The 230,686-nt window shown below is 53.9% G+C and carries 200 protein-coding genes, 3 tRNA genes, 2 other RNA genes, 2 pseudogenes, 1 CRISPR repeat array, 1 riboswitch and 2 other annotated features (1 of these 211 cut by a window edge); of the genes and pseudogenes, 138 read left to right on the forward strand and 69 right to left on the reverse strand.

What is annotated here, in order from left to right; all coding sequences use genetic code 11:
• Positions 1-168: 168 nt before the first annotated feature.
• The 14 genes from WMO26_RS00005 to WMO26_RS00070 all read left to right on the forward strand — a co-directional run bounded on the left by WMO26_RS00005 (position 169) and on the right by WMO26_RS00070 (position 12,231).
• Positions 169-612: a YwiB family protein gene (locus tag WMO26_RS00005; protein ID WP_349217432.1), complete on the forward strand. Its 444-nt coding sequence runs from the start codon at positions 169-171 to the stop codon at positions 610-612.
• A complete protein-coding gene (gene argS, locus WMO26_RS00010; RefSeq protein WP_349217433.1) occupies positions 600-2,294 on the forward strand; it encodes an arginine--tRNA ligase in 1,695 nt (564 codons plus the stop codon). Before WMO26_RS00005 ends, argS begins: the two co-directional genes overlap by 13 nt.
• A 74-nt stretch (positions 2,295-2,368) precedes the next feature.
• Positions 2,369-3,637 carry a homocysteine S-methyltransferase family protein gene (locus tag WMO26_RS00015; RefSeq protein WP_349217435.1) on the forward strand — a complete coding sequence of 423 codons (1,269 nt, stop codon included), beginning with the start codon at positions 2,369-2,371 and terminating at the stop codon, positions 3,635-3,637.
• A gap of 377 nt (positions 3,638-4,014) precedes the next feature.
• Positions 4,015-4,164, forward strand: a complete 150-nt coding sequence (gene rpmG / locus WMO26_RS00020; protein ID WP_349217436.1) for a 50S ribosomal protein L33 — start codon at positions 4,015-4,017, stop codon at positions 4,162-4,164.
• Positions 4,165-4,185: 21 nt separating this feature from the next.
• Positions 4,186-4,431 (forward strand): preprotein translocase subunit SecE, encoded by a 246-nt coding sequence (gene secE / locus WMO26_RS00025; protein WP_349217437.1) that lies wholly within the window; start codon positions 4,186-4,188, stop codon positions 4,429-4,431.
• Positions 4,432-4,449: 18 nt separating this feature from the next.
• A complete protein-coding gene (nusG, locus tag WMO26_RS00030; RefSeq protein ID WP_349217438.1) occupies positions 4,450-4,971 on the forward strand; it encodes a transcription termination/antitermination protein NusG in 522 nt (173 codons plus the stop codon).
• A gap of 142 nt (positions 4,972-5,113) precedes the next feature.
• Positions 5,114-5,539, forward strand: coding sequence for a 50S ribosomal protein L11 (gene rplK, locus WMO26_RS00035; RefSeq protein WP_349217440.1), 426 nt, complete (start codon positions 5,114-5,116; stop codon positions 5,537-5,539).
• A 56-nt stretch (positions 5,540-5,595) separates the two neighbouring features.
• Positions 5,596-6,291, forward strand: coding sequence for a 50S ribosomal protein L1 (rplA, locus tag WMO26_RS00040; protein WP_349217441.1), 696 nt, complete (start codon positions 5,596-5,598; stop codon positions 6,289-6,291).
• Positions 6,292-6,337: 46 nt separating this feature from the next.
• Positions 6,338-6,504: a sequence feature (ribosomal protein L10 leader region), on the forward strand.
• Between the two features lie 25 nt (positions 6,505-6,529).
• The gene (gene rplJ, locus WMO26_RS00045) at positions 6,530-7,060 is read left to right on the forward strand and encodes a 50S ribosomal protein L10 (RefSeq protein ID WP_349217442.1); all 531 of its coding nucleotides are present in this window, start codon (positions 6,530-6,532) and stop codon (positions 7,058-7,060) included.
• Positions 7,061-7,109: 49 nt separating this feature from the next.
• On the forward strand, positions 7,110-7,490 hold the full coding sequence (gene rplL / locus WMO26_RS00050; RefSeq protein WP_349217443.1) for a 50S ribosomal protein L7/L12: 381 nt from the start codon (positions 7,110-7,112) through the stop codon (positions 7,488-7,490).
• Between the two features lie 163 nt (positions 7,491-7,653).
• Positions 7,654-8,127 carry a MarR family winged helix-turn-helix transcriptional regulator gene (locus WMO26_RS00055; protein ID WP_349217444.1) on the forward strand — a complete coding sequence of 158 codons (474 nt, stop codon included), beginning with the start codon at positions 7,654-7,656 and terminating at the stop codon, positions 8,125-8,127.
• Entirely contained in the window at positions 8,124-9,944 is a 1,821-nt protein-coding gene (ftsH, locus tag WMO26_RS00060; RefSeq protein WP_349217446.1) for an ATP-dependent zinc metalloprotease FtsH, read from the forward strand. Before WMO26_RS00055 ends, ftsH begins: the two co-directional genes overlap by 4 nt.
• 57 nt (positions 9,945-10,001) lie before the next feature.
• Positions 10,002-11,387, forward strand: a complete 1,386-nt coding sequence (locus WMO26_RS00065; RefSeq protein WP_349217448.1) for an MATE family efflux transporter — start codon at positions 10,002-10,004, stop codon at positions 11,385-11,387.
• A gap of 16 nt (positions 11,388-11,403) precedes the next feature.
• The gene (locus tag WMO26_RS00070) at positions 11,404-12,231 is read left to right on the forward strand and encodes a putative ABC transporter permease (protein WP_349217450.1); all 828 of its coding nucleotides are present in this window, start codon (positions 11,404-11,406) and stop codon (positions 12,229-12,231) included.
• A 125-nt stretch (positions 12,232-12,356) separates the two neighbouring features.
• Here WMO26_RS00070 and WMO26_RS00075 read toward each other — a convergent pair whose 3' ends face one another.
• The 3 genes from WMO26_RS00075 to WMO26_RS00085 all read right to left on the reverse strand — a co-directional run bounded on the left by WMO26_RS00075 (position 12,357) and on the right by WMO26_RS00085 (position 14,186).
• Positions 12,357-13,208, reverse strand: coding sequence for an MSCRAMM family protein (locus tag WMO26_RS00075; protein ID WP_349217452.1), 852 nt, complete (start codon positions 13,206-13,208; stop codon positions 12,357-12,359).
• 168 nt (positions 13,209-13,376) lie between these two features.
• On the reverse strand, positions 13,377-13,727 hold the full coding sequence (locus WMO26_RS00080; RefSeq protein ID WP_349217454.1) for a hypothetical protein: 351 nt from the start codon (positions 13,725-13,727) through the stop codon (positions 13,377-13,379).
• An 18-nt stretch (positions 13,728-13,745) separates the two neighbouring features.
• The gene (locus tag WMO26_RS00085) at positions 13,746-14,186 is read right to left on the reverse strand and encodes a cell wall hydrolase (protein WP_349217456.1); all 441 of its coding nucleotides are present in this window, start codon (positions 14,184-14,186) and stop codon (positions 13,746-13,748) included.
• Positions 14,187-14,412: 226 nt separating this feature from the next.
• Here WMO26_RS00085 and WMO26_RS00090 point away from each other — a divergent pair, with 226 nt between their 5' ends.
• A complete protein-coding gene (locus WMO26_RS00090) occupies positions 14,413-14,649 on the forward strand; it encodes a hypothetical protein (protein WP_349217458.1) in 237 nt (78 codons plus the stop codon).
• 100 nt (positions 14,650-14,749) lie between these two features.
• Here the strand turns inward: WMO26_RS00090 and WMO26_RS00095 are convergent, their stop codons facing one another.
• On the reverse strand, positions 14,750-16,003 hold the full coding sequence (locus tag WMO26_RS00095) for a [Fe-Fe] hydrogenase large subunit C-terminal domain-containing protein (protein ID WP_349217460.1): 1,254 nt from the start codon (positions 16,001-16,003) through the stop codon (positions 14,750-14,752).
• A 297-nt stretch (positions 16,004-16,300) separates the two neighbouring features.
• Here WMO26_RS00095 and WMO26_RS00100 point away from each other — a divergent pair, with 297 nt between their 5' ends.
• The 7 genes from WMO26_RS00100 (at position 16,301) to WMO26_RS00130 (ending at position 28,225) form a co-directional block, all read left to right on the forward strand.
• On the forward strand, positions 16,301-19,642 hold the full coding sequence (locus WMO26_RS00100) for a PD-(D/E)XK nuclease family protein (RefSeq protein ID WP_349217462.1): 3,342 nt from the start codon (positions 16,301-16,303) through the stop codon (positions 19,640-19,642).
• Positions 19,639-23,196 (forward strand): helicase-exonuclease AddAB subunit AddA, encoded by a 3,558-nt coding sequence (gene addA, locus WMO26_RS00105; protein ID WP_349217463.1) that lies wholly within the window; start codon positions 19,639-19,641, stop codon positions 23,194-23,196. Before WMO26_RS00100 ends, addA begins: the two co-directional genes overlap by 4 nt.
• Positions 23,197-23,327: 131 nt before the next feature.
• Positions 23,328-24,371 carry a CPBP family intramembrane glutamic endopeptidase gene (locus tag WMO26_RS00110; RefSeq protein ID WP_349217465.1) on the forward strand — a complete coding sequence of 348 codons (1,044 nt, stop codon included), beginning with the start codon at positions 23,328-23,330 and terminating at the stop codon, positions 24,369-24,371.
• Positions 24,371-24,862: a tRNA adenosine(34) deaminase TadA gene (tadA, locus tag WMO26_RS00115; RefSeq protein WP_349217881.1), complete on the forward strand. Its 492-nt coding sequence runs from the start codon at positions 24,371-24,373 to the stop codon at positions 24,860-24,862. The genes WMO26_RS00110 and tadA overlap by 1 nt, the downstream gene beginning before the upstream one ends.
• A 155-nt stretch (positions 24,863-25,017) precedes the next feature.
• Positions 25,018-25,094 (forward strand) — tRNA-Arg (locus WMO26_RS00120).
• A 352-nt stretch (positions 25,095-25,446) separates the two neighbouring features.
• Entirely contained in the window at positions 25,447-25,986 is a 540-nt protein-coding gene (locus WMO26_RS00125; protein WP_349217466.1) for a methylated-DNA--[protein]-cysteine S-methyltransferase, read from the forward strand.
• Between the two features lie 1,096 nt (positions 25,987-27,082).
• Positions 27,083-28,225, forward strand: coding sequence for a GGDEF domain-containing protein (locus WMO26_RS00130; protein WP_349217468.1), 1,143 nt, complete (start codon positions 27,083-27,085; stop codon positions 28,223-28,225).
• A 96-nt stretch (positions 28,226-28,321) separates the two neighbouring features.
• Here the strand turns inward: WMO26_RS00130 and WMO26_RS00135 are convergent, their stop codons facing one another.
• The 6 genes and pseudogenes from WMO26_RS00135 to WMO26_RS00160 form a co-directional block, all read right to left on the reverse strand.
• Positions 28,322-29,641 (reverse strand): MATE family efflux transporter, encoded by a 1,320-nt coding sequence (locus WMO26_RS00135; protein ID WP_349217470.1) that lies wholly within the window; start codon positions 29,639-29,641, stop codon positions 28,322-28,324.
• 78 nt (positions 29,642-29,719) lie between these two features.
• Positions 29,720-30,220 carry a pyridoxamine 5'-phosphate oxidase family protein gene (locus tag WMO26_RS00140; RefSeq protein ID WP_349217471.1) on the reverse strand — a complete coding sequence of 167 codons (501 nt, stop codon included), beginning with the start codon at positions 30,218-30,220 and terminating at the stop codon, positions 29,720-29,722.
• A 253-nt stretch (positions 30,221-30,473) separates the two neighbouring features.
• Positions 30,474-31,934, reverse strand: a complete 1,461-nt coding sequence (locus tag WMO26_RS00145) for an NADP-dependent glyceraldehyde-3-phosphate dehydrogenase (protein WP_349217472.1) — start codon at positions 31,932-31,934, stop codon at positions 30,474-30,476.
• A 362-nt stretch (positions 31,935-32,296) separates the two neighbouring features.
• Positions 32,297-33,545, reverse strand: a pseudogene (locus WMO26_RS00150) (sodium ion-translocating decarboxylase subunit beta).
• Between the two features lie 111 nt (positions 33,546-33,656).
• Positions 33,657-34,046, reverse strand: coding sequence for an OadG family protein (locus WMO26_RS00155; protein ID WP_349217473.1), 390 nt, complete (start codon positions 34,044-34,046; stop codon positions 33,657-33,659).
• Between the two features lie 171 nt (positions 34,047-34,217).
• On the reverse strand, positions 34,218-35,519 hold the full coding sequence (locus WMO26_RS00160; RefSeq protein WP_349217474.1) for a galactokinase: 1,302 nt from the start codon (positions 35,517-35,519) through the stop codon (positions 34,218-34,220).
• Positions 35,520-35,820: 301 nt separating this feature from the next.
• Here WMO26_RS00160 and WMO26_RS00165 point away from each other — a divergent pair, with 301 nt between their 5' ends.
• Together WMO26_RS00165 and gltA are read left to right on the forward strand one after the other, a co-directional pair.
• On the forward strand, positions 35,821-36,669 hold the full coding sequence (locus WMO26_RS00165) for a sulfide/dihydroorotate dehydrogenase-like FAD/NAD-binding protein (RefSeq protein WP_349217476.1): 849 nt from the start codon (positions 35,821-35,823) through the stop codon (positions 36,667-36,669).
• The gene (gene gltA, locus WMO26_RS00170) at positions 36,662-38,059 is read left to right on the forward strand and encodes an NADPH-dependent glutamate synthase (protein WP_349217477.1); all 1,398 of its coding nucleotides are present in this window, start codon (positions 36,662-36,664) and stop codon (positions 38,057-38,059) included. Before WMO26_RS00165 ends, gltA begins: the two co-directional genes overlap by 8 nt.
• Positions 38,060-38,137: 78 nt before the next feature.
• On the opposite strand, the gene WMO26_RS00175 is transcribed toward gltA, so the two are convergent.
• A complete protein-coding gene (locus WMO26_RS00175) occupies positions 38,138-38,536 on the reverse strand; it encodes an SRPBCC family protein (RefSeq protein ID WP_349217478.1) in 399 nt (132 codons plus the stop codon).
• Between the two features lie 336 nt (positions 38,537-38,872).
• On the opposite strand from WMO26_RS00175, the gene WMO26_RS00180 reads away from it, so the two are divergent.
• From WMO26_RS00180 to thrC, 14 genes are all read left to right on the forward strand, one after another.
• Positions 38,873-39,361, forward strand: coding sequence for a GNAT family N-acetyltransferase (locus WMO26_RS00180; RefSeq protein WP_349217480.1), 489 nt, complete (start codon positions 38,873-38,875; stop codon positions 39,359-39,361).
• 94 nt (positions 39,362-39,455) lie between these two features.
• Positions 39,456-40,463, forward strand: a complete 1,008-nt coding sequence (locus WMO26_RS00185; RefSeq protein ID WP_349217481.1) for a M23 family metallopeptidase — start codon at positions 39,456-39,458, stop codon at positions 40,461-40,463.
• Positions 40,450-41,055 carry a metalloprotease gene (locus WMO26_RS00190; RefSeq protein WP_349217482.1) on the forward strand — a complete coding sequence of 202 codons (606 nt, stop codon included), beginning with the start codon at positions 40,450-40,452 and terminating at the stop codon, positions 41,053-41,055. Before WMO26_RS00185 ends, WMO26_RS00190 begins: the two co-directional genes overlap by 14 nt.
• A 331-nt stretch (positions 41,056-41,386) precedes the next feature.
• Positions 41,387-43,243, forward strand: a complete 1,857-nt coding sequence (locus tag WMO26_RS00195; protein WP_349217484.1) for a TIGR03960 family B12-binding radical SAM protein — start codon at positions 41,387-41,389, stop codon at positions 43,241-43,243.
• Complete coding sequence (locus tag WMO26_RS00200) at positions 43,215-43,868, forward strand: TIGR03936 family radical SAM-associated protein (protein ID WP_349217486.1); 654 nt, start codon at positions 43,215-43,217, stop codon at positions 43,866-43,868. Before WMO26_RS00195 ends, WMO26_RS00200 begins: the two co-directional genes overlap by 29 nt.
• A gap of 33 nt (positions 43,869-43,901) precedes the next feature.
• Positions 43,902-44,993 carry a Gfo/Idh/MocA family protein gene (locus WMO26_RS00205; RefSeq protein ID WP_349217488.1) on the forward strand — a complete coding sequence of 364 codons (1,092 nt, stop codon included), beginning with the start codon at positions 43,902-43,904 and terminating at the stop codon, positions 44,991-44,993.
• A gap of 82 nt (positions 44,994-45,075) precedes the next feature.
• Positions 45,076-45,603: a hypothetical protein gene (locus tag WMO26_RS00210; RefSeq protein ID WP_349217490.1), complete on the forward strand. Its 528-nt coding sequence runs from the start codon at positions 45,076-45,078 to the stop codon at positions 45,601-45,603.
• A 202-nt stretch (positions 45,604-45,805) separates the two neighbouring features.
• A complete protein-coding gene (gene rplS, locus WMO26_RS00215; protein ID WP_349217492.1) occupies positions 45,806-46,150 on the forward strand; it encodes a 50S ribosomal protein L19 in 345 nt (114 codons plus the stop codon).
• Between the two features lie 215 nt (positions 46,151-46,365).
• On the forward strand, positions 46,366-46,968 hold the full coding sequence (gene lepB, locus WMO26_RS00220; RefSeq protein ID WP_349217494.1) for a signal peptidase I: 603 nt from the start codon (positions 46,366-46,368) through the stop codon (positions 46,966-46,968).
• Between the two features lie 65 nt (positions 46,969-47,033).
• The gene (gene ylqF / locus WMO26_RS00225; RefSeq protein ID WP_349217496.1) at positions 47,034-47,903 is read left to right on the forward strand and encodes a ribosome biogenesis GTPase YlqF; all 870 of its coding nucleotides are present in this window, start codon (positions 47,034-47,036) and stop codon (positions 47,901-47,903) included.
• A complete protein-coding gene (rnhB, locus tag WMO26_RS00230; protein WP_349217498.1) occupies positions 47,900-48,538 on the forward strand; it encodes a ribonuclease HII in 639 nt (212 codons plus the stop codon). Before ylqF ends, rnhB begins: the two co-directional genes overlap by 4 nt.
• Positions 48,535-48,912 (forward strand): YraN family protein, encoded by a 378-nt coding sequence (locus tag WMO26_RS00235; protein ID WP_349217500.1) that lies wholly within the window; start codon positions 48,535-48,537, stop codon positions 48,910-48,912. Before rnhB ends, WMO26_RS00235 begins: the two co-directional genes overlap by 4 nt.
• Before the next feature lie 131 nt (positions 48,913-49,043).
• Positions 49,044-49,976, forward strand: coding sequence for a dipeptidase (locus tag WMO26_RS00240; protein WP_349217502.1), 933 nt, complete (start codon positions 49,044-49,046; stop codon positions 49,974-49,976).
• A 90-nt stretch (positions 49,977-50,066) separates the two neighbouring features.
• On the forward strand, positions 50,067-51,566 hold the full coding sequence (gene thrC / locus WMO26_RS00245) for a threonine synthase (protein WP_349217504.1): 1,500 nt from the start codon (positions 50,067-50,069) through the stop codon (positions 51,564-51,566).
• Positions 51,567-51,626: 60 nt separating this feature from the next.
• Here thrC and WMO26_RS00250 read toward each other — a convergent pair whose 3' ends face one another.
• Positions 51,627-51,803, reverse strand: a complete 177-nt coding sequence (locus WMO26_RS00250) for a DUF1540 domain-containing protein (protein ID WP_349217505.1) — start codon at positions 51,801-51,803, stop codon at positions 51,627-51,629.
• A 119-nt stretch (positions 51,804-51,922) separates the two neighbouring features.
• On the opposite strand from WMO26_RS00250, the gene WMO26_RS00255 reads away from it, so the two are divergent.
• The 9 genes from WMO26_RS00255 (at position 51,923) to WMO26_RS00295 (ending at position 63,139) form a co-directional block, all read left to right on the forward strand.
• The gene (locus WMO26_RS00255; RefSeq protein ID WP_349217506.1) at positions 51,923-52,624 is read left to right on the forward strand and encodes a metallophosphoesterase; all 702 of its coding nucleotides are present in this window, start codon (positions 51,923-51,925) and stop codon (positions 52,622-52,624) included.
• A 142-nt stretch (positions 52,625-52,766) separates the two neighbouring features.
• The gene (gene tig, locus WMO26_RS00260; RefSeq protein WP_349217507.1) at positions 52,767-54,107 is read left to right on the forward strand and encodes a trigger factor; all 1,341 of its coding nucleotides are present in this window, start codon (positions 52,767-52,769) and stop codon (positions 54,105-54,107) included.
• 152 nt (positions 54,108-54,259) lie between these two features.
• Positions 54,260-54,841, forward strand: coding sequence for an ATP-dependent Clp endopeptidase proteolytic subunit ClpP (clpP, locus tag WMO26_RS00265; RefSeq protein ID WP_349217509.1), 582 nt, complete (start codon positions 54,260-54,262; stop codon positions 54,839-54,841).
• A 37-nt stretch (positions 54,842-54,878) separates the two neighbouring features.
• A complete protein-coding gene (clpX, locus tag WMO26_RS00270; RefSeq protein WP_349217510.1) occupies positions 54,879-56,183 on the forward strand; it encodes an ATP-dependent Clp protease ATP-binding subunit ClpX in 1,305 nt (434 codons plus the stop codon).
• Between the two features lie 325 nt (positions 56,184-56,508).
• The gene (gene lon, locus WMO26_RS00275) at positions 56,509-58,950 is read left to right on the forward strand and encodes an endopeptidase La (RefSeq protein ID WP_349217512.1); all 2,442 of its coding nucleotides are present in this window, start codon (positions 56,509-56,511) and stop codon (positions 58,948-58,950) included.
• A gap of 4 nt (positions 58,951-58,954) precedes the next feature.
• Positions 58,955-59,545, forward strand: a complete 591-nt coding sequence (gene yihA / locus WMO26_RS00280; RefSeq protein ID WP_349217514.1) for a ribosome biogenesis GTP-binding protein YihA/YsxC — start codon at positions 58,955-58,957, stop codon at positions 59,543-59,545.
• 35 nt (positions 59,546-59,580) lie between these two features.
• A complete protein-coding gene (gene lysA / locus WMO26_RS00285) occupies positions 59,581-60,879 on the forward strand; it encodes a diaminopimelate decarboxylase (protein WP_349217516.1) in 1,299 nt (432 codons plus the stop codon).
• Positions 60,880-61,248: 369 nt separating this feature from the next.
• Positions 61,249-62,478, forward strand: a complete 1,230-nt coding sequence (tyrS, locus tag WMO26_RS00290) for a tyrosine--tRNA ligase (protein ID WP_349217518.1) — start codon at positions 61,249-61,251, stop codon at positions 62,476-62,478.
• 13 nt (positions 62,479-62,491) lie between these two features.
• On the forward strand, positions 62,492-63,139 hold the full coding sequence (locus tag WMO26_RS00295; RefSeq protein ID WP_349217520.1) for a hypothetical protein: 648 nt from the start codon (positions 62,492-62,494) through the stop codon (positions 63,137-63,139).
• 90 nt (positions 63,140-63,229) lie between these two features.
• Here WMO26_RS00295 and pdaA read toward each other — a convergent pair whose 3' ends face one another.
• The 18 genes and pseudogenes from pdaA to WMO26_RS00385 form a co-directional block, all read right to left on the reverse strand.
• The gene (gene pdaA, locus WMO26_RS00300) at positions 63,230-64,036 is read right to left on the reverse strand and encodes a delta-lactam-biosynthetic de-N-acetylase (RefSeq protein WP_349217523.1); all 807 of its coding nucleotides are present in this window, start codon (positions 64,034-64,036) and stop codon (positions 63,230-63,232) included.
• Between the two features lie 188 nt (positions 64,037-64,224).
• The gene (locus tag WMO26_RS00305) at positions 64,225-65,865 is read right to left on the reverse strand and encodes a recombinase family protein (RefSeq protein WP_349217525.1); all 1,641 of its coding nucleotides are present in this window, start codon (positions 65,863-65,865) and stop codon (positions 64,225-64,227) included.
• Between the two features lie 68 nt (positions 65,866-65,933).
• Complete coding sequence (locus tag WMO26_RS00310) at positions 65,934-66,197, reverse strand: hypothetical protein (protein WP_349217527.1); 264 nt, start codon at positions 66,195-66,197, stop codon at positions 65,934-65,936.
• Complete coding sequence (locus WMO26_RS00315) at positions 66,187-66,537, reverse strand: replication initiator protein A (protein WP_349217529.1); 351 nt, start codon at positions 66,535-66,537, stop codon at positions 66,187-66,189. The genes WMO26_RS00310 and WMO26_RS00315 overlap by 11 nt, the downstream gene beginning before the upstream one ends.
• A 280-nt stretch (positions 66,538-66,817) precedes the next feature.
• Entirely contained in the window at positions 66,818-67,126 is a 309-nt protein-coding gene (locus tag WMO26_RS00320; protein ID WP_349217882.1) for a cysteine-rich VLP protein, read from the reverse strand.
• Positions 67,127-67,186: 60 nt separating this feature from the next.
• Positions 67,187-67,310 (reverse strand): annotated as a pseudogene (locus tag WMO26_RS00325) (cysteine-rich VLP protein); the annotation flags it as partial.
• Between the two features lie 314 nt (positions 67,311-67,624).
• Complete coding sequence (locus WMO26_RS00330; protein ID WP_349217531.1) at positions 67,625-69,358, reverse strand: ABC transporter ATP-binding protein; 1,734 nt, start codon at positions 69,356-69,358, stop codon at positions 67,625-67,627.
• Between the two features lies 1 nt (position 69,359).
• Complete coding sequence (locus WMO26_RS00335) at positions 69,360-71,132, reverse strand: ABC transporter ATP-binding protein (protein ID WP_349217532.1); 1,773 nt, start codon at positions 71,130-71,132, stop codon at positions 69,360-69,362.
• A gap of 109 nt (positions 71,133-71,241) precedes the next feature.
• The gene (locus WMO26_RS00340; protein WP_349217883.1) at positions 71,242-71,856 is read right to left on the reverse strand and encodes a TetR/AcrR family transcriptional regulator; all 615 of its coding nucleotides are present in this window, start codon (positions 71,854-71,856) and stop codon (positions 71,242-71,244) included.
• 155 nt (positions 71,857-72,011) lie between these two features.
• Positions 72,012-72,467 carry a winged helix-turn-helix domain-containing protein gene (locus tag WMO26_RS00345; protein ID WP_349217534.1) on the reverse strand — a complete coding sequence of 152 codons (456 nt, stop codon included), beginning with the start codon at positions 72,465-72,467 and terminating at the stop codon, positions 72,012-72,014.
• 67 nt (positions 72,468-72,534) lie between these two features.
• On the reverse strand, positions 72,535-72,900 hold the full coding sequence (locus WMO26_RS00350) for a metal-dependent transcriptional regulator (RefSeq protein WP_349217536.1): 366 nt from the start codon (positions 72,898-72,900) through the stop codon (positions 72,535-72,537).
• 46 nt (positions 72,901-72,946) lie between these two features.
• The gene (locus WMO26_RS00355; protein ID WP_349217538.1) at positions 72,947-74,578 is read right to left on the reverse strand and encodes an ABC transporter substrate-binding protein; all 1,632 of its coding nucleotides are present in this window, start codon (positions 74,576-74,578) and stop codon (positions 72,947-72,949) included.
• Between the two features lie 61 nt (positions 74,579-74,639).
• Positions 74,640-75,398, reverse strand: coding sequence for an ABC transporter ATP-binding protein (locus WMO26_RS00360; protein WP_349217540.1), 759 nt, complete (start codon positions 75,396-75,398; stop codon positions 74,640-74,642).
• A 4-nt stretch (positions 75,399-75,402) separates the two neighbouring features.
• Positions 75,403-76,188, reverse strand: a complete 786-nt coding sequence (locus WMO26_RS00365; protein ID WP_349217542.1) for an ATP-binding cassette domain-containing protein — start codon at positions 76,186-76,188, stop codon at positions 75,403-75,405.
• Positions 76,185-77,009 (reverse strand): ABC transporter permease, encoded by an 825-nt coding sequence (locus WMO26_RS00370; protein WP_349217543.1) that lies wholly within the window; start codon positions 77,007-77,009, stop codon positions 76,185-76,187. Before WMO26_RS00370 ends, WMO26_RS00365 begins: the two co-directional genes overlap by 4 nt.
• Positions 76,999-77,943 (reverse strand): ABC transporter permease, encoded by a 945-nt coding sequence (locus WMO26_RS00375; RefSeq protein WP_349217545.1) that lies wholly within the window; start codon positions 77,941-77,943, stop codon positions 76,999-77,001. The genes WMO26_RS00370 and WMO26_RS00375 overlap by 11 nt, the downstream gene beginning before the upstream one ends.
• A gap of 89 nt (positions 77,944-78,032) precedes the next feature.
• Complete coding sequence (locus WMO26_RS00380; RefSeq protein WP_349217546.1) at positions 78,033-79,775, reverse strand: ABC transporter ATP-binding protein; 1,743 nt, start codon at positions 79,773-79,775, stop codon at positions 78,033-78,035.
• Positions 79,769-81,544 (reverse strand): ABC transporter ATP-binding protein, encoded by a 1,776-nt coding sequence (locus WMO26_RS00385; RefSeq protein WP_349217548.1) that lies wholly within the window; start codon positions 81,542-81,544, stop codon positions 79,769-79,771. Before WMO26_RS00385 ends, WMO26_RS00380 begins: the two co-directional genes overlap by 7 nt.
• Positions 81,545-81,746: 202 nt before the next feature.
• On the opposite strand from WMO26_RS00385, the gene WMO26_RS00390 reads away from it, so the two are divergent.
• Together WMO26_RS00390 and WMO26_RS00395 are read left to right on the forward strand one after the other, a co-directional pair.
• Complete coding sequence (locus WMO26_RS00390; RefSeq protein ID WP_349217550.1) at positions 81,747-82,706, forward strand: helix-turn-helix domain-containing protein; 960 nt, start codon at positions 81,747-81,749, stop codon at positions 82,704-82,706.
• A gap of 77 nt (positions 82,707-82,783) precedes the next feature.
• Entirely contained in the window at positions 82,784-83,398 is a 615-nt protein-coding gene (locus WMO26_RS00395; RefSeq protein ID WP_349217551.1) for a class I SAM-dependent methyltransferase, read from the forward strand.
• 287 nt (positions 83,399-83,685) lie between these two features.
• Here WMO26_RS00395 and WMO26_RS00400 read toward each other — a convergent pair whose 3' ends face one another.
• Positions 83,686-83,904: a hypothetical protein gene (locus WMO26_RS00400; protein WP_349217553.1), complete on the reverse strand. Its 219-nt coding sequence runs from the start codon at positions 83,902-83,904 to the stop codon at positions 83,686-83,688.
• A 238-nt stretch (positions 83,905-84,142) separates the two neighbouring features.
• Between WMO26_RS00400 and WMO26_RS00405 the strand changes: the two genes are divergently transcribed.
• On the forward strand, positions 84,143-88,771 hold the full coding sequence (locus WMO26_RS00405; protein WP_349217555.1) for a hypothetical protein: 4,629 nt from the start codon (positions 84,143-84,145) through the stop codon (positions 88,769-88,771).
• Between the two features lie 321 nt (positions 88,772-89,092).
• Here the strand turns inward: WMO26_RS00405 and WMO26_RS00410 are convergent, their stop codons facing one another.
• Positions 89,093-90,358, reverse strand: coding sequence for an MFS transporter (locus tag WMO26_RS00410; protein ID WP_349217557.1), 1,266 nt, complete (start codon positions 90,356-90,358; stop codon positions 89,093-89,095).
• 350 nt (positions 90,359-90,708) lie between these two features.
• Here WMO26_RS00410 and yunB point away from each other — a divergent pair, with 350 nt between their 5' ends.
• The gene (yunB, locus tag WMO26_RS00415; RefSeq protein WP_349217559.1) at positions 90,709-91,401 is read left to right on the forward strand and encodes a sporulation protein YunB; all 693 of its coding nucleotides are present in this window, start codon (positions 90,709-90,711) and stop codon (positions 91,399-91,401) included.
• Positions 91,402-91,576: 175 nt separating this feature from the next.
• Positions 91,577-93,553 carry an NAD-dependent DNA ligase LigA gene (ligA, locus tag WMO26_RS00420; RefSeq protein WP_349217561.1) on the forward strand — a complete coding sequence of 659 codons (1,977 nt, stop codon included), beginning with the start codon at positions 91,577-91,579 and terminating at the stop codon, positions 93,551-93,553.
• A gap of 81 nt (positions 93,554-93,634) precedes the next feature.
• Here ligA and WMO26_RS00425 read toward each other — a convergent pair whose 3' ends face one another.
• From WMO26_RS00425 to pheS, 5 genes are all read right to left on the reverse strand, one after another.
• Positions 93,635-93,934, reverse strand: coding sequence for a hypothetical protein (locus tag WMO26_RS00425; protein WP_349217563.1), 300 nt, complete (start codon positions 93,932-93,934; stop codon positions 93,635-93,637).
• A 139-nt stretch (positions 93,935-94,073) separates the two neighbouring features.
• Positions 94,074-95,450: a TrpB-like pyridoxal phosphate-dependent enzyme gene (locus WMO26_RS00430; protein WP_349217565.1), complete on the reverse strand. Its 1,377-nt coding sequence runs from the start codon at positions 95,448-95,450 to the stop codon at positions 94,074-94,076.
• Between the two features lie 386 nt (positions 95,451-95,836).
• The gene (locus WMO26_RS00435) at positions 95,837-96,082 is read right to left on the reverse strand and encodes an IreB family regulatory phosphoprotein (RefSeq protein WP_349217566.1); all 246 of its coding nucleotides are present in this window, start codon (positions 96,080-96,082) and stop codon (positions 95,837-95,839) included.
• Between the two features lie 108 nt (positions 96,083-96,190).
• Positions 96,191-98,572, reverse strand: coding sequence for a phenylalanine--tRNA ligase subunit beta (gene pheT, locus WMO26_RS00440; RefSeq protein WP_349217567.1), 2,382 nt, complete (start codon positions 98,570-98,572; stop codon positions 96,191-96,193).
• 13 nt (positions 98,573-98,585) lie between these two features.
• Positions 98,586-99,605, reverse strand: coding sequence for a phenylalanine--tRNA ligase subunit alpha (gene pheS, locus WMO26_RS00445; RefSeq protein WP_349217568.1), 1,020 nt, complete (start codon positions 99,603-99,605; stop codon positions 98,586-98,588).
• 54 nt (positions 99,606-99,659) lie between these two features.
• Positions 99,660-99,894 (reverse strand) — a binding site (T-box leader).
• 162 nt (positions 99,895-100,056) lie between these two features.
• On the opposite strand from pheS, the gene WMO26_RS00450 reads away from it, so the two are divergent.
• The 3 genes from WMO26_RS00450 (at position 100,057) to WMO26_RS00460 (ending at position 102,807) form a co-directional block, all read left to right on the forward strand.
• Positions 100,057-100,578, forward strand: coding sequence for a DUF6106 family protein (locus WMO26_RS00450; RefSeq protein WP_349217569.1), 522 nt, complete (start codon positions 100,057-100,059; stop codon positions 100,576-100,578).
• A 160-nt stretch (positions 100,579-100,738) separates the two neighbouring features.
• Positions 100,739-102,271 (forward strand): NAD(P)H-hydrate dehydratase, encoded by a 1,533-nt coding sequence (locus tag WMO26_RS00455; protein ID WP_349217570.1) that lies wholly within the window; start codon positions 100,739-100,741, stop codon positions 102,269-102,271.
• A gap of 8 nt (positions 102,272-102,279) precedes the next feature.
• Positions 102,280-102,807 (forward strand): hypothetical protein, encoded by a 528-nt coding sequence (locus tag WMO26_RS00460; RefSeq protein ID WP_349217571.1) that lies wholly within the window; start codon positions 102,280-102,282, stop codon positions 102,805-102,807.
• 416 nt (positions 102,808-103,223) lie between these two features.
• Here the strand turns inward: WMO26_RS00460 and WMO26_RS00465 are convergent, their stop codons facing one another.
• Entirely contained in the window at positions 103,224-104,723 is a 1,500-nt protein-coding gene (locus tag WMO26_RS00465) for a sodium:solute symporter family protein (RefSeq protein ID WP_349217572.1), read from the reverse strand.
• A 204-nt stretch (positions 104,724-104,927) separates the two neighbouring features.
• On the opposite strand from WMO26_RS00465, the gene WMO26_RS00470 reads away from it, so the two are divergent.
• The 3 genes from WMO26_RS00470 to WMO26_RS00480 all read left to right on the forward strand — a co-directional run bounded on the left by WMO26_RS00470 (position 104,928) and on the right by WMO26_RS00480 (position 107,244).
• Positions 104,928-105,431, forward strand: coding sequence for a GNAT family N-acetyltransferase (locus WMO26_RS00470; protein WP_349217573.1), 504 nt, complete (start codon positions 104,928-104,930; stop codon positions 105,429-105,431).
• Positions 105,432-105,602: 171 nt separating this feature from the next.
• Positions 105,603-106,334: an ABC transporter ATP-binding protein gene (locus tag WMO26_RS00475; RefSeq protein ID WP_349217574.1), complete on the forward strand. Its 732-nt coding sequence runs from the start codon at positions 105,603-105,605 to the stop codon at positions 106,332-106,334.
• The gene (locus WMO26_RS00480; protein WP_349217575.1) at positions 106,327-107,244 is read left to right on the forward strand and encodes a SufB/SufD family protein; all 918 of its coding nucleotides are present in this window, start codon (positions 106,327-106,329) and stop codon (positions 107,242-107,244) included. The genes WMO26_RS00475 and WMO26_RS00480 overlap by 8 nt, the downstream gene beginning before the upstream one ends.
• 240 nt (positions 107,245-107,484) lie before the next feature.
• On the opposite strand, the gene WMO26_RS00485 is transcribed toward WMO26_RS00480, so the two are convergent.
• The gene (locus tag WMO26_RS00485) at positions 107,485-108,066 is read right to left on the reverse strand and encodes a hypothetical protein (protein ID WP_349217576.1); all 582 of its coding nucleotides are present in this window, start codon (positions 108,064-108,066) and stop codon (positions 107,485-107,487) included.
• Positions 108,067-108,410: 344 nt separating this feature from the next.
• Between WMO26_RS00485 and WMO26_RS00490 the strand changes: the two genes are divergently transcribed.
• The 20 genes from WMO26_RS00490 (at position 108,411) to WMO26_RS00580 (ending at position 130,816) form a co-directional block, all read left to right on the forward strand.
• Positions 108,411-109,766, forward strand: coding sequence for a sodium-dependent transporter (locus WMO26_RS00490; protein WP_349217577.1), 1,356 nt, complete (start codon positions 108,411-108,413; stop codon positions 109,764-109,766).
• Positions 109,767-110,403: 637 nt separating this feature from the next.
• Positions 110,404-112,152 (forward strand): non-ribosomal peptide synthetase, encoded by a 1,749-nt coding sequence (locus tag WMO26_RS00495; protein ID WP_349217578.1) that lies wholly within the window; start codon positions 110,404-110,406, stop codon positions 112,150-112,152.
• 32 nt (positions 112,153-112,184) lie between these two features.
• The gene (locus tag WMO26_RS00500; RefSeq protein ID WP_349217579.1) at positions 112,185-112,448 is read left to right on the forward strand and encodes an acyl carrier protein; all 264 of its coding nucleotides are present in this window, start codon (positions 112,185-112,187) and stop codon (positions 112,446-112,448) included.
• A 5-nt stretch (positions 112,449-112,453) separates the two neighbouring features.
• Positions 112,454-113,722, forward strand: a complete 1,269-nt coding sequence (locus tag WMO26_RS00505; RefSeq protein ID WP_349217580.1) for a phenylacetate--CoA ligase family protein — start codon at positions 112,454-112,456, stop codon at positions 113,720-113,722.
• A 4-nt stretch (positions 113,723-113,726) separates the two neighbouring features.
• Complete coding sequence (gene ccpM, locus WMO26_RS00510) at positions 113,727-115,205, forward strand: Cys-rich peptide radical SAM maturase CcpM (RefSeq protein ID WP_349217581.1); 1,479 nt, start codon at positions 113,727-113,729, stop codon at positions 115,203-115,205.
• Positions 115,168-116,328 (forward strand): TIGR04066 family peptide maturation system protein, encoded by a 1,161-nt coding sequence (locus tag WMO26_RS00515; RefSeq protein WP_349217582.1) that lies wholly within the window; start codon positions 115,168-115,170, stop codon positions 116,326-116,328. Before ccpM ends, WMO26_RS00515 begins: the two co-directional genes overlap by 38 nt.
• A gap of 29 nt (positions 116,329-116,357) precedes the next feature.
• Complete coding sequence (locus WMO26_RS00520; protein WP_349217583.1) at positions 116,358-116,648, forward strand: hypothetical protein; 291 nt, start codon at positions 116,358-116,360, stop codon at positions 116,646-116,648.
• 264 nt (positions 116,649-116,912) lie between these two features.
• Positions 116,913-117,068 carry a CLI_3235 family bacteriocin precursor gene (locus WMO26_RS00525; protein WP_349217584.1) on the forward strand — a complete coding sequence of 52 codons (156 nt, stop codon included), beginning with the start codon at positions 116,913-116,915 and terminating at the stop codon, positions 117,066-117,068.
• A gap of 214 nt (positions 117,069-117,282) precedes the next feature.
• Positions 117,283-117,438, forward strand: a complete 156-nt coding sequence (locus WMO26_RS13685; protein ID WP_494338183.1) for a hypothetical protein — start codon at positions 117,283-117,285, stop codon at positions 117,436-117,438.
• Positions 117,439-117,832: 394 nt separating this feature from the next.
• The gene (locus WMO26_RS00530; protein WP_349217585.1) at positions 117,833-119,194 is read left to right on the forward strand and encodes an ABC transporter substrate-binding protein; all 1,362 of its coding nucleotides are present in this window, start codon (positions 117,833-117,835) and stop codon (positions 119,192-119,194) included.
• Positions 119,195-119,210: 16 nt separating this feature from the next.
• Entirely contained in the window at positions 119,211-120,083 is an 873-nt protein-coding gene (locus WMO26_RS00535) for a carbohydrate ABC transporter permease (RefSeq protein WP_349217586.1), read from the forward strand.
• Positions 120,080-120,952 (forward strand): carbohydrate ABC transporter permease, encoded by an 873-nt coding sequence (locus WMO26_RS00540; protein ID WP_349217587.1) that lies wholly within the window; start codon positions 120,080-120,082, stop codon positions 120,950-120,952. The genes WMO26_RS00535 and WMO26_RS00540 overlap by 4 nt, the downstream gene beginning before the upstream one ends.
• Positions 120,953-120,967: 15 nt before the next feature.
• Positions 120,968-122,062: an efflux RND transporter periplasmic adaptor subunit gene (locus WMO26_RS00545; RefSeq protein ID WP_349217588.1), complete on the forward strand. Its 1,095-nt coding sequence runs from the start codon at positions 120,968-120,970 to the stop codon at positions 122,060-122,062.
• Positions 122,059-123,255, forward strand: coding sequence for an ABC transporter permease (locus tag WMO26_RS00550; protein ID WP_349217589.1), 1,197 nt, complete (start codon positions 122,059-122,061; stop codon positions 123,253-123,255). Before WMO26_RS00545 ends, WMO26_RS00550 begins: the two co-directional genes overlap by 4 nt.
• The gene (locus tag WMO26_RS00555; RefSeq protein ID WP_349217590.1) at positions 123,252-125,078 is read left to right on the forward strand and encodes an ABC transporter ATP-binding protein; all 1,827 of its coding nucleotides are present in this window, start codon (positions 123,252-123,254) and stop codon (positions 125,076-125,078) included. The genes WMO26_RS00550 and WMO26_RS00555 overlap by 4 nt, the downstream gene beginning before the upstream one ends.
• A complete protein-coding gene (locus WMO26_RS00560; RefSeq protein WP_349217591.1) occupies positions 125,075-126,583 on the forward strand; it encodes a S8 family serine peptidase in 1,509 nt (502 codons plus the stop codon). Before WMO26_RS00555 ends, WMO26_RS00560 begins: the two co-directional genes overlap by 4 nt.
• 220 nt (positions 126,584-126,803) lie before the next feature.
• The gene (locus tag WMO26_RS00565) at positions 126,804-127,574 is read left to right on the forward strand and encodes a hypothetical protein (protein ID WP_494338184.1); all 771 of its coding nucleotides are present in this window, start codon (positions 126,804-126,806) and stop codon (positions 127,572-127,574) included.
• Positions 127,561-128,553, forward strand: coding sequence for a BtrH N-terminal domain-containing protein (locus tag WMO26_RS00570; RefSeq protein WP_349217592.1), 993 nt, complete (start codon positions 127,561-127,563; stop codon positions 128,551-128,553). Before WMO26_RS00565 ends, WMO26_RS00570 begins: the two co-directional genes overlap by 14 nt.
• A gap of 13 nt (positions 128,554-128,566) precedes the next feature.
• Positions 128,567-130,051 (forward strand): class I adenylate-forming enzyme family protein, encoded by a 1,485-nt coding sequence (locus tag WMO26_RS00575; RefSeq protein WP_349217593.1) that lies wholly within the window; start codon positions 128,567-128,569, stop codon positions 130,049-130,051.
• A 27-nt stretch (positions 130,052-130,078) separates the two neighbouring features.
• Positions 130,079-130,816 (forward strand): SDR family NAD(P)-dependent oxidoreductase, encoded by a 738-nt coding sequence (locus tag WMO26_RS00580; protein WP_349217885.1) that lies wholly within the window; start codon positions 130,079-130,081, stop codon positions 130,814-130,816.
• Between the two features lie 100 nt (positions 130,817-130,916).
• On the opposite strand, the gene WMO26_RS00585 is transcribed toward WMO26_RS00580, so the two are convergent.
• Both WMO26_RS00585 and WMO26_RS00590 read right to left on the reverse strand, forming a co-directional pair.
• Positions 130,917-132,731 carry an ABC transporter ATP-binding protein gene (locus WMO26_RS00585; protein WP_349217594.1) on the reverse strand — a complete coding sequence of 605 codons (1,815 nt, stop codon included), beginning with the start codon at positions 132,729-132,731 and terminating at the stop codon, positions 130,917-130,919.
• A 3-nt stretch (positions 132,732-132,734) separates the two neighbouring features.
• Positions 132,735-134,465, reverse strand: a complete 1,731-nt coding sequence (locus WMO26_RS00590) for an ABC transporter ATP-binding protein (RefSeq protein ID WP_349217595.1) — start codon at positions 134,463-134,465, stop codon at positions 132,735-132,737.
• A gap of 107 nt (positions 134,466-134,572) precedes the next feature.
• Between WMO26_RS00590 and WMO26_RS00595 the strand changes: the two genes are divergently transcribed.
• A complete protein-coding gene (locus WMO26_RS00595; protein WP_349217596.1) occupies positions 134,573-135,376 on the forward strand; it encodes a MerR family transcriptional regulator in 804 nt (267 codons plus the stop codon).
• Positions 135,377-135,935: 559 nt separating this feature from the next.
• On the opposite strand, the gene WMO26_RS00600 is transcribed toward WMO26_RS00595, so the two are convergent.
• The 7 genes from WMO26_RS00600 to ffs all read right to left on the reverse strand — a co-directional run bounded on the left by WMO26_RS00600 (position 135,936) and on the right by ffs (position 140,472).
• Positions 135,936-136,577, reverse strand: a complete 642-nt coding sequence (locus WMO26_RS00600; protein WP_349217597.1) for a hypothetical protein — start codon at positions 136,575-136,577, stop codon at positions 135,936-135,938.
• A gap of 125 nt (positions 136,578-136,702) precedes the next feature.
• Positions 136,703-137,050, reverse strand: a transfer-messenger RNA (tmRNA) gene (ssrA, locus tag WMO26_RS00605).
• Positions 137,051-137,076: 26 nt separating this feature from the next.
• Positions 137,077-137,550: an SsrA-binding protein SmpB gene (smpB, locus tag WMO26_RS00610; protein WP_349217598.1), complete on the reverse strand. Its 474-nt coding sequence runs from the start codon at positions 137,548-137,550 to the stop codon at positions 137,077-137,079.
• 90 nt (positions 137,551-137,640) lie between these two features.
• Entirely contained in the window at positions 137,641-138,240 is a 600-nt protein-coding gene (gene recR / locus WMO26_RS00615; protein ID WP_349217599.1) for a recombination mediator RecR, read from the reverse strand.
• Positions 138,241-138,243: 3 nt separating this feature from the next.
• Positions 138,244-138,591, reverse strand: coding sequence for a YbaB/EbfC family nucleoid-associated protein (locus WMO26_RS00620; protein ID WP_349217600.1), 348 nt, complete (start codon positions 138,589-138,591; stop codon positions 138,244-138,246).
• A gap of 67 nt (positions 138,592-138,658) precedes the next feature.
• Complete coding sequence (gene dnaX / locus WMO26_RS00625; protein WP_349217601.1) at positions 138,659-140,293, reverse strand: DNA polymerase III subunit gamma/tau; 1,635 nt, start codon at positions 140,291-140,293, stop codon at positions 138,659-138,661.
• A 79-nt stretch (positions 140,294-140,372) separates the two neighbouring features.
• Positions 140,373-140,472, reverse strand: an RNA gene (gene ffs / locus WMO26_RS00630) — signal recognition particle sRNA small type.
• Positions 140,473-140,671: 199 nt separating this feature from the next.
• On the opposite strand from ffs, the gene WMO26_RS00635 reads away from it, so the two are divergent.
• A complete protein-coding gene (locus tag WMO26_RS00635; protein ID WP_349217602.1) occupies positions 140,672-140,836 on the forward strand; it encodes a hypothetical protein in 165 nt (54 codons plus the stop codon).
• Between the two features lie 66 nt (positions 140,837-140,902).
• On the opposite strand, the gene ytaF is transcribed toward WMO26_RS00635, so the two are convergent.
• Complete coding sequence (gene ytaF, locus WMO26_RS00640) at positions 140,903-141,541, reverse strand: sporulation membrane protein YtaF (protein ID WP_349217603.1); 639 nt, start codon at positions 141,539-141,541, stop codon at positions 140,903-140,905.
• A 134-nt stretch (positions 141,542-141,675) separates the two neighbouring features.
• On the opposite strand from ytaF, the gene WMO26_RS00645 reads away from it, so the two are divergent.
• The 3 genes from WMO26_RS00645 to WMO26_RS00655 all read left to right on the forward strand — a co-directional run bounded on the left by WMO26_RS00645 (position 141,676) and on the right by WMO26_RS00655 (position 142,725).
• Positions 141,676-141,831, forward strand: coding sequence for a hypothetical protein (locus WMO26_RS00645; RefSeq protein ID WP_349217604.1), 156 nt, complete (start codon positions 141,676-141,678; stop codon positions 141,829-141,831).
• Between the two features lie 177 nt (positions 141,832-142,008).
• Complete coding sequence (locus tag WMO26_RS00650) at positions 142,009-142,500, forward strand: amidase domain-containing protein (protein WP_349217605.1); 492 nt, start codon at positions 142,009-142,011, stop codon at positions 142,498-142,500.
• 69 nt (positions 142,501-142,569) lie between these two features.
• Positions 142,570-142,725, forward strand: coding sequence for a hypothetical protein (locus tag WMO26_RS00655; RefSeq protein WP_349217606.1), 156 nt, complete (start codon positions 142,570-142,572; stop codon positions 142,723-142,725).
• 334 nt (positions 142,726-143,059) lie between these two features.
• Here the strand turns inward: WMO26_RS00655 and WMO26_RS00660 are convergent, their stop codons facing one another.
• Both WMO26_RS00660 and WMO26_RS00665 read right to left on the reverse strand, forming a co-directional pair.
• Positions 143,060-143,572, reverse strand: a complete 513-nt coding sequence (locus WMO26_RS00660) for a ferritin (RefSeq protein ID WP_349217607.1) — start codon at positions 143,570-143,572, stop codon at positions 143,060-143,062.
• A gap of 87 nt (positions 143,573-143,659) precedes the next feature.
• Positions 143,660-145,117 carry an FAD-dependent oxidoreductase gene (locus WMO26_RS00665; RefSeq protein ID WP_349217608.1) on the reverse strand — a complete coding sequence of 486 codons (1,458 nt, stop codon included), beginning with the start codon at positions 145,115-145,117 and terminating at the stop codon, positions 143,660-143,662.
• Between the two features lie 176 nt (positions 145,118-145,293).
• Between WMO26_RS00665 and WMO26_RS00670 the strand changes: the two genes are divergently transcribed.
• On the forward strand, positions 145,294-146,229 hold the full coding sequence (locus tag WMO26_RS00670) for a hypothetical protein (RefSeq protein ID WP_349217609.1): 936 nt from the start codon (positions 145,294-145,296) through the stop codon (positions 146,227-146,229).
• A 6-nt stretch (positions 146,230-146,235) separates the two neighbouring features.
• Here the strand turns inward: WMO26_RS00670 and WMO26_RS00675 are convergent, their stop codons facing one another.
• The 3 genes from WMO26_RS00675 to WMO26_RS00685 all read right to left on the reverse strand — a co-directional run bounded on the left by WMO26_RS00675 (position 146,236) and on the right by WMO26_RS00685 (position 151,116).
• Positions 146,236-147,618: an MATE family efflux transporter gene (locus WMO26_RS00675; protein ID WP_349217610.1), complete on the reverse strand. Its 1,383-nt coding sequence runs from the start codon at positions 147,616-147,618 to the stop codon at positions 146,236-146,238.
• Between the two features lie 97 nt (positions 147,619-147,715).
• Positions 147,716-149,188 carry an APC family permease gene (locus WMO26_RS00680; protein ID WP_349217611.1) on the reverse strand — a complete coding sequence of 491 codons (1,473 nt, stop codon included), beginning with the start codon at positions 149,186-149,188 and terminating at the stop codon, positions 147,716-147,718.
• Positions 149,189-149,451: 263 nt separating this feature from the next.
• Positions 149,452-151,116, reverse strand: coding sequence for an O-antigen ligase family protein (locus WMO26_RS00685; RefSeq protein WP_349217612.1), 1,665 nt, complete (start codon positions 151,114-151,116; stop codon positions 149,452-149,454).
• Between the two features lie 393 nt (positions 151,117-151,509).
• On the opposite strand from WMO26_RS00685, the gene WMO26_RS00690 reads away from it, so the two are divergent.
• Positions 151,510-151,941 (forward strand): flavodoxin family protein, encoded by a 432-nt coding sequence (locus tag WMO26_RS00690; RefSeq protein WP_349217613.1) that lies wholly within the window; start codon positions 151,510-151,512, stop codon positions 151,939-151,941.
• 102 nt (positions 151,942-152,043) lie between these two features.
• Here WMO26_RS00690 and WMO26_RS00695 read toward each other — a convergent pair whose 3' ends face one another.
• Positions 152,044-152,214, reverse strand: a complete 171-nt coding sequence (locus WMO26_RS00695; RefSeq protein ID WP_349217614.1) for a DUF1540 domain-containing protein — start codon at positions 152,212-152,214, stop codon at positions 152,044-152,046.
• Between the two features lie 178 nt (positions 152,215-152,392).
• On the opposite strand from WMO26_RS00695, the gene WMO26_RS00700 reads away from it, so the two are divergent.
• The 4 genes from WMO26_RS00700 (at position 152,393) to WMO26_RS00715 (ending at position 157,225) form a co-directional block, all read left to right on the forward strand.
• On the forward strand, positions 152,393-153,763 hold the full coding sequence (locus WMO26_RS00700) for an aldehyde dehydrogenase (RefSeq protein WP_349217615.1): 1,371 nt from the start codon (positions 152,393-152,395) through the stop codon (positions 153,761-153,763).
• A gap of 210 nt (positions 153,764-153,973) precedes the next feature.
• Positions 153,974-154,792, forward strand: coding sequence for an undecaprenyl-diphosphate phosphatase (locus WMO26_RS00705; RefSeq protein WP_349217616.1), 819 nt, complete (start codon positions 153,974-153,976; stop codon positions 154,790-154,792).
• 115 nt (positions 154,793-154,907) lie between these two features.
• Entirely contained in the window at positions 154,908-156,626 is a 1,719-nt protein-coding gene (locus WMO26_RS00710) for a B12-binding domain-containing radical SAM protein (protein WP_349217617.1), read from the forward strand.
• 62 nt (positions 156,627-156,688) lie between these two features.
• A complete protein-coding gene (locus WMO26_RS00715) occupies positions 156,689-157,225 on the forward strand; it encodes a hypothetical protein (RefSeq protein ID WP_349217618.1) in 537 nt (178 codons plus the stop codon).
• Positions 157,226-157,352: 127 nt separating this feature from the next.
• Here WMO26_RS00715 and WMO26_RS00720 read toward each other — a convergent pair whose 3' ends face one another.
• The 5 genes from WMO26_RS00720 to WMO26_RS00740 are packed head-to-tail and all read right to left on the reverse strand — an operon-like array spanning position 157,353 to position 162,783.
• On the reverse strand, positions 157,353-157,784 hold the full coding sequence (locus WMO26_RS00720) for an ACT domain-containing protein (RefSeq protein WP_349217619.1): 432 nt from the start codon (positions 157,782-157,784) through the stop codon (positions 157,353-157,355).
• A 12-nt stretch (positions 157,785-157,796) separates the two neighbouring features.
• Positions 157,797-159,107 (reverse strand): phenylacetate--CoA ligase family protein, encoded by a 1,311-nt coding sequence (locus WMO26_RS00725; protein WP_349217620.1) that lies wholly within the window; start codon positions 159,105-159,107, stop codon positions 157,797-157,799.
• Positions 159,108-159,127: 20 nt separating this feature from the next.
• Positions 159,128-159,700, reverse strand: a complete 573-nt coding sequence (locus WMO26_RS00730) for an indolepyruvate oxidoreductase subunit beta (protein ID WP_349217621.1) — start codon at positions 159,698-159,700, stop codon at positions 159,128-159,130.
• Entirely contained in the window at positions 159,697-161,439 is a 1,743-nt protein-coding gene (iorA, locus tag WMO26_RS00735; RefSeq protein ID WP_349217622.1) for an indolepyruvate ferredoxin oxidoreductase subunit alpha, read from the reverse strand. Before iorA ends, WMO26_RS00730 begins: the two co-directional genes overlap by 4 nt.
• Before the next feature lie 33 nt (positions 161,440-161,472).
• Positions 161,473-162,783: a phenylacetate--CoA ligase family protein gene (locus WMO26_RS00740; protein ID WP_349217623.1), complete on the reverse strand. Its 1,311-nt coding sequence runs from the start codon at positions 162,781-162,783 to the stop codon at positions 161,473-161,475.
• A gap of 252 nt (positions 162,784-163,035) precedes the next feature.
• Between WMO26_RS00740 and WMO26_RS00745 the strand changes: the two genes are divergently transcribed.
• A complete protein-coding gene (locus tag WMO26_RS00745; protein ID WP_349217624.1) occupies positions 163,036-163,992 on the forward strand; it encodes a DMT family transporter in 957 nt (318 codons plus the stop codon).
• A 316-nt stretch (positions 163,993-164,308) separates the two neighbouring features.
• Entirely contained in the window at positions 164,309-165,121 is an 813-nt protein-coding gene (locus WMO26_RS00750) for a PHP domain-containing protein (protein WP_349217625.1), read from the forward strand.
• Between the two features lie 218 nt (positions 165,122-165,339).
• On the opposite strand, the gene WMO26_RS00755 is transcribed toward WMO26_RS00750, so the two are convergent.
• The 5 genes from WMO26_RS00755 to asd form a co-directional block, all read right to left on the reverse strand.
• Positions 165,340-165,999 (reverse strand): nucleotidyltransferase family protein, encoded by a 660-nt coding sequence (locus WMO26_RS00755; RefSeq protein ID WP_349217626.1) that lies wholly within the window; start codon positions 165,997-165,999, stop codon positions 165,340-165,342.
• Positions 166,000-166,085: 86 nt separating this feature from the next.
• Positions 166,086-166,547: an ACT domain-containing protein gene (locus tag WMO26_RS00760; RefSeq protein WP_349217627.1), complete on the reverse strand. Its 462-nt coding sequence runs from the start codon at positions 166,545-166,547 to the stop codon at positions 166,086-166,088.
• A gap of 12 nt (positions 166,548-166,559) precedes the next feature.
• Positions 166,560-167,318: a 4-hydroxy-tetrahydrodipicolinate reductase gene (gene dapB / locus WMO26_RS00765; protein WP_349217628.1), complete on the reverse strand. Its 759-nt coding sequence runs from the start codon at positions 167,316-167,318 to the stop codon at positions 166,560-166,562.
• Between the two features lie 35 nt (positions 167,319-167,353).
• Positions 167,354-168,241: a 4-hydroxy-tetrahydrodipicolinate synthase gene (dapA, locus tag WMO26_RS00770; RefSeq protein ID WP_349217629.1), complete on the reverse strand. Its 888-nt coding sequence runs from the start codon at positions 168,239-168,241 to the stop codon at positions 167,354-167,356.
• Between the two features lie 18 nt (positions 168,242-168,259).
• Complete coding sequence (gene asd, locus WMO26_RS00775) at positions 168,260-169,345, reverse strand: aspartate-semialdehyde dehydrogenase (protein WP_349217631.1); 1,086 nt, start codon at positions 169,343-169,345, stop codon at positions 168,260-168,262.
• Between the two features lie 208 nt (positions 169,346-169,553).
• Positions 169,554-169,726: riboswitch (Lysine riboswitch) on the reverse strand.
• Positions 169,727-169,917: 191 nt separating this feature from the next.
• On the opposite strand from asd, the gene queA reads away from it, so the two are divergent.
• The 7 genes from queA (at position 169,918) to nspC (ending at position 178,648) form a co-directional block, all read left to right on the forward strand.
• A complete protein-coding gene (queA, locus tag WMO26_RS00780; protein WP_349217632.1) occupies positions 169,918-170,943 on the forward strand; it encodes a tRNA preQ1(34) S-adenosylmethionine ribosyltransferase-isomerase QueA in 1,026 nt (341 codons plus the stop codon).
• Between the two features lie 1,012 nt (positions 170,944-171,955).
• Positions 171,956-172,717 carry an adenosylmethionine decarboxylase gene (gene speD / locus WMO26_RS00785; RefSeq protein WP_435431539.1) on the forward strand — a complete coding sequence of 254 codons (762 nt, stop codon included), beginning with the start codon at positions 171,956-171,958 and terminating at the stop codon, positions 172,715-172,717.
• 14 nt (positions 172,718-172,731) lie between these two features.
• Positions 172,732-174,186, forward strand: coding sequence for an aminotransferase class I/II-fold pyridoxal phosphate-dependent enzyme (locus WMO26_RS00790; RefSeq protein ID WP_349217634.1), 1,455 nt, complete (start codon positions 172,732-172,734; stop codon positions 174,184-174,186).
• 3 nt (positions 174,187-174,189) lie between these two features.
• Positions 174,190-175,044: a polyamine aminopropyltransferase gene (gene speE / locus WMO26_RS00795; RefSeq protein WP_349217635.1), complete on the forward strand. Its 855-nt coding sequence runs from the start codon at positions 174,190-174,192 to the stop codon at positions 175,042-175,044.
• Entirely contained in the window at positions 175,031-175,885 is an 855-nt protein-coding gene (gene speB, locus WMO26_RS00800) for an agmatinase (protein ID WP_349217636.1), read from the forward strand. The genes speE and speB overlap by 14 nt, the downstream gene beginning before the upstream one ends.
• A gap of 431 nt (positions 175,886-176,316) precedes the next feature.
• Entirely contained in the window at positions 176,317-177,516 is a 1,200-nt protein-coding gene (locus WMO26_RS00805; protein ID WP_349217637.1) for a saccharopine dehydrogenase family protein, read from the forward strand.
• A 1-nt stretch (position 177,517) separates the two neighbouring features.
• Positions 177,518-178,648 (forward strand): carboxynorspermidine decarboxylase, encoded by a 1,131-nt coding sequence (nspC, locus tag WMO26_RS00810; RefSeq protein WP_349217638.1) that lies wholly within the window; start codon positions 177,518-177,520, stop codon positions 178,646-178,648.
• Between the two features lie 119 nt (positions 178,649-178,767).
• Here the strand turns inward: nspC and pyk are convergent, their stop codons facing one another.
• Entirely contained in the window at positions 178,768-180,522 is a 1,755-nt protein-coding gene (gene pyk / locus WMO26_RS00815) for a pyruvate kinase (protein ID WP_349217639.1), read from the reverse strand.
• 236 nt (positions 180,523-180,758) lie between these two features.
• Between pyk and WMO26_RS00820 the strand changes: the two genes are divergently transcribed.
• From WMO26_RS00820 to WMO26_RS01000, 37 genes are all read left to right on the forward strand, one after another.
• Complete coding sequence (locus tag WMO26_RS00820) at positions 180,759-181,640, forward strand: M15 family metallopeptidase (RefSeq protein WP_349217640.1); 882 nt, start codon at positions 180,759-180,761, stop codon at positions 181,638-181,640.
• A 208-nt stretch (positions 181,641-181,848) separates the two neighbouring features.
• Positions 181,849-181,937: transfer RNA gene (locus tag WMO26_RS00825), tRNA-Ser, on the forward strand.
• Between the two features lie 33 nt (positions 181,938-181,970).
• Positions 181,971-182,060: transfer RNA gene (locus WMO26_RS00830), tRNA-Ser, on the forward strand.
• 347 nt (positions 182,061-182,407) lie between these two features.
• Positions 182,408-183,235: direct repeats of the CRISPR family, unit length 32 nt; unit sequence GTCGCTCCCCGTGCGGGAGCGTGGATTGAAAT.
• A gap of 233 nt (positions 183,236-183,468) precedes the next feature.
• Positions 183,469-183,813, forward strand: coding sequence for an antibiotic biosynthesis monooxygenase family protein (locus tag WMO26_RS00835; protein WP_349217641.1), 345 nt, complete (start codon positions 183,469-183,471; stop codon positions 183,811-183,813).
• A 19-nt stretch (positions 183,814-183,832) separates the two neighbouring features.
• Complete coding sequence (locus WMO26_RS00840) at positions 183,833-184,033, forward strand: hypothetical protein (protein ID WP_349217642.1); 201 nt, start codon at positions 183,833-183,835, stop codon at positions 184,031-184,033.
• A 315-nt stretch (positions 184,034-184,348) separates the two neighbouring features.
• Positions 184,349-185,476, forward strand: coding sequence for a DUF4317 domain-containing protein (locus WMO26_RS00845; RefSeq protein ID WP_349217643.1), 1,128 nt, complete (start codon positions 184,349-184,351; stop codon positions 185,474-185,476).
• Between the two features lie 142 nt (positions 185,477-185,618).
• Entirely contained in the window at positions 185,619-185,873 is a 255-nt protein-coding gene (locus WMO26_RS00850; RefSeq protein WP_349217644.1) for a hypothetical protein, read from the forward strand.
• Positions 185,874-185,988: 115 nt separating this feature from the next.
• A complete protein-coding gene (locus WMO26_RS00855) occupies positions 185,989-186,603 on the forward strand; it encodes a glycerol-3-phosphate acyltransferase (RefSeq protein ID WP_349217645.1) in 615 nt (204 codons plus the stop codon).
• Positions 186,591-187,739, forward strand: coding sequence for an MGDG synthase family glycosyltransferase (locus tag WMO26_RS00860; protein WP_349217646.1), 1,149 nt, complete (start codon positions 186,591-186,593; stop codon positions 187,737-187,739). The genes WMO26_RS00855 and WMO26_RS00860 overlap by 13 nt, the downstream gene beginning before the upstream one ends.
• A 284-nt stretch (positions 187,740-188,023) precedes the next feature.
• The gene (locus tag WMO26_RS00865; protein WP_349217647.1) at positions 188,024-188,593 is read left to right on the forward strand and encodes a DUF3795 domain-containing protein; all 570 of its coding nucleotides are present in this window, start codon (positions 188,024-188,026) and stop codon (positions 188,591-188,593) included.
• A 445-nt stretch (positions 188,594-189,038) separates the two neighbouring features.
• Positions 189,039-191,627, forward strand: a complete 2,589-nt coding sequence (locus WMO26_RS00870; RefSeq protein WP_349217648.1) for an EAL domain-containing protein — start codon at positions 189,039-189,041, stop codon at positions 191,625-191,627.
• A gap of 5 nt (positions 191,628-191,632) precedes the next feature.
• Positions 191,633-195,220 carry a response regulator gene (locus WMO26_RS00875; protein WP_353963361.1) on the forward strand — a complete coding sequence of 1,196 codons (3,588 nt, stop codon included), beginning with the start codon at positions 191,633-191,635 and terminating at the stop codon, positions 195,218-195,220.
• A gap of 2 nt (positions 195,221-195,222) precedes the next feature.
• The gene (locus tag WMO26_RS00880) at positions 195,223-195,594 is read left to right on the forward strand and encodes an Hpt domain-containing protein (protein WP_349217650.1); all 372 of its coding nucleotides are present in this window, start codon (positions 195,223-195,225) and stop codon (positions 195,592-195,594) included.
• Complete coding sequence (locus WMO26_RS00885) at positions 195,591-200,246, forward strand: hybrid sensor histidine kinase/response regulator (protein WP_349217651.1); 4,656 nt, start codon at positions 195,591-195,593, stop codon at positions 200,244-200,246. The genes WMO26_RS00880 and WMO26_RS00885 overlap by 4 nt, the downstream gene beginning before the upstream one ends.
• Before the next feature lie 521 nt (positions 200,247-200,767).
• Complete coding sequence (gene eno / locus WMO26_RS00890; protein WP_349217652.1) at positions 200,768-202,066, forward strand: phosphopyruvate hydratase; 1,299 nt, start codon at positions 200,768-200,770, stop codon at positions 202,064-202,066.
• Positions 202,067-202,114: 48 nt separating this feature from the next.
• Complete coding sequence (locus WMO26_RS00895; RefSeq protein WP_349217653.1) at positions 202,115-202,906, forward strand: ZIP family metal transporter; 792 nt, start codon at positions 202,115-202,117, stop codon at positions 202,904-202,906.
• A 150-nt stretch (positions 202,907-203,056) separates the two neighbouring features.
• Positions 203,057-203,836: an SDR family NAD(P)-dependent oxidoreductase gene (locus WMO26_RS00900; RefSeq protein WP_349217654.1), complete on the forward strand. Its 780-nt coding sequence runs from the start codon at positions 203,057-203,059 to the stop codon at positions 203,834-203,836.
• 143 nt (positions 203,837-203,979) lie between these two features.
• Positions 203,980-204,219 (forward strand): AbrB/MazE/SpoVT family DNA-binding domain-containing protein, encoded by a 240-nt coding sequence (locus WMO26_RS00905; RefSeq protein WP_349217655.1) that lies wholly within the window; start codon positions 203,980-203,982, stop codon positions 204,217-204,219.
• Positions 204,209-204,826, forward strand: coding sequence for a DUF998 domain-containing protein (locus WMO26_RS00910; protein ID WP_349217656.1), 618 nt, complete (start codon positions 204,209-204,211; stop codon positions 204,824-204,826). Before WMO26_RS00905 ends, WMO26_RS00910 begins: the two co-directional genes overlap by 11 nt.
• 244 nt (positions 204,827-205,070) lie before the next feature.
• Positions 205,071-205,325, forward strand: coding sequence for a heavy-metal-associated domain-containing protein (locus tag WMO26_RS00915; RefSeq protein ID WP_349217657.1), 255 nt, complete (start codon positions 205,071-205,073; stop codon positions 205,323-205,325).
• Between the two features lie 223 nt (positions 205,326-205,548).
• Positions 205,549-205,923 carry a hypothetical protein gene (locus WMO26_RS00920; protein ID WP_349217658.1) on the forward strand — a complete coding sequence of 125 codons (375 nt, stop codon included), beginning with the start codon at positions 205,549-205,551 and terminating at the stop codon, positions 205,921-205,923.
• Positions 205,924-206,110: 187 nt separating this feature from the next.
• On the forward strand, positions 206,111-206,455 hold the full coding sequence (locus WMO26_RS00925) for a nitrous oxide-stimulated promoter family protein (protein WP_349217659.1): 345 nt from the start codon (positions 206,111-206,113) through the stop codon (positions 206,453-206,455).
• Positions 206,452-207,015 carry an MptD family putative ECF transporter S component gene (locus WMO26_RS00930; protein WP_349217660.1) on the forward strand — a complete coding sequence of 188 codons (564 nt, stop codon included), beginning with the start codon at positions 206,452-206,454 and terminating at the stop codon, positions 207,013-207,015. The genes WMO26_RS00925 and WMO26_RS00930 overlap by 4 nt, the downstream gene beginning before the upstream one ends.
• Positions 207,012-207,689: an energy-coupling factor transporter transmembrane component T gene (locus WMO26_RS00935; protein WP_349217661.1), complete on the forward strand. Its 678-nt coding sequence runs from the start codon at positions 207,012-207,014 to the stop codon at positions 207,687-207,689. Before WMO26_RS00930 ends, WMO26_RS00935 begins: the two co-directional genes overlap by 4 nt.
• Positions 207,686-209,131: an ABC transporter ATP-binding protein gene (locus tag WMO26_RS00940; protein ID WP_349217662.1), complete on the forward strand. Its 1,446-nt coding sequence runs from the start codon at positions 207,686-207,688 to the stop codon at positions 209,129-209,131. The genes WMO26_RS00935 and WMO26_RS00940 overlap by 4 nt, the downstream gene beginning before the upstream one ends.
• A 194-nt stretch (positions 209,132-209,325) precedes the next feature.
• Positions 209,326-209,778 carry a SufBD protein gene (locus tag WMO26_RS00945; RefSeq protein WP_349217663.1) on the forward strand — a complete coding sequence of 151 codons (453 nt, stop codon included), beginning with the start codon at positions 209,326-209,328 and terminating at the stop codon, positions 209,776-209,778.
• A 205-nt stretch (positions 209,779-209,983) separates the two neighbouring features.
• A complete protein-coding gene (locus tag WMO26_RS00950) occupies positions 209,984-210,187 on the forward strand; it encodes a helix-turn-helix transcriptional regulator (protein WP_349217664.1) in 204 nt (67 codons plus the stop codon).
• Positions 210,184-210,615, forward strand: coding sequence for a hypothetical protein (locus WMO26_RS00955; protein WP_349217665.1), 432 nt, complete (start codon positions 210,184-210,186; stop codon positions 210,613-210,615). The genes WMO26_RS00950 and WMO26_RS00955 overlap by 4 nt, the downstream gene beginning before the upstream one ends.
• Positions 210,616-210,707: 92 nt before the next feature.
• A complete protein-coding gene (locus WMO26_RS00960) occupies positions 210,708-211,415 on the forward strand; it encodes an ABC transporter ATP-binding protein (RefSeq protein WP_349217666.1) in 708 nt (235 codons plus the stop codon).
• On the forward strand, positions 211,408-212,979 hold the full coding sequence (locus WMO26_RS00965; protein ID WP_349217667.1) for a hypothetical protein: 1,572 nt from the start codon (positions 211,408-211,410) through the stop codon (positions 212,977-212,979). The genes WMO26_RS00960 and WMO26_RS00965 overlap by 8 nt, the downstream gene beginning before the upstream one ends.
• Before the next feature lie 119 nt (positions 212,980-213,098).
• The gene (locus tag WMO26_RS00970) at positions 213,099-214,586 is read left to right on the forward strand and encodes a tetratricopeptide repeat protein (RefSeq protein ID WP_349217668.1); all 1,488 of its coding nucleotides are present in this window, start codon (positions 213,099-213,101) and stop codon (positions 214,584-214,586) included.
• 149 nt (positions 214,587-214,735) lie between these two features.
• Positions 214,736-215,632: a DUF4261 domain-containing protein gene (locus WMO26_RS00975; RefSeq protein ID WP_349217669.1), complete on the forward strand. Its 897-nt coding sequence runs from the start codon at positions 214,736-214,738 to the stop codon at positions 215,630-215,632.
• 326 nt (positions 215,633-215,958) lie between these two features.
• Complete coding sequence (locus tag WMO26_RS00980; protein WP_349217670.1) at positions 215,959-216,798, forward strand: aldo/keto reductase; 840 nt, start codon at positions 215,959-215,961, stop codon at positions 216,796-216,798.
• Between the two features lie 112 nt (positions 216,799-216,910).
• A complete protein-coding gene (locus WMO26_RS00985) occupies positions 216,911-217,288 on the forward strand; it encodes a MerR family transcriptional regulator (protein ID WP_349217671.1) in 378 nt (125 codons plus the stop codon).
• A gap of 32 nt (positions 217,289-217,320) precedes the next feature.
• The gene (locus WMO26_RS00990) at positions 217,321-218,499 is read left to right on the forward strand and encodes an iron-containing alcohol dehydrogenase (RefSeq protein ID WP_349217672.1); all 1,179 of its coding nucleotides are present in this window, start codon (positions 217,321-217,323) and stop codon (positions 218,497-218,499) included.
• Positions 218,496-218,822, forward strand: a complete 327-nt coding sequence (locus WMO26_RS00995) for a carboxymuconolactone decarboxylase family protein (protein WP_349217673.1) — start codon at positions 218,496-218,498, stop codon at positions 218,820-218,822. The genes WMO26_RS00990 and WMO26_RS00995 overlap by 4 nt, the downstream gene beginning before the upstream one ends.
• Before the next feature lie 265 nt (positions 218,823-219,087).
• The gene (locus tag WMO26_RS01000) at positions 219,088-221,904 is read left to right on the forward strand and encodes an ATP-binding protein (RefSeq protein WP_349217674.1); all 2,817 of its coding nucleotides are present in this window, start codon (positions 219,088-219,090) and stop codon (positions 221,902-221,904) included.
• A gap of 72 nt (positions 221,905-221,976) precedes the next feature.
• Here the strand turns inward: WMO26_RS01000 and WMO26_RS01005 are convergent, their stop codons facing one another.
• Positions 221,977-223,977, reverse strand: a complete 2,001-nt coding sequence (locus tag WMO26_RS01005) for a thioredoxin domain-containing protein (RefSeq protein ID WP_349217675.1) — start codon at positions 223,975-223,977, stop codon at positions 221,977-221,979.
• Between the two features lie 317 nt (positions 223,978-224,294).
• On the opposite strand from WMO26_RS01005, the gene uvrB reads away from it, so the two are divergent.
• From uvrB to WMO26_RS01020, 3 genes are all read left to right on the forward strand, one after another.
• Positions 224,295-226,271, forward strand: a complete 1,977-nt coding sequence (gene uvrB / locus WMO26_RS01010; RefSeq protein ID WP_349217676.1) for an excinuclease ABC subunit UvrB — start codon at positions 224,295-224,297, stop codon at positions 226,269-226,271.
• Positions 226,272-226,295: 24 nt separating this feature from the next.
• Positions 226,296-229,118: an excinuclease ABC subunit UvrA gene (uvrA, locus tag WMO26_RS01015; protein ID WP_349217677.1), complete on the forward strand. Its 2,823-nt coding sequence runs from the start codon at positions 226,296-226,298 to the stop codon at positions 229,116-229,118.
• 117 nt (positions 229,119-229,235) lie between these two features.
• Positions 229,236-229,394, forward strand: a complete 159-nt coding sequence (locus WMO26_RS01020) for a rubredoxin (RefSeq protein WP_349217678.1) — start codon at positions 229,236-229,238, stop codon at positions 229,392-229,394.
• A 46-nt stretch (positions 229,395-229,440) separates the two neighbouring features.
• Here the strand turns inward: WMO26_RS01020 and WMO26_RS01025 are convergent, their stop codons facing one another.
• Together WMO26_RS01025 and WMO26_RS01030 are read right to left on the reverse strand one after the other, a co-directional pair.
• Complete coding sequence (locus WMO26_RS01025) at positions 229,441-229,611, reverse strand: hypothetical protein (protein WP_349217679.1); 171 nt, start codon at positions 229,609-229,611, stop codon at positions 229,441-229,443.
• A 132-nt stretch (positions 229,612-229,743) separates the two neighbouring features.
• Positions 229,744-230,686: the 3' portion of an NAD(P)/FAD-dependent oxidoreductase gene (locus WMO26_RS01030; RefSeq protein WP_349217680.1), read on the reverse strand. The gene runs 617 nt beyond the window's last position; only the last 943 of its 1,560 coding nucleotides appear in the window; its start codon lies beyond the right edge, outside the window; its stop codon occupies positions 229,744-229,746.

The following is a 230,686-nucleotide window of genomic DNA, read 5'->3' on the forward strand; positions in this document are numbered from 1 at the left end:
GGGGGGGCCGCGCGCCCGGCGCCGGGCGCTTGCCGGTTCTTCGTAAGCGACTCCATCGACGGGTTCCAGCGGCTGGCGGGGATTCTGCTGGGCAGCGAGGAAAGCCTGGATGTGCGGCAGGTGGACATTGATTCCACCGCCTGTTAACCAATTGAAGGAGATTTTTCATTGAAAAAGGACGTACTCATCGACATCAAAAGCCTTCACCAGGTGGACGATGCTTCTGATACCATGGAGCTGACCACCATCGGGTCCTTTACCCGAATGAACGGCAATTACTATATCACCTACCGGGAATCGGAAGCCACGGGGCTCGACGGCGTGGTGACCACCTTGAAGGTGGAGGGGGACCGGAAGGTCACCCTCATCCGCGGCGGCGCCCAGCATTCCAGGCTGGTTCTGGAAAAGGGCCAGCGCCATCACTGCGCGTACGACACCGGATTCGGCGCCATGATGGTGGGAATTTTCGCCGAGCAGATCGACGTGGAGCTGAAGGAAACCGGCGGGAAGCTGCATTTTCGCTATAACCTGGACATTAACGCGGACTTAGCCAGCCGCAACGACGTACAAATTACCATCAGAGAGGCAGGAAACAACGCATGTCAGATGTAGTCACAAAAGCAACTGGCCAGCTGCGCGCCGCCATTGAGGACGCGGCGAAAAAGGCCATCGCGGCTTCTACCCTTCCCCAGGGGGAGCTTGCCCCCTTTACCATCGAGGTCCCGGCGGACCGGTCCCACGGGGACTTTGCCGCAAACGCGGCCATGGTCTCCGCCCGCACCCTGCGCACGGCGCCCCGGAAAATCGCCGAGGCCATCGGGGAGCATCTGGACCTGACGGGCACTTACTTTGACCGGGCGGAAATCGCAGGCCCCGGATTTCTCAATTTCTTCTTAAACCCGGGCTATTATGCGGACATTGTCAAGGACGTGCTCGACAAGGGCGACCAATACGGCCGGTCGGACTATGGCAAGGGCGAGCGTGTGGTGGTGGAGTTTGTCTCCGCAAACCCCACCGGCCCCATGCACATCGGCAACGCCCGGGGCGGCGCTTTGGGCGACGGCATCGCATCGGTGCTGGACGCCGCGGGCTACCAGGTATGGCGGGAATTCTATGTAAACGATGCGGGTAACCAGATCGAAAAGTTCGCGCTTTCGTTGGAGGCCCGGTATTTGCAGCATTTTCAGGGGGAGGACGCGGTTCCTTTCCCGGAGGACGGGTACCACGGGGCGGACATCACCGAGCGGGCTAGGGAATTTGCCGAAGCGTTCGGCGACCGGTATGTAAACGCGGATACGGACGAACGCAAAAAGGCGCTGGTGGATTACGTCCTGCCCCGCAACATCGAAGCGCTGCGCCGGGATCTGTCCCGTTACCGCATTGATTACGACGAATGGTTCCGGGAAAGCGTGCTCCACAACGACGGGGAGCTGAAAGACACCATGGAACTCATGAAGCAGAAAGGCCTTACCTACGAAAAGGACGGGGCTCTTTGGTACAAGGCCACCGAACACGGCGGCGAAAAGGACGAGGTGCTCATCCGGCAAAACGGCAATCCCACCTATTTTGCGGCGGACATCGCCTATCACCGCAATAAGCTAGAGAAGCGGGGATTTGACCGGGCGGTCAACGTCTGGGGCGCGGACCACCACGGCCATGTGGCCCGGTTAAAGGGCGCTCTGGACGCCATCGGCCTGGACGGCTCCAAGCTGGACATTGTGCTCATGCAGCTGGTGCGGCTGTTCCAGAACGGGGAACCGGTGAAGGTTTCCAAGCGCACGGGCAAGTCCATCACCCTGGCGACCCTGCTCGACGAAATCCCGCTGGACGCGGCCCGGTTCTTTTTTAACCTGCGGGAATCCACCAGCCAGCTGGACTTTGATTTAGGGCTAGCGGTGGAGCAGTCCTCCCAGAATCCGGTGTATTACGTGCAGTACGCCCACGCGCGCATCTGCTCGATTCTCAAAAATCTCAAGGAGGAAGGAGTGACTCCCCGGGCCTGCACCCGCGAGGAGCTCATCGCCCTGCAAGCGCCCGAGGAGCGCGAGCTCATCCGTCACCTTTCCGCTTATACCGGTGAAATCATTGAAGCAGCCAAGGCCTACGACCCGGCCCGCATCACCCGGTACGCCATCGACCTTGCCACTTTGTTCCACAAGTTCTATAACGCCTGCCACGTCAAAGGCGAAAACGAGCCGCTGATGCAGGCGCGCCTGAATCTGTGCATGGCGGTGCGCGGGGTGCTGCACAATGTGCTGGCGCTTCTGAAAATCACTGCGCCGGAAAGCATGTAATTCGTTCCTTCCCTTCCTCAGAGGTTTGCAGAAAACAAAACCTATGCTAAAATAGGAAAAGAGACGGGGCCTGGATGCCAGACCCAAAGGTTTTGACTCATACAAAGGAGCTGAACATCAACCAAATGGACGTTCCATTTAAGCTGCCCCTTCTGCTGGACGGGGCCACCGGAACCAACCTCATCGCCGCTGGAATGCCCCGGGGCGTCTGCCCGGAGCAATGGATTTTAGAAAATCCCAAGCCGCTGCAGGACTTGCAGCGCAGCTTTATCGAAGCGGGGTCGGACGCGGTCTTAGCCCCTACCTTCGGCGCCAACCGGGCCCGGCTCTCCTTTTATAAGCTGGCCGACCAGGTGGAGGAAATGAACGCCCGCCTGGTGGCGCTTTCCAAAGAGGCGGCGGCCGGCCGTGCGCTGGTGGGCGCGGACCTGTCTCCCACGGGGCTGTTCATCGAGCCCTTCGGCGAGGCGAGCTTCGAGGAGATTGTGGAGATTTATAAGGAACAGGTGGAGGTTCTCAAGGAGGCGGGGGCAGACTTCGTCTTTTGCGAGACGATGATGAACCTGTCCGATATCCGGGCCGCCCTGCTGGCGGCCAAGGAAACAGGCCTGCCGGTCTTTTGCAGCATCACGGTGGACAAAACGGGGCACACCCTGTCGGGCGCGTCCTTGCTGCCTACCCTCATCACGCTGCAGAGCATGGGGGCCAGCGCCGTGGGGCTCAACTGCTCCACCGGCCCTGCGGACATGCTTCCTTTCCTGGCGGAAGCCGCCTCTCATGCCACTGTTCCCCTCATCGCCAAGCCCAACGCCGGTCTGCCCGATTCCGACGACGGGGATTACCTGCCTCCCGAGGCGTTCGCCAAGGAGCTATCCGCCCTGCTCGACGCTGGGGTTACCATCATTGGCGGCTGCTGCGGTTCTACGCCCGCACACATCGCGGCGCTGCGCGAGCTGCTCGACCGGAAGGTTCTGCCGGCAAAGGCAGAGGAGCCGGACGCCTATGCCGCCGCCAGAGAGGGCGAAGCCTTCTTTTTGGGGGACGACATCACGTTGAGCGATCCGGTGGAATGCGACCTGGACCTGGCGGACAACCTCATTGACATGGAGGACGAACAGGTAAGCGCCGTCTTGGTGCATATCCGCAACCGGGAAGATGCCCTGCTGTTTGCGGAAAACGCGCACATGTCCCGCCTGCCCGTGTGCTTCTCCGCCGACGGCCCCGAAGGTCTGGATACCGCCCTGCGGCTTTACCAAGGCCGGGCGCTGGTGGATTCGGACAGCGAGATGGACCCGGACGCTCTGCATACCATCGCCGCTAAATACGGCGCCATCGTGTTCTAGTGAAAAATGGATTGCAGCGAAAGGAGAAGGGCTCTTTTAAGAGCCCTTCTCCTTTCTTTCGATCTCCGCCCTCTGCCACAGCATGTACGTCTTTAGTATTTCCCCGGATGCATTTCATCCGCGCCGCTGCTCCCAGGCGGCATCCGGCCTTCTCCTTCTCATCCTTTCCTGTGCTACGGAAAGGGATCCCGCATTTTTCGTCCCGGTCCCTTTCGTTTGGAATGCTCCAAGCGTGGCATGTAAGGCAAAATTATCAGATTCAGGGCTTGACGGGGGATGGGACATGTGTTAAAATAATTACACCTCTGAATGGGCTTATTTTTTTTGCCCGATTGAGGGAGGCCAAAATTATTCCGTCACACGGGAGGTGCCGAACAATGAGAGTCAAAATTACCCTTTCTTGCAGCGAGTGCAAGCAGCGCAACTACAACACCATGAAGAACAAGAAGAACGATCCCGATCGGCTTCAGATGAACAAGTACTGCCGCTTCTGCAAGAAGCACACGCTCCACAAGGAAACCAAATAAGACCAGACGGGAGGAAGAAAGATGTCTGACGTTACCACTGAGGTCAAAAAGCCGGAAAAGGAAAAAAAGAGCTTCTTTTCGAAAGTGGGCAAATTTTTCCGCGGCTATGTCAGCGAATTCAAAAAGATCGTCTGGCCGACCTGGAAACAGGTCAGAAAGAACACCCTTGTTACCATCGTCATGGTAATTGCCGTGGGCATTTTCATCTGGCTGCTGGACTTTGCGTTTGGCTGGCTTCTGGATTTTGTTCTGGGCTTGATCGGCTGATGAGAGGAAGTAGGGTACATGGCTGAAACAGCGAAATGGTACGTGGTGCACACCTTTTCCGGATATGAGAACAAGGTGGCGACCAATTTGCAGACCATGGTGGAGAATCGAAAGCTCCACGACCTGATTCAGGAAATCCGGGTCCCGACTGAAACCGTCGTCGAGCTGACGGACAATAAGAAGCGCGAGGTGGAGCGCAAGCTCTTCCCGGGCTATGTCCTGGTAAAAATGGTGATGACAGACGATAGCTGGTATGTGGTGCGCAACACGCGCGGCTGCACCGGCTTTGTCGGGCCTGAGTCGAAACCGGTTCCCCTGACGGAGGAAGAAGTTTTGGCTTTGGGCGTCGAAAAGAAGAACTTTGTCGTCAATTACGCGGTGGGCGACAACGTCCGCATTGTGGACGGTCCGCTGGAAGGCTTCATCGGCATCGTCGAGGAGCTGGACACGGAGAAGAACAGCGTACGGGTCCGTATTTCCATGTTCGGACGGGAAACGCCGGTCGAGCTGGAGCTGGATCAAGCGGAGCCGGTGGAATAACCGGTTGTCCGCATTGCTTTGAAACGAACGGCTGCCGCCGTTTGCTTGGAGCGTTTCGCTCCTCGGGGCCTAAGGGCTCCGGTGGGAGGAGGATGCATCGGAATCCTCCGCCAATTACCACGTTATTTTGGAGGTGCAAACAATGGCACAAAAGGTTACGGGTTACATCAAATTGCAGATCCCGGCCGGAAAGGCCACCCCTGCGCCGCCTGTCGGCCCTGCACTGGGTCAGCACGGCGTCAACATCATGGCATTTACCAAGGAATTCAACGAGCGCACCAAGAACGATGCGGGTCTCATCATCCCGGTGATCATCACCGTGTATGCGGACCGCTCCTTCACATTCGTCACCAAGACCCCGCCGGCTGCGGTCCTCATCAAGAAGGCCTGCGGCATTGAGAGTGGTTCTGGTGTCCCCAACAAGACGAAGGTTGCGCAGATTACCAAGGAACAAATCCGTAAAATCGCGGAGCAGAAAATGCCCGACCTCAACGCTGCAAATGTAGAGGCTGCCATGTCCATGGTCGCCGGTACTGCCCGCAGCATGGGCGTCACGGTCGCTGATTAGTCACGCCCGGGTGGGAGGAAATCATCCGTTATACCACTCAACAGGAGGAAAAGCTAATGAAACACGGTAAAAAATATAACGATTCCGTCAAGTTGGTGGATTCCACCAAGCAGTACGACCGGGACGAGGCCCTCGACCTGGTGGTAAAGACGGCAAAAGCCAAGTTCGATGAGACCGTCGAAGTGCACATCAAGCTGGGTGTTGACGGCCGTCATGCCGACCAGCAGGTCCGCGGCGCGGTGGTTCTTCCCAACGGCACCGGCAAGAAGGTCCGTGTGCTGGTTTTCTGCAAGGGCGACAATGTGCAGCTCGCTAAGGACGCCGGTGCGGAATATGTGGGCGATGCCGACTTGGTTGCTAAGATCCAGGGCGAAGGTTGGATGGATTTCGACGTGGTCATCGCCACTCCCGACATGATGGGTGTGGTAGGTCGTCTCGGTAAGGTGCTCGGCCCCCGCGGCCTGATGCCTAATCCCAAGGCTGGTACCGTTACGCCGGACGTGGCCCGTGCGGTCAAAGAGGCGAAGGCTGGTAAGATCGAGTACCGTCTCGACAAGACCAACATCATCCACTGCCCCATCGGCAAGGCCTCTTTTGGTCCCGAGAAGCTGGGCGAGAACTTCGACACCCTGGTGGGTGCCGTTCTCAAGGCGAAGCCGGCGGCGGCCAAGGGCCAGTACATCCGCTCTCTGGTGGTTTCCGCCACTATGGGCCCCGGTGTCCGTCTCAACCCGGCCAAGTATGTTGGCTAAACTTTGCTGAATGGATTGACATGGAAGAAATTCTGTGTTATTCTAAAAGAAACGCTGTTCTTACCCTAAGACAGCAGGTGCTTTGTGCGTAATGGTTTAACCGCCTGCCGAGGAGAAAGAGCGCAGAAGATCCGAGCGCGGAGATTTCCGCTTTCGTATGTGTCTGTATGCCCTTCCCATCGGCCTGACGGGAAGGGCTTTTTTCGTGCAAAATCTTTGATACCGGAGGTGAAAGAATTTGCCAAGCGAAAAGATTTTGGAGCAAAAGAAGCAGTTGGTCAGTGACCTTTCTGAAAAGCTTAAGAACTCGGTAGCCGGCGTCCTGGTCAGCTACAAGGGTATTTCCGTGGCGGACGACACCAAGCTGCGCAGCGATCTGCGTGCGGCTGGCGTGGAATACGGCGTTGTGAAGAACACGATGCTGCATCTGGCAGCCGAAAAGGCGGACTTAAGCGAACTCGACAGCGTCCTCACCGGTACGACTGCTCTTGCTATCAGCGCGGAAGATCATGTGGCGGCGGCAAAGGTGCTCAAGAAGTTTGCCGAAACCCACAAGACCTTTGAAATCAAGGCGGGCTTTGTCGAGGGCAAGGTCATCGACAAGGCTGGCGTGGAAGAACTCGCGGAACTGCCCTCCAAGGAGCAGCTCGTTGCCCAGGTCCTCGGCGGCTTGAATGCCCCGATTACCGGTCTTGTGTACGTTCTCAACGCGAACATTACCGGTCTGGCGCGTGTCCTCAATGCTATTGCGGAGAAAAAGGGCGCGTAAGGTTTTCCTACAAACTTAAATTTGCTATGATATGATGGAGGTAACAAAAATGTCTGATAAGGTTTTAAAGCTCATTGAAGATGTCAAGACTCTTTCCGTTCTGGAGCTCTCCGAGCTCGTTAAGGCTCTCGAAGAAGAATTCGGCGTTTCTGCTGCGGCTCCGGTTGCGGTTGCTGCTGCGGCTCCGGCTGCTGGCGGTGCTGCTGCTGCGGAAGAGAAGACTGAGTTTGACGTTGTCCTGAAGGAAGTCGGCGCCAACAAGATCGCGGTCATCAAGGTTGTCCGTGAGATCACCGGCCTGGGTCTGAAGGAAGCTAAGGAAGTCGTTGACAACGCTCCGAAGGCTCTCAAGGAAGGCGTTTCCAAGGATGATGCCGATGCGATCGCTGCTAAGCTTAAGGAAGCCGGCGCGACTGCGGAAATCAAATAAGTTTCCTTTGGTCAATCAGAAAAGGGCCCTGGCTGATAGCCAGGGCCCTTTTTGCGTATAAAAGGACGAAACCTGTCCGTTTGTGTATTGACAGGAAATCTGATATTGATTATATTATATATATAATATATTTATTATATTGAATAGCGGAGGGGGGAACGGTTTGGAGGTCAATCGATTCAAAGATCAGGTCTGGGACCTGCTCAGGAGTATCTCGGAAAATATGGACCGGGCTTTCCGTCCTTTTACGGAAAAGGAAAAGCTTACTATGATCCAGGCCCGGGTGCTGATCGAGGTGGGGCAGTGTGGCACCCATACGATTGGGAGCCTGGGAAAACGACTTGGGATCGCCAGCGCCAATGCTTCTGCCCTGTGTAAGCGTCTGGAAAAGGAAGGCTTTCTTTTTCGCAGCCGGGACGGGCAGGATGAGAGACTTGTCCATCTTACATTAACCCCCTTCGGCCGCAGTGCACTCGAGCGTATTCATACGGCCATGAAAGAACGCTATCACGATGTTTTTCAGGAAAAAGATCAAGAAAAGCTCGATACCATTCTCAATGGGCTTTATACGCTCAACGACCTGCTTAAGCGGATGGGAAACAATCAGCCGGACCAGAACAAGGAGGCATCCATATGACTGAGCAAAAGCAGACTCCCAAAAAACCCCTTATATTTTATTACATCGTTGCCATGCTGGTGCTCCTTTTGCTCAATGCGCTTCTCTTTCCGACTCTGCTTGGAAATCAGGTCAAACAGGTGGACTACGGCACCTTTCTTGCGAAAATCGAAGCGGATCAGGTCAAGGAGGTGGAGGTCCAGGAAAACGAGATTGTCTTTGTGACGACGGGGGACGACGGAAAGGAAGAAGTTTGCGTCACCGGCAAAATGGATGATCCGGATCTGGTCAGCCGCCTGCAAAATTCCAGTGCCCAGTTTTCCAAGGACATTCCCAAAGAAAATTCCCCCTTGCTCAGCTTTTTGCTGACCTGGGTGCTGCCGATTCTCTTTTTTGTAGCCATCGGACAGCTTCTCATGCGCTCCATGCAAAAGCGCATGGGCGGTGCCAACGCTATGACCTTCGGCAAGAGCAACGCCAAGGTATATGTGGAAGCCCAAACCGGAAAAACCTTTGCTGATGTGGCCGGGGAGGACGAAGCCAAGGAAGCATTAAAGGAAATCGTGGATTTCCTTCATAACCCGAAAAAATACGCCGAGATCGGCGCAACCCTTCCCAAGGGCGCCCTGTTGGTAGGCCCTCCCGGTACCGGCAAAACCCTGCTTGCCAAGGCAGTAGCAGGAGAAGCGAAGGTCCCCTTTTTCTCTATCTCGGGGTCGGAGTTTGTGGAAATGTTTGTGGGCATGGGCGCTGCAAAGGTGCGCGATCTTTTTGAACAGGCTCAGAAAAAAGCCCCCTGCATTGTCTTTATCGATGAGATCGACACCATCGGCAAAAAGCGGGACACCGGCGGTTTTGGTTCCAACGACGAGCGTGAGCAGACCCTAAACCAGTTGCTCACCGAAATGGACGGCTTTGACGGCAAAAAGGGCGTGGTCATTCTAGCTGCCACCAACCGGCCGGAAACGCTGGACAAGGCACTTTTGCGCCCAGGCCGGTTTGACCGCCGTATCCCGGTGGAGCTGCCGGATCTGGCGGGACGAGAGGCCATCCTTAAGGTGCACGCCAAAAACATCAAGACGGACGGCCACATTGATTATACCGACATCGCCCGCGCCACCTCCGGCGCGTCCGGCGCCGAGCTTGCCAACATTGTCAACGAGGCGGCGCTGCGCGCGGTCAAATGCGGACGGGACCGGGTCATCCAAGAGGACCTGGAAGAATCGGTGGAAGTGGTTATTGCCGGATACCAGCGCAAGAGCGCAGTCATTTCTCCCAAAGAAAAGCAAATCGTGGCCTATCATGAGATCGGTCACGCGTTGGTGGCCGCAAAGCAGAGCAATTCCGCTCCAGTGCATAAAATCACCATCGTGCCCCGTACCTCCGGGGCCCTAGGCTACACCATGCAGGTGGCGCAGGAGGACAGCGTACTAATGAGCCGGGAGGAAGCATATAACAAAATTGCGACCTTAACCGGCGGCCGCGCAGCAGAGGAACTGATCTTCTCTTCTTGCACCTCCGGCGCTTCCAACGACATTGAGCAGGCCACCAAGCTGGCCCGCGCCATGGTCACCCGTCTGGGAATGAGCAAGGATTTCGACATGATGGCGCTGGAGACCGTCCATAACCAGTATTTAGGCGGGGATACTTCCCTTGCCTGCTCTGAGCAGACTGCGGCGAAGATCGACGCCGAAGTGCTTTCCATCATCAAACAGGCCCATGAAAAGGCCGCCGGTATTTTGAAGGATCATGTAGATAAGCTGCACGAACTGGCTGCTTATCTGCTTGAGAAGGAAACCATCACCGGAGAGGAATTCATGGAAATTCTCAACCGATAACGAGTACGGACGCCGAAAAAGCGGCGTACTGGATTGATAGGGAACGGAGCGATACAATTGCGTACAGAACAAGAAAATCCTTTGGGAACCGAGCGGGTGGGACGGCTGCTTTTGCGGCTGGCCTTGCCCGCTGTCACCGCACAGCTGGTCAACATGCTCTATAACATTGTCGACCGCATTTATATCGGGCATATTCCCGATGTGGGGGCAGCCGCGCTGACCGGGGTAGGAGTGACCTTCCCGATCATCATGGTTATTGCCGCCTTCAGCGCCTTGATCGGCATGGGAGGCGCGCCCCGTGCCTCCATCAAAATGGGGCAGAACGACGATGCCGGCGCGGAGGAAATCATGGGAAACTGCCTGACTGTGCTCGTCGGGATTTCCGTGGTGCTCACCGCCGTATTCCTGTTTTTCGGCCGGGACCTGCTGCTGCTTTTCGGAGCAAGCGGGGATACCATCGGCTATGCCAGCAGTTATATGAACATCTATGTCTGCGGTACCCTCTTTGTACAATTGGCACTGGGCATGAATTCCTTCATTTCCTCCCAGGGGTTTGCCAAGACCAGTATGATCACCGTGGTCATCGGCGCCGCCATCAACATAGCGCTGGATCCATTGTTTATTTTCACATTCGGTTTAGGAGTTCAGGGCGCAGCCTTGGCCACCGTCCTTTCCCAGGCGGTGTCGGCCGTTTGGGTTATGAGCTTTCTTAGGGGCAAAAAGACCCACCTGCGTATCCGCCGGCGTTATCTGCGCCCGAAGGCGTCGGTGATGCTGCCGGTGCTGGCGCTGGGCGTGTCCCCTTTTATCATGCAGAGCACCGAGAGCCTGGTGAACATCGCGCTCAATTCTTCGCTGCAAGCTTACGGTGGAGATCTGGCGGTGGGGGCCATGACCATTCTCGCAAGCCTGATGCAGGTGCTGTCCCTGCCGATTATGGGAATTGCCCAGGGTGCCCAGCCCATCGCCGGGTTTAACTTCGGCGCGGGCAAAAACGACCGGGTCAGAAAGACCTTTAAACTGTTGCTGATCTCATCGGTAACTTTTTCCGTCTCGCTGTGGCTTGCAATGATGCTCATTCCCCAGGTCTTTATTTCTCTGTTCAACAACGACCCGGAGCTGATGAAGGTCACCGTTTGGGCGGTGCGCATCTACATGGGCGGCGCTTTTGCGCTGGGCGCCCAGTTTGCCTGTCAGCAGACCTTTATCGCAGTGGGCCAGGCGAAGGTGTCGCTGCTGCTGGCCTTGCTTCGCAAAATCGTGCTGCTCATCCCACTTATTTACATTCTGCCGAATTTTTTTGCCGACAAGGTGTTTGCCGTTTTCCTGGCCGAGCCGGTGTCCGACCTGCTGGCCGCCACCATTACGGTCATTACCTTCGCGCTGCAGTTCGGCAAGATTCTCGCCCGCAACAAACCGCTGGCGAAAGAACCGGCGGCCTGACGAAACGAGGAACAGCATGGATCGGGTTTGTCTTTTGTTTTTGTATTTTTTTATTTACAGCGTTTTGGGATGGATCTGCGAGACGGCCTATTGCTCCATCGGAAAGCGGCAATTTGTCAACCGCGGCTTTTTAAACGGCCCTTTGTGTCCGGTCTACGGCTTTGGGGCGCTGGCGGTGATCTGGCTGCTGCGTCCGGTTTACGAATATCCGATTTTGGTGTTTGTAGCCGGCGCAGTGGTGACCAGCGTGCTCGAATACCTGACCGGTTACCTGCTGGAAAAGCTCTTCGGGCTCAAACTCTGGGACTATTCCAAACGCCCCTTCCACATCCGCGGACGGATCTGCCTGCGAAACTCCTTGCTATTCGGTTTGTTGTCCTTGTTGTTGGTGGAGTTTTTGCACCCGGTTTTGCACGCGCTTTTGCAAAAGATTCCTCCGTGGCTTTTGGACGCTGCGGCGGTTGTGCTCTTTGTTTTGCTGCTCGTCGACCTGGCGGTCACCGTATGCACCGTGCTGCAAATCAGCGGCAAGCTTGGGCAGATTGGGCAGGTGCTTGAGGAACTCAACGAACGCAACGCTGCCAGCCTGCAGCAGATCGGCAAACGGTTCAATGAAAGCATGGATGCGCTCAAGGAACACCAGAAGGAACGTCAGGCCGAAGCGAAGGAGCGGATCGACCAATTAAACGCCCGTCTGAGCGAGCTGTTTACCCAAAAGCGGATGCAGCGCCGCATCTTCAAAGCTTTCCCCAACATGCAGTCAAAAAAGCACCAGGAGACTCTCGACCGGTTCAAGGAGCTTGCCAACCAGAAACGGGAAAAGAAGAGAAAAAAGAAATCGTAAGGATTGGCGGAGGTATCTCACAACCTCTTTCGAAGAGCGGATGGCATAAAAGAAAAAGAGAAGGTCCTGACAGGGAAATTCGCTGTCAGGCCTTCTCTTTTTTATGTTGCAGGGAATGCGCGGGATTATTGGGGAAGCGCCTGGGCCTTGACGACGTATTCCCCGTCGGGCAGGGAGGGAAATACATAATAGCCGTCCGCGCTGGACATGGTGACCGCAACCAGACGGTTTATGCCTTCTTCCGCCGTATAGAGCCCCACCCAGGCGAGGGGGATGGGAGCTCCGTCCGGGCTTTTGAGAAAGCCGCTGAGGAAGGAAACGGCAGCCGGCGATTCCTTCGCGCAAAGGGTGAAGTTGATCATCACAGACGGCTGATCCGAAGACAGGGTAACTGCCGCGCTGTCACAGGAATAGGAGCCTGCCGCCGCGATGGCGGTATAGCGGTCAAACGCAAGGCCGTAGAGGGCGTACTCCCCGGTTTCGCTGGACAAGGCGCAGCCGGCCACGTTTCCCGAAGAATCAATCAGATCGATACGGGCGCCTGGTACCGGCGTCTGATCCTTTTCCTCCTGTACCGTGCCGTAGACGGTACCCTTGCCGCCTGTAACCGGCTGCAGGACCAGTTCCTGGAGCAGCGCCCTATCCCCGGACAGGGAAACCGGCAAAAGGGAAGCGGCATGGTAGCCTTCCTTTGCCGCGCTGACCAGATAGGCAGCCGGCGACAGCGAATCGAAGGCGAAATATCCTTTTTCATCGGTATACACGTGGGAAACAAAGCGGCCGTTTTCCTCATACAGGCAGACAAGAGCATCCTTAACCGGTTCGCCGCCGGGGGAAATGCGGTAGACGAAGCCGGAAAGCTGAAGAGGAAGAGGACTCGTTGGCTGCATGGTCAGCGTGGCGATGGCAGGCTGTTTGTCAACGATGGAAACCGCGTTTGTGAGGGTTTGCGGTGTATCAGTAGCAGTAGGTTGCATAGATTCATCCCTCCAAGATCCGGATAGCATTGAATTGGTTGCAAGCGTCCGCCTTCTCAAAAGAGAGACGGGGCAAGAATAAGGGCATGACCGGGGTCATCTGCCATTCTCTGTGGTTATGACAGAAAAAAGCGCCCGCATTTGAGAGCATGCGGGCGCTTTTCTGCCCTACGGCTGCATCCGCGTGGGAACATTGCGCAGATTTTTGGGTTTGGTGCGCGCATCATAGAAATTGATGAACTTGATGGCGTACAGGTCGCACAACACATACCGGTTCAGATCTTCCTGGTAAAGGGTGATGTAATTGATGCCGGAGGCGTAAAGAATGCCGTCTTTGATGACAATGTTATTGGTGCCGATGAGAAACTCGACGATAACGTACACGCCTAGGTTTCTGGAAATAACGCCGCGCAGGGAGCCTTGGTACACTTCTTCGTTGTTTTGAGGATTTTCGATTTCCGAGATGGGTTCGCTTGAAGACATATCCAGGTTGCTGGTTTGATTGATGTCGCCGTTCATACTGTGCATCATCCTCACTTATGTTTGATAGTAAGCATCGGTGGGATTGTAAAAACAGTGATCGCCGATGCGCACGACAAAGGTACCGATGGAACTGGGAAAATTGGAGCGGCAATTGGTAGAAAATGGATTGAAAAACCAGAGAGCCTGCCCTAAATTCCACAAACGTCCGCCTGCAATTGCCCAGTCCGCAATGTCGTAATGAATTTGTTCAGGCCTCATATTATAGATGTTTTGCGGATTATAGGCGCCGCGCTCTGTTTCTGAGGCACACACAAACTGCCCGGGCTGGAAAATAATCCGCCGGATGCTTTGCTGGCCTACCCTTGCGTATTCGCCTCCAGGCGCATTGACACGATTCATGACTACGCTTGCCACTGCCCGCATGCCGTTGTCTCCTTCGCCTCCCGCCTCGCACTGTATGAGCCTGGCGAGCAATTCCCTGTCTGAATAGGCCATACACACCACTCCTTCAACAGTCTCAATATATGTGGTAGATGGAGGTATTTATGTCGGATTCGCGGATTACGGACGAGGAAAGGCGCAAAATCCGGGTGACGCTTTGCGTGTACGCCCGACTTTCGCAGTGCTGTTTGGAGCGAACCAGGGAGATTCTCCCGGTTTGACGGTATAAGACAGGTTTTTCCCCGCATACAGTACCAATAGAAGAAAGCGGGGGATCAACATGGATGAGCGCAAACCCTTTGCAGACGGCCGTTCACCGCAGGAAAACCAAAGCCCATGGGACAGCGTGTGGATGGATCAGCTGTATGATTACCGGTTTGAGGATGCAAACGCTCCACAGGCATCGGTCCTGTTTTTAAAGGTGGACTGGAAGGAATGGGACGCGTCCAAAAGCATTCTGGAAGAGGTCGGGCAGGAACAGCCGTGCAGCTCTAATGCCCGTAAGCCAAAGCCGTGAAGCAAGGTGCAACCGCAGAAAAGCCCCTGGATACGAATGCATTCGTATCCAGGGGCTTTTTGATTGCCGCAGGAAACCGGCAAATCGGCAGAAAAAGTTCTCAGTCGAACCGGCGGGTAAACAGGTCGCTTTTTTCCAGCAGGCTTTCCACGGTATCAAAACCCAGCCGGTGCAGCAGCTCAATGACATAGGGGTTGTCAATGGGAGTCGGGTATGGAGCCTCGTCTCCGTAAACATTGACGTGTTCCCGGCCAAGCTCCCGGTCCAAGATGGCCTTGGGACCGCCCACACAGCCGCCCACACAGCCCATTCCCTCCAGGAAATTGGCCTTGACCTTGCCCTCCTTCAAATCGTTTAACATGGCCTTGCAGGAGGGAACGCCGTTTGCCTGCTGGGCTTTTACCGGAATGGGACGGCCGGGATTTAAGCGTTTGACGGTGGACTGCACCGCTTCGCTGACCCCGCCGGTACGCGCGTAAATACGCCCGGCCCTGGAGGAATGCTCCCGGTCGTCGTCGGGCAATGCTTCCGGACGGATGCCGGCGAAATCGAAAATCTGCCGGACCTCTTCAAAGGTGAGGACATAATCCACCGCGTCCTTCACGTCCGGCTCCCTGGCCTCCGCCTTTTTCGCCAGGCACGGGCCGATGAAAATGACCTTCGCTTCCGGTTCCAGCTGCTTGATGGTGCGCCCGCATGCCACCATGGGGGATACCGCCCCCGGAACATGGGGAAGCAGATTATGGTACACTTTGCGGATCATAGCAATCCAGATGGGGCAGCAGCAGCTGGTCAGCTGATAGTCTTCGTCGGTAAGAATATTCCGGTCGAACTCCAGCGCTTCCTTGAGGGTGAGAATGTCCGCAAACAGGGCGACCTCCACCATTCCGGCAAATCCCAGCTGTTTAAAGGCGGAGCGCAACTTTCCGGGCGTGACTTTCTCGGAGAATTGGCTGATAAAGGCGGGGGCGATGATGGCGTAAACCGGGGCCTCTCCGCTGTTCACCATGGCCAGAGCGGGCAGCACATCCTTGCTGGCGATCAGGTGCTTGGCCTTGCATCGGTCCACACAGGCGGCGCAGCCCACGCACAGGTCGGGCGTGGGAGTGGCGTTGCCGTGTTCATCGAGCTTTAGTGCGTCGAACAGGCATTTTCCCGCGCAGTTGGCCTTTTCCTCGTCCGAACAGCTGCATTCCCCGATCCGCCAGACCGGAGCATACTGATCCGGATGAAGCAGGCAGTCCAGCGGACGGGCGTCAAAGTCGCTTTTGCGGATTTTCTCCAGCTCTTCCTTGGTGGCGTTGTGAACCGCAGCGTTCATCAATCGCAGATAAATTTCGTTAAACGTCGGCATGGCAGACCGTCCTTTCCTGGGGCCGGCAAACACGGTTGCCCGTTTTGCCGCCTTTTCATTAGCATCACCAATTTTTCACTGTTTACTTATCTTAGCAGGACAAAGAGAAAAGCGCAAGGGCATTTTCCACTCCATTTCCGGAAAAAAGAAACACTGGAAACCATCCCGGTTTCCGCCCAAGCGAACCTGCGCCGCAATGGTTCGGCTGCCCCAGGTCTGCTTAGGATTTTAAAATTTCCTGAGATATGCTACAATATATAGGTTCTATTGGAAACACCGAGACAGCGGAGGAAAGCGATGCTTCAATTGATTTTAGGCCGCGCCGGCAGCGGGAAAACCGGCTGGCTGCGGGATACTATCGCCGCAAAAGCCCGCAGCGGCGAAGAATCCCTTATTTTACTTGTACCCGAGCAGGTTTCCTTTGAAAACGAGCGGGCGCTTTTGGGGCTTTTAGGTCCCGCCCTTGCCCGCCGGGTGGAGGTGCTCAGCTTTACCCGCCTGACCGACCGCATTCAGAGAGAAGCGGGAGGCGGCGCCGGCCGGCGGCTGCAGGACAGCGGCCGGTGCATGCTCATGACTGCGGCCCTCGAGCAGGTGAAGGACGAGCTGTCCTTTTACCGGCGCAGCATGGGAAGCCCGGACTTTATCAAGGCGGTGCTGCATCTGTCCGGCGAGTGCAAGCAAAACGCCATTTTGCCCACCGCCCTTAAAGCAATGGCCGATGAGATGGAGGAAAACTCGTTAAAGGAGAAAACCCGGGAGCTTTCCCTGATTCTCGGGTCCTACGAGGCGTTGGTGGCCTCCTCCTTTGTGGACCCTTTGGACGACTTAACCCGCCTTGCCTCCCTGCTGGCGGACTATCCTTTTTTTGCACAAAAGAAGGTGTTCTTGGATGGCTTTACCGGCTTTACCGGCCAGGAATGGGCCATTCTAAAGCGAATGCTCGCCCAGGCGGAGCAGGTAACCGTGACCCTTTGCGCCGATTCCCTGGACGAGAAGGGCGGGCCGGGGCTTTTCGCCCCGGTGGTAGAGACTGGACGGCGTCTCATAGGCCTTGCCAAGGAGCAGGGAAGCCGGGTGGCGGTCCCTGTCACGCTTACAAAGCCCCTGCGCTATCAAAGCGGGGCTCTGGCCAAGGTGGAACGGGAGCTTTTCCGCTTTACCCCGGGCGAAGAGGCGGAAGAGGAAGATGCCCTGTGGCTGTTTGAGGCGGCAAATCCCCAGGAGGAGGCCCAGTTCGTAGCCCGTACTGCCCGGTATTTAGCCCGGGTCAGAGGGTACCGATACCGGCAGATGGCGGTCATCGCGCGCACGGCCCAGCCCTATGTGGACGTGCTGGAAGCGGCCTTTTCGCAAAACGAGGTGCCGCTGTTTTTAGACCGACGAGAGCAAATCGACGCGAAGCCACTGACCGCCGCCGTGCTGACGGCGCTGGAAGCGGTCAGCAGGAACTTTGAGACCGACGCCCTCCTTCGCTACGCAAAGACCGGATTTGCAGGACTGTCTCTGGATGAAATCTCCCAGCTGGAAAACTATGTGCTTTTGTGGGGCATTGACCGGCGCCGCTGGCTCTCTGACTGGCAGGGAAACCCCCAGGGCTTTGCCGAGCAGTTTTCCGATGGGGCAAGGGAAGCCCTGTCTCAGATCAACCGCTCCCGTGCCCGTCTTATGGAACCGCTTCTTCATTTGGAGCAGGCGGCGCAGGACGCGGACGGGGAAGGCATGGCCAAAGCAGTCTACGGACTTTTGGAGGAAACGGGAGCCGCCTACCAGCTCAAAAGCCTGGTTACCCTCCTGCGGGAAGAGGGAAGAAACCAGCTGGCCGACGAACAGGCGGCCTTGTGGGAGCTTTTGATGGATATTCTCGACCAGGCAGCCCTGACCCTCAAGGGGACCCGCCTTTCGCTGCGGCGCTTCCTCGATACCCTGCGCCTGGTTTTTTCCACCTGTGACCTGGGGCTCATTCCCCAAGGGCTCGACGAGGTGCAGTTCGGTGCGGCTGACCGGGTCCGGCCCAATGAGCCCAAGGTGACTTTCCTTATGGGGGCAAACGACGGGGAATTCCCTCAAAACCGTTCCCCAGGCGGGCTTTTGACCGACTTTGACCGCAGCCGCCTGATTGCCATGGGGCTGCCTTTGTCCCAATCGGTGGAGCAGCAAGCCCAGGAGGAGCGGCTATTAGTGTACACGGCGGCAGCCAGCCCCTCCGAGCTGCTCATTGTCAGCTACAAGCGGCAAAACGCCGTGGGGGACGCCCTGCTCCCTTCCGTGCTGGTGGGAGAGCTTCGCCGCATGTTCCCCACGCTTGCCACCCAGGTATCCGAGCTGTCGCCGTCTTTGGCCCAGGCCGTGAGGCCGGCCTTTGAGCTGATGGCTTTGACCTTCCGGGAGCCCACCGTGCTCTCCGCATCTTTAAAGGCCCTCTTTGCAAACCGTCCCGGCTACCGCCGGCGGCTTTCCGCCTTAGAACGGGCCGCCGACCGCCGTCCCTTCGCCTTTGCCGGCCGGGACGCGGCCGCCCGGCTTTTCGGGAACAAAATGATCCTGTCCGCTACCAAAATCGAGAAATACCACCTGTGCCGGTTTGCCTATTTCTGCCGGTACGGGCTGCATGCGAAGCCGCGCAGGAAAGCGGAGTTCAACGCCCTCGAATACGGCACGGCCATTCACTTTTTGCTGGAGCGGCTGCTGCGCACCCATTCCCCGGCCGAGCTGGGCGAACAGCCTCCCGCCTCTCTGCAGCGGGAGATTGATGAGCTGCTGGAGGAATATGTGACCACCCGTCTGGGCGGCTGGGAGGACAAAACCCCACGCTTTCGCTATCTGTTCTCCCGCTTGTCCGCAACCGCCCGTGCCTTGGTGCTTCAATTGGCGGCGGAGCTTTGCCAGAGCGAGTTCGTCCCCACGGACTTTGAGCTTGCCATCGGGGAAGGAGGGGACCTCGCCCCCATGACCCTGCGCCTGCCCGGCGGCGGGGAGGTGCTGGTGGAAGGAAAGATCGACCGGCTTGACGTGATGCACAAAAACGGAAAAAGCTACGTGCGGGTGGTGGATTATAAGACCGGAACCAAGGTGTTTCAGCTTTCCGACGTGCTTTTTGGCCTGAATATGCAGATGCTTTTGTACCTCATCACCGTCTGGCAAAACGGGAAGGACCGGTATGGGGACGTGATTCCCGCGGGAATCCTTTACATGCCTTCGCAGGATGGCCCGGTGGAGGCCGGCCGGCACGCAAACGAAGCGGCGGTCAAAAAGGAGAAAGGCAAGCAGTTTAAGATGAACGGTCTGCTTTTGGACGATAAGCAGGTCATCGTGGGAATGGAGCCAGGGGCGGCGGGCCTCTTCATTCCCGCGAAGCTCAGTAAAAACGGGGAACTGGACAGCCGCTCGTCGGTGGCGTCCTTGTCCCAGTTTGGCCGGCTGGCCGCTAGGATGGAGGAGCTGCTCACCCGCATGGCTCAAACCCTGCGGGAGGGGGACGTGGCCGCCGTTCCCGCCGCCGGAGAGTACGACGCCTGCGCTTGGTGCGATTACAAGACCGTATGCGGCCACGAGAGGGGAGACCCGGTGCGCTGGATTGAGAAGATCGACCGGATACAAGTTCTCGAAGCGCTTGCGGAAAAGGAGGTGCAGCCATGAGCGAAGGGCGTACATGGACCAAGGAACAGGAACAGGCCATCAAGGCCCGGGACGGGACGCTGCTGGTGTCGGCGGCGGCCGGTTCGGGCAAGACGGCGGTACTGGTGCAGCGGGTTATCGAACGCATCACCGACCCGGGAAACCCTTGCGACATGGACCGGCTGCTCATTGTCACCTTTACCCGGGCCGCCGCCGCCGAAATGCGTGAGCGCATCGGGGCCCGGCTTTCCGAGCTTTTGCTGCAAAACCCCGCCGACCGCTATTTGCAGCGTCAGCAGCTTTTGCTGAGCCAGGCCCACATCAGCACCATCCACAGCTTCTGCGCGGACCTGGCCCGGGAAAACTTCAACCGTTTGGGCCTGTCCCCGGACTTTAAGATTGCCGAAGAAAGCGAGGTAGCCGTTCTTTCCGACCAGGCTATGGACGAGACGCTGGAGGAGCGCTACGAGGAGGGGAGCGACGGGTTTCTTCGCCTTGTGGAGCTGCTAAGCCCCAAGCGGGATGACCGGCCTTTGTGCGACATGGTGCGACGGCTTTACGAATTCGTCCGCTCCCATCCTTTCCCCGACCGGTGGATGAAAGAAAAGCTGGCGCTTTACCGCCCCGACGGCCCGGTGGGGCGTACCCCCTGGGGTGAAATTGTCGCTTCTTACACGAGAAGCGCCCTTGCCCACGGGGAACGGCGGCTTGCCTACGGCCTTGGACTTATGCAAAGCGAGCCGGAAAGCGAGGAACTGTACGCCCCCGTCTTTTCCGCCGCCAGGGAACGCCTGTGCGTCATCCAAGCGTTGCTGGAAAGCCGGGATCTGGACAAGATAGGGGAAGCCCTGCATTCCTTCGCCTTTGCCCGGCGCAAGCCGGTAAAAAAGGGGACGGTGCTCACCCTGGGGCCTCAGCTCGACGCAGTGAAAAAAGAGGTGCAGGAGCTTGTAAAACGCCTATGCGGGCTTTATGAGGCGGGGGAAGCGGAATGCCGGGAGGACTTGGATGCTCTCTACCCGCTGGTGGAAGCGCTGTTTGACACCGTCCGCCTTTTTTCCAGGCACCTCGATGAGAAGAAGGCGCAAAAGCACATGGTGGACTTCGGCGACCTGGAGCACCTGGCCATCCGTCTGCTGGTAAAAGAAGAAGAGACCGGCTTTGTCCGTACCCGGGAAGCAAAAGAGCTGGCCGCCCGGTTCGAAGAAGTGCTGGTAGACGAATACCAGGACACCAACGAAGCCCAGGACCTGATTTTCCGGGCGGTGTCCCAGGAGGAAGGAAACCTGTTCTTTGTCGGGGATGTGAAGCAAAGCATCTACCGGTTCCGCCAGGCCATGCCGGAGATTTTTCTGCGCCGGCGCAATTCCTTGCCCAGTTATCAGGACGGCAATTATCCCGCTAAAATTACCCTGGGCCGTAATTTCCGCAGCCGGGAAGGGGTGACCGACGCGGTCAACTTTGTCTTTCGCCAGCTTATGAGCGAGGAGCTGGGGGAGATGGCGTATGACGAAGCCGAGGAACTTCGCTGCGGCGCGGTTTATCCCCAAAGCGAAGAGCCGGATGCCGAGCTGATGGTGCTCGACCTGTCCGATCTTTCTAAGGAGGACGACCGGGGCGCCGCCCAGGCCCGGGCCATTGGGACGCGCATCCGGGAGCTGATGGACGGCGGGGCCACCGTGTTCGAGCACGGGCGGCTGCGGCCCATGCGCTACCGGGACATCTGCATTCTCCTGCGCAGCAAGGAAGGGCGTGCCGCCCGGTACGTCCAGGAGCTTTCCCTGCTGGGCATTCCTGCCTATACCGACGTGTCCGGCGGCTTTTTCGGCACGGTGGAAATCTCCTGTATGCTTTCCCTATTGCGGGTTCTCGATAACCCCGTGCAGGACGTGCCTCTTTTGTCGGTGATGCTTTCTCCGCTTTTCGGCTTTACCCCCGACGAGCTGGCGGACATCCGCATGGCTTCCAAGGGCGGCGCTCTTTACCACGCGGTGGTCGCCAAAGCCAGGGAGGACGGAAAATGCCGGGAATTCTTAGAATCCCTTTCCAGGCTGCGGCTGTCTGCAGCGGTGCTACCCGCCGCGCGTCTCTTAAACGAAATCTATGAGCAGACCGGGTACGCCGCTATGGTCCAGGCCATGCCGGGCGGGTCCCAGCGCAAGGCGAACCTGCTGCTTTTGACCGAGTACGCGAGAAAATACGAAAGTGTCGGCTATGGAGGATTGTCTGGCTTTCTTCGGTTCATCGACCGGCTCGAGCAGCGCAAGGACGACCTGGCTCCCGCGGCCACGTTGTCCGGTGCGGCGGATGTGGTGCGGATCATGAGCATCCACAGCTCCAAGGGGCTGGAATTCCCGGTGTGCATCGTGGCAGGCTTGGGCGGCCAGTTTAACAAAAGCGACGTGCGCGCTCCCGCTCTACTCCACCCCCAGCTGGGAGTGGGCCTCAAGCGGCGGGATGCGCTTGGCCGCCAGTTTACCACTCTGCCCCGGGAGGCGGTGGCGTTGGAGCTGGAACGGGCCACCCTGTCGGAGGAAATGCGGGTGCTGTATGTCGCCATGACCCGAGCCAAAGAGCGGCTCATTCTGGTGACGGAGCTGAAGGACCCTGCGGCTACGCTTCAGGCGGTGGCGGCGAACCTGCCCCCGTCCGGGCGGCTGGAGTCCTTTTTTCTGCGCCGTGCCAAGGGCTTTTTCGAATGGGTTCTGGCCTGCGCTTTACGTCACCCAGATGGAGGAGCGCTTCGCGCGCTTGCCGGGCGGGAGGACATCGAACCTCTGCCCGCTTCCTCGTCCTGGGCCATGTCCGTGGTTACTCCGCCGCCCTTAATCGGCGGAGAAGCGGGAGACGCCCAGCTTGACCTGCCCGTCCCCGACCCGGCGCTCATGGACCGCATCCAAACCCAGATCGACTGGGTGTATCCTTTCGAAGCGGTCAACCGCATTCCCGCCAAGGTAGCCGCGTCTGAGCTGGCGAAATCCGAGCAGACGGGAGCGTTTGTGGCCGTTTCCCGCCCGGCTTTCCTCAGCGGCGGCGGGCTTACCCCCACCGAGAAGGGCATTGCCCTGCACAGCTTCATGCAGTTTGCGGAATTTGACCGGGCGGCGGAGCACCCGGAAGAGGAACTGAGCCGGCTGCTTTTAAAAGGGTTTCTGACGAAGGAGCAGGCGGATTCCATCTGCATGGAGAAGGTGCGCCGCTTCTTTAAAAGCGGACTGTACAGGAGGGTGAAGGCCGCCCGGCAGGTTTATCGGGAAATCCGCTTTCACGTGGGCATCCCGGCCGGCCGGTTTGCCGGGGAAAATGTGGACGTGCGCGGGGAACTGGTGGTGCTTCAGGGAGTAGCAGACCTGGTGATTGAAGAGGAAAACGGGCTTGTGGTAGTCGATTACAAGACCGACGCCGCCCGGGATGGGGAACAGCTTTTGTTCCGCTATGCAAACCAGCTTCGCCTCTATGCCTACGCCATGGAACAGGTTTTCCATAAGCCGGTGAAAGAATGCGCTGTGTATGCATTTTCCTTGGATCATTCCTTTTCCCTGAAAGAGGAAAAAGCGAAACCGGGCCCTTTGTAAAAAGAAGTCCAATCGGTAAATATTGCAATTTATTCGGAGTATGCTATACTTGGGTATAACTAAAATTTGGGCAAACGCAGCGCCATGGCTCTCCAAACACAACGGGCTGTGGACGGAATAGGAGTGTCAGCATGAATCCATATGCAAAGCAGGGGCAGATCTACCATCCTTCCCAGCCGCCCTATGGAAGGGCGCCGGACCATTCGCTTTGGGCCACGGCGGAAAAGAAAAACTTATGGCACATGGGGAATGGAATCGGCCTGGCCATTCTGGGTATGCTGGCGGTGTCCGCCCTCATCGGGTTTGGTCTAGGCTTTTTCGGAAGTCTTTTTGGGTTTTATAACGCAAAAGGGGAATTTGTGGGCCCGGACGTGGCCGAGCAGCTGGTGACTCTGATCGGCTATATTCCTATGCTGATCGTTCCCTTTGTCATCTACGCCAAGGCCAAGCGGATCCGCCTGTCCGATGTGGCGGTTTTGTCGAAACCGCGCAAGGGGCTGATGGCCCCTGGCATCTTTGTGGGTCTGGGCTGCTGTATTCTGGGTAATATTTTGGTCATGATCCTGTCCATGCTGATGGCGATGCTGGGCATTGAGATCACCACGCCTGCCATGTCGGTTCCCACCACTTTGGCGGGCCAGGGAATTTATCTGCTGACGGTGGGGATTCTGCCTGCTTTTATTGAGGAGTTCGTTTTCCGCGGCATCGTCATGCAGCCTCTGCGCCGGTATGGGGACGGGTTTGCTGTCGTCATGTCCGCCATTGTTTTCGGCCTTGTGCATGGAAACCTGGTGCAGATTCCGTTTGCGATGGTGGTGGGTCTCATCATCGGCTTCTTTGTGGTAAAGTCCAACTCCTTGTGGGTGGGCATCGTCATCCATCTGATCAACAATACCGCCAGCGTAGTGCTGACCATGCTGCTTTCCGGCGTCAACGACGTGCTGGGGAATCTGGTGGTGCTGGCGTATTACGGCGTTCTGATTCTGCTTGCGATCGTATTTTTAGCCGTGCTTATCGACCGGCAGCGCTGGGTATTTCGGAAAAACCCGGTTCCATCTCCGCTGTCCCTGGGCAAGCGGGTGAGCGCCTTCCTATTTAACCCCGGCATGATTCTCGCCTTTCTGGCCATGGTGTATATGACCAGCTTTTACGTGAAGTTTGTGGGCCGATGGTAATGGAACAGGACATCCGGTTTATGAAGGAGGCCCTGCGCCAGGCGGCTCTGGCGGCCGGGGAAGGGGAGGTACCGGTTGGGGCTGTGATTACCAAGGGAGACGAAATCGTCGCTGTAGGGCGAAACCGGAGGGAAACCGGCAAGTCCGCCCTTGCCCATGCGGAGCTGGAAGCGATTGCAGAAGCCTGCCGCAGGCTAGGCGGCTGGCGGCTGTGGGAATGCACCTTGTACGTAACCTTAGAGCCCTGCCCCATGTGCGCGGGCGCCATCATCAACGCGCGCATCCCCCGGCTGGTATTCGGAGCGAAGGACGGGAAAGCGGGATCCGCCGGGTCGGTGGTGGATCTGTTTTCCCTGCCCTATAACCACCGTCCCGAGGTCGTTACCGGGGTGCTGGAAGAGGAATGCGCCGGGCTTCTGCAGGCGTTCTTTGCCGCCTTGCGGGAAAAAAGAAAGACGCAGCCCAAACGATGGAAAAAGCCGCAGGCATAAGACCGGCGGCTTTTTTGCAAATTCTGCTTCAAAACAAGGTCAAAAAGCCCGCGCGTATGATAAGGCAACAAGGGCAGAACCCCTTTTGCCTTGACAAAATCGGGATCATGGAGTAAGATGGAAAACAGTTGTAAAATAAGATATTCCGTATATCCGTCTCCGTAGCTCAGTTGGATAGAGCGTTCGCCTCCTAAGCGAAAGGCCGCGCGTTCGAATCGCGCCGGGGACGCCAGGCTGAGCCTGGACGCAATTCGCGTACCGGGCTCAGTTTTTAATTTTTCCTATTCATGCGCGTTTATGGCAGGGTATCTTTTTCTACTAAAAAGAACAAAGGTCGAAATTTGGAACTCGAAAATGAGACAATCCAGATTTCGACCTTTGTTCAGACATTGTCGCTGTCCGCTTCCGCCCTGTCTATGCCTTGGCTCAGGGCTCGGTTCACGGAGAACTCCCGTTGGACTCTTGCACCAATCCGGAAGAAAAAAGAAAGTGCTGCTGCGCGTATACGGGAAATACGGATCATGGCGGCCGCAGAGGACTGTATACCGTCAGCCAGTGGAATTTAGCGTAAGGGAGTGCGTTTTATGTACTATTCTACCACTTACCCATCCTTGCTGGGATTGCTCACCCTCGCTAGTGACGGAATGAACCTGGTGGGCCTTTGGGTGGAAGGCCAGAAATACTTCGGCGATCCCATCAAAGAGGCCATGGCCCAACGGGACGACCTGCCGGTGTTTTTTGCTGCAAAGAGCTGGCTGGACCGGTATTTTGCAGGGGAAAGACCTGCCGTCTCTGCGCTTCCTCTGCGTCCCATCGGCAGCGAGTTCCGCCGGGAAGTATGGAACATCCTATGCCAGATTCCCTATGGAGAGGTGACTACTTATGGTTTTATCGCCGAACGAATGGCGGCAAAGCGGGGCAGAAAAACCATGTCCAGCCAAGCGGTAGGCGGCGCCGTGGGACACAATCCCATTTCCATCCTCATTCCTTGTCACCGGGTGGTTGGCACCAATGGAAACCTGACTGGCTATGCCGGGGGAATCGGGAAAAAGATTATGCTGTTAAACCTGGAGGGTGTGGATACGTCACGGCTGTTTGTACCGACGAAGGGGACGGCCCTATAGGCAATCAGACCGAATTCAGGCAGGATGAGCGGTATCAATCGTACGCCGGAGAAGCGTTTCGGTATATGGTGCGTAAACGCCAGCCTTTCGTTTACGTATTTATGATCCGCGTTTGATTGCATTACCGGCAGATTTTTGCTATACTATTTTATTAAGTACAGTGGTGGTCCCTTTTGAGCTGGGGAACCGCTCGTTGTGCCTGAACGGTATGCATCAAAATCGGTAGAAAGAAAGTGGTACAAATAAAAAGAAAGCTTCCGTTTCCTCTTTTGCTTTCCGGCGTGCTCCAAAGTTTCCTTTTCAACATAGTGGTGGGGATTGTAGGGCTTTGTTTTCTTGTTTTCGGCTTTGTAGCAGATTGGATTGTCTTAACGATTGTTGGAGCGCTTGCCATTGCATTTTATATTCTAATCAGTGTCCGTAACCCCATCCGAACGCTTTCCAAGCTTTCGGAAGAAGCCGGTGAAACGGAGTTTGACAAGACTGTGGACGCTGTGCTTCACGGCGAAAAGAAGCCCGGCCTTTCTCTTTACAAAAGAGCCGTGTTTGCTTTGGAGGACACAATTCGGCAGAGAGATCCGGATTGGAAAGAGTAGAGCATGAGATATGTAAACAGGTCTCATATATGGTCAATATGAATAAGCAAAGACGCTTTCGATCCGGTCGAAAGCGTCTTTCTGTTCTGAATCGGAAAGGGAAAATCTTTATGAAAAACCGATGATAATCCCTGACTCTCTGATCAGACTGGGAAACCATGCGTATGCGGCGACCGGGATTCCCCATTGCATGATGTTCTGCGGGTAACCATTTGGCCGTCAGCAGCCGCCCTCATTATCAGGCCGTCAAAAAGCTTTTTCAAAGCCGTATACTGAAGGCGGTTTGGCGGAAGCCGGCAGTCAGATAGAAAGAAGGCGACACAGCTATTTTGGTGCATTTGTCCGTACCGCCCGGGCTAATGGAAAATCCGCCGATTATGCACAGCCGATTCGCTGCTGTAATTTCGGGAGGAATATGATATAATGCAACTATATGAAGTCTGAGGGCAGGAACCAGCACGGAAAGGGAACCCGCCGCGTCCGGCAAGGGAGTGAGAGAAATGAATATCCAAGCGAGTATTGCGCTGGACGTCCTGTCCATGGTATATGTGTTGATTCTGTTTCTCAATCTGGGTCACAAAACCAAAAAGGCCCGGCTTGATTATCAATATTTCTGGATTATGGGCACTGTGTGCGTGTTTTTGGCTTTGGATGCCGCCTATTTTCTCTTTTACGGGAAAGAGGGAATGGTTTGCCAGGTTCTTTTGATGATCATCAAGAGCCTTTATCTGATCGTCAACTGCCTTGTCATCTGGCTTTGGGCACGATACATCGACTACACCGTCTTCGGCGATGGATTCGGGCGGAAAAAACACTGTATTTTCTATGACTGCGTTCTCCTCCTGAATTCGGGGGCGGTGCTCGTCAATTTGTTCACCGGGTTTCTGTTTTCGATTTCGCTGCAAGGCACCTTTGTGGTAGGCTTTGCCGCCATGTGGACCTTCACCATTCTCAATTACCTCACGATGATAATGATAACCGTGATTGTCCTGAAACACAAAAAAGAAATCCAGAGGAACATTTTTCTCCCGTTGCTCCTGTTCCCGCTGCCGCCCGCCTGCGCGGAGCTGATCCAAATTTTCTTCCGGCCTCTTTCCCTGATTTGCAGCTATTCCATCTCTGCCCTGCTGATCTTTCAGATTTCGCAGAACAACGCCATCTATACCGATGAGCTTTCGGGCTTAGCCAACCGCAGAATGCTCAATGAGCATTTGAGCAAATGGTTTTCGGAGTCCAAAGACGCGGTCATCTGCGGGATTATGATGGATTTGGACGGTTTAAAGGCGGTCAACGACACCTATGGGCATTTGGCAGGAGACCGCGCGATTGTCCATATGGCGCAGATCATCAAAAGCGTAGAACGCAAAGATATCCTCGGCGCTCGTTACGGAGGCGACGAGTTTGTTCTAATCTGGCTTTCCGAAGACGGGCGGGAGATGTATAACGTCGAAGAGCAGCTGGAAGAGAACAAAGCAAAGCTCAACCGGTTGTGGCCGCCCCACGAGCAGATTGATTTCAGCGTCGGAATTTTTTGCTGCCGGGATCGGGACCAGTTCACAGCCGAAGAATTTTTAAAGCAGATGGACGAAAGCATGTACCAAGCAAAAAAAGAAAAGAAAAGCTGCAGCGCGACGGCTCTTTGACTGTTCTGCTTGTTAGAGAAAAGCTGTCCGGCCGGACAGCTTTTCTTCGTATCCAGAGCCGCGGGTATGTGATCTTGCAGGCCGCCGCACTTGGGGCTATGGTACAAGCTTGCGCCTTCTATGAAGCAGAACATAGGCGGTACCCAGGCAAGCAACTGAAAGTTCTGTCGCCGGAAACGCGCACCATACGCCGGTGGTTCCAAACGCAGCCGAAAGAAGAAACGCGGCAGGCAGGATTACCGCGAATCCACGCAGAAGGGACAGAATCTGAGCGGGCCTTGGCAGTTCGGTGGAGGTGAAAAAAACCGACAAGATGATATTGAATCCAGCAAAGGGACAAGCGAGAAAATAAAGGCGCAGCCCTTCTACGGCGATGTTTTGCAGCAGTGCGTCGTGTTCGCTGTTGAAGGCCGCGGCAATCGGAGAAGCGCCGAAAAAGACAGCGCCAACCAGTATAGCGGAGAGAATCAGCATAGCGCCCAGCGCCCAACGCAAAACGGCATGCACACCTGTGCGGTTGCCTTCGCCGTAATTACGGCTGAGAAGGGGCTGAATGCCCTGGGCAACGCCCGTATAGACGGCGATCACCACCAGAGACAGATTGGCGATCACGCCGTAGGCCGCGACCCCCACATTCCCCTGCAAACGCAAGAGAATCGTATTAAACGCGATCATGACTACGCCGGAGGACATTTCTGTGACCAAAGAGGGAACGCCGCAGGAACAAATTTGCATTGCAAGTTTTCCTTCCGGCTTCCCTTTCCTTACATGAAAGCCGTTTTTCTTTTTTAGGAAATGGGGCGACAGGATCAGCATGCTGATGACCGGAGCCAGACCGGTGGCCAATACGGCGCCGAAAATCCCCATATTGAGCGGAAAAAGAAACACATAGTCCAAAACGATGTTGGACAGGCTTCCTCCGATCATCGCCGCCATGGAACGATGGGGCGCTCCATCGTTGCGGACAAAGCAGAGAAGAACGTTGTTGAGCAAAAAAGCCGGGGCGAAGAGCAAAATGACCTGCACATAGGTTTTTGTCATTTCGAAGACGTTTTCGTCCGCTCCAAACAAGGTTACAATCGGGCCGGAGAGGACCCCGCCCGCCAGCATGAAAAAGAGGGCAAAGCCCGCCGCCAGAAGTATCGCATGGGTAAACATGCGGTCAGCGCCCTGGGAATTCTTCTGGCTTTTTAAAATGGCATATCGGGTCGCGCCGCCCATGCCGATCATCAGGCCGCTTCCGTGGAGAAAGCTGTAAACCGGGATGGCGAGGTTTAAGGCGGCGAGCCCGTTTGCGCCCAGGCTCTTTGCCACAAAAAAGGTATCGGCCAAGATGTAGCAGGACAGCCCGATCATCCCCAGCACATTGAGTGAGGAATACTTGGCGAATTCCCGAAAGCAAGCGGTATGTTTCATCCCAAACCTCCCTGAAAGAAATAGGCCTGCGCTGCAACATGCAGGCCGACCAGCCAGACAGAAGAACGCTCCGGCGGATTATCCGTTCGCTTCTTTGTCTTTCATTAATTCAATTGCTTCTTTTCCTGTCAAGTGTTCCACCGTCATCTTCAGCATGCACAAGGAAACCCATTCCCGGTTGATTGTCTCCTGGCGGTGGAGCGCATCGTCGTTTGGGGCGTATTTGAGGGCCAGCATCTGGATGGCGGCGCGTTTTTCCTCGTCTTTTTCTATGACTTGTATCTTCCCGAACGCGATGACGCTTCGGAAATAGGAGGTGTATTCCTCCGGCACAATTTGATCCTGGTCAATCACGCAAAATGACGCCTTGGGGCATCTCGCAAGGGCGTCCAGCTTGTGGCCGTGTTTGGCGCAGTGAAAATAAAGGGCGCCCTCGTCGTATGCATAGTTCAGAGGGACCGCGTAGGGATAACCGCTGTCCCCCGAAAGGGCCAGCACCCCGCAGGTGCCTCTCTTTAAAACAGCACCGCATTCTTCGGCGGACAGTGCCTGCCGTTTTCTTCTCATCTCGCGAAACATATAGAGCCTCCTTTGAAGTTTTTAAGAAACAAAAAAAGCGTTTCCTTTCGTATCTTCTATGGCCTAACGATACGAAATCAACGCTTTCAGCTCCCCGGCGGTGAGCGCAATATTTTTTTGTATCCTATCACAAAAAGCTTTCGGTTGTCAAGCCAAACGATAGAAACGTTGCGCAGGTGGAGGGGAGGAGGCGAAAAAGCCGGAAAGAGAGAGCGGCCCGTAAAGAACTGCGGGCCGCTCTCTCTTTGGATGATTATTGTTCCTGTAAATTCAGCGTAATCGCCTTGGGCCGGGTCATGGCCAGGATGGAATATTTGACGCCCTGGGTCCCCATGCCGGAGGCTTTGACCCCTAAGAACGGGAAATGGTCGGGACCTCGTTCGGTTTTGTTGTTGATCTGCACTGTGCCCACTTCCAGACGGTTGGCCACATAAAAAGCATTGTTAACATCATTGGTAAAGACGGAGGATTGCAGGCCGTATTCCGACTGATTGGCAAGCGCGATGGCGTCGTCCAGATCCTTGACCCGCAGCACCGGCAGCACCGGCGCAAAAGGCTCGATCCAGGCCACCTTCATTTCCGGCGTTACCTGGTCGAGAAGGGTGGGGTAGAGCAGATTCTTTTCACGCCGGTTTCCCGTCACCAGCGTTGCTCCCAGCTTCAGCGCGTCGTCAATGAGGGATTGGGCAAAATCCGCCGCTTTTTCGTCGATGAGCGGTGTGATCATGTTTCCTTTCCTAGGATCTCCCACCGTCAGCTGTTCCACCCGCTTTTTCAGCTTGGGCACCAATCGGTTGGCCACCGTGTCCGTCGCTAGAATCCGCTTGACCGCCGTACACCGCTGGCCGGAATAGGAATACGCGCCGTCCACGATGGTGTTGGCCACGAAGTCCAAGTCCGCGTCGTCGAGCACGATGGCGGCGTCCTTTCCGCCCAGCTCCAGAAGAAGCGGGGTCATGCAGGAAATCTGGGAGATGTGACGCCCAACCTCAGTGGAACCGGTAAAATTGATGAAATCGATCCCAGGCTGGGTGACCACATAATCTCCGATTTGGCTGCCGCGGCCGGTGACGGTGTTTAAGATCCCCTTGGGGAATCCCGCTTGGTTGAGAACCTCGACCATATGCAGCGCGCTGATAGCGCCCTGGGTGGCGGGCTTGAGCACCACAGCATTGCCCCCGATCAGCGCGGGCGCAATTTTGGAGATGGACAGGTTGACCGGGTAGTTAAACGGAGAAATGGCCAGGATGGTCCCCAGGGGGACCCGCTCCACATAGGAAATCTTGCTGCGCGAGCCGCCCGGAAAGCTCTCGCCGGAGATGGCTTGGCCTTCCAGGCTTTTGCCGATATCCGCCGTATAGCGCAGAAGATCCGCCGAGCGGGTGACCTCGGAAAGGGCAGATTTTTTCTCCTTGGCCACTTCCATCACGAGAAGGTCCGCGATTTCCTGGGCGGCCTGTTCCAATAAATCGGCGGCCTGATAGAAGATTTCCGCCCGTTCGTACACCGGCAGGGCGGACCAGGCGGGAATGCAGTCCTTGGTGGAGGCGATGGCTTGGTCCACTTCTTCGCGGGTCATGGCCTGTACGCTTCCAAGCAGGCTGCCATCTACAGGGGAATGAATTCCGATGGTTTCGCCGGAAGCCGACGCCACCCATTCTCCATTGAGCAGGTTCCCATAGACCTTTTGTCCTTTTTCCATTTGTTCAAACATCGGTTGCACCCTTTCTTGTTACGCGTGTCATACATCTAGTGTTCGCAGAAAAGCCGTGATCATGCCAGCGCCGGGGAACAATCTTCGAAAGCGGCATCGCTGGCAAAAGCCTGATTAAGAATCGAACGGCGGGTGGAACAGGCGTAAATCTTGCCCCGGAAAGGCCAAACGCTTTGGAAGAATGCATCCATACCTATGTACAACGCGGGCAAGGTATGCCTGAGAAAACCGAATTGGCGCCGGTCGCAGCAAAAGGCGGGGAAACCGATGAAACACAATGGCGCGGTACCATTCGAGCAAAAAAAGGGCGGCAAACCAATTTCTGGTTTGCCGCCCTTTATGACAATCAGAGAAGTGCCGTATCAGCCGAAGATGGCGATCAGAACACCCGCCGCGACTGCGGAACCGATGACACCCGCCACGTTCGGACCCATGGCGTGCATCAATAGGAAGTTGCCGGGGTTCTCTTTTTGGCCCACCTTCTGAGAAACACGCGCCGCCATCGGAACAGCGGAAACGCCGGCCGAACCGATGAGGGGATTGACCTTGCCCTTGGTGGCCACATACATGATCTTGCCGAAGAGCACGCCGCCGGCGGTACCGATGGCAAATGCACACAGACCAAGAAGAATAATTTTGATGGTATTCCAGCTGGAAGGTCTGACCGTTGGCGGTGGCGCCAACCGTCACGCCCAGGAAGATGGTAACGATGTTGATCAGCTCGTTTTGCACCGTCTTGCTCAGACGGTCCACCACGCCGCTCTCCCTGAAGAGGTTGCCCAGCATCAGCATACCGACCAGAGGCGCCGCGGAGGGAAGAATCAGGGAGACCACGATGGCAACCAGGATCGGGAAAATGATCTTTTCCGTCTTGGAAACCGGACGCAGCTGCGTCATCACGACGCTGCGTTCCTTCTTGGTGGTCAGCAGCTTCATAATCGGCGGCTGGATAATGGGAACCAGCGCCATATAGGAATAAGCCGCCACGGCAATCGGGCCGAGCATATGAGGTGCGAGCTTCGAGGTCACATAGATGGCGGTCGGGCCGTCCGCGCCGCCGATGATGGCGATGGAAGCCGCTTCGTTGTTCGGGAACGCAAGAAGAACCGCACCGAGGAAGGTGATAAAGATACCAAGCTGCGCGGCCGCGCCCAGCAGGAAGCTCTTGGGATTGGCGATCAGAGGACCAAAGTCGGTCATAGCGCCGATGCCCAGGAAGATCAGCGGCGGGTAGATGCCCAGTTTGACGCCTTGATAGAGATAGTACAGCAAACCGCCGTTTTGGGCAGGCTTGTTCCAGAAGGGAAGCATCTGATCCTGCACCGCCTGCCACACAATCGGGTAACTGTGCGTGTTCTCGGGATGCAAGGCGTTGAGTACGTCGTTGATTTGGTCTGCCGAGAAGGTCTGCCGTATTTCATCCAGCGTTTTCCCGGTTGCTTGGATTAGTTCATCGACCGGTATGGCGATCATCTCGTTGGTGGGCATACCCATCATGCCTGCAAGCGGCAGGTTTGCGAGAATCATACCGAACGCGATAGGAAGCAAAAGCAAGGGTTCGTACTTTTTTGCGATTGCCAAAAACAGCAAAAAGCAGGCAATCAGGATCATCAGATAGTTCTGCCAGTATTGCAGGCCGAACCCGGACCCATTGATTAGATTCTGAATGGAGTCAAAGATTCCGTCAAGCACCTGTTATCATCTCCTTCATTTAAGTACCTCCTAAAAGGGCCTCGTGTTTTCGAGAACGCCGGCCGTTGCCCAGGAGGGCCGTCCGGAATTCGCGCGGCGGATGCTCTTAATGCCGTAAGAGACGCCGGTACTTTCCGAAAGAGACGCTACCGCCGCGGCGATCACCGCAACGATTTCATCGGATAAGCCGTCTTCCGCCTGGGGAGACAGGACCGCCTGCTTGACGGAGGGGGAAACCGCCTTGACCTCTGCTTTTTCCTGTGCTTTTGGCGGCGTTTTTTCCTGCTTCGGACGGTTGGTAAACGACGTCACAATCTTACCAAAAGCCCAAATCAAGAAAATCAGAACGATCAGAACCGCAAATACGACCACCAAGCCGGTCACAATTACAATTCCAGCTGTCATCAAAGCGTCATCCATGTGTTCACTTCCCCTTTATACAAAAATGATTACCTGTTAAATTATGAACAAATTCAATTATATCCAAAAGTGTTCACAAATGCAATTGAAAAAGTTCATATTGTGTTAATATTCCACTTTTTTGACTAAATACACAAAAAGTCAGTCGATAGGGAAATAAAACCAGAAAAATTAGTGAAAATCTGCGTTTTCCTGCGTGACCTCCACGCCGCCTACCGGGCGGATCCAAATGGGATGGCAGGCGCCTTTGCCCATCACCGCCTCAATGCCGTTTTGGTAGGCGTCAAGCTGGGCAAGCGGCACGAATACCTGAATGGTGCCGGCGAATCCGCCGCCGTGTACCCGGTAAGCGCCTTCGTTGCCAAGGAGCAGCGCCGTGGCCGCCAGGGCCACCACGATTCCCTGTTCTCTAGGAGAAGCGCAGGAATAAGCGTTTTGCAGCCACTGGAAGGAGGAACGCCCGGAAGCCAGGACCAATTGTTTGTATTCCTCAAAATCGCCCTGCCTGAGCGCTTGTACTTCCTTTTTGACCCGTTCGTTTTCCGTAAAGAAATGCACCGCCCGCAGCCAGGCCCGGTCGCCGCAGACACGGCGGATTTCCTTTGCCTGCGCCATGACGTCCTTAAGCGAAGCTTCCCGCAGCGCCTCCTTGCCGAAGAACGCTGCCACCGCCTTCATCTCCGCGGGAACCGCCGCATATTCGTTCGTCAGATCTGCGTGGCTGCCGCCGGTCGCTACTATGCACAAAGCGTGCCCGAAGGAGGAAACCTGGAAAGGGACGCGTTCTACTAGCGGGTCCTGGGGCCTTTCAAAGTCCAGAGAAATGCACCCGCCCACCGAGCAGGCCATCTGGTCCATCAGGCCGCAGGGTTTGCCGAAATAGGTATTTTCCGCGAACTGGGAGATCTTTGCCGCGGTGACGGGATCGGTGTTACCTTTATTATATAATCCGTTTAAAATGGCGACGATGAGGATTTCGAAGGCCGCGGAGCTGGAAAGCCCGGCGCCCTGGGGGACTTGGGAAGTGATATACCCGTCGAACCCGCCCACCGAAAACCCCAGCGCAGTCATACGCGCGGCAATGCCCCGGATGAGGGCGCAGGAACGCTCCCGTTCTTCCTCGCGGGGGGTAAGATCGGTCAGGTCCACCACGTCCATCCCTTCAAAGCCTTCGGACTGGATGCGGATGACCGGCTCCTTTGTGGGACGTACCGCCGCGATCAGGTCTAGGTCCACGCTGGCGGCTAGGCACAGGCCGTGGTTGTGGTCGGTGTGGTTGCCGCCAAGCTCCGTGCGCCCCGGGGCGCTGAACAGGCGGACCTCTCCGCGACCGAACCGGGCTTCAAAGCAGTCCAGCAGAGCGAAGTAACGGGCCCGTTGTTCGTTCAACTTATGGGGTGGATAGAGGGTACAAAGGCATTCGTCGAAACCGCCCTGCTCCAATTTCTGCTGATATTCATCCAATGATGCCATGTTTCATCCATCCCTTTTCTAAATTGAAAGACCGGCCAATGCCAGCGCCGTGGCGGTTGATTTTACCAGAGGTACGGTGTGTTAGGCCGGAAATCTCCTTTACTATAGCCTGTTTTTTTGCCCATTGCAACGGGTATTTTTGTTGTATGTACAAGCAGGTTTGGCGCATTTGGCTATTGAAATGTCGTTCATCAGGCTTTATAATAGGACGGATACAAAAAATGTCGATTTGACGGAAGACACGCGTCTCGTCGAATCCATCGCGTTACGCGTTGTTTTTATCTTTACAGGGGGTAAGCGCATGTATAAAATCGTGGAAAAGCGCCGCTTGAATCCGTCCGTTACTTGGATGACCATTGAAGCGCCGCTGATTGCAAGGAAAGCGAAGGCGGGTCAGTTCATCATCCTTCGCGTGGATGAGACCGGTGAGCGGATTCCGCTGACCGTGGCCGGGTACGATCCGGACAAGGGTACGGTCACGATCATTTTCCAGAAGGTCGGCAAGACGACCATGCATCTCGATGAGCTGGAGGTGGGCGATTTTATTCAGGATTTTGTCGGGCCTCTCGGCCGTCCCACCGAGCTGGAAGGCTATCAGAAGGTAGCGGTAGTCGGCGGCGGCGTGGGCTGCGCCATCGCCTATCCCCAGGCAAAGGCCCTTCACCAGATGGGTGTCAAGGTGGACGTGATCGCGGGCTTTCGCAACAAGGACATTTTGATTTTGGAAAAGGAAATGGGTGAAGTGGCCGATCATCTTTATGTAATGACTGACGACGGCTCCAATGGAAACAAAGGCTTCGTCACCGTCAAGCTCCAGGAGCTCATCGACGCGGGAGAGAACTATGACCTGGTCATCGCCATCGGTCCCCTTCCCATGATGCGGGCGGTATGTAACCTGACCAAGGAAGCGGGCATCAAGACCATTATCTCCATGAACCCCATCATGATCGACGGTACCGGCATGTGCGGCGGCTGCCGCATCAAGGTGGGCGGCGAAACCAAGTTTGCCTGTGTGGACGGGCCTGATTTTGACGGCCATCAGGTGGACTTTGAGGATGCCATGCGCCGCCTGTCCATCTATAAGCCCCAGGAAAAACGGGCTATGGAGGATCATATCTGCAAGTTGGGAGGCATTGTGAACAATGGCTAACATGTCTTTGAAAAAGGTTCCGATGCCTGAGCAGGAGCCGAATGTGCGCAATCACAATTTTGAGGAGGTCGCCTGCGGGTATACCGAGGAAATGGCCATTGAGGAAGCGGGCCGGTGCCTCAACTGCAAGCATAAGCCCTGCGTGTCCGGCTGCCCGGTCAACGTGCGCATTCCGGAATTTATTCAGAAGGTAAGCGAGGGTGATTTCGCGGCCGCTTATGAGATTATTACGTCGACAAATTCCCTGCCCGCCGTCTGCGGCCGGGTGTGTCCCCAGGAGACCCAGTGCGAGTCCAAGTGCGTGCGGGGCATTAAGGGAGAACCGGTAGCCATCGGCCGCCTGGAGCGGTTCGTGGCCGACTGGTACGCAAAGAACCGGGAAGCAAAGGTGCAGAAAGCCGCGCCCAACGGCCATAAGGTGGCGGTTGTGGGCTCGGGCCCTGCGGGCTTGACCTGTGCGGGCGACTTGGTGCGCATGGGCTATGATGTGACGGTGTTTGAAGCGTTTCACACCGCCGGCGGCGTGCTCATGTACGGCATTCCGGAGTTCCGCCTGCCCAAAGCGGTGGTGCAGAAGGAAATCGACCAGCTGCGCAAGCTGGGGGTCAAAATCGAGACCAACATGGTCATCGGCAAGGTCCTTTCCATCGACGAGCTGATGGAGGACGGGGGCTTTGAAGCGGTCTTCGTGGGTTCCGGCGCCGGCCTGCCCAATTTTATGAACATCGAAGGGGAAGAGCTGCTGGGCGTATATTCGGCCAATGAGTTCCTCACCCGCATCAATCTGATGAAAGCCTATAAAGAAGGGTACGACACTCCGATTTTAAACGTCCATTCGGTTGCGGTGGTGGGCGGCGGCAACGTGGCCATGGACGCGGCTCGGTGCGCCAAGCGCCTGGGCGCCGAGAAGGTGACCATTGTCTACCGCCGGTCGGAAAAGGAAATGCCCGCCCGTTTGGAGGAAATCCACCACGCCAAGGAGGAAGGCATCGAATTCCGCCTTCTGACAAACCCGGTGAAGATTCTCGGCGACGAGAAGGGCTTCGTCACGGGAATGGAATGCGTGGAAATGGAGCTGGGCGAGCCGGACGCGTCCGGACGCCGCCGCCCTGTGGAGAAAAAGGGCTCGAACTTTGTGCTGGACGTGGACTGTGCGGTCATTGCCATCGGCAATTCCCCCAATCCTCTTATCCGCACCACCACCAAGGGCTTGGAGGCCAATCGCAAGGGCTGCCTGGTGGTGGATGAAGACAGCCTGCAGACCTCCCGCGAGGGCATCTATGCGGGCGGCGATACGGTGACGGGAGCCGCCACCGTCATTCTGGCCATGGGCGCCGGAAAGCAGGCGGCGAAATCCATCGACGCATACCTTCAGGGCAAACAGCAATAAAAGGGCGGGAGCCTACTGCAAAGAAAGCAGCCGGACGAGACATCTGTCCGGCTGCTTTCTGCTATTGCCTTGCAGGCTTTACCCTTCCAGCCGTTTGGTTAAGTCGGCCAGGTAAGCCGCCTGCTGCTTTTTCAGATAGCCTTTGACAAAAGGCTTCAAAAGGGCTTTCTTGGCGGTGACGTTCTCGGTAAAATTCACCGTGGTTTTCCCGCCTTCGCTGGAGAAGAGCCCCACCCAATGCCCTTTCATATTGGCGTTTTCCATGTCGAATTCGTACCGGCGGCAGGGTTCGAAGGCAGTGATGGTAAAGATGGTGGAAAAGCCGTCTTTCGTGTGCTCCACAAACTGTTTGCCGGGCTCTACCATCTCAATGTTCTCCACGTCCCTGCGCCAGGAATATTCCGTTAAGGAAACCACCACGTCCCACACCTCTTTGACGTCTGCTGCAAAGGTCGCTTTCCGGTTGGAGACTGCCATTTTTCCACGCCCTTCCTATGATTAAACCCGATTTGTCCGCCGTGCTTTCCTTCGGTGCAGAAAGGCTGGCTTGCCTACCCGCGGCCAATTGCCAAGGCCGATGCAAGCGGACTATTCTAGTCTCTGCCAGTATAGCATGGATGGCAAGCTTTGCAAAACCGGCGTTTTCTTATAACCACAGGGGATGACCGATTCGAACAGAGGACGGCATTCCTGAAAAACGGAAAGGGCTGCACCGGCCTTTTTGAATCGGTGCCGGCCAGTTCGGGCGGTTTGCTTCCGGATTAGACGGCGCCAACCATTATTATAGATGAACAAAAAAGGAGCGTTTTTTCTATGAAGCTGACTATGGAACCCTTTTGCGAAGAAAATTTGCCCGAAATCACCCGCATCTGGAACAGCGTGGTGGAGCAGGGGGACAGCTTTCCCGGCGATCAGATTCTTTCTCTTGAGGAAGCCAGGGAAATGTTCGCCGCCCAGACCGAGACGGTCTGCGTCCGGCTGGACGGGGAGGTGGTGGGGGTGTATATCCTTCATCCCAACCACATCGGCCGGTGCTCCCATGTGGCAAACGCTTCCTATGGGGTCAAACCGGGCTGCCGCGGCGCCGGAATCGGCCGGGCGATGGTGCTCGATTCCCTCCACCGCGCCGGGAAGTATGGATTTCGCGGGCTGCAGTTTAACGCGGTGGTACGCACAAACGCCGCCGCCATCCATCTTTATGAGCAGCTGGGCTTTACCAGAGTGGGCGTCATCCCCGGCGGATACCGCCTCAAAGACGGCTCTTATGAGGATATCCTGATTTTCTACCATCCCACGGTGTGATTTTTTTCGCATAACCCGTCCGCCTTTCTCATACCCATAAAACAGACGCGTGTGTTACGCCCCACGGGGCTTTTATGGAAGGCGGGATGACAATATGTATCCGGAAGACAGACCCAGACGTTCGGTGCGCAGGGAATCGGCCGGCGTCACAGAGGAGCCCAAGAAGAAAAGCGGAATTACGCTGCTCGCCCAGGTCGGCGTCTGTGCGGTGCTAGTGCTGGCGGCGTTTTTGTTCAAGCTGTCGGGAAACGGGGCATTTTTCGAGCTGCAGGAGCAGTATATGGACGCCATGTCTAAACAGGTGACGTTTGAGGAGGCGTGGGCCCAGGTGGAGGAGATGGCCGACCGGTACGCGGTGCTGGCCTTCTTTGTGGAACCCATCCACTCTATTCAGGAAGCCTTCTCCTTCCAGCCGTCGCAGGGCGGTTCCTCCGCTCCCTCGGACGTATCCGGCCCAGATGGAACTTCCGGTACCTCTTCGGGTGCTTCCTCCGCTCCCTCCAATTCTTCCCCCTCGCAGGCCCCCGCCTCCTCCGCATCGAGCGGAGATGACGGGGAGGTAAGCGCGCCCGGCGACCTGACGCCCACCGGTGTGCACCTGGGTGCCGGCGGGGAGGACATTCTGACCGGGCTATTTGGAAATGGGGCGAAGCTGCCGCCGGAGAAGACCTCCTTTGCCCCATATTTTCTGACCGCCCCTTTGTCGCCGCCCTTGCAGACGGCGACCATCACTTCCACCTTCGACTACCGCACCCATCCCATCACCGGTGAGGAGGGCTTTCATACCGGTTTGGACCTAGCGACGGCGGAAGGAACTCCCATCGCAAGCGTATTGCCGGGCATTGTCGCAAAGCAGGGCTATAACGACAAGTCCGGCAATTTTGTGATCGTCAGCCACGGCAGCGGCGTGGAAACCCTTTACGCCCATTGCAGCAAAATTACCGCCGCAGACGGCGCCTATGTCCGGGCGGGGGAGACCATCGCGCTGGTAGGCTCCACCGGCGACTCCACCGGCCCCCATCTGCACATCGAGCTAGCCATCGACGGGGTAAAGATGGATCCGCTTTACGCCCTTAGCCGGTTCGGGTATGATGTCGCTTAGGCTTCTGGGCGTGCGGGTGGAGGTCAGCGTGCTGTTTTTAGCGTCGGTGACGGTGATGCTCCTGCTCGATTCGAGCGGCGTGGCGGCCTGGGCGATGGCAGCGGCCTGCGTGCACGAGCTCGGGCACGTGGCGGCCCTTTTTGCCCTCAAAGACCCACCCGAAGCCATCGCCCTGACCCCTTTCGGGATGCGGATGACCTGGGTGCGCAAGGGGCGGCAGAGCTACTTGAAGGATATGCTGGTGGCGGCCGCAGGTCCCTTGGTCAACCTGGGCTGTTTTTTCCTGTGCTGGCTTTTGCTGCTGTGGACCCAGAATCCCGGCTTTCTGCTTCCCGCCTGTTCCTCGCTTGCCATCGGGATTTATAACCTGCTCCCGGTTCTGCCTCTGGATGGGGGGCAGATTCTCTTTGACCTTTTCAGCCTGCCCCTGGGGGAGGAACGGGCCAGACGGCTTTTGCATGTCATCTCCTTTACCGTGCTGACGATGACCGCCCTGTTCGGCTTTGTCCTGCTTCTTCGCAGTCGGTATAATTTCACCCTGCTTTTTACCAGCCTGTATCTGATTGCCATGCTGCTGACCAACGCGGAATAAAAGCAGAGCGGACGGGATCATTCCCGTCCGCTCTTTGCTTTTTATGCCGCCGCAGAGGCCCGGCAGGGAAAGGCGGTACACATCCACACCGGGAGGGCCGGACGCGTTGCAGCGGGCCGAGGCCATGTGCGAAAACCGGAAATCGGAGGTCGGACGCACTAGGAGCCAGGCACATTTTGCCGCTTACGGCCCGCAAGCGAGGGCGGCTTTTTTTTGCGGTGATTGCCCGGAGCGAACCTGTACAATTGCGTTGCATTGTGGAGGAAAGTACAGTATAATAAAACTTCAAGGCGAAAAAGCCAGAAATGCAACGAAACGGGAGAAAAGTGGAATGAATCCTGTGCTTCAATCAATACTTATGGAGGTTCAGAAGCCCGGAAGATACACCGGAGGGGAATTAGGCAGCGTCGTCAAGGACAAAGATGCCGTGGACGTGCGGTTCGCCTTCTGTTTTCCGGACACCTATGAGGTGGGCATGTCCCACTTGGGAATGAAAATCCTATATGGGCTTTATAACGCCCAGGAGAATATCTGGTGCGAGCGGGTGTTCGCCCCGTGGACGGACATGGAGGCGAAGATGCGGGAAAACGGGGTCCTGCTCTATGGCCTGGAAAGCGGCGACCCCATCCGGGAATTTGACTTTATTGGGTTTACCCTGCAGTACGAGCTGAGCTTTACCAACGTGCTCAACATGCTCGACCTGGCGGGCCTGCCGGTGCTGGCGGCCGATCGGGAGGGGCTTTCGCCCATCGTCGTCGCGGGGGGGCCCTGCGCCTGCAATCCGGAGCCCTTGGCCGAGTTTGTAGACCTGTTCATCCTAGGCGAAGGGGAAGAGGTCAACTTAGAGCTTTCTGAGCTTTACCGGGACTATAAGAAAAAGGGCGGCTCCAAAAGAGACTTTCTCAAGGCGGCGGCCCGGATTCCCGGGGTGTACGTGCCTTCCCTTTACGAGGTCTGTTATCAGTCCGACGGGACCATCGAAGCGGTGACGCCGAAGGAAGGTGCGCCCGAAAGGGTAACCAAACGCATCGTTAAGGACTTGGACAAGGCATATTATCCGGATACCTTTGTGGTGCCTTTTCTGGACATTGTCCATGACCGGGCGATGACCGAGGTGTTTCGCGGCTGCATCCGGGGCTGCCGGTTCTGTCAGGCGGGCTTTTTATACCGCCCGGTGCGGGAAAAATCCCCTGATACCGTCTGTAAGGAGAGCCGGGCGCTGTGCGAAAGCACCGGCTACGACGAAATTTCGCTTACTTCTCTTTCCACCAGCGACTATACCGGTTTGCCCGAGTTGCTCGACAACCTGCTCGATTATACCGAGCAGGAGAAGATCAGCCTTTCCCTTCCCTCCTTGCGGGTGGACAATTTTTCCCCCGCGCTCATGGAAAAGATCAGCCGGGTGCGCAAAACCGGCCTGACCTTCGCCCCCGAGGCGGGGACCCAGCGGCTGCGCGACGCCATCAATAAGAACGTGTCGGAGGAGGAGATCCTGCGCACCTGCAACACCGCCTTTGACGGGGGGTATACGGCGGTCAAGCTTTATTTTATGATCGGCCTGCCCACGGAAACCATGGAGGACATCGAGGGCATCGCCAAGCTCGGGCAGCAGATTGTGAACCTTTACTACCGCAACCCCAATAAGCCCAAGGGCAAATCGGTGGCGGTGAACATTTCCCTTTCTTCCTTTGTTCCAAAGCCCTTCACCCCTTTTCAGTGGGAGCCGCAGGACACTATGGAGATACTCCGCCAAAAGCAGCAGCACCTGCGTGATTCGCTGACTACCCGCAAGGTGCAGTGCAAATGGCACGAGTCCATGACCAGCTTCTTAGAGGCGGTGTTCGCCAGGGGAGACCGAAAGCTTTGCAAGGTGATGAAGCTTGCCTGGGAGAAGGGCTGCAAGTTTGATGGCTGGGATGACCAGTTTTTGTTTGACAAGTGGATGGAGGCCTTCCGGGAATGCGGGATTGACCCCGCCTTCTATGCAAACCGCCGCCGTGCTCTCGACGAGGTGCTTCCCTGGGACCACCTGGACTTTGGGGTGGACAAGGCGTTTCTCATCCGGGAATGGAAGAAGGCTCAGGAAAGTACCGTCACGCCTCATTGCCGCGACCATTGCGGCGGCTGCGGGGCCAACCGTCTGATAGGAGGTGCCTGCTTTGCAAAAGCCGATTCGGGTGTGGTTTGAGAAGACCGGCGCCGCCATCTACATTTCCCATCTGGATTTAAACCGGTGCATGGCCCGGGCGGTCCGGCGGGCGAAGCTTCCCATCTGGTACACGGAAGGATTTCATCCCCATCCCTACCTGACCTTTCCGCTCCCCCTTTCTCTGGGAGTGCACGGCCTGCGGGAAGCGATGGATCTGCGTCTGGTGGAGGAGATGCCGTTAGACGAGGTAAAGGAGCGGTTAAACTGCTGCCTGCCCCAGGGCCTATTGGTGACCGGCGTGACGGAGCCTGCAGAAAAAGCCAAGGAAATCGCCTTTGCCGATTACGAGCTGACGATGGAAGCCCCGGGCGCCGATACGGCCGCTCTGGTTCGGGAGGCCCTCGGAAAGGATGCCCTGCCGGTGGAGAAAAAGACCAAGTCGGGCGTCAAGGAAGTGGACATCCGGCCCCATCTGCAAGGACTGTCGGTGGAAACACAGGGAGAGCGGTGCCTTGTGAAAGCAACGTTGCCTTGCGGCTCGTCTTTGAGCATTAACCCGTCCTTGCTTGCTCAGGCGGTGACGGCGGCCTGCGGGCAGCCGGTGAAGATCGTCAAGACAGTGCGCCTGCGCTTTTGTAACGCGCAGATGCAGCTCTTTGCATAGAAACTAAAAAACCATTATAGGAGACGTGAAAAAATGGATCCGATTAAGTATGTGCTCATCGGATGCGGGCGCATTGCCCCGACCCATCTCAGGGCGGCTCTGTGCTACAAGGAGGACATAAAGGTTGCCGCTGTCTGCGAGGTGGTGCCTGGCAAGGCGGAGAACCTGCTCAAGTCTCTGGGCAAGGAGGCCGAAGGCATCCGGTGCTACTCCGATTATAAGGAAATGCTCCGGGTGGAGCGCCCGGACGTGGCGGCCGTCACCACCGAAAGCGGGTATCACGCGGCTGTCGCTCTCGATTGCATTGAGGCGGGGGTTCACGTGTTCATCGAAAAGCCCATCGCCCTGTCCTTGCAGGACGCCGACCGGATCATCGAAGCGGCTGAGCGAAAAGGGGTCACTGTCTGCTGCTGCCATCAGAACCGGTTTAACAAGGCGATTGCAAGGACCCGTCAGGCCCTGGAAGAAGGCCGGTTCGGCAAGCTTTTGTACGGCGCCATCCAAGTGCGCTGGCACCGGGGGGAGGCCTATTACAAGGAAGGCGACTGGCGGGGTACCTGGGAGCTCGACGGAGGCGCTTTGATGAACCAGTGCATCCACGGCATTGATTTGCTGCGCTGGATGATGGGGGACGAGGTGGATGAAGTGTTCGCTTACACCGATAATCTGGTTCACAGCTACATTCAGGCGGAGGACCTGGGGGTGGCGGTCGTCAAGTTCAAAAACGGCGCCTACGGCATCATCGAGGGGACTACGGATATCTGTGAGCAAGACTTTGAGGAAACGTTGAGCGTCTTTGGGGAAAAGGGAACGGTCAAGGCGGGCGGAATCTGTGTCAACCGCCTGGAGCAGTGGCGGTTTGCCGACAAGGACGAGGACGCGGAGAGAATCTGCGAGGAAAGCGTGGAAGATCCCGGCAACGTCTATGGCTTTGGCCACGTGTCTTTGTACGCGGACATGATCCGGGCGCTTAAGACCCATACGCAGCCCTATGTGGACGCATACGCCGGCCGGCGGGCGCTGGAAATGGTGCTGGCCGTCTATCTGTCGGCCGCCAGGCATCAGCCTGTAAAGCTGCCGCTCGGCGCTGTGGCCACCGTGGATTTTACCGGCCGGTTCGGCTGATGACGAACCATTGGAAAGAAGAGGATAGGGAGCAAAGGGCGGTCGCCCTGCGCTCCAAATAGAAAGAAACGAGGGGAATTCCATGAACAAGACCAAACGAATCACCGCGGTGGCGCTGATGCTGATGCTGCTGACCGCTGTGCTGTGCGGCTGCTCCGAAGGGGAAAAGACCATCAAAAGCAGTGACGGCAAGTACCAGATGACGGTGCCCGATTCCTGGAGTGACCGGATAGAGGAAGCGGGGAAAGAGGTCCTCCTTTCCACGGGGAACAAGTCGGACAACCGGTTTGTTATGGTTTCAGAGGTTTCCGCCGAATCCATGGGCGAGCTTTCCCTGGAAGAGTACCTGGAGACCTTCACCTCTTATTTTGCCAACCAGGTTTCCAACTTTACGCTTGGAGGCCCGGAGGCGGTAACCGTCAACGGCTACAGCGGCTATCAGACCCGGGTCAGCGGCCAGACGGGCGGGGAGGACACCACCTATTGGATCACCATCCTGGACTATGGCGAATCGGTGCCGTGCCTGGTCAGCTGGGGCTTTACCGACAACGCAGAGAAAGCCAAGGCCGACCTGGACAAGGTGGTCAACACCTTCGGTCCGGCCGCCTAAGCGCGGCAAAGTCTCGATAAAATCGGAAAAAAGACTTGCAGACAGGCAGGAATTGTGCTACTATATTCTAGTATCTGGTTTACCGTCGACGTTCGTCGATTGGGGTTCATGCCCGGTAATCCCGTGACATTGAAGCGGACAGTCCTCTGCTTTTTCACAAAGAAAGGGTACGAATGTCTGAAATTTAAGGAGGATTTGATCCATGGATGCTTTGAAAGCCATCGCAGCAGAGAGCCTGAAGGAAACCCCGCCGGTCATCGCCATCGGCGACACCGTGCGCGTTCACGTGAAGATTCGTGAAGGCGAGCGGGAACGTATTCAGAACTTTGAGGGAACCGTCATCGCCAAGAAAGGCAGCGGTGTTTCCGAAACCTTTACCGTGCGCCGCGTTTCTTACGGCGTCGGCGTGGAGCGCGTTTTCCCGCTTCACTCGCCCAACGTAGAAGGGGTGGACGTGATCCGTCACGGCCGCGTGCGCAGAAGCAAGCTCTACTACCTGCGTGACCGCGTGGGTAAGGCTGCAAAGGTCAAAGAACGTCTCGGCTAATGGAGCAAAGAATGGGACGGTTTGGGGGATTTCCTCCCAGCCGTCCCTTTTTCCTGTTTATTCCTTTGCGGATTTCCTATTTTGTTCACAAAATTCTCCAATTTTTTTGGTATTATGAAGAGTAACGGAGAGTGCGCTCTCCTTGCAGCGCAGGAGTACGGCGCCGGCTTGCCTTTTGGCAGAACCTGATGCGCCGTAAATGGAGGGAAACAATCATGACCGATGGACTGGAACTCAATTATGACGAGGTGCTTGACGACGGTTCGATTTCGACCGTTCCGAAAAAACGCGACCGCTATGCGGACGTAAACGAATGGCTGGAAGCCATTGTATTTTCCGTCACCCTTGTCATCGTGGTATTCAGCTTTATTTTCAAGCTGGTTTTGGTGGACGGCACCTCCATGGTCCCGACTTTGCACAACGGCGACCGGGTCATGATCCAAAGCCTGTTTTACCAGCCGTCCCAGGGGGACGTGGTGGTCATCACCAAGCCAACCATCCACCATAAGCCGCTGATCAAGCGGGTCATTGCCACCGAGGGGCAGACGGTGTTCATCGACTTTGATAAGGGAACGGTGTCGGTGGACGGGGTGGAACTGGACGAACCGTACATCAATGAGCTGATTAAAAAGAGCAAAAAGGGAACCTACGGATTTGAGTACCCGGTTGAGGTACCTGAGGACTGCGTCTTTGTTTTGGGCGACAACCGCAACAACTCTTCCGACAGCCGGGACATCGGCTTTGTAGAGAACAAGTATCTGCTTGGAAAGGCCATCTTCCGCTTTTATCCCTTTGACGCCATCGGCCCCATCGGATAACCTCCCCCAAATGGGGCATCATTTACCCGGTACAGGCAAACAACGCAGAGAAAAGGAAGGGAAAGATGGAAGAGATCACATCGGTTCAGTGGTTTCCTGGCCACATGGCCAAAACCAGGCGAAAAATCAAGGAAGCCCTGCCGCTTGTGGATTTGGTGGCAGAGCTTCTTGACGCGCGCGTACCCATGGCCAGCCGCAATCCGGAGCTTCGCTCCATTGTGGGGCAGAAGCCACGCATTGTGCTGCTCAACAAGAGCGACACGGCGGACGAGGCGGTGACCCGCCAATGGATCGCGGCCTTCGCAAAGGAAGGGGTTCCCGCCATTGCGGTGGACTGCAAGAGCGGCAAGGGGCTGAATGGCGTGCTTCCTTTGGCCCGGCAGGTGCTCAAAGACAAGATTGCCGCCTGGGAACGAAAAGGCATGGGTTCGCGGCCCATCCGGATTATGGTAGTGGGTATTCCCAACGTGGGAAAGTCCTCCTTCATCAACCGTCTGGCCAAGGGCGGCAAGGCCAAGGTGGCAGACCGCCCGGGCGTGACGCGGGGAAACCAGTGGTTTTCCATCGGCAAAGGTGGCGAGCTGCTGGATACCCCGGGCGTGCTGTGGCCGAAGTTTGACGACCCGGCGGTGGGAGAACGGCTGGCCTTTACGGGCGCGGTCAAGGACGACGTGGTGGACACCGAAGGCCTTGCCTGCCGGCTGCTTCTTTGGCTGCGGGATCAGTACCCTGGCCGGCTGGCCGAGCGGTATTCGCTTACCGGCTTTGAAGACATGGCGGGGCACGAGCTGTTGTACGCGGTGGCAAAGAAGCGAGGCATGCTCATTTCCGGCGGCGAGCTGGATACCGAGCGGGCCGCGGCCACGGTGCTCGACGAGTTTCGCGGCGGAAAGCTGGGGCGCATCAGCTTAGAGCGCCCGGAGGGCAGTCTATGAAAAAAGCAACTGAGCCCATAGACTGGCTCATATATGAAAGAAGTCTGCGTGAGGAAGGCTACCGCCTCATCGGCGGGGTGGACGAGGCCGGCCGGGGTCCGCTGGCGGGCCCAGTGTTCGCGGCCTGCGTGGTTTTTGAGGAAGGCGTCGTGATCGAGGGGGTCAACGATTCCAAAAAGCTCTCCGAGAAAAAAAGAGAGCAGCTGTTCGACGTGATCTGTGAAAAGGCGAAGGCCTTTGGCATCGGGTCGGCCAGCGTCCAGGAGATCGACGAGCTCAATATTCTAAACGCCACCTTCCTTGCCATGAAACGGGCGGTAGAGCAGCTCCCGGAAAAGCCGGACGTGCTGCTGGTGGACGGAAACCAGGCCCCGAAAGGGATGAATCTGCCGGTACGCACCCTGGAAAAGGGGGACACCCTCTCCTTGTCGATTGCCGCGGCCTCCATTCTAGCAAAGGTCAGCCGGGACCGGCTGATGAAGGCGCTCTCGAAGGATTATCCTCTATACCGGTTCGAAAAGCACAAGGGTTATGGCACCGCGCTTCACCGGGAGCGGATTCTTGCCTACGGCCCGAGTGATATGCACCGCAAAACCTTCCTAACGAAAATCCTGGCCAAAGGTACGGTACGATGACCGCTTTGGAAACCGGGCGGTTGGGGGAAGATTACGCGGCCGGCTGGCTTCAGGGAAGAGGCTACTGCCTGCGGGGACGCAATTATCATAGCCGGTACGGGGAAATTGACCTGATTGCCCAAAAGGACCAGGTTTTGGCTTTTGTAGAGGTCAAGACCCGCAATAAGGACGCCATCGCCGCCCCCTGCGAGTGGGTTACGCCCGCCAAGCGGCGTCGTCTTATCAAAACCGCTCTGCTGTATCTCCAGGAAAATCCCAGTCGTCTCCAGCCGCGGTTCGATGTGGTGGAAATTATCACGGAAAACAGGAATGAATTCGCCGTTTTCTCCATACATCATATAGAGAACGCTTTTTGGCTGGAGGGGGCGGTATAAATCGGCGCAAGGGCATTCGATTGGCAGTACCGTATTTGGTTTTGCCGGCCGAATGCCTTTGTCGGTTTCCCAGGATTCGGCCGGCGCGTTCCATCAAACGCCGGGTTTCATGGCAAAGGAGACGAGAATCTATGAAGCTATTTGACCTTCATTGCGATACCCTCTATGAATGCGAAAAACAGGGAAAGGACCTGCTGGAAAACGATCTGCAACTGTCTTTAAACAAGGGCGGGGAATTGGAATGCTGGCGGCAGTTCCTCGCCGTGTGGATGCCGGACGAGCTGCGGGGCAGGGCGGCGGTGGAGCATTTTCGACGGTGCCGGACCTATCTGGACGAGCAGCTTGCAAAACACGCGGACAAAATCGCCCTGTGCCGCACGGCGAAGGACGTGTATGAGGCGGAAAAACAGGGCAAATGTGCGGCCATCCTGTCGGTGGAAGGGAGTGCGGCGGCCGGCGGCCGGGTGGACGGCATCGACGCCCTTTATAAAACCGGGGTGCGGATGATGACCCTGACCTGGAACGGCAAAACCGAGTTTGCCGACGGGGTGCAGGTCCCCTACGCGGGAGGCCTGACGGCGCTGGGCCGCCGGGCGGTGCGCCGTTGCGAAAGCTTAGGGATGGTGGTGGACGTTTCCCATATCGCCGAGCACGGGTTCTGGGACGTGGAGGAAGTCAGCCATAAACCCTATGTGGCCTCCCATTCCAATTCCAAGGCGGTTTTCGACCATCCCCGCAACCTGACCGACCGCCAGTTTCTGGCCATTGCCGGCCGGGGCGGCCTGGTGGGCATCAACCTGTATCCCTTATTTCTCAATGGGGAAAAGGACGCAAGCCTGGATATCATCGTGCGCCACATCGACCATTTTCTTTCCTTAGGCGGGGAAGAGGTCGTGTGTATCGGCACCGATTTCGATGGGGCCGAAACGCCGTCCTGTCTCAAAGACATCAGCGCCCTGCCCCGGCTTTACGAACGGCTGTTGTTCCACCGGTATCCGGAGACGCTGGTAAACCGGATTTTTTATCAGAACGCCGCACATTTTTTCGACAGGGCTTTGACATAACGGCGGATGTGTACTAGAATAATGGCATTGGTTTTGCCGGGAGGATGTGACGGCCCGGCGCCGCAATCGGATGATTTGGAGTGATTTTCATTGATGTATCAAAGCACGCGTGACAGCGGCGTAGCGGTATCCTCGGCCCAGGCCATTACCCAGGGCATCTCGGCGGACGGCGGTCTGTTCGTTCCCCAGAGCATCCCGGAGCTGACAAACGAAGAAATAAAGGCCCTGCTTCCCCTTTCTTATGTGGAGCGGGCAAAGGCAGTGCTTGCCAAGTTTTTGACCGATTTTACGAAGGAAGAGCTGGACGCTTGCGTATCGGGCGCCTATGCGCCGGGCAAGTTTGACGACGAAAGCGTCGCCCCTCTGGCGGAAATCGCTCCCGGCGTTTATATGCTCGAGCTGTGGCATGGCCCTACCTGCGCGTTTAAGGACATGGCTCTGCAAATGCTGCCCTTCTTGCTGACCACCGCTTCCAGGAAGACGGTGGGGGATAAGACCATCGTCATTCTGGTCGCCACCTCCGGCGACACGGGCAAGGCCGCCCTGGAAGGCTTCAAGGATGTAGATGGGACGAAAATCCTGGTGTTTTACCCCCAGGACGGGGTCAGCCCCATGCAGAAACTGCAGATGACCACCCAGGAGGGCGGCAATGTGGGCGTGTGCGCCATCAAGGGGAATTTTGACGACGCCCAGACCGGCGTAAAAGCCATCTTTACCGACGAGGCGGTGGCAAAGAAGCTAAAACAACACGGCATGCTCTTTTCCAGCGCCAATTCCATCAACTGGGGCCGTCTGGCGCCCCAGATCGTCTATTATATTTCTGCCTACTGCGATCTTGTCAAGGAAGGCAAGGTAACGTTAGGCGACCCCATCAACATTGTGGTCCCCACTGGAAACTTCGGCAATATCCTGGCGGCTTATTACGCCAAATCCATGGGCCTGCCGGTGGCAAAGCTTATCTGCGCGTCCAATTCCAACAATGTGCTCACCGATTTTCTGAAAACCGGCGTGTACGACCGCAACCGCCCCTTCTTTACCACCGTGTCTCCGTCTATGGACATTCTTATTTCCAGCAACCTGGAACGGCTGCTTTACGATCTGTCCGGCCGGGACGATAAGAAAATCCGCGGCTACATGGAGAGCCTTGCGAAAACCGGGCGGTACGAGGTGGACGACGCCATTAAAGCAAAGCTCAACGCCCTTTTCTGCGCGGGCTTCTGCGACGATACGGCCACCAAGGAAACCATCGGGGAGACCTTCCAAAGCCGCGGGTACCTGTGCGACACCCACACGGCGGTGGCGCTGCATGTCTACGAGCAGTATGTAGCGGATACCGGGGACAAGACCCCAACGGTCATCGCGTCCACGGCCAGCCCCTTCAAGTTCTCCGCCAGCGTCTTAGACGCGGTGGCGAAGGAGGACGTGACGGGAATGGACGAGTTTTCCAAGGTAGCGGAGCTTTCGAGATGCACGAAGCTGGAGGCCCCCCAGGCCCTCGCGTCTCTCAAAGACAAGGCCGTGCGGTTTGAAGATGTGTGCACCAAGGATACCATGGAGCGGGTGGTCCTCTCCATGTTGGGCATTTCCTAATATAGCGTTAGCTGCGGGAGCGGCGGTGGAATTTGTCCGCCGCTCCCGCTTTCCGGCTGCCTATTTGCGCTTGAAGGTGGCGCAGATGGTGTCGTTGGAGCTGACCGCGAAGGAAGGGCCGACGTTGATGTGGTCGGCGCAGCAGTACTTCTTCCCGTCGTGGTAGGCGCAGTTTTTCACGCTGCATTCAATGCCTTTGATGCAGTTGGCGGGCTGGATGGGTCTTTGTTCGCTCATGGAAAGCGCCTCCCTTGGCTTTTGTTGTGGTTGCGGGCTCTTTTTGGCTGCCCGTATTTATTTTTGCGGGAATGCGCCACATTATGCACAGGGGAGACATTTGAGATAAGGATGCGTTTATGTCATTGTTTGCGATTGCCGATTTGCACCTGTCCTTCGGAACTGATAAGCCCATGGATGTCTTCAAGGGCTGGGACAATTATGTGGAGCGGCTGGAAGAAAATTGGAGAAGGCTCATCGGCCCCGAGGATACGGTGGTCATTCCCGGGGATATTTCCTGGGCAATGAGTTTGGAGGAGGCAAAGGAAGACTTTGCCTTCCTGCACGCCCTGCCCGGAAAAAAGCTTGTAGGCAAGGGAAACCACGATTACTGGTGGTGCACCAAGCGGAAAATGGACACGTTCCTGGCCGACTGCGGGTTTGACTCCATTGAAATTTTGTTTAACAACGCCTTTGCCGTGGACAGCATTGCCGTCTGCGGGACGAGAGGCTGGTTTTTCGACGCCGCCAAAACCGAGGACCGCAAAATCCTTCTGCGGGAGGCGGGACGGCTGCGCCTGTCCATAGAAGAAGCGAAAAAGACCGGCCTTACGCCGGTGGTGTTTCTCCACTATCCGCCCCTTTACGGGGACGAGGTGTGCGAAGAGATCATGGAGGTTTTGCGGGAACATGAGATTCGCCGGGTATATTACGGGCATATTCACGGCCCCGGTTCCCGTCGGGCGGTGACAGGGCTGTACGGCGGGATGGATTTTCGCCTGATATCCTGCGACTACCTGGGCTTTCGCCCGGTGCTGGTGGAGAGAACACCGGCATTTTGACGCAAAATCACCGGAGGAACCGGGACAAAAGGGACCAATTTTCAGCCTTTTGCAGAAAGTGAAGAAAAGCGATGGCAATGTAAAAGACAGTGTGCTATAATAAGGGGAAAAATTGACGTATTAAAAAGTAGGAGGAAATAAAATGAGTCTGAAAGCAGTCAACAAGGTGGATACCAACCGCTATGAGCTGGAAATCGAGGTCAGCCCCGAGAGCTTTGAGGAAGCTGTTTCGAAGGCGTTTCGCAAGAACGCGTCGAAGATTTCCATTCCGGGCTTCCGCAAGGGCAAGGCTCCCCGCGCCTTCATTGAGAAGGTGTACGGCGAGAATTTCTTCTATGAGGATGCGGTAAACGACCTGTATCCCCAGGCTCTTGAGGCGGCGGTAGAGGAATCCGGCCTTGACCTGGTGGAGGATAAAATTGACACGGAAGTGGTCAGCGTCGGCAAGGAAGGCGTTGTATTTAAGTCGAAGGTTACCACCAAGCCCGAGGTGGAGATTTCCGAATATAAGGGCCTCAAGGCCACCCGTGCGGTCAAGCCGGTGACCGATGCGGATGTGGACGCGGAGCTGACCCGTTTGCAGGAGAGAAACGGCCGCATCGTTACCGTGGAGGACCGTCCCGCCCAGGAGGGCGACACGGCGGTCATTGACTTTGAAGGCTTTGTGGACGGCGTCGCGTTTGAAGGCGGCAAGGGAGAGGACCACGCGCTGGTGCTGGGTTCGGGCCAGTTCATCCCCGGCTTTGAGGAGCAGGTAATGGGCCACAGTGCGAACGATGCATTCGATGTGGACGTGACCTTCCCGGAGGACTACCATGCCAAGGACCTGGCCGGCAAGGAAGCCATCTTTAAGGTAAAGGTCCATGAGGTGAAGACCCGTGAGCTGCCCGAGCTGGACGATGAGTTCGCAAAGGACGTCAGCGAGTACGATACCCTCGACGAGCTCAAGGCCGATGTGAAGACCAAGCTGGAAGAGAAGGCCAACAAGTCCGCTGATGACCTGGTGGAAAACCAGCTCATCGACCAGCTTATTGAACGCATGACGGCGGAGGTTCCCGAGGCCATGTACGAGCGCCGCATCGACCAGGATGTAAACGATTTCGCCTACCGCCTGCAGAGCAGCGGCCTGGATTTGAACACCTACCTGCAGTATACCGGCATGGACATGGAAAGCTTCCGCAAGACCTTCCGCGACGTGGCCGAGCGTCAGGTAAAGGTGCGTCTGGCCCTGGAGAAGATCGCAGCGATGGAGAACCTGCAGCCCACCGAAGAGGAGCTGGAGGCCGAGTACAAGAAGATGGCGGAGAATTACCACATCGACTTTGACAAGGTGAAGAACGCCATCCCGGAAAAAGACCTGAAGATGGACCTGGCGGTGGAAAAAGCGGTGCAGCTTGTCAAGGACAACGCCGAGATCACCGAGGGCGAGTACAAGGAAGAAGAGCCTGACGAGGACGAAGAAACCGAGGAAGCGGCGGAATAATTTTTTGATTAAACCCGATTGCAGGCGTGAATACTACAAAAAGTCCGCCTGCTGTCTGGTAGGATAAAGGAAAGTATTTCAGGCGCAGCAGTATGCCACACCCGGCATACTGCTGTGCGTTCGTATTCCAATACAGAATGGGAGGATTCATCATGAGTTTAGTGCCATATGTGGTCGAGCAGACCAGCCGGGGCGAGCGCAGCTACGACATTTTTTCCCGCCTGCTCAACGACCGCATCATCATGCTCTCCGACGAAGTCAACGACGTGACCGCAAGCCTTGTGGTCGCCCAGCTCCTCTACCTGGAGGGCCAGGACCCGGATAAGGACATTGATCTGTATATCAACAGCCCCGGCGGTTCCATTACCTCCGGCATGGCCATTTACGATACCATGCAGTACATCAAGTGCGACGTTTCCACCATCTGCATTGGTATGGCGGCCAGCATGGGCGCGTTTTTGTTGGCGGCGGGCGCCAAGGGCAAGCGCTATGCCCTTCCCAACAGCGAGATCATGATTCACCAGCCTCTGGGCGGCGCCCAGGGCCAGGCCACCGACGTGCAGATCCACGCCGAACACATCATCCGCATCAAGGACCGGATGAACCGGATGCTTGCGGAGATGACCGGCCAGCCCCTGGAAACCATCAAGCTGGACACCGAGCGCGACAACTTCATGACCGCCGAGCAGGCGGCCGCCTACGGCTTGGTGGATAAGGTCATTTCCAAACGATAACATCCCTGGATCTTTATGAGGGGAGAAAGGTGTTCGGATGCCTAAGAACGACGAGAGAATCCTGCGCTGCTCCTTTTGCGGCAAGTCGCAGGACGAGGTAAAAAGGCTGATCGCCGGTCCCGGCGTTTACATCTGCAACGAGTGTGTGGACCTGTGCCAGGACATTCTGGAGGACGGGGATCTTCCGTCCCGCAGAAGCACAGCGGTGGAAAACCCACCGGTGCTGTTAAAGCCGCGGGAAATCAAGCACCTGCTCGACGAATACGTCATCGGACAGGACGAGGCGAAGGTGACGCTGTCGGTGGCGGTGTATAACCACTATAAGCGCATCTTCTTCAATAACGGCGGCACGGACGAAGTGGAGCTGCAAAAATCCAACGTACTGCTGCTGGGCCCCACCGGCGTGGGCAAGACCCTGCTGGCCCAGACTCTGGCAAATATTTTAAACGTCCCCTTCGCCATTGCCGACGCCACCACCTTAACGGAGGCCGGCTACGTGGGCGAGGACGTGGAGAATATCCTTCTGCGCCTGATTCAGGCGGCGGATTACGACATTGACAAGGCCGAGCGGGGCATCATCTACATTGATGAGTTTGATAAGATCGCCCGCAAGTCGGAGAACCCCTCCATCACCCGGGACGTGTCCGGCGAAGGGGTGCAGCAGGCGCTTTTGAAAATCCTGGAGGGCACGGTGTCCAACGTTCCTCCCATGGGCGGACGCAAGCATCCCCAGCAGGAGTTCATCCAGATCGACACGAAGAACATCCTCTTTATCTGCGGCGGTGCGTTCGACGGCCTGGAGAAGGTCATTGAAAAGCGGGTGCATTCGGCGGCTATGGGCTTCGGCGCGAACGTGGTGAGCAAGAAGGAAGTAAGCTCAGCGGCGCTTTTAAAGAGCGTCATTCCGCAGGACCTGGTGAAATTCGGCGTTATTCCGGAGCTGGTGGGCCGTGTGCCGGTCATCACCGCTCTCGACGCGCTGGATAAGGAAACCATCGTGCGCATCCTTTCCGAACCGCGAAACGCCATCTTAAAGCAGTATACCCGGATGCTCGAGTACGACGGAGTGACGCTTCAGTTCGAGAAAGACGCGATGGAAGCGGTGGCGGAAAAGGCCATGGAACTCAAAACCGGCGTGCGCGCTCTGCGTTCCATTATGGAAGGGGTGCTGTCCGACGTGATGTTCAACGTCCCCTCCGACCCGACGGTAGAGAAGGTCATCATCACGGCCGACTGCGTCAGAGGCAAGGCGGAGCCGACGCTGCTGCGCGATCCCAACAAAAAGCCCATGCGGTTGAAAATCCCGGCGAAAACCAAGCCCCGCAAGGATTCCGCTTCTTAAACGAAACTCAAAATCGCCCGCGCCCGGCGTGCTGCCCGGCGCGGGCTTTTTGCATACATACGGGAAATTGCGGCGTGTTTGGAAGAAAAAGTCGCCCAGGGCCGATTGAAAAAGTAATACAAATATGGTATAGTATTCTGACAGACAAGCGCCGGGCAATAGAAATAAGGCGAATCGACCAAATTGAATGGTGTTTTTCTGGTTATTCATACATTTTTCAAGAACCGGGGCGAAGCCTGTGCTATGATAGCAAGGAACCTGACGCACGTTTTTTCGCATACGACGCGGCGCGTACACGCGCCGGTTTGACTAGGGAGGTAACAATATGAGAGCCACGCAAAACGACGAGCTCCTTTTCCAATTGCCCATGCTGGCCCTCAGAGGACTTGTCCTTTTCCCGGATATGATGCTGCATTTTGATGTGGGGCGCAAAAAGTCCATTGAGGCGCTCAACGCCGCCATGGCGGACGAGCAGAAAATCTTTCTCGTGTCCCAGCAGGATATCAGGGTCGATGACCCTTCTGAGAACCAGTTATACAAGGTGGGCGTGGTGGCGAAAATCCGCCAGATCCTGCGCATGCCCAACGACAACGTGCGGGTGCTGGTGGAAGGCCTGTTTCGCGCCAGATGGGACCGGGTGGTCCGTGACCGTCCTTTCTTCTTGGCTGACGTGGAGGAGCTGCCCGACCGCAGAGCTCAGGACGAGGTCTATGCCTCCGCTCTGATCGCCGAGGTGCAGGACGCCTTCGACGTCTACGCAAACCTGACCAACAAACTGCCGCCGGACGTGATCATGAATGTGATCGCCGCACAGGATCCCGGCTATACCGCGGACTTCATCGCGTCGAACATCATGCTGCGCTTGGAGGACAAGCAGAGCATCCTGGAGGAGCGCCATCCCTTCAAGCGGCTGGAAAAGCTGATCGTGCTGCTTCGGAGGGAAAACGAGGTGCTGGGCGTCGAGCGGCAGATCCACGAAAAGGTGCACGAACAGATCGACAAAAACCAGCGGGAATATTACCTGCGCGAGCAACTGCGCGCCATTTCCAGCGAGCTTTCCGAGGGGGAGAACCCCCAGGAGGAGGCCGAGCAGTATAAAGAGAAGATCAAAGCACTGCATTTGAACGACGAGGTGGCCGATAAGCTCCTCAAAGAGGCCGACCGGCTTTACAAAATGCCCTTCGGCTCCCATGAAGCTACCGTGGTGCGCACCTATCTGGACACCTGCCTGGAGCTTCCGTGGAACAAGGCGACCAAAGAGAACTTCGACCTGGACGCGGCCCGCAAGGTACTCGACCGCGACCATTACGGCCTCGAAAAGGTCAAAGAGCGCATTCTGGAGCTGCTGGCGGTGCGCAAGCTCACCCAAGGGGTAGGGGGGCAGATTCTCTGCCTGGTCGGCCCGCCCGGCGTGGGCAAGACCTCCATCGCCCGGTCCATCGCCAAGGCCACCGGCCGCAAATATGCCCGGGTGTCCCTGGGCGGCGTGCGCGACGAGTCGGACATCCGGGGTCACCGGAAAACCTACATCGGCGCCATGCCCGGCCGGATCATCGACGCGGTGCGCCAGGCCGGGTCCAGCAACGCTATGATCCTCTTAGACGAGGTGGATAAGCTTGGAAGCGATTACCGGGGCGACCCCACCTCTGCTCTGCTGGAGGTGCTCGACGGGGAGCAGAACTACGCCTTCCGGGATCACTACATAGAGGTTCCCTTTGACCTGAGCAACGTCCTTTTTCTCACCACCGCCAACGATGCCCAGGCCATCCCTGCCCCTCTTTACGACCGTATGGAGGTCATTCCTTTAGGAAGCTATACCCACGAGGAAAAGTTCGCCATCGCCAAGAAGTATCTGATTCCCAAGCAGCTCAAAAAGCACGGGTTAAACAGCCGCCTTTGCCGGATGCAGGACGCCGCCATCCACCTGATGATCGACGGATATACCAGGGAAGCGGGCGTGCGTACCTTGGAGCGGACCATCGCCTCCATCTGCCGCAAATGCGCCAAGCGCATCGCGTCGGGAGAGGTCAAGTCCGTGTCCGTCACGAAGGCCGCGGCGGCCGAGCTGCTGGGCCCGCAGAAGTTTAAGACCGAGGACGTGCGCCATAAGGACGAGGTGGGCGTGGTTAACGGCCTTGCCTGGACCTCCGTGGGCGGCGAAACCATGCCGGTGGAGGTCGCCGTTTTGGACGGCAGCGGCAGGCTGGAGCTCACCGGTTCCCTGGGCGATGTGATGAAGGAATCCGCCCGGGCCGCCGTCAGCTACATCCGGGCTCATTGGTCCGAGCTGCAGGTGGACCATGAGTTTTATAAGAATAAGGACATTCACATCCATGTCCCCGAAGGCGCTATCCCCAAAGACGGGCCTTCCGCCGGCATCACCATCGCCACGGCGCTGGTTTCCGCTCTGACGGATACGCCGGTAAAGGGGGATCTGGCTATGACCGGGGAAATCACCCTGCGCGGCCGCGTCCTTCCCATTGGGGGGCTTAAGGAAAAAACCATGGCCGCTTTCACCCATGGGATGAAGACCGTTATTATTCCGGCGGAGAATGAGCCGGATCTGGAAGAGGTGTCCGAGCAGGTGAAAAGCGCCATCCGCTTTATCCCGGCCGAGACGCTGGATACGGTGCTTAAAAACGCACTGATTTCCCGCCCGGCGATTCATCCAACCAAGTCAAAACCGGCCGATGGTCCGGCAACTGCAGAAGTTATCCCGGACCTGCCCCATTCCAGGGCGGGCCTGGTAACCGAGAGAGGAATGTAGACGCATGTTACCCTTTCATGCCGCCGCCTTTGAGTCAGCCGCAGGCCGGCTCGACCAATTGCCCCAACCGAACGCGCCGGAGATCGCCTTTTCCGGCCGTTCCAACGTGGGCAAATCTTCCTTGATTAACAAGGTGCTCAACCGCAAATCCCTGGCACGGATCAGCGCCACACCGGGTAAAACCGTGACCATCAATTTCTATTCCCTGCCTGGCGCCCGGCTTGTGGACCTGCCTGGTTACGGCTACGCCAAGTCCTCCCAGAGTGAGAAAGCCCGCTGGTCGGGGCTGGTGGAAGGGTACTTTAACGCCGGCCGTCCTTTGCGGCTGGTGGTGCAGCTCATCGACATGCGCCATCCGCCCACGGCGGACGATCTAGGAATGCTCGACTATCTGCTGCAGACGGGAGCGCCTTTCCTGGTGGCGCTCACCAAGTGCGACAAGCTCAACAAAACCCAGCGGGCCCAGCGCCGGGCCTCGCTGGAAGAGGACCTGGCCTTTTGCGGCTCGGTCCCCATTGTGGAATTTTCCGCCGTCAAAGGGGACGGCGTGGAGGAACTGCGCGGGCTTTTCAGCGAAGCGGCCCAAGCGGTTTAAAGATTCGTGTTCCAAATGTTTAGGAGGGGTTATTCATGTTTGTTTCCGATTGCTTAGGGGTCAGCCCGGAGGGACATTTGACCATCGGCGGGTGCGATACGGTGGCTTTGGCCGCCAAATACGGCACGCCTGCGTACGTTATGGACGAGGGGAATATCCGTCAGAACTGCCGGCAGTTCAAAGCGTCCATCGACGAGTATTACGATGGCAACGGTCTGGTCCTTTACGCCAGCAAGGCCTTTTCCTGCAAGGAAATCTACCGGGTGGTGGCGTCCGAGGGCCTGGGGGCGGACGTGGTGTCCGGCGGTGAGCTGTACACGGCGCTCAAAGCCGGGTTCCCGGCAGACCGGATTTATTTCCACGGAAATAATAAGACTCGCGAAGAGCTCATCATGGCGCTGGACGCAGGGGTGCACCGCATCGTGGTGGATAACCTGACCGAGCTTGCCGTGCTCGACAAGCTTGCAAAGGAAAAGGGCAAGGTGGTGGACATTCTTTTCCGCATCAAGCCCGGCATTGACGCGCACACCCATGCGTTTATCCGCACCGGGCAGATCGACTCCAAGTTCGGCCTTGCGTTGGAAAACGGCGAGGCCATGGAAGCGGTCAGGGAAGCCCTTTCTTTTCAAAACGTGAATTTAGCCGGGCTTCACTGCCATATTGGTTCGCAGATTCATGAGATTGAACCCTTCGAGCTGGCGGCGGAAGTGATGCTCACCTTTATCAAGAAGATTTTCGATGAAACCGGATTCTTAGTCAAAGAACTAAACCTGGGCGGCGGCTTCGGCATCAAGTACACCGACGAGGACCGGCCTCAGAAATATACCGCCTACATGCAGCGGGTTTCGACGGTTGTGAAAAAGAAGGCGGCCCAGTTTGGCCTGCCGGTGCCCTTTGTGCTCATTGAGCCGGGCCGCTCCATTGTGGCGCCTGCGGGTATTACCCTGTATACGGTGGGGGCGGTCAAGGAAATCGCCGGGGTGCGCAACTATGTTTCCATTGACGGCGGCATGGTGGACAATCCACGGTACGCTCTGTATAAGTCCAGCTACGAGGTTCTGGTGGCCAACCGGGCGGCTGACCCGAAGGATTACATGGCTACCATCGCCGGGCGTTGCTGCGAAAGCGGGGACCTGATTCAGGAAAATGCCCGGATTCAAAAGCCCGCCCCGGGGGACATTGTGGCGGTGCTGGCCACCGGCGCTTACAACTATTCCATGGCGTCCAATTATAACCGCATCCCCCGTCCGCCGGTGGTGTTCGTCAAGGACGGGGAATCCCGGGTGGTCGTCAAGCGGGAAAGCTTTGAGGACCTGGTACAAAACGATCTTTAAGCGGTTGACAAACGGGATAAAGTGTGTTTAAATGAGTGACAATGGCGATGACGGGAAGAAGTAGCGTTTCCAGCGCGGTCAGAGCAGAGAGGTCCCCGGTTGGTGCGAGGGGGCCCCGCGGAACGTGAAGATACCTCCCAGCAGCCGCGGCGCGGAAGCGGGACGGGATTTGTCTCGTGGGTAGGCGCTGCCGCGTGGCGCGCGTTACCGCGCCGGGAGTTATTGTAAAGAAATGACTCCGTGAGGCCGTTTGCCGTGAGGCGGCGGCAAATAGAGGTGGTACCGCGAAAGATCTTTCGCCCTCTGTTTTGGGAAAAGCCCAAAACAGAGGGCTTTTTTCGTTTCAAATTATAATTGGAGGGAACGAACATGGGAGTTTTTGAAGAGCTCAAAGCCAGAGGTATGATTGCCCAGATGACCAACGAGGAGAAAATCCGCGATTTGCTGGAGAACCAGCAGGTGACGTTCTACATCGGGTTCGACCCCACGGCGGACAGCCTGCACGTAGGCCATTTTCTGCAGATGATGGTCATGGCGCACATGCAGCGGGCAGGGCACCGGCCCATCGCCATTCTCGGGGGCGGCACCGCTATGGTAGGGGACCCCACCGGCAAGACCGACATGCGCAAGATGATGACCCCCGAAACCATCCAGCACAATGCCGACTGTTTCAAGGCCCAAATGCGCCGCTTGATCGACTTTTCCGAAGGCAAGGCCATGATGCTCAACAATGCCGATTGGCTTCTGCCGCTTCACTACATTGATTTTCTGCGGGAAATCGGGGTGCATTTCTCGGTCAATAAGATGCTCACCTACGAGTGCTTCAAAACCCGGCTGGAGCGGGGCCTGTCCTTCATTGAGTTTAACTATATGCTCATGCAGAGCTATGATTTCTTAAAGCTCTACCAGGATCAGCACTGTGTTTTGGAGCTGGGCGGGGACGACCAGTGGGCCAATATCCTGGGCGGTATCGACCTGGTGCGCCGGGTCACCGGCAAAGAGGTCTACGGCATGACCTTTACCCTCCTGACCACCAGCGACGGGCGCAAAATGGGCAAAACCGAGTCGGGCGCTGTTTGGCTCGATCCGCAGAAGACCTCGCCTTATGAGTTCTTCCAGTACTGGCGCAACGTAGACGACGCGGATGTGATCAAGTGCTTAAAGCTCCTGACCTTCCTGCCCCTCTCCCAGATCGAGGAGATGGCCAAGTGGGAGGGAAGCCAGCTCAACGCCGCTAAAGAAGTTTTGGCCTATGAGGTGACCAAGATCATCCACGGGGAAGAAGAGGCCGCCAAAGCCAGAGACGCGGCCCGGGCCCTCTTCGGCGCGAAAGCGGACGCGGCGGACATGCCCTCCACCACCCTGACCCCGGCCGACTTTACCGACGGCGCCATCCTGGTGCCGGACCTGCTGCGAAAAGCGGGGCTCGTATCCTCCAAAGGGGAAGCCCGCCGGCTCATCGACCAGGGCGGCGTTTCCATCGACGACGAAAAGGTTACCTCGGTGACGGCGGCGGTCCTGGCCGCTCGGTTTGAAAAAGGCCACGTGATCGTTAAAAAAGGAAAGAAGGTCTTCCATAAGGTGCTTCTTTCCAAATAAACAGGAGGAGAACATGAAACAAAGAGGATGCAAACGATGCCTTGCGGCATTTCTTTCCCTCGTTCTGATCTTTGCCTTATCCGGCTGCGGCTTGTTTGGGATGAGCGCTTCCGAATACGTAAAGACCGCGTTGGAGCTGCAGTGTTTGGGCAAGGTCAAAGACTATGCAGAATATCTGGATATCACCGAGGAGCAAGCACAGAAACTCTATGAGGATGGCATCAAAGCGGAGGTCGATTATTTTACCGCTATTGTGGAAATTGAGGAGCTTTCGGATGCGGCAAAGGATCAATTTGTGGAGCTTTTCAAGGAAATTTACCGCCACTGTGAATTTGAAGTGGGATCCGAAACCCTCCTGAAAAAGAGCACGAAGACCTATCAGGTGGAGGTTACCGTCAAGCCCGTCAATTTGTTTACCCTTGCCGCCGAAGATCTGCGTACTTTATATACCAACACGACCGATACAAACGACGATGCCTATGTGGAAGGCGTTTTAAAAATTCTGCTGAAGCATCTGCCGAATATCAATAACGAGGAAGCGCAGGTGGTCGAAGCACAGGTACAGACGAACGTAGGCGGCTTGTTCTATCTGGACAACGAAAATGCCGAGAAAATCATCAGCGCATTGATTGATTACTCCTCTCTCGTCTCCGTCGAATAAAAAAAGAGCCTGGATATTTCCCAGGCTCTTTTTCTGTCTTAGCCGGGCCGTCCGGCAGCGAAATGGCCCTTCCGGGCCGTATCGTTTTCATTAGGTGCACAGCTCGTCGAGAGTGCCAAAGGTATATCCCTCTTCCTCCCATTTGGTCAGCAGCTCATCAAGAATTTCGCTGTTGGTTTTGGAAGTGCTGTGCAGCAGTACCACCGCGCCGGGATGGATTCGCGGCAGCAGCTTGGAAAACGCTTCTTCCTTAGTGGGCTGCTTATCTACGTACCAGTCCACATACGCCAGACTCCAAAAGACGGTCTTGTACCCAAGCTCGTTTGCCATCTTCAGGTTGTTTTCGCTGTATTTTCCCTGGGGCGGCCGGTAATACTTCTTCATTTCCTGGCCGGTGGTCTCCTGATAGAGAGCCTCCAGAGAACGGATTTCTTCTTGGAAGGATGCCGCATCGGAAATCTTGGACATATCCGGGTGATGGAAGGTATGATTGCCGACAATGTGCCCTTCCTCCACCATCCGTTTGACCAGATCCGGGCTTGTCTGAATGTAATTGCCCACCACGAAGAAAGTGGCTTTTACGTTGTGCTTTTTCAGGGTATCCAAAATCGCGGGCGTATAGCCGTTTTCATAGCCCGCGTCGAAGGTCAGATAGATTACCTTACTGTCCGGGCTGCCGCAGTAATAAGCGTTGTTGGCCTTAAGCGCCTCGGCGCTTGCATTGCCCACCGGCGTCTTGCCGTTTTCCTGAAAGCTCAGGCCCCAGTTTGTGTTGGCCGCAGCGGTAGCGGTGACGCTCTGGCTCTGCGCGAATCCCCAAATCACCGGCACTGCGATGAGAACCAGACAGCAGGCCAAGGCGATGAACAATTGTTTTTTGCGAATGACCAGTACCATACGGATTTTCACCCTTTCCCTTCTTCTCGTTTTGCATTCGAAAACACTCTATTCCTATGGCAGGCGGCGGCGGAATATGTCGTAGCACAGGGAAGAAGGACAAGAAACCATGAAAAAAGAGCGGCCGGTTATTAGACGGAGGCCCATAAGGAAGTAAAAAGAATTTTGGTCAGAACCGGCGTGTCAAGTCACGCCGGTTCCGATTCGTTTAAGGAGTCCCTTCCAATCTTCAAAGGGATGCGGATTTGTCCCACATAGGTGAAGTACAAATCGATCTGTACCTGCTTCCTTCCGTTCTCCCTTACCGGGCTGTGTACCACAATTTTGCTCACAAGCTCATTGAGAATGGCGGCGTCAAGTTCTGGAATATCCAGGTACTTGTCCACCAGCTTCAGAAACTCGTTCACATCGGAAACCTGCCCGGCCTGTGTCTCAATTTCCCGTTCCAATACGGCGACAAGCTGTTCCATCTCCATCTGTTCCTTCTCGTATTGCCGGGATAGTTTTAAGTACCGGCTGTCGGACAGCTTGCCCAGCACATTGTCTTCATAGATGTGCTGGATAATCCTATCCAAATCCTCCATCCGCTTCTTCGCCCCGGAGAGGACTTTCTGTTTTTCCGTCAGTTCTGTCTTCCGGCTTTCCTCGTCTTGCGCCAGCATCTCCAGCTTGAAATCCTTCCGGAACATACGGACGTAAATCAATGTCCGCTGGATAGTTTCCAGCACAATCCGGTAAAGCACCTGTTCCCGGATATAATGGATTTTGCAGGAGCCGGTGTTGCTCTTGTAATTGGAGCAGACAAAATGGTTTTGGCTGTCGTCCTTGTAGGTGTTGCAGGTGCAGAAGTACAGCTTGGCCCCGCAGTCGGCGCAGTAGAGAAGGCCGGAGAACATGCTGGTCCTTCCTGTTTTTGTCGGCCTGCGTTTATTCTTCCGCAGCTCCTGCACCCGTTCCCACTGGCCTTTCTCAATGATGGCAGGCTGGGTGTTCTCAAAAACTCGCTGATTCTCAACCGGGTTTTCCATCCGCTTTTTGAATTTCAAAGACTTGGTATAGGTCTTGAAGTTCACGGTACAGCCGGTATATTCCCGCCGTTCCAATATCCCGGCGACGGATTTAGCGCACCACTGATAGAGGTTGTCCGGCATGGCCCAGCCTTTTTGCCTTGCGTGATAGGCGGTAACGGTCAGCACCTTGTCTGCTGTGAGGATTTTTGCGATCTGCATGGGGCCTTTTCCGGCAATGCAGAGGTTGAAGATACGCCGCACCACCCTTGCCGCTTCTTCATCCACAATCCATTTCTTTTTGTCCTGCGGGTCTTTTATGTACCCATAGGGCGGATTGCTGGCGAGATGTTCCCCGGATTCGCCCCGCATTTTTACCACTGCCCGGATTTTCTTGCTGGTATCCTTGGCGTAGTAATCGTTGAACACATTTTTGAACACCGCAAAATCATTTTCCCCTTTGGCGCTGTCCACATCGTCGTTGATGGCGATAAAGCGGACGTCATAAGCAGGAAAGATGAAATCCTGAAGCCGCCCCATGTAGGAATACTCCCTGCCCAGCCGGGACAGGTCTTTGACAATCAGGGTGGATACGCTGTAATCCTCCACATATTTCATCATCTCCTGAAACCCCGGCCTCTGGAAGCTGGTTCCCGAATATCCGTCGTCTACAAAAAATTGGATATTCCGAAACCCGTGTTCGGCGGCATATTTGCTTAATAGGGTTTTCTGGTTGGTAATGGAATTGCTTTCCCCGTCCAGAGCGTCGTCCTGGCTCAAGCGGCAGTATAAAGCGGTGATTTTCTCTGGCTGCTGGTTCATTTGCTTCTCCTTTCTGTTCAGGCAGCCAAGTAAACGGTTGCCCTTATTATAACGCTCCGAATCGCTTTTTACAGCTCCGTTGTTTCAATTTCAGAATCTTTTTCCTGTAAGGCCTTCTCCATCAGCCGTTTCAGTTTCTTTACGATTCCCTCTGAGCCTTTTTCCGCAAAATGGGGAATGACCGTGTAGACGGAGGCGCCTTCAAAGTATGTATATCTGCTGCTTCCCAAATCAAAGTGATACGCACCGTCTTTGAAATGTTTTTCCATTCGTTCCCCCACAGCGGGGTCAAAGTCTTTCAGCAATTCATATAGCTTTTGCTCATCGGTCATTGGAACTTCTCCTTTCATCAACCGGCAGATTCAATGTGATAATAGCTGGCCTGCCAAGGCCCTGTTTCCGGCGGAAGATCAGGCCGCAGGATTCCAGCTCGTGAAACGCCCGTGTCGTTACCTTTCTGCTTCGGCGGAGCTTTGTTTTGGCATCCTCCACGGTAAAGTATAAACGGACAGTTCCATCCGTTTCGATGAAACCTTTCTTTTTGGAAATGCCCGCCCGGTCTAAAAGCAGGGCATACAGCACTTTGGCATCATTGGATAAGTCCAGGGGGATCAGGAACCGGGGGAAAATGAGATAGGATGAAATCTCCGTATCTGTTTTGAATGGAATCATAAATTCTCCTTCCTATCCATCCATCGCTATGATAGATAGATTGATATTGACTGTCTTAACATTAACTCTTTCTTATTAACTACCGTCTAAATCCGGGCCGTCAGAGAGACAGGACAGCCACGGGCTGAAATACAGGATATGGACGCTCCAGAGCGTCCGCTTTTCCGTGTCCTGAAATCCCGAATACGGAGAGTCCCAATACGGACAATTAGAAGCTCAATTTGGGTGGGTAAAAGGGGATGTTCTATCCCGTTGACCGGCGCTTACAAAGCCCGCAGAATCAAGGTTTTTTCGCCTCTAATTGTCCGCAGGCAGCCCGCTTTTTCCGGTCGCCCAAAGTTTTTTGCCTGCGGTGGACGATGGCGGCGCAGGACTTGCAGTATTTCGCCCGGTTGGAACCGGGAAGGAAGGGCTGGCCGCAGACAGCGCACCGCTTTTGTTCCTTTTGATGAAGCAAAGCAGTCTCCAACGATTCATCCAAAGGCAGGACAGCAACGCGGAACCACCTGCACAGCAGGGAGCAGGAAATGCTCTGCACGCAAACTCGTCCTCGCAAGCTCCATATCACTCGCTTTCCTATAAATAGCAAAGCTCGTTTACTTCGCTGCTCGTCCTCTCCCCACAAAGTCATTAAACTTTGTGGGGACCCCGTGAACTCCATCGTCAAGGACAAGGCAGTTCCCTCCGTCATAGTTGCAGCATTGATGAACCGGCTTTCTTGCCCGGCGGTACTGGGAATAGGTCATGATAGGGATTTTCTCTCTGATTTTTATCGTCTCCTTTCAGACTGTCAAAAAACTCTCCCTATCTATCCGTACATTTTGAAAGCAAAATGACACCCCCTTTTGAAAATAAATTTGCGGCAGTCAAAAACACCTTTCATATATCCGTACATTTTTCGAGAGATTGTTGCATGGGTAAACACAAAAATATGCTTCTAATAGTCACTTCATTTCTCAGAGATTTTTACAGTGGGTGTAAAAATTAAAAAAATACCACCACGACTGTTTCAAGCCATGATGGTATTTTTCAAATCTCAAATTTATAGCCGATGCGGCGGATAATAAAACCGAAGGAAACAAAATTTTTACGCCAATTTCCAGTTCTGGCTCTCTGTCTGCAACTTCACCATGCGGGCGTAAAGGCCGTTTTGTTCCAGCAATGTTTTCGGTGCGCCATCTTCTGCCACAGTCCCTTCTGAAAGCACCACGATCTTATCGGCTCCGGCCACAGTGCGCATCCGGTGGGCGATCACCAGCACCGTCTTATCCGCAATCAGGCGGGAAAGCGCCGTTTGAATCAAGGTTTCATTCTCCACATCGAGGGAAGCAGTTGCTTCATCCAAAAGGATAATCGGCGCGTTTTTCAGGAAAGCCCGGGCGATGGAAATCCGCTGCCGTTCCCCACCGGAAAGCTCGCAGCCGTTTTCCCCGATGTTGGTATGCCAGCCCTCCGGCAGCTTTTCGGCAAATTCATCCACATTGGCAAGTTTTGCAGCAGCCAAAACCTGTTCGTCGGTTGCATCCTTATTCCCAATCCGTATATTTTCCAGAATGGTATTGTCGAACAGGGTGACATCCTGAAACACGATAGAGAACAGGGAAAGCAGCGCCTCCGGGTCGATTTTGGAAATATCCATGCCGCCCACGGTGATTTTTCCTCGGCTCACATCCCAGAACCTTGCCGCCAGACGGGAAACAGTAGTTTTTCCCCCGCCAGAGGGTCCTACCAAAGCTGTGACTTCGCCCTGTTTTGCGGTAAAGGAAACATCTTTCAGTACGGTTTCCCCTGTGTTGTAAGCAAAACCTACATGGTCGAAGGTAATGTCATAGCCTTTGTTGGTGAGCGTGCTTTCTCCTTGCTGAATCGGATGGTCGAGGATTTCATTCATACGGGCGATATTGGTACGGGTACTGATAACCGCCGCCAGATTTTGCAGCGCCCCTTGCAGCGGGTCATAGAGCCGTGAAACAACCAACAGGAACATAAAGAAGGTCAGCACATCGAGGCTGCCGCCTATCAGCAGGACAGAGCCTACCAACGCAACCGTGGCAATTCCCAGCTTTAATATGAGTGACGCGGACACCACAAAGGCAGCTAACCCAAACTCATTGAGAATGGAGCGGTGTTCTACGGCACGGATTTTCTTTTCCAAGCCTTTCAGGTATTCTGCTTCGGCGTTGTTGGCCTTGAGGTCGCGCACGGTTTCAATGCACTCCTGAATCCCGTCTGCGCAGGCCATCTTTACATCCATCGCTTTCTGATTGAGCCGTTCCTGCACCTTTGCGGAGAACCCCACAATGGCAAAGGCCACCGGGAGCACCCACAGCGCCGCCAATGCCATGCGCCAGTCGAACACCAAAAGGCTGATGGAAATTAAAACGGTGGAGATGATGGAGCCTGCCAGTTCGGGAATGAAATGGGAAAAGCTCTGTTCCAAAAAGGTGCAGTCGGCCATGATGGTGCTGGTGAGATCCGCCAGATCCTTTTTCCCGAAGAAGGACAGCGGAATCTTCCGCAGCCGTTCGGCCAGCGTAATCCTTCGCACACCGCTTTCCGTATAGGTGGCAAAGTAGGTGGCGTTGTACTGAAAGTAAGTGGTAAGCAAGATCAAGCCAATGCACACCACGCAGCCCACGATGTAAAAAGCGATTTTTTCACCAGGAACACCGCCGGCCATCAAATCGCCTACCAAAAAATACAGCAGGCCCACCGGGAACATAAAGGAAAGGTTTTGCAGCACGCAGGCCAAGCAGCCCTTCACCAAGTCTTTCGCCCCCTGCTCAGAAAGGGCATACCGTTTTTGCAGCCGTTTTATCATATCATTGTACCTCCTTTGCAACCTTCCACTGTACGGAAGTTTGATAATCCTGCCACATGCGGCTGAATACGCCGCCTTTTTCCAGCAGATCACGGCTTTTGCCGCTCTCTGTGATCTGTCCGTCCTCGATGACATAGATTTTGTCTACGCCAGCCACGGTGGAGAGCCGATGGGCGATCATAATCACCGTTTTCCCCTGTGACAGCTTGGAAAAGGCTGCCTGTACGCGGGATTCATTATCCGGGTCGGCAAAGGCGGTGGCCTCGTCTAAGATTACGATAGGCGCATTTTTCAGCATCACGCGGGCGATGGCAATCCGCTGCTGTTCGCCGCCGGAAAGGTACACACCCTTTGTCCCGATCACAGTGTCCACTCCTTTCGGCAGCTTTTCCAGAATGTCATCGCACTGGGCGTTGTGGAGAGCAGCCATGATTTCTTCCCGGGTCGCGTCCGGTTTGCCCATGCGCACATTTTCTAAAATCGAGGCTTTGATGAGGCGGCTGTTCTGAAATACAAAAGAAACGGTATTCATCAGTTCCTCCTTGGCGATGTTCTTTACATCCACGCCGCCAATCTTCACCTGCCCGTCCTGCGGGTCAAAGAACCGGCAGATCAAATTGGCAAGCGTAGTTTTGCCACCGCCGGACGGTCCCACAAAAGCTACCGTCTGCCCTGCGGGAATTGAAAGCGAAATATCCTTGATAACCTCGTTTTTTCCATCATAACTGAAACGAACATGGTTAAGCTGTACCGAAGCGCCGTTTGGGTGTTCCGGCTGCGCTGCTTCTGCAAGAGGGTTCAAATTCAATACGCTGTCGATTCTGTGCAAAGCGTCGTCCACGATCATGGCATTTTCGCTCTGGAACATGATGCGGGTAAGGGTGACGGAGATAATGGGCGTAATGATGATATAGAACATCAGATCCAGCAGAAACTCCGGCGTTACGCCGCCCCGGGTAAAAATCAGCGCACCGGCAATCAGCGCGGCAAACACGCCGTTGATCGCCGCTGTGTAGAACATCATTGGAGCGCGAAGTTCCTTGGTATAGGCAATCACCCACACTTTATACCGGTCAATGGAATCCTTGAACTTCTTGAAAGAAAAGATGGTCTGCCCGAAGGTTTTCACAACGGGAATCCCCCGCACATACTCTACTGCTTCATTGGACATGTCATCGAGGGCATTTTGGTATTCCTTCATTTTTTCCTGCATACGCTGTCCAGTCATCGTCATCATAATCAGGAAGCCTAACACAACTGGAACGAGGCTCAAAAGTCCCAGCCGCCAGTCAAACACCAGCAGCAGGACCAAAAGGCCGCAGGGTGTGGCGATGGCGTTGGCACGGTCGGGAAGCTGATGCGCCAGATAGGTTTCGGTGGCGGCACTGGATTCGTTGACGATTTTGCGCAGCCTGCCACTGCCAAACTGCTCTGCAAACCCCAGCGGCAGCTTTACAATATGCTCCATCGTTTGCAGGCGCAGGTTGGTGGCAATGCGGAACGCCCCTTTGTGGGAGCACATCAGAGCGCCTATGTAAATGAGCACCGCGATCACCGCAAACAGCACCGCCATCCAACCGTTATGGGTTAAATTCTGCGCCCGGCTAAAGTCTGGCGCAACCGCCAACACTTCCTGCATGACCTTCCAAATATAGTAGAAAGGCACTAACGCAACAAGGGCGCTGATAGCGGAAAGCACCCAGGAAGCGTAAGTCAGGTATTTGTGGCTGCCTGCAATCTGTAGCAGGCGTGACAGATTGGATTGTTTTTTCAAAGAAGATTCCTCCTTTTCACTTGATTTATGATAAAGAGAACACAAGCGCGTTCTTCTTATATCCGCGTAAGTTAGTTATTGCTAACCGACGGGCAAAAATTACAGGGCGTTACTGCCCCATAATTTTCATCCATCCGGCTGTATAGAAGGCTCGCATTTCCTTCACATAATTTTCTGCGTCCCCCAGCGGCATCTCGTGAATCACCAATTCAAAAAAGGTGTGGAACATGCCGGTAATCAGAATATGCTCCAGCGCGGGGTCGATCTGCGGGGAAGGTCGGCCAAGCTCCTGCAAGACCTCCTGATAGGCGTGGGTCGCCGCTGCCTCAATTTCCACCATTTCATCAATGAGTCCGGAAAATTTCGTCCCCTCTGAACAGCAGAGGATCAGTTTACATTCCTCGAGATGTTCATAGGCGTAGTGGAGCATATCAAACATGCAAGCGCCGGAAATATCTCCCATAACCTCCGGCTGCTGCTCGTGGGGGAGATCGGCAAATTCCTTCTGCGCTTTTTGAAAGCAGTTCAGCAGATACGCATAATGCTCGCCCACCAAAGCCTCGAACAGTTCTTCTTTGCTTTTGTAATAGCCATAAAAGGCTCCCGTAGTCATGCCGACAGATTTAACGATATTCCGCAGGGAAGCGTCTTTGTAGCCTTTTTCTAAAAACTCTGTTTTTGCCGCTTGATGGATGCGTTCTAAGGTTGTCAGATTTTTGTCTATTTCCCTCGCCTCCTTATAACGCTGTTATATATCACTGTTATATTTTATACCAAGAAGCGGGTTCTGTCAAGAGGGGAATTGTCCATAGAGGCATTTCAAACATTGGAGATAGAACAAGGTGGGAGAGCATACAACGCTGTCCCACCTTTTCTTTGTTATTGTTCTTCAAATTTATAGCCGATACCGTAGACGCTTTTCACATAGTCCGGGAGATCGGGAGCAATCTTTAACTTCTTCCGCAGGTTGCTTACATGGTTATTGACCGCCTTGCGGGAGTAGTAGGTATAGTCCTCATGCCATACCAAATCTATAAGCATCTCATAGGTGAACACCCGTTTGGGATTTAGGATAAGCAGGGAGAAGATTTCAAATTCTTTGACGGTTAGCTCGATTATCTGCTCACGAACCGTAACAAGTCTTTGCTCTAAGCAGAAGTATAAATCATCTTTTTGGATTTCCGTAAAAGGGTGCTTGGCCTGCTGTGGAATGGTATATTTGCCTCGAAAGATGTTTTGATATGGTGTATCAGCCGGATCGACGAAACTTGTTTCGTTCTCGAGGACAAATCGCGTCAGTTCCTTCTTTTGATCTGCGGTAAGCAGGACAAACAATTTTTCTCCTATTTGCCTGCCGGATTCAGCTAAATCAAGTACAGCTAATTTCCCATATCATCACCACCTAACCATCATCCAATGCTTCCTTTAATTTTTGAAAAGACTCCGCGCTGATCGCGTGTTCTATACTACAGGCATCATGCTCTGCGATTTCGGGATCCACACCGGCTGCGATAAGCCGTTCTGTGAAAAAGCGATGCTTTTCGTAAATCTGCTCGGCAAGCTGTAAGCCCTGTTCTGTCAGGGAGAGTGTGCCGTTTGCCGTTTTCATGATATGGCCGGATTTAGACAGTTCCTTGACCGCCCGACTTACCGAAGGTTTTTTCACCCCTAATTGCTCTGCGACATCCACACACCGGACATAGCCTTTTTGTTTCTGGAGCATAAGAACAGCTTCCAGATAATCCTCCATCGCTGATGATAAGGCCATTGGCACACCTCCTTTCCAGAACATCTTCCCTTAGTATTTGCAGCCGTTATTTCGCCTTTACATTGGCGATTTCAATGAACAACTGATCGCTGCCAAAGCTGAATGAATCAATCTTCTCACTATTGAAGGCGGCATATTGGTGAGCCGAAGTAAAGGGAACCAACACAGCTTCATTTGCCGCAAAATCAAGCACTTGGTTGTAGATTTCCTGCACGCGGTTCAAATCGGCTGTGCTGTCCAGTTCTTTAATAGTGTTTGTACCATTTTCCATAGTAAGGGCAACCTGCCACAGAACCGGATCGGACATCGTTTCGGGGTTCATATTTGTCATGGTGAGGAACGGGTCATAGTAGCCGCCGTAGGTTGTGTGGAGCGAAAAATCAAAATCGGTAGAAACCTGTGTGAACCAAGTCAGGTTATCCGAACCGCGAGGCGTTACCTCAAAGCCTACTTCACCCAATTCCTGCGCGATTACAAGCGCCGCATCGTCCATCGTTCCCTGATTGGTGATATAGTCCAGCGTAACGCTTAATTTTGTACCATCCTTTTCACGGATGCCATCGCCATCACTGTCTACCCAACCGGCATTTTCCAGCAATTCCTTTGCCTTGTCTGCATCATAGCTGTAGGTCGTTGTCTCTACATCGCAGTAGGGCAGCGAAGGATCAAGCAACTGCTCTGAAGGTGTTTCAAGGCCAGAGAATACGCTTTCACTGATTGTATCTTTATCAATGGCATAAGCCACCGCCTGCCGGACAGCGGCATCGTTAAACGGCGCTTGCTGTGTGTTAAAGCCAATGAAACGGCTGTTGGAAATGCTGTCATCTAAGGCAGTACCAATTCCATCGACAGAGGAAAGCTCGGCATAGCCTGCGAAGCTCAAACGGGATGTACCTGCCAGCAGGTCTACTTCGCCATTGCGCAGCGCAAGAACCGCAGCATCGGGATCTGCAATGATCTCTACCGTAAATTCGTCTACATCCGGCTTTTCGCCCCAATAGTTAGGATTGCGAACGAAAGTATAAGAGGCTCCATCGCCATCTCCTGCATACATATAGGGGCCGGTTCCCATTGTCTGGGTCATCAGTTCTTCTTTGGTTGTCAAATCCTCATTGAACGCATTGGGCGATACGATTCCCATCGGGTTGCACATGGCAAGGTCGTTCAAAACGCCATAATAGGGTGTAGTGAGGTGAATCGCCACCGTATGTTCGTCCACCACTTCAATCGACTCCGTGAGTATTCCAATCTTACCAAAAGATGCAACATAGTCTCCCAAGTTGGAGAACGCCGCCTCCAAGCTGGTTTTTACTGACTCCGCATTGAGATCAGCTCCATCCGAAAACTTCACGCCTTCTTTCAGGTGGAAGGTATAGGTCAGGCCATCGTCGCTGATGTCCCATGTTTCGGCCAGCCCAGCCTTAAATTCACCGCCGTCCCGGTTGACGAGCGTATCATAGCAGTTACGGGCATAGTAGGTGAATCCGTAAATACCGTTAGAGGTGGCGGGGGACATCGCCGGATAGAAGCCGGTGGAAAAATCCCAGCTTTCTGTTGTCGTAATGCTTACCGGATCCGTATTGGCATCGGAAGCATCGGGAGTTGTACTGTTGCAGGCGCACAGGCCAAGCGTCATAACGCCTGCCATCATAAGCGCAGCAAGTGATTTTAGTTTCATAAAATAAACCGTCCTTTCGTTTTTTTGTATATATCACGCCTGAAAAGCGCATATACCTGTTTCAAATCAAGTGGGAGGCCTGTAAAAGCTGTTTGGTATAGGGATTTTGGAACACATCCAGATTTCCATTCCACCGGCAGCTTTCAATCAGTTTCCCGTTTTGCATTACATGAATCTCGTCCGCGAGGTAAAGCGCCGCGTCAATCTCATGGGTAATGAAAAGATAGCTGCACCTTTCTTCCTCTTGAACGCTTTTTAATAATTCCAGAATCTTTTTGCGAAGGATGACATCCAAACCGCTGATGGATTCATCAAAAACGATATATCGTGGGGAAATCGCCAGCGCACGGGCAATCCCCACGCGCTTTTGCTGCCCGCCGGATAATTCGTCTGTTTTCTTGTTTGCTGTTTCCTTCGGCAGCCCCATACGGTCAAGCAATTCAAAAATTCTCGTCCGTTCTTTCTCTTTGGGTACATGCAGCAGATTTCGGATTGGCTCGGCAATCGCCTGATAAACCGTAAAGTGAGGGTCAAGGGCGCTTTTTCCGTCCTGTAAAACAAGCTGGATCGCTTTGGCTGTTTCTTTTCGCCGTTTTGCCCCTTTACGGGAAATGGCTTTCCCATCCAGCAGGATTTGACCGGAGGATGGGGACTCCAATCCTAAAATCAACCGCGACAGGGTACTCTTTCCACAGCCGCTTTCTCCCACCAAAGCATAGATGCGGTGATCTTCCATAGACAGGCTCACATCCGAAACGGCATCACAGAGCAGCTTATCTTCACCCCGATACTGTTTGCTTACATTTTTAATCTCCAGCACTCGATCACCCCCATCCCAAATGAATTGCCTCAATCAGTTCTTTTGTATAACCGGCCTTTGGGTTCTGCAAAACTTCTTTGGCTCTGCCGCGCTCTACCATCCGGCCTTCCTTCATAATCAGGACATGGCCGCCGATATGCCGGACAACATCAAAATCGTGGGTCACGATCAGAATGGCGCAGCCTTGCTCCCGCAATTTCAAAAGCTGTTCTACCGCCCTGTCCCGGTGAATCGCATCTAATGCGGTGGTCGGTTCGTCCGCAATCACCAGTTTTGCTTTCCCAGCGATGGCAAGGGCGATCAATACCCGCTGGAGCATACCGCCGGAAAGCTGATAGGGTCTGCTGTTCAGGAATCTTTTTGTGTCTGTCAGTCCCGCCCGAGCCATCGCCTGTTCGCAAAGAGAAAGCGCGTCTTTTCTACTAAGCTCCTGATGAAGCCGGAGAAATTCAGCCATTTGAACGCCGATTTTTCGAGACGGATCCAGCGCAGTCATGGGATTTTGCGGTACAAAGGCAATCTGGCTGCCATAGTACAGCGCCCGTTCTTTTTCCTTTAGCTGCAAAAGCGATTTTTCTTCAAAAAGTATCTCACCGCCTACTTGAAAGGCGCTGCGGTTTAGCAGTCCTAAGATTGCCCGGCAGGTCAGGGTTTTTCCGCTTCCCGACTGGCCCAAAAGGGTAATGGTCCCCCCTTCCTCCAGTGAAAAGCTGATGTCCCGCACCAATTCCTGATTCTGATTTTTCAATTTGATGGTAAGGTGCTCCACCTGCAATAGCGTTTCGTTCATAGCACATCCTCCTGTGGCTGGAGAATATCCCGAAGTGCCTCGCCAAACAGGTTAAAGCCTGCTGCTGCAATGAAAATGCAGATGCCCGGATAGATTAACAGTTCCGGGTGAGAATACAGCGCCACCTGCGCTTCCTCCAGCATTGCGCCCCATTCCGCTGTACCGCTGGGCAGGCCAAGGCCAAGGAAAGAAAAGCTGGAAACGGTAAGGATGGCAGAAGCCACGCCGGTTGAAAAATACACCAAAAACTGCGGCAGGATATTAGGGATCAAATGATGGAGCATAAGCTGCCACATCCCACAGCCGGACACCCTTGCGGCCACAATATAATCCCGCCCAAGCTCCGTTTTCGCGTAGGTGCGTATCATCTGCATAAACCGCGCCCACATGGAGATGACAACCGCCCAAATGATATTTTGCAGTCCGTCCCCAAGCACACCAATAATGGCCACCGCAATAATGAGCGTGGGAAAAGCGATAAATACCTGGCTGATTCCTGTTACAATGCGGTCAAACCACCCGCCAATACACGCTGTCATCATACCGAGAATTAACCCGATCCCTCCCAGCAGAATCAGAATGGGAAGCGCCAGACCGAGAGACGCTCTCGCACCATACAGCAGGCGGGATAATTCACACCGGCCAAGCTGGTCGGTCCCGAGTGGATAGTCTGCGCTCGGCGGTTGATATTTCAGTAGTGGATTTACCGTGTCGGGAGAATTGGGAGCCAAAAGCGGTGCAACGATTGCGACAACGCAAATCAGCACGATCAGGGCAAGTCCAATGACCGCCTGCGGATTTTTCAATATTTTACGCAGCATCGCTTTCCTCCTTTCTCCACGGGCACAGCACATGGTTTAATATCTCGCCAAATAGTTCGGCTAACAGATACAGCGCCGCGATAATCAGCATACAAGCGCCAATCGCATTGGCATCGGCTGCCATAATGCAGTTCATCAGATAATTGCCTACGCCCTTGATGGAAAAAACTTTTTCAATCACGGCGCTCCCTGCAATCAAATAACTTACATATTGACAAAACAAAGTAATAACGGGCGGCAGCGCATTGCGAAACGCCTTTTTCCAGAGAATCCTTTTTACTGTCATACCGCTCGCACGGGCGAAACTCACATAGTCTTGGTGCATTTCTTCCAGCAGAGAAGCGCGGAATACACGCACGGTTGAACAAATCACAGGGAAGGACAATGTGATAGATGGCAATATCAATCCCATAATCCCCGGTGCGGGTGTTACGCTGAAAATGGGGATTCCTACAGCAAATCCAAGTAACAGCAAAAAGCCGAGCCAAAACGGTGGGACGCAAATCCCGAACATCGAAACAACCCGCATGATGTGGTCGGTCAGCTTGTTCTTTTTTGCGGCGCACAAAACACCCAGCAAGATCGAAAATACGATAATTTCAGCCAGCGACAAGGCCACTAATTGCAGCGTTTGCGGGAAATATCTCGCCAAATCCGCAGCGACTTCATTGTTTGAAAAAATCGACTCGCCAAAGTCGCCGTGTAAAACTCCGCCAATCCAGTTGATATACCGGACCGGCAAAGGCTGGTCTAAGCCAAGCTCCCCCCGTACCTGTTCAATCGCTTCCGGCGTAGGAGAGAGATTTCCCCGGCGCACAATATAGGTGGCCGGATCCGTGCTGGATAGTGCGGTTAATACAAAGCACAAAACACTTACGCCAAATAGCAGAACCAGCAGCCGCACAATCCGTTTTACCCAATGAGATTTCATCATCGTCACCCTCCTTTCCGGTTAAGCGAAGCTAACCATTATCTCGAAATATCTGCGGCAGGCGGCATAACGCCCGCCGCAGTCTATCAAAGCTATTTTGCAAGTTTCCAGTCCCGCGCCCGCTGCCGGATATTCCAGAAATTTTGATAGATTCCCTTTTGCTGTATCAATTCAGCGTGAACGCCTTTTTCTACGATTTTTCCGTTGTCCACCACTAAAATCTGATCGGCATCCCGAATGGTAGACAAGCGGTGCGCAATGACAATCAGCGTTTTATTTTTTACCAAGGCGCTGATGGCCTGCTGCAAATGCACTTCGTTTTCCGGGTCAACGCTGGCGGTCGCCTCGTCAAGCAGGATAATCGGCGCGTCTTTGAGCATGGCACGGGCGATGGAGATCCGCTGCTTTTCCCCGCCGGACAGAGTAGAGCCGCCCTCGCCAATCACCGTGTCATACCCTTGCGGCAGAGCGGAGATAAAATCATGGCAGCAGGCTTTCTTTGCCGCTTCTACAACCTGTTCATGGGTTGCGTCCGGGCAGCCAAATTTGATATTGTTCTCAATGGTATCGCGGAACAGGTAGACATTCTGGAATACCATGCTCATGTTTTCCAAGAGGCTGTCGCAGGTAAACTCTTTGACATTATGGCCGCCTACGGTAATGCTGCCCTCCTGCACATCCCAAAACCGGGCAATCAGCCGTGTAATGGTGGTTTTGCCGCCGCCGGAGGGGCCAACAATCGCAGTCATGCTGCCCTGCGGAATGGAAAAACTCACATCTTTCAAAATCGGGTTCCCGTTTTCATAGGCAAAAGAAACATGCTGAAAAGCAATATCAAAGGAATCCAAAACAATGTTTTTGCCATCTTCATCAATCTTTTTTGCCTTCTTAATGCGCTCTACCCGGTCAAGGGCAGCGTCCATCGTCCGAATCATGGTTGTCATCTGCCCCATCACTTCAATCGGATTGAAGATAGTAAAGGAGGCGATCAGGATAACGGCAAGATTGGCAAAGGATAAGTCGCCGTGGGCCGCCAGAATCCCAGCGAACAGCATAATCACACAGGCTGCGATACGGAATACCAGCGAATAGGTCATGTTCAGCGGTGTGAAAACCCGTTCTACGTCATAGGCGGCATCCGCATTTTTTTCGTAGGCATCCTCAATATCGCTCAAATTTTTGTCGCACATATTAAAAGACTTTACAACGGAAATCCCCTGCACATATTCCAATGTGGCCGCAACCGCTTCGGACTGGATTTTCTGCCGCTTTGCCGATAAATCTTTTCCTTTCCTCTGCATAAAGCTGTAAATGGGGAAGGAAAGGAGGATTCCCGCTACAAAAATCAAACCAATGCGCCAGTCAAAGGTCAGAATACAGGCGGCCATGACAATCATACTCAAAACGCCGGTTGTAACCTTGTCGAGAATGTGCATGGAATAGTTCTCGAGAAAATTCAAATCCGTTGTCACAGTAGCCGTGATGTCACCCATACTGTTATCGTGGAAAAATCCCATCGGTACATTCCGCAGCCGGTCGCCCAAAGCAATTCGCTCTCTGGCTACAAACTCAAATCCTGCTGTGCTTTGCAGCCGGTAAACCAAGTATTTGAAAAGGATGCGAAGAAGCAAGCCACCGGCAATCAGGCAAATGACGATACCCCATGTTTGGCCTGTGATCGGATGACCGGCCTGAAGCTCCGTTAAAACGATAAACACGGCGGCAATGGGCAATAGGCCAAACATAGATTCCAGAAAGCCGCAGACAAAGCTGCCCCAAATCCGTTTCGATAAATCTCCGCTTAAACGCAGTACGCGCCGGATAATTTTCAGCATGATTCGCTCACCTCCTGATTCATACTCCAATCCATTGCGCTGATGTGAGCTTTCCACATATCCAGATAGGTTTCTGAACGGGATAATAGCTGCTCATGGGTTCCCTGTGCGGAAATCTGCCCGTCCTCCAGCACCAAAATCTGATCGGCATACATAATGGTGGAGAGCCGGTGGGCAATGACAATCAGCGTCTTTCCTTTCGTCAGCTTATCAATCGAACGCTGCAATTTATCCTCATTCTCCGGGTCTGTAAAGGCGGTGGCCTCGTCTAAGATTACGATAGGCGCATTTTTGAGGATTGCCCGCGCGATGGCAAGACGCTGGCGTTCCCCGCCGGAAAGCCTTGCACCGGCGTCGCCTGCATTGGTGTCATACCCTTTAGGGAATCTCGCAATAAATTCATCGCATCCAGCCTGTGCAGCCGCCCATTCTACTTCCTTGTCGGTGGCATCCGGTTTACCGATGCGGATATTATCACGCAGACTCATATGGAACAGAAAGTTGTCCTGCGAGACATAGCTGATCTTCTCCGTTAAATCAGTAAGGGACATTTCACGAATGTCAACGCCGCCCACGAAAACCGCACCCGCGTTTACATCCCAAAATCGGGCAAGCAGCTTGGCAAGGGTCGATTTGCCCGAGCCGGAAGGTCCGACAAAGGCAGTTACAGTTCCCGCCTTCGCAGAGAAGGAAATGCCGTGAATGATCTCACTGTCGCCGTAACCAAAATGGACATCCTTCATCTGCACGTCGGCGCTGTCCGTATGCTTTGGCTGCGCCGGTTCCGGCAGTTCTTCCATATCCAGAAGCGTCTGAATACGTGGCTGCACTTCGGAAATGACAGCAAAACTTTCCCAAAACTCGGTAAAGTTCTGCAAGGAGCCGACGATTGCCATAGAGAGCAGGATGCACACAATGAGTTCGGCAAGGCTAACCGCACCGCCTGAAATAAGAGCCATTCCAACAGGTAAAACAAAGGCAATCGAGGATGGTAGAATCGCTTGGCTGATGCTCATAAACGGCCAGCAATGCTTATACCACTTTGTCGTGATGTCTCTTACCTTTATGACTGCTGATTGGAACCGCCCCATTGAGGAAGCAGTCTGATTAAATGCTTTAATAACCTCCATGCCATTGACATACTCCACAATGGTCGAGTTCATATTGACATTGGACATCATATATTCCTTCATTACTTCACTGCGTCCAAACATCATGCTGTAATAGATCAGGTTTCCCAAAATGGCCGAAACCAAAGCTGCCAGCGCCATACGCCAGTCGATCACCAGCAAATACAAGATGACAAAGATCGGGACAAGTATGCTGGCGGTCATCTCAGGAATGGCGTGGGCAAGCGGCCCTTCCAGCCTTTCCGCATCGTCGATGACAAGCTGCTTAAACTCGCCGGAAGATTTGCTCTGAATCGTTCCCATAGATACCTTGGACATCTTTTTCATAATCGAAGTACGAATATTTTTAATAATTTCGTAAGCTACCTTGTGGGAGCAAAGCGTCGATTTTGCGTAAAGGATATGCTTCAAAAGATACCCGCACAGCGCGATAACCGGCAAAAGGATTGCCCAAGTCGTTGTCAGACTGTTTGCCAATGCCTTTTGCAGCAAGATTGCAACCGCGATATATGGAACAATACCAAAAGCAGAGGACAAAACAGATAGGACAACGGCAAATGATAGCTGCGGTTTCTTTTCGTCGGCAAATTTGAGGATTCCTTTATAGGGGGACTCTCTCTTGCCATTTTCTTTTTGCATATACATTTACCCGCCTTTCCGTGTTATTTTCCAAACACAGTTTAGCATAGCAAAACTGCCTGCGCTTTTGTGACCGAATCCGGCGCTTTTATACCCCAATCCGGCAAATCTGCTTTTACAGTGGGTTGCTTTTTGCATGTAAATGTGCTATTATATAGTTAGTTATTGCTAACCAAGATTTTTATGAAAGGAGTTTGGCATTATGCTTTTACAATGGTCCTCGCCCGAATATGTGCCGCACTCTTTTCAGATTTCCGGCCTTTCGGGTACCATAGGACATAAACAAACCGGCAACTGCTTTGATCTCACAAAACAGGTTGCCGATGGTTTGGTGAACATGCAGGAGCTATCTAAGGGATTGTTTTTGGTGCAGTCCGAGATGGCTTTCAAAAAAGAAACGGAACTGTGTGAAGAATATCCAGAGCGCAAGGTGTTTCAGCTTTCCTTTTGCATGAACGGGATTTGTGAATGGAATTATCGGGAATCAGGCAGCGAGTGCTATCAGCTTTCCCCAACACAGTGCAGCTTGCAGTGCGGAACTCTTTCGCGGTGCGTGAGCCATTTCAGTGCGGAAAATCCTTACCGTACATTGAGTATTTCGCTGGAGCAGGAGCGGTTTGCCCCGCTGATGGAAGATTTAGAAGCCATGCATTTAGTCCGGCAGGATAATAAAATCTGTACCCATGTGTTTTCCACCACACCGGAGATACGACTTGTCTTGCAACAGTTATTGGACTGCCCGCCCGAACGAAAGCTGCGCAGGCTGTACCTTGAGGGAAAGGTATTAGAATTGGTGTCCCTGTTCTGCGATGAAGTGGTTGGAACACAAAAAAACGACAAGGGAATTTCCCGAGAGGACTACCGTTGTTTGATGAAGGCAAGAGAGATCATTGACAACCATTTTCTTCATCCTTTGACAATCGCACAGATTGCCGAACAATGCTTTTTAAGCGAAACCAAATTGAAGCAGGGCTTCAAGACCTGTTTTCATTGTACGGTCTATGAATACATAGTGGAAAAGCGTATGGAGATGGCCTACCGCCTGCTGCAAAGCGGAAAATACAAGGTAAAAGATGTGGTGTGGATGGTTGGCTATACCAATGCGAGCCATTTTATCGACGCTTTCAGAAAAAGATACGGCGTTACGCCCGGGGAAATTTAGTTTCTAACTTTGCGTGAAGATTTTCGGGGAATTGCTGCTTACCAATTTTCTGCATCATGTTAAATAGGAGAAAAAATATGTCTTTCTTTCAAAACACCTGCAAACCAAAAGGATTTGCAGGGAAGGTTATGGTTAATATGATGAACGCCGGTCATGCCGCGCTTGCGGAGTGGGGGTTGGCGCATATAGAAATCCAAGACGATGATTTCTGTCTGGATATTGGCTGCGGTGGAGGGGCTAACCTTAAACGCCTTTTGGAAAAAAGCCCGAATGGACGGATAACTGGTATTGACTATTCCGAAGTTAGTGTTCAAAAATCGAAAAAACTCAATCGAGCAGTAATTCAGGAAGGCCGATGTGAAGTTTTGCAAGGCAATGTTATGAACCTGCCGTTTTCAAAAGACAGTTTTCATTTGGCAACCGCCTTTGAAACGATCTACTTTTGGCCCGATATTCAAATTGCTTTCCAGCAAGTATATCGTGTGCTTAAAAACGGTGGAACATTTCTAATCTGTAATGAGTCCAATGGAAAAAATACAAAGGACGAAAAATGGACGGGCATCATCCAAGGTATGACAATTTACACTTCCGGGCAGATCGAGAAAGCATTGAAAAATGCCGGGTTTTCAAAAATCGAGGTAGACCAAAACAAAAAAGATTGGCTTTGTTTGGTTTGCAAAAAAGATAATTAAAAGGTGCGACAGCATACAACGCTGTCACACCTTTCATTTTACTTCAAATCCATATTCACAGATTGGCAAGCAATGCAAACATGTACATGTTTGCGATTTTGGCGGGGAGCAGACCCGCCAAAACGCTTGTTGAGGGATAACCCCCAAGCCCCCAAGATCGCTACCTTCGGTAGCGGCTGCGCGTCCTGCGAACGCTGAAAAATTTTCAATAAGCAAAAGAAAAACCCTATGCAAATGGTTCGTCCATTCACATAGAGTTTTCTTATTTCCCGTTCACTTGGCATAGGTTAGTATTTTTCTAATACTTCTATATGTTCCTCTGCCATTGCCGGCCGCTCTTTTTTCATGATTGGTGCTCGGGGAAAAATATCGGCATGAACCCAATCTTCCGGACCAGCCGCCGTAATTGCAGCTATTTGCCCAGCCTTTCCCGTGTCCAGCAGAAAAAGAAGCTCGTTTTCCGACAGGTCCAGGGAATGCAAGAAACAGGCGGCGTCTTCGGTCAAAGGGAAGAAACGGCTTTCCAGCCGCCCTCTTGCGCCCAGGGAGACTGGAAAAATAGCTTGATTTTCACTTTATTTATGATTGTTTTTGTTGCTTTTCGCGTACTGATGTGATATTATGATAATAGTTTTATCCATATTTATGGAATTATTGTGCATATTAAAGAGATGAGAAAGGAGGAAGCAACAGGAAGAACCCGATCGCATTCACAAAGAAGAGAAAGAAAAAGGAGTATTTAGGATGAAGAAAGGAAGATCGTTGTTTCGATCCTGCTTGGCTTTGGTGCTGAGCGTGCAGCTGCTGGCGGGTACTATGGCATTCACGGCCGTGGCAGCCGACCAGCCAAAGCTATCGGCTGTTGTGGACAGCGCCCGCCTCCCGGGGGAAGGGGCGGATGCCGAAACCGTGGCCGTGTTCAACGCGTTCAAAGATCGGCAGATGGAGCAAATCAACCACTATGTGGACCAGCCTTCCGTTCCGATTGTGGACGGTGAGGGCGGCACCGGCGAATGGGGACAAGCCGCCGACAGCGCCGCCTGGTCGAAGGCCGGCTATGCCTTTGCGGCGCTCTGGGCCAACCGGGATGTGGACCGGGCCAACCAGTTTGTGGTAAGCCTGTGTAAGGACTATCCACCCACCCCCGGCACCCAGTCCTACCTAACCTATTTCTGCATGAACCTGATGATGCGCACCTGGTTCTCCTTCTCAGACAAAAGCGAGCTGTATCCCGGCCGCCTGACAAAGGAAGCCCAGGCCGCTTTGGAGGATTGGTTCTGGCAGTACCTGACCATCAACGACGGCATCCCCACCGGAGCCGAATTTTCCGAGGAACACATCTTGATTAAGGATTCCGGTAACCACGATCTGGTGCAGAGCTCGTCGTTTTACATCGGGTCCCAGCTGCTCCTTTCTTCCGGCAATTACGCCAATAACAAGGTGGGCGGACGGACGCTGCAGCAGTATCATGATACCTGGGCGGAATACCTGCGCGAGTATTTCCGCATCCGCGGCCGCAAAGGCCTGATTGCGGAGGCTGCATCTCCCAGTTATCCGAAGTTTACCATGGATTCCCTTCTTTCCATCTATGATTTCGGCAAGGAAACAGACATCCACGAACTCTGCGAAGCTTTCCTTGACAACTATTACACCGACCTGATTATGGAAACTTACCAAAGCCGCGGCGGGGCGAAGAGCCGTTCTTATAAGAACTATTATTCCGTCCAGGGCATTGCGGACGCGGGCAATTTCTATAACTATGTCCAGTTCGGTATCCCCGAATACAAGGAAGCCTACAATACCGGCACTTCCAGATGCCATCCCTCCATGCTGAGCACCTGCGCCACCTCCTATCAGGCTCCTTATGTGCTCTATGACTTTGCCGTTCATCCTGAGGCCAAGGGCAGCTATCTGTATGAGTCCACCCCCTTGGGCCGGGGCGGAAACGGTTCGACCTATAAGGCGCTACTGCCTTCCATGACCTTAAAGCAGACCTACGTTACCCCCGACTATATTCTAGGTGCCGTCACCATTGACCGGACCCAGGAGTACATGAAGATCCACAGCCAGAACAAATGGATGGGCGTGATCTTTGAAGGGGGCCTGGCGGAAGGCAAGTACGATTCCCGCGTCTATGTCACCGGCAACGGCACCTCCCATATGGGCGAGATCGAAGGGTATGAAAACCGGGGCACTACCGGCTACAATGAGATCGACGGCATCGGTTCCCAGGGCGCGCTGCTTGTGCAGGGCATCCCGGAGCGGACCAATTGCGACGATACCCTCGTTTACATCTCCAATGACCTCTATAGCACCAAGGCAGAGGAAGACGGCTGGCTCTTCGCCTACGACCCCGACGGCACGAGCTACGTGGCAATCAAGCCCAGCCGTGGCTCCATCAAGAGCGTTTCGGATTTCATCGGCGGCAAATATATCAACTTTACCGAGGACTTTGTGCCGATTATCATCCAGTGCGCCTCCAAGGCGGACTATGCTTCGTTTGATGCCTTCAAGGCCGCAGTTAAGGGGACGCAGTCCGGCTGGACGGGGAATACATTTTTCTTTCAAAACCTCAAGGGCGAGGTTTTGGAGCTGTCCACTGAGCAAAACGTCCTGCCCAAGAAAAACGGCGTTCCCCTGGACCTGACGCCGGAGCTCATGTATAACAGCCCCTACGTCAAGGGCGTCTACGGCAGCGGGATCGTCACCGTGACCAACACCAAGAATGAAACCTTCACCATCGACTTCAATGTGCCCACCGACCCGCTCAATTCCAAGCTGATCGAGGCCAGAGCCATCGTGGAGGGCAACTATACCATCGAAAGCTACGCGGCGTTGCAGACGGCCATTCATGACGCCGAAGCGGTGCATGACAAGCCGGACGCCAGCGAAAGCGAAATCCTCCTTGCCATCGCGAACCTGCAAACGGCCATCGACGGGCTGAAGGCTTACATTCCCCAGGCGGTGCTGGTAGCGCCGGACTTTGTGACCCGTGGCCAGACCTTCACCCCCTCCATTAAGCTCACCTCCCGCACCGGCGAGATGCAGGATCTTCCTTATGCCCTCAACCTATCCGTGGAAGACCCGGATCTCCTCTCCATCGGGGCCGACGGCAGTGTGACCGCCCAGAACAAGGGCGCTACTACCCTGCACGCCTCCTTTGCGAGCTTTGCCGCCCTTCCCAGTGACGCGCTCTATTACTACCTGGAGGCCCTCACCGCAGATTCCCTTTATGAGAACGATTTCTCGTCTGCGGATATGAGCGCCTTTAAAGGGAAAAATCCAGGTAATCTCACCGTCAGCGACGGAATTCTCACCGTTGGCAACGGCGTTGCCGCTTACTATAACGGCGAAGGCGCGAAGGAATGGAAAAACTACAAGTATTCCGGAAAGATCAAGTTCGGCGACCTGGGTCCCGACGTGATCCTACGCGCCCAGGACGAAAAGAATCACATGATGGTCAGCTTCGGCATCAAATCTCTGATCATTTACACGTGCATCGGCGGCACCTATGAGTCGAAAGCGGACATTCCCTATTCCTGCCTGGCGGCGGACGGGTTTGACGAATTCGAAATCTATGCCATCGGTGACACCTACATCGTCTATGTCAACGGCACCCTGGTTACCATTTATCAGGACGACACCTATCAGACCGGTTCGGTGGGCTTTCGCACCTCTTCGCGAGCAAAATACACCGCCGACGATATCAAAGTGGAAGTCTTAAGCGACAGCCTCTCGCAGGAAATCGTCGTGGAACAGGCAACGCTTCCCACCGATCCGCTCAAGGAGAAGCTGGCAGAAGCCCGAGCCATCCAGGAAGACGCCTATACCGTCGAAAGCTTTGCCGCTTTGCAGGCCGCTATCCTGGAAGCACAGAAGGTGATGGACAAGGAAAACGTCACGGAAGACGAAGTGATGACTGCGGTCGGAGAGCTGCAGGTCGCGATCGACGCGCTGGTGGTCTTTGTTCCCCAAGTGGTGCTGGACGCGCCCGCGTCTGTAACCCGGGGCGACACCTTCACCCCCGCTCTCAAGCTTACCACCCGTACCGGCGCCCTTGAGGACCTGCCCTATACCTCTTCTCTGCGGGCGGACGATGACCTCTTTACCGTCAATGCCGACGGCAGCGTCACCGCCAAAAAGGCCGGTTCTACCGTGCTGCGCGGGTTTTATGACGACTATGCCGCGCTCCCGGCCGATTTTCTCTCCACTTATCTTCACTGCCTGACGGCGGAAACGCTCTATTCGAACGATTTCTCCTCCGGCGATCTGAGCGCCTTCAAAGGCAAGAACACGGGCAATCTCTCTGTCGGCGGCGGCATTCTCAATGTGGGTAACGGCGTCACCGCCTATTACGACGGAGAAGGCGCGAAGGAATGGAAAAATTATAAGTATTCCGGCACGGTGAAATTTGGGGATTTGAGCCCTGATGTGATTTTGCGCGCCCAGGATGAAAAGAACCACATGATGGTCAGCTTCGGCTATAAATCCCTGCTCTTCTATACCTGTGTAGACGGAACCTATACTCAGATTCAGAATATTCCCTATGCTACCTTAGGAGAGGGCGACACCGCCGCTTTCGAAATCTACGCCATCGGCAGCACCTATATTGTCTATGTCAACGGTGCGCTTGTTATGGTGTATGAGGACGATACCTATCAAACCGGCTCGGTGGGCTTCCGTACTTCCGGCAAAGCCGCCTATACCGCCGACCACATCAAGGTGCAGATTCTGGAAGAGAATCTGGCCAAAGAAATTGTCGTCGAGGAAAAACCGGTGACCGCCAATGCCGACAAGAAAGTCTATGCGGTCAATGAGCCCATCACCGTGACCGTCGTCGCGTCCGAGGATTGGACCCGGCCGGTGCTCCGCAATGAGTACGGCGTCTACCTGGCCACCCAGTGGACCAAGGAACCCATCGGCAATGGCGACGCTAAGTTCACTCTGACCTTCTCGCTTTCCACCAAGGGGGAACGCGTCATGGACGTGCTGCTGCGCGACGGGGAAGGCAGTGAAACCGATGCGAACGTCAATGTCTCCTTTGTCATCGGTGATGCGGCGGTTGTTCCAGATGTGCCGGCGGAGGTCTATTCCATCCAAGCCCCGGCCTTTGGCGCGGTCAATCAGTCGCTTACCTTTACCATTAAGACCAGCACCGCGGTATCTAAGGTAGCGCTGTTTAACGAGTCGGGCATTGGCTTGGCCGCCAGCAGCGTGAGCTATGTGGACCATGGCGACGAACGCATCTGGACCTATACCATCGCGGTCGGTACGCCCGGCCAGCGTACGTTTGCCCTGAAGATCAAGGATGCGGCCGGTTCTCAGTGGTTGGACACTGCATATACCGCCCGGATCACCCTTTCCCGCGGCTAAACACCATTCTCATATCCAAAAAGCCCCGGTCTTCTGTTACAGAAGGCCGGGGCTTTCCTTTTGTGGTTTTTTAAGGCAAGAAAAACGGGTACCGTCTGTGGGAGGTACCCGTTTTCTGGGAATAAGGAGAGGATTGTTGGAACATGGATGGGAGAGTTCTGATCTCTTGATTGTTAGTTTATCAGGCAAGTGTGACAAAAGTTGCAAAAAAACGTAAGCAAACCGAGAACAAATCGTGAAAAAATAATGAACGTCCCATCGCGCCGCTTCAATAAAAGCAAAAAACTAGAAACGGCTTGGTCCATATCCCTCTCCTTCCGGTCAGGCCGGGGTTCGGTGCCGCCCGGCTTCCCGCAGGCTGGGGCATAGGAGCATAGAGACTCCCAGCAGCGCCATGAGGATTCCGGTGATAACCAGCAGCCATTCCACGGAAACCACGTCGGCCAGAGGACCGAAGATGGCCATGCCCAGCGGGAGGGCGGAAGAGGAAACGATCTGCACCAGGCCGAACACCCGCCCCTGCATCTGCGGTTCCACCGTTTCCTGCAGCAGCACCATGCCCGGAGAACCCACGAAAGGCATGGAAAGCCCCGTCAGGAACAAAAAGCACAGGTAAACCACGAACACCCCGGCAAATCCCAGAAGCATGGTGAAGATCCCGAAGACGACGGTACCCATCACCAGAGTATTGAGCCGGTTTCGAAACCCGCCCCACGCGGCGATAATCAGCCCGCCGATCACGGTTCCAAAGCTCCAGAGCATTTCGTTGGCCGTGAGCATCCATACCTCCTCGCCGAAGGTGCGTGTGGTCAGAAGAGGCGTAAGGAGAGCCGCCGGGGTGACGAGAAACATCAGCCCCGCGTAGAAGAAGAGAAACACCCGCAGAAACCGGTGGTTCCACGCATACCTCAGGCCGAACTTTAGGTCTGAAAACGCGCCGCGTGTTTCTTCTTTCTCCCGCTTTACTTTTGCCACCTTCAGCCGGGACATGATGACGATAGCGATGGCCGCTGTCACCACGTCAATGAAAAAGGCGGCTTCCAGCCCGGCCATAGAGAGGACGGCGCCGCTCACCGCCGGGGACACCAGCATCGTCAGCGACTGGATGGTACTGTTGAGGCCGTTGATGCGCATGAGCTTTTCCTGGGGAACGATCTGCGGGATCATGGCGGTTACCGCCGGCGTCTGCACGCCCGTTCCCGCCGAGCGCACCGCCGCCACCAGGAACAACAGCCATAGCTCCTGATAGCCGCACAGGAAAATGACCGCCAGAATCAGCGTGGAAAGTGCGATCGCCCCGTCGGAAATCATGACCAGGTATTTGCGGTTGTGCCGGTCGGCCCATACGCCGGCGAACAGGGAAATCAGGATCTGCGGCAGGAAGCTGCACAGGCTCGAAAGCATGATCATCACACCCGACGAGGTGGACAGCGTTACATACCAGACAATGGCGAACTGGGTAATGGACGAGCCGAACAGGGAAACGGCCTGGCTGGACAGGAACCAGCCGGCCTTTTGCCGCCAATGGACGTATTCGGCCGGCAGAGGCTGGGAAATATCGGTCAGCGGGTGGTCTTCTTTTTTCAATTTCTCCTCCTTTGCGGAAAACACGGGTGAATTTTGAGAAAAAAGATCATAGCATATTCCTGTCGATTATGCAATGGTTTTTCTTATGTTTTCCCAGTCCCATTGATTTCCTGCCTCATGACCGTTTCTCAGATGATGGCTGCCCCGTACCTTATGAGAAATGAGAACCGGTCCTGCGGGAAGTGGAGGCAAATTAGCTCTTCCAAGTTCAAAGCCGCAAAACCGGAAAACAGCTCATATTCGGCATTTTCGCGCCAAAATTCCTGTAAAATCGGAATTTTTGGAACCCTTTTCGTTCCTGCGGATATACTGGAATGAACCCGAGATCAACGGAAGGGGAGGGAACGGATATGAGGCGGTACTGGCCGAGAAAGCGCAGGAGGCTGGGGCTGAAAGGCAAATTTCTCTTGTTCTTGGTGATTGTAGTTGTGCTGTTCTTTTTGGTGGATTCCCAGCTTCGCCCTCTTTTGGAGAGCGCCGCCCAGAGCCAGGCTACTATCGTATCCACCAAGGCGGTCAACGACGCGGTGACCGAAGAGCTCGCCAAACAAGGCCTCGGGTATGAGGACCTGGTCCATGTCACCCAGACCTCCGAAGGAAAGGTTACCTCCATCGAGTCGGACGTGGTGGAGATTAACCTGATGAAGTCGAAGATTACCTCCGCCATCCAGGACCGGCTTTCGGAGAACGACATTCAGAGTACCGGCATCCCCCTTGGGAATCTGTTGGGGAGCAATTACCTGGTGGGACGCGGCCCCCTGATTCCGCTGAAAATCACTCTGGCCGGCACGGTTATCACCGAGCTTCAAAGCCAGTTTCTTTCCGCCGGCATCAACCAGACCAAGCACGAGCTGACCCTTTCGGTGAAAGCGCGTATCTACATCCAAATGCCCGGATACTATACTACCGCCGAAATTACCACCAATTTTCTCGTGGCCGAAACCGTCATCGTCGGGGAAGTGCCGGACGCCTTCACCAACGTGGTCACTCCCAGCAACGACTTGCCGAATATCATCATGGATTATGGGGCGGACGCAAATTAACCGTGTTTTCGCAGAAAAATGTGGTATAATACAAACACACGCCCAATCGGGCGTATCGCGTAAAATCTATGGGTCCCGAGAAGACAAAACAAAACCGGGATCAAATTGGCGGGCGCCCGTTTTTAGAAAACGGGCGCTGCCTTTCCATTTCGCAGAAAAAGGACGGGAAGAAAACATGAATTCTGCAAAGGAGCGCATTGAGGAACTGCGCCGGCAGCTCAACTATCATAACCACAAATACTACGTGGAGGATCACCCGGAAATCGAGGACTATGAATACGACCGGATGCTCAGGGACCTGGAAACGCTGGAAGCGGAGCACCCGGAGCTCGTTACGCCCGATTCCCCCACCCAGCGGGTGGGCGGCGCGGCGGACGCCCTTTTTTCCCCGGTGACCCACCCGGTTCCTATGGAGAGCCTGCAGGACGTTTTTTCCGGCGACGAGCTTTTGGACTTTGACCGGCGGGTGCGGGAAACGGTGGAATCTCCTCGGTACGTGGTGGAGCCGAAAATCGACGGGCTGTCGGTCTCTCTCGAATACGAAAACGGCGTGCTGGTGCGTGGGTCCACCAGAGGTGACGGGGTCACCGGCGAGGACGTAACCGCGAACCTGCGCACCATCCGTTCCATTCCCCTGCGCTTAACCCGTCCCCTTGCCTTTTTGGAGGTGCGCGGGGAGGTGTATATGCCTCGTGACAGCTTTGAAAAGCTGGTGGAGCGTCAGGAGATCAACGAGGAAAAGCCTTTCAAGAATCCCCGCAACGCCGCCGCCGGCAGCCTGCGCCAGAAGGACTCGGCAGTGACCGCCTCGAGAGGCCTGGACATCTTTCTGTTTAACATTCAGCGCGTCGAAGGGGAAACGCCCACCGGACATGCCCAGTCTTTGGAGCTGATGAAAGAGCTGGGGCTGAAGATCATCCCCTTTTACCGGGTGTTTTCCGACATGGGGGACGTGCTCGCGGAAATTGACCGCATCGGCGCGCTCAGAGGCTCCCTTCCCTTCGAGATTGACGGGGCGGTTGTAAAGGTGGACGATTTCGAGCAGCGCCGCCGACTGGGCAGTACCTCTAAGTTTCCCAAATGGGCCGCAGCTTTTAAGTACCCGCCCGAGGAAAAGGAGACGGTGCTTTTGGATGTGGAAGTAAACGTGGGCCGCACCGGCACCCTCACTCCCATCGGCATCTTTGAGCCGGTGACGCTGGCCGGCACCACCGTCTCCCGCGCCACCCTGCACAACGAGGATTTCATCGAGGAAAAACAGCTTCGCATCGGGGACACAGTGATGCTTCGAAAATCCGGGGATATCATTCCCGAGGTGGTAGAGGTCACCCGCCATGCAAACGATGCCAAACCCTTCCAGATGCCCAAGGAATGCCCCTCCTGCGGCGCGCCGGTGTTCCGGGAGGAAGGGGAGGCGGCCATCCGGTGCGACAATCCCGAATGCCCCGCCCAGCGGCTGCGCCACCTGGTTCACTTTGCCTCCCGTGACGCCATGGATATCGACGGGCTAGGCCCTGCGGTGCTCGAGCAGCTCATGGCAAATGGGCTCGTGAAGTCCCCGCCCGACCTTTACCGCCTCAAAGCCGAGGATGTGGCGCAAATCGAGCGCATGGGAGAAAAGTCCGCCGCGAACCTGCTCGCCGCTATTGAGAAAACCAAGCAAAACGACCTTTATCGTCTGATTTTCGCCCTGGGCATCCGGCATATCGGGCAGAAGGCCGCCAAGCTTCTCGCCCAGCATTTTAAGCGGATGGACGCCTTGTTTGACGCCACCGAGGAGGAGATCGCGGAAATCGACGGCTACGGCAGCGTCATGGCCCAAAGCGTCGTCGCTTTTTTTGCCCTGCCTCAAACGAAGCACTTGATTGCAGAGCTCAAAGAATGCGGCCTGAACATGGAGGATCTGTCGGTGATGGCGGACACCCGTTTGGAAGGGCAGACCTTTGTGCTCACCGGCACCCTTCCTACTCTGACCCGCGCCCAGGCCGGCAAGATGATTGAGGAGCATGGCGGCCGGGTGTCCGGAAGCGTGTCCAAACGGACCACCTATGTGCTGGCCGGGGAGGACGCGGGCAGCAAGCTTGCCAAGGCCCAGAAGTTGGAGATTCCGGTGATTGACGAAGGGCAATTTTTGGAGATGCTTTCCCGTTAAAAGCGGCGCAAAAAATATACCGCTCCCTGCCCGGTATAGAAAAAAATCCCCGTTGGAATCATCCAACGGGGATTTTTTTACTTATTTGTCCGCCAAGGCTCGTTCCAGCCAGATTGCGCCTACGTCAATGGCGTTATATAAGCCATCCTTTTCGGTTTTCTTCACAATCCGGTCGCGGATGCGCACCTGGGGATCCGTATCCATCAGCTGGACCAGAACCCGGTCCGGCACCTCCATATCCTTGAAGGGTTTGGTGCTCAATATTTGCAGCATAACCACGTATTTATCCGACATATTGCCATAATAAATCGTTTTTCCGCAGCGAACCATCGGCCTGCCCTTATACAGCAGAAACTTGTCTTTCTTGGCTGCGTTTGCCATCGGAATCGACCTCCTTTTGTCAGCTCGTACGAAACGAATCCGTATTACAATCTATAACTAAATCATTTTAGCAGATTTTGACGCCAATGTAAAGGAAAATGCGTCAACCGGATGCGACAAAAGCAGACAAGTGCAAGCCTTACAGGCCTAAGTCCTTGATTTCCCCCTGCGCCCGGGCAATTTCCTCCTCGAGACCGGGAATGCCGTCGCCGATTTTGCCCGACAGGTACATGTCGTAAGCGGTCATGTCAAAATAGCCGTTGCCGGAGAGATTGAAGAGGATGACCTTTTCCTCGCCGCTCTCCTTGCATTTGTTGGCTTCCTTGATGGCCTGGCAGATGGCGTGGGAGGATTCGGGAGCGGGAACGATGGCCTCCGTCTGAGCGAAGAGCAGCGCCGCCTCGAACACTTCCTTCTGCCCCACCGCCGCCGCTTCGATAAAGCCGTCGTGATAGAGCTGGGAGAGCAGGGGAGAGTCTCCGTGATAGCGAAGGCCTCCCGCATGGATGCCGGAGGGATGGAAGGAATGGCCCAGGGAATACATCATGGTGATGGGGGCCATGCCGGCGCTGTCTCCATAGTCGTAGGTAAAGACGCCCTTGGTAAGCTTCGGGCAGGCTTCCGCCTCCACGGCGATGAACTTAGCATGCTCCTTGCCGTCAAAGGTATCTTTCAGGAAGGGAAAGGCGATGCCCGAGAAGTTGGACCCGCCGCCGTTGCAGCCGATGACGATGTCCGGGTATTCGTCCACCATCTCCATCTGTTTTTTCGCCTCCAGGCCGATGACCGACTGGTGCAAAATCACATGGTTGAGCACGCTGCCCAGGGCGTAATTGGTGTCGCTGTGGGAAGCCGCGTCCTCCACCGCCTCGGCGATGGCGTCGCCCAAGGAGCCGTTGGTGTCCGGCATTTTCGCCAGAATGCCGCGTCCCACCTGGGTTTGGTCGGACGGGGAGGGGATGACTCCCGCGCCGTACATCTGCATAATGGAGCGGCGGTAGGGCTTTTGCTGATAGCTTACCTTCACCATGTAAACGGTGCACTCCATATCGAACATTTTGGTGGCCATGGAAAGAGCAGTGCCCCACTGGCCGGCGCCGGTTTCGGTGGTCAGACGCTTGATGCCCTCGATTTTGTTAAAGTACGCCTGGGGCACGGCGGAATTGAGCTTGTGGCTGCCGGAGGGATTGGTGCCCTCATACTTGTAGTAGATGCGCGCCGGGGTACCCAGCGCCTTTTCCAGCTCGTAAGCCCGGTGCATGGGGGTGGAGCGGAACAGCTCGTATTTTTCCATGACTTCCTTGGGAATGTCGATGTAGCGTTCGGTGGTCAGCTCCTGTTCAATCAGGCTCTTGGGGAAGATGGCGCCCAATTCCTCCGCTGTCACTTCCTTGTGGGTGCGGGGGCTCAGGTACGGAGCGGGGAGATTCGGCATGTCCGCGCGGACGTTATACCATTGCTTGGGAAGCTCGCTTGCCGGTAAGATAATCTGGTGAGGAATCTGGTTCTTTTTCATTAGAAAGGCTCCTTTCGTTTGGACGGTCTGCCGTTTTTTATGAATGGACACTGGGAAAAGAAAAAACAGCCTGTCCTTTCAACAAGGACAGGCTGTTACATACGACCTGCGGTACCACCTTGATTGCCGGCAAAAAACCGGCCCTCTCATGCAAAAGCGCCAACACGCTTTGCGCCCTTAACGCGGGCAAACGTCGGACATTACTCGCCGCCAATTCCGGCTTTCCTTCCGCCCTCCGCGACCCAACGGCCTTTTCTAACAGCGTTTCTGCCGGCTTCCACCCTCCCGGCTCTCTGAAAGAAACCCTCTGTTAAGACCACTTCGCTTCACAGGTTTTTCTCTTTGTCGCTAATCATAGCACCCAAACGACTTGCTGTCAACCTTTTTTAGTCCCCCAAATAGGATTTGACCAGCTCCTGCAGCAGTTCGTCCCGGTCGATTTTGCGAATCAGGCTTCTGGCGTTGTTGTGCGTCGTGATATAGGTGGGATCCTCCGATAAAATATACCCCACGATCTGATTGATCGGGTTATACCCCTTTTCCCGCAACGCGTCATAGACCGCCGTCAGCGTACGGCGCAACTCGTCTTCCTTATCGCCGGCAATGGAAAAGGTCATGGTTTTATCAAACATAGGAATCACCTCGTATTTTATTCTACGATACAAAACCTCGATTTGCAAGCCTAATTTTGTATATCGTGTATGAATTTTCTGTAGATTTACCCCGAATCATGCATGAACTTAGGACCTAAGCTCCGCGCCCAGATCGGTGAGAGCCTTGCGCACCTTTTTGACAATGGCGTCCGCATCCTCGTCCTTTAAGGTCCCGTCGGCGGAACGCAGCACCAGGTTAAAGGCCACGCTCTTTTTGCCCTCGGCCACCTGCTTGCCCTTGTAGACGTCGAACAGGGTCACCTTTTCCAGCCGGTTTCCAGCCGCCGCCGCAATGGACCTTTTGAGCTTTAACACCGGAATCTCGTCGTCACATACAAAGGCCAGGTCTCTCGTCACCGCTGGGAACTTAGGCAGCGGCTGATACTGGCGCGTGGGGTCGGAGAGCGCGAAAAGGGCATTAAAGTCCAGCACCGCCGCGCAGGCCCGCACTCCCAGCTCGTAGTTCTCCAGCACCTGCGGGTGCAGCTCGCCGATGACGCCGAACACCTTGCCCTCTTTGAGCAGGTGAGCGCAGCGGCCCGGATGGAAGGCGTATTCGTCGCTCGCCGGCTGCACGTCGTAATCAAACACCCTCGCTTTGTCCAAAAGCTCCTCCACCGCGCCCTTTAAGGTGAAGAAATCCGCCTTTTCCCCATAAGCGCCCATGACCAGGCTCTGCTTTTCAATGGGCAGCTCGTTGTCGCTTTCCTTGGGGATGTACTCAGTGGCTACCTCGTAAAGGGCTGCGGACAGGTTGCGGTTTAAATAGTTGCGGGAAAGGGCTTCGCACAGGGAAGGCAGCGCGATGGTGCGCATGATGCTGGTGTCTTCCCCAAGAGGGTTTGCAATGGTCACCGACCGGCGCAAAGGCGAATCGGACGGCAGGCCAATTTTATCGTAGAACTTCGGGCTGATGAAGGAATAGGTCATGATCTCCGAATAGCCCAGCGCCTGCATGGTACCGTTCACCATCCGCTCGAACTTCTGCTCTTCGGTCAGTTTCCCCTGAGCCGAGCCCCTTACCAGGGTGGTGGGGATTTTGTCGTACCCATAGAACCGGGCGATTTCCTCCGCCACGTCCGCCTTGTGCTCAATGTCCGCCCGGAAGGAGGGGACCGATACCACGCCGTCCTTCACTTCGAAATCGAGCTTTTGCAGAATTTGGGCCATTTCCTCTTCGGAAATGGAAATGCCTAAAAACCGGTTGATCCAGTCGGACTCCAGCGCAAGCTTACGCCGTTCGCCGCAGCTGTTGTTTACATCAATGATCCCGTCGCATACGTCGCCCGCGTCCAAAAGCTCCACCAGCTCGCAGGCCCGCTCCAAAGCGGGAATGCAGTTTTGCGGGTCGAGGCCCTTTTCAAACCGGGCGGAGGAATCGGTGCGCATCCCCAGCTTCTTCGCCGTAATGCGAACCGACGGCCCCGCAAAGCAAGCCGATTCAAAGACGATGGTATTGGTATCGTCCATAATGCCGCTGAATTCGCCGCCCATAACGCCCGCCACAGCGCTGGGCTTTTCCTGGTCGGCGATCACCAGCATATCGGGACTGAGCCTGCGCTCTACCCCGTCGAGCGTCACAATCGTTTCGCCTTCCTTCGCCCGGCGCACCACGATCTGCTGCTCCTTCAGGTACTTCTGATCAAACGCGTGCATGGGCTGGCCATACTCGAGCATCACGTAATTGGTGATGTCCACAATGTTGTTGATGGGGCGCACGCCGCTGGCCCGCAGCCGTTCGCGCATCCAGCGGGGCGAGGGCTTTACCCGCACGTTTTTGACCACCCGCGCGCAGTACCGGGCGCAAAGGTCAGGCGCTTCCACCCGCACCTTCAACAGATCGTTTACGTCCCCGTGGCCGCCCTTGACTGCCGGCGTATGCAGCTTGAGAGGCTTGTCAAAGCTCACCGCCGTCTCCCTTGCCAGGCCAATGACCGACAGGCAGTCGGGCCGGTTTGAAGTGATCTCAAACTCGAACACCGTATCATTGTACCCGATCGCTTCCCGGATATCCTGGCCGACGCGACAGTCCTCCTGCAAAATAAAGATGCCGTCCTCAATGGCGTAAGGGAAATCGTGGGTGGTAATTCCCAGCTCCGCCACCGAGCAGAGCATCCCGTTTGACTCCACGCCCCGCAGCTTGCCTTTTTTGATTTTCACTCCGCCGTGTAAATGAGAGCCGTCCAGCGCCACCGGCACCAGATCTCCCACCGCCACGTTTTTGGCTCCCGTGACGATCTGCAGCGGCGTGCCGCTGCCCACATCGAGCTGGCAGACCTGAAGCTTGTCGGCGTTGGGATGGGGGGTAATCTCCAAGATTTTTCCCACCACGACTTTTTTCAGCTCGCTGCCTTCTTCCTCCCAGCCTTCCACCTTTGAACCGGTCATGGTCAGGCGCTCGGCGAATTCCCGGTTTCCTACCGGAATGTCTTCTACAAAATCATGAAGCCATCTCATCGAAAGCTGCATGGATGTTCACCTCCTAAAATTGTGACAAGAACCGAAGATCGTTTTCGTAGAACAGGCGCAGATCGTCAATGTTAAACCGGCGCATGACGATGCGCTCGAGCCCCACACCGAAGGCAAAGCCGCTATACTCCTCTGGGTCAATGCCGCAGATGGAGAGCACCTTTGGGTGCACCATGCCGCAGCCTAAAATCTCAATCCAGCCTTCGCCCTTGCACAGGCGGCAGCCCTCTCCATGGCAGTGGAAGCACTGCACGTCCACCTCCGCCGACGGCTCGGTAAACGGGAAGTGATGGGGCCGAAAGCGCACCACCGCGTCCTCTCCGTAAAGCTGCTTGACGAATACCTCCAGCGTTCCCTTCAGGTCTGCCATGGTAATCCCCTTGTCCACCACTAGGCCCTCGATCTGATGAAAGAGGGGAGAGTGGGTGGCGTCCACCGCGTCGGAACGGTATACCCGGCCCGGGGCGATGATGCGGATGGGAGGCTTCTGCTTTTCCATGGTGCGAATCTGCACGGGAGAGGTCTGGGTGCGAAGAAGGATGTTATCGTTGATATAGAAGGTATCCTGGGTATCCCGAGCGGGATGGTCCTTGGGAATGTTGAGCGCTTCGAAGTTATAATAATCGCTCTCCACCTCCGGGCCCTGAACCACGTCGAATCCCATTCCTAAGAAAATTTCCTTGAGCTCGTCGAGCACGATGGACAACGGATGCTTATAGCCCAGTTCGTGCCGTTTGCCCGGCATGGTCACGTCGATGCGTTCTGCCTTTAGCCGCCGCTCGGTCTCCATGGCCTTGAGCTTTTGCCCGCGCTCCTCGATCTCCTTTTCCAGCTGGCCCCTGATTTCGTTTGCCAGCTGCCCGATGACCGGACGCTCCTCGGCGGAAAGCTTGCCCATTTGCTTTAAGATGGAGGTAAGCTCTCCTTTTTTGCCCAAAAAGCGGATGCGAAGATTCTCCAGCTCCTGCGGAACGTCGGCTTTCGCAAGCTCTTCTTCCACCCGCTTCTTGATGTCTTCCAGCTGCTGCCTCATCTGTGAATCACCTCTCGTATAAAATAAAAAAGCCGCTCTTCGCCCTTCTGGAAAGAAAGGGACGAAAGCGAGCTTCCGCGGTACCACCCTCATTTTTGCATAAGCAAACACTCACGCGGCCTCTAACGGCGCCGGACCGTCACAGCCTACCTGGGAAAACCGCTCGGCTGTGCCGCTCAGAAGTGAACTTCGGCGCTCATACGGGCGGGGAAACGCTTCCAGCCGCAGACGATTCCTCTCTTTGCCGCTTTTGTGTACGCGCGCTTACTCTCTTCTTCACTGCGTTTTTCTTACTATACCACGCCGGTTTCAAAAATGCAAGCGGTTTGGAAATGCGATTGAAATGATCCAGATTTTGTGGTATACTATACTATAATTTCCGAAGCTTCGGCATCATTCGGGCGCTAGGCGGCGGATTTTGAACCTGAAAAAAAGGATGTGCCACATATTCATGGACGTTTTTATCGAACAGCTGGTTAAGCGGAAAAAAGAGGGCAAAGACGTTGCGGTGATCGTTCTGATCCTTTTGGGCGCGGTTATATTGGCCGCCGTTTTGACCTATCTGAGTTGGTGGTATCTGGGCATGCCGGAAATGGCGCTTTTGTTTATCATCGGCATTGTGTACGCCTGCTATGTTTTGATTTCCAACCAGAACATTGAGTTTGAGTACATCATTACCAACGGCGAGCTGGACGTGGACCGGATCATTGCTCAGCGCAAGCGCAAGCGGGTGGTTACCGTCCGTTGCCGGGATTTTGAGGATTTCGGCCGGTATTCGGCGCAGAAATTTGCTTCCCGCCGTTTTTCTACCCGGCTGATGGTCGCGTCCAAAAAGGAAGGGAACGGGCTTTATTATGCGGTGTTCAACCACGACACCATGGGCCACGTGCTGATGGTGTTCGAGCCGGACGAGCGCACCCGAAAAACCATTCTGCCCTGTCTCAACCGGAACATTTCCCGGGAAGGACTGTAAGAAAACATTTCCCTCGCTGTATACGGCCGTCTTCTATCGCATAGAGGTTTGGCAAGGCAGTCATACGTTTTGACAGGTATAAGAACAGAAAAAACGCCCGGAAACAAAGCCATTGCTTTGCCCTGGGCGTTTTTTGCACCATTGGAAAGGGAGAAAAAAGATGCGTATCTTAACGGCACAAGCCACCCGAAACATCGAAGCAAAGGCGGTAAAGCAAGGAACCGGTTACCGGCAGCTTATGGAGAACGCCGGAACGGCCGCCGCCGAACTCATCTGGGAAGCCTATCCGAAAGCAGGCGGCCCGGTGGTAGTCCTGTGCGGCAAGGGCAATAACGGCGGGGACGGCTTTGTGGCAGCCCGCCGCCTGTGCCAGAAGGGGGCAAAGGTGTCGGTGGTGTTGGCCGGCGGCCCTCCCAAAACCGAGGACGCCGCCCATATGCGCGCTCTGCTTACAGACCTGCCGGTATCGGTCACAGAGGATTTGGAGGAAGGTGCCGCGCTCCTTTCCCGGGCCGGGCTGATTGTGGACGCCATGTTTGGCATCGGGTTTCACGGGGAGCTTCGCGCCCCTTACGACCGCCTCGTCCTTGCCGTCAATGAGGCCAAAGCCCCGGTGGTAAGCTTGGACGTGCCAAGCGGACTTGACAGCGACAGCGGCTTTGTCCCCAAGGTTTGCATCCATGCCGATCTGACCGTATCCTTCTCCGCCTTAAAGCCGGTGCATGCCGTGTACCCGGCCAAAGAGGCCTGCGGCAGGATCCTGGTCGCGCCGGTGGGCATCGGGGAGGACATCGTTGAGCAGGAAGAAAGCCAAATCTCTGGGATTTCGGAAAAATCAGTGCGCCGCTGCTTTTCCCCCCGCAGGCAAAACACCAACAAAGGGGATTTCGGCAAGCTTCTGTGCGTGGTGGGCAGCGCCGGGATGACCGGGGCGGCTTTCTTAAGCGTGAGCGCTGCCCTGCGCTGCGGAGTGGGGCTTGTGTACCTGGCGGCGCCCAAGGACGTTTGTACCATCCTGGCCGGCCGGCTGACCGAACCGGTCCTCTGTCCCTTACCCCAAACGGAAGGCGGAACGTTGTCGGCCGGCGGCGCGCCGGTGCTGCGCAGCCGCCTGCGCGCCGCTTCCGCCTGCCTGATCGGCTGCGGCTTGGGCTGCAACGAGGACACTCAGAAAATCGTAGAGGACCTGCTTTTGCACAGCACCGCCCCTATCGTCCTGGACGCGGACGGTATAAACTGCGCCGCCAAGCATATAGATATATGGAAAAGAGCCGGCGCGCCTTTGGTGCTTACCCCTCATCCCGGTGAAATGGCCCGCCTGACGGGCAAATCCATTGGGGAAATCCAGTCGAGACGGCTGGAGAGTGCCCGGGAATTCGCCGTGGAGCATGACGTGGTGCTGGTGCTCAAAGGAGCGGGAACGGTAATCGGCCTGCCGGACGGGCGCTGCCTTGTCAACGCCACCGGGAATCCCGGTATGGCCAAAGGCGGGAGCGGGGACCTTCTGGCCGGAATGATCGCTTCCTTCCTAGCTCAGGGAATGGCCCCGGAGAAAGCCGCCATGTGCGGGGTGTACCTGCATGGAAAAGCGGGAGACCGGGCGGCTAAAGATCTCTCCGAACAAGCCATGCTCCCTTCGGATCTCTTGTCCCGGCTGCCCGCGCTCTTTCTCGAGATTGAAACGCAAGGGTGATGCATTTGATGAAAAAGGTGACAGGCCTGCTTCTGGCGGTCGTACTGCTGCTGACCGGCTGCGGCGGCCAGGGAGGAGGGGGCGCGGCCCCGTCCCAGCCCGATACCCTCTCGAGCCAGTTTTCCTGCGTGGCGGACATTCATTATAACGAAATGGACATCAAGGCCAATGTGGTTAGCCCCTCGCCGGGGCTTTATACCATCGAGGTGCTGGAACCGGCGAGCCTCAAGGGACTGAAAGTGGAATGGACCGGCCAGCAGATCCAGCTGGGGTATCTGGGCCTTTCGGTTGGGATTGACCCGGCCACCCTCCCGGACTCGCTGTTCGGCAGCATCCTTATCGACGTATTCAACAAAACCGCGGCAAAGGACGGCATGTCTATCGAAGCCGGGGAAAACGAGCTGATTCTCCGCGGCAAAACCGATGCCGGCGATTTTACCGTTTCCATGGACCGGCAGACGGGCGCTTTGAAGCAGGTGTCCGTCCCGTCGGCGGGGCTGGAGGCGCAGTTCAGCGAGTTTACCAAAGGCGGATAGAAAGGAAGGGCGGCAGACGCCGCCCTTCCTTTTTTGCTGCCCGTTCTCTGGTCTATTTGTGGACGCAGGCCGAAAAACGCTCCTTATCCCGGATTTTAGGAACGGCCCAACGTCCAATAAAAGCCCTGTCCCGCGCATTTTTCGGCGAGGGACAGGAAAAGAGGAGGCCGCACCGTTTATGCAGGGTGTACTGCCAGTAATAAACGTTCCTGCCACCTTCCAGATTGGGCCGTACCTTGGAAAGAAAGCCGGCTGGAGAGTTGGCCGCGCCATAGCGAAAGAAATGCCGGTTTCTTTTTGCGGGACTTTGGCAGAAAAACCGCGGCAACCCTAGGGCCGCCGCGGTTTTTAGATAGCGTAATAGGGATGACGCAGACCTGCGATTTTGCCGGGAGCCTGCCCTTGAAAAATTAGAATCAGGTTTTTTCCGCAGGCGTTTCCACGTAAAACGCGTCATTGCGTGCGCCGCTCTTGAACCCCATCTTGGAGGCCACGGCGCTGACTGCAAAGCAGAGAATTAGCGAAATCACCATAGCCGCGCAGGCATAGATCGGGCCGTAGGGAGTGGTAAAGCCCGAAATGGCCACCGGGATAAAGGCGGTAAGGAACCCGCCCAGCATCCCCGCCCAGGCCCCGGCTTTGTTGATGCCCTTCCAGTAGAGGGACACCGCGTAAGGCGCCAGGAAGGAGCCGGAGATAATCCCCCAGGAATAGGACATCATGTCGAGAATGGGGGTATCGGAATTGGCGATAAAGTAAGACAGGATGATGAACAGCAGGCAGAACACCCGGGTAAAGGTAGCGGTGGTGTTTTCTCCCATGTTCTTGAGGATCTTGGATTTGACCAGGTCCATGGACACCGTGGAGCTGGCGGTGATGGTGATGCTCGACAGGGTGGAAACCGAGGCGGCGATGAGCAGCACGAGCACCACGCCCAGCAGGATGTAGGGGAGGCCCGCGTCGTTGAGCATGTGGGGGATGATGTAGTCCGCCCCTCCGGCCGGAAGACCGTTTTCCCCGCCGGTAAAGGTGAACAGATGGGAGAAAGCGCCGATGGCGTAGCCGCCGCCCGCCACCAGCAGGCAGAAGAAGGTGGAGATGATGACGCCGCGCTTAACCTCGTGGTCGTCCTTAATGGCATAATACTTGTGGATCATCTGCGGCAGGCCCCAGGTCCCGAAGCTGGTCATCAGCACCGTGGCCCACAGAGAAACGTAATCCATCGTGCCCATGGGATGCTCGGCCATGTACGCCTGCATGCGTTCAATGCCGGAGGCAAGGCCGCCCACCTGCTGGCAGCGGAACACCGCGAAAAGAAGCGCCGCTACGCCGAACATCATGATGATGCCCTGGACAAAGTCGGCCTTCAGGGTGGCCACATAGCCGCCCAAAATTACGATCAAAGCGGAGGCCACCGCAATGATGATCATGCAGATGGTATCGTCCACCCCCAGAAGCACCGAACAGACGCTGGTAAGCCCCTTATAGACGGAGGCGGAGTAAGGGAGCAGGAAGATGAAAATAACCGCCACGGCAAACATTTTCATCGACTGGCTCCCAAAGCGCTTTTCAAAAAGCTGCGGCATGGACTTGATGTCGTGCCGCCTGGTGACCTTGCGGGTGCGTTTTGCCAGCACCAGCCACGCGAGCATGGCCCCGATGATGGCGTTGCCGATGCCGGGGAGCACCGCCCAAAGACCGTATTTCCAGCCCGAGCCCCCCGCGTACCCCACGAACATGACAGCCGAGAAATAGGAGGTGCCGTAGGACAAAGCGGAAATCCACGCCCCCGCGTTTCGTCCGCCCACCGTGAAGGTGGAGATGTCCCGGCTGTTGCGGGAGTTTAAAATGGCGATGACCAGCATAAACACCGCATACACCGCAATGACAACCCAGATGGTCATTTCCTTGCTCAAGAGAAAACCCTTCCTTCTTCATTTTTTACCCCACAAACGCTTTAAAGCTTTAAAGCGTTTAACTGCTACTGGTATCATACTCGATTTTTTCGCCAAAAGCAAGCCCCCATCCGCACTTTTTTCCGGTTTTCGGCAAAAAAATTGAAAGGGGCGGCGCGACGTGGTAGAATAAGAATCATTTGAATTGGAAAAGAGGGGTAAGCCATGGAATTTCTTCTGCGCCCATGGAGGGAAAGCGACATTGAGAGCGTGGCCAAACATGCCGACAACAAAAAAATTGCGGACAATCTGCGCGACGCCTTTCCCCATCCTTACCGGTACGAGGACGCGGCGGCTTATGTACGTTCCTGTCTGAATGCGCCCGAGGAGAAGCAGTGCGTGCGGGCCATTGAGGTGGACGGAGAAGCGGTGGGCAGCATCGGCGTCTTTGTAGGAGAGGACGTTTGCTGCAAAAGCGCGGAAATCGGGTACTGGCTGGCGGAGGAATACTGGGGCAACGGCATTATGAGCCGGGCCATCCGGCTTCTATGCGAAGAAGCTTTTGCACGCTACGATCTGGTTCGCATCTATGCCGAGCCCTTCGCGCACAATGTGGGCTCCAAGCGGGCGCTGGAGAAGGCCGGGTTCGAGCTGGAAGGGGTGCTGCGCCGCAGCATCTACAAAAACGGTAAGGTTTTCGATTCCTGCATTTACGCTCTTTTGCGCTGAGGAAAAGAAACCTAAGCAAAAGCCGCCGGCCGGGCCGGTTTTTGTGACAAAGGCCTATTGTGTTTTTTGGAGTAAAATAGTATAATATAGTCCGGTTGCATGGCAACGTTACCGCGGCAAAAAATAAGCCGGGCTTTGTCCCGGTTGGACGCAGAAATAGGAGAGAGGCACATGCTGCAGCTTGAAAACGTTTCCTTGTCGGTAGACGACGGCAAGGAAATCCTCAAACATATTGATCTGACCATAGAGGGCGGCAAGTTTGTCGTCATCACCGGGCCCAACGGCGGCGGGAAATCCACACTGGCGAAAACCATCGCCGGTATTCTTTCCCCGGCCGAGGGAACCATCCGGTTTCACGGCGAGGACATCACAGGCCGCTCCATCACCGAGCGGGCGAACCTGGGCATCGGGTTTGCCTTTCAGCAGCCGGTACGCTTTAAGGGCATCACCGTACGGGACATGATCCGTCTGGCGGCGGGGGGCGAGCTGCCCGAGTCCCAGCTTTGCACCTACCTGTGCGACGTGGGGCTTTGCGCGAAGGACTATATCGACCGGGAGCTCAACGCCAGCCTGTCGGGCGGGGAAATCAAGCGCATCGAAATCGCCATGTCGCTGGCGCGCAAATCCAAGCTCACTATTTTTGACGAGCCGGAGGCCGGGATCGACCTGTGGAGCTTCAACAACCTCATCGAGGTGTTTCTCAAGCTCCGCCGGGAAATCCAGGGTTCCTCCATTCTGATCATCTCCCACCAGGAGCGGATTCTGGAAATTGCTGACGAAATTGTCGTGCTGGCCGACGGGAAGATCACCGCCCAAGGGCCGAGGGATCAAATCCTGCCCCATCTTCTTAAAGGGGAAAGCTGCTCGTTCTGCCCCAATCAGGAGGGATTCTGCCATGAATGAGATTACCAAAAACCTGCTGGAGCTGGTGTCCGACCTGTCCGGGGTGCCCGGCGGCGCTTACAACATCCGGGAAGACGGCCAATGTGCCGGGCGGCAGTCCACCGAGCATATCCAGATCAACTCGAAGACCGATAAGCCCGGCATCGACATCATCGTCCAGCCGGAAACCAAGGGTGAAACGGTTTACATTCCCGCCTGCGTCACCCATTCGGACGTCAATGACCTGGTATATAACGACTTTTACATCGGCGACGATGCGGACGTAACGGTAGTAGCTGGCTGCGGCGTGCATACCGACGGGGAAGAAGAATCCCAGCACAACGGCATCCATCGGTTTTTCCTGGGGAAAAACGCCCGGGTCAAGTATGTGGAGAAGCACATCGGCGTGGGCAAGGGAACCGGCAAGCGGGTCATCAATCCCCGGACCTTTGTGGACATCGGCGAGGGCGGCTACCTGGAGATGGACACCACCCAGATCAAAGGGGTGGACTCTACCAACCGGGTGACCAGAGGCGTGCTTGGGGAAAACGCCAAGCTGGTCATCAAGGAAAAGATTATGACCGACGGGGAGCAGACTGCACAGACCAACTTTGAGGTGGATCTAAACGGCATCGGTTCGGGCGCCGACCTGATTTCCCGGTCGGTTGCCAAAGGCCGTTCCAAGCAGGTGTTTCGCTCCAAGATCAATGGGAACACCAATTGTTCGGGCCATTCCGAGTGTGACGCCATTATCATGGACGAAGGGGTGGTCAGCGCCATTCCGGAGCTTACGGCCAACCATGTGGACGCCGCTCTTATCCACGAGGCTGCCATCGGCAAGATCGCAGGGGAGCAAATTATCAAGCTGATGACGCTTGGCCTGACCGAGGAAGAGGCGGAAGCGAAAATCATCGAAGGTTTCCTGAAATAAGGAGCTGTAAAGGAAAAGGAAGGCCCCGGGTGAAACCGGAGCCTTCCTTTTTTGCTGCGCGTCTTGGAAACACATTCTCAATCCTTAAAAAGCAGTACATCTCCGCTGCGGGGCTATGCATCGCGCCTTGAGCCGCAAGGCCCCGATATGCATTGCCGGCGCTCACGGCGGTTGCCAATCCCTTCGATGGAGAAGAGGTGTTGCAGGTTTGATGGCAGCCTCGTTGGCTGACAGGCGTACTTATGCGTCCATCGGATAGGTGTAGGTTGCGAAGGGCTCGCCGGTTTCTTCGTCCTGCAGAGTCACCGTCACACAGGCGTCTTCGGAACTCACCCCATGAAAAATCTGGTACAATACCGCACAAACTCCAACAGTGGACAAGGCAGCGGAATCGTAGCCGTTCCGGTAGGCGGCCTGGTCGGCGAGCAGGACGATGTTTTGATATCCCTGATCTGCCCGCGCTTCCTTGATGGAGGGAAAGTCCGTCCCCTTCTGGAAGGAGGCGACCAGGCTCTCCAAATCGCGCTGAGTGCTTTCTCCCATCCGGTCGTACACCGTTTGGGTCATCCGGTAGGTCAGGGAGCCGTCGTCATTTTCCGTGATCTCGGCTACCCCATTGGAATAGGCGTTCTTCTTCGTCTGCTCCACATTCGCGCCGTCTAAAAGGACGGAGGGAATCATGACCGTCACATTCGCGTTGGCGATGGTTTCGGAGGAAGCAGAGGAAACCGGGGCGGATGCCGCGTCCTGTGCCGAACAGCCGGCCAGCGCCCCCAGAAGCGGCAGGCACAAAAACAGGGCGGCCCACTTTTTCAGATGCATGGCATTCTCTCCTTAAACCGCGTCCATCCGCACGGAGTGATTAATGGAAAAGTGGCAGAGGGATTCATAAGAAGATATGGATGGAGAATGTATCCATTATATCACATTTGAAGAAAAGCAGCATGAAAAATGCAAGTTATTTTGTAAGAACAAAAAGAAACAGGGAAAGAAAACGTAGAATATTTCCAGAAACCTTTGTATAATATGAACGAAATAAGAATAAATTGTGGTTTTATTCGGAAGAAAGATTGAAATATCTGTGAATACATGGCATAATCAATATCTATGATGCGCTTTCCTTTTTTAAAAGGAAAAAATAATGCAAACAGAAAAGGATGTCGGTCATGAAAGAACGAAGTAACTTTTCCAGCAGAATCGGTTTTGTATTGGCTGCGGCGGGTTCTGCAGTGGGTTTGGGAAACATCTGGCGGTTTCCCTATCTGGCGGCGAAATACGGCGGTGGGATCTTCCTGCTTGTTTATATCATCCTGGCGGTCACCTTCGGCTTTACCCTGATGATCGCAGAAATCGCTTTGGGCCGGAGAACTGGTTTAAGCGCCATCGGCGCGTTCCGGTCGCTGAATAAGAAATTTTCCTTTTTGGGCTGGCTGACCTCCATTGTCCCGATGATAATTTTCCCGTATTACTGTGTCATCGGCGGTTGGGTGGTCAAGTATTTTGCCTCTTACGTAGCCGGGGACGGCGGTGCCGCCGCCGGAAACGACTTTTTCTCCAGTTTTATCGCCCAGCCCATGCAGCCGATCTTTTGGTTGTGCGTATTTATCGCAGCGACCGCGATCATCGTGCTGCTCGGGGTGCAGAAGGGCATTGAAAAGGCCAGTAAAATTCTGATGCCGGTTTTGGTAGTGCTCTCCGTCGTGGTGGCGGTGTATACCATTACCATGCCGGGCGCATGGGAAGGCGTGCTTTATTACATCACGCCCGATTTCAGCAAATTCTCTCCCATGACGGTTTTAGCCGCTCTTGGCCAGCTCTTTTACTCCATGTCCCTTGCCATGGGCATTATGATTACCTATGGCTCTTATATGAAAAAGGAATCAAACTTGGAGAAATCGGTCAAGCAGATCGAGATTTTCGATACCGGCATCGCCCTTGTGGCGGGGCTGATGATCGTACCGGCGGTGTTTGTCTTTTCCGGCGGCGACCAGTCCCAGCTTCAGCAGGGCCCGAGCCTGATGTTCGTTACGCTGCCCAAGGTGTTCGAAAGCATGGGGACCGGCGGTCTTGTCATTGGCGCCGCCTTCTTCCTGCTGGTTTTGTTCGCCGCGCTTACTTCCGCCATTTCGCTTATGGAGACGGTGGTGTCTATCCTTCAGGATAAGCTTCACTGGAGCCGCAAGATTACTTGCCTGGTAGTGGCTATAGGCGCAATTTTGATTGGCGTGCCGTCTTCTCTGGGTTTTGGTATCTGGGAAAACGTCCAGATTCTCGGCATGTCCATCCTCGACTTCTTCGACTTCCTCAGCAATAGTGTGCTCATGCCCATCGTGGCATTTTTTACCTGTATTTTTGTTGGATGGGTTATCAAGACCAAAGTCATTTCCGACGAGGTCAAGCTTTCGTCAAAGTTCCACGGCGAGAAAATGTTCGTGGTCATGATCAAGTACATCGCCCCGGTCCTAATCATCGCCATTCTGGTCAGTTCTATCCTGAACGCTACAGGAATTCTTGTGATTTAATCTGTTTTTCGTATTTTGCGGCAGGAAAGGCCTGCGGTGGTAGCTCCGCCGCAGGCCTTTCCATTGTCAAAAAGAGCAGTTGAGGCCCTTTTTATGCTGACAGAGAGAAGACGTTTCTGCTCGCTGAATTGACGGTTGCAGTTTTCGCGCCGTCTGTCTGGACATTGGTTTGATTTACGGCCGGCATCCATTGCGTCTCTACAGATGAAGCCATAAAAAATCATTTATACATGGAAGCCGATGAATTTTTTTGTGTTATATGTCTGATAAAATCCCGCTGCGATAAGAAATAATCGCAGCGGGATTTTTATATGGACGGGATTTGTTTCAATTCCAATAGCCCAGACTGCTTGTAAGCCGATTATCACTTCGTCCGTACGGTTTTCTGTATTTATGTCTCGCTTCATTGGCAACTAAATTTTAGAAAAATAAACTGAGATTTTATAAAAATACCAGATTGATAATAATTTTGTTAAATAAATCAAAAATGATGGAAAAGTTGAAATGATTTCCTAGTTTTTTGCTTTATTTGTAATAAAAATACATGTAATATATTAAAAAATGAGAAAAAGCGGTGTATTATATAATTTTTTTATGCAAATTATATATTGATAATAAATAAGAAGCAGGCGAGGATATGCTACAAAGCAGATTTAGTCAAATGATTTTACACAAGAAAAAGGAACAAACGGCAATAAAATTTTTGGGAAATAAACTATCATATGATTGGTTGCAACATTGTATCAATAGAATTGCAAAAGAAATTTCTATGATTTCGTGCCCTGCAAAGCAAACGGCCGCCATCGTTTTAGACCGTTCACCGGAAATGATTGCGGCAATTATGGCCATGCTTCAAATGAAAATTACCTTCGTGCCGATTGATCCGAATTTTCCTAAGGAACGTATCGCGTGGATCTTGCAGGATGCGCAAGTTGATTTTATTGTATCCCAAATGAAGTATAAGCCGTTTTTCGCCGGGATTCCCAGTTGTTTCCTTGACCAGCCTTCCACAGAAGAAACCATTGACGATTACTCCCAATTCGCGGGAAATCCTCTTGCATATGTAGCCTACACTTCTGGAACCAGCGGGAACCCCAAGGGAGTGATGGTAACACGAAAAGGCTTGGCCAATTTTATAGAGGGACTGGCGAAAAGAATACATTTTGAAGGGTTACATCGAATAGCGTGCTTTACCACCGTTTCCTTTGATATTTTTTTCGTAGAATCTATTGCCGCACTGGTTTATGGCTGGGAGATTGTTTTAGCAAGCGAAGAAGAAAAGGACAATCCCAGAAAGATGGCAAAATTGCTGATGGAAGAAAAGGTAGAGATTTTGCAATTGACGCCCTCCCGGTTGCAGCTTTTGTACAATTATGATTCCCAATTGGCATCGCTGAAATCGGTAAAAATCTTAATGGTAGGAGGAGAAACGTTTCCAGATTCGCTTCTTACATGTGTGAAACAAAAAACAAACGCAAAAATTTACAATATGTATGGCCCCACAGAGTGTACCATTTGGGCTACGGTATCGGAACTAACCGACAAAGAGCACCCGGATATCGGAAAGCCATTGCCAAATATCGGTGTATGGGTGGTGGACGATACCCTTCGGCCGGTTCCAACGGGCCAGATCGGCGAGCTGTGCCTCTCAGGTGCTTGCTTAGCGGCTGGTTATCATAACCAGGAAAAACGAACCGCACAAAGTTTTTGTCAGCTTCCGGAAAACGGCATGTTCGTTTATCGGACCGGTGATTTTGTACGCCTGCTGCCATCCGGCGACCTGGAATACGTTGGGCGAAAGGACAATCAGATTAAATTGCATGGTTATCGGATCGAGCTGGAAGAAATCGAACACAACCTGCAAGATCACCCAGCAATTGAACGGGCAATTGCACTGGCGGAAGGGACCGAGGATCAAAAACAAATTGTGTTGACCTATTCCCGGGTGAAAGAGAAAAAGGTCCGCGACAGCGAGCTTCGCCTATGGTTAAAAAACCGGATCCCGGATTATATGCTTCCGGCCAGGTATGTGGAAATAGAAGACTATCCATTTACTCTGAACGGAAAAGTGGACCGAAAGGCACTGGAAAGTCTGATTGAAAAGAAAACGGCAGAAGGATATGAAAGTCATGCTCCCGCTTGTGACTATGAGCAGGAAATCTGGGATGCCATTCAGTCTGTCCGAAATCAGAGCTATGGCAGTCCGCCGGCTGAAACGACCTTGATGGAGCTTGGAATTGATTCCTTGTCCTTTATTCGAATCGCGGTCCGCCTGGAAGAGACCTTGGGTTTTGAATTCGAGGATCGTATGCTTGATTACAGGCTATTTGAAACGGTCCGGGAATTATCCGACTATGTATCCAATCAGTTGAAAAAATGCATATAGAAAAAGGAAAATACGACAAATGGAGGGATAGTATGTCGCCAGTGGACAAGAAACTGAAGAACCTGATTATGGAAAGTAGTTACATGAACTTAACCGAAGAGGATATCCGGGATTCTTCCGATTTGATTGCAGATTTCGGGTTTGATTCGGTCAGTATCATGAAATTTGTGGTCGATATTGAAAACACCTTTGAAATACAGATGGAAGACGATGAATTGGTGTTTCATATTATCGCACATTATGGAAATCTAAAAAAATGCATTGAACAAAAATTAGCTACGAAAGAAAGCAGGTGAATCCCATGAAAATAGAGAGGCTAACGCAAATCGTTAGCTATGCGTACCAAAACGTCCGCTATTATAAAAGAAGGATGGATGAAAACGGAATCGATCCGTTGTCCATAGAAGACTACGATTCGTTGAGAAAGCTGCCTTTTCTTTATAAGGATGACATTCAGGCACAACCGGAGGATTTTATATCGGAGGAATACAAAAAATTCCCGAAAACCAAAAACATTGTGCTTCGGCGCACGTCCGGCTCGACAGGAAAATATCTAAAAATATATTGGGATTATAAAGACGATATTAAATCGCTGCTTTCTCTGTGGAACTATCGAAATCGGTATTATGGAGTGGGCCCGTCGGACAAATTTTGCGGATTCTATACGGCCAGCTACCAGGGGAATAAAATCGTGGAACAGCAAATGGTACAAAAGTCATTGGACGGGCGTTACCTTGGCTTTTGTAAAATCAACCTGACCTATGAGAGGTTAAGGGACTGTTATGAACAAATGTGCTCCTTTGACCCGAAATGGTTTAATTTGCAGCCCAGCATTGCCGATCTGCTTGCCGAAATTGTACAAAAGGAACATTTGGCGCTTCCGCCGTCTTTGAGCTATATTGAGTTGAGCGGAGAGTACTTGTTTGAAGACGTAAGAAAGCGAATTGAGCAGACATTCCAAGTTCCCGTAGCCAATCAATACGGCTGCAATGAAGCAAATGCCATCGCGTTTGAATGCAAAGAAGGCCATATGCATTGTTTAACAGACAATGTTCTTGTGGAAGTCATCAAAGACGGAGAGCCGGTTTTTGAGGAAGAAGGGGATATTTATATCACATCCTTATCCAATTATGCCATGCCGTTTCTTCGTTATCAGATGGGAGATCGAGGAATTCTGGTGCGTGATTCCCAGTGCCCGTGCGGGAGCAAGCGCCCGGAGTTGATTATAAAATCGGGCCGCTCCAGCGATTACATTTCTTTGCCGAATGCAGAGAAAATAAATGCGTATGTTTTAATCGGAATCGTTGAATACACGAATGAATATATGGGAGCACCGATCAAGCAGTTTCAAATTATTCAAACCGGTATTGGTTGTTTTACAGTCAAGCTTGTCTTAAAGAAAGAATTTTCCACGTGGCAGAGTGGCGTAATGGAAAACTTCTTGCTCAACATCCAGGAGCAGAAATTGAAGGACGCCAAGTGGAATTTCCAGTTTTCCGAGTGTATTTTACCGGATCCGCAGACAGGAAAGTTTAAGTATTTCATCAACCAATGCAAAGAAGGGAAGTGAGAGGATGCCGGCCCGTCCATTCATTCATTTGATAAAGACGCCATTGCATTTTTATTTTTACGAAGTCAATAAAAATGTTCTCGTACGCATTGAAGAGAGGCTTTATGATTATTTGAAGCATGTATTGTCGGATTCCCAAGGCAGCCTGCAGAGCAATCCTGAGATGGAAGAAAAAATGGACCAGCTGAAAAAACAAGGGTATTTATCGGCAGACAGGCCCTTAAAAATCGAGCATCCGTACTTAAAAAGCCTTTCCTATCATCTTAGCCATAATGTTGCCCAGATGACGCTTCAGCTGACGCAGAATTGTAACTTCCGCTGTGCATATTGCGTGTATGGCGGCAGTGACTTAGGGACCCAGCGAGGGCATTCCTCGAAAAGGATGGACCTGGAAACCGCTTATGCTTGCATTGATTTCTTCCGGGAGCACAGCCGGGACCAGGAAATGGTATGCATTGGGTTTTATGGAGGGGAACCTCTTCTGGAACTGGCGACTATCAAGAAATTGATCCCTTATGCAAAGAAGTCATTCGAAGGGAAGAAGCTGACGTTTACGATTACCACCAATGGGTCGCTGCTTACCAAAGAGGTCGCGAAATACTTATACGACCATGATGTAAGCATTGTCGTCAGCCTGGATGGGCCCAAAGAAATCCAGGACCGCTCGAGAAGATTTGCGGCCGACGGGCGGGGTACGTTCGAGACGGTCCGAAAGAATTTAGAAGAAATTCAGCGGGAATATCCGGAGGTTTATCAGGGATTGATCGTCAATACGGTGGTTGACCCAAGAAATCAAGTGGAACTTATCCATAACTTATTCAATCACGATCCCTTATTTAGAGATTTATCCGCCCACACGTCTATGGTGGGCACCGATTATTCGATCGAACAGGTGGCGATAACGGATAAGTTCACAATCGGGGAAAACAAAGAACAGTTTAAGGCCTATATGAGCCTTCTTGGCCGGTATCCAAAGCAGAAGGTATCGCGTCTGACCGTATCATCCATTATGACCCAGATGGATCTCTTTTTAAAAGATATGGGCAAAATCCGGATTTTTCCAACGATGGCGCCTGGCGGGCCTTGCATTCCCGGACAAAAAAGGCTTTTCGTCGCTTCGGACGGAACGTTCTTTCCCTGCGAACGCGTAAGCGAAACGTCGCAGGCCATGAAGATCGGTGATATCAAAACGGGCTTTGATTTACAGGCAGCGGAAAAATTGTTGAACATCGGCACGTTGACGCAGGAGGAATGCAAGGACTGCTGGGCGATCGCCAATTGTATGATTTGTGCCCGTCAGTGCGACAATGGAGGAGAATTGTCAAAAGAATTCAAAAGAAGCCATTGCCGTGATACCAAGCGGCAGGTACATGACAATTTGTTAAATTATCTGCTGCTCCGGGAGCTTCAGGAGGAAATGCACGAAAGAGAAAGGAGCGGTGGCGGTGAGTGCGTACAAAAAGGCTGTTCTATATCCGTATAACCACACATTTGAGCCGGTCCTGCGGCATTTTGACCAGCTGTGTATTTCGGCTGAGGAAATTGCCGTTGTTTCACCTGGAGGGCTCGGTTTCGTAGGAACGAAAGTTGAGATTTCAACAAAACACGGAACACAGGAATGCGTCGTAACAAATTCGCTGGAGGAAGAACTGAGGGACAGCGATATTCTCCTTGTCTGTGATTATCCCAGCAACAAATATCTGGACCAGCTTGTTTTAAAAGCGATTGAAACCGCCTTGGAGCAAGAGAAAACTGTTTTTTGTTTTTGCAGGGTTCATGAGGATCAAATAGAAAAATGGAACCGGCAGAAGGGCGCGAAAAACGGATTGTTGCGCTATTGGGGCACGAATACCCAAACAAAGGACAGGTTCACGCCCGATGTCACACAGGATTTGCTGGAACCGTCGGTGCCGGTTATTCAGATTATGGGAATCAGTGAAAATACCGATAAGTTTGAAGTACAGCTAATACTGCGGCGTCTGTTTGAGGAGCAAGGATATCGTGTAAGCCAGATCGGAACGAGGCCATACTGCGAGGCGTTCGGATTTCATTCGTTTCCCTCTTTTATGACGGAAGTTGGGTTGACGGAAAGCGAAAAAGTATATGCCATAAACCAATATGTCCGAAAGCTGATCGACGAGGAGCATGCGGATCTTTTGATTGTAGGAGTTCCGTTTCCCGTTCAGAAATATAACCAAACGCATACCAACGGCTTCGGAATTCTTCCTTTTGTTCTTTCACAGGCGTTTACGCCGGACTTTACTCTGCTTTGCAGCCTTTATGATGCAGGAAAATCCAATCTATTTGAGGATATGTCGCGTTATTGTTACCAGCGCTTCGGGTTCCCGGTGGATTGCATCCATATGTCCTCCACTGCCATAGATGCCTTGACCACGTTGGACAAGGATGAAATCGTCTATAACTTTTACGATCAGAATGAGGTTGAGGAAGCGGTCAGATATTGGAGCACATGCGATCCCGCAGCCGTTCCTGTATGGAACCTGAAACAGAAGCGGGATCAAGAGAAAGCGTTTGAGTTAATCCTCAAGAAGCTTACCAATGAGGTGGAAGAGATGCCTGAAATTATGATTGATTTTGAGGGGTGATTTGCTTGGACAGGGAAGAACACAAGCGTATGGAAGAAACGATCATACGGGATATAGAAAGACTGTTTGGAAGAATCATCGACAGCAATAATCCTGTTCTCTTGCGGGAACACTTTTTTGGAAATATGTTCCGGTTTAACTACCGCCATCTCATCTACTTGATTTTTCAGCTGGAAAAGGAATGCGGCATTGCGTTTGACGAAACCGATTTCGATCAGGACCGGATTTACTCCATCCAGAGTCTGGCGAAATTGATACTTGAAAAGCAGCAAGAAAAACGGCAGCAGATCCAAGAAAATGCAGGAAAATGTTTGGCTTAAAGTATGCTGGAATGAATATGTATGAAAAGACTGACACAACACATTCGCAGTTTTTTGCACGGACATGTGCAAAAGATTCCGGTTGTGTTTCGACTCACAAGAGCCATATGGCATGAAACGGCTACATAGGATGTGCATCACGGAAAAGACAGGGATAAACCGGGAAAGAGTTTGGGACCAGCCGCAGAAGAACTTCATTGTCAAACCAATCGGTTCTATTCAGAACAGAGGCCTTATTCTAATACGATAAAAGGAGCGACAGAAATGAAAAAGCTACAAAAGGCAATAAAAAACAAGCAAGCAAGTGTCGAAGCTTATGCATGGTGTAATTGCCCTGTATGCCGTTGTACGAACGGAGCATACTCGATGAGCGATGAGGATTTTATCAGTAAAGGCAAGGATTCCAATCTCAACAAATAAGCATGGTTTCATTTTTTTATAGCGCGTGGGATAATGAGTTGGCAAAGGAACGTATAAATGAAACGGCTACGTAGGATGTGCATCGCGGAAAAGACGGGGATAAACCGGGAAAGAGCTGGGGACCGTCCACAGAAGAACTCCCATTGTCAAACCATCGGTTCTATTCAGAACAAAGAATTTTGACAATACGATACCATAAAAAGGAGCAATTGCGATGAAAAAACTACAAAAGGCCATAAAAAATAAGCAAGCAAGTGTCGAGGCTTATGCGTGGTGCTATTGCCCTGCGTGCGTTTGTACCAACAGAGCCTATTCGATGAGCGATCAGGACTTTCTTAACAAAGGTAAGGAGTCCAGCATCAACAAATAAGCACGTTTTCATGCTCAATAGCGCTTGGAATAATGAGCCGGCAAAGGAACCTATAAAGGAAAAAGTGCTTTTGCTGAACATTGCCCAAAGGATGTCTTTGTGCCAAGGCTGCGGTCATAGTGGCAAGGGCAGTTGCCATCGTTATCCCGTGAAAAGTCTAGGACTTTATCGTTCCGGGTATATGCGACGATCCTTTTTAAGCTGCCCACCCTCAATGATCAAGGCGATTCTGTTTCCCACATAGCCGGCCGCGTTCCCTCCGTTTATTTCCATCCGCAAAGATCCAGTCTTTTTCAAAATGGTGCACCTCTTTTGTAGAACGCGGGAGGGCAGAGGGCCCTCTGTGCTCTCCGCCCTCCGCGTCAATATCAGGAAAGGAATCAAGGGGATGAAAATGAAAAAATACATTGGCTTCGTTTTATTAATCGGTCTCCTCTTATCGCTTACATCGTGCAGCACCAAAGCCGGCGATGGCACGGTAGAACCCCCAACCTCCCAATTGTCCTTATACATTCCTTATAGCTATACGCCGAAATACGAGGAGGCATTGGAGCTGTTTGAGCAGCGCTACCCCGATGTTGAGGTTACTATTACCAGGCAGAAAGACCAGAATTATGAAACTGCCCGAGAAGAATACGTCCAAATCTTGAAGAATGAGGTCATGGCCGGAAAAGGCCCAGATCTAATCCTGTTCACGGATGAATTTGAAGACGTGTATAAAACCATGGATGCCGGCGCCTTCTGCGATTTGACGCCTTATATGGAGCAGGACGCCGATTTTTGGAAGGAATACAGCAGGCCGGTTTTGGACGGCGGCGTATTTAAAGAGAAGCAGTATATCATTCCGCTGACCTATACGCTTCCGCTTCTTTTAAGCAGCCAGGAAAATTTGGACAGTCAGGGGTACACTCTTCTGGAAAGCGGGACCTTTTCCGACTTTACCAAGAGCATCGAACCCTTTACCCAAACAGACAGTTCCTGCCGCGCGTTTGATGGAAGAAATATCACGTTGTGGGATTATCTCAATTACAGTGGCTTGGACTATATGGATTATGAAAACAAGACCATCCATGTCGATACGGACGCGTTTCGGCAGGTGGTGGATGCGTATAAACGAGTTTATCAGCAGGAGAAGCAAAACCCGCTGCAGATGTCGGGTATTTCCTATGGAGGGTTGTATACACTGAAAAATAATCAGACTCTTTTTTCCGACCTATATGCATATCATGGTTCCTTTGGATTGATGCTTGAAGCGAATATCATTACCGGGATGGAGAAAACGCCGGTCATTTCGGCCATCCCCACGATGGACGGCGGCTTGCAGGCCAAGGCATATTCGTGTGCCGCGGTGCGCGCCAACAGCCCCAACAAACAAAACGCCTATAACTTTATCAAATTGCTCTCTCTGAGAGATAGCTCTTCTCAGAATGTGCCGACTTTTGATATCCCGGTCCAAACGAGCGCGGCCAAGGATTTGGTCCGCATTTATTCCAGCAAAATCAGAAACCCGATTGAAGATTCGGATGGTATAACGTATCCGGTCCGATTATCTCCGGGTGAGTTTATTAAGCAGTACGGCACGGTTCTGGACCGCATCACCAGCTGTTCCCTGGGAACAGGATGGATCGGCAGCAAACTGAGTGTTACCGCCCAGTATTTAAACGATTGTATGGCCCCTTATCTCAATGGGGAAAAGGATTACGAGACCTGCATTCGGGATTTGGAAACAAAGCTTACCATGTATTTAAGCGAATAAACATACGGAGGCGGCTATGAAACGAATGAAGCTTCGAAAACGGGAAGCGCTCACGGGCTTAGCGTTTGCCTCACCGGCGATCATAGGCCTGATCGTGTTTTTTGTCTATCCTTTTCTGATCAGCCTTTGGTATACGTTTACTTCCGGCGTAGGCGGCATTCATTTTGCCGGATTCTCCAATTACGAAAATGTCATCAACAGCGCGGCATTCCGTTTGGCAGCCGGGAACACCTTCAAATTCATCCTTTGCAGCGTGCCGCTCATTATGGTAATTTCCTTTGCGTTGGCTATGGCGCTCCAGCGCAAATGCGCTGGAGCGTTGTTTTTCCGAACCGTGTTCCTGTTTCCTTTGGTAATCCCGGTGGCTTCGGTTATTTTGGTGTTTCAGATCGTGTTTGACAATCTCGGCATTCTCAACAGCATGTTAAATGCGATTGGGGTCTCCGGTCAGGACTGGCTTCATTCCGAGCATGCATTCGGCGTGCTGGTCCTGTTATACATATGGAAAAACTGCGGCTACAACATCGTCTTATTGCTGGCAGGGCTCAATGCCATTCCAAAAGAGCTATATGAGGCCGCCAAGGTGGATGGGGCCGGCAGGAAAGCGATGCTGCTTCGGATTACGCTGCCGCTCATGGTACCTACTTTTTTCTTTGTATTTGTCATATCCATTATCAACAGTTTTAAGTCTTTCCGGGAGGCGTTTTTGCTGGGAGGCTCCCATCCTCATGAGAGCATCTATATGCTCCAGCATTTTTTCAACAATAATTTTCAAAATTTGAATTATCAGCGCTTATCCGTGGCCGCTTTGCTGGTGTTTGTGATCATTTTTACCTTCGTGTTCTTTTTGTATCTGGCAAAAAGAAGGCTGGAGGTGGATAAAAAATGAGACGAAATATAAGAAAGAGCTCTCGGACGGTATCTTCTTTGGTATGGTATACGGTTTTGGGGCTGATTTCTCTTGTGGCGCTGCTGCCCATCCTGTATATGCTCGCGGATTCGTTCATGGGCGCGGATGAAATTCGCAAGTATTATGGAGCAATTTTTGGGAGTTCCAATGAAGCAGCTATGTCGTTTCATATCATCCCGGATAAAGCGACCCTCGACGGATACTATCAGATGCTGCTGCGCCGGCCGGACTACTTAATGAAATTCTGGAATTCCTTGTTTCTTACCATTTCGATTGTCATTGGTCAGGTCGTGGTTTCCTGTATCAGCGCCTATGGTTTTGCAAAGTTCCGGTTTCCCCTTCGGGAGCCCATTTTCTTTTTGTTTATCGTTCTTATGATGATGCCGTACCAGGTTACATTGGTATCCAATTATATCGTACTCGACCAAATGAAACTCATAGGCAGCTATGCGGCCATCATCCTTCCCGGAATTTTCGGCGCGTTTGGCGTTTTCTTAATGAGGCAGGTGGTTGCATCCGTGCCGGATGACATTATTGAGGCGGCGAAACTGGATGGAGCCAATCAAATACGGATTTTATTTCGTGTAGTTCTTCCCCAGTGTAAGGCGGGGATTGCATCCCTCGTGATACTCTGCTTTATCGACAACTGGAATATGGTCGAGCAGCCTTTGGTCTTTTTGAAGGACGCCTCCCAGTATCCTTTGTCAATCTTTTTGTCCAACGTAAATACAAGCGAACCGGGACTTGCGTTTGCTTGCGGCGTCTTGTCCATGGGAGTGGTGCTGCTATTGTTCCTCTTTTTTGAAGAGGAGCTGGTAACCGGAATCGAATATGTCAATTTCAAATAGAAAGAGGCGGTTGAAATGGCTGCAAACGAAGTGGGTTTATCCAACCGAAAAAAACGGCTGCTGAAAATCATTCTGCCGCTGTTTATTTTATTGATTTTATGTACGTTTTTGTCCCGCACCATTGCAGGAATGTTTGTCCCCACCGTTCACTTGGCCACAGTGGAACCCGGGTCTCTGTCGTCGGTTGCGGATTTTAAGGGGATTATAAAATACGAAGGGGTAGAGGACTTTTCAGCCCAATCCAATTGGACCATAACCAAAATCCATGTCAATGAAAATCAAGCGGTAAAAAAGGGAGACCTTTTGTTTGAGATTGATATGGACCAGGCGAATATCTTGATTTTGCAGCAGAGAGCAAGCATCAAGCAAATGGAGGAAAAAAAGAAAAAAGCGCAAACAGCTCAGGACGCCGCCATTCTGCAGCTACAGCTTGAAGCGGAAACACAAAAATTGGCGCTTTTGGAGAAACAGTATCCAGCGGATGGAAAGATGATTGCACAGCAAAACGGGACCATTGCCGGAATCCAGGTGGAAGAAGGACAGATGGTGGAGCAGGGCGAACTTCTGATGACACTGATTCCCGAACATGCGCAGCCGGCGGTTGAATGGGAAATGGATCTGGATAGCGGCGCAGCTTTCGGCGAGAACGACAAGGTTACGATCCGGGCAGTATCCTACGATTATGTGGAAAATCAAACGACCGTACAGGAACTGGACAGCACCCTTGCCCAAAAAAACTTTCAGCCGTCCACGAACCTCTATTCCTGTAAGGCGTTGTTCCCTTCTGCCGGCGCGGTAACACAGGGAAAGCCGGTGGATGTGAGGCTGACGAAAGAAAGCAGCCCGTACGATGTGGTGGTACCAACGAGCGGACTGCTGCCCCATGAGTCCAACAACCAGGATATGGGATACCTATATATACTTGAGACCGAGGAAAGCCTATTTGGAACACAGTATGTTGCAAAAAAGATTGAAGTCAGCATTCTGGACCGGAACAATCTCCGTGCGGCGGTATCAGGCAAAAACCTTGCGCCCGGTTCTGAAGTGATCGCCGATGTGGGCAGCCTTCCCATACAGGACGGGTCGGTGGTAAAGGTGGAGAAGACATGAGATACCCTTTGGCAAGAGAGGATCGTACCCGATTAATCAAAGCGGGCGTTTGGCTGATGGTTTTTGTATTGCTGGTGTGTGCCGGCTCGAATATTACGTCCACTGCCGCTGAAATTCTGCCAAAAGCCAGGGAATATAAAATTTTGTCGTCTGCGCAGGAGGGATTCACGGTTAAGGAAGCCCTGAAGAGCGAAGAGACGCTGGAGCAGGCGGGGATTACGGTATTTTCTTCCCAAAAGGGAAAGCTGACCGGAGAAAATGGAGTCGAGCTTTCTGTCACGCAGAAAGTTACGGACGACCGGTATGCGGATGTTTACGGGCTGTCTCTTTTGCGCGGCACGTACTTTGTTTCCAAGGGAATCGAAAGTATGGATCGTTTCGCAGTCATCAGCGACAAGGCGGCGCTTGCTCTGTTTAAGAGCTTGGACGTTGTTGGACATGAAGTAAACATAAACCAAATCAGGTATACGGTTATCGGCGTTTATGAACACAACCGCTCCCTGCTTTACGACCTGTCTTCCGACGGCAACGACACGGTCTTTGTCCCGATGTCTTCGCAGGCGTCCGTGATGGGAAAGATGCCGGTAAATCTGGCGGCGCCTTTGCAGGGGACCGATCACCTGCAGGACACAATCAGTGCCGTACAGGAAATACTCGGTGCGAAAATAGCCGGGTATCAAATGGAGGACCTGACACAGGCCACACGGGTGATGGAGCAAAATACGCAAATCCTATGGTTTATCGTTGGAATAACCGCCGGTATTCTTTTGCTTCGCATAGGGCTGGACCTCCTGATCCGATTTACAAAGGACATAAGAAAGAGAAGGCAGCAAACAGAGCCTTCTCCTTTCTGGACTAAGGAGCAAGTCTCCCGACTGGCTGTTGGGACCGGGCTTCTCCTTTTTACAGGTGTGATTTGGAGCTTGGTATCCTTTTCTCCTTACATTCCGCCCCAGTATCTGCCCAAGGACAACATTTTTGATCTGAGACATTATTGGCAGCAATTTCTCAATCTCATACACACACGCAACGCTGGCGTAACTGGCTATGATTTTTATGGAAACATCGCCTTTTATGGCATTGTGATTCATGGAGTTCTTCTGCCTGTCGCGGTATTTGCTTTCTTTGCCTGCATCCGATCCATCCGAAAGGCTGCCGTGCGATTTCTCAGAAAGGACACTCAAAAGAAGTGAAAAAACGTGTTGCTCATTTTTGGGAATTGATTCGCGTCATAGCGAACTGTATTCAGATGTCCTTTCAATCTTCGCACAAATACTTCATTCTGCGGGTCGCGTTTGCCTGTATAGGAATTGCGGCGCCGTTTCTATCCATTTATTTGAGCCGTGAAATTGTGAATGCGCTTGTGGCGGGATTTTCCCAAAAAGAAATGGCGTCCTATTATTTCTCTCAATTTCTCTTCTTTGCGATATTTTTGATCTTGTCGGAAGTGCTTCAAAGAATATGCGATTCCCTGAGCGAATATTGTGAACGGATGCACAGGGATATTATCATGAATTACACGCGCAATGAAATCTCCAAAAAAGCAGCAGCGCTTGACTTATCGTATTTCGACTCCGTCGAATTTTACAATGAATTACAAGACGCCACACAAAACAGCTATCAAATCAATGAAACGGCGTTTCGAGCCATTCAGCTGCTCCGCTTTCTGATTCAGCTTGTCATTGCCTTGGTGTGCGTGATGCAGTTTCATATGTTATACGGCCTGCTGTTGCTGCTGTCGGGAATACCGGGAGTGTTATTCAATCAGGCCATGTTTGAAAAGCTGTATTCCTGGCAGAGAAGTACCTTAGGCTTGGAACGAAAAATCACCTATCTTGTTTCATTGCTTACCCAGCGCATTTTTGCAAAGGACGTCCGGCAATATGGAATTGGAGAGCATATTACGGATCAATACAACCGCCTTTGGAAGGACTGGTTTGGCGAAAAGAAAAAGGTATCTGCAACATACATAAAAAGAGTAGCGTTTGCATCCATCCTTCCGCAAATCGTAACACTGGCGGCAATTCTTCAAATCGGGCAGCAAATCTTTTTTGGTTCCTATACGGTTGGCGATTATTCTTATTACTACGGACTGATTACGCAATTGCTGTCCAGCATTTATCTGGTGATTAGTTATTACGGTTTTCTAAGTGATGGCAAGATCCGGGTACTGAATTACATGAAATTTCAGAAATGGGAAAACCGGATCAAAGATGAGGGAGAGCTGACGTTATCTGGTGATTTTCATGTAGAATTTAAAGACGTGACTTTTTCCTATCTTCCCGGCCAACCGGTTTTGAAGAAGATCCAATTGGCCTTTTCCTCGAAAGACCGGATCGCCTTCGTTGGAATCAATGGAAGCGGAAAATCCACGATGATCAAATTGCTGCTGAGACTGTACGATCCGGACGAAGGAAGCATTCTCATCAATGGAATTGACATCAAAAAATATTCGATTCGGAGTATACGGGACAGCTTTGGCGTTCTTTTTCAGGACTATTGCAATTATGCGTTTCGTGTGAAAGACTCCGTAACGCTGTCAAACCTTCCGAGAGAATCGGATATGGATCAAATCCACAAAGCACTGGAACAAAGCGGTGCGGCGCCATTTGTAAACCAGTTCAAAAACGGGCTGGATACGTATTTGACGCGTCAATATGAAGAGTCGGGAGAAGAACTGTCGGGCGGGCAGTGGCAAAAGATTGCGCTGGCGCGGACTTTTTTTAAAACCGACTCCAAAATGATGATCCTGGACGAGCCCTCTGCGGCGCTAGACCCTCAATCCGAGCATGATTTATTTGAACGGTTTCGCGAGTTATACCGCGATAAAGGGGCTATTTTCGTTTCGCATCGCCTTTCCAACATTATGGCCGCAGATAACATTGTGGTAATTGAAAACGGAGAGATTATAGAACAAGGGGATCATGAACAGCTTATGGATGCCAACGGACGTTACGCGTATTTGTTCCGCCTGCAGGCGAAAAATTACGAGGTGAAGAAGGATCGCAGCAGATGATTTGCATTGCTATTATAGATGACGGCGTCAACGTCATCCATCCCGATCTCATTGCGTCCGTTGAGGTTACCGATGACCTGCAAATAGCCGCATATGAGATACAACCGGGAATGGAAAGCCACGCAACCGTCTGCTATCGGATTATAAAGAAATACGCGCCGGCCTGTAAGACGCTCAGTGTAAAAATTCTGGACGGCCATACCCGCCGCTGTGACGTATGCAAGCTGATTGCCGGCCTGCAGTGGTGTACGTCGCAAGGGGTTCAAATCGTCCATTTGAGCCTTGGCAGTATTGAATACGAGGATTTTTCGTTGATACGCAGGCAGATCCATGAAATGACGGACAAAGGAATCGTTATAGTAGCTGCGTGCAACAACCGCAATATTGTGACCTATCCGGCCAGTATGTTTTCCGTCATTGGGGTAAAAGCGGACGCCTCCCTAAAAGACAATGAATTTTGTTATCAACAGGACAGCTTGGATGGCATCAATTTTTCCGCCTCCTCCAGACATCTGTTGAGAAAGGAAGGAGGAAAAACCCCGTTTTATCTGTCTGCTGTTGCAAACAGTTATGCGGCGCCAGTGGTCACAGCGGCGGTTGGCAATCTTCTGCTGGATAGACCCTTTACAGACATGCAGGATCTCCTTTTTCGTTTGTACGAAAAGTCGAAAAGAAAAACGGCAAGCTACCAGCCTCCTTATTATCGGCTCGATGGAATCACACAAAAAGCCTTGGTAGTAAATATTCTGACGCAGGAGGGAGCGCAGGCAAAAGCGGAATCTTTTTGTAACCTGCCCTTGCTTTTTGACTCGGTTCAGCTGGATTGGCCGCGGCAGCAATGGAGCGACGGCTCTTTTTGTGCTGCACAAATGGAACAATATCGCCAGACCGCTTCCATTCTTCTTGTCAATCTATGCGGATCGTATTTCTCTGCCGACCTTACGAAATCAGTTACCGGGTTGCTCGAGCAATGGGGGCAAAAGCCGATCTTATTTTTTGTACAGCATCACCGTGACCAGTGGCGGACGATTCTGAACCGCTATAGGGATGCCGTTCTGATTGGGGATCGGAAGACGCAGGAACGGAAAAACGGTTTGCCCGCGGTTTCGGTTCCTGTCGTGGTGGTGGCCGGCTATCCTCAAAACCGGCTGCTTTACGTCCTTTTCCAGTTACGTACGCTTTTTTTTCAGGACCAGATCCGCGCCTTGCTGGTAACCGATTCTTGTCAGGGGATGGCAATGGGCTTTGAATATATGCAGGAGACCCTTCCGTTCGAGAATGCGCTCAAGAGGCTCCACTCCGTTTTCCAAAGCGAAATTATGGTAGTGGGAATATCTTCTCAAATGGAGGGAGCCAGGGGGGACTTGGAAGCGGATATTTGCGTAGTACCGTATTCACCCGGCTTCATTTCCCCCAATATACAGGCACAGGTATTTTTAAAACACGATTTAGAGGATATTCGCAGCTTGTACCGAACCTTGATGAACTATCTGGAAGATTCGTAAAAGGAGCTTGATGCATTTGCTTACCCCCACTGTACGCCGTAGCCTGGATTGCCTGCAAAACTGCGTGATGACGATTTTGGAAGCATATACGGATTGTTATCCCATGTGTTTTTGTCTGTCATGGAATTTTGCATACCAAAAGGGGAACGACGGTGTTCTGGGAAAGCGGATCTCAAACGGAGGTCTAGAAATAATGCCCAATTCAAAGAGGATTTTCGGAATGGTTCTTCAGCAGGAATCGGATGAGAATTTTGAGCGGTTTTGTGAACGATTGGAGTCGCATGTCCGGGAGCACCGTATGCCAATGCTTTATCTGGACTCTTTTTTCTGTCCTTGGTATCCGGTTTATCGAAAACTGCACCGTGAGCATTACTGCATCGTAACCGGGTTGACAGAGGAAGGAGACTATTTGTGTCTCGATCCGATTTTGGAAAAATCCGACGCGGTTTTGTCTAAAAAAGAACTTCAAAATTGCTTTGATCACTTTGTTTTGTCCACGTTACCTCCGCAAACCGCGGCGGATTCTTCCATTCCGTTTTTGTATGATTTGGCGGTCGAAGGAGTCATGCGATACATTCAGACGGGTTGTGTATCGCAAATGAAAACCTTTGCCGAAGATTTCTATGAAAGCTTTGATTATGAAAAAGAATTCAAAGATTTGGAAACGTATTTCTTTGATGTGGAACTCTTCAAACAGCTGACGTATATTGCAGGCGGCAGAGAATTATACGGTGAATACATCAGATTCCTTGCCGGCCGCGATCCGGCCGCTTCTCTTATTTGTTATGCGCGGCGTCTGGAAGAAATCGCTTCCCGGTGGAATGTGATAAAAGGGATCTTAACGAAAAGTTATTACGCACGTTTTGACGATGAAGTAAAAAAGCGGATCTTCACCCAAATTCATAAAATTGCCGATGAAGAGGATTTGCTTTCACATGAAATGCTCGAATATCTCAAGCACAGAGGAAGGGGACCATATGATTTCGATTGAGCCGCTTATGGATGACGGACTGAATGCATGCAGCCACTTTTTGGTGATATCGGTTATGAATCACTGGAAGCTGGATCATGAGTTGATGTACGCGCAGGCGTGGGGATTTGAATTTGCGCCGCCCGGCACAAAAGGACATGGGATTTGGAATCGGGGAGATTTGGGGCCGAGGCTTTATTACAGGAATGAGGACCGAATTTTTCTGAATTTGTATCTTTTTCATGGGGTGCAAGTTTATCAAAGCGGCTGTGAAAGCATTGATCAATTGTATAAGCTTTTGGAAGAACAGCTTGAGCAGGATTTACCGGTTATTGTTTTTATTGATACGTATTATCTGCCGTGGATGGAGAGCTTTTATCAAAAAATACATTCGATCCATTCCGTTTTGGTAACTGGAATGGCTTTGGACAAGGGTCTTTATTGCAACGATACGCCGCCCTTTTTTCAGCCGCCTGTCAAAAACCAGCTTCTGGGGTACGACCAAGTCAAAGAAGCCTTCCGCGAGCAGGTGTATATTTTTCGAAAAGGTAAAGCGCCGAAAAGAACGGAGGAGGCAATTGCGGTATTTCAAAAAAAGGCGGAAGACCTTTTGGAAAAAAACCGAGGAAAGAATACGTTTGAAAAGATGCGGGAATTTGCCGATTGCCTGCAAGAGCACCCGATTTCTTCAAGTGATATGGAGGAATTCGGAGGCGGAAGCGGCATCCTACTCCGGGCCTTTCGAAATATCATAAGGGACCGGATCAATTTTTCAAACGCTCTTCTCTATGCGGCGCGTCAATGCCGTCTTCCCCTATATCAAGAGCTTTATGACCAGTTTCAGGAATCCATACGAATCTGGACGGAAATAAAAAGCGTTTGCTATAAGGCTTATCTCAAAAATCAAATGCAGGACAGGCAGGTTGAGCTTGCTTCCTTTGTCCGCCAGGCCGCGGAAATCGAAGAGAAAATCGCCGGACGAATGCGTATTGTGAAATAAGAGGGAACTACTTATGCGAATCAAAGAATTGTTGCAAAGACGGAAGCAATCCACGAAAATCGCAATCAAATACGGAGAGGAGAGCCTCACCTACAAACAATGGAATGAAAAGGCGGCGGACTTAAGCAATAGGATAATGGCGCAGGCGTCCCCGGATTCCAGAAACATCGCTCTCTTTCTTCCAAACTCGATTTCCTATGCGGTCGCGTATTTTGCCGCAGCGTTTGCAGATAAGGTCGTAGTGCCGATTGGGGTCAAAGCCAAAGGCCCTGAGATCGTGAGCACACTCCAGTATTGTGAAATTGATCTGATTCTTACAGATACGAATGGGATGGACATCCTCGGGGAGATATTGAAAGACTATCCATACCAGCTATGTGTTTTGCTGGTGGATGACGAAAACCCGCGCTGTTTTCACCCGGAATGCGGGAACGTGGAAAAGACGGATGCGATTGGCTTCGAAGGAACCGCCGACGATGTGTTCTTGATGCTGCATACCTCCGGAACCACAAGCAATCCCAAGAGAGTGATGCTTACGCACCAAAACCTTCTTTCCAACATTGAATCCAACATTCAGTCGCTGCAATTGACGGCTCAAGACGTCACACTGATTACGCTTCCCATGCATTTTGGATACTGCAATACAGCGCAGTTTCTGACCCACGTTTATCTGGGTGCTTCCATTGTGATTCTAGGAGGAATCTTCTTTCCCAAATCTTTTCTGGAGACGGTCCAACAAGAGTCGGTAACGAACTTTACCTGCGTTCCCGCTGCATTGCTGTTGCTGCTGCAATATCGGTTTTCTTCCCAGTACGACGTGTCCTCTTTGCGATATATCTGTTTTGGCGGCAGCAGCATTCCGGCGGGCCAGCTCGAACAATTGATTCATATGTTTCCGACGGTTGGTTTTGTTCAGACCTATGGACAAACGGAAGCGTCTCCCCGCATTACCGCGTTGCTGCCTTGTGATTGTCTTAAAAAGCTCGGCTCAGTAGGAAAACCAATCCCCCAGGTCCGTGTCCAAATTGAACTGGAAGACGGAACACAGGCAAAGCCTAATCAAATCGGAGAAATTGTGGTACAAGGCCCTAATGTCATGAAGGGGTACTACAAAAGAGAGGATATTACAAAGCAGACGATTGTGAATGGATGGTTGCATACGGGAGACCTTGGCTACATCGATCCGGACGGATATTATTATCTGACCGGCCGAAAGAAAAATATGATCATTTCCGGCGGAATCAATATTTATCCAGAAGAAATTGAGGAAATCCTTTTGCAGCATCCGGCCATTGAAGAGGCCTGTGTATTTGCCGAACCGGATGCAATCTTAAACGAAGTGCCGGCGGCGAAAATCAAAGTCTCAGACAGAGGGATTGACATCCATGCGCTTCACGAGTACTGTAGCCAAAGGCTTGCATCCTATAAAGTACCGACGCAGATTTATATCGTTGAGGAGCTGCCGAAGACTTACAACGGAAAGCTGAAAAGGTATTAAAGCGGATCGGAGTGTAGAGACTTGTTTGTGGACATTTCAGATAAGGTAATTGTTGTGACCGGGTCCTCCAGAGGAATTGGAAAAAGTTTGGTGGAAGCCTTTGCACACGAAAACGCAAAGGTGGTAATCAACTACTGTCATAGTGAAAAAGCGGCCAATGAACTGCATCATCAAATTAGGCAATACAATGAGAATTGTATCGTGGTAAAAGCGGATGTAACAAAACGGGAGGATGTGGTGCGTTTGTATCAAGAAACATATGAGCGCTTTGGACGGGTCGACGCATTGATCAACAACGCCGGTGTTTGTGAGGACCATGCCATCCGGGATATGGAGGAAGACAGCTGGAAAAGAGTGATGGATGTAAATTTGACAGGGGCTTATTTATGCAGCCGGGTTTTTGCCGAAGCTATGATCCGGCAAAAAGAAGGGACGATTGTTAACATCGCCTCGATCAAAGGCTTGGAAGGCTGCGCAAATCAGGTCAATTATTCCGCATCCAAAGCGGGCCTGATTGGCTTTACAAAAGCGTTGGCCAAAGAATTGGGCCAATTTAATATCGCTGTGAACGCGATATGTCCGGGTTTTATTGTAACGGACCTAAATTGTAGGAACGAAGAAAAGAAGCGGATTGCGGAGAAAAGATGCCTGCTTCAGAACGAACATGCACGAACGGACTTCATCCATTTCTGCATTTTTCTGCTTTCCAACCGGATTCAGGGCGTAAGCGGAAGAATCTTTACTTTAGACAGCAGAATCGGATAAATGGAAAAGCATGCAATCGCTATAATCGCCCCAAGCGAATAAGAGAACAAGAGACAAGAGCGTCCCGTTCATTCGAACGGGACGCTCTTGCTTTGATTGATTACGCCGCCTCAAACTGGCTGCGGTAGAGCGAAGCATAAAAGCCGTTTTGTTTCATCAGTTGCGCATGGTTGCCGCGCTCTATGATATCGCCGTCGCGCACCACTAAGATTAGGTCGGCATTTTGGATGGTAGACAGCCGGTGGGCGATGACAAAGTTGGTCCTGCCCCGCATGAGCCGGGCCATAGCCTTCTGAATTTCCATTTCAGTGCGGGTATCTACGCTGGAGGTCGCTTCATCCAGCACTAGGATCGCAGGATCGGTGAGCATGGCGCGCGCGATGGTCAACAGCTGCATCTGCCCCTGGGAAATGCCGGCGGTCTCACCGGAAAGAACGGTGTCATACCCCTGCGGGAGAGTGCGGATAAAGTGATCGCAGCAGGCGGCGCGGGCAGCGGCCACGATTTCTTTCCGGGTGGCGTCTTGTTTTCCATAGGCGATGTTTTCCGCGATGGTTCCTTCAAAGAGCCAGGTATCCTGGAGCACCATGCCGATGCGCCTGCGCATTTCACACCGGGGCATGGCGGTAATGTCCTGGCCGTCAATCAAGATGGAACCGCCGTCCAGTTCGTAAAAGCGCATTAGGAGGTTAACCAGTGTCGTTTTTCCACCCCCTGTGGGACCGACGATGGCCACCATCTCGTTGGGACGCACCTCCAGGTTAAGGTCCTTGATCAGCACCCGGTCAGGTGTGTAACCGAACCGTACGTTTTGGAAAACCACATGCCCCTGGGCAATGGCGTGCGCACTGCCGCCTGCGTCGGGACGCTCTTCTTCTTCATCCAGCAGGGAAAAAACGCGTTCCGCTCCCGCGATGGCGGCCTGCAGAGACGTAACCACATAGGCAGCTTCGGTAACGGGTTCGGAGATCTGGTTGACATACTGCAAAAACGCCTGGACCGTTCCTAAGGTAATGGCGCCTTTTAGCGCCATACCGCCGCCCAGGACCGCGGTGGCAATAAAGCCCAGCTGCCCCAGAGCCCGGATGGTGGGATAGATGGCAAAATCAGCGAACTGTGCGTTGCGCTGCGCTTTAAATTGCCGCTCATTGAGTTCCTCCGCTGCCGCGAGCACCGCCTGCTGCTGATTGAATACCTTGACCACACGGTTTCCCGCGTAGACCTCTTCGATTTTACCGGTCAGCGCACCCATGGACGCCAGGTTTTCTCCGTAGGCTCGCTGGGCCAGCGTAGAGACGTAGCCGGTGGCTATCGTACTGATGGCCAGGGAGACAAGAACCACAAGGAAAAGGAGCGGGCTCAGGACCAGCATGGTACCGGCAGCGAACAGGATGGTGAAGACCGAAGAAATGAGCTGGGGAAAGCCCTCCTGCATGACCGCGGATACCTTTTCTAAGTCATTCGTCACCCGGCTCATAATTTCGCCGGTCTTGTGTGCGTCGAAATAGCGCAGAGGCAGGCGATTGAGCTTCGTGCTGATGTCGGTGCGCAGGGAGAGGGTTAGTTCTTCTCCTACGCTGGCAATGATGTATTGCTGAACGTAAGACAAAAGGCCGCTGACCAGCGCGGAAACGGCGATGAGAAGGACCGGAATCCAAAGGGCCTTGGCCGCTGTTTCGATGATTCCCACAGAGCCGTCGTAAGACCGGATGGCGGTTACGAGAGAGTCAATCCCCTTGCCGACGGCAAGGGGCAGGGCTGTGAAGGCGGCGCAGCTGAGCAGCGAGGCGATTACAGCGACGCTCAGCCTCTTTTTCTGGCGAGCCAACCGGCCCAGGAGCCTTTTGACGGTCGCTTTGGTGTTCTGAGGGATATCTTCGTTGTACCGATTCTGTTTTTTCTTGTGTTGAGCCATTGGTCATGCCTCCTTTCGTTGCGTCTGGCTGTCGACGATTGCGCGGTAGGTAGGGCAGCATTCCAACAGCTCTTGATGTGTGCCCGCGCCCGCCAAGCGCCCCTGATCCAGCACCAGGATCTGATCGGCATCTGCGATGGTGCTCACCCGCTGGGCAATGATGAGTTTGGCGGGCTTTGTCACATGCTGATGCAGCGCCTTGCGCAGCGCGGCGTCCGTCTTTACGTCCAGAGCCGAAAAGCTGTCGTCAAAGATGAAAACGTCCGCCTTTTTGACCAGCGCCCGGGCGATGGAAAGACGCTGGCGCTGTCCACCGGAGAAGTTGGTGCCGCCTTGGGACACGGGAGAATCCAAGCCCATAGGCAGCTGCCTGACAAAGTCCTCAGCCTGGGCGATAGAAAGCGCCTGCCAGAGCTCTTCTTCGGTGGCGTCTTTGCGGCCCATGCGCAGGTTTTCCGCGATGGTGCCGCTGAACAAAAACGCCTTCTGCGGTACACAGCCGATCCGGTCGCGCACCTCCAGCTGGGAAAGGCTGCGCAAATCCGCACCACCCAACATAATGCGGCCCGATGGAATTTCGTGGAGACGAAGCAGCAGATCGGCCAAAGTGCTTTTCCCTGACCCGGTGCTGCCAATGACGGCGGTGGTTTGTCCCGGATACAGGGCGAAGGACAGATCGTGAATGACCGGCTCCTCCGCGCCCTGGTAGGCAAAGGTAACATGGTCGAATTCCACTGCGGCTGCGGCTTCAGCCGATGTGTTCACAGGCAAACCGTTCGCGTCGAAAACCGCAGGCTGCGTATCCAGCAGTTCCCGCAGACGCTGCAGGCAGGCGCCGGCTTTGGGCAGCGTAGTCAGAACCGAAGCGGCCATAATGAGATAGGCCATAGTCAGGGTAGAGTATTCGGCCACGGCGGTGATCTGTCCGACCGCTATGTTCCCACCGAGGACGAGCGTCCCGCCTACGCTTAGGATGACCGCCATCAGCGCTCCCATCAATAGCCACACCACCGGGTTTACTACGGCAAAAAGCCGGTTGAGACGAATCATATTGTCCGCATAACCCGCATAGGCCCTGCCCGAGCGTTCTTCCTCATACGCTTCATTGCCGAAAGCCCGGATGACGCGCACTCCGGTAACGGCTTCCCGCACCACTTGGTTGATCCGGTCCAACCTTGTCTGAATACTGCGGGAGAGCGTGTTGGACTTTTTGAGGATCAGAGCGGCTAGGACCAGCAGAATCGCCATGAAAACCACTTGGATCACCGCCATGACGGGACTGACCATAGTGGTCATAAAGATGGAGACCACGACGATGATGGGTGCCGGAACCACCATTTGCAGCACCATACCCATGGCTCTCTGCAGGTTGGTAATGTCCGAGGAGGTACGGGTGATCATAGAGGAGATCCCTACCGCATCGAATTGCTGAATGGAGAGCTCCTGACTTTTTCGCAGCAGCAAGGAACGCATTTCCCGCCCAAAGAGAGCGGCAAGGTCGCTGGTCGCCCAACTGCCCCACGCCGAGATTCCCGCGGCCAGGAACGTAACCGCCAGCATCTGCACGCCGGTTCGAAGAACCACGCCCATATTGCCTAAAAGAATGCCGTGGTCGACAATGTTGGCGACCAGTGCCGGGATCAGCAGCGTGCCGACGACCTGGCCCAACAAAAGCAGCACGGCCAGAATGGTCCTACCCTTGTGTTGTTTGAGAAAAAGCTTAAGATAACGCATAAAGTCCTCCTTTGTCAGCGCTTGCATCTTTTCTGACAAAGAGTATAATAAACCTTGAAGTTACTCCAATGTCAAGGGCGGCATTGTGAACTTTTTGTGAGGTGCCTATGAGTGAAAAGAAACAGCTTTCCATCCTGGAGTTTTCCAGGCTGACGGGGATTAAACGGGACAATCTGCGATTTTACGACCGGATTGGTCTTTTAAAGCCGGAGATTCGGGGAGAAAACGGGTATCGGTATTATACACGCCGCCAGCTCAGTTCTGCCTATCTGATTGGCGGCCTGCGGCTGCTGGGAGTAGGCCTAGAGGATATCAAGCGGTACTCTGCCGGCAGGACGCCGGAAAAGATGCTCGATCTGTTCGCGCAACAGGAGGTGCGTATTCAGGCGGAGATTGCGAAATTGCGTGAGACCAGCGGAATCCTCAAGCAATATGCGGATATGGCGCGGGAGGCACTTTGCCGGAAAGAGAGTGAATTTCTGATCACGGAGCGGCCACGGGAACGGATTTTTCTTTGTCCTCCTGTCCCGGCCGCCGCAAGCGAGGACGAAGCGGAAATCCTTGCTTATGAGTATGCCAGCAGCCATAAAATCAATTTGGGGGCGCAGATCGGCGTGATGATTTCCCATAAAGACCTGCTTACGGGGGCGCAGTTCCCGGATTACCGATACTATCTCAAAGCGGGGAAGAAAGGAAACGCCTGGAAACCGGCCGGGCTGTATGCCGTGGCTTACGGAACATACGACCTTCCGGATACAAAAGCCATATACTCGCGGTTTCTGGATTTTATTCGGGAGCAGGGCCTGGAGACGGATGGAAATGCTTATGGGGAATTTTTGCTCAATGAGCTGGCGGTTCAGGTCCCCGAGCAGTATTTCGGCCGTATTGAGATTCCGGTAAAACGCAGGTAAGAATCTGCGAATGGATATCGATAAATCGTGTAGGAAAATCCTTATAAACAGGGGTTACTTAAACAAAAACTGGACATCAATTTTGATACCCACTGTATCAAAATTGATGTCCAGTTATAGGGAGCGTTGACGGAAACGATACCTGCTGTAAACGCGAGTGAAAAGATAAAATAAATAGCTCAGCACGCAACGCGAATTGCGCCCATGCTCAGCCTGAATGTGAGAGCCACATGAAAACGATATTTTGGCGTTTTTGGTGGATAGATTTGAACCCTCGTGTCCCCGAAAAAGGTTGGCAACAAAGGCGTAGGGTGACCTTTTTTGGAAAAGGAGACATAGCAAAATGAGCGTGCCGGTGACTTTTGTAAAAAAGTCGCCGCAAGCGATAGGTAGCTTGCGGCGACATGGTGGAGCAACACAGGCCAAAAACAAAAATGTTTTATTTCGTGGGTGGATTCGCCATGACACGGTGGTTCGTAGTTAGATATTTTTTCTTTTATCAACTTGCTGAAAAGATTTATGTGCTACATAAATCTTTAGTAGTGATCCGTTTATCCACTTAATTAAAAACTTTTTTTGCTATTTCTTTAGCATCATCTAACCCTATCAGTATTTTAGATTTAGATTTCTCAATAAAGTTAGATAGCATCTCTATTTTATTAATAACATCATCTAGTGCAAGGTATATTGAATTAGCAAATTTATCATTTATAAATTCTTCATTGTTCTTTCCAAAGGGTTTATAATGTACCACTTTATTGCGGGCACTATTTACCTCTTTAATCCAGTTTTTAAGTTTCTCATCAAAATCTACATTATTTATTATTTTGAACATCCATGTAATCTTATCAATTAGTGTGGAAGAAGTTACAGCATTCTCAATATCACGTTTTGTCATTCCATATTTAAAATCTAATACTTGTATGTAGTATTCATTTAATAAATGCTCAATACAGGTTCCTACAAGAATGATAGCAGTTTCATTTCTATTATTTTTTATCTCAGAATTAATTCCGTCTTTTAGTTCATCGTAGTAACTAACCGAATAACGTAAGCTATCTACTATTTCTTCAAGGTTTTCTGCAATTACATGTCTTATGAAATCTACATCATCAAATTTATTGATTTTATGTTTTATTAAGCAATAATGAATAACATGAGGATAAGCGAGCTTTAGAAATTCTTTTTCAAAGTTTTCCATAATGCACCTTCAATGAATCTTAATACAATATATTGAGCTTAAATGACCAATTAGCTATTACTATTTTATTTAATAAAAATCCGAACACCTCTCCTATTAGAAAAGGGTTCGGATTATATTTAATCTGGTGGAGGCGAGGGGAGTCGAACCCCTGTCCGAAAACCGATTCCCACGAACTTCTCCGAGTGCAGTCTCTCCTTTGGGATTCCCCTCACATAGCGCCGAAAGACAGGCTCTATGCTACGGTAGCTTCTAAGTCATGACAGGCTACGAAGCTGCTCGCCTGTTCACGTGCACCGCTAATCGACGCCTTTATCCGGGCCGCGGTACTCCCGGTAAAGACGGCTGCCTAATTAGGCAGCTTGAGCAACAAATTTGTTGTCAGTTCATTTTAAAGTGCGGCTTTTAAAGCGGGTCCGCGCCGCTACTCGCTATTCGTGGTGCACAATCCCCGTCGAAACCATTGCGCCCCCATATGAAATTGTTCCTGAAAACCGGGTTAAGAAACGTTTCGCTCCTTGACCGCCCGTTCCATGTCCCGCTTGGCATCACGGCGGGCCATATCCTCCCGTTTGTCATAGAGCTTTTTGCCTTTGCACAGCCCCACCTGAACCTTCACCCGCGAGCCTTTGAGATAGACCGACAGCGGGATCACCGTGTAGCCGCTTTGCTTGACAAGCCCAAAGAACCGCATGATCTCCCGCTTATGTAAAAGAAGGCGGCGAGGGCGGGTAGGGGCACGGTTGAAGATGTTCCCCTGCTCATAAGGGCTGATGTGCATTCCACGCAGAATCATTTCCCCGTCCTGGATTTCACACCAGGCGTCCTTCAGATTCAGGCTACCCTTGCGCACCGATTTGACCTCCGTGCCGGTTAGCTCAATCCCAGCCTCCAGGCTTTCTTCCACGAAATAATCGTGAAACGCCTTTTTGTTGGTCGCCAGGGTTTTGGTGGATTCCTTTTTCCCCGCCATACCGCCGCCTCCTTTCCCAAGTTCTTTGTGGATGTATGATTATAGCACAATTGCGGCGTTTGTCAACGCCAAACAAGTCGAACTCCCGCCTTACAGCTCACTGCGCCCTTCCAGCGCCCGCGATAGGGTCACTTCGTCCGCATATTCCAGACTGCCGCCCACCGGGATGCCGTAGGCAAGCCTGGTCACCCGCACGCCCAAGGGCTTGAGCAGCCGGGAGATATACATGGCGGTGGCCTCGCCTTCAACCGTGGGATTGGTGGCCATAATGACTTCCTTGACCTCCTGTGTCCCTATCCGTCCTAATAGCTCCTTGATGCGAAGCTGCTCCGGGCCGACCCCATCCATAGGGGAAATGACGCCGTGAAGCACATGATAGGTGCCCCCATAGTCTCGAGTCCGTTCAAATGCCACTACATCCCGCGGATCCTCCACCACACAGATGAGAGAATGGTCCCGGGAAGGATTCGCACAGATTTGGCACAGCTCCCCGTCGGTAAGGTTCTGGCACACCTTACAGGGATGAATCTTTTCATGAGCGTCCAGAATCGCCTGGGAAAACTGCTCTGCCTGGGCCTTAGGAAGATTCAACACATAGTAAGCCATCCGCTGAGCGGTTTTACGGCCAATGCCGGGAATCCGTTCGAAATGCTCGATGAGCTTGGCAAGCGGCGCTACGTTGTAGGCCATGGCTTAAAAAATGCCCGGAAGGGTGATGCCGCCCGTGATGCTTTCCACCCGGCTGTTTTTCTCGTCCTCCGCTTTGCGAAGCGCTTCGTTGACCGCGGCAATAATCAGGTCAGAGAGCATTTCAATGTCCTCCGGGTCCACCACCTCCGGCTTCATGTCCACGGATTTGACCTCCATGCTGCCGGTGACGGTAACGGTAACGGCGCCGCCGCCTACCGTCGCGGAATATTCCTTCGCTTCCAGCTCCTCGCTGACGCGGGACATCTCTTCCTGCATTTTCTGGGCCTGCTTGAGCATTCCGTTCATATTGCTCGGTCCGCCGCCGAAGCCCTGGGGCAATCTTGCTTTCATGCTACGTTCCTCCTGCTTACGATCTGAAATGTATGATGGGGTAAGGGAAATCCCTTTCCAAACAAAATTATTCCTTGGAAATCTCCACGGAAATGCCGCGGCTGTCCGCCTGCTTCAGCAGGGCCTCGATGGGGTCGGACCCTTCGGGTGCGGCCGCCGCCTCCCGCTGGTAGGGGCCTAAGGAGTACCGCTTTCCGGTCTGATGAAACAGCGCCGTTTTCAGCGCCTGCTTATGCCCCGGCTCGTTGATAAGCTTGAGCACAAAGGGGTTGGGCGCATCAATAAGCACCCGGGTTCCTGCCACATATGCGCTGGTTCCTTCCAAAGCGCCTCGCAGAGGTGGTGCAGAAGAGGACAGCTCCTCCAATACCTCCGGCCAGCAGGGAAGGGGAGAGGGGGGGGCTGCCGCAGTGCTGACGGTCGGCGCCGGCGCATCCGAAACAGACGGGACTTTGGCGGCCGGAACAGCCGGCGGCGCCTCTTTCGATTTCTCAACCGCAGGAGCCGGAGCGGATGAACCAAGTTCTTCCTCCTTGACCGCCGGAAGAACTGCCTGTCCGGTGCGCACTGCGGTTTCCAGCGCCTTTACCCGGCGAAGCAGCGCGTCGCACGAAGCATCCAGCTCGGGACTTGTCATACGAATTAGCGTCAGTTCCATCTCCACCCGGCGGTTGGGCGCGTAGGCGAGACGCTCGAGCGCGCTTTGCAGGGTGGACAGAATATGCAATAGGCCGGCCAGCGTGGTTTTCTGGGCCGCTTGCTGCAACCGGGTCAGCTCCTGCTGGGAGCAGACCAGCAGCGCCTTGGGGTCGGACATGGTTTTGATCAGCATCATGGCGCGAAAATGGGAGATCAGCTCCTCACACAGGCGGGACATATCCTGAGACGCCTGGTGCAGCCGGTCAATGAGAAGGAGGGCGGCCGACGTATCCTTGGCGAACACTGCGTCGGACAGCTCAAAGAGATAGTCATGCCCGGCCAAACCCGCCGTTTTCTCCACCACCTCTTCGGTGACGGTGCCGCCTGCACCAATACACTGATCGAGCAGAGAAAGACCGTCGCGCAAAGCGCCGTCCGCCAGACGGCCCAGCAGCAGCGCCGCGTCATGGGTAAGCGCGACCCCTTCTTCCTTGGCCACGAATTCCAGCCGTTTTGCCATTTCTTCCGGCGAAATCCGTCCAAAATCGAACCGCTGGCACCGGGAGAGGATGGTAGCGGGAATCTTATGTACCTCCGTAGTGGCTAAAATAAAGAGCACGTAGGGAGGGGGTTCCTCCAGCGTTTTCAAAAGCGCGTTGAACGCGCCGGTGGAAAGCATATGGGCTTCGTCGATGATGTACACCCGGTATTTGGCCGCGGCAGGGGTAAACGCCGCTTCTTCCCGCAGGTCCCGGATGTTGTCCACGCCATTGTTGCTGGCGGCGTCGATTTCCACTACGTCCAGAATGGAGCCGTCGTCAATCCCTTTGCAGATTTCGCATTCGTTGCACGGATCGCCGTTCACCGGATGCAGACAATTGACCGCCTTGGCGAGAATCTTCGCACAGGTGGTTTTTCCTGTCCCTCTCGAGCCGGTAAACAGATACGCGTGGCCCAGCCGGCCGGAGGTGATTTCGTTGCGCAGCGTCACGGTTACCTGAGGCTGACCCACCACGTCCTCGAACACGGCCGGACGCCATTTGCGGTATAAAACCTGATACATGACGGGCTTTCCTCCTCTCGGCAGCCGAAGGCTGTGATAAAAAACGAGACAGAGAAGAATCCATACATACGGGCATGCGGGCGAACAGGCTTGACTGCGGCGCATAAAGAAATCCGCTTAATGCTGCTCGGTTCCCCGCCTGACATGGTTCACGGCACCCTATCGCACAGGGCCCGCTCGACCGCATGCCCGCGTGCATGCTTTTCCCTGTCCAGCTTAACTATTATATACGAAAAAAGAGAAAATTACAAGTCCCAGTTTTCAGAAAAAGGCGGATTCGCCTTTTGTTGTCCGCTTTATTGTTTCCTTCTCGGGATGACGCGTTTTTCCTGGTTAGCCGCGCCCCTTTCGGGCATTCTATCGGTGGAGGTGATCCACATGGCAAAAAACTTAAACCAGATTCTGGGGGAAAGCAGCGCGTGCGAGCAGTTCTTCGCGTCCCTGCCCGGTTATGTGCAGGAAACCATCCGGGAACGGGCGGACAGCATCCACTCGGAAAACGATCTGCGCCGCTACGCGGAGAACCTGCTGGAAAATCTGTAAGCGGGCCTTTGTGCGAAAACCCCGCCCCGTTCGAATACGGGACGGGGTTTTCCATGCGCAAGCTTTTTACAGCTTGAGAAAGGCCAGAACCATCAAAAGCACCCCGCCCAGCCAGGAGAGGTTTAAGTCGGTCTTTTCCGCTAGCTTGCGGCCGAGAAAGCTTCCCGCGGCTACCATGGCGGCGGAAAAGAGCAGGGAGATAACCACCGCCTCCCAAAAGTTTACGTTGGCAAGCCCCGCCCCGAAGCCCACCGCCAGTCCGTCCAGTGACAAGGCCACCGATACCGAAACCGCTTCCAGCGGGGAGAGGACCCTCGACTGGTCCGCGTCCGCTTTTTGCGGGTCGGCGTAGACGTTTAAGATAAAATGCAGGCTCAGAAAGGAAAACTTTACCTGACGGTCGATCTTATGTTTGCGGATGCGCATTTTGATGGCGCTGTCAAAAAGCTTGACGACGCCCAACAGAAAGAGAACACAAAAGCTGATGCCTGTGGTGATCCCCTGCGGCAGATACGGCGAAAGCAAGGAACCGAAGAAGAGGGAGGCTGCCAGCATCCCGCTGCAGATTACGCTGATGACGGCCAGGGAGGAAAGCGGGATTTTTATTTGATTGGTGCCGTAGGCAAAGCTCGCCACAAAGGCGTCCAGCGAAACCGCGGCCACCAGGAGAAAGGCTTCCAGCAAGGAAGGCAGAGTCACACCCATGAAAGCCACACCCTTTCGATTTTATTCCATCCTATTCAAAGGGCGGGCGAAAGGTGAAGAGAGGCGGCAGACGACAGAAATTCCCTTGGTTTGCCTCCCATTACCGGTAAAAACTAAGGGCGGAGGAGATTGTCATGGATGTCACTTATTACTTGACCACACCCCAGCTGCGGGAGTATTTTGTCTCCCTGCCCCGGTACGTGCAGGACTTCATTCTCGATTCCAACGCGCAAATTACCACCCTGGGAGAACTGATGGAAGTCGGCGAGCATTTCAAAAAGGACCTGTAAGCCAAAGCCCCGTTTTCAAGACGGGCAGACCTGCAGAAACCAGCGCCGGTTCTTCACGGGCACTCCCCGAGGCCCTGACGAAGGCCGGGACGGGAAAAGCCGGTTGCCAAGCCGTCCCTTTGGTTTTGCACCCTGGCTTTACTCCTCTCATACCCTGTAGGGAGGAGCTGATGCACCATGCTCATAGAGCTGCCATATAACCGCGAAAAAGCGGTCGCCTATGCGAGAGCCTGGGCGCTCAAACGCAACCCCAGGTACCTGGATTTTGAGAAAATGGGGGGCGACTGCACCAACTTTGCCTCCCAGTGCCTCTTTGCCGGCAGCGGGGTGATGAACCACACCCCCACCCTCGGCTGGTATTATAACTCCGGCAGCGACCGTTCCCCTTCCTGGACCGGCGTGCCCTATTTGCGCAACTTTCTGGTCGCAAACAAAGGGCCCGGGCCTTACGCCACCGAAACCGACGAGGCCCACGCCCTCCCCGGGGACATTGTCCAGCTGGGCGACGAAACGGGGCGGTTCTACCACAGCCCGGTGGTCTGCGAAACGGGCGAGTCGGGGATTCTGGTCTGCGCCCACACCTTTGACGCTGACCTACGTCCCTTGTACAGCTATTCCTACGCCCAGTCCAGGGTGCTGCACATTGAAGGGGTGCGCAAATACCAATAGGAACCAAAGCCTTTGACTTGGCATATACTGGCAATGGATACGCTGCCCAAACCTTTGGAGGTGTTACCCTTGAACAAGAGACAAAACCCCAGAAGGATGGAAGTTTCAATCGAGGAAAACCCGGCTTTGGAGGAAAAGGCCGAAGCGCCGGTCCCGATTACGCCGGTTGTGCCCGCTTCCTTTTTTCCGCATTTTTATGCGCCGGATGCCATTCGCAAGCTGTAAATACATGAGGCAAAGCGCCGCCCCAATTCGGGCGGCGTTTTGCGCTGGATGCAATGAGACGGACGAAAGGAGCGCTGCGATGCGAAGAGATACTAGAAACCGGAGGTTGGACCAACCGGTTCCTTTTGGAACGCCGCGGCAAAAAAAGAGCGGTCCGGAAAGCTTCCTGCAGCGCCGCTTTTGTTGGCGCCGGACGTTCGGAAAACTGGGAATCCCTCTGACGCGTCCGATTCGAATCGGATGCCGCTGGGCGGGGAACATAGATATGGCAAAAACGAAAGCGGGGGATCCCTTAAGGGATCCTCCGCTTTTTCCGTGGATCGAATGAAAGCTTTTACAGCACCAGGCTGGGCGCCGCGTAAACCCGGGAGGCAAGCTCGTTGTCCAGCATATATAACCCCTTGGGGTCTTCCCCGAACAGCTCGAAACGCTTGATGAGGTCGCTGGTGTTTTTCTCTTCCTCGCCCTGCTCCTTGACGAACCAGTCCAAAAACTGCATGGTGCGGAAGTCCTTCGCCGCGTAAGCTGCGGCGTAAATGTTATTGATGGAAGCGGTCACCATCTGCTCGTGTTCATACGCGACGGTCAGCGGGGTCTTAAAGTCCGCATACACATGGCCCGGTGCGGCAATGGCGTTCAAGGTTACCTTCTCCCCGCTGTTGAGCAGGTAGGTGCGGATGAGCATGGCGTGGTCCCGTTCTTCCTGGGTCTGGACAAAGAACCAGTTTTCGAACCCGTTGAGGCTCTCGTCCGCATAGTAATTGGCAATCTCCAAATACACATAGGCGGAAAAAAGCTCCTTGTTGATCTGTTCATTGAGCAGTCTTACGACTTCAGCTTCAAGCATATTGGCAGCCTCCTGTCTTTTTTTCTTCTATTATATCCCATGAATCAACCGGCAATCAAGTTGTTTTTCAAGTTAAAAGCACTTTTTCTACGCTTCCTCTGCAAAAACCAGAGTGATGTCCGTCTGGGCGGGGCCGTCCAGCAGCTTTCCCCGGTAGTCGAACCGGGAACCGTGGCAGGGGCATTCCCAGGTGCGTTCGTCCGGGTTAAACGCAAGCTGGCAGCCCAGATGGGGGCAGCGGGTGGTGACATAAAAGCAGTCCCCCTCTTCATTGCGGTAGACGCCAACTTTTTCCCCTTCATAGTCCACAATGCCGCTTTTTCCCGGCAAAACATCCAAAAGAGCCTGGGGCGGGGCTTTGAAGATTTCTTTGGCCAGGTTGGATACCGCTTTTCCCGTGTCTTCGGCCAAAACCTTGGCCGATGCGGCCACGTGCAGCCGCTGGGGGGAAAACACGCCTGCGCCGTCGTTGGCCTTGCCGGTAATCATCTCGGCGATGGTCCTGGCCGCCACCATGGAGCTGGTCATGCCCCATTTCTGAAACCCGGCCGCCACATACCAGTGGGGTCTGGAGGAGGAATACCGGCCGATGTAGGGGACGGCGTCGGGGGTGATGCCGTCCTGGGCCGACCAGTAGTAAGCCTCCTTGGCGTCGGGATACCAGGCTTTCGCCTGTCGGCGCAGCTCCTCGTAGCGCCCGCCTGCCTGGTTTTCACCGGTGCGGTGTCCGGCGCCGCCTAAAAGAAGATAATCCCCGCTGTTGCGAAAAGAGTAGGAAGGCGAGTCGATCCCCAGGGCCATGCCCTCCACCTTCGGCGCGTCCCGCAGCGCGAGCACATAGGACCGCTCCTGGTGCAGCCGGGCAAAGTAAAAGCCGGGCACGTTTACAAAGGGGTAGTGGGTGGCGAACACAATGTCCTTTGCAAAGACGCTGCCACGGTCGGTGACCGCTTCCTGGTCTTTTAGTTCGGTCACTCGGGTCTGCTCGTAGACCGTCAGGTCTTTGAGAAGGGCGGCGGCGAATTTGAGCGGATGAAACTGGGCCTGGTTTTCAAACCGCAGCGCCGCCTTGACCGCAAAAGGAAGGCCGCCGATCCGGTCCGTAACCTGGGCCGCAATGCCCAGCTTTTTGGCCGCGGCGGCTTCCTTTTGCAGAAGCGCTGCGTCCTTGACGGAATAGAGATATGCGGACTGTTCCTCCCATTCACAGTCGATGCCATTGGCACGGATAAGAGAACGGTATCCTTCTACCGCTCGCTCGTTGGCGTCGGTGTATTGCCTGGCGGCCCTGAGGCCGATGGTCTCCATTAGCTTTGCGTAGATCAGGTTGTGCTGCGAGGTAACCTTGGCCGTGGTGCCCTTGGTCACCCCACCGCATACCCGGTTTGCTTCCAAAAGCACGGTTTTCCTTCCCCAGCTTTGCAGCAGGTAGGCGGTTAAAATTCCCGCCATACCTGCGCCGATCACCAATGCGTCCGTACGGATGTCGCCGGGCAGGGGATCGAAGGAAGGCATGTTGCAGGTGGCTTCCCATAATGATTGCATTGTCGCTTCACCTCAGGGAATAGTGTTTCCGCCGCCGGATAGGACATACATGGGGCAAGGAAAAGAGATGAGAACCTTAGACGCAAAAACGGGAATCTGCCCGGTCAGACGGTTATTTCCCGGGAAAAATACGATACTATACCATGCGAATACTTCTAAAATTGCAGGTGTTTTCTTTGGGAAAAAAGATCGCGAAAGGAATCGCGGCGGTTTTGCTGTTCGTCCTGGTGTTCCTGCTGTCGGACAAATGGGGCTCGGAGCTCTACCAGTGGCTGGAGCGCGAGCATGGGCAATACGTCTATCAATACGCCACCGAAGGCCAGTTTTCCGAGAACGTCTATCTGTCCGAGGAAACCGACCGGGCCTTTGGCGTGCCGGGCGGCCTTGCGGGGATTTCGGCGGAGGAGAGCCTGTCCAACCTGGCGCGGGATTTGATGAACCAACAGTGGGAAACGGCGGAAACGCTGGAAAAGAACGAAGGCTACATGGCCTATCTGCGTGAGCAAGGAACCGGCCTTACCGGTCTTTACGCGTTCTGTGAGCGGATCGCCGGGCTGCAGGACAGCATGGTATATGCCTGCCGGTATCTGTTGTTTTTGCTGTGGGTGGTGGTGCTTTATTTCCTGATGCGCTGCCGTCCCGCCCTTTATTTCTCCATGGGCCTTTTGTGCATTTTCGCCACCTGCGTAAAGCTTTCGGGTAAGTTTATAGCCGTGTTTTTCTTCGGCGCCTCCACCTATACGCCCATTCTGACCGACGGGCTTCTGGCCCCTCTGCTGGAAGCCATGCTCACCTTTTTGATTTTCGACATCACCATCGCCTCCCTGGAAAAGGTACGCCTGGGGCATAAGGTGGAGGCGCTTTACCAGGATCTGCCCGCGTTGCAGTGGCTGACCGTTCGTCTGGCCGGAGAGACGGAACACGAAGGCTGGTACCGCAGCGACATCTCCCGGCTGCTGCCCCATTTCAGCGCCTACCTGTCCACCGGAGCACGCACCCGAAAAAAGGCCGTCCGGCTGATGAAAGCCATCGAGAGCCTGTGCGGCCCCCATACCAACCGCACCTTTCTGGAAGCGGCGGTGGAGGTGCAGACCCTGCTTCCCGGCCGGTAGTGCAGGTTACGGCGCGGGCCTTGTCAGACGCGGAAACCCGGTTGCGGCGGCCTTTGGTTCTTTCCGGGAATAGTGCCGGTTTAAAAACCACTGGCACAGAAGCAGGGAAAGAAAGGAAGCGGCTGGCGCGGCGAACCCGATGAGAAACATGGACGGGTGTTCCAAGTGGATCAAAAGGCTGGACAGGGGAATGCGGACCAAAAAGGTGGCGATCAGGCTGTGCACCAGCGGAAAGAGGGGATGGCCGCCGCCGCTGAAGAAGGCGTTCATGCAGAAGACGAAGCAGACTAAGACGCAGTCGAGGCTGTAGGAGCGCAGGTAGAGGGCGCCCTGGGCAATCACCTGGGGGTCGACGGTAAAAAGGCCGACCATGGCTCCCGGGTTCCACTGGGAGAGCGCCAGGCAGGCAAACCCGAACACCAGCGACAGCCCCGTGGCCAGGCGCAGACAGCGCCTGGCCCGTTTCATCAGCCCCGCCCCGTCATGCTGAGCCGTCATGGCCGAAAGCGCGGCGGAAACGGCGGTGGTGGGCAGCATGCTGAACACGATCAGCTTTTCCACCACTCCCACCGCCGCGGAGGCGATGAGCCCCATGCTGTTAACCATGGCGGTGATAATCAGGAAGGAGACATTGACAAGCCCTTCCTGCAAAGCGATGGGAAGCCCCGCCGCCAGCACGCCTTTGGCGGCCACCATGCGAAAGCAAGGAGCGCTTTTGCGGTATTTTCGCAATAGACCCTTACAGGCAAGATAGCATACCGCCAAAAGCAGGCTGACTGCCTGGGCAAGCACCGTAGAAATGGCCGCGCCCGGCGCGCCCATGCCCAGGACGCCTACAAAAAGAAGGTCGGTAGAGACGTTGATGACGCAGGCAATGGCGATAAAGAGAAGAGGCGTGCGGGAATCCCCCAGCCCCCGTAGGATACCGCTGACCACGTTGTAGCCCACGATAAAAAGAATGCCCCAGGAACAAAGAAACAGGTATTGCCGGGTGGTTTCCAGCGCCTGAGCGGGTACCTGCATCAGCGTGCAGATGGGATCGAGAAGAAGGAGGGTCAAGCCGGTCAAGGCCAGGGAAATCAGGCCGAAAACCACCACCATGGTTTTGACCGCGTGGGCGATGTCCTGCCTTTGTCTGGCGCCGAAGTACCGGCCGATGAGCACCGTGCCGCCGGCGGTCAGGCCGATGGAAAGGCCGGTAATGGTCTGCATCACCTGGCCGCCGGTAGCCACGGCACAGACGCCGATGGAATCGGAAAAGCGCCCGACCATGAACAGGTCGGACGCCCCGTAACAGGCCTGCAGCAGGTTTGACAGGAGAAAGGGAAGGGTAAAGCGCAGAAGGGTAGCAAAAGGTTTGCCTTCGGTGAGCCTGGTTGGGGTTGTCATGTCCGCTCCCTCCTGTTGTGTTTGAAAAAGGTCCTGCGGCGTGCATCGCCGCGGGACCTTTTTTTCATTCCTATGCAAAAGAGAAGGACAATATGCGTCAGAGAAAAAGAGAAAGATGCAGGATCAGCACCAGCAAAACCGCCGCTCCCACCACGGCGCACCAGATGTGGAACTCCCGGTCCATCTTCTGTTTTTCCCGTTCGTCCGGCGGCGGAGCGGGCGGAGGCGGGGATGGACTGTCTGCCGCCGGCTTGCGCACCCGGCGGCAGATGAAAAACAAAACAAGGCCGATGAGGCACCAAAGGATCCCGGCAAGGACCGCCGCGCAGTCCAGCTGGGTCATCAGCAGTAGATAGACCCCGATGCTCACCGGAGCGCCCACCCAAAGAAGGGGCGCACGGTATGGCCTTTTAAGGCCGGGCTTTCTGATGCGCAGCCCGCAGGCGGCGGCCATACCGATGACATAGTAAAGAAGGGTCGCAAACAAAGAGAGGGAAGCGATGACGGCGATGGAGTTGGTGGCGATGAGAAAGAGCATCAGACCGCCCAATAGAAGAATAGCCGGGACAGGGGTTTGAAAGCGGGGATGAAGCTTTTCCAGAAAGGCGGGCAGCGCGCCGTCCTTGGCCATGGTGTAAAGATAGCGGGCCGGAGCACTGACGCTGGCGTTTAAGGTGGAGAAGTCCCCGCCGAAGGCAATACCCAGGCACAGCAGGACGAGGGGAAAGCCCACGATCCCCGCCAGCTGCATGCCGTCGGCATAGGGAGCGGAGGCGTCTGCCAAAGAAGCGAGCGCATCTGCGGGAACGATGCCGATGAGCGCCCACTGGAATAAGCCGGTAACGGCAAAGACGAGAAAGGGTGCCAGCATCAGCGAACGGGGGAGGTTAATCTGGGGATGCCGGATCTCCTCCCCCATGGCGCAGCAGGTTTCAAAGCCTGCAAAGCACCACCAGATCATGGCGACGCAGGGAAGAAACCCGGCGAGGGTGACACGGTCCCAAAAAGGAACCTGCATGCCGCCAAAGCGCATGGAGGGAAGGATGGAACAAATCCAGACGATCGCTACGCCCCAGAAAAAGAATAAAAACCCGTTTTGCATCCGCCCGGTCATCTCCACGCCCCGTATGGCGAGGAGCAGAAAGCCGATCACGGCCGCGACGGCGATCCATTGGTCCCCAAAGGGCAGAGAGAGGCCCAGCGCTTGCAGCATGGTGCGCAGGTAAAAGCTGAAGGCAAGCGCCTCTCCGCTGGCCACCGATACCATCGAGATGATAAAGCACCAGCCCGACAGCATCCCGAAGGGCCGGGAGAGACCCAGGGAAGCGTATTGATAAGTGCCGCCGGAGAAGGGGAGGGCGGCGGACATCTCCGCATAAAGCAGGGAGGGATAGATGCTGATGAGCAGAGCGGCGAGAGTGGCGAAAATTACGGCGCCGCCCATCAGGCCGACCACGTTTGCCCCCACCGTGAAAAGCCCGACGCCGATGACGGTGCCGGTGGTAATGGTGATCGATTCCCGCAGCCCAAGGCATCGCCGGAGGGCGGGGGACGGCGTTTTTTCACGCATAAGCCTCGCTTCCTTTCCCAAAACGGCTGTTTTTCTCAGCTTATGCGGGAAACGCGGATTTGGCGACGGATATAAAACCGAGACTTTTCGTGGGCGGAGAGGAGGATTCGTGAAAAGCCGTTGGTGTAATCGGCGCGCGGCAAGGACGGCGCGTCAGTTATCTGCCCTGCAAGGAATCAGATGGAGATGGCTTTCGGTGAAAAGCGAAAAAATGCCGGCGTCTACTTGACGCCGGCACCGGGTTTATTCATAGAAAAATCGTATCATTGATTCCAACGCTCGGAAGGTGGATGGTCCCGCAGCGGCGCACGGTCCGTCATCGTCGGCTTTTCGCTGAGCTTACGGGCGGTGCTTTGCCGGTAGGCGGAATAGGAAGAAACCGAATCCGATGGGGAATACCGGGCAGAAGGAATGTCGTGCGTGTGTAGCTTCACCGGCTCGCGATGGGTGGGAAGAGGAAAGATGTTATACACCGGCGAACGGGAAGAACCCAGGCTGAGCATGCCAAACTCGGCGGCAGGGGCTTCCTGCCACTCGTACTTGGTCATCCGGCTGGCCGTATAACCCAGCAGCAACCAGAAGATGACCACCATGAAGGTCACGTCGAACAGCACCGCTTTTTCAAAGAAGCCGTATACCCCATAAGCGCCGATAGCAGCAAAGAGCATGGGCAGCTCTTTGAGGTTTTTGTCCCGGTTTTTACGCAGGCAGTGGATCAGGCGCCGTCCAAACAGCAGCACGAAGGCGGCGAAAATGGACAAGCCTACCAGCCCGTTGGAGATCAAAATAGTCAGATACCCGTCGTGCAGGTCGGTATAGGTAAAGCCGTTGACCAGATATCGTTCGCCATAGGGAACGATGTTGCCCTTGCCCACCCCCATCAGCGGGAATTTTCCGAACAGCACCATCGACTGCTCCAAGGAGCCCAGCCGGCCGCTGGACACTTCATATTCCTCCGTCCGGCCGATTTCCACGTTCATCGCCGCGATGGGCGAAGAACCGCCTCCGGTGTCCGCCGCAGTTGTTTTTTGCGTCTGAGTCTGGGTCGTCATGTTCACAAGCTGGGAAACGCCGGCCTGGCAGGAGGAACGGATGGCCAAGCTGGAAAAGGCCAGCGTCAGGCAACACACGGCCAGAAGCAGGCCGCGGACCGCCGACTTTTTTCCGGAATGATGGATGCTGCTTTGATAAAGCCGGTAAAAGGAATAAACGACAACATAAGTAATGGCAAAGACCAGGGATGCATTGGAGTCGGACAACAATAGGCTCAGCGTGTTGCCCGCAAAGCAGACCACTGCCAGCCACACCGGGATACGGCGTTTGCCCGGCGCCTGTTCCTTGCGCTTATGAAGCAGAATGTGGCAGCACACCATACCAATGACCGAAGAAAAAGCTGCCAAGTTCGGATTGGTGTAAAGCCCGGTAAAGCGGTTGTCCATAATGCCCAGGATGTAGTCGGACACGTAGAGCCGACCGGTAGGCGCGAAGGCCACAATCGCCAGGCCGCCCACCGCCAGAGCAGTAGACAACACCATGACAAGGCCGAAAATCCGATTCATTTCCCGTTTGGTTTTACGCCGGTCGGGTTCAGCGTGAAGACCGTAGAACAAAAAGAAGCAAACCGCCGCATGGTACAGCATGATCAGATTCATGCCAAAGCCACTGTCAATGTGCAGTAGGGCGGTAATCAGCCCCGCGCCCAGAAAAGCCAGCAGCACGCTTCCGTAGCGGATGCGGCGGGGACTCTTGCGGGAAATAAACAAATCAAAGAAGAATACGCCCGCCCATAGGAACATCAGCACGTTCACCACAATGCCGGCGAAATCCCAAAAGCACACCGAACAGAAAAACAGATTCAGAATATACGCTGTTCGGAATACCGAAGGGTCGTGCAGCTTTTCGAAAAAAAGCACTCTTTTTGTGCGCATATGCACCCACATCTCCTGCCTAACAAAGAATCAAAACGGTAACAATCAAATAAAAAAGGTTTCGTCTAAAACGAACCTGTGTCTTTGTATAACAAATTATTGGTAAATTAGCCGTTTCATTTACAATGGGACTCATTATACATCAAACAAAAATCGATTGCAACTTTTGGTGAAAATGTTCAGTGAAAATTTACAGAATCCACATACTTTGTTCGTCTGCTTTGGCAAAACGAATCGGGGGATATTTCTAAAAAAATCAAAACTTAATTTCCCCCAAATTTCTATTTTCAAAAATTTTCAATCTGTTCATGAATAAAAGCTAGCCAAGCCTGGTATTCGTATGTTATACTTATAAACAATGCACGATTCTAAAATTCTGGAGGCAAGCAACATATGAAGTACAAAATGCGCATTCTTCACTATTCCAAATCCGGTAATGCCGGTAGCCTGGCTCAGGCTATCACCGAGGACCAGAAGGCCAAATGTGACAAGATTCCGCCCGCTTATCCGTGTGAAAATGAGAAGCTGGTCATCATCGGCGTGGACGCGGATAAGAAATCGCCGGAAAAGCCGCTGGCGGACTTCTGCGCAACCCTGACGCCGGCCCGTGCGAAGAATGTCGCGTTCTTTGCCATCGGTGGTTCCTGCAACGAAATGATCGAAGAGCTCAAGAATATTGTCAAGGCCACCGGCACCAACGTGCTGGAGGAAGCCTTTACGGTGCAGGCAAAGAGCTCTCTGTTCAAAAAGGCGAAGCTCAGCGATGAAGATTTGAAAGCGGGCGTTGCTTGGGCTTCGAAAACCGTCGATTCTCTTCTCGCCTAACGTAAAGACGAGCAAGCGGCAAACATAACTGCAAAAAAAGAAAAATCCCGTATTGGATGACTCCATACGGGATTTTTGCATGCAAAAAGGAATCAGCCGCGGTTACCGGCCAAGTTCAAAAGACTTACAGTCGGTGCACTGATCCATGGTGGGGTGCTGTTCATGGGTGCCGACGAGAATGCGCTCGAGGGAGCAGTAATTCTCGTTGGAGCAGTGATGCTTGCACTGCTGAACGGTGCATTGGATGCAATGGTTCGCATGACATTTTTCCATGGTTTTTTACCTCCTTTTTTGGGTTCCTCTTTATTCTGTCCTGGGCGCAAAGGTTTATGAGAGGGGAAAACTGTTTTTTAAAAACAGGCAAAGAAAACATGCAAATTTTTCTTTTTTCGCGCGCTTTCGGGTACAGATGCAGTATAATGAAGAAAAACCGGTTCGGGAGGCGCTTTTTATGAGGGAATATGAAGAAATTCTTTCGAGGCAGCGGGCCTATTTTTGTGAGGGACATACCCGCTTCCTTTCGTTTCGCCTGCGGCAGCTTTCCCTGTTGCAGAACGCGCTGCACGCCTGTGAACCAGCGCTTTTGGAGGCATTGCAGGCGGACTTGGGCAAAGCGCCATTTGAAGGGTATGAAACCGAGCTGGGCCTTCTTCTAGAGGAGCTTCGGTTTGCGAAAAAGAACCTGGCCTCCTGGATGAAACCCGTGCGGGTAAGAACCTCCCTGCTGCACGCCCCGTCCAAAAGCGTCATTGTAAAAGAGCCGCTGGGCGTGGTGCTGATCCTTTCCCCGTGGAACTATCCGCTGCAGCTGACCATCGCGCCGCTGATTGCGGCGCTGGCGGCGGGAAACTGCGCGGTGGTCAAGCCCTCAAGGTATGCGCCTAAGACCGCCGCGGTGATCGAGAAAATGCTCGCGTCCTGTTTCCCTCCTGAGCTCGTCTGCGTGGTGCAGGGAGGCCGGGAGGAAAACGAGGCGCTGTTATCGCTGCGGTTTGACCATATCTTTTTTACCGGCAGCCCAAAGGTGGGGCGGGTGGTCATGCGGGCGGCGGCGGAGCATCTGACCCCGGTGACCCTGGAGATGGGCGGCAAAAGCCCCTGCCTGCTCGACGAAACGGCCGACCTTGCCGTTGCCGCCCGGCGCATCGCCTGGGGCAAAAGCCTCAACGCGGGGCAGACCTGCGTAGCGCCCGACTATCTGCTTGTGCCCGCCGCAATGGTGGGAGCCTTCGCCAAAGCTTTCCGCAAAGCGGTCCGGCGTTTTTATGGGGACGACCCGGTTCACAACCCCGAATATCCCCGCATCATCACCGACCGGCATTTCGAGCGCCTTTCTGGCTTGATGGAAAACGGCAGGGTGCTGCACGGCGGCCGTGGGGACGCAGTCCTTCGCAAAATTGAGCCGACCCTTTTGACCGGCGTCACGCTGGAAAGCCCGGTGATGAGAGAAGAAATCTTCGGCCCTTTGCTTCCCGTCTTACCATATGCGTCGGTGGAAGAGGCGTTTGGCATCATCGCCCGCTTGGAAAAGCCGTTGGCGTTTTACCTGTTTACCAAAGATAAGGCCCTGGCCAAACGGGCGCTGCGAGAGGTTCCATTCGGAGGCGGCTGCATCAACGACACGGTCATTCACCTATCCAATCCCCGGCTGCCCTTTGGAGGCGTAGGGGAGAGCGGCATGGGCGCTTACCACGGCAAAAAAGGGTTCGACACTCTGACCCATGAAAAAAGCGTGCTGATTCATTCGGCAAAGCTGGATATTCCCTTCCGCTACCCGCCTTACAAGGACAAGCTTGGGATGCTCAAAAAGCTCATGAAATAAATTGTTTGCAGGGAAGCGGGTAAAGAACACGTCCAGAAGGAATGGATTTACAGAAAGACGCGTAAAATTGGAAAAACGGGATGATACCGGGCGGGTTTTGTGGTATAATCGCGAAGAACCGGATTGGAGCCGGCGGCTGTTTGACAGATTGGGCCGCCGCATTTGCGCAGTTTTCCACTGCGCAAAGTAAAATTTAACGAGGTGACGAGTTTGGATTTTTTTGAATTGCTCAAGGCGGTCTTTTTCGGCATCATTCAGGGCATTACCGAATGGCTGCCCATCAGCAGCACCGGCCATATGATTTTGGCGGATGAGTTCATGCAGCTCAAAGAGGTAACGCCCGGATTTATCAACACCTTCCTGGTGGTCATCCAGTTTGGATCGATTCTGGCGGTCATCGTCATGTTTTTCCACAAGCTGAATCCTTTTTCGCCCAAGAAGAGCTTGGTGCAGAAAAAGGAGACCTTCTCTCTGTGGGGCAAGGTGCTTGTGGCGGTGGTCCCGGCGGCCATCATCGGCTTTCTGTTTGAGGACCAGATTCACGAGTGGCTTTATAACCCCACCGTCATTGCTATTGCTCTGATTGTGTACGGCGTGCTCTTCATTGTGCTGGAGCTCAATAAGAAGAAGGCGCGGGTGGAGAACTTTTCCCAGCTGACTTATCAGATGGCCCTATTCATCGGCGTGTTTCAGGTGCTGGCTTTGATTCCGGGAACCTCCCGGTCGGGCGCTACCATTCTGGGCGCCATTATTCTGGGTACCTCCCGCTATGTGGCGGCGGAGTTCTCCTTTTTCCTGGCCATCCCTACCATGCTGGGCGCCAGCGGGTACGAATTGTTAAAGTCTGGCCTTTCCTATACCGGCAGCGAGTGGGCGGTCATGATTGTAGGTACGGTGGTGTCCTTCGTCGTCTCGGTGTTCGCCATCAAGTTCTTGATGAACTTTATCAAGAAGCACGACTTTAAGGCGTTCGGGTATTACCGCATCGTGCTCGGTATTGCGGTGCTGCTCTATTTTGCTTTCCACTAAAAAGGGGAAGCGCTGCGCCCGGCTGTATTCAGATGGATACAGCCGGGCGTTTTTTGTTTGCCATCGGCTGCGGCAACCGGTATAATAAATCCAAACGATGAATCGAGGAGAAACGATGAAGGTACTGCTGTGCGCCATCCATTCCAAATACATCCACTCCGCCTTGGCGCCCTGGTGCCTGGCGGCGGGAATCCGGGCATATGCAAAGGAACCCTTTGCGTATGAAATCGTGGAAGGAACCGTCAACCAACCGGACGAGGCGCTGATCAGCGCCCTGCTGCGCCCGGAGGCGGACGTGTTCGCCCTGAGCTGCTATATTTGGAACATTTCCTGCATCCGCCGTCTGCTTCCCGTTTTAAAGCGGGAGCGGCCGGGCTGTAAGGTGATTTTAGGCGGGCCGGAGGCATCCTTCTGCGCGGCGCGGCTGCTCAGCGAATGCCCGCAGGTGGACTATATCCTGGCCGGAGAAGGGGAGCGAACCCTTCCGGCCCTGCTGGACGGCCTATTTACTGGACGGGTTCCCGCTTCCCTCCCGGGCCTTGCCTTTCGGGATGGAGACCGAGTACAGGTGAACCCACCGCCCCAGGTGTGCGAAGAGCCGCCGTCCCCTTATTGCGAGGACTACTTTACCGCCCTGCGTGGACGCATCGCCTACCTGGAAACCTCCCGGGGCTGCCCCTTTTCCTGCGCATTCTGCCTGTCCGGAATTCATAAGGGCGTGCGCTTTTTCTCCTTAGAACGGGCCAAGCGGGAGCTTCTTTTGCTGGCGAACTCCGGTGCTCAAACCGTCAAGCTGGTGGACCGTACCTTTAATTGCAATCCCAAACGGGCTTACGACCTGTTTTCCTTCCTCATCGGGGAAGCGGGACGGTCCATCCCCAAGGGTGTGTGTTTTCACTTTGAGGTGGCGGCCGACCTGTTTGACGACGAAACCATCCGCCTGCTTTCCACGGCTCCGCCCGGTTTCTTCCAGATGGAAGCGGGGCTTCAGTCCTTCCAGGCGGATACGCTGGAAGAAGTGAACCGCAAAACGGACCTGGAGCGGCTTTGCCGCAATCTGAAGCGTCTCCTAGCTTTCGGGAACATGCACATCCACATCGACCTGATTGCCGGCCTTCCTTTTGAGGGTCTGCCCCGCTTTGCCGATTCCTTTAACAGGGCCTTTTCCCTGGGCCCGCATATGCTGCAGCTGGGTTTTCTAAAGCTGCTGCACGGCTCTGCTCTTCGGCAGGCGGCCCAGCGCTACGGATACCGATGGACGGATACCCCGCCCTACCAGGTGGAGGAAAACCGGTTTTTATCCAGGGCGGACCTTTCCCGCCTTCACCGGCTGGAGGATGCTTTGGAACGGCTTTATAACAGCGCTCGGTTTTCCTTTACGCTGAGGTATCTCTTCAAAGTCACCGGGCTTTCGCCTTTTTCTCTGTTTGACGCCTTTGCTTCCTTTGTGGAAGAAAAGGGCGGCGGGGCGAACGTCCCCCTCAGTACGTATACCGAATGGGTGTTCGCCTTCTTTTCCAAGCAGCCCGGCGTGGAGAAGGCCCGCCTGCGGGACCTTCTTACCTGTGATCGGCTTTGCTGTGAGAACACCGGACGCATTCCGGCTTGCCTTCGGAAAAAAGACAAGCGGCTCAAAGCGGTTGCCGCCAGGCTCAAAGCCTCCGGCCGGTACACAAACCAAAAAGGAGCGCCCTTCGGCATCGCCATTTTGTATACGGGCGGCGAACGGATTGCCGTGGCCGATTATCAGGAGAAAGATCCAGTTACCAGCCGCTATCCCATCCGATTTTCCCCCTTGCCCTTATTTTTGCCGGAGCATCCGGGAAATGCATAATTTCGCCAAGCGAAACCGATACTGAAAGGGAGAGAACGCGAGAAAATGACGGGGGCGGCAGGATGAATCTGGTTCTATACGGCGACCGGCAGCCGGAGCTTCGGGAAACGCTGGTGCGGGCTTTGGCCGCATACGGCGGCGTACAGTATTATGGGGGCGGCGGGCTTATGTGTGACCCGGCCGAGGGGCCGGTGGCCCATTATCTATACTGTGTCAAGGATCCGCTGCGGGTGGGAATGCCCAATACGGTTGTGGTCTTCGATTCCGACCGGGCGCAGGACATTCAGTACCTGCCCGAAGGGTGCCCGTGCATTGTGGACGCAGGGGATGCGGCGGCCTTGTCTTACTTAAAGTCCGTGGGTCACGCGGCTATCTGCTGCGGCACCTCGGCGAAGGATACGCTGTGCGTGTCCAGCATGGACTATGGCAACGCCGTGGTCAGCGTGCAGCGGGAGCTTCCGACCCTGACCCAAACCGTGGTAGAACCAGGAGATGTCCCGCTTCATTTGAAAAAGCCCTGTGAGCCGTTTTCCATGCTGGCCGCCAGCGCGGTCCTCCTTTTGTCCGGCCTGGCGGTAACGGACGGCATCGCGTTTTGAGGCGGACGGGTTCTCGAAACCCGCGCGGTATCCCGCCGTTTCGGCAACCGCTCTAAGATCCGGTTTTACAACCGGCCCTAAAAGAAGGCCCCCAAGCATTCGCTTGGGGGCCTTCTTTTGTCTGCCGTTACAGGTCGTAAATGTCCGACTGGGTCAAAATCGCAAAGCCGGCGTTTTTGAGCACCTCGATCGCCTTTTCGTTGTTCTCCACTCGGAGGATGACGTAAGCCGTGCCGCCGCTGCGGCTGACAAAGGCGTACAAATATTCAATGCTGATGTCCGCTTCGGAAAGAATCTTCACCGCCTGGGCGAATCCGCCGGGCTTATCGGTAATGCCGATGGCGATGACGTTCGTCAGGGAAACGGTCATCCCCTTGTCCCGCAGGGCTTTCACCGCCACGTCGGGATTGTTGACAATGATGCGCAGAATACCGAAATCGGTGGTGTCCGCCAAAGACAGGGCACGGATATCCACCTCATTTTCCGCTAAAATCTGGGTGATTTCCGCCAGACGGCCCTCTTTATTCTCCACAAAGATCGAAAGCTGCTTGATTTGCATGGAACACCCTCCTTAAAAATCTAGTTTCCGGTTGTCAATGACGTGCTTGGACTTGCCTTCGCTGCGGGCGATGGCCTTGGGTTCCACCAGCTTAATGTCGGCGGCGATACCCAGCTTGGAGAGCACCGCATTCTTGATGACCCGCTGGGTTTCCTCCAGCTTGCGCACCTGGTCGGAGAACATGGCGTCGGACATTTCCACCTGTATTTGCAGGGTGTCCAGGTTGTTGACCCGGTCCACCACCATCAGATAGTGAGGCGCGGTCAGGCCCAGCTCCATGAGCAGGTGTTCCACCTGGGACGGGAAGACGTTGACGCCGCGGATAATGAGCATGTCGTCGGTGCGGCCGGTGACCTTGGACATCTTGACCAGGGTGCGCCCGCAGGAGCATTTTGCCCGCGACAACGAGCAAATATCCCGGGTGCGGTACCGGATGAGAGGCAGCGCTTCTTTAAAAATACAGGTGAACACCAGCTCGCCCGTCGCACCCTCCGGCAGAACCTCGCCAGTATCTGGATCAATGATCTCGGGCAGGAACTGGTCCTCGTTGATGTGCATACCGCTCTGCTCCTGGCACTCGAAGGACACGCCCGGGCCCATGATTTCCGAAAGGCCGTAGATGTCATATGCCTTGATGTTCAAAAGCTTTTCGATTTCCCGGCGCATATGGTCGGTCCAGGGTTCCGCGCCGAAAATGCCCGCCCGCAGATGGGTGGACTTGGGATCCACCCCCATGTCCCGCATGGTTTCGCCGATGTACAAGGCGTAGGACGGGGTACAGGCAATGATGTTGGAGCCAAAGTCCTGAATAATCTGAATCTGGCGCTTGGTATTGCCGGAGGAAACCGGGATGACGGTGGCGCCCAAAGCTTCGCCGCCCGCGTGCAGCCCTAGGCCGCCGGTAAAGAGGCCATAGCCGTAAGAGACATGGATGTAGTCCTCCTTGGTGCCGCCTGCCGCCACGATGGCGCGTGCCGCATCCGTACCCCAGGCCTCCAGGTCCCGCTTGGTGTATCCTACCACCGTCTGCTTGCCGGTGGTGCCGGAGGAAGCATGAATACGGGCAAGCTCCGACTTGGGCGCGGCAAACAGGCCGTAGGGGAAGGTGTCCCGCAGGTCCTGCTTGGTGGTGAAGGGAAGACGGGAAAGATCGTCGAGGGACTTGACGTCGCTGGGCTTGATGCCCATTTCATCAAACTTTTTGCGGTAGAAGGGGACGTTGTTGTAGACCCGGTAAACGGTGTCGATCAAACGGAAGGTCTGCAGTGCACGCATCTGCTCCAGAGAATAGGTTTCTTCTTTGCTGAAATAGCGGTTTTCCATCGGATTCACATCCCTTATTCTTACATTTTATATCCCAATTCGAAGGCCGCCAGGTTCATGTCGATGAACTTGGGCGGGACCGTCGTCTTGATGGTCTCGATCCAGTGGTCCTTATCCACATCCATGTACCGAGCCAGCACTCCCATCAGCACTACGTTGACCGCTTTGGAGGAACCGGCCTCCTCGGCTAAGGGCAGCGCGTCGATAGCGGTCACGTCCACGCCGGACTCCTGCAGCTTTTCCACCAGGTCCTCCGGGTAAGACGCCGCGCCCGTGATCACCGGCATAGGGTCGATGCACTGGGTGTTGACCACCAGCTTGCCGCCCTTTTTCAGAAACGGAAGCCACCGGGCCGCTTCCAGCTGCTCAAAGGCCAGGATATAGTCAGCCTCGCCCTTTTCGATGACCGGGGAATGCACCTCATCCCCGTAGCGCACATAGGTCACCACCGAGCCGCCCCGCTGGCTCATGCCGTGAACTTCCGAAACCTTCACGTCCAGACCCTTGGAAAGCATGGCGTTCCCAAGCAGGCGGCTTGCCAGCAGCGTACCCTGGCCGCCGACGCCGACGATCATTACACTTGTCACACTCATTTGTCTGCCTCCCCGCCCACAATGGCGCCGAATTTACACAGGTCCTCGCACAGGCCGCAGCCCACGCACTGGGTATGGTCGATAACCGCCTTGCCCTCCCTCATGGAGATAGCCGGACAGCCGATGCGCAGGCAAGCCTTGCAGCTTCTGCACTTCTCCCGGTCCACTTTCAAAGAGGGCTTATGCTTGACGTATTTGAGCAGCGCGCAGGGGCGCCGGGCAATGATGACCGACGGCTCCTCCACCGCCAGCTCCTCCTTGAGGGCCTTCTGGGTTTCTTTGAGATCATAGGGGTCCACCACCCGTACCCGGTGGATGCCCACGGCCTGCACCAGCTTTTCCAGGCTGACCGCCGCCGTGGGGTCGCCCTTGATGGTGTAGCCGGTGGTGGGATTTTGCTGATGGCCGGTCATGCCGGTGATGGAATTATCCAGGATCACGATGGTGGAAATGCCCTTGTTATAGGCAATGTCGATCAAACTGGTGATGCCGGAATGGATGAAGGTGGAGTCGCCGATGACGGCCACCGCCTTTTTCGCCTGTTCGGCGCCCCTAGCGGTATTAAACCCATGCAGACCGGAAACCGACGCGCCCATGCACACGCAGGTATCAATGGCGGAGAGAGGGGGCTGGGAGCCTAAGGTGTAGCAGCCGATGTCGCCGCTGACGAACACGTTCTCCCGCTTTAAGGCATAGAAAAGACCACGGTGGGGACAGCCGCAGCACATAACGGGCGGACGCACCGGAATCTCATCTTTGAGTGAGAGCGTCTGTTTCTCTTCGCCCAAAATTTTCTCTGCCACAATCGCCTGGGACAGTTCGCCCGTCAAGGGGAACAACTCCTTGCCGATGACCGAGATGCCGAACTTGCGGCAGTGGGTTTCTATGATGTCGTCAAGCTCCTCGACCACATAAACCTTGTCGCACTTGGCGGCAAAGTCCTCAATGAGCTTGACCGGCAGGGGATTGACCATCCCGAGTTTTAAGTAAGAGGCGTTTTCTCCCAGCGCTTCCTTGGCGTACTGGTAAGAGGCGCCCGAAGCGATGATGCCGATGGACGTATCATAATATTCTGTGCGGTTTAAATCGCAGAATTCTGCAAACTCTGCAAGAGCCTTCATCCGCTTTTCCACAAACACATGGCGTCCCCGTGCCATAGCGGGCATCATCACGTTTTTCGCCGGGTTTTTCACGTATTCCTTCAGCGGCGGCTCCACCCGGTCGGTGGTTTCCACCAGGCTGCGGGAATGGGAAATGCGGGTGCATAGCCGGATGAAAAACGGTGTGTCGTATTCCTCCGACAACTCGAAGGCACGCTTGGTAAAGGCAAGACATTCCGCCGAGTCAGCCGGTTCCAGCATGGGGATTTTCGACGCGATGGCGTGGTGGCGGGAATCCTGCTCGTTCTGAGAGGAGTGCATGCCCGGATCGTCCGCCACGGCAATGACCAGGCCGCCGTTAACGCCGGTGTAGGACGCGGTGTAAAGAGGGTCGGCCGCCACGTTGAGCCCCACGTGCTTCATGGCCGAGAAGGCGCGGGCGCCGCCCATGGACGCGCCGATAGCCACCTCGCAGGCAACCTTTTCGTTGGGCGCCCACTCGGAGTACATCTCATCGTAGGTGGCGGCGTATTCGGTGATTTCGGTGCTGGGGGTGCCGGGATAGCTGGAAATGACGCGGCATCCGGCCTCGTAAAGGCCGCGGGCAACCGCTTCATTTCCCAGAAATAGCTTTTTCAAAGATAGAACCTCCAAATCTATGGTGTTGAGTTGTTATTGGTTGCTGTCGACCTGGCGTAAATCCAAAATGCGCTTAGCCTTGCCCTGGAACCGTTCCAGGGTTTTCGGCTCCACAAGGCTGATTTTGGTTTCAATGCCCAGGACGCTCTTGAGCTTGTCATGAATCTTGCGCTGGAGCCGTTCAAGCTCGCTGTAGCGGTCGAGCACCTCGCCGCTGATAAGCTCCACTTTTACTTCCAGGGTGTCCGCAAAGCCTTCCCTGCGCACCACCAGCTGGTAGTGGGGGCCGATGTGGTCCATCCCTACCAGAACGCTTTCAATCTGGGTGGGGAAGACGTTGACGCCGCGGATTTTGAGCATGTCGTCGGTGCGCCCGGTAACCTTGTCCATGCGGGCGCTGGTGCGGCCGCATGCGCAGGGCTCGTAGTTGAGGCGGGAAATATCCTTGGTGCGGTAACGCAGCATGGGGATGCCTTCCTTGGTCAGAGTGGTCATCACCAGCTCGCCCGACTCGCCTGCATCCTTGTTTTCCAGCGTAACCGGGTCGATGATTTCCGGCAGGTAATGGTCCTCGGCAATGTGCAGCCCACAGCGCTTGATGCACTCGCCGGACACGCCCGGGCCCATAATCTCGGAAAGGCCGTAGTTGTCGGTAGCGAAGAGGCCCCACACCTTCTCAATCTGCGCGCGCATCTCGGGGGTACAGCCCTCCGACCCGAACAGACCGATGCGCACCTTATAGTCGCTCATGGGATAGCCGCTTTCCTTGGCCGATTCGCCCATATATAGGGCATAGGACGGGGTGGCCACCAAGCCGGTCACCTTCATGTCCCTAAGAAGCATCAGCTGCTTTTCGGTATTGCCGGAAGAGGCGGGGATGACCGTACAGCCGATGCGTTCCAGGCCGTAATGCAGCCCGAGTGCGCCGGTAAAGAGGCCATAGCCGAAGGAAATCTGGAAAATGTCCTCGTCGGTGACACCCACGGCCACCGCGATGCGGGCCACCTGGTCGGCCCAGTTGTTCAAATCGTTTCTGGTATAGCCGACGATGGTGGGTTTGCCGGTGGTACCCGAGGAAGCATGCACCCGCACGATCTTTTTCATGTCCGCGCCGAACAGCCCTGTGGGATAATTGTCCCGAATGTCCGCCTTTGTAGTGAACGGTATGTACGTAACGTCCGATAGGGACTTGATCTTCTCCGCCGTGACGCCCGCTTCCCCCAGCCGCTTCGCGTAAAACGGAACGTTGCGGATGGAGTAATCCACAATCCATTTCAGCCGCTCCAGCTGCAGCGCTTCCAGCTCCCTGCGGGGCATGGTTTCGATTTCCTTTTGCCAGAACATGACAGCACCTCTTCGTAAATGGTTTGAAAATGAATGCACTTTCTACAATATCTACTATTTTGCCACAAAAAGCGCTAAAGTTCAATAAAGAATTTGCAGCAAGATGCAAATGGCCTGATATTCCAGACAGGAAGATGGGGTGTTCGGCCAGTCTCGGAAGAAAAAAGCGAATTTGTCCGGGTTTCGCATTGCCATTGTCTATTATTTCCGCTATACTAATAAAATTACCGTTTACGATACAGGAGAGAGAATATGAAGCGCAAATGGAACATGACCGATCCCAAAGTTGTCTTTTTGCTGGCGATGCTGTGCTGCTTTCTGTGGGGAAGCGCCACCCCCGCCATTAAAATCGGCTACCAGATGTTTCACATTGAAAATTCAGATACCACCAGTATCATTCTGTTCGCGGGAATTCGGTTTTTCCTGGCGGGAATGCTGGTAATTTTGTTTCAAAGCGTGATGCAAAGGCGGTTCTTAAAACCGCAGATCAAGGCGATTCCCGCGATCTTTTCCCTGTCTCTGGCACAGACCGCGGTGCAGTACCTGTTCTTTTACATCGGCCTTGCCCACACCAGCGGCGTCCACGGCACCATCATTTCGGGAACAGGAGGTTTTTTCTCCATCCTTATGGCGAGCCTTTTGTTCCGGTACGAAAAGCTCACGGGAGCGAAAATTTTCGGCTGCGTCATCGGCTTTGCCGGAATTGTGGTGATGAACTTGTCGGGCTCGAGCAGTGAGGGCTTTTTCCAGGTTTCCCTGTTGGGAGAAGGCTTTGTTCTGTTTTCCCAGCTTTCCTATGCCTTGTCCGGCATCCTGGTCAAGCGCTTTTCCTCTAAGTTCGACGTGGTGATGCTCAGCGGCTGGCAGTTCGTGCTGGGCGGAATTATTATGATGGCGGTGGGCTTTGCCTGCGGAGGCCGGGTGGATTTGGTTTCCGATCCTTCCGCCTACCTGCTGCTGCTTTACATGGCGCTGATTTCGGCGGTGGCCTACTCGGTGTGGGGCATCCTTCTCAAATACAATCCCGTCAGCCGTGTGACCATCTTCACCTTCCTGACGCCCTTGTTCGGCGTGCTCCTTTCCGCCATCTTCCTGGGAGAGGCCCAGCAGGCTCTCTCGTTCAAAACCCTGATTGCCCTGGTTTTCGTCTGCGTCGGCATTTATGCTGTCAACCGCAACGCGGGCAAAAAAGAGTCGGCGCTCAAATAAGTAGGACGGGGAACGCTATGTCGCCTACCCCGGTCGCTCCCTGCATAGGAGCGCGGATGGAAATCATCTATACGGCACCTCTCTTTCCGGATTGCCGGGTCACGCAAAGCGTGCGGGTTGAAATAGCATTTCGGCGGTCTGTATGTCGGCGACCTGTTTTACACGCTTCTTTTGAAGCGTGTAAAAAGCCCGCCGCTCGCACCGCTTTGGCACATGCGTTTGTCCTGCTGATTGCAGAGCCTGTGGATGAAAACGCTGCGCTTGTAACGAAAGCGCGCGGATTGAAATGTGGACTTTTTTGCAAGGAGGGACTTTTGTGTTTCGTGCGGATCTTCATATTCACACGACCATGTCGGACGGCAGCATGACCGCCCCTGAAATTGCCGCGCGTGCGGCAAAGCTGGGACTGACTCACATCGCCTTCACCGACCATGATACCACCGAAGGAGCAAAAGAGGCGGTTTTGAGCGCCCGGGAGCAAGGGCTTCATGCGGTGCCAGCGGTGGAGATTTCCGCCTTTCTCCCTTCGCTTGGGACCAAGGCCCACATTCTTGGCTATGGGTACCGGCACAACGCCCACATTGAAGCGTTGTCCGCCCCGACCCGGCAAAGGCGCCACCAGAACAGCCTTTGGCAGATCGGGGTGCTGCAGCAGCTGGGCTACACCATTTCCGAGGAGCTGGTGCGTCCATTTTCCCACGGGGTTCTTTATAAGCAGCATATCATGGATTATCTTGTGAAAACCGGGCAGGCGGACGACTTATTCGGGGAAACCTTCCGCCGCCTGTTTGGAAAAGGCGGACCCTGTTATTCCACCATCGAGTATGTCAACGCGCTCGACGCGGTACAGGCGATTACAGCCGACGGGGGCCGGGCGGTGCTCGCCCATCCGGGCCAGCAGCACAACCTATCTGCCGTGCCCATGCTGGTGGAGGCGGGCTTAGCCGGGATTGAACTGGATCACCGGTCCAACACGGCGGCGGACCGGGAAGAAATCCACACGCTCTGCCGGAAATACGGCTTGGTCAAAACCGGCGGGAGCGACTTTCACGGCCGCTACAGCCGTCCCGATTCGGAGCTTGGTGGGCACCTGGCGGACGATTCCAGCCAGGTTTTGTTCGAGACATAACCACCGGGTAAGCGGTGGTTTGCGTCAGTCATATAAAGGTATATTACCGGTCACCATCAAAGGTGGACCAAACCACATGATTTGCCCGATGGCCTGTAAACGGACGGATTTCCGTTCGAACGAAAGCTTTTCGTGCATGGCGATTTTACCGAAATAGCCGGTGGCTTTTCTAACCAATCAAAAGCAGGGGTCAGACATTTACGTCTGGCCCCTGCTTTTTAGCGAAGCGGTCCTCCGCTTTGCCGGCTCAGGTAAGCCTCGATCATAGCAATACGATCCTGCCGGTTTCGTCTTTTTTCTACCTCCAGCCGCAGCTTAACCGGCTCGCAAAACAGCTCGTACCCGTTCCAGCTTTCTTTCACATAGGGATGGCGGTCCTTGTCGTTTCTTTCGTCCGCCACCAGGTCGATTTGTTCCCCGTCAAGACACAGGCGGCCGAAATAACGGGTGGCCCAGCTGTCACCCAGATCCTGAAAAGGCTCTACGACCTCATCCATAAAAAGATCGCGCGTCTGGTAAAATTGATCGGAGCGCACAAAGATATCTAGGTCATGGGGAAGAAGGGGCATCCCCCGCACCGCCTCACAGCCGCTCCCGGTGAGATACCATTCGATCCCGTGGCTTTGGCAGACCCGGGCAAAATGGGTCAGCGCCAAAGCCCAGGATTCCCCTTGGTTTGTGAACATGTTTTCAGCCAGCCGGGGAAAATTGCGCAGAATCTGGCCACATTCCGGATACTGGCCGGCAAACCGCTTGACAAACCGGCCGTCTTCTTCCTGAAAGCAGGCTTCCCGGATCGTATTTTGAAGTCCTTCATCTTCGACGGCTTCCACGCATAACGTCAACCGATCGTCCTCGAGGAAGGCTTTTGCCACCATTGTTCTTTCCTCCTTGCTGTTTCTAGGGAAACAGAAAAGCCGCAAACGGCAGATTTCTGCTGTTTGCGGCTTATTCGTCCCTCGCCTTATTCGAAAATCTTCTCGATGGCGTCCACGATCTGCTGATAGTCCGCCTTGGTGATGAGAAGGGAAATGTCCGCTTCCGAAGTGGTAATCAGGCGGATGTCCGCCCCGACGCTGGCCGCCGCCTGGAACACCTTCGCCGCCACGCCCGATTCGATGCGCATGGCCTCGCCGTAAACGGAAATCTTTACGTTCGAACTGCTGACCACGGGCTTAATGTCGGGCGTCTGGGTGCGAAACTGGGAAATGAGCTTTAGAAGCCGGCCCAAATCCTCGTCGGACACGGTAAAGGACAACGCGGATTTCCCTCCAAGGGGCGCCGCCTGGGCAATCATATCCACATTGATCTTTTCCGCTGCGATGCGCTCGAAAATGGAGGCGGTGAACGCGAAATCGGTGGGATTGGTCTCCAAAGTAACCATAGTCACGTCTTCGGTAACCGAGATGTTCTGAATGATCTTCATCGCAATCGCTCCTTACTTGGAAGCCACTAAGTCTCCCATGTTGTAAAGCCCGGGCTGCTGCTCGGAGAGGAACAGCGCCGCATTGACCGAGCCGGTGGCGAAGATTTCTTTCGAAAGGGCGGTATGAGACAGGGTGACGATCTCGTCGCGGCCGGCGAAAATCACCTCATGCTCGCCCACAATGGTGCCGCCGCGGACCGAGTGAATGCCGATTTCCGCCTTTTCCCGCTTTTTGCGCTGGGAATGCCGGTCGTACACGTACCGGGGCTCCTGGGGCATGGTTTCACCCACCGCGTCGGCAAGCATCAGCGCCGTGCCGCTGGGCGCGTCGATCTTTTGGTTGTGGTGCTTTTCGATGATCTCCACATCAAAGCCGTCCCCCAGCACTGCGGTGGCTTTTTTGGCGAGCTCCAAAAGCAGGTTGATCCCCAAGGACATATTGCCCGAATAAAAGACCGGGATGTGCCCGCTCGCTCTTTTGACCTCCTCCACCTGCTCGGGAGAAAGGCCGGTGGTGGCGATGACCGCCGGTGTACCGTGTTCGACGGCGTAGGTCAGCAAAGGGGTCAGGGCGGAGGGGTGGGAGAAGTCAATGATGACGTTTACTTCGCCCGGATAGTCGGACGGGGAGGCGAACACAGGAAAGTCCGCTAGGGTGGCGGTGTTCACGTCCACCCCCGCCGCGATCCTGCAATCCTCCCGCTGGGCCACGCACTCGGTGATGACCCGGCCCATTTTTCCATTGCAGCCGTTAAGTAGAATCCGTTTCAATCTAGGTTCACGTCCTATCTGTTGCACTGTGGCGGTTAGATGAGCTGATACTGGCGCAGTACGCTTGCCAGCTTCTCGTGGGCAGCCTCGCTTAAAGGAACCAAAGGCAGGCGGCAGGAGCCGACGGCAAGACCCATCTGGTTCATGGCGTCCTTGACCGGGATGGGGCTTACGTCCATAAACAGGGCGCTTACCAGGTCAAAATAGCGAAGCTGCATTTGGGCGGCGGTCTTGAAATCGCCCTTTAAGCAGGCAGCAGCCATTTCGTGGGTTTCCTTGGGTAGGACGTTGGAGAGCACCGAGATGACGCCCTTTCCGCCCAAGCTCATCAGCGGCACGATCTGATCGTCATTGCCGGAATAAATGTCCAGGTCGTCCCCGCACAAGGCCATGGTGTGGGCCACGGAAGCAATGTTGCCGTTTGCCTCTTTGGCGGCCACAATGTTCGGGTGCTTGGAAAGCGCCTGGTAGGTTTCCGGAAGGATGTTCACCCCCGTGCGGGAGGGAACGTTATACAGGATGATCGGAGTGTTCACCCGATCGGCCACATAGGTGTAATGTTCAATCAGGCCCCGCTGGGAGGTCTTGTTGTAATAAGGAGTGACCATCAAAAGAGCGTCCGCACCCGACACCTCCGCTTCCTTGGAAAGCTCTAAGGCATAATCGGTGTGGTTGCTGCCGGTCCCGGCGATGACCGGGACTCGGTGGTTTACCTTCTTGACGGTATAATCCACCACCTTGCAATGCTCCTCATGGTTGAGAACCGGGGATTCGCCAGTGGTCCCGGCGATGATGATGGCGTCAGTGCCTTCGCTGATCTGCCAGTCCAGCAGTTCGCCCAGCTTCTCATAATGGACCGAGCCGTCTTCCTGCATGGGGGTAACGATGGCGACGCCCGATCCGGTAAAAACAGTCTTCTTCATAGCAAAAGCCTCCTAAAATCAGTCGAGATACCCCTCGGCGCAGAGAAGCTCCGCCATTAGGACGGCGCCGCCCGCCGCGCCGCGCAGGGTATTGTGGGACAGGCAGACGAACTTGATGTCATACTGGGTGTCGGGACGCAGACGGCCGACGGACACGGCCATGCCGTGCTCCAGCTCCCGGTCGAGACGGGACTGGGGCCGGTCGTTCTCTTTAAAGTAGTGCAAAAACTGCTTGGGGGCGCTGGGAAGCTCTAACTCCTGGGGACGGCCCTTGTAGCTTTCCCACCGGGCGATGATCTCGTCAAGGGGGATTTTCTTTTCAAAGGAAGCGAACACCGCCGCCGTATGCCCGTCGGACACGGGAACGCGCAGGCACTGGGAGGTGATGGACGGGGTGGACGCGTTGACGATCTTGCCGTTTTCGAGAGTGCCCCAGATCTTCATGGGCTCCTGCTCGGACTTCTCTTCCTCGCCGCCGATGTAGGGAATCACGTTATCGAGCATTTCCGGCCAGGTTTCAAAGGTCTTGCCAGCGCCGGAAATGGCCTGGTAGGTACAGGCGAGCACCTTGGTGACACCCAGGTCCATCAGAGGATGGATGGCGGGAACGTAGCTTTGCAGCGAGCAGTTGGACTTGACCGCGATAAAGCCACGCTTCGTGCCAAGACGCTTTCTCTGGGCCTCGATGACCGCCGCGTGCCCGGGGTTGATCTCCGGCACGATCATGGGAACGTCGGGGGTGGAGCGGTTTGCCGAGTTATTGGAAATGACCGGGCATTCCGCCTTGGCATAGGCTTCCTCCAGCGCACGGATTTCGTCCTTTTTCATATCCACCGCGCAGAACACAAAGTCCACCTGCGAGGCAATTTCCTGAATATCCGCGGTGGCGTCCTTGATGATCATGTCCGCCATAGCCGCCGGCATCGGGGTTTTCATCGCCCAGCGCTTGCCCACCGCTTCCCGGTAGGTCTTGCCCGCAGAGCGGGGACTTGCCGCCAATACCTTGACGGTAAACCACGGATGGTTTTCCAGCAGTGTTGCAAACCGCTGGCCCACCATACCCGTCGCGCCGATGATACCCACGTGAAAGTGTTTTACATTCATGGTAAAGCTCCATTTCTCCAGCGAGGAAAGAATGAAATTGAGAAAAAGAATCGCCGCCATGCCGCTGGTCGTGGCGGGGTGCTTTTGCCAAAGTTGGAGACGGCCGCCGGCTTTTTTGCTACAGGTAACAAAAAAACCGGTTGTCAACCGGTCATCCATGCAATATAATAAGGAGTATTGACGCGTCGGCCTTCTTCGTAAAGCCCCGCGCGCGAATAGCTCTCCATCATGAAGCACGATGACAATCGCAGGACTGTTCGTCATACGACCAGGGAAGGGTTTGCAAGGCCCGGACCCTTCGGCGCGTTCCCCTTTCCCGCGCCGTCCCCGGCTTGCGGCCTCGGACGCGGTACTGATGAATTGCGCTCCTCTATTCAGCAAAAACAGATTCAATTGCTCTATTATATTAGCATTACAGGGGAAACGTGTCAAATAAATTTTGCGTGAATCTCCTGTATTTCCTGTATTTTCTCGGCTTTTTTCGTCCCTTTGCCAAGGGGCGGGGAAAAGGCCGGGATTTTTCACGTCAAACCCGCCCGAATGTCTGCGCCGAAAGGAACGAAACGAAAACGATGAAAAAAAGCGATTTTTATTATGACCTTCCTGAAGAACGCATTGCCCAGCATCCCCTGGAGCAGCGGGACCATTCCCGCCTTCTGGTGCTTTCCAGAGAAACCGGCAAAATAGAGCACCGGCATTTTTATGACATTATCGACCTGTTAAACCCCGGAGACTGCCTGATTTTAAACGATTCAAAGGTGCTTCCCGCGCGGCTTTACGGAAAAAGGGAGGATACCGGCTCCATTGTGGAGTTCCTGCTCCTCAGCCAAAGAACTGCGGATACCTGGGAGACCTTGTGCGGCCCGGGAAAGAAAGCGAGACCCGGGCACGTCTTCACCTTCGGCGGGGGAAAGCTTAAAGCGGAGGTTCTCGAAGTGCTCGACGGGGGAAATCGGCTGGTAAAGTTCTTTTTTGAAGGCTCCTTTTTTTCCTGTATCGAGGAAATCGGTGAAATGCCGCTGCCGCATTACATTACCGAGCGCCTGGAAGACAAGGACCGCTACCAGACCGTTTACGCCAAGGATCCGGGTTCGGCCGCAGCGCCTACGGCGGGGCTTCATTTTACCGAAGAACTGCTTGAACGCATCCGGCAAAAAGGGGTGAGCGTCGGGTTTGTGACCTTGCACGTAGGGCTCGGCACCTTCCGCCCGGTCAAGGAAAACGAAATCACCGACCACAAGATGCACGCGGAGCATTACTCCCTCAGCGAAGAAACGGCTGCGCTTATCAACCGCACGAAGCAACGGGGCGGCCGGGTCATCAGTGTAGGTACGACCTCCTGCCGGACGTTGGAAAGCGTGGCCCAGAAGGAAGGAGGCATAAAGGCCTCGGAGGGCTGGACGGATATCTTTATTTACCCGGGATATTCGTTTCAGGTGCTCGACGGGCTGCTCACCAATTTCCATCTTCCGGAGAGCACCCTGATTATGCTGGTATCCGCCTTTGCCGGATATGAGCACACTATGCACGCCTACCAGGTGGCGGTGGAAGAACAGTACCGGTTTTACAGCTTCGGCGATGCCATGCTCGTGATGTGATAACGATTGCTTGAAAAAGAAAAGCGACGCGGAAAATCAGTTCCCGCGCCGCTTTTTTTGCTGAGATGCGATGAGGATGGCAAGGCAAAAACTTTTTGGGGTTTATATATTGGGAAACAAAGAATGAGGAGTAGAGTTAAACCCACGCGCTTTCTATGAAGCACGACAACTATGCCGGCGCTGGATCTGTCGTCTTCCCCAAGTTTCGACCCGCACGCTTCCTGCGAAGCGTGACTCTGCGGGATGGTGCCGATGTTAGCGAACTCGTCATTTCTATCCGCACGCTTCCTGCGAAGCGCGACTGCACATCTGCACAAAAAGCAGATGTGCCTTCCCTTTTCAGCATCCTACACCCATCCGGCTGGCGTTTTGAATCCAATACTTGAAGTTTACCACCATTTTCCCATTTATACAAGGTGCGAAGAAGACAGGGCATTTCGGTTCGGTTGCACTTCGCACGGTTTTCCATAATAGCGGGTGAAATGGAACAGAGAATGGGGCCTTTTCATTCTGATACAAATCAATCCTGCAAATTCAAAGAAAAAGAGACAAGAACCCTTGCAATTTTTGAGACAATCCGCTATAATAAAGACCACGAATGGGAATGTAGAGAAAACAGAGCCATTCCAGCAAAGATTTTTTGACCATCCTGGTGCATACTAGGATTAAGGCCATGCGGACAGCCGGGTCAAATGCCGATTGGCAACTTTCGTTGCCTTATTGATTAAGCGTAACGCTCAATTTTATAAGTTGGTTACTTAAAACCGTGTGCAGACCTTGCACATCACACTTGTGAAACAATCAATAAGAGCAGTAAAAGCAAATTCTTGCTATATAGACTCTGATTCTACATGTTCCGTTTGAAAAATAGGGCGGCAGTGTCTGGCTGTACCGTTTTTTAAAACCGTATCCATGAGAAAATTGTTTCGCAAGTGGTGCGAGATCTCCGATCTTGTTATCACTTGCTTTTTTATGCCCTAAAACAGGGCGCATCGGAAAGGTGGAGCCAGCCATGGAAAACAAACTGACGCTTTACGGGTTCAACAATCTCACCAAATCCTTAAGCTTTAATATTTACGACGTGTGTTATGCCAAATCCCAGCGCGAGCAGAAGGATTATATCGCCTATATTGACGAACAATACAATTCCGAGCGCCTGACCAAGATCATGGAGCACTTAACCAAGATGATCGGCGCTACGGTGCTCAACATTTCCAAGCAGGACTATGACCCTCAGGGCGCCAGCGTTACCTTCCTGATTGCGGAAGGGTCCATGAAGCCAATCGGGGGGGATACGGTGGTGGCCCATCTGGACAAAAGCCATGTGACGGTGCATACCTATCCCGAGTACCATCCCGATACCTTTCTTGCCACCTTCCGGGTGGATATCGACGTGGCCACCTGTGGGGAGATCACCCCGCTTTCCACCCTCAATTACCTGATTTCCAGCTTCGACAGCGACATCATCACCATGGATTACCGGGTGCGGGGTTTTACCAGGGACGTCAAGGGAAAGAAGCTGTTTCTCGACCACAAGATCACCTCCATTCAGGACTATATTGATTCGGAAACCCTGCTCAAGTACGATGCGGTGGATGTCAACGTCTACGAGAGCAACATTTTCCACACCAAAATGCTCATCAAGGAGATTGAGCTGCAAAACTACCTGTTCAACACCGACGTCTATGAGCTTCCGCCCAAGACCCGGCTGATGATTTCCGAGAGCCTGCGGCGGGAAATGATCGAGATTTTCAGCGGCCGCAACATCTTTTGAAGGGAGGGCGTTCTTTGCAGCAGTACAAGCAGGAGCGGGCGCCGATTTATGAGGCGCTCGAGCGTTTTAAACGAATGCGCGTGGTCCCGTTCGACGTGCCCGGCCATAAGCGCGGCAAAGGCAATCCGGAGCTGACCGCCTTTTTGGGCGAGGCCTGCATGCAGGTGGACGTCAATTCCATGAAGCCGCTGGATAACCTTTGCCACCCGGTTTCCGTCATCAAGGAAGCCGAGGAGCTGGCGGCGGACGCGTTTGGCGCGGCCCACGCCTTTTTCATGGTGGGCGGCACCACCTCGGCGGTACAGAGCATGGTGCTCGCCGCCTGCAAAAAAGGGGACAAGATCATTCTGCCCCGCAACGTCCACCGCAGCGTCATCAACGCTCTGATTCTGTGCGGGGCGCTGCCGGTGTATGTAAACCCCGCCACCGACCAGCGGCTTGGCATCGCATTGGGAATGCCGCTGGGGGAGGTGGAAAAGGCCATCCGGGAGAATCCGGACGCCAAGGCGATTTTGGTCAATAACCCAACCTATTACGGCATCTGCTCCAATCTGAAGGCCATCACCGATTTGGCCCACCGCCACGGGATGCTGGTACTGGTGGACGAAGCCCACGGCACCCATTTCTATTTCGGAAAAAACCTGCCACCCTCGGCCATGTCGGTGGGGGCGGACATGAGCAGTGTGAGCATGCATAAGTCGGGCGGGTCCTTGACCCAGAGTTCCTTTTTGTTGGCGGGCCCGTCGGTCAACGAAGGGTACCTGCGCCAGATCATCAACCTGACTCAGACCACCAGCGGCTCTTACCTGCTTTTGTCGAGCCTGGACCTATCTCGAAAGAACCTGGCTTTGCACGGGGCGGAGATTTTCCAGAAGGTGGTGGACCTGGCCCAGTACGCCCGGGACGAGATCAACGCCATCGGGGACTATTACGCCTATTCCAAGGAGCTCATCAACGGGGACAGCATCTATGATTTCGATGTGACAAAGCTTTCGGTCAATACCCTTGGAATCGGCCTTGCGGGAATTGAGGTGTATGACATTCTGAGGGACGAGTACGACATTCAGACGGAGTTCGGCGATCTCGGCAATGTGCTCGCCTACGTGTCGGTGGGGGACCGGGAGCGGGATCTGGAGCGGCTGGTGTCCGCCTTTGCGGAGATACGTCGGCGGTACAAACGGGACAAGACCGGCATGCTTCAGCATGAATACATCACTCCCCAGGTAGTTATCCCGCCTCAGAAGGCCTTTTATTCCGAAAAGCGGTCGGTTCCTATCGGGCAAAGCGAAGGGAAGATCTGCACGGAGTTCGTCATGTGCTACCCGCCCGGCATCCCGATTCTGGCGCCGGGAGAACGGGTCACCCGGGAGATTCTTGCATACATCGCCTATGCGAAAGAGAAGGGCTGTTCCCTCACGGGCACAGAGGACCCGGATATCCATTATCTTAATGTTTTGGAAGGGGAATAGCAGATGGAATTATGGTTTACCGAACGGCATACTCCCAATGTGAAGTTTTCTATCCGGGTGGACCGGCAGTTGTTTACCGGGCAAAGCGAGTTTCAGCGCATCGACGTGTTTGAATCCAAGGAGTTCGGCCGGTTTCTGACCCTGGACGGATATATGATGCTCACGGAAAAGGATGAGTTTATCTACCACGAAATGATGGTCCATGTGCCCATGGCGGTGCACCCGGCGGCAAAGTCGGTGCTGGTCATCGGCGCGGGGGATGGGGGCGTTCTGCGTGAACTGACCCGGTATTCCTCCGTCGAACGCATCGACCTGGTGGAAATCGACGAGCTGGTGGTGGAGGTATGCAAGAAGTACCTGCCCCAGACTGCCTGCCGCCTGGGAGATGAGCGGGTGCACATCTATTACCAGGACGGGCTCAAGTTCATCCGCCAGCGGGAGAACGCCTATGACCTGATTATCGTGGATTCCACCGATCCCTTCGGCCCCGGAGAAGGCTTGTTTACCAAGGAATTCTACGGCAACTGCTTTAAGGCCCTCAAGGAAGACGGCATTATGGTCAACCAGCACGAGAGCCCCTTCTACGACGAGGACGCGGCCGCCATGCAGCGGGCCCACAAGCGGATTGTGGAGAGCTTCCCCATCAGCAAGGTGTACCAGGCCCATATCCCCACTTACCCGTCGGGGCACTGGCTGTTCGGGTTTTCCTCCAAGCGCTACCACCCGGTGCACGACCTGCGCGACGCCGCGTGGAATCTTTTGGGGATCAAAACCCAGTATTACAACACCCGGCTGCACAGCGGGGCCTTCGCCCTGCCAACCTATGTAGAGGAGATGCTGCGCGATGTTGAACCCTAATGTGGAAACCTTTCTCGGGTGCGACTGCGGGTACGAGGAGGCGGAGGCCGTCCTCTTCGGTGCGCCCTTTGATTCCACCACCTCCTACCGCCCCGGCGCCCGCTTTGCAAGCCGGGTGATGCGGGCGGAATCTTACGGTTTGGAAACCTACAGCCCTTATCTTGACCGGGACCTGACCGACAGGAAGGTGTTCGACAGCGGGGACCTGGAGCTGTGCTTTGGGGACACCGAGCAGGTCCTGTTGGACATTGAGGCCAGAGCCTCCACCATTTTGGAGGATGGGAAGCTCCCGGTGATGATCGGCGGGGAGCACTTAGTGACGTTGGGCGCTGTGCGGGCCGCTTTCGCCAAATATCCGGACCTGCATGTGATTCACTTTGACGCGCACACCGACCTACGGGACGATTATCTGGGAGCAAAGCTTTCCCACGCGGCGGTCATTCGCCGGGCATGGGAGCTTTTGGGGGATGGTCGCATCTACCAGTTCGGCATCCGCTCGGGGGACCGCAGCGAATTCCAGTGGGCAAAAGAGGGGCACACCGCCTTGCACCCCTTTGATTTCGAAGGCCTGGCCCAGACGATGGAGAATTTGTCTGACAAGCCAATCTACTTTACACTTGATTTGGACGTGCTGGACCCTTCTATTTTTCCCGGCACCGGTACGCCGGAAGCCGGCGGTGTCGGTTTTCTTGACCTTCTCCGCGCCATCCGTCAGGTCTGTAAAGGCCGGGTGGTTGCCTGCGATATAAATGAGCTTTCACCTCACTACGACCAAAGCGGCGTTTCCACGGCGGTGGCCTGCAAGGTGCTCAGAGAGCTGCTTTTGTCGCTGAGGCTGTAAGGGACGGGTTTGACGAGAGAAAAGGATATAGCCGTTTGTATGGGCTGTATTCGGTGCATGGGGATTCTTGGCCGCGCTTTTTAAAAGCGCGCGGGTTGAAACATGCCTTGGGAATTGGCTCCCGGCTTGTCTTTTCTGTCGCGCTTACGGCAGAGCGCGCGGGTGGAAACGCCGGAATGAATCCGGACATCGCACTGCGCGGCCGGTCGCGCTCAAAAAGCAGCGCGAGGATTGAAAAATGCCTTGGCTTTTGGCGCCTGGTTGGTCGGTTTCGTCACGCTTGCTGCGAAGCGCGCGGGTTGAAATGCGAGCGTCATCATGCTGCGGTAAGTGGCGGCCCCTGCTTTTGATAAACGGCGATGGGGGCTTCCTAATAGAACAAACGGGCGGGGCTTGCCCCGTTCACCTGAATGAATATGGAGGAATGGGATATGGGAAAAGCGTTGATCATCGGCTGCGGCGGCGTGGCCAGCGTAGCCATTCATAAATGCTGTCAAAACAGCGAGGTGTTCGAGGAAATCTGCATTGCCAGCCGAACCAAATCTAAGTGTGACGCGCTCAAGGAGAAGCTTGCGGGCGGCAGGACCAAAATTACCACCGCCCAGGTGGATGCGGACGACGTGGATGCCCTGATCGCTCTCATCGAGAAGGAGAAGCCGGACGTGGTTCTCAACCTCGCCCTGCCTTATCAGGACCTAACCATTATGGACGCCTGCCTGGCCACCAAGACCCATTATGTGGACACGGCGAATTATGAGCCGGAAGACACGGCCAAGTTCGAGTATAAGTGGCAGTGGGCCTACCGGGAGAAGTTTGAGAAGGCGGGTATCACCGCGCTTTTAGGCAGCGGATTTGACCCGGGCGTCACCGGCGTCTTTTCCGCCTACGCCATGAAGCACTACTTTGACGAGATTCATTACATCGACATTCTCGACTGCAACGCCGGCGATCACGGTTATCCTTTCGCCACCAACTTTAACCCCGAGATCAACATCCGCGAGGTCAGCGCCAACGGCAGCTACTGGGAAGACGGCCGCTTTATCGAAACCAAACCCATGGAAATCAAGCGGGTGTATGATTTCCCGGAGGTGGGCCCGAAGGACATGTATCTGCTCCACCATGAGGAATTGGAATCGCTTGCCCTGAACATCAAGGGCGTCAAGCGCATCCGCTTCTTCATGACCTTTGGGGAAAGCTACCTGACCCATTTAAAGTGCCTCGAAGATGTGGGCATGACCTCCATTGAACCCATTGAATTTGAGGGCAAGCAGATCGTGCCGCTGCAGTTTTTGAAAGCGGTCCTGCCTGACCCCGCTTCTCTGGGTCCGCGCACCAAGGGCAAGACCAACATCGGCTGCATCTTCCAGGGCGTCAAGGACGGTAAGCCCGTGCGCTACTATGTCTATAACGTCTGCGACCACCAGGAGTGCTACAAGGAGGTGGGATCCCAGGCGGTGTCCTACACCACCGGTGTCCCCGCCATGATCGGCGCCATGCTGGTGATGACCGGCAAGTGGCGGAAGCCCGGCGTCTATAATGTGGAGGAGTTCGACCCCGATCCGTTTATGGACGCGCTCAACCAGTGGGGCCTGCCTTGGCAGGAAAGCTTTGATCCGCAGCTGGTGGATTGAGATGGAGCGCTGGTTTGAAACGGTCGAAACCCCTTCTTACGTGGTGGACGAAGGCTTGCTGCGTAAAAATCTCGCGGTCTTAAAAGCGGTTTGTGACCGCACCGGCTGCAAAATCCTTCTGGCGCAGAAAGCGTTCTCGATGTTTTATGCGTATGAGCTCATCGGGGAATATCTGGACGGGACCACGGCCAGCGGCCTCTTTGAGGCGCGCCTTGGCCGCGAGGAGATGGGAAAGGAAACCCATATTTTTTCCCCCGCCTACCGGGAAGAAGAGTTTGACGAAATTGTAAGACTATGCGACCATATCGTATTCAATTCCTTCGCCCAGAAGGCCCGGTTCGGCGAAAGGGCGCTGGCCGCAGGCCGTGAAATTGGCCTGCGCATCAACCCCGCCTGCTCCACGCAGGACCATGCTATTTACGATCCCTGTTCGAAGGGATCGAGGCTGGGGATCCTTAGAGAACAGTTTTTGGAGGACCAACTCGACGGGGTGAGCGGTCTGCATTTTCATACCCTGTGCGAGCAGAACGCCGACGCTCTCGAACAAACGCTGGACGCGGTGGAAAAAAAGTTCGGCGTGTTCCTGCCCAGGATGAAATGGCTCAATTTCGGCGGCGGGCACCACATTACCCGGCCGGATTACGACATTGAGCTGCTTGTGCGCCTGATTGACCGGGTGCAGAATCGGTATCCTGTGCAGGTGTACCTGGAGCCGGGGGAAGCGGTGGCTCTAGGGGCGGGCTTTTTGGTGTCCACGGTGCTAGACCTTGTGGAAAACGACGGGCCCATCGCCATTCTGGACACTTCCGCCGCCTGTCATATGCCTGATGTTCTGGAGATGCCCTACCGGCCTGAAATCATCGGTGCGGGAAAGCCAGGGGAGAAGGCGTATACCTGCCGCTTGGGCGGCCCCACCTGTCTGGCGGGGGACATCATCGGCACCTATAGCTTCGACTGTCCCTTGCAGCCCGGGAACCGGCTGGTGTTCTGTGACATGGCGATCTATTCCATGGTCAAGAACAATACCTTCAACGGAATGAACCTGCCTTCTATCCTTTGGCGGGAGGAAACCGGGCAAATCCGGACGGTGCGCCGCTTTGGATACGAGGATTTCAAGATGCGCCTGTCTTAAGAGCGGGTTTAAAGCGAAACGAAATAAATAAAAACAGCATAAAGCCCTCCGTCCTTTCAGACGGAGGGCTTTGTTTGTAAATGAAACCGATTCTTATCTGATATGGAAAGAAACGCGCCTTATTTCTGCTTGGCGTTTCCGCTGTACACAATGCCGCGGGAGGCGTCCACGGTGACGGTAGTGCCGCTCTTTAAGATTTTCGTGGCGTTTAAAGCACCCACAATCACCGGCTTGTCCAGCGCCAGCCCCACAATAGCCGCGTGGGAATTGAGGCCGCTTTGCTCGGTGATGATTCCTTTCGCATCCCGGATGTAATCGAGCAGATCGTTGGTGGTCTGTGGGACTACCAGGATGTCGTCCTTGCGAAACTTCTCCTTGACCTCTGCTTCGTCCTGGCAGACACAGAGATTGCCGCAGGTGACATTTCTGGAAACACCGGTGCCGGTGACCAGGACATTGCCCACCAGGTGTACCTTGAGCAGGTTGGTGGTGCCCGACACGCCAAGCGGCACGCCCGCCGTGATGACCACCAGGTCGCCGTTATCCAACAGGCCCTTTTCCACCGCCGTATCCACCACATGGTCGAACAACTCGTCGGTGTTATTCTTTTCTTCCACCATCAGCGGATAAACGCCCCAAGACAGATTCATCTGCCGCCAGACGATGGGTTCGGTGGTGCAGCCGATGATCGGACAGTTGGGACGGTATTTGGAAAGCATCCGAACCGTGCGCCCGGATTTGGACACGGTGATGATCGCTTTGGCGCCCAGGTCATGGGCGGTGGTGCAGGAAGCGTGGGAAATGGCGTTGGTCACGTTGGGCGCATACTCGGTGCTGCGGGAATTGAAGCGTTTGACGTAGTCGATATCCATTTCCGCGCGGGTAGCGATGTTCGCCATGGTGCGCACCGCTTCCACCGGATAAAGGCCCGCTGCAGTTTCACCGGAGAGCATGATGGCGCTGGTGCCGTCATAGATGGCGTTTGCCACGTCGGTGGACTCCGCACGAGTGGGGCGGGGGTTTTTCATCATGGAATCGAGCATCTGCGTAGCGGTAATGACCTGCTTGCCTGCATAATATGCCTTTTTAATGAGCATCTTTTGAATAACGGGGATTTCTTCAAGGGGGATTTCCACACCCAAGTCGCCTCTGGCCACCATGATACCGTCGGAGACATGGATGATTTCGTCGATGTTGTCTACACCGTCGGAGTTTTCGATTTTTGCAATCAAGCGGATGTCGTGACTGCCAAGCCGGTCGAGCTCATGACGGATTTCGATCACGTCGTCCGCCGAGCGGACAAAGGACGCGGCCACAAAGTCAAACTCATTCTCGACCGCAAAGGCAAGATCGCTTAAGTCCTTCTCGCTCATATAGGGCATGTTCAGGTGTACGCCGGGGACGTTAATGCCTTTGTTGGAGGATACCACGCCGCCGTTGACCACCCGGCAGGTAATCTCCGTGTCAGAAGTGTCCATAACCCGCATTTCCACCAAGCCGTCGTCGATCAGGATGCGCGAGCCGCGTCCCACGTCCTTGGGCAGCTCTTTATAGGAAATGGAACATCTCTCTTCGTTGCCAACGCATTCTTCAGTGAGCAGGGTATAGGTCTGACCGGCCTTGAGGGTAACCTTGGGCGGGTCAAACTTGCCGGTGCGGATTTCCGGGCCTTTGGTATCACAAAGCAGGGCGATGGGAAGCCCCAGATTTTCCCGCAGCTCTTTGATCATATCCGCCCTTGCCTTATGAGAAGGGTGGTCGCCATGGGAAAAATTGAAACGCGCCACGTCCATTCCGGAAAGCATCAGCTCCTGCATAACATTGCGGTCGTCAGTGGCAGGACCAACGGTACAGATAATTTTCGTTTTACGCATATTTTGACCTCCAAAAGCCGCGGTCGGCGGCGTTTTACAAAAAGAATGACTACTTTCACATCTATAATCATACCAATTCCCTTTCTAAAGTGCAATTGCATTATTACCCAGATTTTCTTTTCCCAACAGAGGGAAAATGAGTGAATTTCCACTTTATTTATCAGAAGGCTTGCGCAGGCCGGAAAAAAGGAATACTATAGATACCAATAAAAAATCCTTTCGAATGGAGGAATTATGTGAACCAGGCCAATTCATCCTTTTTCAAAAAGAGCCTCTTAAAACGTACGGTTGCCCTGTTGATGGTAGGTGCCATGGGCGGCGCTTTGACCGCTTGCGGCGGTGACGGTGCGGCTTCTTCGGGTACATCGAGCACCCTGCCGGTATCGTCGAGCCCTTCTTCGCTTTTGGAATCTTCCTCTCTTCCATCCTCCCAGGCGCCGCAGAGCAGTGCACCCTCTTCTTCTAAGGCTTCTTCCTCGCAGGCTAGCTCATCCAAAGCTTCCAGTTCCGATGAAGTGGTTGCAACGGGAGCGGGCACCGGCATTGGCTATAAGGGAAGCGACTGGCGGCTGCGGGTCCCGAATATCGAAAATCCGCTGGTGGAAAGCGAGATTCCGGATGTGGTACAAATCGACCAGCCTACGGATGGACGCAAGCATTATTTTGACGCGCGCGCCATTGATAATTTAAATGCGATGATGGATGACGCGGCGGCAGCCGGCCTGAATTTATTTATTATTTCCTCTTTTCGCACGCTCGACTACCAAACGAACCTGTTTGAACGGCGTGTAAAGGAAAGAATGGCCCAGGGATACTCCCGCGCGGTGGCGGAGAATATTGTCGCCGAGGGCACCGCGCGTCCCGGAACCAGCGACCATCAGCTTGGCCTTGCCGTTGACTTCAACACCATTGAGGACGGTTTCGAAAAGACTGCTGAATACAAATGGCTCATCAAGCATTGTGCCGAGTATGGTTTTATCCTGCGGTTCCCCGCGGATAAAGAGGACATTACCAAGGTTATGTACGAACCGTGGCACTACCGTTTTGTCGGGGTGGAACATGCAAAGGAAATTATGTCCCGCGGCATCTGCTTGGAAGAATATGTGTCTGAGCTTTAAGCTTCAGAAAATGGCGCGGATCGCAGCTGGTTTTAGATCGGCGGCGGTCCGTGTTCTTTTGCCGTAGAGTGCAGGGTTGCGGAAAATACAACCGTTTGAGAACAAGACTGCGCCGATGGAAAGCGGACGGATGCAACATGGCTTTTTTTCAGAAAAACAATTGACAAGCACACCCAGTTTATGCTATTATAATGTGCGTCGCCTGATTGGAGAGGTGTCCGAGCGGTTTAAGGAGCTGGTCTTGAAAACCAGTGACTCTTCACAGAGCCAAGGGTTCGAATCCCTTCCTCTCCGCCAACATTTTTCTATAGCGAAGTTGAAGATCCACACGGAGAAGTACCCAAGTGGTGAAGGGGCTCCCCTGCTAAGGGAGTAGGTCGGGTGACTGGCGCGAGGGTTCAAATCCCTCCTTCTCCGCCAAGCTGAACCTGGACGCATATCGCGTTCCAGGTTCAGCTTTTTTTGTTCTTCACTGGCGTTTAAGGCGATATCTATTTCGTAACAGTCAGACGGACAAAGTACGGGCGAATAATACGTTCGGACTTTGTTTTCTGCGTTTATAGCAAAGTTTACTTCCAAATCAGATGGTGCGAACAGCAAGCTGACAGCGTTGAGCTGGGAGGTTCGCACTCTGAAAACAGCATTTTTGTTCCATTTCTCAAAAATTGTTGTTATGACGGATTTGATAGACTAAAATAGATTGCGCTTTTCTATGTATCTGCGATATAATAATAGCAATAGCAAAAATATATTTGTTCACTTTTGCTGTCGCTCCCCGTGCGGGAGCGTGGATTGAAATATTTTAGTTAAAGGATGGTAAACACTACGGCGAGTCGCTCCCCGTGCGGGAGCGTGGATTGAAATATCTCGGTACGCTTTCCTATCCACGTTTGATATAGTCGCTCCCCGTGCGGGAGCGTGGATTGAAATCTATCCACGTTTGATATATCGTTGCCACCACTGCGGTCGCTCCCCGTGCGGGAGCGTGGATTGAAATGATCTCCATGTCCTTTGCGGTGTTGACCACGTAGGTCGCTCCCCGTGCGGGAGCGTGGATTGAAATTGCTGCTCAAGCTTGCTTCTGAGTTTCCGTTCCTGTCGCTCCCCGTGCGGGAGCGTGGATTGAAATTCAAATACAAGTCCATGACTTTATCTCTCACATAGTGTCGCTCCCCGTGCGGGAGCGTGGATTGAAATGCAGTACATTGGGGATTTTGGTGAGCTCCGCCTCGTCGCTCCCCGTGCGGGAGCGTGGATTGAAATACCCACATAGATTGATAGTCAATGCCATACGGCGTCGCTCCCCGTGCGGGAGCGTGGATTGAAATCCCAAGCTGCCGCGATGCCGATTTGAGGGCAGCCCGTCGCTCCCCGTGCGGGAGCGTGGATTGAAATTCCAAGGGACCCTAAAAAAGTCTTGTGTCTTAATGGTCGCTCCCCGTGCGGGAGCGTGGATTGAAATATCCATACTCCTACGTTTGTATGCACTATCCAAATGTCGCTCCCCGTGCGGGAGCGTGGATTGAAATAACCTGACGAAACGGCAGCTTGTTTGTTTTGCGGGTCGCTCCCCGTGCGGGAGCGTGGATTACAGTTGCTGCTGCTCAAGATCATAGAGGACAACAGCAAGAACTTCGCACACGGAAAGCGCGGGTTGAAATCGCTTTCCGTTGGTGCAGAGTATGGATTTTTGTCTGCTTTACTGCTGTTTCAAATTCTTAATCCGGAAAAGAAAGCTTTTAAAATGCAGTGGAAAATCCAAGAAAAACATGATAGAATGAAGCGGTCAAAACGACCACGTTGCTTAAAGAATACGAGGGGATGACCTGTGAGCAACTCTTTTTCGCAAATGATATTGTTTCAAGTAAAGCCTGATCGGCTGGATGCGTTCGAATTGCTTATTAGGGCCATTCAAGCAGAACAGCAAGCACTTCCCGGCTGTATCGGTGTGAAGTATATGAAACGTTTTTACACGTTTGACGGCGTGGAAAACGGCAAGCCGCCCAGAGAGCTCACCAGAATTGTAAAATGCGTAAAATATTATTCCTATTTGGAATTTGACACCATAGAAAACTGTGGAAAAGCGAACGGTTGGTTTTTTGATCGCCATGCCAGAGATGTGATGAAGCTACTCATCATGCCATTTGAAATAAACAGCGGTTATTCCGTCTGACAAGGAGAATATGCATAACATGAACGAAGAGTTAAAATGCATCTTGACGAAGTTCGCAGAGTCCGGCTGGGATTTGATTGCTTTTGCGGCAAAAGAGTATTTAAACGGAGCAGACAATAAACCGGAATTGGTGAAAGCGATTATACAAGCCGACAGACAATGTGGCAGCTGTGGATGTGAGTTTGACTCTTTTTACAAGAGAGCGCTGGAGCTCTTGTAAAGCTCATAGATAGATGCGCGATAAAACCGGATAGGTTCACCCTGCCAAAAACAAGAGAAGTTCAGTGGATGTGCCTTCCACAGGCCGCGGTGAAGATCAAGGGAGCGAAAGCGACGAGAGTGCTTCGCTCCCTGCGCATTGCTGAACGGAAAGCGAGGTTAACAAACTGCATCCTTTTTTCGGCCGTTTATTCTCCTGAATTAGTGTATTATTCACCTATTCCTTGCGATTGGCCGTAACGATGTACAAGGCCCAAGCGCGCTGCCGCTTTCCGTGAGCGGCCGGTATTTTACATAGAAAGAGAATGAAACGCTTATGAATACAAAAGAAGTCGCAGAAATCCGCCGCCGGTTTCGTCCGGAAAAAAGCAACATCACCCATGTCCGTGGCTGCTATGTCAACGGGGAACGGGAGATCATCTCCCAGTTCAGTCAATCCTTAGCATTGACGCCCCAGGAAGAGTCGGAGAAGATTCTTGCGGTTTTAAAGCGGACTTTGTCCGGGACCTTAGGCAAAAACCTCATCGACATCGCCTTCACCACGCAGCAGGTTGTGGAGAGCAGTGAGCATAACCGGCTTATGGCCATGCGAAATTCCGCCCTCACGGATGAGGAGGCTATTCAGGCCTTTTATCAGAAGGTAATCGAATCGGTTTCCCTGGACGGGCATTATCTGATCCTCCTGGCCTGCGACACCTACGACGTCCCCTACCGTTCCAAGGACGGGGAGCGGCAGGAGGAGGTTTCCTCGGAGGTATTTTCCTACTTTGTGTGCAGCATCTGCCCGGTTAAATTGACCCAGCCGGCCTTGAGCTACTTTGCCAACGACAATTTGCTGCATAACCGCACGGCGGATTGGATTGTCGCCCCGCCGGAGCTGGGATTCTTATTCCCGGCCTTTGATGACCGGAGTGCAAACATTTACAATGCCCTGTACTATTCCCGCGACCTTACGGAAAACCACAAGGAATTTGTAGACGCGGTTTTTCACAGCGAGATTCCCATGCCCGCTGCCGAGCAAAAGGAAACCTTTCAGTCCATTCTGGAGGAAACTCTCTGTGACGACTGTAATTATGAGGTGGTGCAGGCGGTCCACGAGCAGCTGCGTGAGACCCTTGAGGAACATAAGGCAAATAAAGAACCTGAGCCGCCGGTGGTTTCCAAAGACACGATCAAGAACGTTCTGGAGGTCTGTGAGGTTTCACAGGAGAAGGTGGCGGCGTTTGAGGAACGCTACGACGCACAGTTTGGCGCCGAGACCGACTTAAGCCCCTGTAACCTGATGGAAAGCAAGTTGGAAATCCGCACGCCGGATGTGACTATTCATGTCAGCCCCGAGCGCAGCGACCTGGTGGAGACCAGGGTGATCGACGACAAAAAGTATATCCTGATCCGGGCAGAGGACGAAGTAGTGGTAAACGGCGTGGCAATTCATATCTCCTGACACGGGAATGCCGAAAGCGGCTTTCCCTATGCCGCCACTGCCGCCAGAAAACCGGAAAAAGCGGGCGGGAATGCCTTTGTTTGGCGTTCCCGCCCGGTTGTATTTTTAAAAACGTGCCTTTGCACAAAAATTGGATTGGCAAATGGAGAAAAGCAAAAATTTGACCCTCCCTGCAAAAGGAAAAATGCAGGCAAAGGCGCCGGTTTTCCAGAAACGGGCGGGAGAAAGCAGCACCCCTGTAAGATTAAAATGGATGAGCCGCGTTTATAAAATGGAAAATACCGGACAAAATAAGGAAACTTCTATCCAAAAACGAGGAAAAAGGAACAAATTTGGAGGATTCTTTACAGAATCGTTTACAAACGAAGACGAAAAAGATAAAATAGAGGAGAACTAAGCAAAGGGGAAAAGGGAGAACCGCAACATGCGGTTAGGCTGGACGCCTTGGCTTATTTGTTTATTCTTGCGGCAAACGCTCCCGTACGGCGGCGAATGGAAGGAGGGGGAGAGGTATGCTGCGCGATCTGTTTTATGTGGGTTTCGGCTATTTGGCGGGCAGCATTTTGTTCGCCCATGTTTTTGGCTATCTGCTCGGGAACAAAAATGTGACCGAAGAGAGCAGGGACCATAACCCTGGGACTGCCAATGCCTTTGTGTACGGCGGATTTTGGTGCGGTGCCCTCACCTTGTGCGGCGATTTGGCAAAGGGCTTCTTCCCGGTGTTTCTCTACTTGGGCGGAACTCCCTTATCGGATTGCAGTTTCGCAGTATCCTTCGTGCTTCTCGCGCCGGTGGCCGGTCATATTCTGCCTTTGTTTCACCGGTTTCGCGGCGGAAAGGGAATCGCGGTGTCCTTCGGCTGCCTCTTAGGGCTCTTTCCGACGCTCTTGCCCCTGGCGATCTTGGCCTGTACCTTTCTGTTTTTCTCCCTGATTTTAAAGGTTTCTCCAAACTACCACAAGACTCTGTGGACCTATACCGCATCTGCCCTGCTGATGCTGGTGTTTGTCAAAGAACTGCCGGTGGTCGTCGGCTATGCGGGAATAGCGGCTTTGATTGTGGCAAAGCTTCTGACCAGCTCGGAAAGAAAGGAAAAGTGCAGGGTGAGGTTTGTATGGAAGCATTGATTTTGTCCTGCAGCACGGGCGGAGGCCACAATGCCGCAGGAAAAGCCGTAGCGCAGGCGCTGGAAAGCCGGGGCCATCACGTTACGATTATGGATCCTTATCAATTGGCAAGCGACGGGCTTGCCCTAACCGTAGGAAATATGTATATCAAGCTGGTGCAGAAAGCGCCGCGCTTATTTGGATTTGTCTATTTTTTAGGAAGCATGGTGAGGCGGATCCCGGGCCATTCTCCAGTTTATTGGATCAATGGGAAAATGACTGACCGCATGGAAGAATATTTGCAGCAGCATTCCTTTGATGTGATTATCATGCCGCATATTTTTCCAGCTGAAATTCTCGGCCATATGAAAAACAGCGGTATAACGCTGCCGGCCACCATTTTTGTGGCTACCGATTACGCCTGCATCCCTTTTACTGAGGAAACGGCATGCGATTATTATGTGATCCCCTCACCGGAGCTGAAAGAGGAGTTTTGCGGCAGAGGGATACCGGAAGAAAAGATTATGCCGCTTGGCATTCCTGTGAGGGATGAGTTTTTACAGGAAAAGGACCGGGACCGGGCCCTTAAAAAGCTGAATCTTCCCAAAGACAAACGGTATTTTCTACTGTCGGGCGGCAGCATCGGGGCGGGGAAGATCGCGTCCTCCATCCGGTGCCTGCGGCGGTATCTGGAAAAAAACCGCGACTGCAGACTGGTAGTAATCTGCGGCAATAACCTTCGGCTCTACCGCCGGCTGACTAAGAAATACAAATTGGACGAGCAGCTGCTGATTTTGCAGAGCACGCCTTACATCGCGGATTATATGAAAGCGTGCGACGCCTTTCTTTCCAAGCCGGGCGGCCTTTCCTCTACGGAAGCGGCCGTGCTGGAGATTCCGTTGGTTCACATTTCCCCGATTCCCGGCTGCGAGAAGAAAAACGCTGCCTTTTTTGCGAAACGGGGGATGAGCGTGCCGGTGGCTAAGCCTGGAAAAGAGTTGCTGAAAGCCATCGAAGGGCTCAAGGACGCGCAGGCGGTAGAGCGGATGCGGGAAAACCAGGGACGGTTTATCAGTCCCAGGGCGTCCGAGGAGATTTGCCGTCTGGCGGAGAGCCTGGCGAAAGAAAGCGCGGAAGAAGAACCGGCTACCGTATAGGCAGGGAAGCTTTCCAGCTTCTTTCTCTAGTGTGGACGAGAAAAATAAGGCGAATTCTCCGAGAACGCAGACAGGGCCTATTTTCCAATTTACGACTTGCATATAATTTGGTATCATTCGGATAGCGATACAGGCTGCCCCAAGCATCCGAAACCGTTGCCGGAGGAATTTAGGATGAACGAAAAAAGAATGATCCGCGGCGGCATGCGAATCAAGGAGATGATCCATGCGGATGCAAGGCGTATCTGCCTTATTTCGATCTCATTGGATAAAGAAGGTGCTGTATGAAGGGGTTTGACCGGAAAGACCTGCTGTTTTCTCTCTGCGGTCTCAACTGCGGCTTATGCTCCATGCACTTGGGCGGGTACTGCCCCGGCTGCGGCGGGGGTGAGGGGAATCAAACCTGCGCCATTGCAAGATGCAGCCTTGCACACGGCAAGGTGGAATACTGCGGTCAATGTGTGGAGTATCCCTGTAAGCGGTATGAAAATGCACAGGAGTACGATGGCTTTATTACCAGGCAAAACCAACGCAAAGACATGCAAAAGGCAATGACCATCGGATGGCAGGCTTACCAGGCTGAACAGGAAGAAAAAGCAGAAATCCTGCATGAGCTTTTGGAGCAGTATAACGATGGACGACGCAAGACTTTCTACGGTGTGGCGGTAAACCTTTTGGAGCTTGCAGATTTAAGAGATATCAGAAGACGGCTCCGGGAAACGGCGTCTCTGCCCTTAAAGGAAAAGGCTGCACAGGCGGCGGCACTGTTACAGGAGACAGCCGAGAAGCGCCGGGTAGTGCTCAAGCTGAGAAAAAAACCGCCCGAAGAGAAGCGGGCGGATAAAATGCGGTAACCTTAAGGCAAAATTTCTATATAAACTTGAGAGCTTGTTTGATTAAGCCGGAAACCGACTGGTTTTCGGCTCATTTTTATCTTCAGCAAGTGTCAGGGCAGAAACGTGCGGCAACTCTGGAAATCAGGAAATCGGACGGTATATTTGAATGCGGTGATCCGGGGTCACAGAACGTGCCGCGCCTTGCTGTGATTGGTCCAAGGACAAGGAAAAGAAGAAAGCAGATTTTCGAAGTAAAATCAGTGTGGACCTTGTAATATTCAGGTGATTTTGATACAATTAACAAAACGTATCCATTAAAACCAAGCGATTTTCTACATACCGGAGAGAAGCGTTCGGAGAAGGCAGCTGGAAACCAGGACAAAGCGCTGCGGGCCCTGTAAAAGGAATCGGCCGGAAGGCAAGACGGTGGACCGGGACCGATACGGGATTGAAGGAGTAAACGATGATTGTACGGAAAAAGATATTGATTGTGGAAGACAATGAAATCAACCGAATGATGCTGTACGGAATTTTGTCTTCGGACTATCAGGTTCTGGAGGCGGAAAACGGACAGGAGGCGCTGTCCGTTTTAAAACAGTACGAGGAACAGATTTCTTTGATTCTGCTGGATATCGTCATGCCTGTGATGGACGGGTATACTTTTTTGTCCATTGTCAAGAAAGATCCTGCGTATTCCTCCATTCCTGTGATTGTCACTACCCAAAATGACGGCGAATCGGACGAGGTTGCGGCGTTGTCTCACGGCGCTGCTGATTTTGTTGTCAAGCCCTATAAGGCCCAAATCATCCTGCACCGGGTTGCCAACATCATCAACCTGCGGGAAACGGCCGCCATGATCAACCTGGTCCAATACGACCGGCTCACCGGGCTTTACAGCAAAGAATTTTTCTACCGGCGCGCAAAGGAGCTCATCCTGGCGCACCCGGAGCGCAGCTATGACATTATCTGCTCAGATATTGAAAATTTCAAGCTCATCAACGACGTTTTCGGAATGCCGGCGGGGGACCGCCTTTTGCGCGGGCTTGCCGACCTGTATACGACGATGGTGGGCAACCACGGGATTTGCGGCCGATTTAACGCCGACCAGTTTTCCTGCCTGCTGGAGCATCACTGGGAATACGAGGACGGCGCATTCATTCAGGCTACGGAAACCATCAACACTCTGTCGAGCGCTAAGAATGTGGTGATGAAGTGGGGTATCTATTCGGTAGAGGACCGGTCCATCTCGGTAGAACAGATGTGCGACCGGGCGCTTCTGGCCGCCCGCAGCATCAAGGGGCGGTACGGGACATACTTCGCGGCCTATGACGACGCGCTGCGCAACAAGCTGTTGCGGGAACAGGCGATCACAAATGGAATGGAATCCGCCCTGGCCCGGGGCCAATTTGAGATTTACCTGCAGCCGAAATACCGCATCAAGGACGACAGCCTGGCCGGCGCCGAAGCACTGGTGCGCTGGAACCATCCCCAATGGGGAATGCAGTCGCCGGCGGAGTTTATTCCTCTATTTGAGAAGAGCGGGTTTATTACCAAGCTTGACCAGTTTGTATGGGACAGAGCCTGCGCGGTTGTGCAAAGCTGGGATGAAAAAGGATATCCTCCGATTTCGGTTTCGGTCAACGTCTCCAGGGCAGACATCTATAACGCGGACATAGCGGACATCTTGGTAAAAACCGTGCGCAAATACCGCCTGCCTCCTTCCCGTCTCCATCTGGAAATCACCGAAAGCGCCTATACGGAAAATCCCAAGCAGATCATCGACACGGTGGGACGCCTGCGGGAACTGGGCTTCGTCATTGAAATGGACGACTTTGGAAGCGGCTATTCTTCCCTGAATATGCTCAACCAAATGCCTCTGGATATTTTAAAATTGGATATGAAGTTTATCCAAGTGGAAACGGCCAAGCCGGTCAACCAGGGAATCCTGCGCTTCATTATGGGCCTTGCCCGCTGGATGAACCTGAGCGTGGTGGCAGAAGGGGTGGAAACCAGGGACCAGCTGGTTCGCCTGCGTGAAATCGGCTGCGATTATGTGCAGGGCTACTATTTTGCAAGGCCTATGCCGTGCACGAAATTTGAGACTTTGTTGAGAGAACGCGGTCTCGCTTCCAAAGCAGAGGAAAGCAGTTCGGTTCGGCCGCTGGGAAAGCGGCGGGGGCAGGTGATTTTGGTGGCCGATGAGGACGAGGAATACCGCGCAGAGGTACGAAGGATGCTGGAGGGCCGGTACCAGGTGGCGGAGGCCGCCGACGGAGACGCGGCCCTTTCCTGTATGGCAGGCTATGAGTACAAGCTGGCGGCGGTCATCCTGAGCATGACCCTTGCGAATCCAGACGGATTGTCGGTGCTGGAGGTGCTCCAGAGAGAAAAAGCGGTATGGAAGATTCCGGTGGTCGCCACCGGGCCGTGGGACAAGCTGCTGGAACAACAGGCGCTGCAAATGGGAGCGGACGACTTTGCCGGCAAACCCCATTCCCAGCTGAGCCTTCTTAAACGGGTACAGCGGGCTGTGGGAGTCAACTCCTCCTGGGAACGGGAGTGCGCCCTGCGCGACGAAGCGTACCGGGACTATCTGACCGGGCTTCTCAACCGCAGAGGGCTCGATTATGCCGTCGAAGCCCTGCGCAAGGAGGACGAGCCTTTGGCGGTATACCTGTTTGACCTGGATAATCTCAAGCAGATTAACGACCAATACGGCCACGTGGAGGGAGATCAGCTCCTTGTGCAGTTTAGCGGGCTGCTTCGGTCTCATACAAGGGCGACGGATATTCTAGCACGATTCGGCGGAGACGAATTCATTGTTGTCATTAAGCAGATGGGCACGCAGCAAATCGCTCTGAAAAAAGGAGAAGACATCTGCCGGGCGGTACGGGAAAGCTCCTTTGCGAAAGCCATACCGGCGACCGCCTCTGCCGGCGTTGCCGTTTGGAATACGGAAGACCCTTTGGATACGATCCTCGAACGGGCGGACGAAGCCCTATACCGGGCGAAAAGAGAGAACAAAGGCGGGTGCCTGCTGTGGAGAGGATGAAGCGAATGAAAACGCAAGCAGCGGTTGTTCAGACTGTACAGGATTTCTGCCGTGCCTGGTTTGAAAAGCGTGACGCGGATAAGGCGCTTGCGTTCTTTCATGAGGACATAAACTTTGTGGGTACCGGGGAAGAGGAAGCCGCCCAGGGAAAAGCCGAAATGGAACGCTACCTCCGAGAGGACATCCGGGAAATTCCGGAGCCTTTTTCCGTGGAGCTTTCCATGATCCAGGAGCAGCGAATTACCGAACAGGTAGAAAATCTGTCCGCCCGGATGATCCTGAAAAATTCCTTGTACGCCTGGCATCTGCGGGGATTTTTTACGTTGGTTTGCACGTTTGGAAGCTGGCGGATTCAAAGCCTTCACTTTGCCGAACCCAGCACAAGCCAGCGGGGGGAAGAGCATTATCCAATGACGTTGGTGATGCAAAATGTGGTACGCCAGCGGCAGGAGCTTTTAAACGATTCCCTTGCCGGCGGCATGATGGGCGGGTACATAGAGGAAGGGTTCCCGTTTTATTTTGTCAACCGGCAGATGCTGCGTTATCTTGGGTATGAGACCCAGGCGGATTTCATCGCAGATATCGGCGGGTCCATCTCCAACTGCATGCACCCGGACGACCGGGAAATGGTGGACGCGGCGGTGGTTGCGCAGATCGAGGAAAAGGGAGAATACGTAGTCGAATACCGGATGAAGAAACAGGACGGGTCTTACATCTGGGTGCACGACCTGGGCCGGAAAGTGACGGCTGAGGACGGCAGGGATGCAATCGCGTCGGTCTGCATCGACATTACGGCCCAAAGACAGGCCCAGGATGAGGTTTTTCATCTATATAACAACATTCCAGGGGCGGTGTTTCGCTGCCGGTTCGACGCCGATTTCTCCATTATCGACGCAAACGACGGGTTGTTCGAGTTTTTGGGATATACCAGACAGGAATTCGCGGGCATGGGCAACAAAATGTCCAGCGTCATATACCCGGACGACCTGGCGGTAATGGCCGACCAGCTCAACGGGCAGCTTAAGTACGGCAATACCATTCATAACGAGAACCGTCTGATCTGCAAGGATGGGACGATCAAGTGGATTTCCATCAAGGCGCAGCTTTTGCCGGAGAAGGACGGGGAGAAGTATTTCTACTGCGTGTTTGTGGACATCACGGAGGAAAAACAGCTGCAAGAGCGGGTACAGGAGCTTTATGAAAAAGAGCTGGCCTATTTTGCACAGGTCTCCGCCTCGGGAGGCGGAATCCAGGGCCGTGTAAACCTGACGGAAAATCGAATGGAAAGCTACGTATCCACTGTGGACGCGGCCATTTCCCGGGTGGGGAATACTTATGAGAAGACCGTTGAAAGCCTAGCGGCCTCTGCGGTGGATGCGGCCTATGGTGAAAAAATACGCCAAGTTCTTGACCGGGAAACGGTATTGTCGGATTTCGCTGCCGGCAAGGTGGACTACCGGTTTGACTTCCTGCGCCGACGCAACGACGGCGGCCTCTTCTGGGGAAGCACCAGCTTCCGTTCCTGCCTGAATCCGCAGACCGGCGATGTGATTGGCTTTTTGTATACCTTTGACATCACCGAACAGAAGCTGCAGGAACAGCTGCTGGATAAGATTTCCCAACTGGATTACGACGTGATTACGGAGATCGACATCCGTCAGGATACCAACCGCCTGATTTCCTTCCACGAACAAACTAAGGAAACCATTGTGTCCGAAGGACGGTTCCAGGAAGAAATTCGCAACATCGCCGAACGGTTTATGGAGGAAGACTCGAAAAAGGAATATCTCGAAAAGCTGGATTTTGCGTATATGCAGGACAGGCTGGAAAGAGAGGATTTCTATACCTTCCTGGTGGAAATGAAAGATAGGCGGGGGAAATGCCGGGTCAAGCGCATCCAGGTGTTCTATATCAGCAAGGAACTGGGCCGGGTGTGCATGGCCCGCACCGATGTAACCGACATCGTGCGCCAGGAGCAGCGGCAGAAGGAGGAACTGGCTGCGGCGCTGGTGGCCGCGGAGCAGGCAAACGCCGCCAAATCCGATTTTCTTTCCCGCATGAGCCACGAAATCCGTACCCCTATGAACGCCATCATCGGTATGAGCGCCATCGCGGCCCACGCCATCGGCGACGACGAGCAGGTGGCCGACTGTCTTTCGAAGATCGGGATCTCTTCGCGGTTTCTACTTTCTTTGATCAACGACATCCTGGACATGAGCCGCATCGAGAGCGGAAAAATGCTCTTAAAGAACGAAAAGATCCCCACGGAGGATTTCATCGGCGGAATCAACTCCATCTGTTATGCCCAGGCGGCGGCCAAAGGGGTGGAGTACGAGTGCATCATCGACCCTGTGCTCGACGACTATTATATTGGCGACGCCATGAAGCTGCAGCAGGTGCTGATCAACATCCTGAGCAATGCCATCAAGTTTACCAGGGAGGGCGGAAAGGTCACCTTTTCCGCCGCCCAGCGCAGAAGGAGCAAAAACAGCGCGGCCTTGCGCTTTATCGTCAACGATACCGGTGTAGGCATGAGCGAAGAGTTCCTTCCCCATATCTTCGAGCCCTTCTCCCAGGAGTTCACCGGCACGACCTCCCTCTACGGAGGCACCGGGCTGGGACTTGCCATCTCTAAGAACATTGTGGATATGATGGACGGGAAAATTACCGTGCGCTCCATCAAAGGCATCGGCTCCGAGTTTACCGTGGACGTAAAACTGGGAATCACCGAGGAGGAAAAGCTGCGCCACAACCAGAAAAAGCAGGACTATCATTTTTCTCATCTGAAAACGCTGGTGGTGGACGACGACGTGGCCGTATGCGAAAGTGCGGTGGTTACCTTAAAAGAGATCGGCGTTACCGCCGAGTGGGTGGACAGCGGGCCCAAGGCCATCGACCGGGTGAAGGCCCTTTGGGAGACCGGCAGCTATTACGATATGCTCCTCATCGACTGGAAGATGCCGGAGATGGACGGGATCGAAACAGCCCGCCGGATTCGGGCGGTTGTGGGGCCGGAGGTCACCATCATCATCATGACCGCCTACGACTGGATCGCCATCGAGCATGAGGCGAAGCTGGCGGGCGTAAACCTTTTGATGAGTAAGCCCATGTTCAAATCCTCTTTGGTTTCCGCCTTTACGAGGGCCCTTGGGGAAAAGGAAGAGCTCACGCGCCAGGAGGAGCCTATGGACTATGACTTTACCGGCAAGCGGGTGCTCCTGGCGGAGGACAACGCCATCAACACCGAGGTGGCGGTAATGCTGCTGGAAGGCAAGGGCTTTGTGGTAGACACGGCGGAAAACGGACTTCGGGCCATGGAGCTGTACGGAAAGTCCCAGCCAGGCGATTACGACGCGATTTTGATGGATATCCGTATGCCTATTATGGACGGCCTGGCCGCAGCCAACAACATTCGTCATTTGAGCAACGCCGATGCAAAGGATATTCCCATCATCGCCATGACGGCCAACGCCTTCGACGACGACATTGAAAAAAGCAAGGCGGCCGGCATGAACGCCCATCTGGCGAAGCCCATTGAGCCGGAGCGGCTGTTTCAAACCTTATATGATTTCATTTCGGGAAAGGGGGGGTGATTGTGGGCGGCTTAAAAGAGTGCCTGGAAGCGTACGGCGCGGATTATACGGCCACCATGGAACGCTTTATGGGAAATGAAGCGCTGTATCGGAAAATTTTCGACATGTTTTTTCAGGATGAAAACTTGAGGAGACTAGGAGCGGCTTTAAAAGAAGAGGACGATACCGCCGCGTTTGAAGCGGCGCACACCCTCAAGGGCGTAACGGGAAACATGGGACTGACTCCTCTTTACGATGCGGTCTGCGCTTTGGTGGAGCCTCTGCGCGTCAGAGAACGCAGGGACGAATACCAGGCGCTTTACCGGGAAATTGAAAGGCAGTTTGAAGCAGTAAAAGCGCTGCACCGCCAGATTAAAGGAGGGGGACCGGCATGACCTGGGAATCTTCCCTTTCGTCGGATCAGATGACGGCGGTGCTGGATAACGCGCCGGTCGCCATCTACGTCAGCGCGTTCGACAGCTATGAGTTGCTTTACGCCAATCAGCTGGCAAAGGATTTGTTCGACTGTAAGGAGGACATTCCCGGCCTCACCTGCTACCAAGCGGCGGGGTTTGCCCGGCCTTGCCCCTTCTGCCGCTGCTCGAAACTGACCCGGTCGCAGCTTTTTGTGCGGGAATTTCTCCATCCCCGCACCGGGCGCATCTATCAGCTCAGCGGCAAGCTTTTGGACTGGGCGGGGAAGCCCGCCCACATCGAGTATATCCTGGACATTACCGACAAAAGGCAGGAAGAGGACCGGGCTGAGGCGCTCAAAGAGCAGCTGCAGACCACGTTTCGCAGCATTCCCTGCGGATTGTGCGTGTATCAGTTTGACAAAGAGAAGATTTCTCCGGTGTCTCACAACCCCGCTTTTTACGAAATTATGGGATATTCCCAAGAGCACATCCAGGCCGTCGAGCAGGAAACCAGTTTTCTGGGCGTGCATCCCCAGGATCTTGCCCAGCTGAAAAAAACCATTCAGGAGGCCATCCGCAAGGACGGCCTGCTTTCGCATACCTATCGGCTGTGGAACGACCGGAAAAGGGAATACCGGTTTATCCGGCTGGACGGGTCGGTCAAATCCCAGCCGGACGGAAAAAAGCTTTTGTACGGCGTTTACACTGATGTAAGCGAACCGCTGCGGCTGGAAAAGGAGCTTGCCTCTGCCAACGAAAAGATGCAGGACATCGTCAATGCCATCCCGGGCGGGGTCGCAATTTATAAGGTATCGGACATCTTCGAGACCGTCTATTTTTCCGACGGGGTTCCCGCTCTGACCGGGTATTCGGTGGAGGAATACCAGGAACTGATTAAAAAAGACGCGGTCCAGATGACCTACTGGGAGGACACGGCCATGGTGGTGGCGCGGGCCAGACAGGTGATCGAAACCCATGAGGGCGCGGAGTTTGAGTTTCGCAAGCAGCACCGGGACGGGTATATTGTATGGGTCCGAGCGCAGGTCAGGTGGTTGGGGAAAGAAGAGGGCCGCCCGTTGCTCCACTGTGTTTTTCACAACATTTCCGATCTCAAGGAAGCACAGCTGGAGATGGATCATCTGGTCAATTCCATCCCCGGCGGCATTGCCAGCTACCGGGTGGAGGGAAAGCGGTTTGTTCCCACCTTCTATTCCGACGGGGTGATGGCGCTTTCCGGGCACTCCCGGGAGGAATTTGAAAAGCTGGTGGGGGAAGATACCCTCAACGTGGTCTACGAGCCAGACCGGGGACGGGTGACGGCGGCGGTAAAATCCTCACTGCGCAGCGGCCAGGTGCTGGACGTTTTTTTTCGGATGCGTCACAAGGACGGAAGGCTGATCTGGGTGCATCTCAACGGCCGCAGGATGGGCCCTTTGTCCGATCATACCCGGTTTTATGCGGTTCTTACCGGCATGTCGGCGGAAACACGCTTGTTTCAAAGCATTGCCAACGAAACGGCGGACGGCATCTATGTCATCGACAGGGAAAGCTTCGACCTGCTCTATGTCAGCGAGACCAAGGGCCTGTTCGCCAAAGGGCCGGACTGTATAGGAAAAAAGTGCTACGCGGCGCTGCACGGCAAGAACGCTCCCTGCGGATTTTGCACCTTAAAAAGTCACCGGCCCGACGGGGAAGAGCATGAAATGCGGGTGGACGGCACAAATCGGTATTTCAGTACCCGTTTTCGTAAAACCGATTGGAACGGAATCCCCGCTTATGTCAAGTATGTACGGGATGTGACCGAGGAGGTAACGACCCGTAAGGAAAAGAAACGGCTGGAGCAGTATTTCCAGACGGTTGTGAAAAATCTGCCCGGCGGGGTGGCCGTGGTGCGCTATGGGCCGGACGGCAGCATGACGCCGGAATACCTGTCTGACGGGTTTGCAGTCATGACCTCTATGACGCTTGAGGAAGCATGGGCGCTTTACCGCCAGGACGCCATGGCCGGCGTATATCCGGATGACTGGGATCATGTGAGAAAACAAATGGAAGCGTACATTGCCAGCGGGGAGAACCACTGGGAAATCGTTTACCGGCTCAAAACGGGCGAAGGAGGCTATCTATGGGTGAAAAATACCCTTTCCATGATTCAGAACGAGGAGGGGGAACAAAGGGTCTATGCCTTCTATCACGACATGACCCGGGAGCGGGAGGAGCAGGAGCGCATCCGCAGGCAGTATAACGAGCTGATTCTTCAGCATTACCGTGCGCCTGATCCCAACGCGGTGCTGGTGGGACACTGCAACATCACGCAAAACCGGATTCTGGAGATCATCGACCATACCGATTCCGATCTTTTGGGAACCTTTGGGATGGTCCGGGAAGAGTTTTTTACCGGGCTTTCCAGATTGGTGATGGATGATGGGGAAAGGCAGCAGTTTTTGCAGACCTATCTCAACGCCCCCTCGCTGGCCGCCTTCCGGCGAAACGATACCGAACAAATCCAGCGGTGCTTTATCAAGCTGCCCGGGGAACCTAAGGGGCGCTACGTGCAGATCAAGATGAACATGGTTGCTACGCCGGACAGCGGAGATGTCACCGGTATCCTGACAGTGACCGATGTGACCGAGCAGACCGTATCTGACCGGATTTTGTATCAGCTGTCGGTCTCGGGCAATGAATTCGTGGTGGATCTGGATTTGACGAGGGATAGTTACACGGTGATTTCCTGCAGCAAAAATGACGGCTGTCTCCCGCCCCGCACCGGGCGTCATTCCCAATGGGTAAAACGCATGCTCGAGGAAAAAGTGGTGCCCCGGGACAGGGAAGCCTACCAAAGGGGCCTCGACCCGCAGCAGATGCTTTTAAGGCTGCAGACGGGAGGATCTTATACCTTTGCTTTTTCCATTGTGGACGACAACGCAGATATCCGTACCAAAAACATGACGGTATTCGCCATTGATCTGCGTCTTGGAAGGGTGTGCCTTTCCAGAACGGATATTACCGATTCCCTTCGTGAACAGCAGGGGCTTTTGAATATGATGGCCTATACCTTCGAGTTGATGGCGTTTATCGACGTTCGAAAGAAAAGCCTGACCATGTATACCCGCCGGACGGTACTGGAAAACCTTCCGCCTTACTGTATGGACCATTACGATACCAATGTGAAGAAATTCGTCGGTCATTATCATCTGGATGAGGAAGAAGGGCAGGCGCGCACCCAGTTTCAGATCCAGACGATTCTGAAGAAGCTAGGCGAAAAGCCGGCCGGGTACGATTTTGTTCTCCCTTATCGCGACGAGGAAGGACTGCGGTATAAGCAGGTCAATGTCCTTTGGGGAGATGAGAACCACAGGACCGTGTGCCTGGTACGGGCGGATGTGACCGATATGCTGGCGGCGGAACGGCAGACCAAGGAAGCACTGGAAAAAGCACTGGCCGCTGCAAAAAAGGCAAACAGGGCGAAAAGCGATTTTCTGTCCGCGATGAGCCATGATATCCGCACGCCTATGAACGCCATTATGGGAATGACGGCGCTGGCGGTGGCCCATTTGGACGACCGAGACCGGGTGGCCGACTGCCTGCATAAAATCTCGATTTCCTCCAAGCACCTGCTGAGCTTGATTAACGACGTTCTCGACATGAGCAAAATTGAGCAGTCTAAGGTTACTTTCAACCGGATGAAAGTTTCCCTTCCTGAGCTGCTCGACCAGCTTTCCGCCATGATGGGTCCCCAGGCCCGGGCCGCCGGACTGCGGTTTACCATAGTCACCCAGGAAATCCGCCATGCCTGCTTTTATGGCGATCCCCTGCGCATCAACCAAATCCTCATCAATTTATTGAGCAACGCCATCAAGTTCACGCCAAAGGGAGGACGGGTGGATTTCCTGGTAGAGGAAACGGATGCCAGACAGCCGGGGCTGGCCTGCTACCGGTTTACCGTCAGCGATACGGGAATCGGCATGTCACAGGAATTTCTCCCCCATCTTTTCGAGCCCTTTACCCGCAGCCCGGGTGCTGCGCGGGTTGAGGGAACGGGGCTTGGCTTGAGCGTGACCAAAGGGCTTTTGGACCAAATGGGCGGACACATCTCGGTGGAAAGCCGGGAAAACCACGGATCGGTGTTTTGTGTAGAGCTGGTATGCGAAATTGCGCCGGCACAAGAAGCTGTACACCCAAAGGATCTCGCAGGAGCATCCTCGAATGGAGCGGAGCAGATGCCGCTTGCTGGCTATCGTTTCCTGGTAGCGGAGGACAATGCCATCAATGCGGAAATCCTCTGTGAGCTGCTTGCCATGTTCGGAGCTGAAAGCGAGGTGAGAACGGACGGAGTCCAGACGGTGGAGGCTTTCTGTGCTGCGGCTGAGGGTGCCTATGACGCGATTTTGATGGACATTCAGATGCCGCAGATGAATGGTTATGAAGCCACCCGCGTCATTCGGGAAACCGGCCGGCCGGACGCAAAGCGCATTCCGATCATTGCCATGACGGCCAATGCCTTTGCCGAGGACGTACAGGCGTCGTTGGACGCGGGAATGACCGCCCATATTGCGAAGCCCATCGACGTAGAGGTGCTGCGGGATACGCTGGCCGGCGCATTAGGGCGTCATGAAAACAAAACGCATTTATAAACCGAAATCGGAAGAATTCAGACCGCTTCGCCATGCATGCGCGAGGGCGGCAAAGAAAGGCGTCTCAAATAAGACGCCTTTCTTTGCCCATATGGATAAAACCGGGAACCTGCTGAGGTGCTGTGCAGATAAATCGCATTTATGGATATGTTGAACGGAGAAAAATCCGTTCGGTTTATCGCTGGGATGGAAGGGCTCGAGCGTGTGCAGAAGCGAATGGGCCTGTCCGAGTTTAGCTCGTCGGAGAAAAATGTCGGAATAGGTTGTACCTTTATGTGGCTGCTGAATATCTGGCTTCGATCTTCAAAATGAAAGAAAGGTAGATACCTAACTAAATTCCCATGTGCTTGCAGAGACGGAAAAACCGTGATGGAACCTACACCCGATCAGCCTGCAAACAAAACCTGGCCCTTGTTTTTGGAAAGAATGTATGCTATACTTCAAATGTAGTTAGTTATAACTAACTACATTTGAAGTAACGGTTTGGAAAATGTTCTTTTGAGGAAAGGATGATAAGCCGTATGAAGGAAACTTTACGAATTGAACGGATCACCGGACGGGAAATCCTCGATTCCAGAGGAAACCCTACGGTAGAAGCGGAGGTACAGCTAGCGGATGGGACGGTCGGCATGGGCGCCGCTCCCAGCGGCGCTTCCACCGGAGAATTCGAAGCGCTGGAGCTGCGGGATGGGGACCAAAGCCGCTATGCAGGCAAAGGGGTTTGCAAGGCGGTGAAGCATATCAACACGGTGATTGCTTCCTCCCTCAAGGGACGCAACGCCGGCAACATTTACGAAGTGGACCAGGCGATGCTCGCGGCGGACGGGACGAAGGACAAATCCAATCTAGGCGCCAATGCGATTCTAGCCGTTTCCATCGCTTGCGCCAGGGCGGCAGCCTGTTCGCTGCACCTTCCTCTTTACCGCTTTTTGGGCGGAGTCAACGGAAACCGGCTGCCGGTTCCCATGATGAACATTTTAAATGGAGGCGCCCATGCGGCCAACACGGTGGACGTACAGGAATTCATGATTATGCCGGTTGGGACGCAAAGCTTTCGCGAAGGGCTGCGCTGGTGCGCGGAGGTGTACCACGCTTTAGCGGCTCTCCTGAAATCTAAGAGTCTTGCTACCGCTGTTGGCGATGAAGGGGGATTCGCCCCGAATTTGGCCGGAGATGAGGAAGCCCTCGAGTACATTGTGGAAGCGATTGGGAGGGCAGGATATGAGCCTGGAAAGGACTTTGTGCTGGCCATTGACGCGGCCTCCAGCGAATGGAAAGGGGAAAAGAAAGGAGAGTACCGGTTGCCCAAGAGCGGCAAGCGGTTTACTTCCGTGGAGCTGACCGCCCACTGGGCGAAACTTTGTGAAAACTATCCCATCTATTCCATTGAGGACGGATTGGACGAGGAAGACTGGGAAGGCTGGCAGATGCTGACCAAGGCACTGGGTAAAAAGGTCCAGTTGGTGGGGGACGACCTATTTGTGACCAATACCGAACGCCTGGCCAAAGGCATCCGCCTGGGCTGCGGCAATTCTATTCTCATCAAGCTCAATCAGATCGGCACGGTTTCGCAGACCCTGGAAGCCATCAAAATGGCCCACAAGGCCGGTTATACCGCTATTGCGTCCCATCGTTCCGGGGAAACGGAGGACACCACCATTGCCGATTTGGCGGTGGCTTTGAACACCTGCCAGATCAAAACCGGAGCTCCCAGCCGCAGCGAGCGGGTGGCCAAGTACAACCGCCTTTTGCGCATGGAGGAAGAACTGGGGCAAAGCGCTGTCTATCCCGGATTTGAGGCGTTTTGCATCACCCGATAGGTATTTATTGCAGCTGTTTTTTTCTAGTTGTAGTAAGGAGGGATTCGGATGCAGGCGGTTTTATGGGCATCGCTGGGAACCGGTTTTACGTTCCTAATGACGACGCTGGGTGCCGCCCTGGTGTTCTTTTTTCGAAAGACGGTCAGCACCAGGATTCAACGTATTTTTCTCGGCTTCGCGGCGGGAGTGATGATTGCAGCGTCCGTGTGGAGCCTGCTGATCCCGGCCATTGAAGAAGCGCAGGAAACCGGCGGAATCGGGTGGATTCCGGCGGCAGGCGGTTTTATTCTGGGGATTGCTTTTCTGATGGGGCTGGATGTCCTGCTCCCCCATCTGCATTTGGACGCGAAAAAGCCGGAGGGCCTTCACTCCTCTTGGAAACGGACGACGCTGCTGGTCCTGGCAGTCACACTGCACAACATTCCCGAGGGGATGGCGGTAGGCCTTTCCTTTGCCTTGGCCGCCCAACACGCGGGGGATGCCGCCTCGTTGTCCGCCGCAGCGGCGCTGGCCCTCGGCATCGGCATTCAGAATTTCCCGGAAGGCGCTGCCGTTGCTTTGCCGCTTCGGCAGGAAGGCGTCTCTACGGGCAGATCCTTTTTCTACGGCAGCATGTCCGGCATGGTCGAGCCTGTCTTCGGTATCGTTGTGGTACTGATTGCTGGAACCATTCAGCCGCTGATGCCATGGCTGCTGTCCTTCGCTGCCGGCGCCATGATGTACGTGGTGGTGGAGGAGCTGATTCCGGAGGCCCATCTGGGCGAGCATTCCAACAGCGGAACTCTAGGCGTAATGGCAGGCTTTCTGATTATGATGGTGCTGGATGTGGCGCTGGGCTGAGAAAGGACCGATTCAGCCGTCACCATAGGATCGCCGGTCATTGAAAAACGGACGGTCCAGTGCAAAAACAAGGATTGACAATGTTTTCACAAGTGCTATCATAATCTTGGGTTTCCCGCATATCCTATTGAAAATATCGGAGGTGTAACTATGGGGATATTTGACGGAAAGGTCGCCATCATTACCGGCGGCGGAAAGGCAAAGTCCATCGGCTACGGAATCGCGGTGGCTTATGCAAAGGAAGGGGCCAACCTGGTCCTGACCGGACGCAATGAGCAGAAGCTTCTGGACGCCAAAGAGGAGCTGGAGCGGCTTTACGGCATTCAGGTTCTGCCGATGCAGGCCGATGTAAACCCAGAGGACGAATCGGAGGAACGGGTCAAACAGGTAGTGGAAAAAACCATTGAGGTTTTTGGCCGCATCGACGTCCTCATCAACAACGCCCAGGCGTCTGCTTCCGGAATTCCGCTGGCCATGCAGACGAAGGAACACTTCGATTTGGGAATCTATTCAGGGCTTTACGCCACTTTTTATTATATGCGGGAATGCTATCCGCACCTGAAAAAGACGCAGGGCTCGGTTATCAACTTCGCCTCCGGGGCGGGGCTCTTCGGAAATGCAGGCCAGGCTTCCTATGCCGCTGCCAAGGAAGGGATACGCGGACTTTCCCGCGTCGCTGCAACCGAGTGGGGAAAGGACAACATCAATGTCAACGTGGTCTGCCCTCTTGCGATGACCTCTCAGCTGGAGAATTTCCGGGAATCCTATCCGCAAGCCTATGAAAAGAACCTGCGGGCAGTTCCTATGGGCCGCTTTGGCGATCCGGAAAAGGACATCGGCCGCGTTTGCGTGCTGCTGGGCTCTCCTGATTTCAAATACATGTCCGGCGAGACACTTACGCTGGAAGGCGGTATGGGCCAGCGCCCCTGACAAATCCATCGACAAAGGCGGCATCATAAAATGGATGCCGCCTTTGTCGATAGGTGGGCGGAGAAAAGGCATGCTTGACAATGGGTACTTTTGCAGATATACTTTTCATATAGATATGAAAAGTATGAATTTGGAGGGCCATTATGTCGATGCCGAAAGGAAAGCACATTTTTGGAACCGTTAAGGTTGGGGAACGAGGGCAGATTGTCATCCCCAAAGAAGCGAGAGAGCTTTTTCACATTCATCCCGGGGATACCCTACTTGTTCTGGGGGATGAAGAACAGGGACTGGCAGTGGTAAAGGCTGATGTGATGAAAGAGGTTGCAGTCAAAATCCTCAAAGGCCTAGGACAATGGGACGGGGGACACAACCATGGCGAATAACACGGGATGGATTCTCCCTTTCCTTTTGGCTGCCGATTTGCTGATTCCTTTTCTTTTGGCACCGGCGTATCACGGATACCGTCATCATATACAAGTAATGAGCGTGCTGGGAAACGCCAGAGCGCCCTTTCGCCTTTTGTACAAGATTTGGCTTGTGGCGTTAGGTTTTCTGCTTCTAATTTGCGATTTCGAAATATACCATCTGGTCGCGGAACAGTCCGCCTTCCTTGCCGCCGTGTTATTTGCCGTTGTGGCCGTTTACGCCGCAGGCGCATGTATCTTGGCGGGGTTCTTTTCCGTCGGGGAAACCAAACAGATGAATACCAGAAAGGAAAAAGTCCACGGATACAGTTCGGCCATTGGTTTTCTGTTTTTGACCTTTGCACCGTTGCTGGTCAGTCTCTATTTCTTTCAGACAAACTACGCAGTATGGGGAGTGGCTTCGCTTGTCTGTTTCCTTTTGGCCGTACTGTTTTTTACGTTGTTTATTCTCGCAGACAAACCTTCATATCAAGGTACGGTTGTTGCATGGGAAGGCCTGTGGCAGAGGCTCTCTCTATTGTGTATGTATCTGCCGCTGGCGTTTCTTTGTCTGACAGTCCATTAAGCGGGCGCCGTGAGGGTTGTCCATCACAGCAATTTTTGCACCCGCAACTTGACAAGACCAGCCATGCGGTGCTACAATGCAACCGAAGATGAGCGGATGCCATTCGTGTTGGAAAGGTATCCGCTGTTTTGAGACAAAAGGTTAGTTTTTGCTAACTAAATTTGTGATTTCTTTCCTGCCATTCGGTTTTACAGGCCCCATAAAAACCCAAGGTATCATAACCAGATGAGAAAGGATGAGCTTCATGACGAAAATAACTTTGCAAATCGACGGAATGCAATGCGGAATGTGCGAAAGCCATGTAAATGATGCGGTTCGAAATGCGTTCCCGGTGAAAAAGGTGACCTCTTCCCACAGCAAGGGACAGACAATCATTCTCGCAGAGCGGGAGATCGACCAAACTAAGCTCAAGGAAGCCGTTGATGCAATGGGGTATCGGGTGGTTTCCGTTAAGAGCGAGCCGTACGAGAAGAAGGGGTTTTCGCTGTTTGGTAAATGAGCTTCTATGGGATACCTGTAGAACTGCATACCACTATACTGTGGTGATATGCGGTTCTCGGCGGAGGAAGAAAGCGAAAGGGGAGCCGATCAGAAAGGTTCGTATGGAGTCATGTTCGTGTCCAATCAAGCATTTTGGAATGACGCTGCAAAGTTTTTTTAGGGTTGTCCTTTCTGAATGAGCCGCTGTTTTTGCAGGTTAACCGTCCGGGCTGGAGGGTCAAATGGGAAAAGCTTGTCATTTTCCCCGTCCTTTTGCCAGAAAAATTCCTTTACAGAAAAGAAACGGAATGCTATACTATCTATCAAAAGAGCTTTTCTCTCTCGTACAAAGTTCGATGGTTTTTCCGCAATCAGGAAAAATGTCTTTTTCTGTTTCGTTCCTTTTAGGCGAAGCAAACGGAAATGGGTTGTGTATTCCGGCACTTTTTTCTCTTTGCGGTAAAATGAATTCAGCCTTGGGGAAGGGTATTTTTTTGAAGAATAGGTTAGCTATTGCTAACCTATTTGAAACGCTCTTTTGTTTTACTAGCTTATCGAAGCGGAAGGTACCTATCAAATCAAAGCCGAATGCGGCTTTTTGTTTGCTGAATGGTTAGCTTAAGCTAATTAAAACTGGCGAATGTGCTTCTCATCAAAAAGGAAACCAGTTATCTTACGCCGACCGATTGCGTAGGATAAAGAAGCGGAGAATCTCGGAGTGCTCGATATGATATGGAAAAGGAAAGCCGTGTTTTCCTGAGAAAAACCGCGGAACAAAGGAACCAAGCATAGGAGAAAAAACAAATGGCAAAAAATATCGAAAGCAAACGAGAAAGGGAAAAAGAACTGGTTTCCCAAATGATCGCATACTATTGCCGTAAAAAACACTCCGGCAAAAAAGGCCTGTGTCCGGAGTGCGCCCAGTTGAATGCCTACGCCCAAAAAAGAAGCGACATCTGTCCGTTCATGGAGACGAAAACCTTCTGTTCAAATTGCCGGGTGCATTGCTATCGGCCGGACATGCGGGAAAAAATTCGGCAGGTCATGCGTTTTTCCGGTCCGCGGATGCTGTTTCATCACCCTATTACAGCCATCCGCCATGTGATCGAGACAAACAAAGAGAAAAAGAGATTGGAGAATCCCAAATGAGAGAAAAAATCTTGCAACCATTTTCTGTAAAAGATATTGTGTTCCTGGCTATCATTTCGGCGGTGACACTTTGCACCTGCGCCGTCATGCCGTTGGTTGCCAGCCTGCAAACAGTGGTTTTCGGTATCGCTCAGGTGGTAACGGGACTACAGATTTCGGTTTTCTTTGCTATTGGGTTGATGAAAATTCGCAAATCCGGTTCCCTTTTTATCCTCTCCCTCTTAACGGGTCTTTTTCAGCTGTTGATGGCGCCGCCGATGTTTTTCTCCAATATCGTGATCGGCCTTCTCATTGAACTTTTGGTAATCCTGGTTTTTCGCGGCTACCAGAAGGACAGCACAATTTTTTTGGCGGTACTTCTTTACAATCCCCTTTCTCTGCCCTTTAATTTCCTCTATAATTTGCTTTTCGGCAGGGAAGCAATGGTTGCAGTGGCTACGAACGCACCGTGGATTACGGTATTGATGACGCTGGCGGTCATTGCGATTTCGGCGTTGGGTGCCTGGATCGGCATCAAAATCTCCAGGGAACTTAAAAAGTCGGGAGCAATGAAAAAGTGAGCGAAAAATTATTGGTGAAACGTCCGATTTACCCGGTGATCGGGCTGGTTTCTTCCATCGTGATCCTCGTGTTTGGACTCATTACGGCGAAAAGCGCCGCTTGTATTTGGTTCCTGAGCGGGATGTGGATGCTGTTTTTGGCGTTCGGCTATTGGAGGTCTTGTTTGGCGGTTCTGCCGGCCGCTGCTTTGCTGTGCGCCGTTCTGGCGGGAATTACCTATGCCATTTCCAAGGACGTGCAGGCGACGTATGCGGCAGTTAACCGCATTCTTGCTATCTGTGTGGCGGTGGTTCCAGGGCTTGCTCTGCCGCCGATTGATCTGGTGCGCAATTTTTCTACCCTGCGTGTTCCGCGTGTGATTACTCTGGGCATGATGATCACCCTCACCTTTTTCCCATTGCTCGGCGGGGAGGTCAGGCAGGTACGCGAGGCCATGAAAACCCGGGGTGCCGGCAGCTTTTTCAGCCCTCAGATTTTTTACCGCGCCTTTCTGATTCCGTTGGTTATGCGGCTTGTCAATATTTCCGATACCCTCGCCCTGTCGGTGGAAACGCGGGGCTTTACCAAAGAAGCAACGGATTGCTCGGTGTATAAAACGGTGAACCTGCGGCCTGTGGACCTTCTTTTTTTCCTGCTGGTTTTGACGGGCGCGGTATTGGCGGTGGTGCTATGAAGGCAATTGAACTGAAAAACGTGACCTTTTCCTATGAAGGCTACGAGCAAAAGGTGCTTAAGGACGCCAGCCTCTGGGTCGAATATGGAGAAATCGCCCTTCTCTCGGGATTTTCCGGAGAGGGGAAGAGTACAATTCTTTCTCTGATTGCGGGCATAATCCCAAACGTCACCCCTGGGAAAATGACCGGAGAGGTGCGCATCGGCGGCGAAAACATCGGCAGCTCAAATATGAGCCAGGTGTGCCGCAAGGTAGGGGTGGTGCTGCAAAATGCCGAGGCGCAGATCATCCAGCAGCTGGTGGAGGACGAAATCGCCTTCGGCTGCGAAAACTTCGCTTTTTCCCATGAGCGGATTGTCTCTGCCATCAACTGGTCCTGCCGCCAGATGAAGCTCGAGCCCAGATGGAAGACCAGAACCCTGTCCGGCGGGCAAAAGCAGCGGCTCATTACCGCCGCCACCCTTGCCACCGGGCAGAAAATCCTGGTTCTCGATGAGCCGCTTGCCAATCTTGACCGTCCCGGGGCGGCACTTTTGATGAACACCCTGCGCAAGCTTGCCGCATCCGGTTACGCGGTACTGGTGGTGGAGCACCGGCTCGACCTGGTGCTTCCCTTCGTAGATACCGTATGGAGCATTCGGTCCGGCCGGGTATCAAGGGTGGAAAATAAGACGCAGTACCTTTCCTCTCAGGCTCAAATTATCCAGGATGCGTGCCGCCCGATCCGTCCGTCCGGCCAAATCCTTCAGCTTCATCACGTCGGCTTTGCCGTGAAGGGACGGGAAATCCTTAAAGACATTACCGTTGATATCAAAAAAGGAGAACGGGTCCTGCTGCTGGGAGAAAACGGCTGCGGAAAAACGACCCTTCTTCGCCTGATTGCCCGGCTTTATTCCCCAACAAAGGGAAAGATTACGCAGGAAATCGAGGAAAGTCTTGGCCAGAAGCCAAAAGGAACCCGCGCCTGGTTCAAACGGGTCGGCGTGGTGTATCAAAACCCGAACTATCAGCTGTTTATGCCCACCGTCTGGCAGGAAATCGCCTTTGGTGCCCAATCTCAGGAGCACGCCCGGGAAATCATGGAACTGTTTTCCATCACCCATCTGGCTGACCGGCATCCCCACTCCCTCTCAGAAGGGCAGAAGCGCCGGGTGTCCATTGCGGCGGCGGTGGCATCCAATCCATCCGTCCTCCTTCTGGATGAACCAACGGTAGGACAGGATTACGCCGGGCTAAAAGAAATGGTGCAGATTCTAAACCGGCTCCATGAGCAGAGCGGGAATACCATGATTACCATCACCCATGACCTGCGCTGTGCCGAAGCTCTCTGCGACCATGCCGTGCGGGTGGAAAACGGCGTGGTGGCACAGGAAGGCGGCAAAGAGCTGGTTCACCGGTACTTTCATGGGAAGGAAACCGCGTATGCGGGAAGCTCCCGTTAGCCCTGCCTTCTTTCCCATGCCGGTCAACGAAACAAGAGGCACTTTCCGCGGACACCGACGCAGCATGCAGGCGGTGTCCGCTTTTTTTGTTTACATCTTTGCCGGCATCCGCTATGATAAAGGAGAATATACCGGCGCGGCCTTGTCTGGAAAGGCCGGATGCAAACCAAAACAAAGGAGAAGGGGAATACGGTATGACGCAGGCATTTGTGCAAGAGCAGGTGGCGCTGCTTTCCTCTAAAAATGCGAAGGTCGGCTGTGCGGCTATGAGTACGCTGCTGGAGGTAAGCTGCGAAACCGATATGGCTTATCCTCATATGGGGGAATTCTTTGCGCTCCTGGAAAGCGAAAACTCCTATCTGCGCGTAAGGGGAATGTTTCTTCTTGCTGCCAACGCCAGATGGGATGCCAATAATCTGATTTCTGAACGGTTCGGCCGGATTGCGCTGCTCATTTCCGACAAAAAGCCGATCGTTGCAAGGCAATGCATCAAGGCGCTTACGGAAATTGCAGAGTGGAAACCCGGATTGCGGGAAACCATTGCATTGGCGCTCCAAAATGCGGATTTTTCGTTTTATGCGGACAGCATGCGCCCTCTTCTGGAACAGGATCGGGAACGGCTGCTGGGGGCGCTGGCGGTGAAATAAAAAGAAAAACGGAGCGCGCCCATATTTTTGGATACCAGGAAGCCCGATGTAAAACCTCTTCTCGGCCGGGATGAAACACCCGCAGACACTCGCCTGCGGGTGTTTTTTGCAGGAAAACGGAAAGTGTGCTTGACATTCTTCCAGAATGAGGTATACTGTTTGATATGGAAAGTAAACTTTCCGTCTGGGAAGGAGGGGAAGCGTCTTGAAAAACCGGCTCGAGGAGATACGCAAAAGCCGTGGAATCAAGCAAGAGGAGTTAGCCAGCGCTCTCGCGGTATCGCGGCAGACGATCGGTTCCCTGGAAAACGGTCGGTATAACCCATCCATCCTTCTGGCGTTTAAAATCGCCCGGTATTTTGACATGCACATTGAAGACATCTTTATCTATGAGGAGGATGGGGTATGAAAAAGAAGGGAACTGCTTATTGGCTGGCCGGAGCTGGGCTTCTGCTCTTGGCGGCGGGATTTTTGCTGCTCAAAACCATCGAAGAGCCTCAAGGGATGATGCGGGTGCTGCCGTATGTTCTGACCGGCTTCGGCTGCGGTATCTTCGGGCACGGAATGGGGAAGGCCGTGGAGCGCAGGGTGATGAAAAACAGCCCTGAAGTCGCCAGGCAAAGGGAGATCGACGCTAAAGACGAACGCAATGTGATGCTAGCAAGCCTGGCCAAGGCGAAGGCCTTCGACTTGATGACCTACGTGTTCGGCGCGCTGATGGTTTCCTTTGCACTGATGGGAGTGGATCTGGCGGCGGTGTTGCTGCTGGTGGCTGCGTACCTGTTTGTGGAAGGATACGGCATCTACTGCCGGGTCCGATATGAAAAGAAAATGTAATCTCGATTTTGCATGCGGTTTCCTTTGAAGCTTCTGCATCGGCGCAGGAGCGAAAGAAACCTTGTATCTGCGCAGACCGAAAGGAGAAAAGCATGAAACTGATCATTGAACATCTTTCCAAACGCTTTGAGAAAAAGGAAGTCTTACGGGACATTGATTTCACCTTTGAAAGCGGTAAAATTTACGGCCTTCTGGGAAGAAACGGCGCCGGCAAGACCACTCTGTTCAACTGTCTCAACCGGGACATCCAAACCGATGCCGGAAGCTTTTATCTGCAGGAGGATGGAACGCGTAGAGAGGTGAAGGCCCAGGACGTGGGATATGTGCTGTCCACCCCTGCCGTTCCCGAGTTTCTCACCGGCCGGGAATTCCTGAAATTTTTTCTGGATATCAACGAAAAAAGCATCCAAAATCCGAAGACCATCGACGCATACTTCGATGAGATAAGCATCGAGCCGGAGGACCGGGATAAGCTATTAAAAGACTATTCTCACGGCATGAAAAACAAGATGCAGATGCTCATCAATATTATCGCCCAGCCGAATCTCCTTCTTCTGGATGAACCGCTCACCTCCCTGGACGTAGTGGTGGCGGAGGAGATGAAGCAGCTGCTGCGCTCTCTGAAAAAAGGGCGCATCACCATCTTTTCCACCCACATTATGGACCTGGCGCTGGACTTGTGCGACGAAATTGTCCTTTTAAACCACGGAATCCTGGAGGTGGTGGACCAGGCAAACCTGGACAGCCGTGAATTTAAGGACAAGATCCTCGCGGTATTGCGGGAGGAAGGCCATGAATAGAACGTTGCAAATCTCCTTTTCCCTGAAAAACACTTACCGGGTCAACAGCATTCTCTATTCCCTCAAGCAGATTCCGCTTTTGAAAAGGCTTCTTCCTCAAACCCTGTATCAGGTGCGCGGTCTTAAAATTTTCGCCAATGTCCTGTCGGCCGTCTGGGAAGTGATTTCGGTTTTCCTTGGCAAGCTTCTCTACTTCGCTACCATGGTGACGGGAGTCGGGTTTCTTTATAAAACGGCGGTGCCGGAGCAGGTGTTTTTACATATCCTTCTGTTTTTGACCGTCATCGGCTCCTTTGCCAACACCTATCTGTTCAACCCCAGCCGGGATAAGTACTACGCTATGATTCTCATGCGCATGGACGCGAAGGAATATGCGCTGGCAAACTACGGATATGCCCTTTTGAAGGTGTTTCTCGGGTTTCTTCTCTGCGGCCTCCTGTTTGGCCTTATGCAGGGGGTTGCGGTCTGGCAGTGCCTTCTTATTCCGTTCTTTGTGGTAGGACTGAAGCTGACAATGGCGGCCTCCTCCCTGTACCACTACGAGAAAACCGGAAAAGCCGCCAACGAAAACGGCCTGACCAAATACGCCTGGATCGGTATGGTTCTTTTGCTGGCGGCCGCTTATGGCCTGCCCGCTTTTGGAGTGGTGGTTCCGTCTGCGGCGGTGGCGGTGCTGATGTTGCTTTCCATCCTCTTGGGCGGGGCTGCGCTTTATAAGATCGTTACCTTCCGGGAATACCGGGAAATGTACCAGCAGATTCTGGCGCAGTCCATGCAGCAGATGGACACAGCCAAAGAAAAATCCAGACAGACGACCCAAAAGGTCATTTCCGCGGATTTCAGCATTACCAGCAGACGAAAGGGATTTGAATACCTAAACGAGCTGTTTATCAAGCGCCATCAGAAAATCCTTTGGAAATCCTCCAAGCGGATTGCGGTGGTCTGCCTGTGCCTGGTTTTGGGAATCCTGCTGGCTTTTTACCTGGTGCCCGAGATCAAGGAGAAGTCCAATGAACTGCTTTTGACCTTTCTGCCCTACTTTGTTTTCATCATGTACGCCATCAACCGGGGAACGGGGTTTACCAAGGCGCTGTTTATGAACTGCGACCACAGTCTGCTCACTTATTCCTTCTATAAGCAGCCCAATCTGGTGCTCAAGCTGTTTCGCATTCGCTTGCGGGAAATCATCAAGATCAACCTCCTTCCGGCCTTTGTGGTCGGCGCTGGTCTGGCGCTCCTGCTTTATGCTTCCGGAGGGACGGAGCATTGGCTCAACTACGGGGTGCTCTTCGTCTCCATTCTTTCCATGAGCGTCTTTTTCTCGGTGCATTATCTCACCATCTATTATCTCTTGCAGCCCTATAACGCGGGGACCGAAATGAAGAGCGGAACCTATCAAATGGTGCTGTCCGCCACCTATTTCGTCTGTTTTTTCCTGATGCAGCTGCGAATGCCCACCCTGGTCTTCGGAGCGCTGTGCATTGCATTCTGCATTCTGTACTGTGTGGTGGCCTGCGTTCTAGTCTACCGGTTTTCCCCGAAAACCTTCCGGCTGCGCGCATAGGCGCCGGCTTATAGTAGTCATATCGCAAGGAAAACCGCAGGGCAGTCAGGACGGTTAGAGGCGGACCCTAAGGACAACTCAAAAACTGCCAGGCGGCGCAAAACAAGGAGGATGCAACTATGGACCTAATGAAGCAGTGTGAAATCTGGAATGAAAAAGAGGAATATCGAGCCATCATCGACGCCATCGAAGCGCTGCCGGAGGCGGAGAAGACGCCGGCGCTGGTCAGCGAGCTGGCGCGGGCGTATAACAACCGGGCCCAGGTGGGGGACCGGGTACAGTTTGAACGTGCGGTGGAGCTGCTCAAATCGGTGGAGGAGCACTTTCAGGACGAACACAATTGGAATTACCGCATCGCCTACGCCTATTATTACCTGGATGAAGAGGGTCCGGCCCTTCGCCACTTCGAGAAAGCGCTTGAAGCCCGGCCAGGCGATGCGGATACCCAGGAATTCATAGACGACTGCCGCCGCCGGCTGGCGGCGCCCCGGTTTGAGAAGACGTTCCGGCAGCGGACAGAGGAAAGCTGGACAGCATTTCTGCAAGGCGAGGAGGAACTGCGCAAGCTGCTTGACCAGAAAAAACAGGCCGCTGTGGGCGAAGAGCTGATCGCCAAGTGCGAAAAGCTGCTGGCTCCCGCCTTTCACGATATCGCCTTTGAGCTGGGCTTCAACGGGGAAAAGTACGAGCTCATCCTGACCCCGGAAGGAAACCGCGCCAAACTTTTTGAATTGGTCTATTTTCAGCGCCGGGCCCCTCAATCCCTTCTGGAGCGTTGGAACGTGCTGGTGGGCCGGCAGCCTTCCCAAGGCTTTGGGCTGCGGGCGTTCGGGCAGGAAATCGCGGGGAAGGATGTGCAGGTATGGGCGAAGACAACGGAAAACGGCCAGGTTTCCCTGGCGCTTTTCTGTGAAAAGCTGCTGCCCATGCTCAAAGAGGACGAAGGCAAAGCCTGGTGGATGCTGTCCATCCTGCTCGACCAGGTATTGGGAGAAATTCAGGCGATGGCGCTGGTTGAGAATTTTGACGTACTGGATGCGCCGCGGGACGAGCCGGGAATTTCTATGGACTGCCTGCCTCAAACGCTAGAAGCCATGGGTTTAGACCTCGCGGGGAATCCGGAGCAGTTTCTGGAAAACGGATACATCGCTTATGAAATGGAACCTCAGCAGGATCCGGATGCGGACTGGCGTTTGGACGTGTACGCGGGCGTTACCCGCTGCCCGGTTTTGATCAACGAGTATCTGAGAGGGGACAGCGAAACCATGGACGCGTTTCATCTCGACGGCGCGGTGCCAGGCTTTTTCCTTTATCCGCTGGACTGCTTTGAAAAGGAAGAGGAACGAGGCAAGGCGGTGCTGGATTTTCGCGATGCGCTGGAAGCCGCCGTCCGCAAGGCGGCGGGGGAGGATGCGATTACCTTTCTGGGCGGAGCCACCGGGATATTCTGCGGGTATTTGGACTTTATCGCCTGGGACCTGCCGCGGGTTCTTTCTGCGGCGGCGGACTTTTTGAAGGACAGCCCCGTGCCCTGGGCGTCGTTTCATACCTTCCGCCGCAACGTGGGCGGCGTTCTACTGAAAAAGGAGGAAGCACAAACAGAATAGGCCTGGGTATGGAGCACCCTTTTACCGGGCCTTGGAAAGAATACAAAAGGTCCGCCGCCATTCTCCCGGCCATTTGGATGGGATAAACGGGAAGGCTGCGCACGCAGCCGCGGGGACAGGCCGCCTTGATTCGGAAAGGAGAAACGACCATGGATCAGCAAGAGCAGGTTTTTGAGCAGGATTTCAAGAAGGAAGCCCGGCCGGGCGGCCCCTTTTTGATGCAGCTGCTTTTCCGGGAGCCGGCACAGCTGCCGGACAAGGAACGGATGTGCTCCGTGATGACGCGGCGGCTCGGTCCAGTGGAATGCTTTTGGCACGATGAAAAAGGCGCAGGCTTTGCCGCGCAGAATTACCATTCCCAGTTTAAGGACGGAGCGGTTCCTCCCCAGCTGATGATTACCAGCTGCTCTTCCTTTTGCGGCGCCGACTTCGATGCGTTTCAAAAAAGCCAGATGTGGGACTGCATGGAGGACCGGGACCGGATTTTCGCTGAATGCCAATACCAGGTGATTGCCACCGACTTGCTGGCGGCGGGCCTGTCCGCCAAGGAGCGGGCACAGATGGATATGGATTTTATGGAAGCCCTTGTGGAACTGTATCCCGCTTGTGAGGCCGTTTATTTTCAAGCCTCCGGCAAGCTCTTTCCGATAGCGCGCATCCGCGGACACCAAATCCCTAGTGAGGCCCGCTTTGTCTATTTTGCCGTCAACGCCCGCTTTTTTCATATCCAGGGTACCGGCGACATGCTGGTGGACACCGTGGGAATGGGCACGCTGTTTTTGCCGGATGTGCAGTACCACTTTCATGGTATGGATCCCAACTGGGTGGTCAACCATGCCTATCACATGGCTTCCTACCTGCTTGACAACGATAATCCCATTCAGGACGGCGATACCATTGACGGAATGAAAGATGGGAAAATGAACCGTGCAATCCAGTGGGAATGCCGGTACGAAGAGGCGCTGGTCCAGCCGGTCAGAGAAGTCATCGACGTTTGCATGGGACCGTATGCCTCTGGAAATCGGGGACAGGGGGAAGAAGTATAACGGCGGGAATGATAAAACATACCGGTCTTTCGCAACATTGGAAACGCAAACAATAAAGCAAAACGGCCGTGGAGCAGACGCGAAAAAGCATCTGTTCCACGGCTGTTTTGCTCTGAGAATACGGCAAAAAGCGGGCTTCCAAAATTTATTGAAAAAAGTTCTTGACTTAGAGTCAACTCCAAGGACTATACTGGATTTCGGAAAAGGCAGGTGATTGGCGTAACCTCAAGCGGTAAAAACCTTGCAGGCAGTTCGCGGTTTGCAGGCAGGTCAAGCCTGGCATACCTTCCAAGCATGGAGAGACCAACGAATCTGGAGGACTTTTTATGGAATACGTAACCTTGAATAATGCAGTCAGAATGCCGGTGCTGGGCTATGGTGTCTATCAGGTGGATCCTAGGGAATGCGAGCGCTGCGTCTCTAATGCCATTGATGTGGGATATCGCTCCATCGACACGGCCCAAGCCTACCACAACGAAGGAGGGGTAGGTGAAGCCATTTCAAAATGCGGTGTTCCCAGGGAGGAACTGTTTCTGACAACGAAGGTGTGGATTTCCAACGCGGGCTATGAAAAAGCGAAAGCTTCCATTGAGCAATCCCTTCGCAAGCTGAAAACCGATTACATCGACCTGATGCTCATCCATCAGCCCTTCAACGACTACTACGGCACCTACCGCGCTATGGAAGAAGCCTATCGGGCCGGTAAGCTGCGTGCCATCGGTGTGTCCAACTTCTATCCAGACCGGCTGGTGGACCTGTGCAAATTCGTCGAGATCAAACCTGCGGTCAATCAGGTGGAGACCCATCCGTTTATGCAACAGCCCGATGCCCATGCGATCATGGAGAAATATGGGGTGCAGCATGAATCCTGGAGTCCCTTTGCAGAAGGCAAAAAGGGAATGTTTACAAACCCAGTCTTCAAAGGAATTGCGGACAAATACGGAAAAACCGTCGCACAGGTCATTCTTCGCTTTCTGATCCAAAGCGGTGTAGTGGTGATTCCCAAGACCACCCATCGGGCGCGGATGGCGGAAAACATCGACGTGTTTCACTTTACCCTTTGCGATACGGACATGGAAGAAATCCGTGCTCTCGACCAGGGTACCAGTGCGTTTCTTTCTCACCAGGACCCTGCGACGGTGGAATTTCTGACCTCGCTCAGCTGAGAAAAGGCTGTCTTGGAATAAGGCTGGATGCGCACGAAGCCCGGCACTGGCTTACAGGATGGTTTATCGCTTAAAGAACTTTGGCACTCAAAAGCTTGTGGAGGATGACAAGGTGACGATCAAAGAAGTCAGCGAAGCGTACCAAATTACGACGGACACCCTGCGGTACTATGAGCGGGTGGGAATGATCCCCGCCGTGACCCGTACCGCCGGAGGAATCCGGGATTATCAGGAAGCGGACCTGAAATGGGTGGAGCTCGCTAAGTGCATGAGGAGCGCGGGACTTCCAGTGGAAGCCATGATCCAATATGTGCGCCTCTATCAGGAGGGCGACGCTACCATTCCGGCAAGGCTGCAGCTGTTGGTGGAGCAAAAGGAAAATCTGCTAAGGCAGCGCAGCCAGATTGACCAGACGCTTGCCCGGCTCAATGATAAAATCAGCCGCTATGAAGTCGCTGTCAGAAACGGTAAGCTGACCTGGGATCCTTGAATGGATAAAATAATAACTAGGAGGAATGCGTGATGTTAGGAAACTTTTGTTATTCCAATCCAACCAAATTGTATTTTGGAGAAGACGCGCTGCACGGTCTAAGTGAGGAACTGAAAAACTACGGCAAAAACGTGCTGCTGGTTTACGGCGGCGGCTCGATCAAGAAAAATGGAATTTATGAGCAAGTGGTGGAGATCCTGAAGGCCGCGGGCAAGGAAATTTACGAGGATGCGGGCGTCATGCCCAACCCCACCGTGGAAAAGCTCTATGAGGGATGCCGCAGGGCGAAGGAGGGCCATGTGGACCTGATTCTTGCGGTCGGCGGCGGCTCCGTGTGTGATTATGCCAAGGCAGTCTCTGTTTCCACCTACTGTAAAGAAGATCCGTGGGAGAAATATTACCTGCGTATGGAAGATGTGGACAACAAAATCATCCCGGTTGGCTGCGTGCTGACCATGGTCGGCACCGGCTCGGAAATGAACGGCGGCAGCGTCATCACCAATCATGAGCAGAAGCGGAAAATCGGCCATGTGTTCGGCGACAATGTCTTTCCGAAATTTTCAATTTTAAACCCAACCTTTACGTTTACGCTGCCCGCCTATCAGATGACGGCCGGCTTCTTTGACATCATGTCTCATATCCTGGAGCAGTACTTTTCCGGCGAGGACGACAATACCTCCGATTATATCATGGAGGGCCTGCTGCGCTCTTTGATTCACAGCTCCAGAATCGCCGTGAAAAACCCAACCGATTATGAGGCGCGAAGCAACATTATGTGGACTGCCACCTGGGCGCTGAATACCCTTGTGGCGAAAGGAAAAACCACCGACTGGATGGTGCATATGATCGGCCAGTCCATCGGCGCCTTCACCGACGCGACCCACGGCATGACCCTGTCCGCCGTTTCCATTCCCTATTACCGGTATATTCTGCCCTATGGGCTTGCGAAGTTCAAAAGATACGCGGTAAATGTATGGGACGTCACCCCGGAGGGGAAGAGCGACGAAGAAATCGCCAAGGAAGGCCTCGACCGCATGGAAGCGTATATGAAGGAAATCGGCCTGGTTATGAACATCCGGGAACTGGGTGTTACCAACGAGATGCTCGACGGCATCGCGGAAGGCTCGTTTATCATGGACGGCGGGTACAAGACCCTGTCACATGAGGAAATTGTAGCAATTTTGAAGGAAAGCATGAGGGATGGGCAATGAAGAAGGTAACAGCCGGAAGAGAGGAACTTGGCGAATTTGCGCCGAAGTTTGCGCAGCTCAATGACGATGTGCTGTTCGGAGAAGTATGGGCGAGGGAAGAGCAGCTGTCTGCCAGGGACCGGAGCATCGTAACGGTTACGGCTCTTATGGCAAGCGGCATTCTCGACTGTTCTCTGAAGTTTCATATCCAGAATGCAAAGAATCACGGCGTTTCCAAAGAAGAAATGGCGGAGCTCTTGACCCATGCCGCCTTTTATGCAGGGTGGCCTAAGGCTTGGGCGGCTTTGCGTTTGGCCAAGGAAGTGTACGAAGAGTCCGAATGAAACCAGGATTTCTCCGCCAGTATATGAAAATTTAGATAAGGACATGTAGGACAGCCGAAACGGCCCTCCTGCATGTCCTTTTTATGATTAAACACGTATAATCCGAAAGAGCAACCGGATTTTGGATCAAAGCGTTCTTTTCCCCAAAAACTTAAGTAAGAATATCATTCCTCAAAGGATGTGGATATGCTATAATAAACAAAATCAAATATGCTTCAAGGCGGCGGGATGTTATAGGAGGCAACAAGAGAGAAGAGGTACACCAATGGAACATGGTACTTGCAGAAATGGGAAAAGAGCCGCATTGGTCTTTTTCTCTGTATTTTTATTCTGGATTCTGATTACTCCCATTGCTTCCTATGCCGCGAAAGAAGAACAAAAAGTCCTTCGTGTGGCGTTTCCCCAGCTGGAGGGATATACTGCGACTTCACCGGAGGGGGAACCTGTGGGGTTGGTGGTGGATATTCTCAATGAGGTGGCCAAGTACACAGGATGGAGCTATGAGTATGTTCCGGTAGAAAACAACAACATTATGGAGTCGTTTGAAGCGGGCGCCTTTGACCTGATGGGCGGACAGTATTACATAGAAGGTCTGGAAACGTATTACGGATATCCGGAGTATAACTGCGGGTACAGCAAACTGGTTTTGTTGGCACGGCGGGATGATTCCGCCATCAAAAGCTATGATCTCAACACGTTCAATGGAAAGACCATCGGCGTTTTTGACCGGGCAAAAGAGAATATCCGCCGCCTTCAGATTTATCTGGAACTGAATAATCTGGATTGTGAACTTAAATATTACAGTTATGAGCAGCTTCATGAGACGGGCAGCTTAAACCGGTACCTGGAGAGCGGCGAGGTGGATTTGCTGCTGGGAAGCAGCACGGCACCGGGAGGCGAGTTTTATGTAGCGGCTGCTTTCGATTCCCAGCCCCATTACATTGTGACCCGGCCGGAGGATCCGGAGACGCTGGATGCGCTCAACCGCGCACTGGAAAAAATATATGATGCGGACCCCAATTTTAACAAAAAGGTTTATGAAAAGAACTTTCCGAACACAGGCAATGTAAACCCTGTTTTAACCGCGGAAGAACAGGCCTATGTGCGGAGCAAGGAAACGGTGACAGTCGCGATTCCGTATGACTGGCATCCTCTGTTTTGCCTGAATAACGCCGATAGTCACGACGGCTTTACGGCGGATGTTTTCAAAGAAATCTCTGCATATTCCGGGTTGGCGTTTACTTATTTGTATTACGACAGCTATGGGGAGTCCCTTGCCGCGGTCCAGAATGGGGACGCCGATTTGCTTGGCTTTTTCCTGGACGCGGAGGAGGAAGCTCATAAACAGCATCTGGCGCTGTCGGCAGCCTATGCGCAGCTCAATTCGATTTTGGTACGAAATAAGGAATCTACATATCCTTCCGACCATCTGGTGGGAGCGGTTCTCAACGGGCAAAAACTGCCCGATTACGTGATCGCAGAAGAAGTGGTCTATTATACGGATATGACACAGGCGCTTGCGGATGTCAACAGCGGCAAGGTGGATTTTTTCTACGGCCTGTCCGCCCGTTTGGAAAAAATTATTCAGCAAAACAACTTTGTCAATCTGGTACAGGTGAATCTGGTTAACAACAGCCAGGGTATTACCTTTGCCCTTAAAAGCCCGGCTCAGCCGGAGTTGCTGTCGATCCTCAACAAAGCGGTCAACAATCTGACTGATGAAGAAAAGACGGTAATCAACAGCCGCAACCTGATTTCCATCGGAGAGTCGAGGATGACTCTGTCCAGCATCGTATATGCAAATCCGGGACTGGCGATTGCGGTGGTAACGGTTTTTCTGCTTTTGGTTTTCGGTGTTGTCATCGTGGTTGCAAAGTCCCGTCTGCACGCGGCCGCCATGCGCGGCGAGCTGGAAAAAGCGGAAGCGGGCAACCGGGCGAAAAGCGATTTTTTGTCTCGTATGAGCCACGAAATCCGTACACCGATGAACGCCATTGTGGGGCTTACGGAGCTGACCCAAACCATAGACGGGCTTCCGGAAAAAGCACAGGAAAATATGGAAAAAGTCAAATCCTCATCTCGCTATTTGCTCAGCCTGATCAACGATATTTTGGACATGAGCCGGATTGAAAATGGAAAAATGCAAATCGCAAGCGAACCTTTTTCCGTCAAAAGCATGCTCACAGAAATGGAAAGCATGATGAAGACGGAAGCGGAAAACAGGAAGTTGCGATTCCAGGTTAAGCAGACGATTCACAGCGAATGGGTAATGGGTGACCAGACCCGGCTGCGCCAGGTAATTCTGAACTTGCTTTCCAACGCCTTTAAGTTTACGCCGGCCGGAGGAACGGTGACGCTGTCTGCCGTGGAAGACACCGCCCCGCAAGGGGATGCGCGCGTTACCTTCCAGGTGGCGGATACCGGCGTAGGAATTGCACCAAAAGACCAGAAACGAATTTTTGAAAGCTTCGAACAAGTAGGTTCCCATGACTCCAAAAGCCAGGGAACCGGTCTGGGTCTTGCGATCAGCAGCAATATCGTCCATCTAATGGGCGGGGAACTGAAGCTCAACAGCAAGCCGGGGGAGGGGAGCGTGTTTTCATTTTCCATTACGCTTTCTCAGGCGGATCCTGCTCCCGCCGCTTGTGATCAATCTGTTCCTAACGATGCGCTTGTATTGCAGGGCATTCGAATACTGCTTGCGGAGGACAATGATCTCAACGCAGAGATCGCCATCGAATTGCTCAAAGTACAGGGGGCGCAGGTGGTTCGTGTGAACGATGGAAAAGCCGCTCTGGATGCCGTTGAGACAAGCAAACCGGAAACCTTCCAGGCCATTTTGATGGATATCCGGATGCCCCAGATGAACGGGCTGGAGGCTGCCCGCCGGATCCGTTCGTTATCTCGTCCGGACGCGCGGACGATCCCGATTATCGCCATGACGGCGAACGCGTTCCAGGAGGACGTACAAGCGGCGCTGGAGGCGGGTATGACCGGATTCGTGCCAAAGCCCATTGATGTAAACCAGCTGTACCGGGAATTGCACAATGCCATTATGCACAATAAGCAAAAGAATCCATGATCTTTGAATTTGGAAAAGCACAAAGGCCGCCTCTTAAAAGAGACGGCCTTTGTGCTACCAGGATCGACGACTTTATTCCTCCAGGGGCAGATTCTGAAACGCCTGAACAGGAGCTTGGCAGGCACCATTTTTGCATAGATACCATGCCGCCCCATGTTCCGGTATCGGATAGCCGGCCGTAAAGGGGGCGCATTTGGCGAGGGCTTGGGCATTTTCCCTTGTCTTCACCAGAATGTACAGGCCGTCCGCCGGATGTGTCATGAGATATTGCCGAAGTTCTTCCGGGACGCCTTTGTCTTTCACACAGATCAGCTCCCGATGGGGGTACAAGGCATCCGCCAGCGCAAGCAGGGAAAAGCTGTGTCCGGCCGGATAGCGTTCGATTTCTCCTGCCAGAAACGTAAACTGGCGGTCGGCCGCCTCCTGCCAGAACGGATCACCGGTCAATCCTGCAAGCCGCTGCAGCACCATAGCGGCCACCGCGTTTCCCGAGGGGATTGCACCGTCATAGGTTTCTTTCGGGCGGGCGATGAGCGGCTCGGCATCGGCGGCGGTGATGTAATATCCGCCGTGCTCTTTGTCTTCAAAAAGCTCCATCATCTGCCGCGCCCGCAAAAGCGCCTGCTCCAGGTCGCGCACCGAAAAGGTCAGGCGGTATAGCTCGGTCATGGCCAGGGCGTAAACCGCGTAGTCCTCCAGCTGTCCGTCGTGGGCGGCTTCCCCGTCACGCCACCGCAGATACAGCCGGTTTCGCTCGTCCGTCATGCTTTTCTCAAGGAACCGGACCGCTTTCACCGCCGCATTGCCGCAGGCTTCCTCTCCAAGGACCTGGCCGGCCTTCGCAAGGGCAAGGATAGCCCATGCGTTCCAGCTGAGCAGCACCTTGTCGTCCTTATGAAGACGGGTACGGTTTAAGCGGTATTGGAGGAGTTTTTGCAGCCGCTTGTCATCGGCCGAAAGAGGGGGTTTTGTCTGCCCAATCCGGTTGGGGATGCTTTTTCCTTCGAAATTCCCGCCTTCGGCAATTCCATAAAGCCGGCAGACTTCTTTGCCGTCCTTTTCTCCCAAAACCGATTGTACCTCATCCGGCGTAAAAACATAGTATTTGCCCTCCACGCCATCGCTGTCCGCGTCCTGCCCGCAGTAGAAGCCGCCCCTCGGATCGGTCAGCTCCCGGAGGATATAGCCGGCTGTCCGGCGGGCCGTGTCTGCGTACGCTTCCTTTCCTGTCGCCTGGTAGGCATACAGATACGATAGAAGCAGCAGGGCGTTGTCGTAGAGCATTTTTTCAAAGTGCGGGGCCAGCCATGTTTCATCGGTGGAGTACCGGGAAAACCCGCCGCCGAACTGGTCATGAATGCCGCCGCGGGCCATTGCCTGCAACGTGGTTTCGGCCATATTGAGAGCGTTTGGCTGCTGTTCCAACTTGGCATAGCGCATCAAAAAGAGCAGGTTGTGAGGAGTTGGAAATTTTGGCGCCGGACCAAAGCCGCCCCATATTCGGTCAAATTGGCTGTGAAAGAGCCGATATGCCTTGTGCAACAGCTCTCGGCCGGGTTCCTGCCTGCCGGTTGGCTGGCCCTGTCCGATGGCTGCCGTAATCTGATCCCCGGCCTCCAACAGCTGCTCCCGGTCGGTTTTCCAGAGAAAGGCCACCCGTTTGAGAAGTTCCATGAGCCCCGGCTGCCCATAACGGCGGCGCTTTGGAAAATACGTGCCCGCAAAAAACGGCTTCTGCTCCGGGGTCATCATAACCGTAAGCGGCCAGCCGCCCGAGCCGGTCAGCGCCTGACAAACCGCCATGTAAACAGCGTCAATGTCCGGCCGTTCTTCCCGGTCTACCTTCATGGAGACGAAGTCCCGGTTGAGCAGGTCCGCCACCTCAGTATCCTCAAAGGATTCGTGGGCCATCACATGGCACCAGTGGCAGGTGGAGTAGCCGATGCTTAAAAAGACTGGTTTGTCCTCGTTCCTTGCCTTCTGGAAGGCTTCTTTGCCCCAGGGAAACCAATCCACGGGGTTATCCGCGTGCTGAAGCAGATAAGGAGATTTTTGCGTGTGTAACTGGTTCATTCGCATTCCTCTTTTTGTTTTATTATACTCTATAGTGTTTCTCAAAAAAGAAGCCTCTATTACATGGCAGTTTTGATCGGCCGGATTTTTGCAGAAATTGCGGCGAAAAAAAGATGCGATTTCCAGCAAATAAAAGGGCCGGCGTGGCCGAAATATGCTATAATTTATCGGTTGACATCCAAGGGGTTCTGGTGTAGAATGAACATCAGAACATTCGTTCTTATTTGTTGGAAACAAACGCGGAAAACCATGGACAAATCGAGACACAAAGCGGATTATGTTGGAAATGCCGAGCTTTATACATGGAGAATTTGCCTATGAACGATCAATTTCAATTGGTATCCCAATACAAACCCACCGGTGACCAGCCGCAGGCGATCGCAAAGCTGGTGGAAGGCATTCAAAGAGGGGATAAGGAGCAGGCCCTGCTGGGCGTAACGGGCTCCGGCAAAACCTTTACCATGGCGAATATCATCGCACAAGTGCAAAAGCCGACCTTGGTTCTGGCTCATAACAAAACCTTGGCCGCCCAGCTTTGCACCGAATTTCGGGAGTTTTTTCCCACTTCGTCCGTGGAATATTTTGTTTCGTATTATGATTATTATCAGCCGGAAGCCTACATTCCGTCTACCGATACCTATATTGAAAAGGATTCCGCCATCAACGACGAAATTGACAAGCTGCGCCATTCTGCTACCTCCGCTTTGTCTGAGCGGCGGGACGTAATTATCGTCGCATCTGTTTCCTGCATTTACAGCTTGGGCGACCCGATTGATTACCGTAACATGGTTATTTCCCTGCGCCCAGGCATGCAAAAGAGCCGGGACGAGCTGCTTGATAAGCTCATTGACATCCAGTATGAGCGAAACGACATCAATTTTGTCCGCAACAAGTTTCGGGTGCGGGGAGACGTAGTGGAGATTTTCCCCGCTTATTCGGATGAGACAGTAATCCGGGTGGAGTTCTTTGGGGATGAAATTGAACGCCTGAGTGAAATCAACCCTTTGACCGGAGAGCTCAAAGGGTTTCTCGGCCACACGGCCATCTATCCGGCTTCTCATTATATCGTGCCGCCTGAAAAAATTGAACGGGCGGTTGGCGATCTGGAAAAGGAGCTGGAAGACCAGCTGCGTTTCTTCCGGGAGAACGGCAAGCTTCTGGAAGCCCAGCGCATTGAGCAGCGTACCCGGTACGACATCGAGCTGCTGCGGGAAATCGGATTTTGCAAGGGGATTGAGAACTATTCGAGGGTGTTGTCGGGTCGGCCGGCGGGCAGCGCTCCTTTTACGCTGCTCGATTATTTTCCGGAGGACTATCTGCTGTTTGTGGACGAGTCCCACGTGACCATCCCCCAGGTGCGGGGCATGTATGCGGGGGACCGGGCGCGCAAGAAAACCTTGATTGACTACGGGTTCCGCCTGCCCTCCGCTTACGACAACCGGCCCCTCAACTTTGACGAGTTTTATGAACGTGTCAACCAGGTGGTGTTCGTCAGCGCGACTCCCGGTCCGTTTGAACGGGAGAAGAGCGCCCAGATCGTCGAGCAGGTCATCCGCCCCACTGGTCTTTTGGATCCGGAAGTCATCGTTAAGCCCACCGAAGGGCAGATCGACGATCTCTATACCGAAATCGTGGCCCGGGCCGCCCGGCAGGAGCGGGTGCTGGTAACGACACTGACCAAGAAAATGGCGGAGGACCTAACCACGTACTTCGAAAACATGGGGGTCAAGGTGCGCTATATGCACCACGACATCGACACCATCGAGCGTATGGAAATTTTGCGGGACCTGCGTCTGGGCGAATTCGACGTGCTGGTGGGCATTAACCTTTTGCGGGAAGGCCTGGACATCCCGGAGGTTTCCCTGGTGGCCATTCTGGACGCGGACAAGGAAGGGTTTCTGCGGTCGGAAACGTCGCTGATCCAGACCATCGGCCGGGCGGCGCGCAACGCCGAGGGCCAGGTCATCATGTACGCCGATTCGGTGACCCCGTCCATGGAACGGGCGCTGACCGAAACAGCTAGACGTCGGGAAATCCAGATGGCATACAATGAGGCGCATGGAATTGTCCCGAAAACCATTGTCAAGAAGGTATCGGATATCATTGAAATCACCCCGAAGGACAAGTCCGCTTCCAGCGGCAAAAAGGCGGGCGGCAAGCGCCTGACCAAGGCCGAGCGCCAGAAAATGATCGAGCAGCTCACCAAGGAAATGAAGGCAGCCGCCAAGCTTCTGGAGTTTGAACATGCGGCTTTCCTGCGGGACAAAATCAAACAGCTGGAATCGGGCAAATGATAAGGACAGAGTGGAGGTCTTTCTTTGGCTAAGGATCAATTGTACATCAAGGGTGCGCGGGAGCACAATTTAAAAAATGTGGACCTGACGGTGCCCAGAGACAAGCTTGTGGTGTTTACGGGGCTTTCCGGTTCGGGAAAGTCCTCCCTGGCGTTTGACACCATTTACGCCGAGGGGCAGCGGCGGTATGTGGAATCCCTTTCTTCTTACGCCCGGCAGTTTCTGGGGCAGATGGAAAAGCCCGACGTGGACTTAATCGAGGGCCTTTCGCCCGCCATTTCCATCGACCAAAAGACCACCTCGAAAAATCCCCGTTCCACGGTGGGAACGGTCACCGAAATTTACGATTACCTGCGCCTTTTGTATGCCCGCATCGGCATTCCCCACTGTACCGTGTGCGGCCGGGAGATCGTGCAGCAGACGGTGGATCAGATTGTGGACCAGGTGATGGCGCTGCCGGAGGAGAGCCGGATTCAAATTCTGGCGCCGGTGGTCAAAGGCCGCAAGGGAGAGCATGTCAAGCAGTTCGAAGCGGCGCGCAAGTCGGGTTATGTCCGGGTACGGGTGGACGGGAATCTGTACGACCTGTCCGAGCCCATCCAGCTGGAAAAGAACAAGAAGCACACCATCGAGATCGTGGTGGACCGGCTGGTGATCAAGCCGGAGATTCGGGGCCGGCTGGCCGATTCGGTGGAAACGGCCACGGCGCTTTCCGGCGGAATTGCGGTGGTGGACGTGATCGGCGGGGACGAATTGACCTTTTCGCAGAATTATGCCTGCCCGGAGCACGGCGTCAGCGTGGACGAGCTGACGCCCCGCATGTTTTCCTTCAATAACCCCTACGGAGCCTGCCCCACCTGTACCGGCATGGGTATTTTTATGAAGGTGGACCCGGACCTGGTGATCCCGGATAAGAGCAAATCCATCCGTGGCGGCGCCATCAAGGCCTCCGGTTGGGGCAATGCCGACGGGGGCACCATTTCCCAGATGTATTTCGAGGGCCTTGCCGCCCATTATGGCTTTTCGCTGGATACGCCGGTCAAAGACCTGCCGAAGAACGTTCTCGATGTGATCTTCTACGGCACCAAAGGCGAAAAGATTAAAATGACTCGAGTCAGCGAGTATGGCTCGGGAACCTATTACGCCACGTTTGAAGGAATCCTCAACAACCTGGAGCGCCGGTACCGGGAGACCAACAGTTCCTGGGCCAAAGAGGAAATTGAGGGCTTTATGAGCGCCCGTCCCTGTCCGGACTGCCATGGCCAGCGGCTGCGTCCGGAATCTCTGGCGGTAACGGTCGGCGGAGTCAACATCCACGCGCTTTGCTCCATGTCGGTGAGCAGTGCGCTGGACTTTATCCACAACCTGAAATTAACCGACCGGGAGCAAATGATCGCCCATCAGATTCTCAAGGAAATCTGTGAGCGGCTGGGCTTTCTGCAAAGCGTGGGGCTGGAATACCTGACTCTCACCCGCAATTCCGGTACCTTGTCGGGGGGAGAGAGCCAGCGCATCCGGCTGGCTACCCAGATCGGATCCTCGCTGATGGGGGTTCTCTATATTCTCGACGAGCCTTCCATTGGCCTGCACCAGAGGGACAACGACAAGCTGCTCGCCACTCTCAAGCACCTGCGCGATCTGGGCAATACCCTGATCGTGGTGGAGCATGACGAGGATACCATGTACGCCGCCGACTACATTGTGGACATCGGCCCGGGCGCCGGCATCCACGGCGGCGAGGTGGTCTGCGCGGGAACGGTGGAGGACATCAAGGCTTGCGAAAACTCCATTACGGGCCAATACCTGAGTGGGAAAAAGAAAATTCCCGTGCCCGAGACCCGCCGTAAGGGAAATGGAAAAAAACTGCGGATTGTGGGAGCCAGGGAAAATAACTTAAAAAATCTGGACGTGGAGATTCCGCTGGGCACCTTCACCTGCGTCACCGGCGTTTCCGGCTCGGGAAAATCCTCTCTGGTCAACGAGGTGCTCCATAAAAGCCTGGCCCACACGCTCAATCGCGCCCGCACCCGTCCCGGCGACCACGACCGCATCGAAGGGGTGGACGCGCTCGACAAGGTGGTAGACATCGACCAGTCTCCCATCGGGCGTACGCCCCGTTCCAATCCGGCCACCTATACCGGCGTGTTCAACGACATCCGGGAGCTGTATGCTTCCACACAGGATGCAAAGGTAAGGGGCTTTACAGCTGGACGTTTCTCGTTTAACGTCAAAGGAGGCAGGTGCGAGGCCTGCCAGGGGGACGGCATCATCAAAATTGAGATGCATTTTCTGCCGGATATCTATGTGCCCTGCGAGGTATGCAAGGGACGGCGCTACAACCGGGAAACACTGGAAGTCAAGTTCAAGGGGAAGAGCATCCACGACGTGCTGGAAATGACGGTGGAGGAAAGCCTGAGCTTTTTTGAAAACATCCCGCGCATCCAGCGCAAGATGCAGACCTTATTCGACGTGGGGCTTGGGTATGTGAAGCTGGGGCAGCCGGCGACCACTTTGTCCGGAGGCGAGGCCCAGCGGGTAAAGCTGGCCACCGAGCTTTCCAAACGAGCCACTGGCAAGACCATCTATATTTTGGACGAGCCTACTACCGGCCTGCACACCGCCGACGTGCACAAGCTCATTGAGGTGCTGCACAAGCTGGTGGATTCCGGCAATACGGTGGTGGTCATCGAGCATAATCTGGACGTGATCAAAACGGCCGATTACCTCATTGATTTAGGCCCCGAAGGCGGGGACAAGGGGGGGACCCTTGTGGCCACCGGTACGCCAGAAGAGGTGGTAAAGGTGAAAGCTTCCTATACCGGCGCATATTTGAAGAAATATTTGTAATTCTATTGATAATCCCTCTTTACAAACATGTACTGTTATAGTATACTTTTCTTCAGCAAAACCTGGTAATCTCCGCTTTTGGCGGAAAAGCAAATCAAATGGTAGGAGGCAACGAGTATGGCAAGATACGTATGCACCATCTGTGGTTATGTTTACGATGAGGCGGAGGGCGCGCCCGATGAGGGGATCGCTCCCGGCACTAAGTGGGAGGACGTTCCGGACGATTTCGCGTGTCCGCTGTGCGGCGCCGGAAAAGACGCCTTCGAAAAGGAATAAGCAAAAGCAGCAAAGGGTCCGTTTTCAAAACGGGCCCTTTGTGTTTTTAGTTATGCATGAAGTTTTCCGCGCAGTTTTTCATTTCCTGTTCGTTGTGCAGCGCAATGCCGCTTTGCTTGATGGTTTCCTGGACATTGGTGGGAAGGGTATCGAAATACTGCTGCATTTTTTCTGCTTCCTGCTGATTGCTGCAATGGATACAATTGGCCGTGGCCATAAAATCACCTCCGCTGTTAGTTTTGACCGCGTGAAAAGAAACATGGGAGGAAACTTTATGGACTGCAAGCAAGGATTTCCAGGGGAATAGCAAAAAAGCGCCGGATTTCCGGCGCTTTTTTGCTTTGCAAGCTTATGCTTTTTTCTGCTCGTGATATTCTTTTTCCGTATTGACGTTCCAAACATTTTCCTTGGAAGATACGCCGGCGCGAATGTTCTTCACCGCTTCCATGGCGGTCAGCATAGAATGGTCCATATTGTTGTATCGGTGCTGGCCGTTTCGTCCGATGCAGAACAAGTTTTCAATTCCGTCCAGATATCCGACCACCTTATCCATTTCTTCGTAAGTGTCAAAGTAGGCGGGATAGGCCTTTTTCACATGCTCCAGATGGGAATCCCGAATGTCTGCCTGGCTGATGATGCCAATTTTCTCAAGCTCTGAAGCGGCAAACGAGATAAATTCCGCCTCCGGCATAGACCACAGCTCATCGCCTTCGTTCGCAAAGTACTCGAGCCCTATCCAGACTGTGCGTTCCGGGTCCTCCACCAGATAAGGAGACCAGTTGTTGAAGATCTGCAGTCGCCCGATGTGAACTTCGGGTTCCTGGATATAAATCCAGCAGTCCGGAACAATGTTCGCCAAGGTGGACATCGCAGTTTCGTTTTTCAGGTTGAGCTTATCCACCAGCAAACCCACCGTAATAAAGTCCCGATAGGGGAGACCAGCCGCCACTCTCAAAACGTCGGCGGGAACCGGCGTGCCGGAAAAGCTGGCCACTAGGTCTTTGACCGGCATGGAAGAGAGAAATACGTCGCCCTCTACGGTTTTTTTTCCATTCTCCGTTTGATAGGAAACCGAAACGATCCGGCCGTTTTCCACCTTCACGTCGGAAACTGGGCAGCCCATACGGATTTCTCCGCCCATTTTCAGGATTTCTGCCGCCGCCGTCTCCCAAAGCTGGCCGGGGCCGAATTTGGGATAATAAAACTGCTCAATCAGCGAAGTTTCTACCTGACCGCCGTCTTTTTTTCCAGACGCTTTGTGGAGCATGTCCTTCAAAACAGCTGTAATGGAT

The sequence above is a fragment of the Solibaculum intestinale genome (assembly GCF_040096205.1).
Lineage (GTDB): Bacteria > Bacillota > Clostridia > Oscillospirales > Acutalibacteraceae > Solibaculum_A > Solibaculum_A intestinale.

Bases quoted from the DNA above. Each gene is read 5' to 3' on its own strand.
- WMO26_RS00755 (WP_349217626.1), bottom strand. From the start codon at position 165,999: ATGGTGGCAAAAGCCTTCCTCGAGGACGATCGGTTGACGTTATGCGTG.
- WMO26_RS00495 (WP_349217578.1), top strand. From the start codon at position 110,404: ATGCTACAAAGCAGATTTAGTCAAATGATTTTACACAAGAAAAAGGAA.
- WMO26_RS00680 (WP_349217611.1), bottom strand. From the start codon at position 149,188: ATGCGTGAAAAAACGCCGTCCCCCGCCCTCCGGCGATGCCTTGGGCTG.
- WMO26_RS00140 (WP_349217471.1), bottom strand. From the start codon at position 30,220: ATGTTTCGCGAGATGAGAAGAAAACGGCAGGCACTGTCCGCCGAAGAA.
- WMO26_RS00980 (WP_349217670.1), top strand. From the start codon at position 215,959: ATGGAATACGTAACCTTGAATAATGCAGTCAGAATGCCGGTGCTGGGC.
- WMO26_RS00635 (WP_349217602.1), top strand. From the start codon at position 140,672: ATGGCAAAAAACTTAAACCAGATTCTGGGGGAAAGCAGCGCGTGCGAG.
- yihA (WP_349217514.1), top strand. From the start codon at position 58,955: ATGTTACCCTTTCATGCCGCCGCCTTTGAGTCAGCCGCAGGCCGGCTC.
- gltA (WP_349217477.1), top strand. From the start codon at position 36,662: ATGGCTAACATGTCTTTGAAAAAGGTTCCGATGCCTGAGCAGGAGCCG.
- rpmG (WP_349217436.1), top strand. From the start codon at position 4,015: ATGAGAGTCAAAATTACCCTTTCTTGCAGCGAGTGCAAGCAGCGCAAC.
- WMO26_RS00845 (WP_349217643.1), top strand. From the start codon at position 184,349: ATGAATACAAAAGAAGTCGCAGAAATCCGCCGCCGGTTTCGTCCGGAA.
- WMO26_RS01025 (WP_349217679.1), bottom strand. From the start codon at position 229,611: ATGGCCACGGCCAATTGTATCCATTGCAGCAATCAGCAGGAAGCAGAA.
- ligA (WP_349217561.1), top strand. From the start codon at position 91,577: ATGAATTCTGCAAAGGAGCGCATTGAGGAACTGCGCCGGCAGCTCAAC.
- eno (WP_349217652.1), top strand. From the start codon at position 200,768: ATGAAGGAAACTTTACGAATTGAACGGATCACCGGACGGGAAATCCTC.
- ccpM (WP_349217581.1), top strand. From the start codon at position 113,727: ATGCCGGCCCGTCCATTCATTCATTTGATAAAGACGCCATTGCATTTT.
- WMO26_RS00185 (WP_349217481.1), top strand. From the start codon at position 39,456: ATGTATCCGGAAGACAGACCCAGACGTTCGGTGCGCAGGGAATCGGCC.
- WMO26_RS00895 (WP_349217653.1), top strand. From the start codon at position 202,115: ATGCAGGCGGTTTTATGGGCATCGCTGGGAACCGGTTTTACGTTCCTA.
- WMO26_RS00100 (WP_349217462.1), top strand. From the start codon at position 16,301: ATGCTTCAATTGATTTTAGGCCGCGCCGGCAGCGGGAAAACCGGCTGG.
- WMO26_RS00455 (WP_349217570.1), top strand. From the start codon at position 100,739: ATGCGTATCTTAACGGCACAAGCCACCCGAAACATCGAAGCAAAGGCG.
- WMO26_RS00480 (WP_349217575.1), top strand. From the start codon at position 106,327: ATGAATGAGATTACCAAAAACCTGCTGGAGCTGGTGTCCGACCTGTCC.
- WMO26_RS00365 (WP_349217542.1), bottom strand. From the start codon at position 76,188: ATGAACGAAACGCTATTGCAGGTGGAGCACCTTACCATCAAATTGAAA.
- tyrS (WP_349217518.1), top strand. From the start codon at position 61,249: ATGGGAGTTTTTGAAGAGCTCAAAGCCAGAGGTATGATTGCCCAGATG.
- WMO26_RS01000 (WP_349217674.1), top strand. From the start codon at position 219,088: ATGGAACATGGTACTTGCAGAAATGGGAAAAGAGCCGCATTGGTCTTT.
- WMO26_RS00945 (WP_349217663.1), top strand. From the start codon at position 209,326: ATGACGCAGGCATTTGTGCAAGAGCAGGTGGCGCTGCTTTCCTCTAAA.
- speB (WP_349217636.1), top strand. From the start codon at position 175,031: ATGTTGAACCCTAATGTGGAAACCTTTCTCGGGTGCGACTGCGGGTAC.
- WMO26_RS00355 (WP_349217538.1), bottom strand. From the start codon at position 74,578: ATGAAACTAAAATCACTTGCTGCGCTTATGATGGCAGGCGTTATGACG.
- dapA (WP_349217629.1), bottom strand. From the start codon at position 168,241: ATGAAGAAGACTGTTTTTACCGGATCGGGCGTCGCCATCGTTACCCCC.
- WMO26_RS00710 (WP_349217617.1), top strand. From the start codon at position 154,908: ATGAAGGTACTGCTGTGCGCCATCCATTCCAAATACATCCACTCCGCC.
- WMO26_RS00330 (WP_349217531.1), bottom strand. From the start codon at position 69,358: ATGATAAAACGGCTGCAAAAACGGTATGCCCTTTCTGAGCAGGGGGCG.
- WMO26_RS00385 (WP_349217548.1), bottom strand. From the start codon at position 81,544: ATGCAAAAAGAAAATGGCAAGAGAGAGTCCCCCTATAAAGGAATCCTC.
- WMO26_RS00560 (WP_349217591.1), top strand. From the start codon at position 125,075: ATGATTTGCATTGCTATTATAGATGACGGCGTCAACGTCATCCATCCC.
- WMO26_RS00095 (WP_349217460.1), bottom strand. From the start codon at position 16,003: ATGCCGACGTTTAACGAAATTTATCTGCGATTGATGAACGCTGCGGTT.
- queA (WP_349217632.1), top strand. From the start codon at position 169,918: ATGAAAAAAAGCGATTTTTATTATGACCTTCCTGAAGAACGCATTGCC.
- WMO26_RS00905 (WP_349217655.1), top strand. From the start codon at position 203,980: ATGTCGATGCCGAAAGGAAAGCACATTTTTGGAACCGTTAAGGTTGGG.
- WMO26_RS00665 (WP_349217608.1), bottom strand. From the start codon at position 145,117: ATGCAATCATTATGGGAAGCCACCTGCAACATGCCTTCCTTCGATCCC.
- WMO26_RS00740 (WP_349217623.1), bottom strand. From the start codon at position 162,783: ATGTTCTGGCAAAAGGAAATCGAAACCATGCCCCGCAGGGAGCTGGAA.
- WMO26_RS00460 (WP_349217571.1), top strand. From the start codon at position 102,280: ATGAAAAAGGTGACAGGCCTGCTTCTGGCGGTCGTACTGCTGCTGACC.
- uvrB (WP_349217676.1), top strand. From the start codon at position 224,295: ATGAACGATCAATTTCAATTGGTATCCCAATACAAACCCACCGGTGAC.
- WMO26_RS00080 (WP_349217454.1), bottom strand. From the start codon at position 13,727: ATGAACGGCGACATCAATCAAACCAGCAACCTGGATATGTCTTCAAGC.
- WMO26_RS00135 (WP_349217470.1), bottom strand. From the start codon at position 29,641: ATGAAACATACCGCTTGCTTTCGGGAATTCGCCAAGTATTCCTCACTC.
- WMO26_RS00645 (WP_349217604.1), top strand. From the start codon at position 141,676: ATGGATGTCACTTATTACTTGACCACACCCCAGCTGCGGGAGTATTTT.
- WMO26_RS00305 (WP_349217525.1), bottom strand. From the start codon at position 65,865: ATGAACCAGCAGCCAGAGAAAATCACCGCTTTATACTGCCGCTTGAGC.
- asd (WP_349217631.1), bottom strand. From the start codon at position 169,345: ATGAATGTAAAACACTTTCACGTGGGTATCATCGGCGCGACGGGTATG.
- WMO26_RS00915 (WP_349217657.1), top strand. From the start codon at position 205,071: ATGACGAAAATAACTTTGCAAATCGACGGAATGCAATGCGGAATGTGC.
- WMO26_RS00725 (WP_349217620.1), bottom strand. From the start codon at position 159,107: ATGGAAAACCGCTATTTCAGCAAAGAAGAAACCTATTCTCTGGAGCAG.
- WMO26_RS00490 (WP_349217577.1), top strand. From the start codon at position 108,411: ATGAAAGAACGAAGTAACTTTTCCAGCAGAATCGGTTTTGTATTGGCT.
- WMO26_RS00015 (WP_349217435.1), top strand. From the start codon at position 2,369: ATGCCAGACCCAAAGGTTTTGACTCATACAAAGGAGCTGAACATCAAC.
- WMO26_RS00675 (WP_349217610.1), bottom strand. From the start codon at position 147,618: ATGACAACCCCAACCAGGCTCACCGAAGGCAAACCTTTTGCTACCCTT.
- WMO26_RS00505 (WP_349217580.1), top strand. From the start codon at position 112,454: ATGAAAATAGAGAGGCTAACGCAAATCGTTAGCTATGCGTACCAAAAC.
- WMO26_RS00860 (WP_349217646.1), top strand. From the start codon at position 186,591: ATGGAAGCATTGATTTTGTCCTGCAGCACGGGCGGAGGCCACAATGCC.
- WMO26_RS00085 (WP_349217456.1), bottom strand. From the start codon at position 14,186: ATGGCCTATTCAGACAGGGAATTGCTCGCCAGGCTCATACAGTGCGAG.
- WMO26_RS00235 (WP_349217500.1), top strand. From the start codon at position 48,535: ATGACCGCTTTGGAAACCGGGCGGTTGGGGGAAGATTACGCGGCCGGC.
- ytaF (WP_349217603.1), bottom strand. From the start codon at position 141,541: ATGGGTGTGACTCTGCCTTCCTTGCTGGAAGCCTTTCTCCTGGTGGCC.
- recR (WP_349217599.1), bottom strand. From the start codon at position 138,240: ATGGCCTACAACGTAGCGCCGCTTGCCAAGCTCATCGAGCATTTCGAA.
- WMO26_RS00370 (WP_349217543.1), bottom strand. From the start codon at position 77,009: ATGCTGCGTAAAATATTGAAAAATCCGCAGGCGGTCATTGGACTTGCC.
- pheS (WP_349217568.1), bottom strand. From the start codon at position 99,605: ATGAGGCAGCAGCTGGAAGACATCAAGAAGCGGGTGGAAGAAGAGCTT.
- WMO26_RS00620 (WP_349217600.1), bottom strand. From the start codon at position 138,591: ATGAAAGCAAGATTGCCCCAGGGCTTCGGCGGCGGACCGAGCAATATG.
- WMO26_RS00865 (WP_349217647.1), top strand. From the start codon at position 188,024: ATGAAGGGGTTTGACCGGAAAGACCTGCTGTTTTCTCTCTGCGGTCTC.
- WMO26_RS00900 (WP_349217654.1), top strand. From the start codon at position 203,057: ATGGGGATATTTGACGGAAAGGTCGCCATCATTACCGGCGGCGGAAAG.
- WMO26_RS00485 (WP_349217576.1), bottom strand. From the start codon at position 108,066: ATGCATCTGAAAAAGTGGGCCGCCCTGTTTTTGTGCCTGCCGCTTCTG.
- lysA (WP_349217516.1), top strand. From the start codon at position 59,581: ATGTTTGTTTCCGATTGCTTAGGGGTCAGCCCGGAGGGACATTTGACC.
- WMO26_RS00995 (WP_349217673.1), top strand. From the start codon at position 218,496: ATGAAGAAGGTAACAGCCGGAAGAGAGGAACTTGGCGAATTTGCGCCG.
- dnaX (WP_349217601.1), bottom strand. From the start codon at position 140,293: ATGTATCAGGTTTTATACCGCAAATGGCGTCCGGCCGTGTTCGAGGAC.
- WMO26_RS00250 (WP_349217505.1), bottom strand. From the start codon at position 51,803: ATGAGCGAACAAAGACCCATCCAGCCCGCCAACTGCATCAAAGGCATT.
- WMO26_RS00090 (WP_349217458.1), top strand. From the start codon at position 14,413: ATGGATGAGCGCAAACCCTTTGCAGACGGCCGTTCACCGCAGGAAAAC.
- pdaA (WP_349217523.1), bottom strand. From the start codon at position 64,036: ATGGTACTGGTCATTCGCAAAAAACAATTGTTCATCGCCTTGGCCTGC.
- WMO26_RS00545 (WP_349217588.1), top strand. From the start codon at position 120,968: ATGGCTGCAAACGAAGTGGGTTTATCCAACCGAAAAAAACGGCTGCTG.
- WMO26_RS00700 (WP_349217615.1), top strand. From the start codon at position 152,393: ATGAGGGAATATGAAGAAATTCTTTCGAGGCAGCGGGCCTATTTTTGT.
- WMO26_RS00240 (WP_349217502.1), top strand. From the start codon at position 49,044: ATGAAGCTATTTGACCTTCATTGCGATACCCTCTATGAATGCGAAAAA.
- tadA (WP_349217881.1), top strand. From the start codon at position 24,371: ATGGAACAGGACATCCGGTTTATGAAGGAGGCCCTGCGCCAGGCGGCT.
- WMO26_RS00870 (WP_349217648.1), top strand. From the start codon at position 189,039: ATGATTGTACGGAAAAAGATATTGATTGTGGAAGACAATGAAATCAAC.
- WMO26_RS00960 (WP_349217666.1), top strand. From the start codon at position 210,708: ATGAAACTGATCATTGAACATCTTTCCAAACGCTTTGAGAAAAAGGAA.
- WMO26_RS00435 (WP_349217566.1), bottom strand. From the start codon at position 96,082: ATGTTTGATAAAACCATGACCTTTTCCATTGCCGGCGATAAGGAAGAC.
- tig (WP_349217507.1), top strand. From the start codon at position 52,767: ATGAGTCTGAAAGCAGTCAACAAGGTGGATACCAACCGCTATGAGCTG.
- secE (WP_349217437.1), top strand. From the start codon at position 4,186: ATGTCTGACGTTACCACTGAGGTCAAAAAGCCGGAAAAGGAAAAAAAG.
- WMO26_RS00295 (WP_349217520.1), top strand. From the start codon at position 62,492: ATGAAACAAAGAGGATGCAAACGATGCCTTGCGGCATTTCTTTCCCTC.
- WMO26_RS00570 (WP_349217592.1), top strand. From the start codon at position 127,561: ATGATTTCGATTGAGCCGCTTATGGATGACGGACTGAATGCATGCAGC.
- WMO26_RS00875 (WP_353963361.1), top strand. From the start codon at position 191,633: ATGAAAACGCAAGCAGCGGTTGTTCAGACTGTACAGGATTTCTGCCGT.
- WMO26_RS00715 (WP_349217618.1), top strand. From the start codon at position 156,689: ATGAATCTGGTTCTATACGGCGACCGGCAGCCGGAGCTTCGGGAAACG.
- WMO26_RS00310 (WP_349217527.1), bottom strand. From the start codon at position 66,197: ATGACCGATGAGCAAAAGCTATATGAATTGCTGAAAGACTTTGACCCC.
- WMO26_RS00070 (WP_349217450.1), top strand. From the start codon at position 11,404: ATGGATCGGGTTTGTCTTTTGTTTTTGTATTTTTTTATTTACAGCGTT.
- WMO26_RS00520 (WP_349217583.1), top strand. From the start codon at position 116,358: ATGGAAGAAACGATCATACGGGATATAGAAAGACTGTTTGGAAGAATC.
- WMO26_RS13685 (WP_494338183.1), top strand. From the start codon at position 117,283: ATGAAAAAACTACAAAAGGCCATAAAAAATAAGCAAGCAAGTGTCGAG.
- WMO26_RS00525 (WP_349217584.1), top strand. From the start codon at position 116,913: ATGAAAAAGCTACAAAAGGCAATAAAAAACAAGCAAGCAAGTGTCGAA.
- ylqF (WP_349217496.1), top strand. From the start codon at position 47,034: ATGGAAGAGATCACATCGGTTCAGTGGTTTCCTGGCCACATGGCCAAA.
- WMO26_RS00575 (WP_349217593.1), top strand. From the start codon at position 128,567: ATGCGAATCAAAGAATTGTTGCAAAGACGGAAGCAATCCACGAAAATC.
- rplL (WP_349217443.1), top strand. From the start codon at position 7,110: ATGTCTGATAAGGTTTTAAAGCTCATTGAAGATGTCAAGACTCTTTCC.
- WMO26_RS00975 (WP_349217669.1), top strand. From the start codon at position 214,736: ATGGATCAGCAAGAGCAGGTTTTTGAGCAGGATTTCAAGAAGGAAGCC.
- WMO26_RS00375 (WP_349217545.1), bottom strand. From the start codon at position 77,943: ATGATGAAATCTCATTGGGTAAAACGGATTGTGCGGCTGCTGGTTCTG.
- nspC (WP_349217638.1), top strand. From the start codon at position 177,518: ATGGAGCGCTGGTTTGAAACGGTCGAAACCCCTTCTTACGTGGTGGAC.
- speD (WP_435431539.1), top strand. From the start codon at position 171,956: ATGGAAAACAAACTGACGCTTTACGGGTTCAACAATCTCACCAAATCC.
- WMO26_RS00380 (WP_349217546.1), bottom strand. From the start codon at position 79,775: ATGCTGAAAATTATCCGGCGCGTACTGCGTTTAAGCGGAGATTTATCG.
- WMO26_RS01020 (WP_349217678.1), top strand. From the start codon at position 229,236: ATGGCAAGATACGTATGCACCATCTGTGGTTATGTTTACGATGAGGCG.
- WMO26_RS00930 (WP_349217660.1), top strand. From the start codon at position 206,452: ATGAGAGAAAAAATCTTGCAACCATTTTCTGTAAAAGATATTGTGTTC.
- WMO26_RS00955 (WP_349217665.1), top strand. From the start codon at position 210,184: ATGAAAAAGAAGGGAACTGCTTATTGGCTGGCCGGAGCTGGGCTTCTG.
- WMO26_RS00180 (WP_349217480.1), top strand. From the start codon at position 38,873: ATGAAGCTGACTATGGAACCCTTTTGCGAAGAAAATTTGCCCGAAATC.
- WMO26_RS00255 (WP_349217506.1), top strand. From the start codon at position 51,923: ATGTCATTGTTTGCGATTGCCGATTTGCACCTGTCCTTCGGAACTGAT.
- nusG (WP_349217438.1), top strand. From the start codon at position 4,450: ATGGCTGAAACAGCGAAATGGTACGTGGTGCACACCTTTTCCGGATAT.
- WMO26_RS00925 (WP_349217659.1), top strand. From the start codon at position 206,111: ATGGCAAAAAATATCGAAAGCAAACGAGAAAGGGAAAAAGAACTGGTT.
- argS (WP_349217433.1), top strand. From the start codon at position 600: ATGTCAGATGTAGTCACAAAAGCAACTGGCCAGCTGCGCGCCGCCATT.
- rplK (WP_349217440.1), top strand. From the start codon at position 5,114: ATGGCACAAAAGGTTACGGGTTACATCAAATTGCAGATCCCGGCCGGA.
- WMO26_RS00590 (WP_349217595.1), bottom strand. From the start codon at position 134,465: ATGCGTTATCTTAAGCTTTTTCTCAAACAACACAAGGGTAGGACCATT.
- WMO26_RS00720 (WP_349217619.1), bottom strand. From the start codon at position 157,784: ATGCAAATCAAGCAGCTTTCGATCTTTGTGGAGAATAAAGAGGGCCGT.
- WMO26_RS00205 (WP_349217488.1), top strand. From the start codon at position 43,902: ATGGATCCGATTAAGTATGTGCTCATCGGATGCGGGCGCATTGCCCCG.
- ftsH (WP_349217446.1), top strand. From the start codon at position 8,124: ATGACTGAGCAAAAGCAGACTCCCAAAAAACCCCTTATATTTTATTAC.
- WMO26_RS00660 (WP_349217607.1), bottom strand. From the start codon at position 143,572: ATGCTTGAAGCTGAAGTCGTAAGACTGCTCAATGAACAGATCAACAAG.
- WMO26_RS00395 (WP_349217551.1), top strand. From the start codon at position 82,784: ATGTCTTTCTTTCAAAACACCTGCAAACCAAAAGGATTTGCAGGGAAG.
- lepB (WP_349217494.1), top strand. From the start codon at position 46,366: ATGACCGATGGACTGGAACTCAATTATGACGAGGTGCTTGACGACGGT.
- WMO26_RS00745 (WP_349217624.1), top strand. From the start codon at position 163,036: ATGAAGCGCAAATGGAACATGACCGATCCCAAAGTTGTCTTTTTGCTG.
- WMO26_RS00685 (WP_349217612.1), bottom strand. From the start codon at position 151,116: ATGCGCACAAAAAGAGTGCTTTTTTTCGAAAAGCTGCACGACCCTTCG.
- WMO26_RS00855 (WP_349217645.1), top strand. From the start codon at position 185,989: ATGCTGCGCGATCTGTTTTATGTGGGTTTCGGCTATTTGGCGGGCAGC.
- WMO26_RS00850 (WP_349217644.1), top strand. From the start codon at position 185,619: ATGGAGAAAAGCAAAAATTTGACCCTCCCTGCAAAAGGAAAAATGCAG.
- WMO26_RS00650 (WP_349217605.1), top strand. From the start codon at position 142,009: ATGCTCATAGAGCTGCCATATAACCGCGAAAAAGCGGTCGCCTATGCG.
- WMO26_RS01005 (WP_349217675.1), bottom strand. From the start codon at position 223,977: ATGAACCAGTTACACACGCAAAAATCTCCTTATCTGCTTCAGCACGCG.
- WMO26_RS00175 (WP_349217478.1), bottom strand. From the start codon at position 38,536: ATGGCAGTCTCCAACCGGAAAGCGACCTTTGCAGCAGACGTCAAAGAG.
- WMO26_RS00965 (WP_349217667.1), top strand. From the start codon at position 211,408: ATGAATAGAACGTTGCAAATCTCCTTTTCCCTGAAAAACACTTACCGG.
- WMO26_RS00075 (WP_349217452.1), bottom strand. From the start codon at position 13,208: ATGCAACCTACTGCTACTGATACACCGCAAACCCTCACAAACGCGGTT.
- WMO26_RS00470 (WP_349217573.1), top strand. From the start codon at position 104,928: ATGGAATTTCTTCTGCGCCCATGGAGGGAAAGCGACATTGAGAGCGTG.
- smpB (WP_349217598.1), bottom strand. From the start codon at position 137,550: ATGGCGGGGAAAAAGGAATCCACCAAAACCCTGGCGACCAACAAAAAG.
- WMO26_RS00190 (WP_349217482.1), top strand. From the start codon at position 40,450: ATGATGTCGCTTAGGCTTCTGGGCGTGCGGGTGGAGGTCAGCGTGCTG.
- speE (WP_349217635.1), top strand. From the start codon at position 174,190: ATGGAATTATGGTTTACCGAACGGCATACTCCCAATGTGAAGTTTTCT.
- WMO26_RS00145 (WP_349217472.1), bottom strand. From the start codon at position 31,934: ATGTTTGAACAAATGGAAAAAGGACAAAAGGTCTATGGGAACCTGCTC.
- WMO26_RS00550 (WP_349217589.1), top strand. From the start codon at position 122,059: ATGAGATACCCTTTGGCAAGAGAGGATCGTACCCGATTAATCAAAGCG.
- WMO26_RS00125 (WP_349217466.1), top strand. From the start codon at position 25,447: ATGTACTATTCTACCACTTACCCATCCTTGCTGGGATTGCTCACCCTC.
- WMO26_RS00910 (WP_349217656.1), top strand. From the start codon at position 204,209: ATGGCGAATAACACGGGATGGATTCTCCCTTTCCTTTTGGCTGCCGAT.
- WMO26_RS00195 (WP_349217484.1), top strand. From the start codon at position 41,387: ATGAATCCTGTGCTTCAATCAATACTTATGGAGGTTCAGAAGCCCGGA.
- WMO26_RS00805 (WP_349217637.1), top strand. From the start codon at position 176,317: ATGGGAAAAGCGTTGATCATCGGCTGCGGCGGCGTGGCCAGCGTAGCC.
- WMO26_RS00130 (WP_349217468.1), top strand. From the start codon at position 27,083: ATGAATATCCAAGCGAGTATTGCGCTGGACGTCCTGTCCATGGTATAT.
- WMO26_RS00530 (WP_349217585.1), top strand. From the start codon at position 117,833: ATGAAAAAATACATTGGCTTCGTTTTATTAATCGGTCTCCTCTTATCG.
- WMO26_RS00390 (WP_349217550.1), top strand. From the start codon at position 81,747: ATGCTTTTACAATGGTCCTCGCCCGAATATGTGCCGCACTCTTTTCAG.
- pyk (WP_349217639.1), bottom strand. From the start codon at position 180,522: ATGCGTAAAACGAAAATTATCTGTACCGTTGGTCCTGCCACTGACGAC.
- WMO26_RS00760 (WP_349217627.1), bottom strand. From the start codon at position 166,547: ATGAAGATCATTCAGAACATCTCGGTTACCGAAGACGTGACTATGGTT.
- WMO26_RS00165 (WP_349217476.1), top strand. From the start codon at position 35,821: ATGTATAAAATCGTGGAAAAGCGCCGCTTGAATCCGTCCGTTACTTGG.
- WMO26_RS00595 (WP_349217596.1), top strand. From the start codon at position 134,573: ATGAGTGAAAAGAAACAGCTTTCCATCCTGGAGTTTTCCAGGCTGACG.
- rplS (WP_349217492.1), top strand. From the start codon at position 45,806: ATGGATGCTTTGAAAGCCATCGCAGCAGAGAGCCTGAAGGAAACCCCG.
- WMO26_RS00430 (WP_349217565.1), bottom strand. From the start codon at position 95,450: ATGAAAAAGAACCAGATTCCTCACCAGATTATCTTACCGGCAAGCGAG.
- WMO26_RS00535 (WP_349217586.1), top strand. From the start codon at position 119,211: ATGAAACGAATGAAGCTTCGAAAACGGGAAGCGCTCACGGGCTTAGCG.
- addA (WP_349217463.1), top strand. From the start codon at position 19,639: ATGAGCGAAGGGCGTACATGGACCAAGGAACAGGAACAGGCCATCAAG.
- WMO26_RS00450 (WP_349217569.1), top strand. From the start codon at position 100,057: ATGGACGTTTTTATCGAACAGCTGGTTAAGCGGAAAAAAGAGGGCAAA.
- rplA (WP_349217441.1), top strand. From the start codon at position 5,596: ATGAAACACGGTAAAAAATATAACGATTCCGTCAAGTTGGTGGATTCC.
- WMO26_RS00840 (WP_349217642.1), top strand. From the start codon at position 183,833: ATGAACGAAGAGTTAAAATGCATCTTGACGAAGTTCGCAGAGTCCGGC.
- WMO26_RS00350 (WP_349217536.1), bottom strand. From the start codon at position 72,900: ATGGCCTTATCATCAGCGATGGAGGATTATCTGGAAGCTGTTCTTATG.
- WMO26_RS00565 (WP_494338184.1), top strand. From the start codon at position 126,804: ATGGTTCTTCAGCAGGAATCGGATGAGAATTTTGAGCGGTTTTGTGAA.
- WMO26_RS00210 (WP_349217490.1), top strand. From the start codon at position 45,076: ATGAACAAGACCAAACGAATCACCGCGGTGGCGCTGATGCTGATGCTG.
- WMO26_RS00600 (WP_349217597.1), bottom strand. From the start codon at position 136,577: ATGGAAAACTTTGAAAAAGAATTTCTAAAGCTCGCTTATCCTCATGTT.
- WMO26_RS00920 (WP_349217658.1), top strand. From the start codon at position 205,549: ATGGGAAAAGCTTGTCATTTTCCCCGTCCTTTTGCCAGAAAAATTCCT.
- WMO26_RS00690 (WP_349217613.1), top strand. From the start codon at position 151,510: ATGAAGTACAAAATGCGCATTCTTCACTATTCCAAATCCGGTAATGCC.
- lon (WP_349217512.1), top strand. From the start codon at position 56,509: ATGAGAGCCACGCAAAACGACGAGCTCCTTTTCCAATTGCCCATGCTG.
- clpP (WP_349217509.1), top strand. From the start codon at position 54,260: ATGAGTTTAGTGCCATATGTGGTCGAGCAGACCAGCCGGGGCGAGCGC.
- WMO26_RS00695 (WP_349217614.1), bottom strand. From the start codon at position 152,214: ATGGAAAAATGTCATGCGAACCATTGCATCCAATGCACCGTTCAGCAG.
- WMO26_RS00155 (WP_349217473.1), bottom strand. From the start codon at position 34,046: ATGGATGACGCTTTGATGACAGCTGGAATTGTAATTGTGACCGGCTTG.
- WMO26_RS00585 (WP_349217594.1), bottom strand. From the start codon at position 132,731: ATGGCTCAACACAAGAAAAAACAGAATCGGTACAACGAAGATATCCCT.
- yunB (WP_349217559.1), top strand. From the start codon at position 90,709: ATGAGGCGGTACTGGCCGAGAAAGCGCAGGAGGCTGGGGCTGAAAGGC.
- WMO26_RS00730 (WP_349217621.1), bottom strand. From the start codon at position 159,700: ATGAGTGTGACAAGTGTAATGATCGTCGGCGTCGGCGGCCAGGGTACG.
- WMO26_RS00475 (WP_349217574.1), top strand. From the start codon at position 105,603: ATGCTGCAGCTTGAAAACGTTTCCTTGTCGGTAGACGACGGCAAGGAA.
- WMO26_RS00990 (WP_349217672.1), top strand. From the start codon at position 217,321: ATGTTAGGAAACTTTTGTTATTCCAATCCAACCAAATTGTATTTTGGA.
- WMO26_RS00970 (WP_349217668.1), top strand. From the start codon at position 213,099: ATGGACCTAATGAAGCAGTGTGAAATCTGGAATGAAAAAGAGGAATAT.
- WMO26_RS00405 (WP_349217555.1), top strand. From the start codon at position 84,143: ATGAAGAAAGGAAGATCGTTGTTTCGATCCTGCTTGGCTTTGGTGCTG.
- WMO26_RS00425 (WP_349217563.1), bottom strand. From the start codon at position 93,934: ATGGCAAACGCAGCCAAGAAAGACAAGTTTCTGCTGTATAAGGGCAGG.
- WMO26_RS00500 (WP_349217579.1), top strand. From the start codon at position 112,185: ATGTCGCCAGTGGACAAGAAACTGAAGAACCTGATTATGGAAAGTAGT.
- pheT (WP_349217567.1), bottom strand. From the start codon at position 98,572: ATGCAGCTTTCGATGAGATGGCTTCATGATTTTGTAGAAGACATTCCG.
- clpX (WP_349217510.1), top strand. From the start codon at position 54,879: ATGCCTAAGAACGACGAGAGAATCCTGCGCTGCTCCTTTTGCGGCAAG.
- WMO26_RS00940 (WP_349217662.1), top strand. From the start codon at position 207,686: ATGAAGGCAATTGAACTGAAAAACGTGACCTTTTCCTATGAAGGCTAC.
- WMO26_RS00315 (WP_349217529.1), bottom strand. From the start codon at position 66,537: ATGATTCCATTCAAAACAGATACGGAGATTTCATCCTATCTCATTTTC.
- rnhB (WP_349217498.1), top strand. From the start codon at position 47,900: ATGAAAAAAGCAACTGAGCCCATAGACTGGCTCATATATGAAAGAAGT.
- WMO26_RS00540 (WP_349217587.1), top strand. From the start codon at position 120,080: ATGAGACGAAATATAAGAAAGAGCTCTCGGACGGTATCTTCTTTGGTA.
- WMO26_RS00110 (WP_349217465.1), top strand. From the start codon at position 23,328: ATGAATCCATATGCAAAGCAGGGGCAGATCTACCATCCTTCCCAGCCG.
- WMO26_RS00160 (WP_349217474.1), bottom strand. From the start codon at position 35,519: ATGGCATCATTGGATGAATATCAGCAGAAATTGGAGCAGGGCGGTTTC.
- WMO26_RS00885 (WP_349217651.1), top strand. From the start codon at position 195,591: ATGACCTGGGAATCTTCCCTTTCGTCGGATCAGATGACGGCGGTGCTG.